This is a genomic window from Ochrobactrum sp. BTU1, from assembly GCA_018798825.1.
Taxonomy (GTDB): Bacteria; Pseudomonadota; Alphaproteobacteria; order Rhizobiales; family Rhizobiaceae; genus Brucella.
Map to the genome: position 1 here is coordinate 173,014 of CP076355.1, position 161,987 is coordinate 335,000.

The window sequence follows — 161,987 nt, forward strand, 5'->3', positions numbered from 1 at the left end:
TGGGAAGTTGGGGCGAACTTCACGCGAGATGGTCTGTTGAATGATGACGATCGCGGCATGGTCAAGTTTGGCTACTTTAACTGGGACGTTAAAGATTATGTTGCGCGTGCATTCCGCGATTTCTACGATAACAGCGGAAAATTTGTCTACAGCGGTATGCAGGTCTACAACATTGATCGCGCACGCTTTTCAGGTCTTGAATTCTCAAACCGTTACGAGGCCGGCGGGTTTACTGCCGATTTCTCGGCCAACTATTATCTTGATGTACAATTCTGCCGCACCTCTGACACCTGTGGAGCCAAGTCGCTTTATGGTGACTATGCGACCAACCAGGTGCCTCCGAAATACAGCGTGGATCTGACACTCTCGCAGAAGATGCTTGAAGACAGGCTGACGCTTGGCGGGCGTGTTTCTTACGTCGGTCCGCGTGCGATTGGTCATGGTGATGTCACAGCGGTGGGTGCTGGTGAATTTATTTCGCTGACACGCTGGAAGCCCTATACGCTCATCGATGTCTTTGCCGAATATAAGATCAACGACAGCCTGACCGCGACAGCTCGTATTGAAAATTTGACGGATCAATATTACGTCGATCCGCTTGGCTTGGTGAACCAGCCTGGTCCGGGCCGGACGTTCTATGCGGGCCTTACCAGCAATTTCGGCGGCGATCAGCGCCTGCCGCAACTCTCGCCATTCTCCCGGTCACAGGGTGGGGCACCGGGAATCGACTGGACCGGCTTCTACGGCGGTGTTCATACCGGTATGACTTCCGGGCGCACTTGGGGCAATACGACTGCGCTTGATGGCACGGTTGATCCGATATCGGCGAGTGAATCTGCGGATCGTGGATTTGGCAATTCGGCCCTGTTCGGCGTGCAGGCGGGTTATAACCACCAGTTCAGCAACCGGGTCGTACTTGGTATCGAAGCCGATGTCAGCAAAACGCGTTTGAAGGGCGCGCAGGCGGCCTTCATGCAGGAAGACTGGATTGCTGCTGAAAAGGACATTGCCGGTATTCAGGCAAACACGCATTACGACATTGATTGGACGGGGTCCATTCGCGGTCGCCTTGGTTATGCGCTGGATAATCGCTGGCTTGTCTATGGAACGGCGGGTGTAGCCTTCGCGCATGAGAAGCAGACCCGCGACCAGTACCGCTATTCTGAAGATATCATGGGCAAGGCAAGCTCAAGCCTGTTCTTCGTCGATCAATTGTCGGGAATGCGAACGGGCGTCACCGTTGGCGGCGGTGTTGAATATGCAATCAACGATCGCTGGTCGGTCATGGCCGATTATACCTATAGCCGCTTTGGCAACCGCAGCTTCAGCTTTGAAAATGCGCGTGCCGGAACAGGGGGCAACTACACGACCAGAGAGCAGACAGGTGTGGAAATTACACCTCCCGAACCATTTCTTTGTGAAATTCTGGGAGATCCCTACTGCGATCCATCCGAAAAACCGGTCTATAAATATACCGACCACACTGGCAGCTCGAATATCGCCAATGGCCGCAAAGCTTCCAATTCACTGGATACACACACCGTGAAACTTGGCCTCAATTTCCACTTTTAATTGGGATTAGGTGCGACATTTTGGCCAGGGTGAAGTTTTTTTGCCTTGGCATTGCAAAAAATTGCGTCCTCAATCGTCTTAATTAGTAGAGCGGTGTTATCGGCTTTACGCGCTGAGAACACCGTCTATCAATAGGGATATTCGAAATGACTGATGTTGCTACACTTGAGCACCCCGTTGCTCTTCCCCGCTCTAAGCGCTTGAAAGCGCGAACGACGGGCACTCACGAACGTCTTGATCAGACCATCATGGCGGGCAAACCATTTGCCAGCCGCGAAAGCTATGCATTGTTCGTTGAGGTGCAGTATCAGTTCCACCGTGACATTAATGCGCTTTACGATGATGCCGCGCTGGATGCGTTGCTGCCCGATCTAAACGGGCGCCGTCGCCTTGAGCAGGTTGGTCAGGACATGATCGATCTCGGTTTCGAGCTGCCTGCAGCAGATGGCGCGCCTGCCTTCCCTGCCGGAAGTGACATTGATCTGCCGACCGCACTTGGCTGGCTCTATGTGGCTGAAGGCTCCAACCTCGGTGCGGCCTTTCTGCTCAAAGAAGCGCTGAAGCTGGGCTTGTCTGAAGAGCTTGGTGCGCGCCATCTGGCCGGTGCTCCTGAAGGTCGCGGACTGCATTGGCGGACCTTCACTGCGGCACTTGATGAGATTGAGCTTTCTGACGCTGAGGAAGAACGCGTGGTCGCTGGTGCGGAAGCTGCTTTCCGCCGTGTCCATGTACTGGTGCGGAAAATCTTTCATGACCGTCTCTAACCTGACGACTGCGAATAACGGGGCCGCCCAATTCGCCTATCCCGATGAGCGGCAGCGCGCAGGTTATCTCGCGTTGGGGCTGTTATTGGTCGTGGCAGCTTTGATTGGTTTGAAGATACCTATGATGCCTTCAGCCCTGTTTGTCTTTGGTGCAGCACTTTGCTTTGTACAGCTTTCATCCAGTATTCTAGGCTGGCTGGAAACCAACAGAAGTACACGCATTGTCATCGATGCATGGCGTGCACTCGGTGCTCTGCCCTTTCTGTTCAGGCTGTGCCTGCTCAGTCTGGTTACGGCAATCGGCTTGGCAGCCGTTGTTTTGAACCCTTATCTCTTCGGGGTGGAACTGGCAATCAATGCAATGCTGTTTGCAGGCCTCATGCTTTTTGTCGGCCCGCAATATCGAGAAGTGAAATTCGTTCCAGAATAGAGATAGTTTGCAATGCGATTTACCCGACAGGCAGAGCTTTCAATTGAGTTTCTTGTTCTTTGCGAGCGAGCACCAGATGGGACTGCGCTGACCACCCGTGCAGCGGCAGAAGCCACAGGCACGACAAAAGATCACGCCGCGCAGATCGTTTCGGATCTCATACATCACGGTTTTCTGGTTGGCTCACGCGGGCGCGGTGGTGGCATCCGTCTTGCGCGCCCGGCAAAGACAATCAATGTCGGAACAGTTCTGCGACTGATGCAGCCGGGTTTCGATGAACAGGCGACAAAGCAGTCTGGATCAGATTCAGCATTCGGCATGTTGCTGCAGGCAGCCTTGCGGTCCTTCGTGGCGGCTTTTGATGATTTCACCATTGCAGATCTTGCGATTGAGACCAGTGACGGTCGCCTGGCTTGTCTTGATTGCGATCTGCGCAATCTGATCAACCACGGTCAAATGCTCTCTGAGCTGCGCCGCAGAAGCGAATATACGGATGTGCCTGCCTGGGCGGGCGCGTCATGAATGGTCCAACGGATAGTATCGGGGTGCGCGAGAGCTTTAGCGAGCTTGCGCTCTGGGCGGGGGCAAGCCTTCTCGTACTATCCTTGCATGTGGGAGCCGCAATGTGGCTTCTACGTGAGCCGGACATGATGGCGGCCGATGATACGCCGCCGGCCGCTATCATGATCGAGCTGGCGGAAACGCCTGAAGCAACTGAAACCGAAGAAAACGAGCTATCACCGGATGAAGTGATGTCGGATGCAAGCGCTGCAGCCGAGAAGGTTGAAGAACCTGTCGATGAACCTGTACTCGAGCAGGAAGTGGTTCAGGACGAGCCGGAGCCTGTGGAGGAAGAGCCTCGGGAAGAAATAGCGCAGCTCGATAAGGTTGAGGTTCCACTACCTGTCGCAAAACCTAAGCCGCCGGAGCCCAAAAAGGAAATCGTCAAGAAGGATGAGCCGAAGAAGAAGCCGGTGAAACAGCGCGAACAGGCATCGGCCAAGCAAGCAGTGAAGGCACAGGCACAGGTCACGCAGTCCAGTCGCAACGCAGCGAGACAGTCAGCTTCCGGTTTGTTTGCATCCTCTATGACACCGGCGCGCTGGCAATCGCGTTTAATGGCACATCTGGAGCGCCGCAAGAAATATCCATCGGGTTCCAAGTCGCGTCGGGAAGAGGGCACCGTTTATGTTCGGTTTCGCATCGATGATAGCGGCAAGGTACTTTCTGCGACGCTTGCGCGATCTTCTGGCTGGCCGGAGCTTGATAATGAGGTGCTATCGCTGGTTCAGCGAGCTTCACCGGTTCCCGCTCCCCCACCAGACGTCAACAAGACGATCACCGCGCCAGTCAAATTCAACAGACGATAAAAGAAGGACTGGAAACGAATTTCCAGCCCTTTGATAATTTAGAACTTACGGCTGAAAGAGACCTTCAGATTGCGGCCTGGCATGGCTGTGATGCCGTCAGTCAGATAAGGTTCGTATTCCTTGTCGAACACGTTCTCCAGTGCGAGACGCAATTCCGAATCCTTCATGAAGCCTTTGGTCGGCGTCCAGTTGAAGAACAGGTCATGCACGGCATAGCCCGGCGTTTCTGGTCGATTGTAGCTGAGATCGCCTTTGACATAGGAGGTTCGGTCCTGCTTGTCGACAAAGGTCCCCGTCCAGCCAAAATTGATATCCTGATCCGGCAGCTTGTATCCGAGGGTCGTTACAACCGTTGTCGGCATGATATCGTTGATATAACTATCTTGCCCATAGATATTGTTGACCGTGCCATGGCGCCGACCAATCATGTAGGTGACGCTTGCATCGGCGAACATGAAGTCATTTTCGTAATGCGCTTCCAGTTCCACACCACGCGAATAATAGGAAGGCATGTTCCAGTAGAATGGGACTTCGCCGTCTTTCAGGCCAACCTTGTTTGCGCTGCCGACGCGACGCGCCACCGGGTTGGTGACGTGGTTGTTAAAGAACGAGCCGCGCACCATGAACACATCGGAATCGGTCAAGATACCGCTGAACGACGTATCCGCGCCGATATTGATCGTGTTGTTGCGCTCGACTGCCAGATCTCTGCTTGTGCCGGAGGTTTGCGTGCGTCCGCTTTGAACCGAGTAGATTTCGTCAATATTGGGCGCGCGCATGGCATAAGCCCAGTCGGCGAACAGGCGCGTCGTGGGTGTTATCTGATAGGATGCGCTGATCGCTGGTGTGAAACCATGGTGAGATGCTGACGAATAGTCATGTCCAGCTTTTGGATCGTTATAGATCGCAGCCGCATTTGGCTCGCCTTCGGAGCGAACATAGTCATAGCGGACGCCTGGCGTGATGGTCAGCTTGTCGGTAATGGCCATGCGATCACGCATGAAGAAGGATGTTACGTCTTGTTTGCCGCCGGGCATGATCCATGGGGCGTAATAGCCATAATTATAGCTTTTGTCGTTCTTCTTTGTGATGTCGAACATCGTCACATCGCGAATGTGGTGGTTATACTGCACACCGTAGTTCAGGCTGTGTTCAATACCGCCAAGCTCGAAGTTGGAGGTGTTTTCAGCTTCGATATGAAAATCCGAATATTTCGCATCGTTTTCGGTACCACCAAGCGATGCCGTGCCATTCACGCCGGTTGCGCGTTCAGCATGCATGTCGGTCGAGGAATAGCTCGCCATGATGCGGGTGTTTACGAGGTCGCTGTCGCCGTCATAGGTGTGTTCGAATACCGAAGTGAAGTCTTTCAGCTCACGCCATGCAAGCAGCCTGCGCATTGCTTCCTTATAGGCAGGTGTGCCGGGAACAAGGCTGTTGCTGGTTGGCTGAAGCTGTCCGCGAATGGCTGCAAGTGGTCCCCAATTGGCGCTTTCACCATAAAGAACCGAGGCCTTCACCTTGTGCCCGCCATATTCGCCGGAAAGTTTACCGGAGAATGAAGTGAGTTCAGAACTTGAGTAATTATAGGTCTCGCCGCTGCCGACACGCATGTTGTCGCTCTTGCGCCAAGTCAGGCTGGCAATACCGTCAAACGTCATGCCGGTGCCGAGATTGGAGCGGCCATAAACCGCGCCGGTTTCCAGAAACTGCTTGTTAGCTGTCTGATACGCGGTTTTACCCCATGCACCCCAGCTTTCGCCTTCGCGCAGCATATCGGCGGCATCCTTGCTCTCAAGCTTCACGGTGCCACCGAAGCCACCATTGCCATATCGAACCGAGGTTGCACCCTTTTCAATCTCGACGCGCTTGAGAAGTTCGGGCTCGACGAAAATGGTGCCCTGATCGTATTTTTCAAAGTTTTTCGGCGCGCCGTCGAGCAGAACTCGAACGTCAGTCTGTCGCGAGAAACCACGGATCGAAATCGACTGGCCTTCGGTGCGGACGCCCCCCAGCATGGCTACGCCGGGCGTCTTTTTGATGAGTTCGGGAATTGTTGAGGCCTGTGCCTGTTGCATCTGTTCAGGCGTAATCTGAGAGACGCGCGGGTCGAGATCAGCGAAGTTCACGCCGGTAATCTGGGAGAAGCTGATCGTGTCGAGTTGCACTGCTCCGTCAACAGCAGGCACGGCTGCATTGTTTGCAGCCATTTCGCGCTCAAGGCGTACAGTGCGATTGCCGGTGAAACGATACTGGATATTCGTGTTGCGCAGCAATGCAGAAAGTGCGTCGGCTGGAGCCATGGTTCCGCTGACGCCGGATGTCCTGAGGCCGCTGGTGACGGATGCATCGAATGCGATTTGCAGACCTGTCTGAACTGCAAGGCGATTAAGTGCCGTTGAAAGCGCACCTGCCGGAATATTGATACTGACGGCTCGCGATGTTGTCTGTGCCATTGCTGGCGCGGTCATAAACGGGCTTAGAACAGTGCCGCTCAAAAGCAGCGAAGCAAACAGCGGGCGGGCGCAGGCAGTGAGAATGCGCGAGGAAGGGCTTTTCATGTCGTTTCCAGTCTCAACGTTCAAGGCGTTGGTGTCGGGCATTGGGTGGCTGAGGCACTCGCGCGGGGTGCGCAAACTGCCTTTCACCAACTGGACGAATGAATTGAGCTGTTTGGGACATTTGGACGAAAATTAATTATGCAGCACCGTGAGCAATGACCCGATACGGACTGCTTTGAGCTCAAATGCCTTGATAAAATCATCAAGTGCTGTCGAGGGCGTGGAGAGATCGAAGGTGCCGGTGATCCGGCGTTCGGCGAGGTCGCTGCTTGCGATCATCACCTTACCCGGAAGGTGGCGCGCAATATCTTCGACCACATGCTCAAGCGGCTGGCCCTCGAAAACAAGGCGACCGCTTCGCCAGGATGCTGCAAGTTCCGGATCAACCATCGAAACCTGGCCTATACCATTCCGGCTGCCGTATGAAACGCTGTGTCCCTCATCCAGCCGCAGCGTATCGAGCGGGCTGAAGGCAGATGATGACGCGCTGGTCTGCACCTGAACTGCGTGTTCGGTAACAATGACATCTGCGCCGCCATCTTTCAGTTTCACATCGAATTGGGTGCCAAGGGCCGTCACTTCGCCATTTGCGGCTTTAACCGTGAAGGGGCGCTGTGGATCTGGGGCCACAATAAAATAGGCTTCGCCGCGCAACAGCTGCACCTGACGCCCATCATTCGTAATATCGAAAGTGATTGCTGATCCGGCATTCAGCTGAACGGTCGAACCATCGCTTAACTCAATGACCGGCATCTCGCTGCTCGCCGATATAGCATCAGCACGCAGGCGCATCGGCCCGTCAAAGGCAAGGAATCCGCCCCCGAGGGCCGCGAACAACAGCATGGAACTGACGGCCGCGCGCACAGGGTAGCGCGGCTTTCTGGCTGCAGTTTTTGCAAAGTCGGTGTCTTGCAGCAGCAGAAAGCGCGTATCGCTGAAAACGCGCGAAGCTTTGGCAAATGCTAGCTCGTGTCGGGAATCGCTGGCGCGCCATAGCGCACAAGACTCGACAACCTCCAGATCTCTGGGCGATGCCTGCAACTGCATCAGCCAGTCGACAGCCTGTTCCTGGATTTGGCGCTCAGCCTTATCGTTCTTCTTTGCCGTCGCGCGCATTAAGCCTGATCCAGTTCGTCGAGCCGCAAGAGGCAGTGCATAAGCGCTTTCCGCAGATGCCTGTCCACCATATTGCGCGTAATTCCGAAGCGTATGGCTATTTCATCTGGGGATAGATTGCCGATCCGGTGGGCAATGAACACGCGGCGCTGACGCAAGGGCAGTTCCATGATCGCATCACGTAGGCAGGCGAGGCGGCGTGGCATATCCAGCACCAGATCAGGATTTGCATCCTTGCTTGCAATGTTTGCGGCTTCGTCGTCAGTGCCGCAAAAGAGCTTTGCTTCAAAGCGTTCGCGGCGAAACCGATCAAGACCCAGATTAATCGCAGCGCGCGTAAGAAAGGCGCGTAACGACGATTTGCCTTGCAGATCGGTCCTGCGGTCTTTCAGCCTGACATAAAGATCGTGGACGACTTCATTGGCATTGGAGGATACGTGCCCACGCCGACGGACTGCGCGGCACAGTTCGTCGTAATAATCTGTAATAGCTGCATCAATGTCTGCAATTTCCTGCAGAGGAAAAGCCGAAGGCAGATTGGATTTGTCAGATTGGTCCAAGGCAGGCACCACATTTTCTTGGCGGCACCATAGTTAGGCGCTTGTGCAAACGCAATAATATATGACCAATATACTCATCTTATGTGAATGCTGTTGCATTTCAGCAAAATTGACCGATAGCCGCAACGATGGAGAGCACTCCACCGCAGCGACAAAGGAAGCAATGGCTTATTTCGGCAACTGGGCCGCGGCCTGCTTGATGGCCGTTGTGACCTGCTGACAGAAAGGCTCGACGCTTTTGCCAGATGTCTTGGCATAGTCTTCAACGTCGGTTTCCTGCCCCATTGACTGGACTACGCCCTTTTTGCCGGCTGCCTGTGCTTCTTCAAGACCAGATTTGTCGGCTGGTGCCTGCATGATCTTCATGATGGACTGCTGGCTGTCGATGTCTTCCTGTGTCGCGAAGCCTTTGTCCTTGCAATACTCGACGATACCGAGCTGGTTCTGTGCTGCTTTATAGAGCGCTTCCGGTGTCATCTGCTGCGTGGCCTGGCCTTGCGCCATAGCGCCGCCTGCGGTGACCGATGCCAGAATAAAAGCGCAGATACCTGCAGTTTTCATCGTTTCAACCTTTCAGTTCTATTGCATTTCCACCCGAGCAAACAGATAGAGCGGGTCCGGTGAAACGAAACCCGCCTAGAAAGGCTTAAAGGTCATAAAAGGCATCGCGAAATAAAGACCTGCAAAACCGGGTAACAAGTTTTTACTGTATCCGGGGTTTCCAAGGCTTTGTTTCGTCACATTCGGAACCGGGGGTTATGCCCAGAAATACCGCACAATGTGGAAGAATACCGGGGCCGAGAAGACGAGGCTGTCGGCACGATCGAGCATACCGCCATGCCCTTCAATCATGTGTCCCCAGTCTTTGACCCCGCGGTCACGTTTGATGGCAGATGCCACAAGCCCGCCGAAAAAGCCCATGACGCAAGCGGTCGCGGCCAGCGCACCAGCTTGCAATGGCGAAAACGGAGTAAGCCAGGCAAGTCCAGCCCCCAGAAGAGATGCGCTCGCGACCCCTCCGACAAAGCCTTCCCAGGTTTTGGATGGAGAAATATTGGGCGCAATGCGATGCTTGCCGAACAATTTTCCGAAAACATATTGCAGCACGTCGCTGCCCTGAACGGTTGCCACCAGAAATGCGATCAGCAGCAGCTTCTTGCCTTCGAAGCCTGGAATATCCAGCGTCATCAGCGCAGGCACATGGCTGATGCAATAGACCGATAGCATGATGCCCCATTGCTGCTCGCTGATGCGTTCGAGAAAGCGCGACGTATCACCGGAAAGGGCAGTCAGCACCGGCATGGCGAGGAAACAATAGACCGGTATGAAGATGGAATAGAGACCGTACCAGTCGATCCAGATCAGATAATATTGCACCGGAATGACCAGCAGGAACATGCCAAGCAGCACGCGATGATCAGCGCGACGGGTTTGTGTAAGCGTCGCATATTCGCGTAATGAGGCAAACGAAATAAGCGCAAACAGAACGTTCACGCCGCCTTTGCCGAACAGGAAGGCGATGCACATGGCGCCGACCATGATCCACCATGCCTTGATGCGGGCATTGAGGTTGACCAGTGTGGATGAAAGCGGTTTTGGCGCACGCCATGACAATATACCGGCAACGGCACTGGCTGTGACCAGAACGCCCATGAGGCCAAGGAAGAGTTGGGTCGTTTCGCTCATGGGTGATTACCATTCTGAGGCTGAATATCGAGAAGGCTCTGGCGCGCGCGCGTGAGAAATTCCTTGCGGTTCTCGCCCTCGTGAAGCTGAACCGGCGTACCGAAAATTACACGACAAAGAAGCGGCACGGGCAGCATCGCGCCCTTTGGCAACACGCGTGACATGTTTTCAATCCAGCACGGCACCAGTTCAACATCCGGCCGCGCCAGCGCAAGATTGTAGATGCCGGACCGAAAACGCAGCAACGCCTCATCGGTCATATTGCGTGTGCCTTCGGGAAAGATGATGAGCGAATGACCATCGGCCAGCGCTTTCAGCATCACTTCCATCGGATCTTGTGTGCGTTCCACCCAGTTGCGTTCCACAAGCACGGTGCGCAGCAGCACTTCGGCCATGAACTGGCGCACAGCATTGCCCCGCCAGTAATCAGCACCAGCGACGGCGCGGGTGCGCGCACGTTCTTCCTGATTGAGGCAGGAGGAAAGCAGAATGAAATCACCATGGCTGGTGTGGTTGGCAAAATAGATGCGCTGATCGCGCGAGGGTCCGGTGCCGCTCCAGATGGGCCGCACGCCGGTAATCCCGCGTGACAGGATCGCCAGAAACGAGCCGAAAATCGATTGCACCTGATGGCGGACCAGTACCCGCATATCAAAGCCCCTGACCATGCGGCACGAAGGCCAGCAGAATGAATAGCACAATGGCAAGTGCCAGAAAAAACCGCAAACGACCGATGATGCGCCGGGAACCGGCGATCCGTTCGAGGAGCGGGCGGGTGGGGCAGATAGCTTCACTCAGGCCCATTTTTTCGAGCGTTCTGTCGAGTTCGATCAGTCCCGCCTCTTCAATGGGATTTGCGGCAACCAGCCGGAAAAGTGCTGCATCGAAAAGCAGGTGCGCGGCAATTCCGAGAATGACCAAACTACTCGCAAAAAGGACCGGCCAGACCAGCCAGAAGGTGAGGTCATGCACGAAGCGCAAAAACGGTGCGACAGCCAGTATCAATACGGCTAGTGCAATGCCGAAATAGGCATTTCGCTGCAAACCTGCCGCGATGCTTGATGCCTGCGCGCTCATTCATGCACCTCGCTTGTGTGTAGATGCACCGGCCAGCCTTTTGCGCGGATCAGCTCTTCGGCTTCGCGTTGATTGTTCACGCGGCCCGTGTTGATGAGCCAATGGGCTGCAACCGTGGCGCTGCGCTGAAAGCCCAACGCGCAACAGATGAGCACCGGACCGTGATGGCGTGCGACTTCGACCGCATCCGATGCAAGCCGTAGCTTTTCTGCGGGAGGCTTGATGAGATCAATCGTGACGTAGCTTTTCCAATCGATAGAGTGAGGGGGTGGCACCATTTCGGATGCAAGATCAATGACAGTCGAGAAAAATTGCAGTTCTCTAGCCTTCGGGAAGCGTCCGAGGAAGACATTGTCGCCAAGTTCGACATGGGTTGGGAGTTTGCGCGTCCAGTATCGGATATTAATCAGGGCAAAAAAGCGGTAAGGCCAGAGCAACAGGCGGCTGGCGAGACTGACCATACCGTCTGTTTGTTTCTCGAAAATGCCAGCACCCGCACCGAGATAACCAAGCGCCACTAGTGCAAGTGCGGTTGCAGGCCAGAACCAGAAGATCGCATAGCCGGTGATGCTCAGACCATGAACACCCAGCGCAAGAAAAACTGTCGCCACCGCCAGATAATACAAGCCGATCCGCCGGGATTTTGGGTCTGATGTGAGCAGAAAACCTGCCAAAGGCGATGGCGTGTTGCGTGGGAAAAGCCACAGCGCAAACAGCCCGAGCAAAGCGCCTGCCGGAATATCGACGGCGTGATGCTGATAGGTGGTTAGCACCGATAATCCGATCAGCAGGCACCAGACGTGCCAGATCACACGCATTATATCGCCCATAACACGGCGCATCTGATCCCAGATAATGATCAAAAGCGCGATATGTAGCGACGGCGCCTGGTTGAATGGTTTGTCGAACCCGCCCAGCACATCGAACATGAAACCCGGCAGACCGGAGGTCTCAGGTTTGACAAATGTGGCTGTCAGCGGAAAGGCAACAAAGCAAAGAACGGCGATAATCTGCGCGGTGAGATAACGCTTTGCCAGCTGGTCCACCTGTTCCGGGCTATCATTTACGAAAAGTGCTATCGCGTAAAACAGATTGACCGACCAATAGGGAATGATGCTCCACGCGATAAAGGGAACATAGCCTTCCCAGTTGAAAGCGAGGTTCGGCACGTCATCATGGAGTGATGCAAGCCAGTTGGCGGTGCCATAGGTCAGATAGAAAAACGGTCCAAGAAACAGAAGCCAAGCGATTGCGCGGCGGATTACAGGCCGCCGCGAGAAACCATCAAGTTCCGTCAATTGCGTGGTCACGCTTCAGCGTCTCCGATGCGTTCGGCAATCGATACGGTAAAGATGCCCCATTGATCGGTGCGCTGTTCGATTTTGCGATAGCCCGCCTTTTCGACGAGCTGATCCATTTCGCCCTGTGTGCGGCGACGCATCACCCATGCCTGTCCGCCGCGATGTGACGTGAGCGCGCGAGCGATCATTTCAAGCTGCGGATGCCATGGCTGGTTGGTGTAAATGAGCAGTGAGCCCGGCTTCTGCACACGAGCGAGACCCGAAAGCGACCGATTAATGAGCGCATTGTCCGGGAAAAGCTCATAAAGCCCCGACACAATCGCAAGGTCTGGCTGTGGTGTGACCGTTGCCAGACTTTCTTCATTGAACGCATCGCCTTCTTCCATATGAGCAATTGCTTCAAGACCACGCTCCTTGATGAGCTTGCGGCCAGCCAGCACATTGATCGGCGAGTAATCGCGAAGATGAATGCTGTCCGGCAATTCGCCGGCACGAACCACCGCATCAATCACATAGCGGCCATGCCCACAGGCAATGTCGAGGATATTGGTCGATCGACCTTCGCTTTCCAGCCGCCTGATGGCGTGTCTGATCAGTTCCTCAAGATGCACTTTGCGCTGGCGAATGCCGCGCCAGCCGATGGCTTCCAGAAACTGCTTGTCGATGAGCTTGCCGCCGGGACCCAAGCCTCGTGCTTCGTTCTCATAGACATAATCGAGCGTGGAGCCTGAATCAAAACCGGTACGACGGCCAACTTTCAGACCTTCCGACAAAAGCGAGCCAAAGCCAATAGAGGCGCGCGTCGATGCCCAGTAAAGGCCGCGCGGTGAAAGCAGCGGTAGCGGACTTGATAGTCTGTCAGCCTCATCGCGCGTATGGCCTGCAATATGCGCTTCGGTCAGATCGGCGCGTTGTGGTGCCTCCGCAAAACGCGCCTCGATGAAATCATGGATCAGCGCGAGTGCCGGTTTGCGATCCCGTTCGCCCAGCGTGTCATGGTAAAAACCTTTGAGCACATGGCGCTCTTTAATGCGGCTGCCAAGGTTCTCAAAAAAGCGGTGCTGTGGCGTTGGCCGCACGACAAAATCGCTGCCGGAAATGAGCAACTGTGTCGGAACGGTAATCGCCCGCGCATCATCCACCACGCGCTTTGCCGCATCATAAAGCTGAAGCAGGATATGCGAGGCGATTGGCCGTGTAATCAGCGGATCGGTGCGATAGGATTCAATGCGCTCCCGATCATGGGTCAGAAACTGCGGTTTGACGTAGGAATTGACGAAGAACGTGCCTTTGAGTTTCTGCCAGAGCGCGATGCCCTCTTTGGCGAAAGGCACATAAAGCTTGATGTCGAAGGCTGGCGACGCCATGACAAGCGCACGGATATTGGGCGCATAGTCATGTACCCATGCGCTCGCCAGAACGGCGCCGACGCTCTGCGCAATAAGCGCCACGTCTTCGTTTCTTACGCCGGTTTCATTGCGGATATAAGCAACGAAACTATCGAGATCGCGGATTGATGCTCCGAAGGACGGCGAAAAGCCTCGCACGCCAGGTGAGTTTCCGTGGCCGCGCGCATCCCAGGCATAGAATGCATAATCATCAAGGCCGAGCTCATCCACGAGATGGCTCACACGTCCGCTATGCTCATGACCGCGATGCAGCAAAACGATAACGCCCTTCGGCTTTTCAGAGCGGGCAGGCCAGAAACGATAGAACAGCGAAGTGCCGTCATGGGTGACGAAATGGGATTCTAACGGTTCACGATATGACGCCGTTTCATGCCCCGGCAATTCTGTGCGCTGGCTCATCATTTCTCCTCTCAATAGGCCTTCTCCCATTTTTCGGGATGAACTCCAAGTTATTCCACCCAATTACTATTGAGTAGAATAGAATGTTTGAATAAACGAGCTAAGGCCGGTCGCAAATAGCTGATTTCTACATAATCGTCATTTCCAAAAGTTTCCCGAAAGTTTCTTATGTCTGTTTATCAACTTAAGTCCCGTTTCCAGAACTTGTTGAGACCTCTTGTCGTGCAGCTTGCGGCAAAAGGTGTGACGGCCAATCAGGTCACGATTGCAGCTGCACTGGCTTCAATTGTTCTTGGTGCTTTTCTTGGGCTGAACGGGAATGCGATCTGGTTTGCGCTGCTGCCGGTCTGGCTTTTTCTGCGCATGGCGCTCAATGCTGTTGATGGCATGCTGGCACGCGAACATGGTCAGAAATCCATGCTGGGTGCCTACCTCAACGAGATCGGCGATGTAATTTCCGACGCGGCGCTCTATGCGCCTTTTGCGATCATCGCGCCGTTCTCGGCGCTGTGGATTTTCGCGATTATCTTTATTGCCACGCTGACCGAGTTTGTCGGCGTGACGGCAGCCTCGCTCGGATCAAGCCGCCGTTATGACGGTCCAATGGGCAAGAGCGACCGCGCCGTGGTCTTTGGTGTGCTTGGTGCGTGGGTCGCCATTGATGGCGTTTTGCCACAATGGATGTTCTGGTTGCAGCCTGTGCTGTGCGCGCTTTTGATCCTCACTGTCGTCAAGCGCATCCGCAACGGAATAGCGGAAGCCCCGAACGCATAGCGTGGGGCTTCTTCTGTCTTGAGAACTATTCGCTTTTAGTTTGCAGAAACAAAAGCCGACATGCTGGTAATCAGCAGCATTCCGACAGTTGCGCCTGCGTCCTGAAGACCGATGGTCTTTTCCTGAAAAGCTGCGGCCTTGCCATGCTGAGCAACCATCGTTTTAGTCGCTTCAAGAGCATCTTCAGCAGCTTTGGCGGCGGCTGCAAGCGCATCTGCCAGCGAGGCACCCGCTGAGGCTTGTGCTTCAAGCGTTACGGCGATTGGATCAAGCACATCGAGAAGCGTCTTGTCGCCAACCTTTGCCTTGCCGCGCTCGGCAATACCATCACGATATGCGCGCCAGAAAGCGGCAATCTCTGCGGTTCCCAGCTCGTCGATACCATCACAGACCTTGCTTGCACGCAGGAAGCCGGTTGCGGTCAGCGTGCCCATGGTTGATGGCGCGACGCGTGCCATGGTGGCGCCAGCTGTGCGCAGAAGCTTGTCGATGCCTGCAGCTTCACCTTCAGCATGGGCAGTTTCTGAAGCTGCTGCAAAGGCCTTGCTCATGGTGATGCCGAGATCGCTATCGCCAACTTTGCCGTCCAGCGCGATAAGGAATTCGCGCTGTTCTGCAAAAAGCTGCTTCCAGCTGTCGAAGAGATTGATCAGATCAGATGCTGTAATGACGTTCATAATCTGACCTCAGCCCGCAAAATGCTTGAAGAACGGGGTGTTTGCGGAGGCGGCAACCAGTGGCTCCAGTTCTTCATCAAGATGCAGCACGGAAACTGACGCGCCAGCCATTTCCATGGACGTGGCAAACTCGCCGATCCAGACATGCTTGACCTTGACGCCACGCTCGTCAAACAGCTGCGAAACGCGTCGGAACATGATGTAAAGCTCTTCAAGCGGCGTGCCGCCAAGACCATTGACCAGCACAGCTACTTCGTCGCCGTTGGCATAGGCCTGCTCGGCGAAAATACGTCCCATCAGCTCGTCGATGACTGCATCCGCGCTGGCAAGCTTCTTGCGGCTGATGCCGGGTTCGCCATGGATGCCCATGCCGATTTCCATTTCATCTTCGCCGATGGAGAAGGTGGCGTGACCGATTTCCGGTACCACGCAGCTCGAAAGAGCAACGCCCATGGTGCGGGTGCGCAGGCGTGCCTTATCAGCAAGACGTGTCACTTCATCTAGCGACAGACCGTTGGCTGCTGCTGCACCGGCTGCTTTGTAGACAAAGAAGATACCGGCGACGCCGCGACGCTTATGTTCTTCACCGACAACTGAGGACGCCACATCATCATTGCCGACAACCTGTTTGACGGCGATGCCATCGAGATCGGCAAGTTCTGCAGCCATATCGAAATTGATGATGTCGCCGCTATAGTTACCATAGATGTAGAGCACGCCTGCGCCCTGATCGATGGCCTTGGTGACCTGATACATCTGCTCCGAGCTTGGCGACTGGAAGACGCCGCCGACAGCTGCGCCATCGATCATGCCTTCGCCGATATAGCCGAGGAACAACGGCAGGTGGCCGGAGCCGCCGCCTGTTGCAATGCCTACCTTGCCGGATTTGGTATTGGCTGTGACCATGCAACGCTTGTCATTATCGACAAAGGTAAGCTCGGGATGTGCCCGATAGATGCCTTCGAGCATCTCATCCACGAAATTGACGGGATCGTTCAGGAATTTCTTCATGATTTCCTCTTGAGAGTATCGGGTTATTTCTTGCGTTGGCGGGTGACGAAGAAGGCGGCGGCCAGCAGGATGAAGCAGCCTACGACGAGACGCTGCCATGTGCTGGGGATGCCGACGAGCACCAGAACACTGTTGATGACGGTGATGAGCAGCACACCGAGAAGGGTGCCGAAGACGGTGCCGGTGCCGCCGGTGATGCGTGCACCACCGAGAACCACAGCGGCGATAACCGCAATTTCTGTGCCAACAAAGTCGAAAGGGCTCGACTGGCGATTGGCGCAGACATGGATGATACCTGCAAGTCCGGCCAGACCACCTGCATAGCCGAACAGGAAGATATGGATGGTGCGCAGATTATAGCCGAGGCGGCTTGCGATCTGGCTGTTACCACCCATCGCAAAAATCGCGCGGCCCATTAAAGTGCGGTTCAATATCCACCAGGTCAGGATTGCAGCCGCAGGCAGCACCAGAAAATAGAATGGCATGGTGATGGTTGCACCGGTTGCCGATTCAAACTGGAACAGCGGAAGGCGACCGAAAGCCCCCATTGTCGGCGGCAGCGACATAATCCAGACCGTGCCGACAAAAGCCAGCAGGAAGCCGCGGAAGAGATACTGCGTGCCGATGGTGACGATCAATGACGGCACATTGAGGTAATGCACCAGCAGACCGTTGAGAACACCGAGGAAAATACCGCCAGCAATCGCCATCAGAATGATGAAGATGATCGGCAGTTCCGGCATATAGGACTGCACAAGAAGCGTCAGCGAATAGACTGTGGTGGCGGCAATTGCCGTAAAGGAAACATCAATTCCACCAGCGGCGAGAATGATGAAGACGCCAAGCGCAAACAGGCCCATCACCACACTGGCCCGGCCAATATCGATCAATGTCGAGGCTTGCAGGAATGCAGGGTTGATGATCGAGACAATCGTGCAGATTGCCACGAGCAGGAAGAAAGTGATCGATTCCGGGCGCCTGCGAATGAAATCACCTAACTTGAAGGATTGGCCTCGACCCAGATCCTGTTGATACTGCGACGCACTCATTAGGCAACTTCCTTCTGCGACGACATCATGGCTTGATAGAGCTGATCTTCGGTGGCCTGTGCAGCATCCAGTTCTGCGACGATGCTCCCTGAGTTCATAACGAGAATGCGGTCGGCATTCTGCAGAAGCTCCGGCAGATCATCGCTGACGATGATGAGGCCCATGCCAGCTTCGGCCAGCGCCTGAATTGCGCGGTAAATTGTGTCTTTTGATCCGACATCGACGCCAACGGTCGGGCCGTGCAGCACCAGAAGCTTGGGGGCAATGCTCAGCCAGCGACCGATCAAAACGCGCTGCTGATTGCCGCCCGAAAGCGCACCAACAGGCAGGTCCAGATTGGTTGTGTTAAGCCGCATCTCTTTCATCAGCGAGGCGGCGATGTTGCGGCCCTGTTTCTGGTTGACCATGCCAAGGCTGTTGCAGATCTTCCGGAAGATCAGTGCGATCTCGTTTTGGAAGATCGACTTGTCGAGGAAAAGGCCTTCTGCAAGCCGGTCTTCCGGCACATAGCCTATGCCGCGCTCAATGGCTTCCGCAGGGCTTTTAACCTCGCTTACAGTCCCTTCGAGGCGGATTGAACCGGAATGCGCAGGCACAACGCCGGTGATTGCCATCGCAAGCTCGTTGCGGCCGGAATCTGCAAGGCCGGTGATGCCGAGGATTTCGCCTTTGCGTAAGCGAAAACCTATGTCCTCGAAGCCCGATGCGGTAAGGCCGTCGAGTTTAAGCAGTTCGGCATCGCCGGGCTGTGCCGTGCGATAACGTTCGGCATCGATTTCCCGGCCGATCATCAGCTCGGAAAGCTGCTTCTTGGTGTAGTTTTCGATTGGGCCTTGTGCCACGCACTGGCCATCGCGGAAGACAACCGCATTGCCGCCGATGCGATAGCATTCATCGAGTTTGTGGGTCACGAAAAGCACTGCGACGCGGTCAGCACGCAGGCGTTCAACAACTTCAATCAGATTGTCCACTTCGCGACGGGTCAGCGATGTGGTCGGCTCATCCATGATGACAAGCTTGGCGCGCGTTGCAATTGCGCGCGAAATGGCAACCAGCTGGCGCATGGCGAGCGGCAGCTCGGAAACGATTGTGTTCAGAAAGGCTTTGTCGGTTGGCAGGCCAACCGTGCTCAATGCCCGTTCTGCAGTCTCGCGAAGCTGAGAAAGCTTTACGCTGCGGAACAGTCGGCCATTGCCTTCAACGAGCTGCTCATTCAGCGCTACGTTTTCAGCGACGGTCAAATTGGGAATAAGCGACAGATCCTGATAGACGGTCTCGATCCCGGCTGCCAGCGACTGGATTGGGTTCAGCGAGGCATATGTTTTGCCATCGAGAATGATCTCGCCTTCGCTGGGTGCGTGTGCGCCGGACATGATCTTGATGACTGTGCTCTTGCCGCAGCCATTTTCACCCAACAGGTGGTAGGCCTGACCAAGATCGATTGTCAGGTCGATGCCGCGCAGCGCATGAACGCCACCAAACCGCTTATGAATGTTGCGCAGTTCGAGAAAGCGATCCGGCGACCGGTCGTTGCTCGTCCCATTCGTCGTTGTAGTTGACACGTTAAATTCCTTTATCGCCGCACCGCTCGCCAAAATGACTGGGCTGGCTGTAGGATCGACCGACGGTAATTATCGGGCGCTAATGTCTTGTTTTATGGCTGTTTTGTTGGTCCAGGCACCCGGATGCAGCGGGGGCTGCATCCGGGTTTTTGAAACCATCGCGCGAGGCTGAACGATGTCCGAACACGATGGTCAGGCTACCTGTGCGTAACGCCTAGAACAGGTGTTCCTTGTAGGTCGCCTTGTCCGCAATCACCATGCCGTTGCCGATCACGAGAAGGCCTTCGCCTGCCCCCTTCTTCACGCGAACGCTGTTATAGCCTTCAACGCCAAGATCGGTGCCGTCCTTGACTTCCTTCTTTTCAAGGAACAGACGGGCGAGCGCATTCATCGCCATGCCAGCCTTCTGCGGATCCCAGAAGCCGATTGCTGTGATCGCACCGGATTCAAGCAGATCAGCCGAAGGGTTTGGCAGGCCGGTGCCAACCAGGCAGACCTTGCCGCTCAGGCCAGCTTCATCGATAGCGCGGCCAACGCCGAGAACGTCGTTACCGGCAGAGGTCTGGAAGCCCTTCAGGTCAGGATGCTTGCGCAGGATTTCCTTGGCCTTTTCATAGGTGCCGTTGGCGTCGTCGAAGGATTCGTTGTTCGGATCGACGAGCTGCATGTCAGCGTACTTCTTGGCGTTTTCTTCCGCTGCGCCAACCCACTGCATGTGCGTGCGGCTGCCGAGCGAGCCAACGAAAGTCGTCCACTTGCCACTCTTGCCCATGCATTCTGCCAGACGCTCGTTGAGCGCTGTGCCGTAATCGGCATTATCGAAGGCTTCGACATCGGCCATGGTGTTGACCTGGTTGTCGGCTTCATGGGTTACAACGACGATGCCGCGTTCCATGGCGCGCTTGAAGGTGCCTTCCAGAACAGCTGGATCCATAGGAACGACTGCAAGCGCATTGACGCCCTTGGCAACGAGGTCCTGAACGATCTGGAGCTGCTGTGCTGCGTCAGACGTTGCAGGCCCGCTCTGCGTTGCAACCACATCAGGATTTGCCTTCTGATAGGCTTCAACGCCGGTGTTCATGCGGTCGAACCAAGGAATACCGCTGATCTTGACGACAGTTGCGATAACTGGCTTTTCCTGTGCGACGAGCGTGCCCGCGCTGCCCGCGACAATTGCTGCGCCAATGACAGTGCCGGCGAGCAGTTTTTTCGTTACTGATTTCATGATTTCCTCCACGCTAACATTCCCCCAATGTCTATGGTCGGGTGCCTGAGGGTTGAGCACCGATATTTCCCTTTTGGCGATTGCCGAGGGTAAAGAATCCCGCGATGTCGTATTTTCCGACTGCGAGGAAGGCGAGCAGCAGCAGGCCCCAAGCGAAGTCGCGGACAAAATTGGAAAGACCGCCGAAGTTAAGCAGGCTGGACATGAGCTGCAGGGCCACTGCGCTCAGGACCACGCAGATCACGCGGCCATAGCCACCTTCAGGCTTCACACCAGCCATGACGGCAATCAGAATTGCGACCAGAAGGTAAGAACTGCCATAATCGAACTTCACGTTGACGTTGCGTGCCGCGATGATGATGCCCGCAATCCCGGCCAGCAGGCCGCTGGTTGCATAGGTGGCAACGAGTACGCCGTTGCGCGGAAAACCTGCAAAAACAGCGGCTTTCGGATTGGTTCCCATCAGCATTAGCCAATAACCGTAGGGCGTAAAGCGCACCACAGCAGCAATCAACAACGCGACTGCGATAAAGATCAGGAAGCTGATCGGAACGGCCATAAACATGTCGTTGCCGATGCGCGACAGGAGATCCGGGCTGCCAACCATGACGGCACGGCCACCGGACACGACAACCGCAAGCCCCGTAAACGCCATCTGCGTGCCGAGCGTGCAAAGGATTGGCGTGATATTGAAGCGCGCAATCAGCACACCGTTGATGATACCGCCTGCAAGGCCGATCACCAGTGCCAGTCCGATGAAAGCTAGGCTAAAACCAAGCTGGTTTTCGGCGCTGGAAAAGAACATCGAAACGATAACTGCGGAAAGCACGCCCGCCAGATTGGCCAAAGCGATACCTGAAAGATCAATCCCGCCATTGCCAGCGCACATTGCCAGCATCACGCCGATTGCCAACAGCCCGATTTCAGGCACCTGGCCTGCCATCGACTGCAGATTGAACAGGGATAGGAAAGATCCACCCGAAATATACGCGCCAAGCGCGAGCAGTCCGAGATTGATGACAACTAGCATAGCAAGCTGATTGCTTGTCTTCTGCATGGTCTCCTCCTACCATGTTTAGTAAACAAAACTGTTATTCACTAAATAAATGACCAAGAGGTTAGGGCTTGTCAAGCGCAATATCAGGGAATTATGGTTGCCTAACAGGGGGAATTACCCTAATCGTTTTAAACAGCAGTGGTTCTGTTTACTAAACTACAACGCAGTTCCCCCATCAAAGTCGAAGTTCCGCTTGGAAAATATGAAAAAGAAAAAGTCTTTTACGATCAGAGATATTGCCGAAAATGCGGGTGTTTCTCCCGCTACAGTGTCCCTCGTTCTGAACGGCAAAGGCGAAATTTCGGGAGAGACAAGAGCCCGCGTGCTTGAGTCGGTTTCCCGGCTCAATTATGTGCCGCGCGCAGCTAAAACTGGATCTGGTGGCGGTGAGACAATCCGCTTTCTGAAGATCGCCAAGCATGGCGAGACGGTAAATCGCGACCACAGCGTATTTGTCTCCGACTATATCGACGGCATGTCGTCTGAGGCTACGCGCCGCAATTACACGCTTGAAGTGGTAAGCTTTGAAGGACAACCGATCAGTGCGGTGGCAGAATCGCTGGCCGGTGCGCCGGTGCGCGGTGTGATTGCTCTGGGAACCGAGCTTTCGGCAGCAGATATCCACATGATACAGGGGCTTGGCCTGCCAACTGTGTTTATCGACACGTTTTATGAGGTCATCGAAGCCAACTTCGTAGACATGAACAATGAGGATGCAGTCTTCAAAGTTCTTTCACGCTTCAAACAGCTTGGTTTTTCGCGCATCGGCTTTGTCGCAAGTCATACAGAAACGACGAATTTCCGCCTTCGGCGCGATGCGTTTTTCAAGAATATGCAGCGTCTGGACCTAACCGTTCAGGAACACGACATTCTTTCGGTTGAATCAACCTATGAGGGTGCGCATCGAGATACTTGCGCAATGCTGCATTCGGGTCTTGATCTGGCTGAGTGCTATTTCTGCACCAATGATATCATCGCCTATGGCTTCATCCGGGCGTTGAAAGGCAAGGGCCTTCGTATTCCTGATGATGTTTCGGTGATTGGTTTTGATAATCTGCCGCAAAGTGCGACCATGGAGCCGGGGCTGACGACGGTCGAAGTATCCAAGCGCAAGATCGGCAATCTCGCCGTAACCATTCTCGATGATCTCATCAATACCGCTGAATCGCAGCCACCAGTGAAAATTCTGGTCGGTGCAAGTCTCGTCATCAGATCAAGCGATGCTGGTGTTGCGGCTAAATCTGCTGCACCAAAGACCGGCGCTTTTACCAGCTAATCCCATACAAAAGAGCATGAATTTTGATAGGCGGCAGGCGGAAGCTTGTCGCCTATTTTGCATGTCTTCGCCTCCCTAGCCCTCTTCCTGAGCGATCCGCTTTTCTGCGGCTCTGTCGGGTAAGTTGTGCGGATGGCTATCCACACCCCCCAAATAGGCAGACAATTACTCTTGTAATTTTAATTATACATCTGTATTCAGAATGAGAGTTCGCTATGGGCTGGAGGCAGAGGAGCCTTCCCGGGTGATCTTTCAAGCAGTCAGGCGGGAGGAAGTTTCGTCTGATTTCCAAGGGAGGAATTAATGAATAAGCTTGCTATGCTGGCGGCTGTTGCTGCCTTTTCGTTGCCTGTTGCTGCTATGGCGCAGGACGGTCCTGGTACTGTTAAAAAAGACAGCTATCGTTTTGTCATCGTGCCAAAGGTTGTGCATCCGTGGTTTGACAAGGTGAATGAAGGCGCACAGCAGGCCGCTGCTGCGCTCAAGGCACAGACTGGCGCAAATGTTGAAATCGTTTACTCGGCACCACAGAGTGCAGACGTTGTTCAGCAGAATCAGATTATCGACAGCGCGCTTGCCACCCGCCCGGATGGTCTTGCGCTCGATCTGCTCGATCCGTCGGGCAATCGTGCGTCGCTCGAAGAAGCACAGGGACAGAAGATTCCTCTCGTGCTGTTTGACTCCGTGCCGCCTGAAGGCATGACCATCACGCACATCGGTTCAGATTTCTGCGAGCAGGCCAAAATTGCTGCCCGTCGTCTGGTCGAAGTGCTGGGTGGTGAAGGCGAAGTCGCAATCATGATGGGCGTGCCTACCGCACCAAACCATTCGATCCGCGCCGATTGCCATCGCGAAGTGTTCAAAGAACACCCGGGTATCAAGGTTGTTGCTGAAGGCATCGACAATGACAGCATCGAAATCGCACAGCAGCAGGCAGCCGCCATCATGCAGGCCAATCCAAACCTGAAGGGCTGGGTTGCTTCGGATGCGGCTGGTCCGATCGGTATCGGTCAGGCTATTGTTGAAGCCGGCAAGCAGGGCAAGGTCACGCTGGTCGGCCTCGACAATCTGCCGGAAATGCTCGACATGATCCGCAATGGCGTGGCTGACAGCTCATCCGCATCGCAACCTGAATTGCAGGGTTACTGGTCGGTGATGACGCTCTGGGCACAGGCAACCGGCGCTCCGGTTCCTGGCTATATCGACACCGGCAATGCTTTCCTTACAAAGGAAAACGTAGGCAACTGATCCGTTCTGGTCTTGTTGCAGGAGCACGGGTTCTCCCGTGCTCCATTCTTTCCTGTCCTATCGGCTTTGACCAGCGGCTTGCCGGACATACCGATAGTTTTCCAAGGTGTCCATCATGGCTTATCTTGAAACAAGCGGATTAGGCCGGGACTTTCCGGGCGTAACCGCGCTGGATGGTGTTGACCTGAAAATCGAGCTGGGTCGCACGCATATTCTTGCTGGCGAAAACGGCGCCGGCAAATCCACACTCGTAAAAATTCTGACCGGAACCGACAGCGCTTCGCGCGGTCAGGTACTGATTGATGGTCGCGATCCGGTTGCCGATTCTGCGCTTTATAAAAACGTCGCCTATGTTCCACAGGAGCTGACGCTGTTCCCGCAGATGAGCGTGGCTGAAAACCTGTTCATGCCATTCAGCCGAACCGGCCATGGCGGCTTTCTCGTCAACCGCAAGGCGTTGATGGAAGAGGCAAAATCCTATCTCGACCGTTTCGGCATAGAAGCGCAGCCGGATGACCTGGTTGCCAATATTTCTGTGTCCGATCAGCAGCTTCTGCAAATTGCGCGTGCCTGCACCAATGAGCAGATGAAGGTGCTGATCCTTGATGAGCCGACATCTTCGCTGACGCGCGTTGAAGTCGAGCGTGTCTTCAAGGTTATTCGTGGCCTGCTTGATCGCGATCATGCGATTGTTTTCATCAGTCACAAGATGGAAGAAGTCTTCCAGATTGGGGATGATTATACTGTTCTTCGCAATGGCACGAAGATTGAAAGCGGTCATATCAAGGACGTCACCGAAGCCGATCTGATCCGCGCCATGTCTGGGCGTGATCTTTCTTTCGATGAGCATTTCCGCCCGTTAAAGCCTACCACTGAAACCATCATGGAAGTGCGCGGACTGTCCGGTTCGCGCTTTGAAGACATCAGTTTTGATCTGCGCAAAGGCGAGATTCTCGGCTTTGCCGGCCTGGTAGGCGCTGGACGCTCCGAAGTGATGCAGACGATCTTTGGCTTTTTGAAAGCCAAATCGGGCCAGGTGAAGGTGGAGGGCGAGAGCTGGGGACTGAATGATACCTCCCGCTCGGTTTCCGGCGGTATGCTCTATCTTTCGGAAGAACGCAAACATCACGGCATTCTGCCACTTCTGTCACTGCGTGAGAATATCGGCATTTCGGTATTGTCGCTGACCAGCGGCAAATTGGGTATCTCCGACCGCCGTGAACGCAATATCGTGCAAAAAATTATCGATGATTACGGTATCCGCACATCTGGCATGGGCAAGCGCATCTCGCAGCTTTCGGGCGGCAATCAGCAGAAGGCGATTATCGGTCGCGCCATGGCCACGCGTCCGCGCGTCCTCATTTTTGATGAGCCGACGAAGGGTATCGATATCCGGACCAAGTCCGAGATTTATCGCATCATGAAAAATCTCGCCGAAGAAGGCGTCGGTGTCATCCTCGTCTCCTCGGAACTCAACGAACTGCAGAAATGCGCAAGCCGTATCATCACCATGCATAACGGCCATATCACTGGTGAGTTCTCCACCACCGATACCAACAATGAAACACTCGTGGGCGCGATCTTTGGAACAGAGGTAAAAGCCGATGCAAACTAATCCCCTTTCCAATCTCATCCGCACGCCGCTGGCCGGTGTGTTTGCGGCGCTATTGGTGATCTTTGCCCTTTCGGCCATCCTGTCACCTTACTTTCTCACACCTTACAATCTGTCGGTTGTTGCGCGCGGTCTCGCTTTTGTCGGTCTCATCACCATCGCACAGTCGATGCTGATGGTGCTTGGCGAGCTGGATCTGTCGCTTGGCGTGATCGGTGGTCTTTGCGGCGTTGTTTCGGGCATTCTTATGGTTCGGATGGGTTTTGAGCCTTACTCAGCAATGTTGCTGGCAATACTGCTTGGCCTTTGCCTTGGTCTGTTCAACGGCTTCCTCGTCACGTTCCTCCGCCTGCATTCACTGGTGCTCACAATTGGTACGGCTGGCATCTTCGGCGGTGCCAATCTGGTGCTGACCCGCGGTGTTGCCATCACCGGCATTCCGCGTGATGTGCAATATCTCGGCCGTGGTGATTTGTTCGGCGTGCCAGTGCCGTTCATCATCATGTTTGTTGCACTGCTGCTGGCGACTTTCGTGATGCTGAAAACCCCGTTCGGTCGTTATATGTATGCCATCGGCAATAATCGTGATGGTGCTCGTATGCTGGGCATTCGCGTGGACCGTGTGCGTCTTATGGTGTTCGGTGTGGCCGGTGCAATTGCAGGTCTTGCAGGCGTGCTGATGGTTGCGCGTCTTGGAACGGCACAGCCGTCCATTGGCGACAGCTGGGTTCTCGCTCCGATTGCTGCATCCGTAATTGGTGGCGTTGCCACAACGGGCGGTATAGGCAGCCCGATTGGTGCGATCCTTGGTGCAGGTATCATCGCTATTATTGAAAACATTATCGTTCTGTTCGGTGTCTCCCCCTATTGGCAGGGCATTGTTTCAGGTGCAATCGTCGTGCTGGCAATCTCGTTCGATGCCATATCGCGTCGTTATCTGCGCCGGGATGCCAACTGATCTGACGACCTGACACGTTTTAGAAAGCCAGAAATATGAATGAACAAGTCAAAACAAAGAAGCTGATCAACGCGCCGGAAAACATCATTGCGGAAATGATAGAAGGTATGGTCGGCGCGCATCCTGACATGCTGCGTGTTGAAGGCGAAACGGGTCGTGCAGTTGTGGCTGTCGATGGTCCACGCGAAGGCAAGGTCGGCATTGTGGTCGGTGGCGGTTCAGGTCACGAGCCAGCTTTTGCGGGCTATGTCGGGCGCGGCCTTGCCGATGCAGCAGCTGTTGGCAACGTGTTTGCCTCCCCATCGCCTGCTCATATTGCAGAAGCGGCACGGGCTGCGGATGGTGGCGCTGGCGTGCTGATGCTCTATGGCAATTATACCGGCGACGTTCTTAACTTCACGATGGCTGCGGAAGAACTCGCGCAGGACGGCATGGATGTGCGTCATGTCGCAGTTGCGGACGATGTGGCCTCGGCTCCGCTTGATCGCAAGTCGGAGCGCCGCGGTATTGCCGGTGATTTCTTTGTGTTCAAGGTTGCTGGTGCTGCCGCTGATTTGGGTGAATCCCTGCCGCGCGTTGAAGCCCTAGCGCAGGCTGCCAATGAAGCGACCCGTTCGATGGGCGTGGCATTGAGCCCATGCTCGCTGCCCCAGACCGGCAAGCCGAACTTTTCCATCGGTGACGATGAAATGGAAATCGGCATGGGCCTGCATGGCGAGCCGGGTATCCGCCGCCAGAAGCTGGCGCCCGCCGATGAAGTGACTGACGAACTGATGGCCTCGGTTGTCGAAGAACTGGCACTCAAGGCTGGTGATCGCGTTGCTGTTCTGGTCAACGGACTTGGCGCGACCACGCATATCGAGCTCTACCTGATTTTCCGCCGCGTGAAGCAGATCCTGGATGGCAGGGACGTTCAGATCCACGCCTCCTGGGTTGGCGAATATGCGACGTCGCTCGAAATGGCTGGTGCGTCGGTGACGTTGATGAAACTCGATGCGACGTTGCAGACGCTTCTCGATCATCCATGCCATACCCCAGCCTTAACGGTTGGTGCCGTGCAGCCAGCGGATCGTGAACCGGCTTCACATCGCAAGGCGCAGCGCAGTTCTGAACACAAGGAAGCTGCCATTGACACGCCGCGCAAACTCATCACCGAGGGTGACGTGACGCCTGCACTTTTCAAGGCGATGATGATGAATGTCGGCAATCAGATCATCGCCGAGAAGAATTGGCTTTCGGAACTCGATGGGGTGATTGGCGATGGCGATCATGGCATTACCATGGAAATCGGCTGGAAGGCCGTGCAACATGCGCTAGAAGACGAGCAGGGCGATGAAACCATCGAAGCCATCTGCAAGCGCATGGCCAAGGCGTTTCTTGATGCGGTTGGCGCCTCGTCGGGTCCGCTCTATGCAACTGCGTTCCTGCGTGCGGGTACGGCTGTCAGCAATCGTCTAAACCTTGATGGTACGGGCATTGCCGAATGGCTTGCAGCCGCATCGCAAGGCATTCAGGATCGGGGCCGCGCTGCACCCGGCGACAAGACGATGATTGATGCATGGGTTCCGGCGGTCGAGGCTGCGAATGAAGCTGCGAAGGCCGGCAAGTCCACGCTTGACGTACTGATTGCTGCCCGCGATGGTGCGGAAGCGGGCATGAAGGCGACCACCGCAATGGAATCGCGTCGTGGCCGTTCAGCCAAGCTGGGCGAGCGCTCCATCGGCCATATTGATCCGGGTGCAGCGTCTACATTCGTAACCCTGCGCGCCATGGCAGAAGCGCTTCAAGGTAAAGCTTAATCAATTAGCACAGGGGCCGTGTTTAGCGCGGCCCCTGCAATAATGCGCGGGCAACGCCTTCATTGGTGACGAGGCGATTGACAAAGCCGCCGCGCAGAATGGCCCGAATAATCGGAATTTTATTCGGCCCACCCGAGACCAGAACCGATGCGGGTTTGAGTTTGAGCTTGTCTGGTGGCAGGGCAATGATTGATTCATTGAGGAAATGGTCAATCGGACGCCCCTGAGCATCAAGAAAATACCCCAGAAATTCACCGACCGCCCCAAGCCTCAGGACGGCATCGAGGTTATCTTTCACCACGCGGATGTGGGTGAGTGAGGTTTCCGATGTTAGTGCGCCGCAAGAGACAAGGCCGATATCCGCGATTTCGGTGCGCGCCAGAACGTCTGTCAGTTCGTCGCTCAAAAGAATTGCATCGCGGCTTTCGCGGTTTGCGCAATAGATCGGAGCAGTGAGATAATGACACTCAACGCCGAGCGCTCGCGCAAAGTCGGTTGCAACTTCAAATGTGTTTGTAGAGGAGCCGCTGGTCACGCCCCCGGTCAGACTGACGACCCAGCTTTCAGGTTTGGGACGCGAACGTAAATTTCTAACCGCAAAACTTAAAGTGCGTCCCGAGGCAATGCCCACCCCCATGTCCCGCCCTGAAATCAGCTCGCTTGCCATGGTCCCTGCGGCTTCGCCGATCACACGTTTCTGCTCCAGATAGTCATCAAGATCCGGCACCACTACGGCATCAGCTAAGCCGTAACGAGCCGCGACCTTCTCCGCCAGTTCGATACAATCCACAAGCGGCAGGCTGACTTTGACCTGTATCTGACCCGACTCGCGAACCTGACCAATGATCTTGTTGACCTTTAGCCGGGTAATGTTAAGCCGTTGTGCGATTTCCTGCTGAGTCTGGCCGCCAATGAAATAGAGCCAGGCCACGCGTGCGCGCTCCTGCTCTTCATCGACTGATACGAAATTCTCGTTCATTCACTGGCCCTTAACAGTCGCTACGTGCGGCAGAATATCCTTGAGCGGTCGCGCTGAAAAGCATCAATTCCTGCGCTCTTTCAACGCGCATCTTGCCTGAAAACGGTTTCTCATTTTCAGGATGCGCTTCTCACTCTTTTCATAACTGAGGTACGGGCCGCAATGAATTTTGCAATGCCGGATGTTATTTCTTTTCAAGCTACGCTGAATGCCGACACATTTTTGTATATGAAATTTGCAGAGCATTTTTAAGTAATTTAACTTGACTCAAATTATCATGTTAAATAGAGGTTGCGGCGGAGGCATCCCTGTCGGCGGGTAAGATCATGTATAACAAAAATAGTCAGAAGACGGCGCTTCATCGATTTGTCGAGGGAGATGGATTCTGGGTAGCGTATGCTGGTTTATTTGCAGTGATCGTTATCATTGCAAATCTTTACCTTTGAAAATTGTCAGCCTGTAAACTGCAACGTCTGCAGGCCGACCACGCATATCAGCAGCAAGCAATAGTTCTCAGGTAGCCAGCCACTGATTTCCACTTTCGCGAGGAAACAGTGAAAAAAATACACTCAAAACAATACGGCATTCTTTTACTCGGTGTTGCCTATAGCGCATTCATCGCGGGCATTCCCGCGGCCTATCCGCAATCGGCGAGCGCTACACAGCAGAGTGCAGAAGCGGGCGACAAGTCACAAGACCAGAAGGTTCCAGGCTCTGTGGAGCTTCAGCCGATTATCATCAGTGCAGGCGTCGACATGGACGCGCCCTATCTGACGCCAGGCGGTGTCAGCGTCATCGATGGCAATATCGTGCAGGAAAAATACGGTGGCGATGCAAACGCAATCGTTCGCTCCATGCCTGGCACTTTCACGCGTATCTCATCGAGCCAGCCGGGTGTTGCGGTTAATATTCGTGGCTTTGAATCGGATGGTCGCATCAATACCATGATCGATGGTGTTCCGCAGATGTTCAGAAACACTGCAGGTCATGCTTCGACCGGTGGAGAACTGCTTTATATCGATACCAACCTGCTAGCAGGTGTGGGTGCCGAGCGCGGTGCTGTAAACGGTGCCCATGGCATGGGGTCGCTTGCCGGAGCGGTCAATTTCAGGACGATTGATTTCCAAGATGTGGTCCTTGATGGACAGGACCAGGGCGTCAAGACAATCATGAAGGCCGGAAATAATGGCTTCGGTCTTTCGGGCATGATTGCCGGTGGTGCAAGGACCAATATACCTGGATCGGGAACGGCGTCTATTGTTGGTGCTTTCAGCTATAGTGATCGCGAGAATTACCGCCGAGGAGACGGTGTTTACAATACGCCGGATGCGAGTAACAAGCCGGGTTCGGGTTTGTTGAAGTTTCATTTCCAGCCAGACGATGTGCATGATCTGAAACTCGGCGCACGGTGGTACAAGAACCGCTTTCTGGTTTCGGGCTATGAGTGGGGCGTAACGAACTCGACTTACACGGCCAACTATAGCTATAATCCGGATAGTGACTGGATCGATTTGAAGGTCAACGCTTATTATAACCGCACAGATATGTCTTACGATCCGACGACCGGTGGTTCTTATCGGCAGCGCCAGACGCGTGACAATGGCTATGGATTCGATGTCACGAACACCAGCCGTTTTGACATCACCGACGCCGTTAGCGCTCGCTGGGAATATGGTGCGGCCTATTCTTCGGACGATTACAAGGTCAATAATTATCGTGGGGCAAACCCTCCCGGCAGAATGCAAAAAGCGCGTGCTTTCACAGACCTCACTTTGTCGAGCGGAATCTTTGAGCTTAGCACAGGGATAAATTACGACTACTGGACCCTGAGTGGGCACCAAAGCCCTTGTACGGCCAATGTCGGTTTCTGCCCACCAACGGGCGGTAATGTCGATGTGTCACGAAGTGAAAATGCGTTAAATCCGAAGATTACTCTCTCCGCAAAGCCGCTGGATTGGTTGCAGCCTTACGTCACCTATGCTCACACGTTCAGGCCTCCATCCGCGCGAGAAGCGCTATGGGCACTGGTTCCAATCGGCGCTGGCATTGGTGGTGGTCAGTTCTCCAACTTCTACCTCGATCCGGAAAAGTCTCGCGGATGGGAGTTCGGCACAAATGTCATTAAAGATGACGTATTGTTGGCAGGCGACGCATTGAGACTGAAAGTAAACTACTTCCGCTACGATATCGAAAACTACATCGTCAACAATATCATCAGCCTGCCGGGCGATCCGTATGAACGGGCAATCTGGGTCAATGTGCCAGGAACCACCCACTCACGCGGCTTCGAAATCGAAGGCGGTTATGATGCGCGGTTTGCCTATGTGAACTTGTCTTATACCCATGCAACCAACGATCAGCCAGTTGGCTGGGGCGCAGGTATCGGCAATGGCGACTCGACATTCCTGCCGGAAGACTATGTGACTGCCGATGTCGGCGTTCGTGCATTTGATGAAGCTCTGACGGTCGGTGCCACGATGAATTATGTTGGCGGCAGCCGCTACGCAGTTGGATTTGGCGATACCGAGAAGAAGGAAGCCTATACGCTTTACAATCTCTATGCCTCGTACAAGTTCAACAAACACGCGACCGCGTTCATGAACGTCGAGAACTTGACGGATGTGGCGTATAGCCCAGCTGTATCGGGTGAAATGGCTGACAAAACCGGCCGCGGGCGCACCTTTATGGTGGGGCTCACAACCCAGTTCTAACCTGAAAAAAATGAAAATCGTACGGCTGGCGTAATGTCAGTCGTATGAACTTAGAGCTCGATGGGGACTGTGACCACGACTTTCAGACCCGGTTCGTTGTTGAGTTCTTCCATCTCGCCGCCAAGTCCCAACACAATGGCATTAAGCATTTTGCTGCCAAAGCCGACGCGGCTGCGTGTCTTGCCCGTTCCGTTATCAGCTACGATCAGGCGCGCCTCATTGAAATGCTGATCAAGCGTAACCCATGTTGGTCCTGGTGCGCCATCATAGGCATATTTATTCGCGTTGGTCACAAGCTCGGAATAGACCAAACCAATATTGATTGCGCGGTCGGCATTGATGAGCACATGCGAGAGCCTGCTTGTATGGCGGCTGCGCCATTCCTCTCCCATCGATTGAAACAGTTCGTTCGACAGTTCGTCGAGATAGCGGGCAAGATCAACGGAACCGACATAGCTATCGGAATAAAGACGGCGGTGGACGAGTGCCACTGCGGCGATACGGCTGCGGGCATCCGTCAAATACTGCGTAATCAACGGATCGCTGGTTTCCCGCATTTGCATTCCAAGGAAGGTCGAAACGAGCTGAAGACTGTTCTGGACGCGGTGATTGATTTCCTTCATCAGAAAATCTTTCTGTTCCAGAAGCTTTTCCTGCTGATCCAGAGTGCGCTGCAATTCGCTGTTCAGCTTGTCTATCCGACGGCGCTGATAGGCCTCGTGAATGACGCGGCTAATTCGATGCATTGCGTCGATCTTGTTGAAGTTCCAATAACGTGAGCGACCATGCACTTCTTCCGACCAGGCTTCAAACGAGGCGCGTGGCGTGAGCGGCGTTGAGGCGGAATCCGACGTGTCTTTATGAGGATTACCTGCCCATTCCACGATCTGCACTTTTTCCGCGCGCGACCAGATCAGAAACACATCTTCATCCAAATGTAGTTTCAACACGGCAATGCCGCTGGCAATTGGGATAATATGTTGCGGCAGGTCTTTGTCACGCCCCATCTCATGTGAATGAAACAAGCCGTCTTTGAACCTACCGTGGATCAGATCAAGGATTGTTCGCAAATCGGAAATATCGGGCGACGCACCGGTCCGCGCCGCGATCTTTCCATTGAAAACCACGGCAAAGCCATCCGCAATCATCATCTGTCGCAGATTGTCGGCGGCTTCCGCAAGGCGTTCTTCGAGTGGTGCGTTAATCAGGAGTGCTTCGACCAGTCGATCTTCATGCGAACGCAGCCGCAACCGCTCCCGGGCATTTTCTGCCTCATCCTTCGATTTCATCTGTCGGGCGAGGCTTGCGGCCAACGCACGGGCTGATGCGCGTGTTGCAAATGGCATAGCAAGCGGCACCACATTGTGACAGGCAATGAGGCCCCAGAGTACGCCGTCCTTGATGATCGAGACAGATGCGCTAGCGGCAACGCCCATATTCTGCAGATATTGGAGGTGAATGGGGGAAACACTACGCAGGGCTACATCGCTCAAATCCAGCGGCTGCTGTGGTTCTTCGCTGTACCATCTCAGGGGAGCCGGAACATAGGACGCGTCTGGAATGACGCGCACGCGATTGCGAAGATAAAGCGCCCTTGCTTGTTTGGGAATGTCGCTGGCAGGAAAGTGGTGGTTGCGAAAAGAAGGGTAATTGTCGTTGCCATCTTCAGCTACCACAACGCCGGACGCATCTTCGAGAAACTGATAGATCATCACGCGATCAAAACCGGTCAGTTTGCGGAATGCCACCACAGCTTTCTGAAAAAGAGTCCTAATATCGGGTGCTGCTTCAAACTGATAAGCCACCGCCTCAAGACCAGAAAGAGACTGCTCAGGCGTAACAAATGAATGCAGTGCGGGTTCTATTTCGACCAGCAGATATTCGCTGAGGATATGGCCGAGGAGGTCGAAAGTTTCCTCCCCAATGATGAGTTTACCCAGAATGATTTCGTCGGCTCGCGGCGCTTCTGTGGCGAGCGCCAGTGCATCGAATTGCAAAAGGTCATCGAGGTTCTGGCCGGGCCATGTCTCCCCAAAATAGGCCTCCAATTGCCCGGCGCCGCCGACGATGAGACCGCTCGCCAGTTCTGCTATGAGTAGCATGCCATGCGGCTGGATAGATCCGGGTATATGAATTGGTTCGCGGTCGCAGGCAGTCTGATCAAGCGGGCTGTCTGGCGACATAGTTGAAGACCTTTTGATAATTATACTCAAATGCACCGAATGCTGCGATGGCGGCAAATTTGCAGCGCTCTTCGTCATCGTCATCGAAGGGCGTTATATCGATCAAATTAAGTGTTTGCTGCCATGAACGCAAATTCGCCATTTGTCTGTCGAGATGTCTGGCGCCGAACTCTTTCGTGAAACCGAGTTTGGCGACTTGCTCGGCGCGGTCCTGAACCCGAATGGCGGATGCTTCCAGCACATAGAGCGTCCCGATGATGGTGGGTAGATCGACGGGCTCGGTCGCGCGCTTGAACTTCAACGTCTCGGGTGGGAGACAATCGGGGAAGTCATTTATATCGTGGGTAAGATCAGGCTCAATCCTGCGGTCGTTCCATTGCGGTAGAAGAGCTTCGATGTGGCTTGTTTCAAGCATCGATTCCAGTAAAAGGCGACTTGCAAGCGTAGCCTGCAAATAATTTCTGTAGGAAGCTTCTGAACCAAACATGGACAGATCGCTGCACAGCGCGTCGACTCGATTATGATGAGGATCGGTGGCCGACTTTAATCGCCAATATCGCCCCGACGTCACTTTATGGAACATTGAAGAAATTCACTCCGCTTAAGTCTGGAGTGTACGAAAGCTAAAAATTCAGACGCACCTCTCCGGGCGCACTAACGCAGCAGATGCAATTTTGTTCCGAAATATTTGGGTGGTGTCCGCAAATAAATAGATGTTGCGCAAGCCAGGAAAAGCCTGAACCGAATGATGTGCCTGAGAAAAAGCTAAAAGCCGAAAAACGTCTAAGCACTTGAGCGTTATACTAAATTTAAGGCTTGGAGTTCGAATGGTGGGCGTAACAGGGATTGAACCTGTGACCCCTACAATGTCAATGTAGTGCTCTCCCGCTGAGCTATACGCCCATTCGATGTGGCGCATACACCATATAGCGTTGCGTCCGTCAATGCCCTTTTTTGAACTTTTTTATTCTTTTTGTTGAATACCTTATCAAAGGCCGGGAAAGTCGCTGGTCGCCTTATGCGGCGATCAGCATTTTTTCAATTTCGTTCACAAGATCGCGCAGGTGGAAAGGCTTGGAAAGCACTTTCGCATCGCGCGGGGCGTCCGAATCGGGATTGAGGGCCACTGCCGCAAAGCCCGTAATGAACATGATTTTCAGATCAGGGTCGATTTCAGTTGCGCGGCGTGCAAGCTCGATACCATCCATTTCTGGCATGACGATATCGGTCAAAAGCAGCGAGAATGGCTCCTCGCGCAGTCTGTCATAGGCGCTGGCACCGTTATCGAAATGAGTAACGTGATAGCCCGCCTTTTCCAGCGCCTTCACGAGGAAACGACGCATATCGTTGTCGTCTTCAGCTAGCAGAATTCTTTTCATGGGTCCGTCCGAATTTCGCGCCGCCCGTTCGTGCCTTCTGGCACAAATGACGACTCAGTTTTCACACTAGAAAACGCTTTTTTGGTAAATATGAAATGAATGCTCTCGCAAATGTTAATTGTTATGGCCAGTGTTTGGCAACAAGCTGATATGTGTTACAGCTTTGCATCGTTTGAACGGCCTGCCAAAGGGAGGAAAGGTTGGCCCTCAAACATTGGATATTGAATCGCGCCCTATTATTATAAGATACTGCTTTAAAAGCGTAATTATCGTATGGTCGGTCGTCTAAAGGCAGTCGAAACGGGTTTAAGTATGAGTCTGGATCGTGATTTTCATCTGATGCCCCCTTTCGAGGTCTGTGCACCTGCGCAGCAGCGTATTCCTTTCGTTTTTAATTCTCCCCACAGCGGTCGAGCCTATCCCAATTCATTTCTCGAAGAATCGCGGCTGGATGCGCTCGCCATTCGCTATTCCGAAGATTGCTACGTCGATGAGCTTTTTGCAGCAGTGCCTCGCCTTGGCGCGCCGTTGCTCAAAGCCCACTTCCCGCGCGCCTTTCTGGACGTAAACCGTGAGCCATACGAGCTTGACCCGCGAATGTTTGCGGAGCCTTTGCCGCCTTACGTGAACAGCCAGTCGGCGCGTGTTGCGGGCGGTCTGGGCACTGTGCCGCGTCTGGTCGGCGAGGGGCAGCTTATTTATCCTGGCCGCATATCGCTTGAAGAGGCCTATTATCGTATTGAGGAGCTTTATAAGCCCTATCACCGTGCGCTGGATGGTCTGCTTCAGTCGACCCATGAGCGCTTTGGCTATTCGGTTCTGATCGATTGTCACTCAATGCCGGGCGGCACGCGCTCCGGCGATGTTGGCGGGCGGCCTGATTTCATCATTGGTGATCGTTTCGGTCGATCCTGCAGCGAGCAGCTGACGCAGGCGGCAATCGAGTTGCTTCGCGGCCTTGGGTACACTGTCGCACATAACAAGCCTTATGCAGGTGGTTTTATCACGGAGCATTATGGCAGACCTGCTGCAGCCTGTTACGCGTTGCAGATCGAGATCAATCGCAGTCTCTATATGAATGAGCAGACCTTGCAGAAGCTTGCCGGCTTCGATGCGCTATGCGCCGATCTCTATCAGTTCCTGAGCGATCTCACGTCCTTGCCGGATGAACTTCTGGTCGTGCGGCCGCTCGCAGCTGAATAGCTGTCGGGTGCTCTAACACTATATATTTACAGCATAATCTCACCTTAAACTGGTTCAGGTTTCAGGAATTATGCTGCAGCACAGAAATCTAACATCAAATGCATATAAAAAGAGCCGCGCTCCAAGAAGAAAGCGCGGCCAAAGACTAGGGAGGAAATGCCCCGAAAGGCACCGACAGGACAGCCTGTCTGACCTTTAAGTTACGCGGCAAAGCTTTATGCGTCAAGGATTTACGCATATTTTTTGTGCTAAAAAATAGACAGCTCAAATTGTGAGCAATATTAGGACGAGATGCACATCAATGCATCATCTTATGGAAACGGGAGATTGGGATTGCTGATTGATAAGGCATTTTTTTCCGAAGTCGCTTCGGTCGCAGCTGCTGAAACCTTGCCACGGTTTCGCCAGTTCAACGAGATCGACAACAAATATACTTCGGGATTTGATCCGGTCACGGAAGCCGACCGTGCTGCGGAACGCGCGATTCGTGCAGTCATCGGGCGCGAGTTTCCAGATCACGGCATTCTTGGCGAAGAATATGGCCCTGAAAATATCGATCGCAGTCATGTTTGGGTGATCGACCCGGTTGATGGCACCCGCGCTTTCATCTCTGGTCTGCCTGTTTGGGGAACGCTGGTCGGCCTGACCGTCGATGGCGATGCAAAGGCTGGCATGATGTCCCAGCCTTTCACGGGTGAGCTGTTTTACGGCGATGCCAATGGTTCTTATCTCCTCCGCGAAGGTGCAGAACCACGTCGGCTTTCTGTGCGCGCTCAGGCAAAGCTTGAAGATGCGACCATGTTCACCACCACGCCGGCACTTTTCAAGGGCGATCTGCGTAAGGGCTTTGACCGACTGGAAAATGCGGTGCGTCTGTCGCGTTACGGCGTTGATTGCTATGCCTTTGCGATGCTGGCAAGTGGCTTTGCCGATATCGTCGTGGAAGCGGGCCTTCAGCCCTATGATATCGTGGCGCTCATTCCAATCATCGAGCAGGCGGGTGGCGTTGTCACGCAGCGTGACGGCGGCCCGGCAGAAAAGGGCGGTGATGTTGTTGCCGCAGCTTCACCAGCACTGCACAAGGCCGCTCTTGATTTGCTGAACAGCTGATCGTCAGGCCTTGTCTGGATTTGCAGGCTCTATGCTCTCTGGAAGCGCTTCAATTTCCGATGTGCCGGGAATGAAAGCGTCGAAAGCGGCAAGAGCCTGCTCCCGATAGAAATCGGCTTCCTGAAGCAATTCATGGCGAGCGCCGTCGATGACGACGAGCGAGACGTTGCGCGTGCGCGCAGCAAAGCGCTCAATAGCTGTGGTCGAGACGACCTTGTCAGCACCTGCAGCAATAACCAGCACAGGCACTGTCGGCCCGTCATAGAAACCGGGCTGATGAATACGGGCTGCGGCCGCAAGCGCATTGCCGATCCAGTTGATCGTTGGCCCGCCAAGCGCCAGTTCTGGATGTTTTCGCACCACAGCCACATTCCGTTCAAAGCGTTCCGGATCATTGGTCAGCGGGTTGTTTTCAAAGGGCCTTTCACCGCGCAAGCGCCCACCGGCGGCATAATTCCGACCCATTCCTAGCCAGCGCAAGGTCGTTGCCATGAAGCGCATTTTGGTGTCGCCGGATTGTGATGGACGCAATCCCATTAATGGCGCGCACAGCACGATACGCGTCACGCGCGATGCCAGTTTGTGAATCGATGAATAGGTAATCAGTGCGCCTGCCGAATGCGCCAGCACATAGAAGGGTGGCGGACAATCAGGCAGCACGATCTCGGTCAGAAACTGATCGAGATCGTCAGTATAGTCGCTGAAATTCCGAACATAGCCGCGCAGCCGGTCTTCGAGCAGCCGCTGCGAACCACCCTGGCCGCGCCAGTCGAGCGTTGCGACCGTGAACCCGCGTCTGGCCAGATCCGAGATGGTTTCAAAGTATTTTTCGATAAACTCGTTGCGGCCCTGCAGCAGAATAATGGTTCCGCGCGAAGGTTTTGTTTCGGGCCTCATAATGGCGTAGCGCAGATCCAGGCCATCTTTCGATTTGAACTGTCCTGATTTTGTCCCTGCGGGAATGGGGTTCGCGTCGGTTTCAAAAAGAAATTCTGGCATTCAAACTGCGGCCCCAATTAAAATCACACACCAGTATAGTCGGATAAAGAATGATAAAAAGTAACCGGAAGTTTGCAAGCAAACTTCCGGTTCAGGAAACAACCAGTGCAAGGGACGTTACACTGGCTGATCTTTCCAAATCAGAGAATATTACCAGCCGCGACCAACGCGGCGTTCATCGATGATGCGGCCGCTGAATGCATCGACCACAACGATTACGCGGCGGCCATTCGGGCGGGTTGCCTTGACGAGATAAGCTCCGCGTTCACGGCGCATATCACCGACATCATAGCCGCGGCGCTGCAGTGAGCGCGAAATCTGGCGTGGGCCGAGTGTTTCCGGACGTCCATAGCCGTCACCCCAGCCCGGTCCGCGACCCGGGCCTCTATCATATCCGCGATCTGGACCGTCCCAACCTGGACGTGGTCCGCCGCGTGGCGGCATTGGTGGACGATAACCATCATCGTCGTAATACTGAACCTGAACACGCAGGCCGTTATCAGCTGCATGGGACGTAGTCGCAATTCCGGTTGCGACGGTGGCAAGTGCGGCAAAAGCAAGAAAAGCTTTTTTCATAACCGTAATCCTTTGGTGAACCCGCCTCTCAGCAGGCATAGTGGGACAATAGCCCCAAGCATCTGAACGCTCGCCGAAGATGATGTTCATTTTGGGTTCATTGGATGGCGTAACCCCCAATTTCCGGGGTCCAAGCGATCAGGAGTTGTTACGCTAAGTGATAAGCCGTGTAACTATATTCTCGGCTTTCACGCGCGGCCCCGACAGCGTTTTATGCAAGACACAATAAAATCAGCCTTGAAATGAAAAAGGGGCATTCCCAATTAAGTTTTGCGGTCGCCGATAACGGGATCGCCGGCACGAAGGATTCGCCAGAATGGGAGTTCTGCCGCCAAACCAATGCATTATGTCGCTCTTAAGGAGGGCTTACACATGCGTCACGTTGATTTTTCCCCGCTCTATCGTTCCACCGTTGGTTTCGACCGCCTCTTCTCCTCGATGCTCGACACGCTCGCATCGCCAGAAGGTTCGCAGTCTTATCCGCCATATAATATTGAGCGGACCGGTGAGAACACCTATCGCATCACCATGGCCGTTGCAGGCTTTTCGGAAAGCGAACTCGAAATCGAAGCCCATCGCAATCAGTTGACCGTGAAGGGCCAGAAGGCCGAGAACGATGCTTCTGAAACCGGTGAAGTGCTTTATCGCGGCATTGCTTCGCGTGCTTTCGAGCGCCGCTTCCAGCTTGCAGACTTTGTTGAAGTTGCTGGCGCCAGCCTCAAGAATGGCTTGCTCCATATCGATCTCAAGCGCGAAATCCCTGAACAGATGAAGCCGCGCAAGATAGAAGTCAGCAAAGCATCGGTTGGTGAAGCCCAGCAGATCGAAACGAAAACTGCCCACTAATCTCTGCTGAAGCCTATATAAAGAAAGCGGCGCATTAAGCGCCGCTTTTTTTGCTTTTGGGATACGCGCTCTAAGCGATAAGCTTGCCGAACTGATCGACTTCTTCTTCGGTATTGGCAAAGCTCGTGACGAAGCGCGCGAAGATTTCGCCCTCGCTGATGCGGTTGACTTCCGAATGCGGCGGGTTCCAGTCATAGAAGATCGCACCCGCACTGCGCAGGCGGTCATAGACTGACTGTTTCATGATCGCGAAAACCTCGTTGGCTTCCGGCTTCCATGCGAGCCGCATCTGGCTGGATGCATCGATGTGACGGGCGAGACGCGCGGAGAGCGCATTGGAATGCTTTGCAAGGTCAATCCAGAGATCGTCTGCAAGATAGGCATCGAACTGTGCTGCAATAAAGCGCGTCTTTGAGAAAAGCTGTGCCGCACGTTTGCGGATGAAAGGCAGGTCGCGTGCGCGGGCCGGGTCCATGAAGACCAGTGCTTCCGCACACCAGCAACCATTCTTGGTGCCGCCAAAGGAAACAATATCGACGCCTTGTTTCCACGTCATTTCGGCTGGCGTCATATCAAGGGATACAAGCGCGTTGGCAAAACGTGCGCCGTCCATATGCAGAGGCAGGCCCGCATCGCGGCAAATCTGCGAGATCGTCGCGATATGTTCAGACTGGTACAGCGTGCCGACTTCCGTGGCCTGCGTGATGCTGACCGCCATCGGCTGACCGGCATGGACGAAAGCTGGATTGAAACGCTTGAGTTCGCGCTTGAGCAATTCAGGATCAATACGGCCCATTGCGCCATCAATCGGATGCAGACGTGCGCCGCCGGTGAAATATTCAGGCGCACCGCATTCATCTTCGATCACATGCGCTTCTCGATGCACGAGTGAAACGCCGCCCGGACGGTTGACGCTGGCGAGCGCCAAGGAGTTGGCCGCCGTGCCTGTGCCGACAAAGAAGACCGCGACTTCACGCTCGAACAATTCGTTGAAACGCTGTTCAACGCGTTTGTCGATTTCGCTGGCGCCATAGGCTGCAGCAAATCCGTTTGCATGAAGCGAAAGACTTTCAGCGATTTTCGGGTGGGCGCCTGCCCAATTGTCTGAAGCAAAATGCACGATGTTCTCCGCTGGCGGTAGGACCTTATAGCAAAGGTCTATAACCGGACTCGGTAACAGGCGTAAGGCCTGTTGACGCTAAAAAGCGAGCAGCATGTGTCACTTTTTAGAGCTTCCCGTGAGGAGCGCCAGGCGCGCCAAACTGACGCAACTAGCATCAAACGTAATTAAATGATGCAATAGTGAATGTCTGCGACACTTTGTTTCGCAATTGGCTCGAAAAAATCATGTTTCCATCTTGTGAGCGAATTTGAATTCTGTCATACGTGATTAGGACAGCAATACTGACTAATTCACCCTTGCTGTCCAATTCATCACTGTGATCGTCAGGTTTCTTGTCAAAGCTTCCGTCAGTTGCAGAAAGAAAGTGCCGCGCGGATCGGGATAACCCGGCAGAATGCGATGCTTAATGAGACAGGGGAGTTTGGTGCGCCGCAATGCGGGCCGAGGTCGCTTGTCGAGCCTGAAAGACTACGGCGCCAAAACAATATTCCTTTCGATGGCTATGCCATCGGCCCCGGAACGTCGTCCAACGCCTTTTCGATAAGGCTTTCCATACATAGACTAAAGTGCGTCCCAAAAAGTGCGAAGCGGTTTTTGGATCAGACGCACGGCGAGACACAGCGCATCCCGAAAAGTGCGAAGCGGTTTTCGGATGAGATGCGCGACTAAAACAGTTCGGAACGAATAGCCGTTCCGGTTCATTATCGTATCGCGCAGGGTTGCGCGCTCACTGGAGGGAATGACGATGCCGCATTTGACGCCATCTGTATCGCATGTGGATTTACACAACGGTCAGAACGGAACGGTCAAAGCTGCGACCAATTCCACCAACGCAACCCGAAAAACGCGAACTTCGGCGGGTACTCCCCCCGCCCAAGGTCTCTATGATCCACGCAACGAACGCGACGCCTGCGGCGTTGGCTTCATTGCGCATTTGAAGGGTCAGAAGTCGCATCAGGTTGTCGAAAACGGCCTCAAGATGCTTGAAAACCTCACCCATCGTGGTGCGGTTGGCGCAGACCCTCTGATGGGCGATGGTGCAGGCATTCTGGTGCAGATTCCAGATCGCTTTTTTCGCGAAGAAATGGCGCGTCAGGGCATCGACCTGCCGCAGCCGGGCCATTATGCCGTAGGCTATCTCTTCATGCCGCGCGATGCAAAATTGCGTGCGCATATCGAAGAAATCATCAAGGAAGTCATTGCTGCTGAAGGCCAGACATTCATCGGTTTCCGTCAGGTGCCGGTTGATAATGAGTCTTTGTCGAAGGCTCCTGAAATTGCTGCGACCGAGCCTTTCCATGTCCAGGTTTTCATCGGCCGTAGCGCGACTATTGAAACCGACGATGATTTTGAACGCCGTCTGTTCGTGCTGCGCAAGGTCATTTCCAACCGCATCTATCAGGAAAACGAGGGGGACGATAAGGGCTTCTATATCGTATCCATGTCGGCGCGCACTGTTGTTTATAAGGGCATGTTCCTGGCCTATCAGGTTGGTGCCTATTACAACGACCTGAAAGATCCGCGCTTTGAAAGTGCTGTGGCTCTCGTTCACCAGCGCTTTTCGACCAATACTTTCCCGTCGTGGCGTCTGGCGCATCCATATCGCATGGTTGCGCATAACGGCGAAATCAACACGCTGCGCGGCAACGTCAACTGGATGGCTGCCCGTCAGGCATCGGTGGATTCGGAGCTGTTCGGCAACGATATTTCCAAGCTTTGGCCGATTTCCTACGAAGGTCAGTCAGACACTGCCTGCTTCGATAACGCGCTCGAATTCCTGCATCAGGGAGGCTACAGCCTCGCCCATGCGATGATGATGCTGATCCCGGAAGCATGGTCGGGCAACAAGCTGATGTCGGACGAACGCCGCGCGTTCTACGAATATCATGCGGCTCTCATGGAGCCATGGGATGGTCCTGCAGCCGTTGCCTTTACCGATGGCCGCCAGATTGGTGCGACGCTGGACCGTAACGGTCTGCGTCCGGCCCGTTATATTGTGACTGACGATGATTTCGTCATTCTGGCTTCGGAAGCAGGGGTTCTGCCTGTCGAAGAGAAGAAGGTCGTCAAGAAGTGGCGTCTTCAGCCAGGCCGTATGCTGCTCATCGATATGGAAGAAGGCCGCATCGTTTCGGATGAGGAAATCAAGTCACAGATCGCACAGAAGCATCCTTACAAGCAGTGGCTTTCCAACACGCAGCTTATTCTGGAAGACCTGAACCCGGTTGAGCCTCGCGCGCTGCGCAAGGATGTAAGCCTCCTCGACCGTCAGCAGTCATTCGGTTACAGCCAGGAAGACACCAAGCTTCTGATGTCGCCAATGGCCACAACGGGTCAGGAAGCCATCGGTTCGATGGGTACGGATACGCCGATTTCGGCCATGTCCGACAAGTCGAAGCTGCTCTACACCTATTTCAAGCAGAACTTCGCGCAGGTCACCAACCCGCCGATTGATCCGATCCGTGAAGAGCTGGTGATGAGCCTTGTCTCCTTCATCGGACCGCGCCCAAACATTTTCGATCTGGTTGGCACATCGCGTCGCAAGCGTCTGGAAGTGCGTCAGCCGATCCTGACCAATGGCGATCTCGAAAAGATCCGCTCCATCGGTCACACGGAAGATCGCTTCGATACCAAGACGCTCGACATCACCTATAATGTCGGCGAAGGCGCTAACGGTATGCAGGGCGCGATTGAACGCCTGTGCGACCGTGCGGAAGCAGCGGTTCATGGCGGCTATAACATCGTCATCCTGTCGGATCGTCAGGTTGGTCCGGATCGCATTCCGATCCCGGCTCTGCTGGCAACGGCTGCTGTCCACCATCACCTGATCCGCAAGGGTCTTCGTACATCGGTCGGTCTGGTTGTTGAATCGGGTGAACCACGCGAAGTGCATCATTTCGCTTGCCTCGCAGGCTATGGTGCAGAAGCAATTAACCCGTATCTCGCCTTCGACACGCTGCTCGACATGCATCGCCGTCGCGAATTCCCGCCGGAAGTCGACGAATATGAAGTGGTCAAGCGCTACATCAAGTCGATCGGTAAGGGCATTCTCAAGGTCATGTCCAAGATGGGCATCTCGACCTACCAGTCCTATTGCGGCGCGCAGATTTTCGATGCGGTTGGCTTGCAGACGAGCTTTGTCGATCAGTTCTTCTTCGGTACGGCAACGAGCATCGAGGGCGTTGGTCTTGACGAAATCGCGGAAGAAACCGTGCGCCGTCACACCGATGCGTTCGGTAATGACCCGGTTCTGCTGACAGCGCTCGAAGTTGGTGGCGAATATGCCTACCGTATGCGTGGCGAAGCACATCTCTGGTCGCCGGATGCGGTAGCGAAACTGCAGCACGCCGTCCGTACTTCGAACCCTGATACATTCACCGAATATACGTCCATGCTCGACTCCAAGGCGGCGCAGGCAAAGACCATTCGTGGCTTGTTTGATATCCGCTTTGCGGAAGCAAGTGGTCGCAAGCCGGTTGCCATTGAAGAGGTTGAATCGGCGGTCGATATCGTCAAGCGCTTCTCGACCGGCGCCATGTCGTTCGGCTCGATCTCGCGTGAAGCTCACACCACGCTTGCGCGTGCGATGAACGCCATTGGCGGCAAGTCAAACACGGGTGAGGGCGGTGAAGAGCCGGATCGTTTCTATCCGCTGCCGGATGGTACGCCAAACCCAGAACGCTCTGCGATCAAGCAGGTGGCATCGGGCCGTTTCGGTGTGACGACGGAATATCTGGTCAATTCCGATCTCATCCAGATCAAGGTTGCGCAGGGTGCAAAGCCGGGTGAAGGCGGTCAGCTGCCGGGCCATAAGGTCGATGCGACCATCGCCAAGACACGTCACTCGACGCCGGGCGTTGGCCTCATTTCGCCTCCGCCACACCATGACATTTATTCCATCGAAGATCTGGCACAGCTGATCTATGATCTGAAGAACGTCAATCCGGCTGCTGATATTTCCGTTAAGCTGGTTTCGGAAGTGGGTGTTGGTACGGTTGCGGCCGGTGTTGCCAAGGCACGCGCTGACCACATCACAGTGTCCGGCTATGATGGCGGCACGGGTGCGTCTCCGCTCACATCACTCAAGCACGCTGGTTCGCCATGGGAAATCGGCCTTGCCGAAACCCACCAGACGCTGGTGTTGAATGGTCTTCGTTCGCGCATTGCGCTGCAGGTCGATGGCGGTCTTCGGACCGGTCGCGACGTGGTGATTGGTGCACTGCTCGGTGCCGACGAATTCGGTTTCTCGACCGCTCCGCTGATTGCCGCTGGCTGCATCATGATGCGCAAGTGCCATCTCAACACCTGCCCTGTGGGCGTTGCCACACAGGACCCTGTTCTGCGCAAGCGCTTCAAGGGCACGCCTGAGCATGTCATCAACTTCTTCTTCTATCTGGCAGAAGAAGTGCGCGCATTGCTGGCAGCCATGGGCTTCACCAAGCTTGAGCAGATTATCGGCGAAACCGAACTGCTCGAAAAGCAGACCATGATCGATCATTGGAAGGCCAAGGGTCTCGACTTCAGCCGTATCTTCTACAAGCCGGAAGCTGAGAAGCACGAAATCTTCTGGACCGAACGTCAGCATCATCCGATTGAAGATGTTCTGGATCGGACGCTGATTGCTCAGGCCATGCCTGCGCTTGAAAACAAGACGCCGGTCAAGATCGATGTCGACATCAAGAATGTCGACCGTTCGGCAGGTGCGATGCTTTCGGGTGAAGTGGCCAAGCGTTTCCGCCACAAGGGTCTGCCGGATGACACCATTGCCGTTACCCTCCGTGGTACGGCTGGCCAGTCCTTCGGTGCCTTTCTTGCACGCGGTGTCTCGTTCGAACTGATTGGCGATGGCAACGACTATATCGGCAAGGGTCTTTCGGGTGGTCGCATTGTCATACGTCCGCCAGAAGACACGCGTATTGTGGCTGAAAACTCGATCATCGCAGGTAATACCGTGCTTTACGGTGCGCTTGAAGGCGAGTGCTATTTCCGCGGTGTGGCAGGCGAGCGTTTCGCAGTGCGTAACTCTGGTGCGGTCACGGTTGTCGAAGGCGTGGGTGATCACGGCTGCGAATACATGACGGGTGGTGTGGTTGTCGTTATCGGTCAGACTGGCCGTAACTTTGCAGCGGGCATGTCGGGCGGTGTCGCCTATGTGCTGGATGAAGAAGGTGACTTTGCACAGCGCTGCAACATGGCGATGGTCGAGCTGGAACCGGTGCCGGAAGAGGATGACATCCTCGAAAAGCTGCACCATCACGGCGGCGACCTGATGCACAAGGGCCGTGTGGATGTATCGGCAAACATGACGCGCCACGACGAAGAACGTCTGGTGCAACTGATTGCCAACCATCTGCATTACACCGGCTCTACGCGTGCGAAAGACATTCTCGATAATTGGGAGAGCTATCGCCCGAAATTCGTGAAGGTCATGCCGGTCGAATATCGCCGCGCTCTCGAAGAGATGGAACGCATGCAGATCGGCGTTGCAGCGGAATAAAACTCATAATCAAGACGCGGTGCTTGTGCGCCTGAAATGGCGAATAGCACCGCGATAGGAGCATGGAATAATGGGTAAGGTTACTGGTTTTCTTGAGGTTGATCGGCAGGTAGCAAAGTACCAGCCAGCATCCGATCGCATTCGTCACTTCCGCGAATTCACGCTTCCCATGACGGATGGTGAAGTGCAGAAGCAGGCGGCACGCTGCATGGATTGCGGCATCCCGTTCTGCCACGGTCCAACGGGCTGCCCTGTGCATAATCAGATCCCTGACTGGAACGATCTCGTCTATAACAACAACTGGGATCAGGCGATCCGCAACCTGCATCTGACCAACAACTTCCCGGAATTCACGGGTCGTGTTTGTCCGGCGCCTTGCGAGGAAGCCTGCACGCTGAACCTTGAAGATGCGCCAGTTGCGATCAAGACCGTTGAACAGGCGCTGGGCGACAAGGCCTATGAGCTTGGTTATATCGTTCCGCAGCCAGCAGCGCAGAAGACCGGCAAGTCAGTTGCGATCATCGGTTCTGGCCCGGCAGGTCTTGCTGCCGCACAGCAGCTGGCACGCGCTGGGCACATGGTCGATGTCTATGAACGCGAAAGCCGTCCGGGTGGTCTGCTGCGTTATGGCATTCCTGACTTCAAGATGGAAAAGCACCTGATCGACCGTCGCGTCACGCAGATGGAAGGTGAGGGCGTCCGCTTCCTTTGCGGCGTAAATATTGGCGTCGACAAGCCGCTGCGCGGTCTGCTCGATACCTATGATGCGGTGCTTTATTCGGGCGGCTCCGAAAAGCCGCGTCCAGCCGGTATTCCGGGTGCAGACCTTGAAGGCGTGCATGATGCCATGCCTTACCTCGTTCAGCAGAACCGTCGTGTTGGCCGCGAAAGCATTGAATCGGTCGCCTGGCATGAAGCGCCAATCCTTGCAGGTGGCAAGCATATCGTCGTTGTCGGCGGTGGTGATACGGCTTCTGACTGCGTTGGCACGGCTTTCCGTCAGGGCGCGGTCAATGTCACGCAGCTCGATATTCGCCCGCAGCCGCCTGAAAGAGAAGACAAGCTGAGCGTCTGGCCTTATTGGGCAACCAAGATGCGTACGTCTTCCAGTCAGGCTGAAGGTGCTAATCGCGAGTTTCAGGTGGCAACGCTTGAATTCATCGGCGAAGACGGCAAGCTCACTCATGTGAAGTGCTGCCAGGTTGATGAAAAGCGCAAGCCGATTGCTGGCTCTGAGTTTTTCATCAAGGCGGATCTTGCTTTCATCGCCATCGGCTTCTTCGGTCCGGGTGAAGACAGCGTGGTGAAGGAACTTGGCGATAAGCTCGAAATCGCAACGGATCGTCGCGGTGGGACTTCCGTGAAGGCCAATGAGCAAGACTATCGCACCAATGTCGATAAGCTCTATGCAGCAGGCGATGTGCGCCGTGGTCAGTCGCTGGTTGTCTGGGCAATTCGTGAAGGCCGTCAGGCAGCCCACGCAATTGATGCGGATCTGATGGGATCGTCCGTATTGCCGCGGTAATTAAAACTTCGTCTCAATAAAAAGCCCGGCTTTAAGCCGGGCTTTTTAGTTACTTTTTTGTACGCGCATTTTGGTCCGAAAACCGGTTTCCACTTTTCGGAATGCGCGTTAGCTCTGCTGACGATTCTTGCGGATTGCCAGATAGACAATGCCTAAGAACACAAACCAGATCGGTGTTACTTTGAGTGCCGCTGCCGTGTCCTGTTCCTGTGCCAGCGCCCAGAGAATGAAGGCAAAGAAGGTAAAGACCATGACGACTGAAGCGCGTCCGCCCGGCAGCTTGAAGGTCGACTTTTCATGCAGATCAGGACGCTTGCGGCGATACTGAAGATAAGACGCAAGAATGATCGACCAGATGAAGATGAAGAGAAGCGCTGAAATCGTCGTGACGATAGTAAAAGCTTCAATGATGCTCTGGCCTGCATAAAGTAGCACAACGCCTGCAAGCAGGAAGATGCAGGAGAAGAACAGGGCATTCACCGGCACCTTGCGGCTGTTAAGCTTGCCGAGTGTCTGCGGTGCTAGGCGCGATGTTGCCAGACCATAAATCATGCGCGAGGTCGAGTAGATGCCGGAATTGGCGCTCGACGTTGCCGAAGTCAGCACCACGAAGTTGACGACATGGGCGGCAATGCCAAGTCCTGCCAGCGAGAACATGGCCACGAACGGGCTGGAGTTTGGATCGACCTGATCCCACGGAATGACCGTGATAATCACGAACAGCGCACCAACATAGAAAAGCACGACACGGATCGGGATCGAATTGATTGCCTTTGGCAGATTACGCGTCGGGTTTTCGGTTTCAGCCGCAGCCGTACCAACCAGCTCGATACCCACGAAAGCGAAAACCGCGATCTGGAAGCCTGCCACAAAGCCGAAGAAGCCGTTCGGGAAGAACCCGCCATTCGCCCACAGATGCGTGACCGAAGCCTGCGTGCCATTTGGCAGCGTGAAATTCGTGATCAGCATATAAGCGCCAGCCAGAATAAGCGCGACAATTGCAACGATCTTGATCAGCGCAAACCAGAATTCGATTTCACCGAAGTTGCGCACGTTTGGCAGGTTCAGCAGCAGCAACACGCCGATCAGGCCAAGCGCCGGAATCCACAGAGCCAGTTCCGGATACCAGAACGATACATAGCCCGAAACTGCCACCACATCGGCAATGCCGGTTACAATCCAGCAAAGCCAGTAGGTCCAGCCAGTGAAGAACTGTGCCCATGGGCCGAGATAGTCGCCTGCGAAATCAGCGAATGAGCGATATTCGAGATTGGACAGCAGGATTTCACCCAGCGCACGCATCACGAAGAACAGCATGAAGCCGATGATCGCATAGACCAGCAGAATGGATGGTCCCGCGAGCGAGATGGTCTTGCCCGAACCCATGAAAAGGCCCGTGCCGATTGCGCCACCAATGGCGATCAGCTGGAGATGTCGATTGGACAGATTGCGTGCAAGATGGGGTTCCTCCTCCCGGTTGTTCTCAACGGGAGGCTTCGATGCAATATTCATTCAGATGCCTCTTATGCATTGCGGCCGCGTCGGGGACGCACCCTCAAAATCATGCCCGGAACGGACAACAGGCTTCTGATAGACGAGGAAATCTGTAATGTGAACTAAGAGAAATATAGCAATTAGGCGAAGAAATGCCGCATATTTCACCACACTTTCAGTAAAAGTTGGCCTGCTCCGCCATTATTATGTTTAAGTATCAGGGATTTACGCTTTTTTGCGGCCAACTGAAGTCATCTGCCCGGCCAGGAGCAGTTTTTCGCTCTGCTGATGGCTTTTTCTCTTCCTTTTTGCGCGATGCCAGCGTTCCGCCCAGCAAGACGCCGCTATTGTCGCGGTCAATGTCGCGCAGACTCACCGGCGCAATGCGATCAACAGGCTTGGCAGGGTCCTGTTTTCCGGCGGTGGGCAACAATTGCTCATTGTCGCGAATGTCGCCGAAAAGCGCCTTTAGAGGCTTCTCTGCGTAGAAAGCGAGTTTGCGTTTGCCGGCAGTGGTGGTGTTGATCCCATCATTACCGCGCAGACGCGCTGTCTGACCGTTGATGTCGAAGCCGGTCTGGCTGAAATTGCCTTCTTCGTCGATAAAACCGTCCCAAACATCAATAAATCTCGCCCCCGCCTTTTCGGATGCGGTGCGATAGATTTCGTTGAGCGCAAGCATATCTTGCGACATGCCGCGTGGCCGAAACGGTGGCTGGCCAACCCATATTAGAGGATAGTTCTTATCCTTGATTTCCTTCATGAACTTGGAAACGCGGGTTTGGTATTCCGCCGTCCATTCGGGCGAGCGAGCCGCAAGACTTTGCCCTTTTGCGGTGATCGCCTGTCGGTCGTTTGAACCGATCATCACGACGACAGCGGCAGGCTTTTCTTCTTCAAGTATCTTGCCGATGCTGGCAGGCCAATCAAAATGGTCGTCGCGGACAAAGCCTGACGAGCCGTTGATACGGCTGACGATCCGCAAATCCGGATTGGTTGCAAAGGCAACGTCGAGACCTTCCGCAAGACCATTGCCGATGAAGTCACCCACCACGAGAACCTTTTTGGCATCCGGCTTCTTTTCAACGAAATTGACTTCGGGCTGCGGGGCAGGTGCGGGTGTTGAGCGGGCAACGGGTGTTGCTTTTTGCGCGCGCTTGGGTTTGGCCGGGCGCACACGTTGTGGTTTTGGCTGCTCATATTGCTGCTGTGGCTGTGCCTTTTTGGGGCCGAACAGCAGGTCGAAAATCGTACGTGGACGCTCCTGTGCCGATGCAGATGACAAGGCGGAGAGAACAATCGCGAAGGCAACAAGCTTAGTTGCTAAAACGCTGAAAGCCGTGTTTTTGAACTGCTTTGTCTGCATAGTTCTTACCTTCCTGCTTCCAGAATTGTAGCGCCCATCGCCAAAAAGAAAAAGGAGCGTACATCAGATGCACGCTCCATTCCTTTTAAGCGGCTTTTAACGGCGGCGGAGAACCGAAAGCACCTCCGCGCTTGGATGGCCGTCTGGCTGCAAGCCATTGCGCTGCTGGAATGCTTCAATCGCTTTGCGCGAAGTTGAACCGATCTTGCCGTCGATCTTGCCGTCGTAATAGCCAAGCGCCTTAAGATGCGTCTGCAATTCTTCACGTTCATTCATGGTGATTGGCGTGAAAGGACGGTTCCAATCCTGGCGCAAACCCTGATAACCACCAATGCGATCTGCAAGCAGGCCAACGGCGAGTGCATATTTATCGGCATTGTTATAGCGTTTGATGACGGAGAAGTTCTTAGCCATCAGGAAGGCTGGCCCCTCACGACCGTCCAGAACTTTCAAAGTGACCTTTTCATTGGCATCTGGGAATGGACGGCCATTGGCGCGAACCACGCCGAGCTTCTGCCATTCAGCAGCCGAAAGTGAGCCGGATGGGAACTTTCGCCCAGCTGGAAGCTGAACTTCATAACCCCAAGTACGACCCGGCTGCCAGCCATTGCGATGCAAAAGGTTTGCGGCGGTGCCAAGAGCATCGGGAACCGAATTCCAGATATCGCGCTTGCCATTGCCGTCCATGTCGACAGCATAGGCCTGGTAGCTGGTCGGGATGAACTGGGTATGACCCATCGCGCCTGCCCAAGAGCCGGTCAGATGTCCGCGGTCGATATCACCGGTCTGGAGAATTTTCATTGCGGCGATCAGCTGCGTGCGGCCGAACTTGGCGCGACGCTGATCTGCATAGGCCAGCGTCGCCAGCGAGCGGATCGTGTCCATCATGACATCGTCGCGCTTGAGGATTTCGCCGTAATTGCTCTCCATCGACCAGATGGCCAGCAGGATATTGCGATCAACTGAGAAGCGCTGTTCGATGCGCTGGAGCCATGGGCCCCATTTTTTCGCCATGCTCTGGCCCACAGCCACGGAATGCTCATTCACGCGGTTGTCGATGTAGTTCCAGACAGGCTCGTTGAACTCCGGCTGAAAGCGCGCTTTGCGCAGTACTTCCGGATCGGGCGAATCGACGCCTCGAAACGCGCGGTCAAATGTCGATGGCGATACGCCATTCTGAACAGCCGTGGTGCGGAAACTGGAAACCCATTTTCTGAAATTGGCATCAGCGAAAGCGCTGCCAGTCGTCAGCCCAGATGCAAGCATTGCCACCGCAACGGTTGCTGTAATCTTGGCGCGCATTCCTCGTCCCAGAGTGAATGGAAATCGCAGCATTCTGTGTTTCCCTTCTGCAATCATATTTTGCCGTGCCTAACGGCGAGTTGCCTTTCATGCCGAGCCTGTTTCAGTTAGATTGCATTAAGTCGCTAATACTATCCAGTGTTGAATTTGGGGCCGACCCTGATGAGGCTTAGAATTATAGGCTTCAGGTTAGCATTTGGTTTACCATGGCGCGATTTACGAAAAAAATTGCCTGAACTTTTATGAAATATTTGAATCAAGTAAGATTAAGGTCAGGTCATCGAATGTGATAAGGAAAAAGACGGAATTTCGTCATTCCTTAATGAAAACGCCCTATTTGAAATGCAATGGTTTCAATGCTTTGATAGCACAACGCTGTTTGTAACAAATCGAGGAGACGAATGAGTTCGATCCGCAAAATCCGTAAGGCAGTTTTCCCGGTCGCCGGTCTTGGGACCCGCTTTCTTCCCGCGACAAAGTCCATCCCCAAGGAAATGCTTACCGTAGTCGACAAGCCAGTCATCCAGTATGTGGTAGACGAGGCCCGCGAGGCCGGTATCGAACATCTGATTTTCGTCACCGGACGCAACAAGGCTGTCATCGAAGACTATTTCGACGCACAGGTTGAGCTTTATTCCACGCTTGCCGAACGCGGTAAGAAGGCTGAGCTTGAGCATCTGCAGGAATTGCAGCCGCAGCCAGGCACCACCAGCTTCACCCGTCAGCAGGTTCCACTCGGTCTTGGCCATGCGGTCTGGTGTGCACGCGAACTGGTCGGCGATGAACCTTTTGCACTGCTTTTGCCAGATATGGTCATGCAGTCGAAGAAGGGCTGCCTCAAGGAAATGGTCGAGCTTTATGAACAAACCGGCGGCAATGTGATTGCCGTGCAGGAATGCGATCCTGAAGAAGCCCATAAGTACGGCATCGTCGGCAAGGGCAATGCGATTGGCAACGGTTTTGAGATCAACCAGATGGTTGAAAAGCCAGCCAAGGGCACCGCACCTTCAAATCTCTATATCAATGGCCGCTACATTCTTCAGCCGGAAATCTTTGAACTGCTAAGCAAGCAGGAAAAGGGTGCTGGCAATGAAATCCAGCTGACCGACGCCATGCTCAAACTTGCAGACCAGCAGAAGTTCTTCGGCTTCGATTACCATGGCCGGACATTCGACTGTGGCTCGAAGTCGGGCTTCATCGAAGCAAACGTGGCTTTTGCCCTGTGGCGTAAGGATATCCGCCCAACGGTCGAAGTTTCGATTGCCGATCTGCTCAAGACGATCAAGCCGGAATAAGTCAGACCGACATCCGGTACCAAGAGAACCCCGCTTTCAAATGTGAAGCGGGGTTTTTGTTTATAGCAATTCCAACAAAAGTGCGAAGCGGTTTTGTGTTGGATGATCTATAAAACAAACAGTTACTGCGGCTCCAACGAACCAATCTAGCTGGAGCCGCAGTAATATAACATGTCGTCCCCCTGGCCAGTTCTCTTGGCATGAAATTCGCTTCCTCAACTACGACAAAGCGAAAGCATGATCGGGAATATGACGGCAGCAAACCAGCATCTGAGGGCGCTTTCATCACAGCGCGTTAACGGAATTGGGCGATTATCGCTTCAGTTCAAGGATGGCCGTACCCGAATTGCAAAGCTTTATCAGGAGGGCGCTGCAAAGATCCGTATGCCACGAGCTGCAACTGATCCTCTTGAGGCTATCCTCATAAATACATCGGGCGGTTTAACTGGCGGTGATCGCCTGAATTGGCAGATGGAACTGGCCAAAAACACGTCAGCTATCATCACGAGCCAAGCCTGCGAACGTATCTACCGCGCGAGCGATGATGAGGCTCGCATCACCACAAGTATCAAGCTTGCAGACGGCACACGTTTTGCATGGCTCCCACAGGAAACCATTCTGTTCAACCAATCTGCGCTATTGCGCAGGCTGGAGATTGAAATGGCTGCAAGTGCTGAACTGCTGCTGGTGGAAACAACGGTTTTCGGGCGGCTTGCAATGGGAGAAAGGGTCGAGCAAGCGCAGTTTCGAGATCGCTGGCGGGTGCGGGTTGGAGATCGGCTGGTTCACGCTGAAGAGTTCAGCATTGGCCCCGACGTGGCCGCGCAATTGAACAGCCGCGCTGTAACCGATGGTGCTGTGGCGATAGCGACAATCCTGATGATTGGGAAGCAAATAGCACGCCATCTCGATAAAGCCCGGCAGATTGTGGGTGAGGATGGGGGATGCAGCATCACCGAGACCGCAGGCGTGGCGAAGCTTCTGATCCGGCTTATGACGTCGGACAGCTATTCGCTCCGCAAGCGGTTGGTACCTCTGCTGACGTTGCTTAATGGAAAGGCACAATTGCCTAAAGTTTGGTCAATTTAAATCCGGCGTGAGCTCAGGTTTTATGCAGGACGATTTGGAACAGGATCATGAATTTAACGCCAAGAGAAAAAGATAAACTCCTAATCGCTATGGCCGCCATGGTCGCCCGCCGCCGATTGGAACGCGGTGTGAAGCTCAATCATCCGGAAGCGATTGCTCTGATCAGCGATTTCGTTGTTGAGGGCGCAAGAGATGGGCGCTCCGTCGCCCACCTCATGGAAGCGGGAGCCCATGTGATTACGCGTGAGCAGGTGATGGTAGGTGTCGCAGAGATGATCCACGATGTTCAGGTCGAGGCGACCTTTCCTGATGGCACCAAGCTCGTCACCGTGCATGAACCAATTCGCTGAAGCGGGAAGACATAGAGCGGTTTCAGTTAAGAATGAATCGTTGGAACCGCTGTAACTGTTTGTTTTTACGCATTATCCGACGCAAATCCGCTTCGCACTTTTGGCGGAAATACTTTAATAAAGGGAGTGATAATGAAAAAATCGATATTTCTTGCGGCAACAGCGATGGCTCTCACAGCAAGCCCTGCCTTCGCGCATCTTAATCCTGCCGAGCATGGTTCGTTCGTGGCGGGTTTCACGCATCCGCTTTCAGGGGCTGATCATATACTGGCGATGGTGGCAGTCGGTCTATGGGCTGCAATGCTTGGCGGGCGGGCGCTGTTTGCTGTACCTGCCGCCTTTGTCGGTGTCATGCTGCTCGGCTTTGTTGTGGCCCTCGCGGGGTTTCCGGTACCGTTTGTCGAGCCGGTTATCCTCGCGTCAGTGGTCGTGATTGGCCTTCTTGTTGCTTTGGCGCTTCCGGTTTCGGATGTAGTTGGCGCCATGATCGTTGGCTTCTTCGCATTCTTCCATGGTCATGCCCATGGCGGTGAAATTGGTGGAGCGGCTTTCCTTTCCTATGGTGCTGGATTTACGCTGGCGACGATCCTGCTCCATGTGGCAGGTATTGGCGTGGGGCTCACAGCCGGGCGCATGATGACGGAGAAAAACTGGCGAATTGCCCTGCGCTTTACGGGTGGCGCGACGGCTCTTGGCGGCCTCATGCTGATGGCCGGATGAGGTGATGCGATGATACCCGGAGAAATCATTACCGCCGATGGCGACATAGAGCTCAATCAAGGCCAATCGACCATTACCCTCAAAGTGGCCAATACCGGCGATCGCCCTATCCAGGTGGGAAGCCATTATCACTTCTACGAAGTCAATGCGGCGTTGTCTTTTGATCGCGAGCAGGCGCGTGGTTTCAGGCTCGATATTGCAGCCGGAACTGCAGTTCGTTTCGAGCCGGGACAGGAGCGTGATGTGACGCTTGTGCCGATTGGTGGAAAACGCGAAATTTATGGCTTCCGTCAGCTTGTCATGGGCAGGCTCTAATCCAGGAAAAAGGGGAATCCCATGCCAGCCAGAATTAGTCGCGTCACATATGCGCAGATGTTCGGCCCGACCACCGGAGACAAGGTTCGGCTTGCCGATACGGAGCTGTTTATCGAAGTCGAAAAAGATATGACCGTCCATGGCGAGGAGGTGAAGTTCGGTGGTGGCAAGGTTATCCGTGACGGTATGGGGCAAAGCCAGCTATCGCGCGCACAAGGCGCTATGGATACTGTCATCACCAATGCGCTGATCCTTGATCATACCGGCATTTACAAGGCCGATGTCGGTCTGCTCGACGGGCGTATTGCGGGCATCGGCAAAGCCGGCAATCCTGATACTCAGCCCGGTGTAACGATTATCATCGGCCCCGGCACGGAGATCATAGCAGGCGAAGGCCGTATCCTGACTGCGGGTGCTATTGATTCACATATCCATTTCATTTCGCCACAGCAGGTGGAAGAAGCTTTGAACTCTGGTGTCACCTGTATGGTCGGTGGCGGCACCGGTCCGGCACATGGTACCCTTGCTACCACCTGCACTCCGGGACCGTGGAACATTGCTCGTTTGATCCAGTCATTTGACGGCATGGCGATGAATTTCGGCGTGTTTGGCAAGGGCAATGCATCCTTGCCCGGCGCACTGGAGGAAATGGTGCTTGCTGGTGCTTGCGGTCTGAAACTCCATGAAGATTGGGGAACGACCCCGGCCTCTATCGACAATTGCCTTGATGTCGCGGACCGGTTTGATGTGCAGGTGGCAATCCATACCGACACGCTCAATGAATCGGGCTTTGTTGAAGATACGCTTGCTGCTTTCAAAGGGCGCACGATCCATTCATTTCATACCGAAGGTGCAGGTGGCGGGCACGCCCCCGATATCATACGCGTCTGCCAATATCCGAACGTATTGCCCGCTTCGACCAACCCCACACGGCCTTATACGGTCAATACGGTGGCCGAACATCTCGATATGCTGATGGTCTGCCATCACCTGTCGCCATCTATCCCGGAAGACATAGCCTTTGCTGAAAGTCGCATCCGCAAGGAAACGATTGCCGCCGAAGATATTCTGCATGACATGGGTGCTTTCTCTATCATCTCATCAGACAGTCAGGCCATGGGCCGTGTTGGCGAAATGATTATTCGCTGCTGGCAAACTGCCGACAAGATGAAGCGGCAACGAGGCGCACTCTCTGAAGATGTACCAGGCAATGATAATTACCGTGCCCGTCGCTATGTTGCGAAATATACGATCAACCCAGCAATTGCGCATGGCATGTCGCATGAGATTGGTTCGGTCGAAGTTGGAAAGCGCGCCGATCTGGTATTGTGGAATCCGGCATTCTTTGGGGTAAAGCCAGATTTCGTATTGCTTGGCGGCTGGATTGCAACCGCCCCGATGGGCGACCCAAATGCTTCCATTCCCACGCCGCAACCCATGCATTACAGGCCTATGTTCGGCTCGTTCGGCAAGGCGCGCACTAACAGCTCGATAACATTCGTTTCTGAAGCCGCGATGGCTGCAGGTTTGCGGGAGTCGATTGGGGTGGACAAACGAATGCTTGCGATCAAAAATACGCGCGGTGGTATTGGCAAACGCTCGATGATTTTGAATGATGCCATGCCGCAGATTGAAGTCGACCCGGAAACCTACGAAGTGCGGGCCAATGGTGAGCTTTTGACTTGCGAGCCAGCGGATGTCGTTCCGATGGCTCAACGCTACTTCCTGTTTTAAAGGTTTGAAATGATAGAAGTAAAGTCAATCATCCGCGCTCATGAAGTAATTGATGCTGTCCCGGCGGGCCATGCAATCCTCGAACGCGATGAGCGCCATCTGCGCCGCAAAGCCATAGCACTTGAAGACGGTGAGAAAATCTTTATGGATTTTGCTGAGCCGGTAGTGCTCGACCATGGCGACCGGTTGGTGCTGGAAGATGGGCGCGAGATCGAAGTTCGTGCCGCCCTAGAGGCGCTCTATGAGGTCCGCGGTCGCGATGCACTCCATATTGCGGAGCTTGCATGGCACATCGGCAACAGACATCTTGCCGCACAGATTGAACCGGATCGAATTTTCATTCTGCGAGATCACGTAATTCGGGAGATGCTCGAAGGGCTTGGCGCCAAAGTTATTGATACCGTTGCAATCTTCAGGCCATTGCGCGGAGCCTATTCGGGCGCGCATTCAGCACACGATCACCAGCATAACCACCATGTCGATCACCACCACGATCACGACTGATCAGAACGTTGCATTGGTGCGCTTGATGGCCTGGCTTTCGCCGGCCTTTCCGGTGGGCTCTTTCAGCTATAGCATTGGGCTGGAACGTGCGGTTCATGATGGTCTGGTAACCGATGTTGAGGGACTGCAAACGTGGCTGCAATCGCTCATCAAGTATGGGTCAGGCTGGAATGATGCTGTCCTGTTTGCGGAAAGCTGGCGAAAGGCCGTTTCAGGTGGTGACCTTCAGGAAGTAGCGGAGCTTGGCGCAGCACTAGCAGGTTCCCACGAACGGCGCATGGAAACTATGTTGCAAGGCTCTGCATTTTTGGTGGCTGCCGAACCTTGGGATCATGTAATTTTCAGACGCCTGCCGTCTGAATGTGCTTATCCTGTTGCGGTGGGTGCCGTGTCCGGCGCGCACGGCATTCCGCTGGGATTGGCACTGAGCGCCTATCTACAGGCTTTTTGCATCAATCTTCTGCAAGCATCCATTCGGCTTTCCGTTACTGGGCAAGCGGGCGTTACAAGCCTGATGGCAGCTTTGGAGCCAACGCTTGTTACGACGGCTGCAAGGGCTGCTCAATCCATATTGGATGACCTTGGTTCGGCAACATTTCTTGCTGAAATCATGGCCATGAAACACGAAACACAGCATTCGAGGCTTTTCCGCTCATGACACAAAAAAACGGACCTTTGCGCGTTGGTATCGGTGGCCCCGTAGGCTCGGGAAAGACGACTTTAACGGAGAAACTCTGCAAGGCCTTACGCGAGAAATATTCCATTGCGGTAATCACAAACGATATTTACACGCGGGAGGATGCGCTCATTCTCGCCAAACATCAGGCCTTGTCTGAAGATCGCATCATGGGTGTGGAGACAGGCGGGTGTCCGCACACGGCGATCCGCGAAGACGCTTCAATCAATCTTCAGGCGATTGCCGAGATGAACAAGCGGTTTCCCGATCTGGATATCGTTTTCATCGAATCTGGCGGTGACAATCTTGCAGCAACATTTTCGCCCGATCTCGCGGATCTGACGCTTTATGTAATTTCCGTTTGTCAGGGCGAGGAAATACCGCGCAAGGGCGGGCCGGGCATCACGCGGTCCGACTTTCTTGTGATTAATAAGAGCGATCTTGCGCCATATGTTCATGTTGATCTCGATATCATGAATGGCGACGCTGCGCGGATGCGTGGCAAGCGTCCTTATGGATTTACTGATCTGCATCGCGGCAAGGGTGTGCAGGAGGTTGTGGATTTCATTTTGGAGAACGGCAATCTTTAGAGATTCATGCGTCGGCACATGGCGATGAAACTCTTAACTGCCTGCGATGCCTCGCTTTTACGAAAAGCCAGTGCCACGTCGGACGTGGTGGAAATTCCAGCAACATCGATATAGCGAATGCCGGGCAAGCCCACAGCACTTAGCGATTTTGGCGCAAGTGCCACGCCCATCCCGATAGATACGCGGCTCGCAATTTCGGTGAAATCGAGCGCTTGAGCGCTGATGTTGGGTTCAAAGCCTGCGATGTGACAGGCTTCGATGGTTGTACCGTGAAATCCGATATCGGCTGGCTGACGCGGGGTGATGAAGATTTCATCCTTGAGTGACGGAAGCTCAATGGTAGCTTGATGCGCCAGCGGGTGCGTTTCGCTGAGAACTGCAACAAGCGGCTCCTTTCTCACCACTAGGCTGGTGAGACCAGGCAGAAGAAGCGCAGGCCACCGCACGAAACCCATGTCGAGGAGCCCTTCGGAAATGCGCGTCAATTGCATCCGCAGCTCCATCTCGACCAGATTGACCGAAACGTCGGGATATTCCTGCTTGAACTTGCGAATGGTCTCGAACACTACGCCCGAATAGGCAGCAGAGGCGACATAGCCGATGGAAATCTGGCCAATTTCACCACGCCCGGCACGGTTGACCGCAATCATCGTCGCATCGACCTGCATGAGTATTTTGACTGCCTCGCGATAAAGCACTTCGCCTGATTGCGTCAGTTGAACGGCGCGTCGCGAGCGATCAAGAAGAGGTGCACCGAGAATGGTTTCCAGCGCCATGATCTGCTGGCTGAGACCGGGTTGGGCAATGCCAAGTTTTGCAGCTGCCCGTTCAAAGTTCTTCTCCTCAACAAGCGCGCAGAAATAACGCAAATGTCGAAGTTCAAAGGATCTGGACGTAAGGAGCTTGCTGCGCTGTTCCGGCATGGCTGTTTCTTTGAATAATTCAAAACTATGGCGATTTTGATTAGCATAACTCAAACTTATGAAAAATACGCCCTTGAATTATTGGATAGATTACGAAAAGATGATTAATGGAGTCCAGTTTAAACCTTGAGGGGATCAAAGTGAAAATCCTGGCCCGAAACCGCCACGCATTATCGGTCGTCATTCTTTCCGGCACAACCTTCGCTGCCATCGTTGCAGCACATGCGCAGGAAACAGCAAGCCCCACCGTGCTTGCACCGATTGTTGTGAATAGCGGTTCGGAAGATCCAACCGCTCCCGTCAAAGGCTATGTTGCCAGAACAAGCATCAGCGCGACCAAGACCGGCACACCGCTGGTTGAAACCCCGCAGTCTATTTCGGTCATTACGGCTGACCAGTTGAAAGCGCAGGATGCGCAAACCCTTGGGCAAGCGCTTGGCTATACGCCGGGTGTGGTTTCCGAACCCTATGGTTCCGACCCGCGCTTTGATTCACCGCTGATCCGTGGTTTTGATGGCCGTCAGGTGCAGTTCTTAAACGGTCTTCGCCTGATGCGCACTGCAGGTGCCTCGGCGGTTGATCCTTATATGCTTGAGCGTATCGAAGTGGTGCGCGGACCTGCTTCGGTGATGTTCGGTCAGGGTAATCCCGGTGGCCTGATCAATATGATCAGCAAGCGCCCGACGTTTGAGAAGTTCGGCGAGATCGGCGTTCAGGCTGGCAGCTATGACACCTATGGCACCTATTTCGATTTTGGCGGTCCTGTCGCGGAAAGTGATCAGTTTGCTTATCGCCTGACGGGCATGGTGCGCAAAGCTGGCACACAGACTGACTATCTCGACAATGATCGCTATTTCATCGCGCCCGCTTTCACATGGAAGCCGGATGAAGATACCAAGCTCACCATTCTCACCAGCTTCCAGCATGACAATCCAAGCTCACCTTCGGGCTTGCCTGCACAGCTCACATTGAACGCGACCGATTACAGCCTGCCACGCGACTTCTATGTCGGCGATCCAAGCTATGACGATTCAAGCCGCAATGTCGTCAATCTCGGTTATGAGCTTGAACATCGCATCAACGAAACATGGACCTTCCGGCAGAACGCGCGTTATACCAATCAACGCTGGGATTATACGGCGCTTGGCATGGCATCGACCGGTCTCGCAAAGGACGGCCGCACGATCAACCGCACGGCCACAGTTCAGAACGAACGCCTGAACACGTTCAATATCGATAATAATCTGGTCGCCGAGTTCGATACAGGTCTGGTCGAGCACAAGTTTCTTGTCGGTGTCGACTATCGCTATTTCGACAATAGTGCCGGAACGCAGTTCTGGAGTGCGACCACACTGGATGCCTACAACCCTGTCTATGGTGGGCCGATCAAGTACCTGACCGCGAAGCCGACCGTTAACACGCTTGTCGATTCCCGCATGACGCAGGTTGGTATCTATGCGCAGGACGAGCTGGCCTATGAAAACTGGCGCGCGACTTTCGCTCTGCGTCAGGATTGGGCTTCGACCCGCGGCACCTCTACCAATCGCAATACCAATACACCACGCCCGCTTGATCAGGATGATGAGAAACTGACCGGCCGTGCAGGCCTTGGTTATGTGTTTGACAATGGCATCGCGCCTTATGTCAGCTATTCGACTTCGTTTGAACCTGTAGCAGTTTCGGCAACCGCAGGTGTATTGCAGCCAACGACCGGCAAGCAGTGGGAAGCAGGCGTAAAATATCAGCCAAATGGCTGGGATGGTTATTTTGCTGCAGCGGTTTATGATCTGCGCCAGCAGAATGTGCCAATCAGCGTTCCGCTGCCGGGCGGAACCGGTTCCACGACTGAACAGATCGGCGAAATTCAGGTTAAGGGGCTTGAGCTTGAAGGTGTGACCAGCCTTGCCCAAGGCCTCGATCTGCGTGCAGCCTACACCTATATGAAGGCCGAAATCGTAAGCGGCAAGGATGACGGAAATCGTCCGCCGAACGTGCCAGAACATGCAGCCAGCCTTTGGCTTGATTACACCTTCCAAGAAGGTTCCGTGCTTGAAGGATTTGGCGTTGGTGGCGGTGTGCGCTATCTTGGCCAGCGCTTTGGCGATACAGGGAATACGCTTGATCTTGATGGCGTGACCCTCGCCGATGCTGCAATCCACTATCAGAAGGATCACATCAGGGCGTCGCTCAATATCAAGAATATTGCGGACAAGAAGTATGTCGCAAGTTGCAGTTCTTTCGGATGTAACTATGGTGACGGCAGAACCTATATGAGCAAGCTGACATTTACATGGTAACAGGCCCGCAACGCGGATCGTTAGTCTCTGCATCTAAAATCAGCCGCCGGAAAGCCCTTGGCCTTCTGGCGGCTTTGGCTTTGCCGAATGTGGCACGCGCCAATCCATTTCCGCGTATTGCGGCAATCGATTGGGCCATGCTCGAATGTCTGGTGGCATTGGGTGTCACGCCGATTGCGGCAACAGAGCTGATCCGGTTTCGTGAAGATGCGGTTGAGCCGCAATTGCCTGCTTCGGTTGTCGATCTCGGTCTGCGTGGTTCGCCGAATTTCGAGCTGCTTTATCTGCTCAAGCCTGATCTGATCCTGAGTTCCCCTTTTTATACCCGGCATGAAGAGGCGATGAAATCGATAGCGCCGATCATGTCGTTGCCGTTTTACGTGCGCGGCGAGGGGCCCTATGAGAAGTCGCTGCAAGCTGTAACGGCGCTGGGCGATAAGCTTGAACTCAGCGCCAAAGCATCAAGTGTTATTGAGGCTCAGGCGAAGTTTATTGCCGAGACCAAAGAGACGTTGAAACCTTTTGCATCGCGCCCGACCTACCTCATCAATATTGGCGATGCGCGCCATTTCCGCGCTTTCGGCAATGACAGCATGTTTGGTGATGTGCTGGAGCGGCTTGGTCTGCCAAACGCTTGGACGGATCGCTCGCGCTTTACATTTGCGGCCCCCGTTCCGCTGGAAAATCTGGCAGCAAATCCTGATGCGCGCATCATCATCATCTCGGATATTCCAGTTGAATCGCGCAACAGCCTGCGCAACAGCGTGATCTGGCAATCGCTCAAACCTGTCCGCGACGGCCGTGTCTATATGGTGGGTAACATCAATCCCTATGGCGGACTGACCGCCGGATTGCGATTTGCACGGCTTCTGAGCCGGGCGTTGCAGGCAAGCGGCGAGGCATTCCTGTGACCCGTGGCGGACTGATTTCAAGCGCTGTAATCGGCATTATGATTGCTCTTGGGCTGTTTCTCTGGAACGCCAACGCGTTTTTGCCTTTTGCGCAATGGCCTTCGCTGCCGTTTAATCCGCAAAACATGAGTACCGAGCAGGTCATCCTGGCCTATGCGCTGTTTCCGCGTGCTTCCGTTGCGATTTTTGCCGGTGCAGCACTGGGGCTGGCGGGTGCGTTGCTGCAGCGTTTGCTCAACAACCCGATTGCCGATCCATCGACGCTTGGTGTGTCATCGGGCGCGCAGCTGGCAATCGTTACGGCAACGCTGTTCTTCCCGACAGTGCTTGACCAGTTTCGGTGGGCGGTGGCGCTTTCGGGTGCTGGTGTTGCGACCGCAATCGTGTTTCTGCTTGGCTGGCGCAGTCGGCTTGAGCCAGTGACGATGGTTGTGTCCGGTCTTCTGATCGGTGTGACATGCAGTGCGATTTCCGCCGCGATGACGCTATCGCAAGGCCAGTATCTCATGTCGCTTGTGACATGGAACGGCGGTTCGCTGAGCCAGCAGGACTGGTCATCGACAGTCGCTCTTGCTTTGCAATTCCTCGTCTGCCTCATTGCCGCAGTCATGCTGAGCCGTCCGCTGACACTAGCAGGCCTTGGCGATAGCAGCGCTCGCTCGCTGGGTGTTCCGCTGGCATGGCTGCGTGTGGCGGTCGTGGCTGTTGCGGTGGTGCTGAGTGCCGGCGTTGCGGCCAGTGTCGGGCTTGTCAGTTTTATCGGTCTGGCTGCCCCTGCAATCGTCCGTGGCTTCGGGGTCAGAAAGCCGGGTTCAAATCTGCTGGCGTCACCTTTTGCTGGTGCCGTTCTTCTCTGGATCTGCGACGGAGCGGTGCAAGTTTTCGGCGCAAATCTGGGTGAGACTTTCCCGACAGGCGCAGTTACCGCGCTGATCGGCGGGCCTTTGCTGCTCTGGCTCATTCCGCGTGTGCGTTCGACAGGATCGCAGCAATCCTCATCTGCACAGGTTTTCAGACGTGCTTCAAATGCCAAACTTGGCTTGCTGCTCATCGCTCTGCTGGTCGCCGCTTTTCTCGCTCTTGCGCTTGCGCGCACGCCGGAAGGCTGGTTGCTTCTGACAGGCGAAAATCTTCGCGATATCCTGCCTTTGCGCTGGCCGCGTCTTCTGGCTGCCGCTGCCGCAGGCAGTCTGCTTGCAATGGCGGGCGCTGTCCTTCAGCGCCTCACAGGCAACCCGCTGGCAAGCCCGGAAGTAATCGGCGTCAGTGGCGGAGCAGGCATAGGCTTTGCTTTAGCACTGACAATTTTCGCGGCACCCAATAATGCGCAATTGCTGCTTTGCGCGTCCATTGGTGCGCTGATTGCCATGCTGGTTGTATTGAGCTTTGCGAGCCGCAGAAGGCTCTCATCCGCACGCTTGCTGCTGGCCGGCATTTCGGTCGGTTCGCTCGCATCTGCCATATTGAGCATCTTCCTCTCGATCGGCGATCAGCGGTCGTGGCAGATTCTTGCCTGGCTCAGCGGTTCATCGGCAACGGCAACGCCGGAAAGTTCGCTTTTCCTTGTCGTGCTGACATTCACAGTGATTGGGCTGGCATTGCTCGCGTCTCGCTGGTTGACCATCCTGCCGCTGGGGCAGACGATTCCAGTCTCGCTTGGTTTGCCGGTGCGGTCTGCGCGGATATTGACGATCCTGCTTGCCGCAATTGCCAGTGCCGCCGCATCGCTTCTCGTCGGCCCTTTGAGCTTCGTGGGGCTGATGGCGCCGCATATGACGCGCCGTATGGGCTTTGATCAGGCTCAGTCGCATGTCGTGGCATCAGCCGTGCTGGGCGCGCTTTTGATGGTGATTGCCGATCTTGGTTCGCGCAATGCGACCTTCCCCTATGAGTTACCGCTGGGCCTTTTCGCAGCTTTGGTCGGTGCGCCCTATCTCGCCTGGGCACTCGCATCGGCCCGGAAATCGTGAACGATTTTCGGAAAGCATGATGCACAGATTTAAATATTCGGAGCGTCCTTTGTGCGTTCTTTTGCCGAAAGGGATAATCTGATGAATACGAACACGCCGCTCTTGATGGATTCTCCGGAGCGATACGGGCTTGTGAGCCGGATTCTACATTGGGCAATGGCCTATATTCTGCTCTGGCAGTTTATGATGATCCTTTCGTGGAAAATGGTTGGCCCTTCACCGATGCTTGATACCATCCGGGTTTTCGGTCCGGCACATGGAACGGTCGGGTTTCTGACGATTGTATTGGTTGTCGTGCGTGCCATCTGGGCATTCATCAATCGCAATCAGCGCCCGCCGCATCAAGCAAGACTGATGGGCAAACTGGCGCGCATTGCACATAATGCATTCTATGTGCTGCTGTTCGCCATTCCGGCTCTGGCGCTGTTTCGCGCTTATGGCAGCGGTAAGGGACGCGAGCAATGGGGCATCAATATTGTCCCTGCAACGGGCGAGAAAGTGGAATGGATGATGGCACCCGCAAATGCGCTGCACAGCCTGCTTTCATGGGTTCTGTGCGTGTTGATTGTCGCCCACATACTGGCCGCACTGTTTCATCGCTTGGTTCTTAAAGACGGCATTCTCTCACGCATGGCTGGCCCGATGCGCTCCAAATTCAGAGTTTTGCCGCAAGGAAATCGATAAAGGCACGGATACGCGCGGCGAGGTGAGGGTGGCCGGGGAAAACCGCATGGATTTTCTCAGGCTCCGATGGCGACCATGCGGCCAGCACTTCCACCAGTCGCCCGCTTGCCAGATCATCGGCAACAGTATGCTCTCCGGTCTTCATCAGCCCACCACCTTCAAGGCAGATGCGTCTTAGGATCGTGCCGTCGCTGCCAAGAAAATTGCCGGAAACCACCTGTCGAATGCTATGACCCGTATCCGGGTCGGCAAACTCCCATTCGCTCGGCTGGAAATTATAGCGCAGACAATTATGCGTTTTGAGGTCTTCCGGTCTCTGTGGCGTGCCGTGCTTTTCCAGATAAAGCGGAGAGGCAACTACCAGCCGCCGCATCAGAGTGATTGGGCGGGCTTTCAAAGCCGAATCCTTCAAGACGCCGGAGCGGATCGCAAGATCGGTTCGCTCCTGCCAGAGATCGATAATGCTGTCGTTTAACGTAATATCCAGCTCGACCTCCGGATATAGTTTCAGAAATTCAGGCACCAGCGGCATGATGACCGTTGCACCAAAGCCGACCGTCGAACTGACACGCAAAGGGCCGCGTACTGCTGCCTTTGCGCCATCGGTGATGCGCGCCTCCATTTCAGTCAACCGGTCGAGCAGGCTGCGCGCTTCCGCCAGATAGATTTCACCTTCCGGTGTCGGCGTCAGACTGCGGGTGGACCGCACCAGCAAACGCACCTGCAAGCGATCTTCCAGCCTCGAGACAAGACGGCTGATCGCTGACGGTGTCATGTTGAGCTGACGGGCGGCAGCGGAAAAACTGCCTGTTGCCACTGCGCGCGCAAAGACTTCCATTTCACCAAAGCGATTATCCAAAGCATCACCTGTGAATTTGATGAACAGTTATATGCAAGATTATCACTCTTATCATTTGATATCCAGAGAGCGATATGGAGACAAAGTTAAACAACAGGAACTCCTCCCATGCCTGTAGCTCTCATTGCTCTTACGATCGCGGCTTATGCGATCGGGACGACCGAATTTGTGATCGTTGGCTTGCTGCCGACGGTCGCTTCGGATCTGAATATCACTTTGCCGCTCGCCGGATTGATCGTCAGCGTTTATGCGCTTGGCGTCACCTTTGGCGCTCCAATCCTCACGGCCCTGACCGGTCGTCTTGAACGCAAGCCATTGCTGCTCGGCCTCATGGCGCTGTTCATCGCTGGAAACATGGTTGCAGCCTCCGCCGCAAGCTATGAAATCCTCATGGTCGGGCGCGTGCTGTCTGCCTTTGCGCACGGCGTTTTCTTCTCGGTCGGTGCCACCATCGCGGCTGATCTCGTGCCGGAAAACAAACGCGCTTCGGCTATCGCCATGATGTTCATGGGCCTGACAGTTGCAATCGTTACCGGCGTGCCGCTCGGCACATGGATCGGCCAGAACTTTGGCTGGCGTGCAACCTTCTGGGCTGTTTCGGCCATCGGCCTTGTGGCTCTCGTGGGTATTGTAGCACTTCTGCCGCGTGCATTGCCGAAGGCTGAACCAGCATCGCTCATGGATCAGCTTCGTGTTCTGGGCTCCGGTCGCTTGCTGATTGTCTATGGCATGACCGCACTCGGTTATGGCGGTACGTTTGTGGCCTTCACCTATCTCACCCCGATCCTGCAGGATATTACCGGCTTTTCCGCAGATTCCGTCAGCTACATTCTCGTGCTTTATGGCATCGCCATTGCCATCGGCAATATCGTCGGCGGACGCATTTCAAACGCCGATCCGGTGCGGGCCCTGACTGTTCTGTTCGTGTTGCAGGCGATTGTGCTGGTGCTGTTCAGCTTTAGTGCTATGTCGCCGCTCTTCACGCTGATCACGCTTGCGGCCCTCGGCTTCCTGCAATTCGCAAATGTTCCCGGCCTGCAGCTCTATGTGGTGCAGCTTGCCAAAGAACACCGTCCGGGGGCTGTCGATGTCGCTTCCGCGCTGAATATTGCAGCGTTCAATCTCGGCATTGCGCTTGGCGCCTGGCTCGGAGGCATGGTGGTCGAAAGCCAGCTCGGTCTCATCTCAACCCCTTGGGTTGGTGCAATTCTCGTCGCGGGTGCTCTTGGCCTCACAGTTTTGAGCGGCGTGCTTGATCGCCGCACTGAAACCCGCGTCGCAACCGCTTGAAAATACGAGGAATGACTATGCATAACGTAACAACAAATGGTGCCACCATCCCGGCTCTCGGCCTTGGCACTTTCCGTATGCCCGGCGAAGATGTGCTGCGCATTGTTCCCTATGCGCTCAAGGCTGGCTTTCGCCATGTCGATACAGCCCAGATCTATGGCAACGAAGCCGAAGTCGGCGAAGCCATTTTCAGCTCCGGCATTCAGCGTGACGATGTCTTCCTCACCACGAAGGTCTGGGTCGATCATTACAAGCACGATGCTTTTATCAATTCTGTCGATGAAAGCCTTGCCAAGCTGAAGACTGATTATGTCGATCTTCTTCTTCTGCACTGGCCAAATGAAGCCGTGCCGCTTGCCGAGCAGATCGGCGCGCTGAATGAAGTGGCAAAGGCTGGCAAGGTGCGTCACATCGGTGTGTCCAACTTCAACACGGCTCTGATGGCGGAAGCAAAGGCCCTGTCTGATCTGCCGCTGGTGACGAACCAGATCGAATATCACCCTTATCTGACCCAGCAGACAGTGATTGAAACGGCTCACGCTGCAGGCATGTCGATCACCGTCTATTATGCGATGGCTGACGGCAAGGTGTTCGGCGACGCGGTGTTGAAGGACATTGCTTCCGCCCACGGCAAGTCGGTTGCTCAGGTGGTTCTTCGCTGGCTGGTGCAGCAGGATAAGTTGATTGCACTGTCAAAGACCGTCAGCGAAGCGCGGATCAAAGAAAACCTCGCCATCTTCGACTTCGCCTTAAGTGACGCAGAAATGCAGGCAATCCACGCGCTTGCCAAGACAGATGGGCGTATCGTCAGCCCGGACGGACTGGCCCCGAAGTGGGACTGAAAACAGAAAGGACGGCGCAAGCCGTCCTTTTTTAGCGCATGTTTTATCGCTGTATTTTCATGCCGACATAAATACTGTTGGCGTGGTACTCGCGATAAGAAATTTGGCTGGTTTGAAACTCATGCCTTAGTCGTGCGTCAATGCCGACAAAGCGGTTGATCCAGTATGTCGCGCCAATCTGGGCGCCGACAGTGTAATCCGTGCCAGTGCCGTCCTTGTTGTCGCGGACATTGAGATCAAGCTTGCCGTTCAGGCTAAAATCGGATCTCACCTGGCGTTTCACTTCGATACTTGCGAAATGCAGAAGCGCGCCGGCGACGCCCGGCGTTGTTGATGTATCGACGGTGGTTTGCGCAAAAAGCTGAACATCGGTGCCGCGCAATGGCGACCAGTTGATGCTCGCAGCCAATGACGGCCCACTAATATCGGAGAGGCGCGCATCATCGCTGTTAACGCGCATGAAGCCAGCCGAGAATTCGCCGTTGAATTTCTCGCCGCGATCAAACATCAGACCGCCGCGCACTGCATATTGCGAGCCGCTACGCTCATAACCGTTGCTGTCCACGCGATCATCGAACATGCGCTTGCCGAGTTCGACTTCGGCAAAGGGCTTGAGTGCCGGCGAAATGCTGAAGCCGCCGCGCAGCGTCACACTGGCATAGGTATTGTCGCGGTCCTTCTGGCTGACCGTGCCCCCGGAAGACAATTCCGCATCACCATAGATTTCATGCTCGACGCGACCCGTCGCACGGCCAAAAAGTAGGCCGGTGTCGCGTTCGATACCGAGGCTGCCGTTGATGGTATGAACGAGCGGTCGCTTCAAAGCGTCCGTGACGCCGTTCGGGCTTGATGCGCTTTCACGGCGCAGCTTATAGCCCGCCCCCGCATTCACGGTTGTCTGGTCGCTCAAATCAAAACGCAGATTGCCCTGAACATCGACGCGAGGTTCTGACACGTCCTGCCCGGAGATTGATTTGCTCATTGTGCCGGAAGCATCGATTTTTGCCTGATGGCGTCCCCAATCCGATTCTGCATTGAGGCGGAGAGTTGTTTCCGACAGCACTGCGCTGGAGCCGGTCGAGCTGTTGTCACCATTGGTGGTGGCGCGAATGCCCTGTTCGAGTGTCGGACGCAATACAAACGTGCCCGCACGAATGCCGATTGGCGCGAATGGATCGGCTTCCTGTGTTGCACGGCGACCCTGTTCGGGGAGCGCGGGCAGGTTCTCACGACGCGCGCGACCGGTTTCGTCCTGCTCTTCCGTTGTGACCGCGCTGACGGGCATATTGTCGGTGGCAAGGAAGCGTGGTGCTTCTTCTTCGGCAATCGTTGCTGCCTGCGCCGGTTCAATGGGCTGAGGCGGTGCGGGAGGCGTGTAGGAATCGTCTGCAAGATTATCCTGTGCAGGCGCATTCGGATTTGCAGGATCAATATCGCGATTGGCGTTCTGTTCTGACGAGGAAATGGGAAGATTACCGTCTTCGTCCAGATCGCCGCGCAGCTGCGTATCCTGTGCAAATGCAATCGAATTGCTGATTGCCAGGGCAACCCCTGCCAGCAACAGGCTTCTCAGCCTGCGGGCAAAAGGCGATGGTCCGCCCGATGGGATATTGGCAAAAAGCATATTGTCTTCAAACCGTTGCAACGTGGTAAGCGAACGGTAAACGGACATGGTTAATTCTTTATTGACGATTGCGTTTTGAGCGTCGTTATTGTGCGTCAACAAATACTTGGACAAGCAGCAGCGAAGGCGCTAACCGTTGGCGTCATGACAAAGCTCGACACGACACATGAAGCCGCGCCTGCGGAGGATTCGATTGCCTCGGCTCTGCGCACCATCAAGACCGAGAATGCGGGCCTCGTAGCGCTTGAAGATGCGCTGAACAACGGCCTTGCTGCACCCTTTGCGGAAGCGGTCAGGACGATTGTTGCCTCGAAGGGCCGTCTCGTGGTGACTGGCGTGGGCAAGAGCGGGCATATTGGCACCAAGCTTGCCGCAACTTTTGCATCGACTGGTACGTCCGCTTTCTTCGTGCATTCGGCGGAAGCCAATCACGGCGATCTTGGCATGATCGGTACGGATGATGTCATTCTCGCAATTTCGTGGTCGGGCGAAACGGCGGAACTCAAGGGCATCGTCAATTATTCGCAACGCTTCCGCATTCCGCTGATCGCAATTACCGCGGGCGAGGAATCGGCTCTTGGACGTGCGGCGAATGTCGTGTTGTTATTGCCAAAGGCACAGGAAGCCTGTCCACATGGTTTGGCGCCGACTACATCAACGATGATGCAGTTGGCCATTGGCGATGCGCTTGCAATTGCGCTTCTCGAAGCGCGTGGTTTCAGCCCGACAGACTTCAAAACCTTCCATCCGGGCGGTTCGCTCGGTGCAAGTCTCGTCCATGTTCGTGAGATCATGCATAAGGGTGACCGTCTGCCGCTGGTCAATGTGGGTACATTGATGCCGGACGCCATGAAGGTGCAGGCGCAAAAGAGTTTTGGCTGTGTGATCGTTGTCGATCAGGACGGTCAGTTGGCAGGCTTTATCTCGGACGGTGATATTTCGCGAAATCTGAGCCGCAATCTTTCAGAGCTGACCGTTGATGACATCATGACGCGTAAGCCAAGGACGATTGATAAGAATTTGCTGGCGAGCGCAGCACTCAGCCTCATCAATGAAAAGCACATCGGCGCGCTGATCGTTGTTGAAGACAACCGGCCAATTGGCCTCGTTCACTTCCACGATCTGCTGCGGATTGGCGTTGCCTAATTGGAAATGGAAGTGGCTGTTTAAACAGCCACTTCCATTTCAAGCGTGATCGGATCAAACGACACGATATGCACCTCAGTACCTGCGGGTAAGTCCGGGCCTTTGATGCGCCATGTTGTATCATTGATACGGATGCGGCCGCGACCGTTGACGATAGGTTCCGCAAGGGTGGCGCGCTGGCCGACGAGCTGATCGCCGCGACGATTGAGCAAAGGCTCATCCTGACGGTCGCTGGAGCCAAAAACGCGGCGTCCTGCCAGCACGAAAATAACGGCCAGCACCAGAAACAGGACGATCTGCAACTGCCAGCCAAAGCCCACGACCGAACCCAGCAGAAAAGCAAAGACGCCGGTTACGAGGGCCGCAAGGCCGAACCAGATGAAGAAGATGCCGGGCGCCAGGATTTCCAGGATGAGCAGGACAAGTCCTAAAACGAACCAGCCCCAGAGCCCAAGTTGTGACAGGAAATTGATGATCATGGCGCCCTGCCTGTTTTAGCTGCGAGTGGTAGGAACGCTGCGCGTGCGTGCAGCAGGTGCAGCCGGTGTTGGGTCAACCGGATGGCTGCCATCGCCAAACACTTCCTTGGCAATCGCACCGATACCAGCCAGCGAGCCGATCAGCGAGCTTGCTTCAAGCGGCATCAGAACCACTTTCTGGTTCTTGGCACTGGCGATATTGCCGAGTGCCTCGGTGTATTTCTGCGCAACGAAGTAGTTGAGTGCCTGAACATTACCGTTTGCAACGGCGTCGGAAACCAGCGTCGTTGCCTTGGCTTCAGCTTCTGCAAGGCGTTCGCGCGCTTCAGCTTCGCGCTTGGCGGCTTCCAGTTTGCCTTCCGCTTCGAGGATCTGCGACTGCTTCTGGCCTTCAGCGCGCAAGATCTGCGCATTACGGTCGCCCTCAGCTTCCAGAACCTGCGCACGTTTGTCGCGTTCCGCCTTCATCTGGCGGGCCATCGAGGTGACGATGTCGGCAGGCGGATTGATATCCTTGATTTCAACGCGGGTCATTTTGAGACCCCACGGATGGGCTGCTTCATCGACAACGCGCAGCAGACGATCATTGATCGCGTCGCGGTTGGACAGCAGTTCATCGAGATCCATCGAGCCCATGACGGTACGGATATTGGTCATGGTGAGGTTCAGGATTGCATATTGCAGATTGGCAACCTGATAGGCGGCTTGTGCTGCATTGAGCACCTGATAGAAGGCCACGCCATCGACGCCGACAATGGCGTTATCACGGGTGATGACTTCCTGCGTTGGAACGTCGAGCACCTGTTCCATCATGTTAAGCCGTGCGCCGATACGGTCGAAGAAAGGCACAATGAGATTGAGGCCCGGCATCAGCGTGCGGGTATAGCGGCCAAAGCGCTCCACCGTGTAATTGTAGCCCTGCGGCACAGTCTTGATGCCAGCAAAAAGCGTTGCAAGCACAAGTGCGGCTAAAATCAGCAGCGTGATGTCAAAACCAGTCATTATTCAAACCCCTTCAATCAAACCCAACCCTGCAACTCGCGACGGACGAGTGTTTCGATAACCTTCATGCCTTCTTCGCTATCGTTGAGGCATGGTATATGGCTGAAATTCTCGCCGCCAGCCTCATGAAACTCTTCTGCCGCTTCGTGGCCAATTTCATCGACCGTTTCCAGACAATCCACCACAAAGCCCGGATTGAGAACGGCCACGGCTTTTATGCCCTGCTTTGCCAGTTCTACAAGAGTTTCGTCGGTGTATGGCTGCAACCATTCTTCCGGTCCGAAACGCGACTGGAAAGTCGAGCGGAACTGCTTGTCGTCCATTCCAAGACGAGCGCGCAAAAGCCGCGAAGTTTCAAGGCATTGTGCGCGATACGGATCGCCCTTGTCGGAATAGCTTTTCGGGATTCCGTGATAAGAAGCGAGGATCACTTCCGGCTTGAAATCAAGCGTTGCCAGATGCTTCTCGATCGACTGCGCGAGCGCCTCGATATAGACCGGCTCCACTTCATAGGAAGGGATCGTGCGGACAGCTGGCATGAAGCGCTTTTTCATCAGCACTTCAAAGAATTTGTCATTTACGGTAGCGGTGGTCGTTGCCGAATATTGCGGATAGAGCGGGAACATCACGATGCGTTCGCAGCCCTGTTTCAGCAGCCGATCCGTCACTTCCTCAATCGAAGGCTGACCATAGCGCATGGCCCAGTCGACGATGACATTCGGATGATCTTTCAGCGCGACCGCAAGCTTCTCACCTTGCGCACGGGTAAAGGTGCGCAGCGGTGATTCATTTTTCTCGCGGTTCCAGATGCGGTCATAGAGTGCGCCAGAGCGCTTCGGGCGCGTGTTGAGCACAATGCCATAAAGGATCGGATACCAGAATAGACGCGGCCATTCGATCACGCGGCGATCCGAGAGAAACTCGGCCAGATAACGGCGCATCGGGGCATAGCTTGTGCCGTCCGGCGTGCCGAGATTAACAAGCAAGACACCGACTTTGGGTTGCTTTACAGCATGGCTGGCTGGGGTGGCGATCACTTTATCCGTCTCACTCATATTCCGACTCCTGCTTTGCCGGAAAACTAGAGAAAAAAAGGCAAATTACAATCCTAACAATGACTAAGGCAGTTGAATTGTCTGAAGATTACGGAAGTATCACATAAAAAAACGGCACACGCTAAAAGCGTATGCCGTCTGGACGGGTAATCAGAAGGTTTTAGCCGCGACGGGTCAGCGAGAAACGCGATCCTGCGGACGAGGTGCAGTTCAGCTGGTTCTGTGCCACGAGAGCGCAGTTTACGCGGGACGACGTGCCACGCACGATCGAGCGCATGTCGATTTCGACAAGCTGTGGTGACTGGTAACGATAGTTACCTTCTGCGAGCTTCTCGTTGGTGTCGGTCGAGCGGGTTTCGAAAATGCCGCCATTGAAGGATGAAACGATACCGTTCGGATCAACCCATGCGCCGTCGATACCGGATGGCGCGCGATTGACGACAGGGACATTGCCACCACCGCCAGGGCCGGTTGCCACACAACCTGCAAGCGCGAGCGATACGATTGCCGTAGAGCCAATGATGCGGAAGCGTTTCATGTCCATTTTCTCCATAAGAGTGTTTCTCGTGTGATGTATGGAAATTTACACGATTACAAGCCCCTTTGACGACGATAGCCAAAATGTTGCGAAACTGCCGCAATCGAAATTGCCCCGCAAAGGCTGGGCAATTCCATTTGTTTTAGCGCACTAGAATGTTGCGGAATTGCCAAGGGTCTTTGGTGTCGACATCTTCTTCGAACAGAACGCCACGGCCTTCCAGAGGGTTCCAGTCGGTATAATAGCCTTTGACGGGCCCCAAATATGGGAGCTGCACTTCAAGGCAGCGACGATAGTCCATTTCGTCGGTTTCGACGATGCCCCTTTCAGGGTTTTCCAATGCCCAGACCATGCCAGCCAGAACAGAAGACGAAACCTGCAGACCCGTTGCGTTTTGATAAGGCGCGAGTTTGCGAGCTTCTTCGACGCTCAGCTGCGAGCCATACCAATAAGCGTTTTTGTCGTGACCATAGAGCAGGACGCCCAACTCATCCGAGCCGTCGAGAATTTCGTCTTCCTCAAGCACATGCTGAACCGCCTGCGCACGCCCGCTGCCGCCAAACATTTCATCAAGCGAGAGAATGGCGACATTGCTCGGATGATAGGCGTAGTTACAAGTCGGGCGATATTCGAGCTTGCCCTTCTTGCTGCGCACAGTGAAGAAGTCGGCAATCGAAATTGCTTCATTGTGGGTGACAAGCAGACCATATTGCGCGCCATGGGTCGGGCACCAGGTGCGAATGCGTGTATTGCCTCCGGGCTGTTCAAGGAAGATCGCAGCCTTGTTGCCCTTTTTCTGCTTGCGAGCGTTTTTAGGCTTCCAGTTTTCATGGGTGCCCCAGCCGAGCTCCGCAGGCTGCAAGCCTTCAGCAATAAAGCCTTCCACCGACCATGTGTTCCAGAAGGTGTCGAACGGCTTTGGCTCCTTGGCGCGCTGGGTGTCGCGTTCAGCGATATGAACACCCTTCACGCCGGCTTTCTTCATAAGCTTTCCCCAGCCCTGACGGTCATCGGCTGCTGGTTCTTCAAACTCAAGCTTGAGTTCGCCTGCGAGATCAACGAGCGCTTTTTTCACAAACCACGACACCATGCCGGGATTTGCTCCACAGCAGGAAACAGCGGTCGGGCCACCCGGATTTTTTTTCTTTTCAGCGCGAACGGTCTCGCGCAGCGCATAATTGGTGCGCGAAGCATTGTCTGCTTCGGTGTCAAAATAGAAACCAAGCCATGGCTCGACAACCGTATCAATATAGAGCGCGCCCTGTTCGCGGCTGTAGCGCATCAGATCGAGCGATCCGGTGTCAACCGACAGATTGACGATGAAAGGCTGGCCTTCGCCTTCCTTGATCAGAGGCCCAAGAATCTTCTTGTAATTGTCCTTGGTGATCGCGTTCTTGATGAAGCGGATACCCTTGTCATCCAGGATCTTGCGGTTCTTCTCAGATGGATCAATGACGACCAGACGGGACTTGTTGAATTTGAAATGGCGTTCGATCAGTGGCAGGGTACCGCGCCCGATCGAGCCAAAGCCGATCATGATGACAGAGCCGGTAATTTCGCCATAGACTGGCCATTTCACTTTCGCCATTTTCTTTCTCTCTCCTGCTGTAAAGCTACAGCGTTGCACAATTCCCTGTTTTAAGAACTGCTAATTTCGCAACGATAGCACAGGTTCATAGAAAGAAAGAAACGTCACAACCCTATGACATGAATACGTGTTTAACGAATTTATATCGTAACCAGCTGAGCGCGGATCATTCCACGCAATGAATTGCCGACAAGAATGTTGCGCGCGCGGCTAAGATCATCCACCGTCACAACGCCTTCCTGAACGACGCTGTTGTTCAGAAGTTCGCGCCGCAGAACACCATCGAGCAGGCCGCAGGAAAGGGCAGGGGTGACACAGGTACTGCCGCCAATATCGAGGAAAATCGATGTGATGGTGCCTTCACACACTTCGCCACGCTCGTTGAGCAGAATGACTTCATCCACCTCGGCTGACGAATATTCTTCACGGGCCGAAATATAGGCCTGACGCCGCGTGGTCTTGTGGCGCAGCAAGGCATCATCGTGCTTAAGACGCGTTTCAGCCACTGCGATGCGCCAGACAGTCTGTGGCTGCAACGGCTCATAAGGAAAAGCTGCAATCTCGACGAGCCCGTCCGGAGCAAGGGTCAGGCGCAGTTTGAGCGGGCTGTCCCCGGCACTGATCTCGGCGATCTTCTTATGCACCGTTTCCATGTTGTAACGGAAGCCAAGCTCTCTTGCGGAGTTTTCCAGCCGCGCCATATGAAGATCGCAACGCAGGATACCCGAAAGAGGCTCCCAGCGCATGGTCTCGATCAGCTGATAGTCTGGGTTCGCATGGCTGGTCGCTGTCCCGTCGCGAACCGTGCTTTCAGAAGACATTCCTCATACTCCGCTTGCGCTGTGGAATCGAAGACCACACCGCCCCCGACATTGAAGATTGCACGATTTTGCTCAAGAAGCGAGATCGTGCGGATGGCAACATTGAACCGCATACGTCCACCCGGCTCGATCCAGCCAAGCGAGCCGCAATAGATATCGCGCGGGCCGGTTTCCAGCCTGCGCAGGATTTCCATCGCGCTGATTTTCGGCGCGCCGGTAATGGAACCGCATGGGAAAAGTGCTGCAAAAATCGCGCGCAGCGGCAGCTTGTCTTTAAGCTTTGCGCGCACGCGGCTGATCATCTGGTGAACGGTTGGATAAGTTTCGACCCGGAAAATTTCCGGCACATCGAGCGATCCGACTTCGCTGACCAGTGAAATGTCATTGCGCAGGAGATCAACAATCATGCGGTTTTCCGCCTGATTTTTGGGGTCGTTCATCAAAAACTGGCGGTTCGCTTCATCCTCAAAAGGGGTGGCACCGCGCGGCATGGTGCCCTTCATCGGATGGGTTTCGATATAGCCTTCGCCATCCACTTCAAAGAAGAGTTCCGGCGATCGCGACAGGATGATCGGGCCACCGAGATCGCAATAGGTCGCATAGCGAACAGGCTGGCGCTTTGCGAGCGTGTTGAACAGCACGAGCGGATCGCCGTCCCATTCAGCATGAACCGGAAATGTCAGATTTCCCTGATAGCAATCGCCTTCGCGCAAATGCTGGTGAAGGCGCGCAAACTTCGGCTGGTAATCCTCAAGCGACCATTGGGCGACCGGTTCAGTTAAGTACGTGATGTTGTCATCGCTGCGCGTGTGCATGGCTTCGTCTGATGGGCCATCGAAAACACCAAAGCATAAAAGCGGCGCTTTGCGATTTTCCGGCAGAAGCTCTTTCAGTTTGGGTTCAAGAAGATAGCCCGCCTCATAGGAGAGGTAGCCTGCAAGCCATTTGCCCGCTTCGTGGGCGCGTTGCATGGCCTTCCATGCTGCTTCGAACGTATCTGGCGTATCGGCACGGATAATCGAAGACGGAGCCGCGAATAAAACATCGCGGCCCGCCTTGTCATCCCGAAAAAGGATTTGCGGCCTATTCAAACCCCTATTCAAACCCTTGTGGGTCACGAATTTGCTCAGTCTTCCATGGCTTCGAGTTCGTCGATGATGCCTTCCACCACCGACAGGCCTTTGCTCCAGAAATCCGGATCAGTTGCATCAAGGCCAAATGGCGCCAACAGTTCCTTGTGGTGCTTGGTGCCACCCGCTTTCAGCATGTCGAAATACTTCTGCTGGAAGCCTTTTTCCGAGTTCTGGTAGACGGCATAAAGCGAGTTTACCAGACAATCGCCGAATGCATAGGCATAGACGTAGAACGGCGAATGGATGAAGTGCGGAATATAGGTCCAGAAGGTTTCGTAACCCGGATTGAGATTGACCGCATCGCCAAGGCTTTCGCGCTGCACATCCATCCAGATTTCGCCGATACGCTCTGATGTTAGTTCGCCTTCGCGGCGCTCGGTGTGAACACGACGCTCGAACTGGTAGAAAGCGATCTGGCGCACGACCGTATTGATCATGTCCTCGGCCTTCTGAGCCAGCATGGCCTTGCGTTCGCGCTTGTTGGTGGTGCGTTCAAGCAACGAGCGGAACGTGAGCATCTCGCCAAAAACGGAAGCCGTTTCCGCCAGTGTGAGTGGCGTGGATGCCATCAGCGCACCCTGTTCGCCGGCCAGAACCTGATGCACGCCATGGCCAAGCTCGTGCGCAAGCGTCATCACATCGCGCGGCTTGCCCATATAGTTGAGCAGCACATAAGGATGAGCGGAAGGCACGGTTGGATGCGCAAAAGCACCCGGCGCCTTGCCCGGACGCACCGGCGCGTCAATCCAGTTCTTGTCAAAGAACTTCTTGGCAATTTCGGCCATTTCAGGCGCGAAGTTGCCATAGGCGGAAAGCACGGTTTCGCGCGCCTCATCCCACGAGATCAGCGCCTGCGGTGTTTCCGGCAGCGGCGCATTGCGATCCCAGTTCTCCAGCTTTTCGAGGCCGAGCCACTTGGCTTTCAATGCATAATAGCGGTGCGAAATACGCGGATAGGCAGCTTCGACGGCACTGCTGAGCGCATCGACAACTTCACGTTCGACGCGATTGGCAAGATGGCGGCTGTCGGCAATGTCCTGAAAACCACGCCAGCGGTCGGAGATTTCCTTGTCCTTGGCCAGCGTATTGGTAATCAGCGTGAAAGTGCGCAGGTTTGCGCCGAAAGTCTTGGCAAGCGCTTCCGATGCCTTTTTGCGCACGGCACCATCTACGTCCTGCAGCATGTTGAGCGTCTGCTCGATGGCCAGTTCTTCGCCATCGATTTCAAAACGCAGGCTCGACATGGTTTCATCGAACAGGCGGTTCCAGGCGCTGTAGCCGGTGATCGACTTTTCGTGGAAAAGCTGTTCCAGTTTGTCGTCAAGCTCATATGGCTTGTCGAGGCGCAAATCTTCCAGCCATGGGCGGTAGTGGCCGATCGAGGGATTGGACGCCATCGCTTTTTCAAGCACGTCGTCATCGATGCGGTTGATTTCGAGGCTGAAGAAAATCAGCGGCGTGTTTGCGTCAGTCAGTTTCTGCTGCACATCACCGAACAGTTTCATGCGCTTGGAATCGGTGGTGTCGCCGTAGTAATAAAGGCCCGCGAAGGAAGCGATGCGGCCCATGAGTTCGCTTAGACCCTCATATTCCTTGATCGCATCGGCAAAATTTCCGCCATTGGCCTTTGCCGCTTCTTCACCGAGTTTGCCCTTCCAGCGGGTTTCAAAATCGGCTGCATCCTTTGCCGCCTTTTCGAGATCAGCTTTCAGTTCAGCGCTCTCGGCAGAGGGGTAGAGGTCAGCCAGGTTCCACTCGGGCAGCATTCCAAGGTCGGCCGTTGCGGCAGTTCCGGTATCACCGGCCGGCATATAAGGCATGGTGTCAAGCGTGACAGACTTTGAAAAACGGTTCATGGCAAAGGTCATAGCATTCTCCTGTTGCCCTCTTCTCGCATGTCTTTTTCAAGGCGCCAAGTGGCAAGGCGGTATTCTGGATCACAGAACTATTCTGAGGATGATGCGCAAATGTGTGTGCATTAGGGCTTGCTTTCATAAGGAACGATGCTCCAAATGACGCGCCTGAAATATGACACATACTAGATATTGGGATGTTCCGAGACATATACCGCTGGTAGTGAAGCAGCCATGAGTACGCGTATTCTTATAGCGGATGATGATCCGATACAACGCCGCAGCCTTGAAACGGCCGTGCTACGCATGGGGCATAGGACCATTCTTGCAGATGGTGGCACGAGTGCATTCGGTTTCATCAGCACCCGCAAGGACATTGCGCTTATACTTCTCGATCTGACTATGCCCGATATGGATGGCTGCGCTGTCCTTACAAAAATGCGTGAAGCTGGCATCAATATTCCCGTTATCGTGTTGGTACAGAACGACGACCTCGAAAAAGCCATGCAGGCTATAAGACTGGGCGCCGTCGACTTTATGACCAAGCCCGTCGTGTTCGAGCGAATGCAGGTATCGGTTGCCAATGCTTTCAAACTCGATTCGCTGACACAGGAACTCAAGCGCACGCGCTCCTCGCAGAAACCACATATACTGCTTTCCGATATGGTGACGAAGAGCCCGGAAATGGAGAGAGTGGCTATGCTGGCGCGTCGTGTGACGCCGCTTGATACGCCATTGCTCATCGAAGGCGAAGTCGGCACAGGCAAGGAAACTCTGGCGCGGGCTATCAGCAGTGGTGGAACACGTTGGCAGGGCCCATTTGTCGCCATCGATTGCCGTTCTCTTGCAAAAAGCAATGCCGACCAACTGCTGTTCGGGCATTCAGGAGCGAGATCAATCAATTCCGTTGAGGCGCCAATCCAGATTGCGGGTAAAATCGTAGAGGCGCAGGGCGGAACTTTGTTTTTTGATGAGATCAGCGCGCTGCCTTATCGCACGCAGCTTCGTCTCTTTGAGCTCATGCAAGCCTCGCAATATGTGACCGCTGGTGAAAGTGCCGATCTTTTGGCCAACACACGCGTCATTGCCTCAAACAGTCATTCCGTGGCCGAACTTGTGCATATGGGCCGGTTTCACCCCGGGCTTTATCATCTCATTTCATCGTTTTCTATTGAGATGCCGTCGTTGCGAAATCGCATTGAGGATATTCCAATCCTCGCGCATCAGTTTCTGATGCATTTTGCCAGCGAAGAACGGCTCGGGCATATTACGGGCATCACACCCTATGCACTTGAGGGGTTGAAGACCTACGATTGGCCCGGCAATGTGCGGGAACTGAAAAATGCAATTTATCATGCCGTACTTCTGTGCGATGAACATGCATTAACGGCTCGACATTTCCGAAATATGGGTCTCGATACAGGTATTGTTCGTGGACAGTCTACGGACGGTGGAGCGTCACTTCAGAACAGCGAAATATCAAGTTCGGGCGCGATCAGCGGCACGACACGGGACGGCGAAGTTCGTACGCTTGCTGCGACCGAAGAAGAGATGATCCGCTTCGCAATTGCGCATTACGATGGTCAAATCAGTGAAGTCGCGCGCCGTTTGGGCATCGGACGGACCACGCTGTACCGAAAATTGAAGGAATATGGCATCGATGTGGCGTCAATAGCTGGCAAGGGTCGCGACGACGCAGATGACCATTTTAATGCCCAATCCGGCCGGTTTGCGGGCCGCTAAAACTCTTTAACTTATTGAAATTTAGTAATTTATGAAGCAGTACCTGTTGGTGTTGCCAGAATGTTAGCTTCGCGGAAGATTGTTAATAATTTTTTTACCATGACGAAAATAGATGCGTCTGTGTGTCTTTTTTGCCATGGTGTTTCCTCATTTGTTGTTCACTAAGCGTCCATTAACCATTAAATCCGACAATCAGGGCTCACGCATATTCGTTTCTACGATCTCTGATACGGCCCTTAGGGCGGACAACACGGTAAGGCGATATAATTCAATGAGCAGCATATCGACCATTAAAGCGCGCTTTGCGAAAGTCTGGACTGGATTGTCTGCTTCCGTATTTAAGGTTCGTTCTTCTGTTTCCGCCTCTCTGGTTGCAGCGGCGGTCGTGACTGCATTCGCACCGGCGCAGGCATCAGCCGAAACGCGCACGCTCAAGCTTTATTACGTTCACACCGGCGAGAAGGCCGAAATCACCTTTAAGAAGAATGGTCGCTTCCTGCCTGATGGTCTGAAGAAGCTGAACGTCTTCCTGCGTGACTGGCGTCGCAACGAGCCAACCAAGATGGACCCGCGCCTGTTCGATCTGGTTTGGCAGGTTTATCGTTCGACCGGTTCAAATCAGTATATCACCGTTGTTTCCGCCTATCGTTCCCCTGCAACCAATAACATGCTGCGCTCCAAGACCAGCGGTGTGGCCAAGAAGAGCCAGCACACGCTTGGCCGCGCGATGGACTTTTTCATTCCGGGTGTTCCGCTTGCAAAGCTGCGTGCCATTGGTATGCGTTATCAGGTCGGCGGTGTAGGCTATTACCCACGTTCCGGCTCGCCTTTCACCCATATGGATGTTGGCAATGTCCGCTCGTGGCCACGCATGAGCCGCCGCGAGCTGTTAGCGCTGTTCCCGGATGGCAAGACTGCTCACATTCCAGCCGACGGCAAGCCATTGCCGGGCTATGAGCAGGCGCTTGCGATGATTGAAAGACAGAAAGCCAGTGGCGGCAACGTCATGATGGCCAGCAACTCGGCACCACGTAAGAGCAAGACGCTGTTTGGCGCGCTCTTTGGTGGCGGCGGTGCTGACGAAGAAGAAGATAATGGCGATGTAGCGCCAGCTGCGGCCCGTCCAGCCCGCGCCGTTCCTGCACGTCAGGCTCCGGCACCTGCCGCACCAGTACAGACGCCACAGGCTGAAACCATGGTTGCAGCTCTGCCAGCCCGCGATGCGCCGGTGCCGATGCAGGCGCCACGTCCGGAAGCCGCGGTTGAAGCGCCGGAGGCTGAAGAAGTGCCAATGGCAGCGCTCAATGTGCCAATTCCAGCGCGCAAGCCAGCGACCGCTCCTCAGGATGCTGTAGCCCTTGCTGCCGCTGAACAGACTGGTGACGCAGCAGCTGCGGCGGCGCGTGCCGCGGTTGACGCAAACACGGCTCAAGTTGCTGATGCAGGTGCTTCGCCGCTGATGAACGGTTTCGTTCCAGTTCCATCGACACGTCCTCAGCAGGCAGCCGATAGCGTTCAGCTTGCTTCTGCAGCTATCCCTTCGGCGCGGCCTGACCGTCCGCAGGATGCGATTGCCCAGCTCGTCAACAACCCGCAGGACGCGGCTCCAGCTGTCGCAGATGCGAGCGCAAGCGTGCCGCAGCCGGGTGAAACAGCCGCGTTCCCGCTGCCAAAGACTGCCCCACGCGACGATACACAGCTTGCCATGCTTTCCCGCAAGGATGAGATTGGCGAGCTGATCGGACCGCCAGATGACGATTTCGACACGAAGCCTGTGGCCAATGCTGCACCAGAAGCTCCAGCTCCAGCTCCAGCTCCTGCAAAAGCTGCACATGATCGCATTGCTCCGGTGAAGACAGCTTCCGTTGCCAAGCAGGTCAAGGCTCCAACCCGTCAGCAGATTGCTGCTGCAAGTGATGCTGCAGCAACCGGCGTCCGAACGACTGCCAAGGGTGCTCGTCGCGTTGCAAAAGCAAGCGCTCGTCCAGGTGCTGTCGTGCAGCCGGCGGCGATGCCAACCTCGACCGTTGCAATGTCGACAGATTCTGTTGCTCAGAATGCACCTGCAACCAATCCGGTTCTGCGCAACGATGCAATGCGATCGGCACCGGCAATGGTCTACACCGCTGGCTTCCAGCGTGGCGACCTGCCAAGCGACCGCTCAAATAAGTTCAGCGGCAATGCCGTTACCTTCCTGACGGTAGCGAAGTTCACCGAAACGAACTGATCGTCCGCGAGACCAAGATAAGAAAAAAGGGGCCGTTACGGCCCCTTTTTTATTTGGCTGTTTAACGTTTAGCCCTTCAAGGCTGCGGCTTCCGCGGCAAGCTTGGTGATACCGTCCCAGTCGCCCGCTTCCAGCAGTTCCTTCGGTGCAACCCATGAGCCACCGACACAGACCACATTTGGCAGCGAAAGATAGGTCTTCGCATTGGCAAGGCTGATGCCGCCGGTCGGGCAGAAGATTGTACCGGCCAGTGGCGAGGACAGGGCCTTCAGGAATGGTGCGCCGCCTGCCTGTTCTGCCGGGAAGAATTTGAGATGCGTGTAGCCTTCTTCGCGAAGGGCGAGCATTTCGCTCGGCGTGATGGCCGCAGGCAGCAGAGGCACATCACTGTCATCGGCTGCAGCGAGAATATACTTCGTCGCGCCTGGGCTTACGATGAAGCGCGAACCGGCCTTGGCTGCTTCCTCATATTGCTTTGCATTGAGAATGGTGCCTGCACCGACGATTGCTTCGGGCACTTCGGATGCGACTGCGCGAATGGCGTCGAGTGCTGCAGCCGTGCGCAGGGTGATTTCGATTGCTGGCAATCCGCCTTTGGCCAGCGCGCGTGCCAGCGGAACCGCATGTTCTACCTTGTCAATCAGCAAGACGGGAATGACTGGTTGGCCTTGCAGGACGGGAACGAGAAGATCGGTTTTCTGCGGCATGGGCTTGCTCTTCTGCTTGAGTGTGCGTGTAAAAATCGATTTAAAGTGCATGGCCCTGTTTGTCTACCGCGCACATCAAAACCGATGCGCGGCGCGGCAGCGTTATACCGCTTGCAATATACGGCCGAGGCTGCGGTTCCAGCGTTCAAAGGCTGCGGCCATGCGGCTATCATATTGATTGCGTGCGAAGGCTGGCCCGTTGTAGCGGCGTGCGAAATTGCGCCAGTGTTTCTGCTCCAGTGCTGTTTTCAATCCGGCTTTGTCGATGAATTTCAGCATCAGCCTGACCTGTCCACCGACAGAATTGCGCGCTTCCGCCACCAGTTCATCAATGCTGCTATAGCCCAGCCATTCCCAATGGGCACCCATCACCTGACCAAGCCCCCATAAGGTGGATTCAAGCGCCGCCTTCTTATGGATAGACACGGCCTGCAAGCCTGCGGTCGAAATAATGGCCTTCAAAGCGTATTGCTGGTTCTTTTTTGCCATTAATGTCGAAAAGCGCGCGACCGCCACTTTCCACTTCAGCCTCAGCCAGAAGCGCTGCCGGATCAATTCCGGCTTGCCTTGCCCATGAGATGATTTCTGCAAAACTTTCTGTATCGAACAACAGGTTTCTCCTCTTGCAAACCGCGTTTATCGAAGCCGGATTTTCGCTTGTCTTGAGAGGAGGGGGATAAATAACTTGAATTTGCCGCGTTCGAGGACTAGTTCGAAGGAAATTTGGAAGAGATCGAACGATGAGTAATCTGCCTTTTACTGTTGCTGCCCTTTATTGCTTTGCGCGTTTGCCGCAATATGAAAGCCTGCGCGAGCCGCTGGCCGAACTTTGCTGCACGAACGGCATCAAGGGGACGCTGTTGCTCGCGGCGGAAGGCATCAACGGTACGGTGGCAGGCACGCAGCCTGCGATCGAAAAACTCGTGGCTTACATCACGTCGATCCCGGAGCTTGCCAATCCGGAACTCAAATATTCCAATGCGACCGAAATGCCGTTCTATCGCATGAAGGTGCGTTTGAAGCGTGAAATCGTAACCATGGGCGTCGATGGCATTGATCCGCTGAAAAGCGTTGGCACATATATTGCGCCCAAGGATTGGAACGCGCTGATTGCCGATGAAGACACGGTCGTTGTCGATACGCGCAACGATTATGAATATGCCATTGGTACTTTTGAAGGCGCGCTTGACCCGAACACCAAAACATTCCGCGAATTTCCGGAATGGGTGGAGCAGAACCGCGACAAGCTTGAAGGCAAGAAGATTGCCATGTTCTGCACGGGTGGCATCCGTTGTGAGAAGGCAACGGCCTTCGTCAAGGGGCTCGGCTTTGATGATGTTTTCCATCTGAAGGGCGGTATTCTGAAATATCTCGAAGACGTGCCAAAAGAAGAAAGCATGTGGAACGGCGAATGCTTCGTGTTCGATGAACGCGTGGCAATCGGTCATGGTCTGACGGAAAGCGATATCGAGCTTTGCCGCGCCTGCCGCCGTCCAATCACTGCAGAAGACAAGCTCTCGCAGTTCTTCGAGGAAGGCATTTCCTGCGCTGGTTGTTATGACGAACGTACGCCGGAAGATCGCGCACGTTTTGCCGAGCGCGAAAAGCAGGTCAAGCTTGCCAAGCTTCGTGGCTCAAGCCACAAGCACATCGGACGTTAACTTTTTTTGAACGCGCATCTTAGTCCGAAAACCGCTTCACACTTTTCGGGATGCGCTTTGATGATGCGGTTCTTTTGCCACATCATTCTTATCAGCACTAGCCAAAGCTACTACTCCCCTTTAAGGTGGCCATATTTTCGGAACGATATGAATTCGTTACGGAAATTCTGGGCGGCTTTTGCATGGACGCCCGTGTGAAAAGGGTCTGACGGCATCCGGGTCGCGTTTGCCTCCATCATACCCATCATCGCAAGTTGAGCATCTCGACAGGTCTTGATGCTCGAACAAACGGCGGCGGACTTTTTCCGGCGTGTGATGATGTTTGCCCGAAATACGGGCTCTATGGAGGTCGACAATGAAAAAGCTTATCGCTGCGTTCCTTATTACGGTTGCAGCCGGTGCTGCATCGATTGCTCAAGCTGCCGAAAAGGTCACGGTCTTTGCTGCAGCCAGCATGAAGGATGTGATCGAGGAAGCCGCCAAGCAGATCAAGGCCAAGGACGGCACGGAAGTTGTGGCTTCCTTTGCTTCTTCTTCGGTTCTGGCAAAGCAGATCGAGCAGGGTGCTCCGGCACAGATTTTCATTTCTGCCGATCTCGACTGGATGGATTATGTCGAGAAAGCCGACCTGATCGACAAGGCATCGCGTAAGGTGATTGCGGGCAACGCGCTGGTGATTGCAACGCAGAAGGAAACGCCGAAGGGGGAAGCCAAGGAACTGCTCAGCGCCGGTCGTTTTGCAATGGGTGATCCGTCGAACGTGCCTGCCGGCAAATATGGCAAGGCAGCGCTTGAAAAGCTCGATATCTGGAAAGACATCGAAAAGAACGCCGTTTTCACCGAAAACGTGCGCGTTGCGCTGCAATATGTGAGCCGCGCCGAAGTGAAGGCCGCAATCGTCTATGCATCGGATCGTGCGGCTGCGCCTGAACTCGTTGAAGCCTATCGCTTCCCGGCTTCGAGCCATGCTCCAATCCTTTATCCTGCAGCACTGATTGCAAAGAACGAAAATGATGCTGCCAAGGCATTCCTTGCGTTCCTTGAAAGTGATGCCGGTCAGGCGATCATCAAGGACAAGGGCTTTGTAGGCGCTGCAGAGGCCGCTCAGTAATGATGGAAGGCAATGTCTGGCAGATTGTTGCTCTGTCGCTCCGGGTTGCCGGGATCGCTATTGTTGTCGCTCTGCCAATTGCCTTTCTTGTTGCGTGGATTCTTGCCCGGTTTAATTTTCCGGGCAAGTCTCTGGTACAGGCTATTGTCACCATGCCGCTGGTTCTGCCGCCGGTGGTGACGGGTTATCTTCTGCTGATCCTGTTTGGATCGCGTGGTGCGCTTGGGGCGCCGTTGCAGGAATGGCTTGGCCTTTCCTTTTCCTTCCGCTGGACTGGTGCAGCTCTTGCTGCTGGCGTCATGGCGTTTCCATTGCTTGTTCGCCCTATTCGCCTTTCGATTGAAGGGCTTGATCGTGGGCTTGAGGAAGCGGCGCGCACGTTGGGCGCCAACAGGTTTATTGCTTTTTTCACGGTGATTTTGCCGCCCTTGCTGCCGGGCATTCTCGCGGGTGCGGTGCTTGGTTTTGCCAAGGCGCTCGGCGAGTTCGGCGCGACCATCACGTTTGTTTCCAACATTCCGGGCGAAACGCAGACCCTTTCGCTGGCGATCTATGCGCTTTTGCAGACGCCGACAGGCGACGCCGAAGCTTTCCGTCTGATAGCGATTTCTGCAGCCATTTCCATTGCTGCCGTGGTGTTGTCTGAATGGTTGCAGCGCAGGCTTGCAGGAGAAGCGAAATGAGCGGTCTTGAAGTTTCCGTCGCTGGCCGCAATGGCAAATTCGCGGTTGAAGCAGATTTTGCCGCCCGTTGGGGTGTTACGGCTCTGTTTGGCCATTCGGGCGCTGGCAAAACAACGCTTCTCAAGATGATTGCCGGAACGCTGCGTCCGGAAAGCGGGCGCATCGCCGTCGGTGATTTTACGCTTTTCGATGCCGAAAAGGGGATCAATCTGCCACCCGAAAAACGCCGTATCGGCTATGTGTTTCAGGAAGCGCGGCTGTTTCCGCATATGAGTGTGAAGCGAAACCTCACTTATGCGCGCTGGGCCGGAAAACGCCAGAACAGCCGCAGCTTTGAAGAGGTTGTGGCGCTGCTTGGCATCGATCATCTCTTGGATCGTCGTCCGGTAACTCTTTCGGGCGGCGAACGCCAGCGTGTGGCCATTGGTCGTGCGCTTTTGTCTGATCCGGCACTTTTGTTGCTGGATGAGCCTCTGTCCTCTCTGGACCATGCACGCAGGCAGGAGATTTTGCCCTTTATCGAGCGGCTTCGGGATGAAAGCCATGTGCCGATCGTCTATGTCAGCCACGAGATTGACGAGGTTGCGCGGCTTGCGGATGAAATCGTTCTTCTATCGGGCGGCAAGGTGAAAGCCAGTGGCGAAGCTGCCGAGATTTTCCCGCTGATCGATGGGGAAGGCGAGGGCGCTGGTGTGCTGCTTGAAGGCTCGGTTTCAGCTTATGATGAGCGCTACAAGCTTGCCGAAATTGATCTTGGCGGGACGAAATTCCAGCTCAGCGATGCCGGGCTTAAACAGAACATGCATGTGCGTCTTCGGGTTCGCGCACGCGATGTCTCCATTGCGCGCAAGGCGCCTGATGCGATCAGTATCCGCAATGTGCTGCCGGTTTCCATTGTGGCGATTGAAGCGGGAGAAGGCCCCAACGCCCATGTTGCGCTCGACTTTCAGGGTCGGCGTCTGGGTGCGCGACTGACGCGGCGTTCGGTCGATGATCTGGGCCTTGCAGGGGGCGATCAGGTCGTGGCGCTCGTCAAAGCGGTCTCCGTGGATCGCGCCGCAATGAGAGAGAAATGAGGGTGACAATTTTCCTGTTTGCGTAATCCACCTTTTATGCTCCTGTCTCTATTAGATGGGAGCATTAAATGACTGATTTGCGAGATTGGACACCACGCCCGAAGCCTGAACGCAAAGTGCTGGAGGGCCACTATGTCAGGCTCGAACCACTGGATGCCGCCCGGCACGGTGATGAGTTGTTTGCGGCATCTTCCGTTGAAGATGCGGATCAACGGTTTACCTGGCTGTTCGAGGTTCCGCCTGCAACGCGCGAAGCGTTTGAGCCGTGGCTCGAAAAGGTGTCGGGCAGCGAAGATCCTCTATTCTTTGCGGTCATCGACAAGGCCAGCGGCAAGGTCGCCGGTCGTCAGGCCTTGATGCGTATCGATCCGGTTCATGGTGCCATCGAGATCGGGAACATCTATTGGGGACCGCTCATCTCGCGTAAACCGGCTGCCACCGAAGCGCAGTTCCTGTTCATGCAGTATATTTTCGATGAGCTTGGCTATCGCCGCTATGAGTGGAAGTGCAATGATAACAACGCGCCGTCCAAACGCGCGGCGGAGCGTTTCGGCTTCCAGTTTGAAGGCACTTTCCGCCAACATATGGTGACAAAGGGCAACAACCGCGACACCGCATGGTTTTCGATCATCGACAGCGAATGGCCAGCGCTGAAACAAGCTTATCAGGCATGGCTTGCGCCGACAAACTTTGATAGTGACGGTCAGCAGATCAGAAAATTAGAGGATTTTCGCATTGGCGGCTGAACCGAAGAAGAGCAATCCGGCAATTGCCGCAGCCATTATCCTGGTTGGTTTTGGCGTGCTTGCCTATTATTTGCCAACGATCATGATCGCGCTTGGCGAACGCTCGCACATCGCAGCGGTTATTTTCGGGATACTCTTCGTACTCAGCTTCTTTGGCATATTCTGGCTGCGTTCGCGCCGCCAGAATAAGGACTAACCTACGAGTGCAGCACTAAGCAGCAGAGCGCCGGTCAGCGCAATAAACAGTGCCGCGCCTGCTTCAATCGCCGCCTTCAGGCGACCGGACACGGCGCTGCTGCCTGCAAAGCGCAATGCCGTGTTCTTGGCGGTTACGGCCAGGGTTGCGAGAAATGCGACGGTCAGAAATGTGCCAAAGGCCATCGCGAACACCGAAAGCAATCCACCAACCAACAGACCATTGAGAAGCGCGAAGGTGAGCACGATCAGCGCGCCGGAACATGGGCGCAGGCCGACAGAGAAAATCGCAGACCATGCCGTCTTCCAGTTGAAATCGTCGCCGAGCGTCGATGGATCGGCAATATGGGCGTTGCCGCAATCGGCACAGATATCACCCTCACCGATGAAGACGTGATCGGCCGCGGCATTGGCAGGCTTGTAGTTGAGCTTGACCGTGTTGGTGGTGCCAAGCGCACGCGTGCTTTGTGAAACGCTGCCCTGCCAGGCTGGACCGCTGGCCATTGCCGTTTGAGGCGCTGCTGCAAAAAGCGCGCTTGTCGGGGAAGGCTCGGCACTGTCACGCTTCTTGAACAGAAGCGGCAATTTGCGCGCAAGCAACCACAGGCCAAAGAACAGCACCAGCGCGAAACTGGCAATCTCCATATAGCGCGCCGTCTGGTTCATCGAAATGCCGGTGCCACGCAGCACAAGCCAGGCCAGTCCCACGACAAACAACGCCATGATCGCCTGCAGCAGAGACGAGATGAAAGACAGGAAAATACCGCGTCTCAATGCCGTTTCATTGGCGATCATGTAAGACGAAATGACCGCCTTGCCATGGCCGGGGCCAGCGGCATGGAAAATACCGTATACAAAAGAAAGGCCGATAAGCACGGATGCCTGCCATGGGTCTTCCCGCATGGCTTTGAGCGCGGTTGTCATGGCGAGATAGAAGTTGCGCTGCTGTTCATTCATCCACAGAATGATATGCGCAAAAGGTCCGGTCGGTTTCATGGCGACTTCATTGGCACCGATGCCCAGAGATGATTGCGCCCAAGCCTGGGCGGCGATCATAACAAGGCTGACTGTGAGAATGAAACGGACCGTTTTCTTCATAAGGCTGATTATCCTTTTTTCTCGCAGTCTATCTCAAGGCGCGTGGCGAAAATCTTCGACATGTCTGTGCCTGCCGGATCATTGAAAAAGGCTTCGGTCAGGGTTCCCTGATTTTGTGCAAGCGCTTCATCGGGATTAGGGCGAATGACCTCAGACTTGCAGCCTGCAGGCAGACCTTTGACGACCAGTTCATTATCACTCACATAATCGATCGCCGTATAAAAGGTCGGATCGTAAACGCCGAAACTGACCTTGTGTCCGGGTTCAAGCTTTAGCGGCTTTTCAGGCTTGCTGGTGAAGACGATCATCAGATGATTATCGGAGAAGTCAGCTGCCAGATCTTTCGGACGCGCCATTTTAACGTCCTTGCCATCGGCAAGCACGGTCTGAAAATATTTGAACTCGGCGATGGAGCTGTTGATGACATGGCCAAGGTCGATCAGCTCGTTTTTGTCGAGCTGCAAATCGCCATTCTTATCAAACTCCATCAGAACCGTTGATGAAAACACATCATCAAAACGCCAGATATGGGCGAGCTGTTCAACCGTGCCGTCCTGTGCAATTGTCAGTTCCAGCCTTGCATCGGCAAAGACATGCGGGTGCGCGCTCGCGGCCAGAGGCGCAAACACTGTCGCCAGTGTTACGGCAAGGCCAAGGGGGCTTTTCAGCCATGAGCGCAAATCATGCATATACGGGTTCCGTCAATTCATCTGCAAGGCATAAGGGTGAAGGCGGCAAAAGTAGGACAAGTGACGCAAGCGTCGCCTTTTATACCGCGATCTTTTACAGTTTTGTGTCGCCCTGCATTTCGCGTTCCTTGAACCACTGGGTCAGAAAGTCGACGAGAGCGCGGATTTTGGCTGGCAAATAGCGACGATGCGGATAGACTGCATAGATGCCGCCATCCCTTACGATGAATTCATCGAGGCAGGGAATGAGCCTGCCGCGCTCGATCTCTTCTTCCGCAATAAAGGCTGGAAGCGAGCAAAACCCAAGTCCGGCAATTGCGGCGGTCTTGGTCGCAACCGGACTGTTGACTTCGATTGGGCCATTGACCGTCACCGTCATCATCGAGCCGTCGGTATTGCGGAAATGCCAGTTGTTGCGTGAGCGGGCATTGGTGTCGATGATGCAGGGCTTATCGTGCAGATCTTCCGGGCGTTCGGGCTTGCCAACGCGCGCAATCAGCTCTGGCGCACCGCACAAAACGGAATGGAACGGTGACAGCCTTTTGGCAATGAGGGAGGAATCCTGCAAACGCGTGATGCGGATTGCAAGGTCGAAGCCTTCTTCCACCATATCAACGAAACGATCATCCAGCCGCACGTCGAGCACGATTTCCGGATGGGCAAGGCAGAAATCGATCAGCGACTGCCCGATCACCGCATCGGCAAAGGTACGCGGCGCTGAAAGCTTGATGCGTCCGCGCGCGTCTGAACTTGTTTCGCTGACGGCATCCTGAAGCGCGTCGATCTCGCGGATGATCTCTACAGCGCGGTGGTAATAGGTGTGCCCGGCTTCTGTCAGCGAAAACTGGCGCGTGGTGCGGTTCAAAAGACGGGCGCCAAGCTCGTCTTCAAGCTCACGCACATATTTGGAAAGCAGCGCCTTGGAGCGTCCGATCTTTCGCGCCGCAGCCGAAAAACCTTCCGCTTCGACCACGTCGATGAATGCGCGCATACGTGTGAGGGTGTCCATGGTTTAGTCCTGCTTTTCGAGAATGTTTCGGCCAAGCGCAATAAGCGCCCGGTCGCTGCCGCGTGGGCCAATGAATGAGATGCCAAATGGCGCGCCATGAACCTGTCCCAATGGAACAGTAATCTGTGGCAGGCCGGATAGCACGGAAAGGCAAAGCAGCCGCAGAGCCTGTTCACGATAGGCTTGCAGGCTCTCGAATGGTTCATTTGCGAAAGGTGCTGCACCCGGTACGGTTGGCAGCGCCAGAACCGCGTTGTCACCGATGATTGTTTCCAATTCCTGTGTGAAACGCGCACGACGGATGCGATGCCGGGTTACTGCTTCGTTGGAGATTTCCGAGCCGTAAGCAAAACGGTCCGCAACGCCGGCGCCAAGCTTGCGATCACCGGATGAAATCCACGCGCCATGCGTGTTCCATGCTTCCCAGCCCTGTATCTGGCGGAAGGTGAGGTAGAGTTCGTCGATTGACAAGGTTGACTGGCTGGCAGCCTTAAGACTTGCAAAATGCGGGCGCACTTTCGCAAACATGGCGCGATAGCTGTCTGTTTCAGGATGATCGAGCAGCAGATGCTCAAGCAGCGGCATATAAAGAAGCTGCGAGAAGCTGAAGTTTTGCTCATCATCGCCGAGCAGAACTTGCCCGACTTTTTCATAAAGTGCGATGTCGCGGGCAAACCAGCCGATTGTGTCGAGCGAAGGCGCAAGCGGCATGATGCCTTCAAGCGGAATGCGCCCATGTGTGATACGCAGGCCGATCAGCCCGCAGAAGCTGGCAGGTGCGCGGATTGAGCCGCCTGTATCGGAGCCGAGCGCTATATCTGCGATTTTTCCGGCGACCGACGCCGCAGACCCGGATGAAGACCCACCGGTAACTCGGTCGGGCGCTGCGGGATTGATCGGGTAGGGGAAATGCGAATTTTGCCCCACCAAAGAGAAGGCCAGTTCATCGGTCTGCGTTTTGCCGATCACTGTTGCACCCGCTGCGAGCAGCTTCTCGACGACGGGCGCCGATTTTTCGGCTGCAACTGATTCGGCCAAAATCTGAGGATTGCCACAGCCTGTTTTCATTCCTGCGACATCATAAATGTCTTTGACTGCCAAAGTTGCGCCCTGAAGAGCGCCATTGACCGAAGGTGCAGGTGCGATTTCAGCTTTTGTAATGAGGGCGTTGAAGGAATCGAGGCTGGTCATTGTTCACGACTTGCTGTCGAAATCAGCATTTATGGTTAAGAAAAGAGAAATTTATACGGTAGATTGTTTCACTAATATTGAACAATGGCAAGCACAGTGAATGCGTTGAGACCCCTAAAAATTATTTTCGCTCGGCCCTTATTTGTCATTGAATGAACACATGTTTGGGATTATATCGCCCTTGCCCAAAGTCGCACGTGCCTGTGGGTGTCCGCCGATCCTCGAATGGTGAGGAATTCGGTACGGTACCTGGACCTAACCGCTCCAGTTGATCTGTAGGCCAACCGCCAGATCAAGGACATCTTGAAGCAACGACGGTGCGGGCCTTTCTAGTGTCTTTCGGCTGTCCAAAAGCCGGAATTACTGAAGAGGCACACCTTCATTGCCAGAAGTGCGGATGCGGTTCTCCAATTCCAATCCAAGGCAGACAAAGCGGAGTAACGCGGGTTTAGCGTTGTTCCATCGCCGCATGAGTTTTCGCGTGACCTCAGCACCTCCAAAGGCTGGCCTCACCGCGGATGCGCTTATGCTTACTTTGTCTCTTAGAGAATTTTCGGGTCCATGGGGGACCCGGTCTGATTCCCTAAGTGTTTTTTCTGCGCAATTCCGAAAAGGGTTGCGCTCTAGATGCGGCCAATCAAGCCGCGCGGGAGAACGACCATGGCAACTCAGCGTATTATTGACTTCCTCAACACCCGCCGCCCAGATGGCCCTTGCCTCGTCGTGGACACTGACGTCGTGCGCGAAAACTATCAGAATTTTGAAAAGGCATTGCCTTACTCGCGCATTTTCTATGCTGTGAAGGCAAATCCTGCACCTGAAGTCCTGCGTCTTCTTGCATCACTTGGCTCGTGCTTCGATACGGCATCCGTTGCCGAAATCGAAATGGCACTGGAAGCCGGCGCAACGCCAAACCGCATCTCTTATGGCAACACCATCAAGAAGGAGCGCGATGTTGCGCGCGCTTTCGAGCTGGGCATCCGCCTCTTTGCCGTTGATTGCGTTGAAGAAGTCGAAAAGGTTGCGCGCGCAGCTCCCGGCAGCCGTGTGTTCTGCCGCGTTCTGACGGATGGTGAAGGCGCTGAATGGCCCCTGTCGCGCAAGTTCGGTTGCGTGCCTGCCATGGCTATCGACGTGCTGCGTCATGCAAAGTCGCTCGGCCTCGACTCCTACGGTGTGTCGTTCCACGTCGGCTCGCAGCAGACGGACCTCACCGCATGGGATCGCGCTCTTAGCGATGCTGCATCGGTATTCCGCACGCTGGCTGATGAAGGCATCGTCCTTCGCATGGTCAACATGGGCGGCGGTTTCCCAACCCGGTACCTCAAGGACGTACCGACCGCACAGGCTTACGGCATGGCGATCTTCGATGCACTGTCGAAGCATTTCGGCAACCGCATTCCGGAAACCATTATTGAACCGGGCCGCGGCATGGTTGGCAATGCAGGCGTGATCAAGACCGAAGTGGTTCTGGTTTCGCGCAAGTCGGACAACGACAATGTTCGTTGGGTCTATCTCGACATCGGCAAATTCGGCGGTCTGGCCGAAACCATGGACGAGGCGATCCGCTACCAGATCGTGACTCCACATGATGGTGGCGAAACCGAACCTTGCGTGCTGGCTGGCCCAACCTGCGACAGTGCGGATGTTCTTTATGAAAAGACACCGTATCCGCTGCCGGTTTCGCTGACCATCGGTGATGAAGTTCTCATCGAAGGCACAGGCGCCTACACCACCACCTATTCGGCGGTGGCGTTCAACGGCTTCGAACCGCTCCGATCCTACGTCATCTAACCGGTCGGGTTCTTTCCGACCGATCCTCTCAATCTGCCCAGTGCTGAAAAGTGCTGGGCAGGATGTGCGGCTGCCCATTTTTAGGGTGCGATGTCATGAACGCAAATCTGGAAATTCAGGAAAATACCGTAGCCGGTCTTTCGCCGCTTTTTGTGCCTGCTTTCACCATCGCGGGCGAAGCAGTGGAACACATCATTGCGCGCGAAGCTCTGCTTGATCGCGCGATGGGCGAAGGCCGTCGTAGGAAATCGTCGGAAAAACTGCGCCGTGGTCGTCTGCCCGCGGAAGGTCTGGCTTTTTCGGCGATTGATGACCATGGAATGCTGGCGGGAACTGTTCGGTTGTGGAACGTCCATGCCGGTCTGGATGCGTTCGGCTTTCCTGTTTCAGCTCTGTTGCTCGGCCCGCTTGCAGTCGACCCATCGACTGCCGGTCGCGGTATCGGTTCGGCCTTGATGCAGTACGCAATTGCCGAGGCAAAGCGCCTTGGTCATGGCGCTATTCTGCTGGTCGGTGATCCGGAATATTACAGCCGTTTCGGCTTTACTGCCGAGAAGACCGGCGAACTTGCCATGCCCGGCCCGTTTGAAAAGCGTCGGTTTCTGGCGCTGGAGCTAAAGGTCGGTCATCTCGATGGCGCGCAGGGAATTCTGCGTGCCAGCGGACGCAAGATGTCGCGATCTTAACTGATACGCACCAGCCGTCCGAAGTTGCGGACGGCTGTTATTGCCAGACCCAGAATAAAGCCCGCAATCAGCCCTGCAATTACAATCAGCTTGCGCGTTGATCCGGCCGGATCAAGCGGCGGACGTGCTTCCGAAATCACACGAACATTGGTGGTCGTGATGCCTTCCTGTTCACTCGTTTCACGCGAGCGAAGGAGGAATGCTTCATAGACTGAACGCAAGGTCGTTGCTTCGCGCTCCAGCTCGCGCAGCTTCACGCGATCATTGTTGCTGTTGGCCTGCTGTGACTTGAGCTGCGCAAGACGGGCGCTCAGGTCTTTCTCTTGCTGCACGGAACGCGCAACTTCGACCTGCAGTGAAGCGCGAATGCGGCGCAGTTCCGCATCAATATCATTGAGAACAGTCTGCTTCTGCGATTGAAGCTGAATGAATTGCGGATGGCGGGGCCCAAGCTGGGTGGACGCACCATTGGCGTTCTGGCTCGCCAGCGCATACTGCGCGCGCAAGGCTGTCAGCGTGTTGGAACGCAAATCTTCCGGCAGGGTGCCGGAGATAACGCTGCCGGTATTGGCATCGCTAAGCACCTGTACCCGCGCCTGAAGCCGCATGGTTTCCGCGCGCTGATTGGTCAGCTGGTCGTTGAGGCGCGACAGATCATTGTCACTGATAAGCTTGCCATCGACATCAACCAGATCGCGTGAGGCGCGATAATCTGCAGCTGCCTTCTCCGCATTCTCGACATTGCCCCGCATATCGGCGAGACGCTTTGAAAGTTCGTCTGCATTGCGGCGCGCCACATCTGACTGAAGCGAATCAAGCTCTGTTTGGAAAACGGAACCAATAAGATTGGCGATATCAGCCGATTTCTCAGCATTTCGCGTCTTGACCGAAATCGAATAGATGAAGGTCTTGGCATCTCGACCGATGGTCAGACTATCATAGAGATTGTAGAGAACGCGGGTTTCAAGCGCCTGACCGTCACTGGCCGTTTTCGGCCGGAACATGGTTTTCAGCTGCGCGAAGAAACCGGCGACACCCGTAGGCACAAAACTACCGTTAAACTCGGGGTCTTTGGTGAGATCTGCTTTATCAATAACTTTGAGAAGCACGCTGCTCGAATCGAGCAGGCGTGCCTGACTTTCAGCGATGGCCAAAGAGGCGTCGGTCGGTAATTGTCCCGGGGTGAGCTCGGTGCCAACAGACCGCACATTACGCGGATCGACGAGAATATCGGTGGAGGCCACAAACATCTGCGGAATGGTCAGCGCATAAAGCGTAGCCACTATGCCGCCGAGCAAGGTCGTGGCCAGTAGCAAGCGACGAGAACCCTTCACCACTTCGATCGCAACACGCGGATCGATCAGCGGTTTCCATTCATTGTCCGGTGCATCACGTCGGGCAGGCAGAGCGGCTGCTTCCTGTACTGGTTCGGAAGGCTGTGGCAGCGCATCATTCGGTGCCTTTTCACGCGCTTCACGCTCGGCAATCTTGCGCTCAAGCTCGGCCTTGATCGCGGCCATGCGACTGCGAAGCTCGGAAACTTCTTTCTCTTCTGCTGCTTTATTTGCCTGCTGGGAGCGGAAAAGCTCTGCCCGTTCTTCAGGCGTTGCAGGGGGTGTCCATGGCGGCGCAATGGTCTGAGATTCGTTTTTGGACGCGTCAGATTCTTCGCGGCTCGTCTCGGGCGCGTCTGAAAATGCCAGAAGAGGCTTTTCTTCTCTTCCTTTGTTGCGCTTGTCGTCACCGCTCATCGTCAAAGATGTCCGTACCCCGAAATACCGCTTACTCGCATCGGACTATAGGTTTTTTATGGAGAACAAATGGTTAATTTGCATCGCGATATTCGCGTTAGTGCTTTTTAATTAAGTCTTTTTCGCTAAGTATCGATTTACGGTCGGCATGTTCGAGTAAACAAGCAACAGGTAATATAAAGACGAGGCCCTTGGGTGATCGCGAAAGCAGTCCAGAAATTATTGGGTAGCAGAGGCGGCATGGTGCGGGATTATTTCTCGCTGTTTTCGGGTTCCGCCGGACGGCTGGTGGTTTCGCTTCTTTATTTCATTGCACTTGCAAACACCTTGCCGACAGGTGATTTCGGTATTTTTGCCACTGCATCTGGAACAGGTGTGGTGCTTTCGCGTCTGGTTTCGCTTGGGTTCAGCTCGCCGCTTTATCGCATCTCGACCGTCAAGCCTTTGCTGCTGGGAACCTATACCGCGGGCTATCTGGTGGCGGTGCTGTTGTCGCTGCCGCTTTTCGCGCTTAGTTCCTGGATCGTCTATTTCATCTTCTTCAGCCGCGATATTTCATTCCTGCCCTTTGCTGTGGTGGTGGTTGCCGAAGCACTGTTGTGGCGCTCAACCGAAATGATCATCATCGTCAATAATGGTCTGCGCCGCTTCGGCATCTCAGCGCTTCTGGTGATTTTTGGTACAACCACGCGTGCCATTGCTGCCGTGCTGTTCATGTTTCTGGCAGCTCACCATGATGTCGCCCATTGGGCATGGTGGTATCTGGCTGCCAATGCTGTAGCATTGCTTGTCGCGTTGCGCTTTTATCCGAAAGTGAAACTGCGTTTTGAGCCGCGCCTTTATTTAAGACGCGTTTCCGATTCCATCGCCGTGATGGGGGCGGAATTGTTGTTCTATATCCAGAGCGAACTCGACAAGCTTCTGGTTCTGAGCATTGGCGGGCCGACCACGGCGGGTATCTATGCGATCATCATGCGCCTTGTGGACCTGACGGCACTGCCGATCCGTTCGTTTAATATGATGCTGGTGCAAAAGCTCATGCGCAATCCGAATATGCTGGCGTCGCTGCGCATCAGGGCCGGGCTGGAACTTGCGGTTTTTGCCGTGTCGATTGCAGGTCTTGGCGCAATGGTGATCTTCCTGCAGTTCTTCCCGACAGCACTTGGTGCAAGTGTGGCGCCGATTGTCGGTCTTCTGCCGCTGGTCCTGCTCGTGCCGGGGTTCCGCAATCTCATCGAGTATCAGACAGAAATTCTTTATGCGCGCGGTCAGTCTGGCCTGCGCACTATAAGCATGGTGCTGATGACTGCGGCCAAGGCTTTGTTCGTCTGGCTGCTGCTGCTTTATCACGGCGACAACAACGACTGGATTGCCGGGCTTAACTTCGTCTTTGCCGGCATCTACATCCTCTCGCTGGTTTTCACCTATACGAGCATGAGACTGCCTGCAAAGCGGGTATAAAAAAGCCCGGAGTTTGGTGCTCCGGGCTTTACTCTTCTGAATTCAATAGATCACGCGCCGATGATCCGGCGAATGTCATTCACTGACAGGCTCAGGAATGACTGCATACCAATGGCAACCTGATGCGGTTCCATCTCGGCAATGAAGGTGCGGAACTCTTCTTCGCTCGGCGGTGGTGCAAACCACTGCATACGACAGAGATCGTGGGTATCGTGGAAGTGGTCTGCGCCTTCCAGAACATCATCGACATAATGGCCGTAGATGAAACACTCCGAGAAGCGACGAACATTGCCGATTGCGGCAACCCAATGCTGACCGGTGTGCTTTTCGATCCGCTCGCACATGCCGACGACTGAATCTCTGCGCCAGGAAACAAGCTGGCCGATATAATCATTCAGTGCGCTTTTGCCGTTTTTGACGCCAAGTAATTTCCCGGCATTTTCCGCCCAGACCGGATGCTCCGGCCATTCGGGATTGGCAAGTGCATTGGGCCGATAGAACAGGCGCAACTTATCGCTCTGCCAGAGTGTGCTGCAATCAAAGGGCTTTACAAAAGCAGTGTCTGAATCGGTATAGAGAAGACCGTCTTCTTCCACCTTGCTGGCCAGCGCAATGCGGCGCAACTGCTGCACATGCCAGCCGCGCAACGGCTTGGTTTTGAAAGAAAGCCAGACACGACGGCGACCGAGATAGGTGGGATCGGGAAATGGGCGAATCCATGAAGGCAGCAAATCGCGCTCGTCGATAACGATGCGGTTTGCACTCTCAATCTGCCGGAAGAGGGCTACATCCTTGCTGTCGACAAGAATGTAATGCTTGGTGAAACCGGTGACATGCTTGTCCATGGTTTCGCATAAGAGCTTGCAGCGCTCAAAGTCCTGATCCCAGCTGGCGGTAACAATTGCTGTCTTCAAGGCTTACCCCCTGAGAGCTTTTCCTTCGCCACGCGCCAGAGGAAAACCGGATTGCCAACGAGGTAGCGTTTCGCAAGACGGCGTGGTTCCTGCAGCAGACGATGCACCCACTCCATCTTGACTGTGCGGACCCAATGGGGCGCACGCTGTACGCGGCCGGTATGCAGGTCGAACAAGGCACCCACAGCACTCGCAATGGTGCAATGTTCTGCCGTGATATGCTTGTCGATGAACATTTCCTGCCGGGGAACGCCCATGGCGACCAGCAGAATATCCGGGTGATACACTTTAAGCTGGGTGAGAATGCCGTCGATATCGGCGGGCTTGAAATAGCCGTCCGAGATTACGCGGAAGTCGTGCTGCGGGATTTGCTTCTTGAACAAATGTGCCGCATCTGCAGCAACGCTGGGACCGCCACCCAGAAGTGCCACTTTCATCGGGCGCTTGATATGCTGCATGAGGCCGGGAATGAAGTCCGTACCGTTGAGATTGGCCGGGAATTTTTCACCGTAGGCGACCTTGCTTGCGATATCGACGCCAATACCATCAGGCAGGATCAGATAATCTTTAAGCGCTGCCATATAGGCCGGGTCTTCATGCGCAATATTGGCATTGTTGGCATTCAACCAGCCCTGCTTCATGAATTCACGGTTTTCGATCCGCTTCTCAAAATAAGCGAATGAACTGTCCCAGTCGAAACAGACAACTTTGATGCCGAGAATATTTCGATATTCGAGTTTTTCGGATGAACTATTCGTCATATTCAGTCTGCTTTTCCTGTGACGTCCTGAAGGTTCTTTAAGCCTCGGGCGATAGCACTGTCCATGCCTGCGATTTGTGCCTGTTTGAAGGCTTTGCCATCAAGTCTTTGATCGTCACCTTCGTTGATCGCTTTGAGGCGTTCCACGATGGCTGCGGCAAATTCTGCAGGCTTGTCGGCGATTGTGCAGTTCGCTGGAATATTGCCAATGCCGCGAACAGAATGCGCGGTCGCGACACTTGGCTTGCCCAACTCGAATGTCTCTATGGTTTTAAGCTGTACGCCTGTGCCAGCACGGCTGATAAGCGGTATCAGCTTGCCGCTTTCGACAAAGGCTGTGGCATCCGGCACTTTGCCGAGAAAATTCACGCCCGGCCATGCTGCAATCAGATCAGCCGGCGTGTTTCCGGCGATGGCGATTGAGACATCCTTTGGCAGGAGAGGCTTTACTTCCCGCAGGAACCATTCAAGGCCAATGCGGTTCGGATGCCATGTCCATGTGCCGATCAGCGTGAGATCATATTTGGCTGCTTCTGGCTTTACGGTCTGGCTATTGCCCGGCATTACGAGGGGCAGGGTTGCAAACTTGTCGTTGTTGAGGCCCAGCGCCGGGCCGTCATCTTCCGCAAAAGTGAAGACAAAGCTGGCCTGTTTGCAAAGCCGGTTTTCTAATTTTTTGAGAATGCGCGCCTCTCGGCCAAACAGGAATTTCTGGACCTTACCTTTGGCATCGGCCGCGTTTTCCTCTGCCGAGCGATACTCGACGTTGTGGGCAACGAAAAGCGACGGCTTGTCCTTAAAAATTCCTTCAAATGCGCCTGGTAGAGTAACGCCATTGAGCACGTAAGCATCGAATTCACCAAGTTCGGTGATCGCATTGTGCAATTCGATTGCCGGGATCACCCGTAACTTTGCCGAGGAAACTGTGAGGCCGGTCATGAAAGATTTGAGCACCCATCCGATCTTGCGCTTGATGCCCGCACCTTCAGTGCGGACTTCGACTTCGCCAAGTACAATTGTGTCCTTGTCTTCCGCAGCCTTGTGGCCCGGCCATGTAAAGCCCAGAACGGTCACATGCGCGCCAGCACGGCGAAGCCCATCAATAACCGCGGCATTTGCGACTTCATAACCTGTTGAGGCGACTGCATGTGGAACAAGCGATGTCACAAAGACAAGACGAAACGGTTGCAATTCAACTCCTGACGGCTCTTAATGAATGTTTATTGAAGCTAGTGTCTACAGCTATGCGGTGAACTTTTCTTTAAGCGTTTATCAATAGTGGAAAGATAAACATAAAAACCAAAATCCTAGAAATAATCGGATGCTGTGATGCCAGATTTACCGGATCATATTGAAGTAATCGCTAAAACGCCTGGTCTTCCCTATGACGAGATCGACATCGTCGTTTCGCTCCCGACATTCAAGCGGCCAGAGCACCTGATACGCACGCTCGACACGCTGAATGCGCAGACAACCAAGCGCAAATGGGCGGTTGTCGTGATCGAGAACGAAACCGAAAAGAAGGAAGGCGCAACCGTTGCCGCTCCGCTTTTCGAAGCCGGCAAATATCGTGGTATGCTGATCGGTGAATCCCACCGCGGCAACTGCAATGCCTATAATGCTGGTTGGTTGACAGCGACCAAATTTTTCCCGAACTTCAAATATGTCATCGTCATTGATGACGATGAGTTGGCCGATCCCGATTGGATCGAAAACATGGTTGCAACCGCTGAGCGTTACGACGTTAGCCTCGTTGGTGGTCCACAGTTTCCGATTTTTGAAAAGCCAAATTCGGAACAGTGGGCAAAGCACCCGGTCTTCCTGCCGCACTATACCAAGACAGGTCCGGTTCCGATCATCTACTCCTCGGGCAATCTGCTGATCGCACGCGCAGTTCTTGAGGCCCATAGCTATCCGTTTATGGATCTCAAGTTCAACTTCACAGGCGGCGGCGATTCCGACTTCCTGTCCCGCTCAATCGCCAAGGGCTTTAAAGTTGCCTGGTGTGCGGAAGGCATTGTGCGCGAAACTATTCCTGCACGCCGCCTGGAGAATGACTGGATCAGATCTCGCGGTCTGCGAAATGGCGTACTTTCAACTTTGATCGAACAGCGCAAGCGCAAGGATGAGCCTTTCGGTCAGGTGCGCGTGTTCCTGAAGAGCCTTGCTCTGCTGGCTTACTCGCCGATCAAGGCAGTCAGAAGAGGTGTTGCTGCTGGCTTTGCACCTGTCGGCACCTACTTCATCCATATCGGTCTGGGCCGAGTGATGGCCCATTTTGGATATCTGAATGAGCAGTATCGCAACCCGGACAAGAACTAGTTCAGGTTCGTCCGATCCGATGCGGGTGACGATGCGCCAGATTGCGCTCGTCACCGCGACGGTTATTTTCTGCATTCTGCTGATTTCTTTCCGCCCGTTTTCCATGCCCGTCGCACCCGATGGGCCGCAAGCGGGCGACACCGTCAATCAGCTGGGCTTTGGTCTCGTTGGCGCAATTGCACTGGCTGCATTGGCCATGTTTGCTGATCCGCGCAAACTGATGCGGCTGGTCAGTCTTGGCTGGCTGCTCATGTTTGGCTTGTTGCTGGCATCCGCTTTCGTAAGTCCTGATCCGGGAACTGCCATTCGCGGGGTCATGCTGACACTGATCGGTGTTCTGGCAATTGTTGCAGTACTCGCCCTGCCACAAGATGCTGAGGGTTATTCCGTGATGCTGCTCACAGTAGCCTCCATCGTTATTGTCGTTTCTTATGCCGGTGTCGTGCTGCTGCCTAATCTTGGCACACATGGCGTTGATGTGAGCGAGCCACAGAATTCGTTTCTCTGGCGTGGTGTTTTCACACACAAGAACATCGGCGGGCCAGTCATGGCGCTCTTCGCTTTTGGAGGCATCTATTTGTGGCGGCGCGGCTGGCGGGTCAGCGGTGCGATTATTGCTTTGTTGGCTTTGTTCTTCGTGGCGCATACCGGCTCAAAAACCACGGTTGCTCTGGTTCCCTTCGCCATGCTTCTGGTCATTGGTCCGGGCGTGTTCGGTATTCGTGGACTGGCACCGCTCATGATCCTTGCTATTCAGGTGGTATTTGCGCTGTTCACCATCGGCACGGTTCTGTTCGAGCCGCTGCACCAGATTGTCCTGAAGTTCTCCGTTGACCCAACCTTTACCGGGCGCACATCAATCTGGGCTTTTGCCGTCGAGGCGCTGCACAGCCGCCCGTGGATCGGCTTTGGCTATGAAAGTTTCTGGGGCACTGATCGAGTCAAGGAAGCGGCCCATCCTTATTATCTCGACTGGGATGTGCGTGGCATCGTGCATGGCCACAATGGCTATCTCGACATCACGCTTTCCATGGGGCTTATCGGTCTGATCTGCGCAATTTTCGTCATAATCATCATGCCGCTGGTCAATTACATGCGGTGCAGGCCGACACGCGAAAACCTGTTGCTGGCAGATTTCTTCCTGATGTTTGTATTTTTCGGCACGCTCAACGCGATGCTGGAAAGCTTCTTCTTCCGTCGCATGGACCCGGTCTGGCTCATGCTCATCTTTGCCATTTTTGGCCTGCGCATGACGGCCAAAGTCACCATCCCAGAACGGTCTGTCTAGAGCGGTTCCTGTTGAAAAAGAATAGTAGGAACCGCTCTATCTTTTTGTTTTTACGCATTATCCTAAGCAAAGCCGCTTCGCACTTTTGCTGGAAATGCTCTAATCGGAGTTATCCATGAATATTGCGATCATTGGCACAGGCTTCGTCGCCGATTACTACATGACCACGCTGCGCAATTATCCGCAATTGAGGTTGCTCGGTGCCTTTGATCGCTCGGCTGAACGGCTCAAGGTATTTGCAGCGCATTATAAGGTGCGTGCCTATGAAAGCTTTGAGGCAATTCTTGCCGATAAAGACGTGCAGATCGTTCTCAACCTGACGACGCCGGAAAGTCATTATGCCATTTCACGCGCGGCTCTTGAGGCGAGCAAGCATGTCTATTCCGAAAAGCCGCTGGCGATGGATTTCAATGATGCCAAAGGGCTGGTTGAGTTTGCAGCCGCAAACGGACTGACACTGGCAGCCGCACCGGCCAATGGTCTCAGTGACGCGCAGAAATTGGTCTCACAATCCATGGGCGAGATCGGCACGCCGCGTCTGGTCTATGCCGAAATGGAAGACGGCCCGGTTTTTCGCGATAAATGGGCGACATGGCGCTCGCAATCGGGCGCGCCTTGGCCGGGTCTGCATGAGTTTGAGATTGGTTGCACACTGGAACATGCAGGTTATGCACTGTCTTGGCTCGTGTCGCTTTTTGGCCCCGTTGAAAGTGTGACCGCCTTCTCCTCGATCACCTTCCATAACAAGGGGCCGGGAACGGAGCATCTGCACATGGCACCGGATTTCTCCGTCGGCTGCTTGCGTTTCAAATCCGGTCTTGTTGCGCGTCTGACGTCCGGCCTTGCAATGCCGAAGGATCGCAGCCTGACAATCGTGGCCGACAAGGGTTCCATCACTGTCGATGATCTTTGGGACAACCGTTCTGCTGTGCGGCTTGAATCGACCACCAGAAAGCGTTCTATCCTGTCGCGCGTCTTTGGTCGCGTGGAAGCAAAGCTCGGCAAGACTTTGCCTTGGAAACCGGCTGTTGGCAGCAAGCTCGCCTATCCAAAAGGCGATGCGCTAAGCCTGCCGTCATTCCCATCGCAGATCGATTTTATGCGTGGCGTGGCTGATCAGGCGCGCGCCATTGAAACCGGTAAGATGGCCTTTTTCTCCGGTGCGGTGGCCCTGCACATCACCGAAGTAGCCCTCGCGCTCAATAATGCTGGCGAAAACGCTGCACCCTATAAGGTTCAGAGCAGCTTCTAATCAGGTTGCATACTAAGCACAGTGTTGACGATGTCTGCCACCGCAGCACTGTGTTCAAGCGGCATGATCGGGCTTGAAATCTCGCCGCGTGTCACGGCATCGCGCACGGCTTGCGCCTGAAACTGCAATCCGTTTCCAGCAAAAGCGTGGTGTTCAACCGTTCTGCCGGGCAAAGGCAGGCGGTTCAAAACCTTGCCAATCAACCCACCCGGTCCTTTCGGACCAAGGGCTGAATTCAGCACATTCGGGGAAAAAATCGCCAGACGCTGTGCTTTCAGAAACGGTGCGTGAATGAGGATCGCGCCGTTTGTACCTTCAATCAGCATCTGGTTCTGACCATCCCGATCAAAGCCGCATGAGAGCTCAGCTGTGGCATTTGCATATGTCAGCGTGATTTCCGTTCGCATGTCGACGCCGCTTTTGGCCTTGGTCCAACGTCCGCTAACAGCGTCGGGCAGGCCGAGAAAACTCAGCGCAAGCGAAACCGGATAGACGCCTAGATCGAAGGCGGCACCGCCGCCAAGTGCCGGATTGAAAAACCGGCTTTGCGGATCTTCCGCACGGAAATAGGAGAGGTCCGCTTCGATACGCTTTACCGTCCCGATGCGACCGCTTTTGATATGCTCACGGGTGGCATGAATCGCCGGAAGGAACCGGCTCCACATCGCTTCCATGGCAAAGACATTATGCGCGCGGCTCGCGGAAGCAATCTGATTGGCGCCGTCTGCATCGAGCGTTACCGGCTTTTCCGTTAGACAGGCTTTGCCTGCGGCGATTGCCTGTAATGTTTGCTGCACATGCATTGCACTGGGTGTGGCAATGTAAACGGCGTCAATTTCAGCGGTGTTGAGAAAAGCTGCCGGATCATCAAAAGCTTTGTCCGCGCCGATGCGGGTTTTGAAGCTTGTCGCACTCTCCATCGAGCGCGAACAGACCGCAGTCACGCGCATGTCGCCGCTTGTCTGAATGTCGGCTGCAAAGGCGCTGGCAATCGTGCCTGTACCCCAGATGCCCCAGCGAAAATCCTTGCCGTCGCGCTGCTTACTCGTCATGGTTTTACCGCCACCCCCCTTCGCGATACCCTTGTCATCCATCTGTTGTATATCGCATGATATGCGGGATTACGACCGGCTTTGCCTGCCGCGTCCTTCTTCATGCGATCAAGGTAAAAATATGGGTGGAATTGTTGTAGCCGTTGCGCGCGACGCCGAGCATCGTTTCTCGAAACAGCTGGTTTCAGAGATAAGCATTGTTGCAGGTCAGGGCGTTGAAGGCGACGCGCATAAGGGTGTTACCGTCAAACATCGTTCGCGCGTAAAGGTCGATCCGACTCAGCCGAACTTGCGTCAGGTCCATCTTATTCAGGCGGAGCTTTTCGATGAGCTCACCGAGAAGGGCTTTGACATTGCGCCCGCGCAGCTTGGTGAAAACATCACCACGCGCGGGATTGACCTGCTCGCACTGCCCAAGTCGGCCATCCTCAAAATCGGGTCCGATGTTGTTCTTGAACTCACCGGCCTGCGCAATCCATGTTCGCAGATTGAAAGCTTTGAAAAGGGGCTTCTTGGTGCTGTCCTCGATAAAACGGAAGACGGCGAACTGGTGCGTAAAGCAGGCGTCATGTCGATCGTTATTGCGGGCGGAAATGTGCAGGCTGGTGATAATATCGAGATTGAACTGCCACCGCTGCCACATGTGAAACTGGAGCGTGTCTGAGGATTTAAATCGGTTAGTATTCTGGAAAAAGGCCTATCAAATTTGTGTCATATGCCCTAGATCATCCCACAATAGGATACAGACTGTACGCGCTGGCGCTAAATACTGCGACAGCAGCAGCTAAGACAGTCCAGTCTGTCGGCTCTCTATTTCTGTATGACAAGCCAGTTGGCTGTGTTTCAAAAGGGCAAAAAATGGAAAAAGCAGATATCGGAATGGTCGGCCTCGGCGTTATGGGTTCGAACCTTGCGCTGAACATCGCCGAGAAGGGCTACACGGTAGCCGTCTATGACCGCGACGAGCCCGTGCTGCAGGCATTCATCGAAAAAGCTGGCGCGTTGCGTGACAAGATTATCCCTTGCTCAACTTTTGAAGAGCTGGCTGACAGTATCCGCAAGCCACGTCCAATCATCTTCTTGATCAAGGCTGGCGCACCAGTTGACGCCGAAACTACCCGCCTCAAGGCTTATCTTGAGCAGGGCGACATCATGATCGATGCAGGCAACTCCGACTATCGCGACACCATGCGTCGTCTAAAGGCGCTCGGCCCGAATGATCCTACATTCGTTGGCATGGGTGTATCGGGTGGCGCAGAAGGTGCCCGCAACGGACCATCGATGATGGTTGGCGGCACGCAGGAAGCCTATGATCGCATCGCGCCAATTCTTTTGGCTGCCGCTGCAAAATATAAGGGCGAGCCTTGCTGTGCGCTAGTTGGCCCGGATGGTGCAGGCCATTTCGTCAAGACAATTCACAACGGTATCGAATATGCTGATATGCAGATGATCGCCGAAATATACGGCATACTGCGTGATGGACTCGGCCTTTCGGCGCCAGCAATCGGTGATGTATTCGAAAAGTGGAACGCCGGCCCACTTAATTCTTACCTCATTGAAATCACTGCAAAAGTTCTGAAAGCAACTGACCCTGAAACCGGCAAGGCGATGGTCGATATGATCCTCGATCAAGCTGGACAGAAGGGCACTGGCCGTTGGTCGGCGATTGAAGCACAGATGCTCGGCGTTCCTGCAACCGGCATTGAAGCAGCCGTTGACGCACGCTCGATTTCGTCGCTGAAAGCTGAGCGTGAGGCCGCTGAAAAGGCCTATAAGCCTGCACCACGCACGCTTGATATTGCTGATCAGGCGCAGTTCCTTGCTGATCTTGAGCAGGGTCTGCTGGCTGGCAAGATCGTTGCCTATGCACAAGGTTTTGCAGTTCTGGCGGCCGCATCCAAGGAGCACGGCTGGAACATCCCGCTTGCAACCACCGCCCGCATCTGGCGCGAAGGCTGCATCATCCGTTCGCTGTTCCTCGACGATATTGCGCAGGCTTTTGAAGGTCAGGAAATCGAGAACCTCCTGTTGGTTCCTGCCTTTGTTGAACGCATGGGCAAGGCATCGAAGGGTCTTCGCAAGATCGTTGCACAGGCAGCACTTGCAGGTCTGCCGCTTCCGGCAATTGGTTCGGCATTGAGCTACTTCGACAGCTTTACGCAGTCGCAGGGTACGGCCAATGTGATTCAGGGCCAGCGCGATTTCTTCGGTTCGCACGGCTTCAAGCGCATTGACAAGGACGGTGACTTCCATGGTCCATGGGTCAACTAAGCGCTTAAAGAGAGCTTAAAGTTATGGCCCTGAATGACCAAAAACGCTGAAGTGCCATTATTCTCTTGCCTTGAATACAAGGTTCACAAAAAAGCCGCCCTTTTGGGCGGCTTTTTTCTCAGCTTATATAGCTTAATCTGCTAGAACGAGCAGATCGTGCGATGCAAAATGTACTGTCACTTTATCACCGCGCTGTGGTGGTGGCTGGGTGGGATCATTAAATGTGTCGAAGGACAACTGGTTCTTGCCAAGTGCCACACGCGTACGAATAACCGAACCGAGGAAGTGCACATCTTCGATGGTCGCATCAAGTGATGTGTCGTGGCTTTTGCGTGCTTCCATACTGACCGCCTCCGGACGTAGCGCGAGTGTGATCGCCTTGCCTTTCTGGTGATGGCTGAGTTCTTCATTTACCTTGATAGTGCGACCGTCAAGGTCGATGCTGTTCTGGCCTGGTTCGGCGACCGATGCCTCCAGCATGTTAAGCGTGCCGACAAAGGAAGCAACGAAACGAGATGCAGGGCGATTATAAATATCGAATGGTGTGCCGATCTGATCAGCACGGCCTTCATGCATGACGACGATACGATCAGATATCGAAAGCGCTTCTTCCTGATCATGTGTTACGAACACCGTGGTAATTCCCAATTTCTGCTGGATCGCACGGATTTCTTGACGGAGCGAGATACGGATCTTTGCATCGAGTGCTGAAAGCGGTTCATCAAGCAGAAGTACCTGCGGCTTGGTTGCAAGCGCACGTGCCAAGGCCACACGCTGCTGCTGGCCGCCGGACATCTGATAAGGATAACGATCGGCAAGATGCTCGAGCTTTATGAGGCTGAGCATTTCCTTGACCGTCGCCTCGATTTCAGCCTTCGACTTGCCTGAAACACGCAGGCCGAATGCCACGTTCTGGGCAACGGTCATGTTTGGAAACAGCGCATAGGCCTGAAAGACCATACCGATATTGCGCTGGTTTGGCTTGAGATCAACAACATCTTTGCCGTCAATTTCGATTGCGCCCTGATCCGCACTCTCAAACCCTGCGATCATACGCAGAACAGTGGTCTTGCCGCATCCCGATGGGCCGAGGAAGGAAACGAATTCTCCCTTTTCGACAGCGAGATTGAAATCGTGGACGACAGTGGTTGCGCCGAAGCTCTTTTTCAGGTGCTTGAGATTAAGAAAAGCCATGAATGTTACCCGGCGGTTGTCTTGAATTTGTTGAGGCGCGAAACGAGCTGCAACATAATAATGCTGAGCCAAGTGATACCGAAGGAGATAATCGCCAGCGCGGATGGTTCATAAGCGCGATTTGCGCCGACGAGCTGAAGATAAGGACCAAAGGCAGGACGGTTGAGCAAGGATGCCAGCGTGAACTCACCGATGACGATAGCAAAAGTGATGAATGCACCACTCATGACACCCGAGATAACATTTGGAAAAATGACCTTGAACATGATCCGACCCCAGCCAGCGCCAAGGCTCTGGGCTGCTTCGGTCAGTGTGCGAACATCAATTGTGCGCATGGCAGTGTCGACTGCGCGATACATGTAGGGCAGGGCCAGCGTTACGTAACCAAACATCAGCAACAGATCTGTTGCGCGCGTGGATGAGGTAAATGGCAGCCAAGACGAAGAGTTATAGATGCGCAGATAGCCGAACACGATGACAATTGCCGGAATGACGAGCGGCATCAGTGTGATGAACTCGATCAATGGACGCAGATGCGGCAGACGCAGACGAACCCAATAAGCAGTTGGCACAACAAGCAGCACACCAAAAATGATCGTGAGAATACCAAGCAGGATTGAATAGCCGAAAGTTGCCTGGAAATTAGGATCGCTGAAAACCACGCGATAGGCATCGAAGGAATATTCGCCACGACGCATGCGCAGCGAAAATTCAAAGGTCCCGATCAGCGGAACGAGGAAGTAGATTGCTCCAATGAGGAAGGCAATCCACGCACCGATCTTTTGGAGATTGAACCCCTTTTTCATCGCTGCCACCTTTCGGCACGCATACGCAGCCAAATGTAAAGCAGGTTCGAAAGACCGGTGATAACGATCATGCCGAGAGCCAACGCGTAGCCCAGATTCTGGTTATGCAGAACGTCGCCTCTGATTTGTGCATAGAGCAGGATCGGAACGATGTTGAGCGACGAGCCGGTGAGCGCGTAGGCTGTTGCAATTGCACCAAAGGCGTTTGCGAACAGAAGCAACGTCGTACCGAGCAGGCTTGGCCAGAGAATCGGAAACGCAACCATGCGCCAATATTGAAGATTGGTCGCGCCCAGGATCGAAGAGGCTTCACGCCATTCTTTCTTCAGGCCGTCCAGAGCGGGCGTCAGAATGAGCACCATCAGCGGAATCTGGAAGAACAGATAGGTGATGGTCAGACCGAAAAAGCTTAGAAGGTTGAAGCCGGTCGAGTACAGATTGAAACCGAACCACTCACGCAACAGGATTGTTACGAAGCCGGTACGGCCAAGGGTTGCGAGGAACGCGAAGGCCAGCGGAACGCCAGCGAAATTCGATGCAACGCCCGAGAAGGTCAGAACTGTTGGGCGCAGCCAGCGTGGCAGATTGCCAAGCACCACAGCCCAGGCCAGAAAGAAGCCGATCAATGCGCCACCGAGCGCTGATGCGAGGCTTACTTTGATCGAAATCCAGTAGGCACTCATAATCTGAGGCTGGAAGAGATCATAGACATTCTGAAGCGTGAAATTGCCATCGGGGTCCTGAAACGCACCGATGATGAGATACATTGTCGGCCAAAGCAGGAACAGAATGGCAAACAAGAAGAAAGGCGCGACGCCAATCCACGATAGCGGCAACTGACGCTTTCGCACCCCGCTGACCGGTGCGGTTGTTTCGGCTGATGAACTCATGCGTTCTTTCTTTAAGGCATAATCCCGAAGAGCGGTTCGCTTTTTCGGATGTGATTATGCGTGAAGTAAAGAGACAATGATCTCTTTCGGTCCAGATTCAATACAGTGTTTGCCGGATCTAAAAGTTCAGGAAGCAATGCGACGACCATTTCTGGTCGTCGCATGCCATAACAGGGTGAGTTAAAGCGATTTTTGTGCGTCCAAGAGGGCGTACAGCGCTCTAAATCCTCTTACTGAACGTTTGCGCCAACAACGCTGTCCCAGTTCTTGGTGATTTCTGCCTGAGCGGCCTCAATCTGTTCAAGAGTTGGGAAGATAGCCTTTTCATAGGCTTCTGCAGGTGGAAGCTTGTCGAGCAGTTCCTGTGGGATCTTGCCAGCCTTCGCCATTGCATTGAAGCGGATCGGGTGGCAGTAGCCCTTCAGATAGCCAAGCTGACCTTCGTCGGAATACAGGTGCTCCATCCACAGCTTTGCAGCGTTTGGATGCGGCGCGTAAGCGCTGATCGCCTGAACGTAAACGCCAGCAACAACGCCCGATTTTGGAATTACGGTTTCGATTTCCGGGTTGCCCTTCAGGGTATCACGGTCTGCGAGAGCGTTATAATCCCAACGAATAACGATTGGGGTCGATCCCTGTGCCAGCGAAGCAGCCTTGCCGATGACTGGTACGAAGTTGCCGTTGGCGTTAAGTTCCTTGTAGAATTCAAGACCCTTCTTGCCAGCTTCGGCACCAGGTTCCGCGCCGCGCGCGATGCCTGCAGCGTGAACCCCCAGGATTGCCTGTGCGGAAACGCGTGGATCACCAGCGAGAGCAACCGAGTTTGCGTAATCGCTCTTGAGCAGGTCTTCCCAATCCTGTGGGACGTCTTTAACGATGTCTTTGTTCACTTCGAAACCAAGAACGCCGTAATAGTCGCCGTACCAGTAACCTTCAGGGTCCTTGGCGCTGTCTGGAATTTCGTCCCAGGTTGCGACCTTGTAAGGCTGGATCAGGCCGTCTTTCTTGGCGGTGGTGCCGAAAGCAAAGCCAACGTCGATCACGTCAGGAGCCTGTGGGCCCTTGTTATCCTTGTTTGCCTTGATAGCTTCAATTTCGTCGCCCGAACCAGCATCAGGGTTCAGTTCGTTGACCTTAAGGCCATACTTGTCTTTGAAGCTTTTGATGATTTCGCCGTAGCCACACCAGTCGTGCGGTAGCGCGATTGTGGTCAGTTCGCCTTCGGCCTTTGCCGCAGCGATGAGCTCAGCTGATGGTTCAGCAGCAGCAATAGAAACCCCGCCAACAGCGATTGCAGTCGATAGCGACAGCAGGCGCGCAGTAAATCCAAGCATTGTTTGACTCCCCTGTTAAAGTCGGGCGAACGCTCCCGGTCGATTCCAGTGTTCGCGCACTCCCGATAGCCGTCCTAGATGACGGTTGGATGACAGTTTGCTCAATGTCACAAAATGTCAACGGCGGAAAGTGAAACACGTTTTCAGGGACTTAGCAATTGATCCAAAGGAGTTAACTGCATTTTTATGACAATAAATATGACAAAGGTTTCGTCACTGTCACAATTTAAAAAGACGCTTTTCCTAAAGCGACAGGAGTTTGTCTGCGCGCGGCATGGAGTGCGCAGCGCACTTTCAAACGAAAAATTTTGAAATACTTGCGAAGCGGTTTCGGTTTCGTATGAAATCAAATCTGGATTATTTAGTGACCGCCGCCGCCACCTCCAGCTGCTTGCTTTGGCTTGCGTAACATCACGGCACAAGCTGCGAGCGTGCAGAACATCATCGTGAGTATGAAGAATACGTCGATAAAGGACATGAGCGTTGCCTGCTGGCGCACCATGCCCGACATTTTGGAAATGGCGATTGTCGCGCCATCCAGGCCGGCTGAATTATACTTAGCAGTCAGGTTTGCCAACATCTGCTCAGCCTCGGCATTGCCCCAGCGCACATGTTCAGCCAAACGCTCATAGTGCATATCGCTGCGACGGGTGAGAATGGTGTTGATGACGGCCAGACCAACAGCACCACCGAGATTTCGGGTCAGGTTGAAAAGACCGGAAGCGTTTTTCAGCAGCGCAGGCGGCAAGGTGCCGAGCGCCAGATTGTTGATCGGCACCATGCAAAGCATCAGCGAACAGCCGCGCAGGATCTGCGGCAGCAGAAGCTCATAGAAATCCCAGTCAGCAGTCAGCCCTGTGACCATCCATGTTCCCGCGGCAAAGCCAAGGAAGCCGATCATCATCATCAGGCGAGGGTCCATGCGCGTCGACAGGAATCCTGCTAGCGGTGCAGTAAAGAACATGGCAAGGCCGCTGACAAACAGCGCTTCCCCGATCATCAGGGCGTCGTAACCCCGGATGCTACTGAGAAAGAGGGGATAAAGATAAGTGAGGCCATAAAGGCCAACACCCATCACAAACGAGAACAGTGAGCCAAAGGCAAAGTTGACATTCTTGAAGGCACGTAAGTCCACAATGGGTTCTTCGGCTGTGAACGCTCGGAAGAAGAAGAGAATGCCGCCTATAACCATCACGCCGCTCAGAATGAAGATCGCTTCATCCTGCAGCCAGTCGTTGCGCGGTCCTTCTTCAAGCACGTATTCCATCGAGCCTAAGAAGGCTGCCATGCCCGCGAGGCCCCACCAGTCGAATTTGCTGAGAAGCGAGCTGTCGCCTTCGTCGAAGTCAATGAGGTTCCAAGCTGCGATTGTGACGAGTATGCCTGGTCCGACATTAACAAGAAACAGCCAGTGCCACGAGAATGCGTGGCTGAGATAGCCGCCAACGGTCGGGCCGATGGTTGGTGCAAGCGTCGCGACAAGGCCGATCATCGGCGATACGATGGAGCGCTTTGATGGCGGGAAGATCGTGAATGCGGCTGCAAACACACTCGGGATCATACCGCCGCCGATGAAGCCCTGAATGGCACGATAGACGATCATCTGATCGATATTGGTGGCAGTTGCGCAGAGCATGGAGGCAAGCGTGAAGCCAGCGGCGGAAACCGTAAACAGCACGCGGGTGGAGACAAGACGTCCGAGGAAGCCTGACAGCGGGATCATGATGACCTCCGCAATCAGATAGGAAGTCTGAACCCACGAGATTTCATCGGAACTAGCGCTGAGGCCTGCCTGAATTTCGGACAGCGATGCAGACACAATCTGGATGTCCAGAATTGCCATGAACATGCCGAACACCATTGCAAGAAAGGCAATTGCCTTCTTGGGATCGATGCGATCTTCTGCGGGAGCCATAGGCCCCATCGTGGTGTTTGCAGCCATGAAGGCGCACTCCGAATAGGAAGAGGAACGGCGCGCGAAACTTGTCCGCTGCGCTACCAAATTTTTCTAATGAGCCGTTTTCACGCGCATACCGAAAGCTGTTTCCTAAATCCGGATATGCGCTCTGCAAAGTAATCGCTTCTTTAGTTGACCTTGTCTTCAGGTGCGGTGCGGGTGTCCACATCAACCGTCACGCTGAGACCTGCACGAATTTTGCCCGAATCGAGCGCTTCCTGCGGGATCATGATACGAACCGGAACACGCTGGACGATCTTGGTGAAGTTGCCCGTCGCATTTTCAGGTGGCAGCAGCGAGAACACGGCGCCCGATGCCGGAGCAACCGATGCGACCTTGCCTTCTAAGTAAGGGCCGTCGATGGCATCAACATAGATACGCGCAGTTTCGCCGGTTTTGATGTGGCCGAGTTGCGTTTCCTTGAAGTTGGCATCGATATAGAGCGCATTCACAGGAACGAGTGCTGCGATCTTCTGGCCAGCCGAAACGAGATCGCCCTTCTTGCCGGAAAGATTGCCGACAACACCGTCAAAAGGCGCGCGCAGGGTGGTGAAATTGAGGTCTCGCGCAGCTTTGTCGCGGGCGAGCTCCAGCGAACGCATGGTGCTTTCCGCTTCCTTATACTGCGCATTCAGCACTTCGATATTCGCATTTGCCGAAGCAATCTGCGCATTCGAGCCGGCAAGCTTTGCCTTGGCCTGATCGAGCGCTGACTGTGCGTTATCGAGTTCGGACTGTGCAGAGAAGCGCGTATCATGCAGCTTCTGCACGCGGACCATCGTGCTTTCGGCATTCTTCAGAACGGCCTGCGAAGCCTGTTCGTCTGCCTGCGCCTGCTGCAAACTCGCCTTCGAAGCGTCAACCTGCGCATTGATGCGTGCAAGTGTCTGTTTCTGCGTGTTGAGCTTGGCTTCCGCATCGTCAAGCGCGATCTGATAGTCGCCAGCATCGAGCTGGAAGATCACATCGCCAGCTTTAAGGTGCTGGTTGGCGACAACTGGAATGTTTTCGATATAGCCGGTGACTTTCGGAGCAATCGATGCAATGTCGCCCTGCACATAAGCGTCGTCCGTTGAAACCATGAAGCGGCCAACCGTCCACCAGTCATAACCATACCAAAGGCCGCCAGCGACAGCAACAATGAGAATGCCCGGAAGCAGAACGCGCTTCCCGAAGCCTTTTTTCTTTCCACCCTTTGCGTCAGTGGGCGGGGCGCTTGGTGCTGCCGTATCCGGAGCAGTCCGCGGAGCAAGCCGTTCCCCCATGGGTTCGGCGTTCACTCTGGACTGTTCTCCCTGACCAGCGGGTGTAGGGAATGGACGGATATCAGCCGTATCAACAGACTTGGGGGCGGACATAAGGCAAACTTTCTGTATAACCGCTTCAACGAACCGCTTGGTTCGATGTTGACTTAGAGCAATAAGTCGCCCATATCAAGTGACATCGAACCGTTTGGTTCGAAAAAGTTGCGAGTTTTATACAATGAATCGTGAACAATGCTTAAAGGAAGGTCCTGATGCCACCGTCGACGGTAGCGGTTCAGACCCGATCGCTTGCGAAACCGATGCGGAAAGCACGCGCACGCGCCTTGGTGCAGGACAGGATCCGATAAAGCGTCAGCAAATTCTCGAAGGCGCCCAGAACGTGTTTCTGCGTATGGGCTTTGATGCTGCCAGCATGAACGACATCACACGGGAAGCTGGTGTCTCCAAGGGAACGATTTACGTTTACTTCAACAGCAAGGAAGATCTGTTTGTCGCTTTGTGCGAGCATTATCGCATGACGACATTTAGCCAGATGGTTGCCAAAATCGACAAGGGATTCTCCACGCGCGAAGAGCTCGCCGATTTTGGTGTGACACTGGTCACGCTTATTACATCGACCACAGCGATCCGAGCGCAGCGCATCATTCTTGGGGTTAGCGAACGCAAGCCGGAATTGTCGGCACGTTTTTATGAACGCGGTCCCAAGCGTAGTCACTTGATTATGTCAGACTTTCTGTCCAGGATGATTGACGCTGGAGAGCTGGAGCCGTTCGATCCGCTGGAGAAAGCCTATCAACTCACGGATCTGTTTCTGTCGGGACTTTATCGGCCTCGCCTCTTTGGCGTCCTGACGGAGCCGCCTTCCGAGCAGGCTATTTCCAAGAATGTCGAGAATGCGTTAGAGTTTTTCTTCAGGGCATACGGAAAAAAACAGTCTGATGTTTCAAAATAGTACATCGGGCTCGCGCCGAGACGCTGTTTCACGGAAATCTCATTTGTAAATCATTTTTCATTTGCCCCTGCCTTATTTCGACATGCTTTTTGTGTGTAATACATAGCAATCAATTTATTGCGGGTTGCATAGCAGCCCATTTTTTATGTGACTTATAAGTGATTGAAGGCCTGATGAAGACGATTCGCCGCCGGTATTTTTTGGCGCCAGATGAAGCTCGTTCATGCTTTATTACCAAGGATATTATGCAATGACTCTCGACTTAATTCATTTCCCAAATTTCAAAAAGACATTCTTCGGCACGTCGTTTCAGGGCGACTCTTTGGCACTTCTGACGCGTATCCGAGATGAAATCGGATGTCGTTACATTATGCACACCTATCGTGGGCGAGTAGGGGATTGTACGAAGACAAACTCGTCTGACCTAACTGTGGTTATGACGTTTCCTTCGAGTTGGGTCACACGGTACTCGACAAAAAACTATTTTGTAGTTGATCCGATTTTCCAGGAGGATGCTCCTTACTTCAGAAATGATTCCGGCGGCATTGTGCGGGATCTCAAATTGGACGCGGATGTCTGTCCAGATGTAGCGGAGATGATGCAAGATGCCGAGAAGCACGGACTCGGCAATGTTTTCCTCGCCGTTTCTGCACGCAATCCGAAAGCAGCATCTGGTTGCACACTATTTTGTTTTGATCTGGGCGAGGGAGAACCGCGCGATTATTTCGTCTCCAGGATGCGTCCACGATTGCTTAGCGTTTCCGGCATCATTCACAATAAGCTCTGCGGGTGTGACGAAACGAAATCTGCTGCATCACTTTTGACCCCGCGTGAGATTGACTGTCTGCGATGGGCTGCAAATGGCAAAACCGATGGTGAGATCGCGGAAATTCTCAGCATTGCTCGTTGGACCGTTGTGACCTATCTTCAAAATGCGAAGATCAAGCTCAACTGTTCAAACCGGACGTCTGCTGTGGCGACCGCCCTTTCGCTGGGCCTTATTGAGATGCCCGAAGTGGCGCATCTGATTTAATTTCGGGGTCAGCGCCAAACTGTTGACACCGGGCGCTCAAGCTTCCGATGCTTCCTGGCCACATGAGTTAGGCGATTTTTCGCAATGGAAGCCGCGCGCTGTCTATTGCGTCGATTAGCCTTGTCGTGTTCTGCGCAGGATTTTCATCGGGATTCTCGAACACGATATGGCTGAGTTCCACGCTAGCGGTCTTGCCTGAAAGGGTGAGCCGGAAGTAGGCATAGACACCCCTACTACGAAACTCCATGTCGAGAACAATGGAAGGGGGGCCGTACCAGTCGCACTGGAACTCACCGCCATGCCCCAGCTCGAGAGTACCAGGGAAGAAATGCAACTCCGTCGCCGAAGCGACGATATCGGCAATGTTTGCAAACAATTCGCAGCGTATGAAGGCGATATAGTCGGCAGGATCAACTAGTCGAAGTTCAGCAACGACTTCTCGGATGTTTTCGGCAATGATTGCCTCGCGTTCGTTTGAGAATTGAAGACTCTTCATCGTGTAACCGCCGATCAGTAAGAACAGACTGATAATATATTAGAATACTCTAAAGTCATCTGAAAACCTGTCATCGTATAGTATGCCGGGCATTGATGACGCGGATCAGTTCGGCGACCGCCTTATAGAATTCAGGTGCGATCATCTGGTCGACATTCACCTGCTTATAGAGAGCACGTGCCAATTGTACATCCTCAAATACTGGAATGGAATTTGCGGTTGCTATTTCTCTTATCTTGAGGGCGATGAGATCTTGTCCTTTTGCAACAACGATTGGTGCTGCCTCCTCATGAGGTCGATAGCGTAATGCTACAGAAAAGTGGGTCGGATTTGCGACAATCAGCGTGGCTGTTGGAACTGCGTTGATCATGCGGCGCCGAGCGCGGTCGCGGCCCAGCGAGCGCAGCCGTGCTTTAACCAGTGGATCGCCTTCTGACTGCTTGAGCTCGTCCTTTATTTCCTGCTTGGTCATGCGCAGTTCCTGTTTCCAGTGAATGCGCGACCATGCAAGATCGAAGCCGGCAATCGCGGTGATCGCGAGGACATTTGCCACCAAAAGCCGCACGAGATTCTCACGCAGAAACTCGGGTAATGCGCTCGGGTCGGTAGCGACCGCTTCGGTGAAGAGGTTATTGCCTTTGAAGAAGACAAAGAAAACGATCACGCTGGCGGCAACGAATTTTGCCAATGATTTGAGGAATTCGACCTGACCGGCACGACCGAAAATGCGCGTCCAGCCTTTGAGCAAGGAAATGCGCGATGCTTGTGGGCGAATACGTTCACCGACCAATCGCGGCGCATTTTGGAAGACAGAAGCAGCAATGCCTGCAAGTGGAATGATGATGAAGACCGGAATGAGGGCTGCACCGACAGAAAGCGACAGAATGCCAAACAGATGGCTTGCATCTTCCGCGCTGTTTAGAGTCCAATCTTCTGGACGGTCCATTAGTTCGCGCAAGAAAACAGCCAGTTTGGTTGTTGCGGGTGCCGCGACGAAGACCGCAATCACCAGAAAGGATGCGATACCAGCAAGGATTGGCGTTTCGCGGGAGAAAGGCATGTTGCCCTTGTCCAAAGCGTCGCGGATCTTTTTCTCGGTCGCGTCCTCGGTTTTACTCTCTTTATCGGTATCGTCGGACATATGTTACACGCAAGATTAGAGCGCATTCCGAACAGTGTGAAACGGTTTTTCGGACAGAGATGCGCGTTAGGACAGTTGACTAGAATGCCGATCCGCTCCAATCAGTTCGGCGCCCTATTTCGGGTCTGCGCCTGGATCGAGAGTGATGATACCGCGCTCAGAAAGATCGATAGCGATGCGTGCAATTGCGCGCCGTGCGTTTGCGATGTTCTGACTGGTGATGTTGCCTTGTTCGGCTGCCAATTCGCTTTCGACCATACGGCGACCGCGTGTGGAAAGCGAGGATAGCACCATTTCCTGAAGAGACGTGTCGGCACCACGCAATGCGGTTGCAATCTGTTCGGTCTGGACTTCATCGAATAGCAGAAGACGGGCGCGTTGCGAGAGACGTTCGACATCTTCAAAGTTGAAGAGTTTCGCCTTGATGCGTGCGATGTCGTCTTGACTGAGATCTTTGAGACTAGACATGAGCTCTTCCATCTCCTGCCGGTCGAGCTGGTTGAAGATATTGGCGATCTGGCCGTGATGGGCTTTGACAGGGCCTGCATCGGTGCGGCCGAGCAGGTCGCGGCGCAATACATCTTCCAGAAGATCGGCTGCAGCTGGTGCAACATTCCCAATATGCAGCGAACGCTGCACGACGGCACTGCGCAACTGTGGCGGTAGACTTACAAACATGCGGGCGGCGAGATCCGATGGCAGCTTGGAGACGATATAAGCGATGATCTGCGGATGCTGATCCGAGAGATAGGCCTGCAGGCTCTCAACCGGCAGTCTCGCAAGTTGTACCCAAATGGATTCCTGAACTAGCTGCGGCTGAACGCGCTCTTCAAACACGGCATCGGCTTCGTCTTGCGGCAAGGCTTCGCGCAGCAGGCCTTCAAAGCGCTGTGCTGCCTCTGAAACGGGCGCGCCTTCGGCAAATGAATCTTCGAACTGTTTCACCAGATGTTCAAAGTCGAGCGGTGAAATGGGTTCAAGCGTGCGGGCATGGCCTGCAAGCTTGCGCAAATCGTCGGCGTTGAAATGTTTGAGCAGCCGAGCGGCAGAAGGGCGGCCGATTGCGACAAGGATCGCAGCCGCTTTCTGCGGACCGGAAAGAGTGTCAACCACTCCGCTTGTGCTGTCATCGAGAGGCTTCTGCGATTCATTATCGGCCATGGTCGATCCGTTACTTACCGATGATTTCGGTGAGGCTGACGCCGAAGCGCGAAGAATCGTCTTCAAGAACGATAACTTCACCGCGCGCAATCACTCGCCCATTGACGACGATATCGACCGGGTCGCCGATCTGCTTGTCGAGGGTGATAACAGCACCGCGACCAAGCTTCATTAGATTGGCGACAGGCATGGTTGTTCCGCCCAGCACGACCTGAACGTCGACCGGAATGCCCATGATGAGCTCGAGATTGGGCTTCGCTGCGCCTGTCTTTTCAGCGCGCGGCTTATCTTCCTGCAACTCTTCGATTGCTTCGTCGAGCTCATGCTGCATTTCTTCATCCTTGTTCTTGCTCATGCCTGCCCCGCAATTTCAACGGTCGCCTTCTTGACGGCGCGACGTACGAAAACAGGTAATGCGTTCTTTTCTTTTGGCGAAGGCTCGCTCATAGGAGGAAAAGCCTGCTCCTCAATACGAGCAACTGCTGCCGTAACATTGCGCGCCTGACGCACATCACGGGAAAGAGCCTTTCGCACTCGGTTCAGCTCCTCAATCGCTTCATCCATTTCCCGACGAACGCGGGCAGTTTCAGCGATACGGGCTTCAATGCGGACGGTTTCATCTGCAAGATCGGTACGCTGGTTCTGCAAAGATTTTGCAACGCGCTCCAGACCGTTGGAGGCCGCAGCCACACGAAGCGTTAGCAACTTGCCCAGCTTGATTGTCTCATTGGCCTTGCGCCCGACGATGATGAGCGCGCCGAGCGAGCCGAGAGCCATCAGCGTGGAAAGTATGTTAGCCAGCAACAAGCTCATCGATGAGATCCTCTTCCTGATTGACCGCATCGCCAACCTTGACTGTAAAGTGAATGCCGGACTTCCCGAGCGTGCATTTGAAAAGCTGCTGATCGCCAGCACGCAAACGCACCTGTTCCATTGCATCCGTCGGCAGCTTCAGAACCTGACCGATTTCAAGTTTTGAAAGAACGTCGAGCGTTAGGCTTCCTTGCTGGATGAAGGCTTCAAGCTCGATCCGTGCGCGGCTGACTTCGCTGCGCATTCGCTTGCTCCAAGCAGGATCTGCTTGATCCAGCGGGCGGCGCAGGAATGCAGCCACGGCGTCTTGCATCGGCTTATGAGTGCTGCGGGGCAAAAGAAGATGCACGGCCCCTGTCTTACCTGCCGCTACCACATCAATGCGGCAGACGAAGAGGCGCGAATGCTCGAATTCGTCGCGGTTGAACTCGGCCGTGTCCGTGCATTCGCCAGCGGCAAACAGCGCCTGCGAAGTGGTTGCGAATACCTGATCAAGAGCTGCAGCCATGTGAGACGTCAGTAGGCTCGAGATTTTGCGCTCCAGCAAACCGAACGGACGTTCCAGATCGAAGTTGCCGAGATTTCCCTGTGCGCCAAACATGGCCTCAATGATAGAAAATACCATTGCCGCATCGGCGGTTAGGTAAAGTGTACATCCCCAACGATCGGCTTTGAGGGGCGCGATGATCGCAGCCTTACCCATGATGGCATCGAATGAAGCATTGTCCGCAGCTTCAACCTGGCCTGCTTCCGCATCAAATGCAGCAGCGCTGCCCTGTTTGAGACGGCCGCAAAAATGCGCAGACGCATCCTTGAACACGTGTGAAAGCGACTTCAGATCGTCGCCCGACAATCCTGCCGCTCGTAACAGATTTTCAGCAAGCGCGTCGTTTTTGCGGCTCTGGCCCTGAGTGGTCATATCAGGCTGCCTGCTGGATCGGCGTTGTCGCCATTGTTTCCTGCTCGACAACGTCGATGCTTGGACGTTCATAAGCTGAGATGGTCTTGCGGCCGTATTCAACGGCGATCTGTGGCAGAGAACCGTTCATATATGCAAGCAGTGTCTGCTTAACTACGGTGTAAAGACGGTTATTCTTGTCTCGCGTCGACTTGATCTTGGTAGCAATCGGGCCAACGACACCATAGGAAAAAAAGATACCCGCGAAGGTACCAACAAGCGCCGCACCAATCAGATGGCCCAGTACTTCGGGGGACTGGTTGAGCGCACCCATCGCTTTAATAACACCAAGAACAGCTGCGACGATACCTAGGGCCGGCAGCGCTTCGGAAATGCTGACCATCGCCTGGTAAGGCTTGAGCTTGTCGCGCGAAAGCGTGTGGATTTCTTCATCCATAAGCGCTTCAATTTCATGTGAGCGAACATTGCCAACGATGATAAGGCGGCAATAATCGCAGATGAAGTGGATGAGATCGTCTCTCTTCAGGATGCTGGGATATGCCTGAAAGATCGGCGATTCCTTGGGGTTGTCGATATGGGCTTCCACTTCGTTGCGCGACTTGGCGCGCAGCTCACGCATCAGGCTATAAAGCAATCCGAGAAGATCGAGATAATCACGCTGCTTTGGCACTGCATTGGTGAAGGCCTCAACGCAAGCCTTGCCCGTATCTTTCACAAGTGAAAACGGGTTGGCGATGAAGAATGTGCCAAGGGCTGCGCCAAGAATAATGACGAATTCCCACGGCTGAACAAGCACGCCGACGTGACCGCCCATGGCGATGAAACCGCCGAGCATACAGCCCAGTGTGATGGCGAGGCCGATGAGAATACCCAAAGCGCAAGACTCCCGTTGGTTCGAACTTATTTCGCACTCTAGGGAATGCGCCTTGCGCGAAGCTTGTCACATGACGCTAAAATGCATCAGCTTCGGACAAGCTTGAGGCTGCATAAAGGTTGCGAAAAATTGCAGGGGGTTCTCGCTTGGTCAACACGATGATGAGTTATCGGCTGATCGCGTCCGATATGACGCGGTCGTTGCAGCGTGTTTCGAAGGAGCCGCTGGTCGAGCGAGAAACCGCCTATTACAAAGAGAACATCGGCAAGGTGAAATCCATTGATGATTTCATGTCTGACACCCGACTCTATAACTATGCCATGAAGTCATTCGGCCTGGAAGACATGGCCTATGCTAAGGCTTTCGTTCGTAAGATACTCACTGAGGGCGTCAAAGACGATGACGCCATGGCGAACAAGCTGACCGACAAGCGGTATAAAGAGTTTGCGACGACATTCGATTTTGCAGGCAAGGGTGAAAAAGCCACCGACGGCACGGCCGCCCAGCAAGGTGTGATGGATAAGTATATCCGTCAGACACTGGAGACAGAGGCTGGCAGCCAGAACGAGGGTGTCCGTCTGGCACTCTATTTCGAGCGCAAAGCGTCCACCATTACCAATGCGTACGAAATCCTTGGCGATAAGGCTTTGCTAACCGTTATGCAGACAACGTTTGGCTGGCCCTCGGTGATGTCAAATGCCGACATCGACAAGCAAGCGAAGATGATCGAGGCCAAAGTCGATTTTTCGAGAATGTCAGATCCTGATTATGTATCGAAGATGATCTCGCGCTTCACGGCCATGTACGAGATGAACAATCCAACCACGAGCAGCCCTGCATCTATCGCCTCGCTGTTGTTGGGTGGCACGTCATCGGTCGGCATATCGTCGAGCATTCTGACTACTTTGCAGAACTTCAAGCCGGGCGGACGTTGATAAATGCAAAATAATTCCATCTACGTAGGGCTGTCTTCCCTTGTCACACTTGAACGGCGGATGGATGCCATTGCGCATAATGTGGCAAATATTTCGACGCCGGGCTTTCGCGGCGAAGGCACGAAATTCAATACAATCGTCTCCAACAAGGCAAGCGAAGACGTAAGCTTCGCGACAGCAGGCAAGAGCTATATTCGCACAGAAGCGGGCTCAATGCTGGAAACCGGTAATCCTTTTGATGTTGCCGTCAAAGGCGATGCCTGGATGTCGGTCAACACCCCGCAGGGTGTTGTCTATACTCGCGACGGCCGCATGAAGATGATGCCAACCGGTGAACTGGTGTCTGTCACAGGCAATTCGGTTCTGGATGTGGGCGGTGCGCCTATCGTTCTCAATCCGGATGGCGGTGCGCCGAAGATTTCCAGTGACGGTGCTGTCTACCAGAACGGCGCACAGATCGGTGCAATTGGCCTGTTCTCGATACCAGTAGATGCCGATCTCACCTATGCAGGCAATTCCGGTGTTGTACCAAGTAAGCCCGCGCAGGCTGTCGTTGACGATATGAGTGTTGGAGTTGTGCAGGGGATGATCGAAGGTTCCAATGTTGATGGCATGACGGAAATGACCCGTCTCATCAGCGTTAGCCGAGCTTTTGAGCAGGTGAATAATCTACTTTCACAACAGGAAAGCACAGTGGCTGAAGCCATCAGGACGCTGGGCTCCAAAAACGGATGACTCCTGACTTACCGCTCGCGCGGCTCGCCGCCTTTGCCCGCCAACAATCGATAGCGCCAAAGTCTCTGACAGGAATTGGCGGTACGGTGAGCGATGTGTCGCGTTCGGCGATTGCAGTGCGGGGCCTCTCGCGCAATGCGCGCTTGGGTGATGCGGTGGCTATCCGCACTGACAGTGGTCAGAGCCTTGCTGAGATCATTCGTGTGGCTGATCATCAGGTGCTTGCGAAGCCGTTTGATGATCGTATAATTCCCTCACTTGGCGCTGCTGTGTTTGAAGAAGGGCCGCTTCGCATTCGGCCTGCGCCGGAATGGCGGGGCAGGGTAATCAATGCATTGGGCGAAGCGGTGGATGGAAAAGGCTCACTCCAACCCGGTTTACGCCCCATGGCATCGGAAAACCTTCCACCAGCTGCGTTGCGACGCGCACGCGTGGATCGCGGATTGCGGACCGGCGTCAATGTAATCGATATTTTCACGCCGCTCTGTTTTGGGCAACGTATCGGCATTTTTGCAGGCTCAGGTGTGGGTAAATCCACCTTGCTCGCCATGATGACCCGCGCTGCCGATTTCGATACGGTTGTTCTGGCACTGACCGGTGAACGCGGTCGCGAAGTGCGCGAGATGCTCGAAGAAACAATGGCGGGGCATCTCGATAAAACGGTAACGGTGGTTGCGACCGGCGACGAAAGCCCGATGATGCGCCGCCTTGCCCCTAATACAGCAACCGCGATTGCGGAATATTTCCGCGATCTTGGACAGAATGTCCTGCTGATTGTAGATTCCGTCACACGCTTTGCCCATGCTGCGCGCGAGGTGGCTATTGCCGCGGAAGAGCCGCCGGTATCGCGGGGTTATCCGCCAAGCGTGTTCAGTCAGTTACCGCGTTTGCTAGAGCGCGCTGGTCCCGGCATTACTGACGCGGGTGGCAGTATCACGGGCATTTATTCGGTGCTGGTCGATGGTGACGATCACAATGACCCGGTCTCCGATACCATTCGCGGCACGTTGGATGGGCATATTGTTCTTGATCGCGCAATTGCGGCTCAGGGACGTTATCCGGCAGTCGATATTCCTGCATCGGTTTCGCGTCTGGCAAAACATAACTGGACACCAGAACAGCGCAAGCTTGCCACTCAGTTGCGCAGTATGGTTGCACGTTTTGAAGAGACGCGCGATCTGCGTGCGATTGGTGCCTATCAGAAGGGTAATGACGGATTGCTGGATCAGGCCGTCGATTTTGTTCCGCGCATTTATGATGCGCTCCAACAATCGCCTGAGACAGGGCTGTCTGCTGACCCCTATCACGATCTTGCCGCGGCACTGCGCGGGGAAAAACAGGCATGAAGGTCATGAAGACGGGTTCGCGTAAAACCATGGAAGAGTCCATTCTTGCTGACTTGGCAGCAGAGGTGGAAGCTGCGACTGTGAGGGAAACCAAAAAGCCGCAAAGTCAGGTTGACCGCTATCTCAAGATTGCGGCGATCACACTTGCTGTTGGCTGCTCGATGCTTCCGTTCGTCACCTATCTTCAGCGTGTCGATCTGAGCCAGGATAAGAAGACCGACAGCAAGATTGTTGATCCGCTTGACCGCTCCGACCAGAAGACCGTGCGTCATTTTCCGTCCTTCCGCCCGAATGATCAAGTCGCCCCGAGCGAGGATATCGACACCACCACAACAGGTTCGGTCATGTCGAACGGCAAGGGTTTGCCTGGAACAGGTGCGGGTAATGGTCGTGAAGGCGGCGAGAGGCAGACATTGCCAAAGCCGGTATTCGCATTGCGGGAAGTGGTCGGCGGTATGGCGATGATCGAAGATACGTCGGGCTATTGGTTCGTGGAAAAGGGTTCGCTCCTGCCAGACGGCAGCCATCTGGTTTCCATCGGCCGGGGTAATCAGGTCGGAATGTGGAAGCTGACGACATCATCTGGCGATGTGATCGAAATGCGCAGATGAGGCCATGAGCTGGCCTTTTTGAAGCTTGCGTAAATCTGCCTTGAAAACAGATTGGTTCACTTCTCTGAATCAGAGTCGATATTAATATAACTATCTGATTTAAATATATTTTATGAACGTTATCCAAGTGTTGGAATGCTCTGCCTTTGCGAAACCTTGCTCTACGCAAGCTTGACGCAAGTTCCGGCCTTTAAGTTAACGAACTGTAAAGGCGGGAAACTCAATGAGCTCCATTCATCTTTTCGATCTGGCTGCAAGGCAGGCGCAGTGGTTGTCGGTACGACAGGCCACGGTTGCAGGCAATGTCGCCAATGCGAATACGCCAGATTTCCGGGCGCGCGACGTTCAGCCCTTCGCTGACGTGCTGGACAAAACCCAGCTCACCATGGCTGCAACAAGCTCGCAGCATCTAGAGGTTGAGGCGAATGGCATCGCAGGCGCGCGGCTGCGCCCGGAAGATATCACCGAGCAGACCCATTCGGGCAATACGGTCGATGTCGAGCGAGAAATGATGAAGGCAGGCGAGATCTCGCGTGAATATTCGCTTAACACAAGCATCGTCAAAGCGTTTCACCGTATGATGCTGACTGTAGCGAAGGGGTAAGCCGTGTCGGATGCCTTGCAAAATACCCTCAAGATTGCCGCGTCAGGACTGTCGGCTCAGTCGACCCGGTTGCGCATCGTTTCTGAAAATCTTGCCAATGCGCAGGCGACAGCCAAGACCGCCGATACCGATCCTTACCGCCGCAAAACTGTATCCTTCCGCACTGAAATCGAACAGGGTACGGGTGCTGCCGAAGTCAGGGTTGCTGAAGTCGGTAAGGATACGTCGGCCTTTATCGAACAATATGACCCAAGCCATCCGGCAGCGGATGCGCGTGGCTATGTGAAATATCCAAACGTCAACATGGTCGTCGAGATGGCGGACATGCGTGAAGCTAACCGTTCTTACGAAGCCAATTTGCAGGTCGTCAAACAAGCCCGAGAGCTGATTTCAATGACCATCGATCTCCTGAGGAGCACATAATGTACGACTCAATCATGAGTGTTTCGGCGCGAAACGCTCTATCGCGTCTTTCTGAAACGGTTGCTGAAAAGAGCGTGGGCTCGACCTCGGCCCCGCAAGCTATTCCAACAACGTCCGGCGCTTCTTTCGGAGAAGTACTGTCGCAGATGACGGATTCCGTCGGACAGAAGCTACAGGCCGCGGAAGCCAAATCGATCCAGGGCATCAAGGGCGACGCACCGCTGCGTGATGTGGTCGGTTCGGTCATGGAGGCTGAGCAGTCGCTTCAGACGGCAATCGCGATTCGTGACAAGATCGTACAGGCCTATCTCGAAATCAGCCGTATGCCGGTTTGAGTGCTCTCAGTGAATAAGGACCTGCTATGAAAGCCCTGACGATTGCCGCAACCGGTATGAACGCCCAGCAGCTCAATCTGGAAGTGATCGCCAACAACATCGCCAATATCAATACGACAGGCTTCAAGCGTGCCCGCGCTGAGTTCTCCGATCTTCTCTATCAATCGGAACGGACAGCTGGAGTGCCAAATCAGGCCAATCAGGCAATCGTTCCCGAAGGCGCGCTGGTCGGGCTTGGTGTTCAGACAGCCGCAGTGCGTAATCTGCATATTCAGGGCAGCTTCAATCAAACCGGCAATCCCTATGACGTGGCGCTGACGGGTCGCGGCTGGTTCCAAATCCAGAGCCCGACGGGAGAAACGCTTTACACGCGCGCTGGTGCATTCAACAAGAATGCCGACGGCCAGCTGGTAACGCTCGATGGCAATCCGGTCGAACCTGCGATCACCATTCCACCTGACGCCATTGAGGTTACCGTTACAGAGACCGGTCAGGTTTTCGCCAAGCTGCAGGATCAGGTCAATCAGGTCGATCTCGGTCAGCTGACACTTGCCAATTTCACCAACGAAGCCGGTCTGGAGCCACTGGGTGGCAATCTCTACCGCGAAACGGAAGCCTCTGGTGGCCCGTTGGTCGGTGTCCCGGGTGATCCGGGCTATGGCGCGATCAAGCAGGGTTACCTCGAAGCATCAAACGTCGATCCGGTGAAGGAAATCACCGATTTGATTTCGGCACAGCGTGCCTATGAAATGAACTCGAAGGTCATTCAGGCAGCTGACGAAATGGCCGCTACTGTATCGAAGAATCTGCGCTAAAGCATCAGAAATGCTTTCTTTTTGTTTCCACGCACATCTTGGTCCGAAAACCGGTTCCACTTTTCGGGATGTGCTCCAACGGTGATGGCGATGAGTTATGCGAAGGCGATTTCCCGGAAAACAAGGCTGGTCACTGCCGCCCTTCTGCTGTCCGCAGTAATGGGGTCTGCGACCATGGCCGTAAGCGCTGCCGACCGCATAGCTTTTGTCGTGCCTTCGGCAACCGTCTATCCCGGTCAGATTGTAAGCGATACCGCACTGCTGGAAAAGAAGTTCTTCATCAGCGCACCGGCTGCAAGCCAGTATGTGCTGTCGCAAGATCAGGCGGCAGGCAAGGTTGCACGCAAGACGCTGCTTCCGGGCAAGCCGATCCTCGTATCTGCCCTTAGTGAGCCATCGCTGGTCAAGCGTGGTGTTCCGGCTCCGTTAGTATTCACGTCTGGTACGCTTGTCATCACCGCTATGGGCACACCGCTTGAATCGGGTGCTGCTGGCGATTTTATCAAAATCCGTAATATCGATAGTGGTATCATCGTGTCGGGCACAGTGCTTGCGGATGGCCGTATTCAGGTGGGGATGCAGTGAGAAAAGCACGCGCAGCCCTGATTGCCCTTCTGGCTATTGCACTGCAGCCCGTTGCGGGCTTTGCGGATGAATCATCCAAGAACGCGCGCGAGTTTGGGTCGGCCGTAGAAGCCGACGCAGACTGGCTTGGCTCAGGTGGCGATCCGTCGAAAATGACTTATGCCGAACTGGGCAGGGGCAGCGCTGTTGCGCGCCTGAAAGACATTGCGACCATTCAGGGCGTACGTGAAAATCAGCTCGTAGGTTATGGTCTCGTTATCGGTCTGAAAGGCAGCGGCGACAGTCTGCGCAATTCGCCTTTCACGGAACAATCCATGCGCGCCATGTTGGACAATTTGGGTATCAGCGCTCCGCGCAATTCGACCCGTTCCAAGAACACCGCAGCTGTTATCGTAACCGCCAATCTGCCCGCATTTGCAGGAACCGGCTCCCGTATTGACGTGACTGTGTCTTCGCTGGGTGACGCAACATCGTTGCAAGGCGGTACGCTGGTGATGACGCCCCTGATGGGTGCAGATAATCAGGTTTATGCGGTCGCGCAGGGTAACATGATCGTTTCAGGATTTTCGGCTGAAGGCGAAGCTGCGAGCATAACGCAGGGTGTTCCGACCTCGGGCCGTATCCCGAACGGTGCTCTTGTTGAGCGCGAAGTTGCAGGCAATTTCGGCAATGACAGTGAAATGGTCGTCGAATTGCGCGACCCTGATTTCACCACTGCTGTACGTGCCGCCGATACGATCAACGTTTTTGCCAAACGCCGGTATGGCCGCGGTGTGGCGATTGCACGCGATGCCAAGACCATTCGGCTTCAGCGTCCGAAGAACGTGCCTGCCGCTCGCTTCCTTGCTGAGCTGGAAGGTTTGCCAATCACCACGGATGAAGTTGCGCGCGTCGTCGTGGATGAACGAACGGGCACGGTCGTCATTGGCGAGAAAGTACGGATTTCCAAAGTGGCGATCAGCCATGGTAGCCTGACCGTGCGCGTGACGGAAACACCGATAGTCGTCCAGCCGGATCCATTTAGCTACGGCGAAACTGAGGTTGAGCCGAATACTGATATTGCGGTCAATCAGGGTGACTCCAAGATCGGCATCCTGACGGGGGCCAATCTTGAAAACCTTGTCAAAGGACTGAACCAGATCGGCGTTAAACCAAATGGCATCATTGCTATTCTGCAGGCTATCAAGACTTCAGGTGCCCTTCACGCAGAACTGGTGGTGCAATGATTATGGCTAGATACGTCATTGGCTTTGGTTCAGTTCTTGCAGTGCTTTTCGGTACAGGTTTTCCGGCTTTTGCACAGCAGCCGCTTCCACCTGTTCCAGCCCCAAATCAGGCCGAAGGGCTCGCGCCATCAACCGCTGCTCAGCAGTTGGCGGCTTCTGCGCCCATCGGCAATCTTGATGAAATTCGCAAATTCTGCGGCAACATCGACGATCAGGCCGCTGATGCGCGCTATTCGCTGCAGGCCAAGCAGCTTGCTGATCTCAAGGCCGACGTTGAAGAGCGTATGCGCGCGCTGGAAGCCAAGCGCAAAGAATATGAGATGTGGCTGAAGCGTCGCGACGAGTTCGTAAACAAAGCACAGGATTCCCTTGTCGATATCATCTCCAAGATGAAACCTGATGCGGCTGCGGCGCAAATGTCGCTGATTGGCGATGAAGCGGCGGCGGCTTTGATACTCAAACTCAATCCGCGTGTTTCGAGCATCATCCTCAATGAAATGCCGCCTGAAAAGGCAGCCAAGCTCGCAAGGGTTATTGTTGGTTCGCAGCGCACGACCGCAGCGCCGCAGCTCACCAGGGAACAGCGCGCGCAGGCGGAATCCGGGAATTCGGTGCAATGACGAAAAGCATAAACAAAGCGCTCTTTGCAGCGGCAACCTTAGCCCTTTTAGCGGGCTGTGCCACAAAGCCGGAAGAGATCGGCCGTGCGCCGGACCTTTCGCCTGTGGCGGCTAATCTCGGTGTCCAGAACAACCCGCAATATAGCGGCTATCCTGTTCGCCCAAGCAAGGCATCCTATTCGCTTTGGGATCAGCGTTCTACGAACTTCTTCAAAGATCCACGCGCCGCCGAGCCCGGCGATGTCCTGACGGTTATCATCTCGATAAATGATCGGGCGAACATGGACAACAAGACCGATCGTGAACGCGTGTCGAAAGGCCTCTACGGCGGTGGCGCTTCGTTCGACACAAGTAGCCTTTCGGGTGCAGGAGCAGGTGGTACCATGGATGCGTCGGTCAACACGCGATCAAACAGCTCATCGAAGGGCAAAGGCACGATTGAGCGCAGTGAAGATATCCGTCTGCAGGTCGCAGCCATTGTCACCGATACGTTGCCGAACGGTAATATGATCATTCGTGGTTCGCAGGAAGTGCGCGTTAACAACGAGCTGCGCGTGCTAAACGTTGTCGGTGTTGTACGTCCGCGCGATATTTCAGGCAACAACACCATTTCCTACGACAAGATTGCCGAGGCGCGTATTTCTTACGGTGGACGCGGTCGCCTGAGCGAAATTCAGCAGCCGCCTTACGGTCAGCAGATTCTCGATCAGATTTCTCCGTTCTGAAGTTGAGCAGGTATGAGCGATACGGCAATCGATAAGGACGGTAAAGCAAAAGGCTCTTTGGTGGGCCTGTTGGGCGCTGTTGCAGTGCTGACTGCAATCGCTGGCGGTGGAGGATGGTATCTGGGTGGCGTTATCTCAGATGACCAGCAAGCCGCAGTTAAATCGACGACGAAGGAGGACAAGCCGAAGCAGGGTGATTTTGAATCGCGCTCCATTGGAACCATCATCCCTCTGCAGCCGATTGTGACCAATCTTGGTATTCCTCAGACCACATGGGTCCGACTTGAGGCGGCGCTTGTTGCAAAGCCGGGCCGTGAAATTCCGCCCTCAGTTGCGGCCAGTGTGGGCGATGATTTCATGAGCTTCCTGCGGAGCGTCAATCTCATGCAGTTGCAGGGTGCCGCTGGTTTGGCCTATTTGCGTGCCGATCTTGAAGAACGGGCGCGGATGCGTTCGGAAGGCGCGGTCGACCGCGTTTTCATTTCGACGCTGGTAGTAGAATGAAGAAAATTTTCGCCCTGAGTGGCTTGCTGACGTTGGTCTTTATTTCTGTTGCCCATGCACAAGCCTTGTCACTGGATAGTCTTCTTCCAGCCGGAAGTGGTGCAGCCAGCGGACAGATTGTTCAGCTGTTTGGCATTCTGACGGTTCTGTCGGTGGCGCCCGGCTTGCTGATCATGGTCACAAGCTTCACCCGTTTTGCCATTGCATTCTCGCTTTTGCGCTCGGGGCTTGGGCTTCAGACGGCTCCTGCAAGCATGGTGATGATCTCGCTGGCTTTATTCATGACCTTCTATGTCATGGCACCAGTGTTTGATCGTGCCTGGAACAATGGCTTGCAGCCTTTGATGCGCAATGAGATCACGCAGGACGTGGCATTTCGTGAAATTTCGAATCCATTTCGGGAATTTATGATGCGCGAAGTGCGCGACAAGGACTTACGCCTGTTTGAAGATCTAGCAGATCCGGCATTTCGCACGGGTGAAGACGGCATTGTTGATTTCCGCGTGTTGGTTCCGGCCTTCATGATTTCTGAATTACGACGTGGTTTTGAAATCGGCTTCCTGATCGTTCTGCCGTTTCTGGTGATCGATTTAGTGGTGGCGACGCTCACCATGTCGATGGGTATGATGATGTTGCCGCCGACCGTGATATCCCTGCCGTTCAAAATACTATTTTTCGTGCTGATCGATGGCTGGAATATCTTGGTCGGAAGCCTGATACGATCATTCTCCTAAGTCGACGGGTGCCAAATCAATAGCTTGTTAGGCATTTCTAACAAAAGTGCGAAGCGGCTTTGTGTGGGATAATGCGCCAAAAAAATGGGTTTAGAGCGGTACCAACGTTTCCATTTTAACTGGACTGCAATACGCCTCCCAAGGAGGTGGCATCCTCCAAAATGAAGGTTCATTAAAAACGATCGCATTATATTAATATATTCTTAACAATTGGATTATAGTGCTACTAGCCATAGTAGGTCCCACGCGTTTCGTGGTGACAGGCATGATGCCGCTCTCCTATGCCGGTAATTTTCAATCCGGCCTGTCCCTCAAGTTTGTTTTCCCAAGGGGCAATTCAATGTCTAGCATTCTTACTAACTCTTCAGCTCTTACCGCTCTTCAGACCCTTTCCTCGACCAACAAGTCGCTGGAAACCACGCAGAACCGTATTTCGACCGGCTTGCGCATCGGTGAAGCTGCTGACAATGCATCTTACTGGTCGATTGCAACCTCGATGAAGTCCGACAACAAGGCCAATTCGGCTGTTCAGGACGCTCTTGGCCTCGGTGCCGGCAAGGTCGACACTGCATATACTGCAATCAACGACATCAAGGACCAGGTTGACAAGATGAAGTCGCTTCTGGTTAGCGCTCAGGGCGCCAGCCAGGAAGACCAGAAGAAGGTCGCGACCGAACTGAAAGCAATCCAGTCGCAGATCAAGTCGTCTGCCAGCAACGCGAACTACGCTGGTTCGAACCTGCTCGTGAACGACGCCGCTGCAACTTCGGACCTTAAGGTTGTTGCATCGTACAACCGTACCGGCACCACCGTAACGATCGATACCGTTGACGTTGCTGCTGCTGACGTACAGGTTTTTGCTGACGCTGCAGGCACCGGCGGTATCGCTGGCGGTCTTGTTGCCGATACGTTCTTCGACCCATCCACAGCAAAGCTTGACGACGCTGCAATCAAGACTGCTCTGGAATCGGTTGAAACCGCTCTGGACAAGCTCACCACCGGTGCAGCCTCGCTCGGTGCTGCAAAGGCACGTATCGACACCCAGAAGAGCTTCATTTCCAAGCTCAGCGACTCGGTTGAAAAGGGCGTTGGTACGCTCGTTGACGCCGACATGAACAAGGAATCGGCTCGTTTGTCGGCTCTGCAGGTTCAGCAGCAGCTGGGCGTTCAGGCTCTCTCGATCGCTAACTCGTCGAGCCAGTCAATCCTGTCGCTGTTCCGCGGCTAATCATTTAGCTGATACAGTTGATACTTCGAGGGGCGTGGAATTTATTCCGCGCCCTTCTTCTTTTCTAAAAAGCTACTTCTTCAGTCATGTCGACACTTTCGCGCAAGCTTCGCGATCTATTTTGTTCGCATCAGGATGGCGGTGGTATCGATGCAGCAAAATTTCCAGCAATTACTCCAACAGCTTAAGGGAACGCTCGGCAAGCTTGGCGCGCGAAAACTTATTGCGCTCGGACTTGTCGGGGCTGCATTGATGGGCGCTATTCTTTATACGAGCGTCTATCTGAGTCGCCCCTCCTATGAGACACTTTATGTCGGCCTTTCGCGCGATGACGTGAATCGTATGGGTTTGGCGCTCGGTGAAGCGGGCATCGCTTTCGACGTAAAGTCTGACGGTTCATCGATCCTTGTTCCTGTCGGCAAGGCAGAACAGGCGCGTATGTATCTGGCTGAAAAAGGTCTGCCGACGTCAAATAACGCCGGTTACGAGCTTTTCGACAATATGGGCTCGCTTGGCTTGACGTCGTTTATGCAGGAAATCACACATGTTCGTGCGCTTGAAGGTGAGATCGCCCGCACCATTCAGGCCATTCGAGGCGTCAAAGCTGCACGTGTCCACATCGTCATGGCCGAAAAAGGCTCGTTCCGTCGCGGTGACCAGAAGCCGTCTGCCTCGGTTGTGATCCGTGCTGAAGGCGGGTTTGCCGCTGAATCCGCACAGTCGATCCGCCAACTGGTTGCAGCCGCCGTACCATCGCTTGATGCTTCGTCCATTACGGTTCTCGATACCAATGGTCGTCTGCTCGCTTCGGCCGGGGAAGCTGCGAATGGTGCTGCTCTTCTGACTGCGTCGCTTGAACAGCAAGTGGCTGGCAATGTGGATGAGAGCATCCGCAAGGCGCTTGCTCCATATCTCGGTGTTGGTCACTTTCAGAGCAGTGTTCAGGCAACGCTTGATACCGACCGCCGTCAGACCAACGAAACTCAGTTCGATCCTGAATCGCGTGTTGAACGTTCTGTTCGTGTTGTTCGCGAAAGCGGGGACTCCCGCAACGCACGCAATGACAATGCCACCGGCGTTGAGCAGAATATTCCGCAAGAAGAAATTCAGAACCGCAACGGCGAAAGCTCGTCTGAAAAGACCGATCGCCGCGAAGAACTCACTAATTACGAAATGAACACCAAGACGGTGTCCACAGTCAGCGATGGCTACACCATCAAACGTCTGTCGATTGCCGTCGTTATCGATCAGGCGCGTCTGCTTGAAACGGCGGGCACCACGCCGCCTCCTGCAGATTTCGTCGATCAGCAGATCTTGAGAATCCGCGACCTCGTTGCAACGGCCGCCGGTCTCAATGCCGACCGTGGGGATGTGATCAACGTAACGGCTGTCAACTTTCTCAGCCCTGCTGGCGCGGATATGGAGCCGGTTTCCACGCCATGGTCCGAGCAGCTGATGCGTCAGAGTGGTTCTTACGTCAATGCGTTGGCAATTCTTGCTGCCGTTGCGTTCCTGATCTGGTTTGGTGTTCGTCCTTTGCTCCGCGATCAGAACGCAAAGCCATCCGGAACAGAAGTTGCGCTGCGTCAACCGGCTGATGTCGCTGTGCCAAACTTTGTTGGTGATGCACAGCAGGCCATCGCCGGTGAGGGCGCTAAGGCAGTGATCGGTGGACCAGAAGCCTATGCTGATCAGATGAAGACGAGCCTTAGCGACCTGCGTCAGCGTATGCGTATGCCTGCTAAGCTACGTCTCGAACAGATGATTGAGATGGATGAAGAGCGCGTCGCTGCAGTTCTCAAGCAATGGATCCACGAAACCGCTATCAAGCAGGATGCAGCATCAAACCAGCGATCTGTAATGCCGGAGCTCGAGGCTGCCTGATTATGAGCACGCTCGCACTCAGCCGCTACCTTCCTGATTTCTCGACGCATCGTATCGCCGACGAAGCGGTCGAAATCATTGCGGCCCCCGCACAGCCGCAACCTTTGTCGGAGCGCTTGCAGCACACCGATCTGCAAATAGAAGCTTCAGAGAAGCCTCTATTTGCAGAGCAGGAGGAAGTCGCATGCATTATCGCGATTGAAGAGGAAAAGCGGGCTGCATTTGAGGCCGGTCGCGAAGACGGTCACAAGGAGGCAGAAGCGCTTTACGAAGCCGAGAAGACCAGATTGCTGCGTGAGCATGAAGCGGACGTTGAAGCATTGCGTGCGAGTTTCTCTCGTGAGCAGGCCAATCTCCTGGCGGGTGCTTTGACGGAAGCTGTGAGCGAGCTTGAACAATCCATATCGGCGCAGATTGCCGAGGCTCTGGCACCGTTGCTGGTAGCCAGAATCGAACAGGACGCAATTGCCGGTTTCGCGCAGCGGATCAGCAAGCTGGCTCTGGAAGGAGAAGCGCCTGAAATCTTCGGTCCAGCGCATCTGCTTGAGCCGCTCAAGGATCATGCCGACCTTCTGCCACCTGGATGTCGTTATACTGAGAACGCATCCAGCGAACTCTCATTTTCCTTTGGCGATCGTGTGCTTGAAACACGCGTCGCGCCAGTTCTGGAAGAACTAAGGGAAGCTACCAGATGAGCATTGATCCGGAGACCAAGCGCGAAATCATAATTGTCCGCCGTGGCAAGAACGATGATCATGATGGTCATCATGGCGGCGTTTGGAAGATCGCTTACGCCGACTTCATGACGGCGATGATGGCGTTCTTCCTGGTCATGTGGCTCATCAATGCCGCCAACGAAGAAAGCAAAGCGGCTGTCGCCAGTTACTTCAATCCCGTTAAGCTGATGGACCGTCATTCAAGTCCCAAGGGCGTGCAGGACATTGACGAACAGAACGGCAAAGTTCGCTTCGAGAGCGACACGCAGATCGAAAACGGCACCAAGGTTATCAACGATAACGCTGCTTCTCCGCCCATTGAGCAGGAAGAAAGCCGCATGTTCCGCGAGCCATACGCTGTGTTGTCGGAACTTGCGCATGAAACTGGCGTTTTACAGAACCAGTCCGCAAAAGGCGATGGCGGCAGCGCACAGGCTGGCACCCAGACAGGCAGTGACGGCGGCGATGCCTATCGAGATCCTTTCAGTCCCGATTACTGGTCGAACAGGGCTGCGGAAGAACTGACGCCGCCGGAAGCTGCTCCGGCTACGCCGCCACAACAGACAGCGGAAGCCAAAGCCAAGTCAAAAGCCGAAGGGGCTGAAAAGCCAGTAGGAGCCCAGGAAAAACTGATTTCTGATTTGAAGAAGGCAGCGGAGGGAAATACGACGACGGATGACGGCAAAGCGGCACAGGCTGAACCTATGCCGGACGTTACAGTCGTCCCGGTCGATGGCGGTGTCATGATTCAGCTGACCGACAAAGTCGACTTCGGCATGTTCACGATTGGCTCCGCCAAGCCGGATGCGCGCGTTGTGCAAATGCTTGAACGCATTGCACAGGTTATCGCGCGGCAGTCGGGTGACGTTATCATCAGCGGCCACACTGACGCGCGACCCTTCAAGAGTGCAAACTACGACAATTGGCGTTTGTCTTCGGCGCGTGCGCAGATGGCCTATTATATGCTGGTGCGTGGCGGGCTTGATGAAAAGCGTGTTCTGAGAGTTGAAGGCTATGCCGACCGCCAACCGAAGAATGCTTCCGATCCAAATGCCGCCGAGAATCGCCGCATCGACATCTTCCTCAAGTCCAATCCATGAAGAAATTGGTAATGCGCGCACTGCTCGTACTTGTTGCAAGCCTTCCGCTGGCAAGCGGAGGTGTGGTGTCGTATGCGCAGACGCAAGCAGCAGACGAGCCACGCAGCCTGCCGGTGCTTGAACCCTATAAGCTTGTCCGCTCGCTGCGTATGTTGCAGGATCAGCTGGTTTCCGGAAAGCCAGAAGCTGTTGTTATGCTCAACAGGCTGTTGATTTTTGTGAGTGCTGATATGGAACGCGCTCCAAAAGAGTTTTGGGACAAGCCTGAGAATATTTATGCGGCCATCATCTATCTGTTTAACGGTGGTAACCCTGATGCTGTGAGAAAAGTGCTTGCTGGTTTTGATGGCAAGACTGTTCCGCCAGAGCTCGTCAAAGGTGCGCTTGCCTACGCATCGGGTCAGAATATTGAGGTGGTGAAGCTGTTCTCAATGCCGCTGTCACCACAGCTGCCAGCCGAGCTACGCTCTTCCATCGTGTTAGTAACAGCTAGCCAGATGACGGCTTTTGATCCGGCAACAGCACTTCTGCGTCTTGATCAGGTGCGGCTCGATAGTCCGGGTACGCTTTTTGAAGAAGCGGCTATTCGTCGTTCGATGCCGATTGCCGCCAAGCTCGGTGATGCAGACAAGATTAGAATGTTGTCACGCAATTACCTTCAACGCTTCCCGCGCTCTCCCTATATGAGGGATTTTATGAAGCAATTTGTGGACGCGGCGTTGAAACTCAATGACCGCATCGGCAATGCCGAACTGGTCAAGCTGATCGGTACAGCTGATACGGTCATGCAATATTCACTTTATCTGCAAATTGCTCGCGGCGCTCTGGTGGATGGGCAGACAGATCGCGCTCGCTTCATGTCGGCTGAGGCAAGAAAGCTAGCCGACCATCTGAAAGCTGATCCGAGCAGAGCCAATCTTTATGCAGCGGCAAGTGATGTTGCTTCGGATTCCGCCAAAGATGCATTGCGTGAATTGTCTCAGATTTCGCCTGATCGTCTGCAGGAACGTGACAGGCAGCTTCTACAGGCGGCCGAAGCTGTAGGATCGTTGGTGACGCGCAAGCCTCCCGTTGAGAGCATTGCAAAGCCAGCCAGAAGCGAAACTGACATTCCGGCAATGCCGATTGCTGACGGTGATGAGGCGCCCGCCGTGGCCAAGGCGCCAGAGACCGCTTCTCCTGCTGCCCGATGGAAGCCATCCCAGGCTGCAAAACCGGAAGATGATGTGCAGAAGACCATGGATGATGCGCGGCGCAAGCTTGCGGAAATTGATGCCTTGCTAGGAAAGACTATTCAATGAGCGTAGATCTTTTGCTCACTACGGCTGGAAGACTGGCTTCACTTGCCAGGAGTACAGGCGCCCAACAGGGCGCTGTGGCAAAAGCCAACCGCGAAAATCAGGAACAGTCTGAATCGGACAAACTGTTTGGCGCATTGCTGGAAAAGTCTCAAAACAAGCTATCGCTTGAAGGCGAACAGAAGGATGAGACGCAGTCGGAAGATAGCGACAGAGCTGATCAGGATACGCCCGTTCAATCTTCGGCCTATGGTGTGTCGCAGAACCTGCTTGCACTTGCTGTAGGGTTCAGCAATCCGAAAGAAGACGACCAGCCAGCTGCACCTAATACTGCTACCCAGCCGTCGATAGATGTATCGGCGCTGGCAGATACCAAAGAGGCTGCAGACCTTGCACTGACGGCTGCAGTTGCCGATGGCCTGCCTATGCCTGATGCAGAGCCAAAGAAGGATCAGAAGGAAAACGTTCAGGCAAATAAGCAGACGCAAGCAACAGCCGATCCCAGGGGGGCGGCAAAGCCTGAAAATTTGTTCACTCACACTCGACCTGCTGCAACTCAAGATCAGCAGACTGACAGCGCCACAGACGGCTCTTCTGCACTGCCCAAGCCTGAGCTTTCACTTCAGTCCAGCAATGCTGCAGAAGCTGATCGTCCAAATGTTCAGCCGCAGCAGCAAACCGGGAAGTCTGCACCTGCAGACTATGTAAAGGCCCCTGCATCAACTACGCCAACGGCTGCAGCACGCATCGCGGATATCCAAGTCCTCTCTGAACGCAGCTTTGGTGCTGTGAAGACTTTGCAGATCAGGCTCGACCCGATTGAGCTTGGCAGGGTGACCGCTCGTATTCGTCTGGTTGCTGACAGTGTGGAAGTGCATCTGGTTGCTGACAAAGCAAATGCTGCCGACGCGCTGGCTGCCGATCGTTCAATGATCGAAAAAGCTTTGAAAGTCGCAGGCATTACCGACGACACGAAAATTTCTGTCACAGTGACTGAACGTGGAGCAGCCAGTGCAGTTCAGCACAGCTCCGCAAGCCAAAGTGCGGGGCACCAACAGGCCAGCTCTCAACAGCAAGGCCAGCAGACCGCTGACATGCAAAATGGCTCGGATGGCCGGGGAAATTCGCAGGCACAATTTATGGGTGGTGAGGGCAGGCAGAATGGTGAATCTGGACAGGCAGACAGCAATAATGCACGCACTCGTAGACCGACTGAAGACAATGAACGCGAAATTTCTGGTTTTTCTGGCGGCTGGAATCGCGGCATCGTCGTTTAGTTTAACAGACGCTAAAGCAGAGAACATTTGCGAACGGGAAATGCATCGAGCTTCCGCCCGCTATGATGTGCCACTCGGTATTCTATATTCTGTTGGTCTGACAGAAACCGGGCGCAAAAACTCGCTTCAGCCCTATGCGATGAACATTGAAGGAAAGGCTGAGTTTTTCCCATCTCAAGCTGCTGCTTTAAGGCGTTTCACCCAGGCACACGCGGAAGGTGTAAAACTTATTGATCTGGGCTGTATGCAGATCAACCACTATTATCATTCCAGCGAATTTCCGTCTGTCGGCGCGATGCTGCAACCAAGCCTTAATGTTGATTATGCAGCGCGCTTCCTAAAGCGTCTGCGTGAGCGCGAAGGCAATTGGACGATGGCAGTAGCGCGTTATCATGCAGGTCCGAATAACGATCCTGCACAGAAGCGATATGTGTGTCGTGTGATGGCAAATATGATCGCAACAGGCTTCGGAAATTGGACGCCTCAGGCGAAAAACTTCTGCGCAGGTTGACCAAGAATCCCACAAAATTCCGGGTTGTAGAGCGGCGCCGTATACACGCTACTTTCATGGGGCTCAACCTCTGATTGCGCGTGACTAGATAATGTGTTTTAGAGGGTAGTTTTTTAAGTCCTTGTAAAGAATCGTTAAACTTCGTGAGCTCGTTAACGACTTGTTAAGCTTTCCAGACCAAAAGTGTCTGGCCTATGCAATCATGGCGATTCATATTAAATTAGATATTACTAAAAAGCCTCCCAATTTATTGCGGGCAATTTTGTGTAATTGCCGCTGACTCCTCATGCCAGCTACTGCTGTCTTGCGTGGGTTAACATATTGATTCGGAAGGCGGGCCGATGATCGTAGTCGTAGATGAGCGGAATATTGTGACTGAGGGGTACTCCTCTTGGTTCAGCCGAGAAGGCATCACGACAACCGGGTTCACACCATCCGATTTCAATGAATGGGTCGAAAGCGTCCCCCATCAGGATATTATGGCTGTAGAAGCCTTTCTAATTGGCGAGTGTGAGGCTCAGAACGGTCTGCCAGCGCGTATTCGTGAACGCTGCAAGGCGCCTGTTATTGCCGTAAACGACCGCCCGTCACTGGAGCACACTCTGGAGCTTTTTCAATCCGGGGTTGATGATGTCGTCCGCAAGCCAGTTCACGTCCGCGAAATCCTCGCCCGCATCAACGCCATTCGCCGCCGAACAGGTGCTTCGGCTGCATCAGGTAATGATGGAACCGAGGTTGGACCGATCCGCGTTTTCTCCGATGGTCGTGATCCACAGATAAATGGTGTGGATTTTCCGTTGCCACGTCGTGAGCGCCGGATCCTTGAATATCTAATTGCAAACCGTGGTCGCCGCTTGAACAAGGCGCAGATTTTCAGCGCGATCTACGGCATTTTCGATAGCGAAGTCGAAGAGAATGTGGTCGAAAGCCATATTAGTAAGCTTCGCAAAAAATTGCGTGAAAAGCTTGGTTTTGATCCTGTTGATTCAAAGCGTTTTCTTGGATACTCAATTAATATCGATTGAGATTCGTGTCTTTTCTATCGAGCTTTTACAAAGCTCAAATCCAACAATTCGCGGTTTTTGAAGGTAGTCTTGTCCGGGCAAGCCTGAAACTGATTGTGTCCTCAGTAAAAGCGTAAAAAAATTCTAAGGCTACAGTTTCACGCAAGCGTGGCCCGATAGCTTATCTGCGGATTCTCAAATTCTCAGGAGTTGCCAATGAGCCTCTACGGTATGATGCGGACCGGCGTTTCAGGCATGAACGCGCAGGCTAACCGCTTGTCGGCAGTCGCAGATAATATCGCGAATGCAAGCACGGTCGGCTACAAGCGCGCCGATGCGCAGTTCTCATCGCTCGTTCTGCCAAGCACCGCAGGCCAGTATAACTCCGGTAGCGTCGCGACCAATATCCGCTATGGTATTTCAGATCAGGGCGGCATTCGTTCGACAGCCTCCGCGACCGACCTTGCAATCGACGGCAATGGCTATTTCGTCGTCAGCAACGCTGATGGCACACCTTACCTCACGCGTGCAGGTTCGTTTGTGCCGGATCAGTTCGGCAATCTCGTCAATACGGCTGGTTATTACCTGATGGGTTATCCTGCGGATGCTAACGGCAATGTTAATACGGTCGCCAACAGCTTTGACGGTCTGGAACGTGTAAACGTGAAGCCGTCGGATCTTATTGCGACGCCTAGCACGTCCGGCAACTTTACCGTCAACCTGCCTTCTACTGATTCGGTCCCTGCTGCTGGCGAATTCAATCACAAGACATCGCTGATCGCTTACGACAATCTCGGCGGCAAGATCACGCTGGATGTCTATTTTACCAAGACCGCCGATAATACCTGGGATGTTTCGATTAAGAACGCCGCAGATGGTGTTGAAGTCGGCACGACAACGCTGAACTTCGATGGCACAAATGGTAAGCTGCTTTCTGGCGGTGACGTTGCTGTCGATCTGACAGCTTATAACGGTCAGGCGTTGAACCTTAATCTTGGTTCGTCCAAGCAACTCGCAAAAGACTATACGATCACTGAAGCTGTTATCAACGGTCAGGCCCCTTCGTCTATCAAGGGGGTTGATATCGGTAAAGACGGTTCGGTTGTTGCTCTTTATGAAAACGGTTCGCAGAAGCTGCTTTACCGTATTCCACTGGGAACTGTGGCAAGCCCGGATCGCATGTCGGTGATAAGCGGCAACGTTTTCTCGCCAAGTGCAGAATCCGGCAATATTCAGCTAGGTTTCCCTGAAAACGGGGGCATGGGCAAGGTTTCTGCAGGTGCGCTTGAAGAATCCAATGCGGATATCGCGCAAGAGCTGACTGATATGATCGAAGCTCAGCGCAGCTACACCGCTAATTCGAAGGTCTTCCAGACCGGCTCCGAATTGATGGACGTGTTGGTTAACCTGAAAAGATAAATTGATGCAATTCCGGGGAGGTGGTCAGCCTCTCCGGAATTGCAGTTTTAAAACTGGACTGTTTTCGCAACAAAGACGGTTCGATGTAGGATGGGGATAAGATGTCGCTTAGTTCTGCTCTTCTGACGGCCAAAAGCTCGCTTGCGGCAACGTCCAAGCAGACGTCAGTCGTCTCTCGCAATATTGCGGGAGTCAATGATCCTGATTACTCGCGCCGCACTGCGTCGCTGGCTTCGGGGCCGTATGGTTCGCTTTATGTCAATATAAGCCGATCCGCTGACGAAGCGTTGTTCAACCGCTTTATTCAGTCAAACAGTGCTGCATCGTCATCATCCATTCTTGCAGGCGGACTTGACCGCCTTTCGTCGCTTTATTCTGCAGATAATTTCTCGGGTTCGCCTTCGGCGTTGATCGGCGATCTTCGCGATGCGCTCCAGACTTTTGCTGCCTCGCCATCCAATTCGGCTCTTGGTGATAGCGTTGTTTCGACTGCCCAGTCACTAGCCAATGCACTGAATACAGGCACGAAACAGATCCAGTCTCTGCGCACAGATGCAGATAATGAAATCGCGGACTCCGTTGCCAATATCAACGATGTGTTGGCGAAGTTCGAGAAGATCAATCAGCAGATCGTTAGCGGCACACGTGCCGGCAATGATGTGTCCGATTTTCTTGATCAGCGCGATTCATTGCTGAAGCAGCTTTCCGGCGAACTGGGCATCACAACAATGGTCCGCGGCGATAATGACATGGTCATCTTTGCGGAAAATGGCGTGACGCTGTTTGAAACCACGGCGCGCAACATCAGCTTCGAACCCTCTGGCGGTCTGGCGGCTGGTGTTGCTGGCAATCCAGTTCTCGTCGATGGTGTGCCACTTACACATGAAACATTCGATCAGCCTTATGGCACCGGCCGTCTGAGTGGGCTTCTGCAGCTGCGTGATCAGATTGCGCCGCAATATCAGATGCAGCTCGATGAGATCGCTCGCGGTCTGGTGTCGATGTTTGCAGAAACCGAACAGGCTGATGCAGGTCCAAAACTAACAGGCCTTTTCGGCTGGTCAAATTCGCCTGCCATTCCGGGCGCGGGTGTTACAGCTGGTCTCGCAGGCACGATCAATGTGTCATCGGCGTTTGTTGCAGCCGAAGGCGGCAGCTCGCTGCTGCTGCGCGATGGCGGTGCAAATGGCGCGAATTACAAGTATAACTCAGCCGGTGCGAGCGGCTTTAGCGATCGTCTGCGTGCTTTAAATGAGGCGTTCTCCGAGCCACTGACGTTCGCTTCGTCGGCTGGGCTCAGTTCAAATGCGAGCCTGATCGATTACAGCGCGTCGTCCATCAGTTGGCTGGAAGGCAAGCGCAAGACTGCGAATGCCAATTTCTCTTATAACCAGACTGTAGCAGTTCAGGCCGATCAGGCTCTGTCCAATGCCAACGGTGTCGATATAAACACCGAAATGGCGCTGCTTCTCGATCTGGAACATTCCTATCAGGCATCAAGCCGCGTGTTGACGACGGTCAACGCCATGCTTGACGAACTCCTCAGAGCGGTGTGAGGCTTATGAAAGCGCAATCTATTTCTACCTATGGTGCAGCTTCAGCCCTCAAGGTTCTCGTAGCAAAGACGAAGGCTGAGCTTGCAAAGGCGCAGCAGGAAGCCACCACTGGTACGGTTTTCGATGTTGGTTTGTCGCTTGGTTCCAAGGCTGGACAGACTATATCGCTGCGCAAAGAATATGATCGCCTTACCGTTCTCACCGACATGAACAAGCTACTGCAGCAGCGCATGACGACGACACAGACTGCGACCACGACCATTATTGAGAACACGCAAGATTTTCTTGGTGATCTAACAGGTGCCAACAGCACCGTTGAAAGTGCCCAGACTGCGGCGAAAGTGGCAAAGTCTTTGCTGGATTCAGTCACAGGCCTGCTAAACACCAGCTATAACGGCGAATATCTCTTCTCAGGTGTCAACACGGATGTGAAGCCGATTGCTGACTACACGGAAGGCAGCCGGGCGCAGAATGCAGTTCGCCAGGCATTTGAAGTTCATTTCGGCTTTGCTATGGATGATCCGCAGGTCGCCAATATCACTGGCGACCAAATGAAGACCTTCCTTGAAGGTGATTTTGCCGAGCAATTCAATGATGCCAACTGGGATGCCAATTGGTCGAATGCCTCTGATACGGTGATCAAGAGCCGCATTTCACCGACCGAAACAGCTTCGACCTCCATTTCGGCGAATGCTGATGGTTTCCGCAAGACCATAATGTCTGCTGTCATGGTTTCCGAGTTCGCAACGATTAGCTTGAGTAATTCGGCGTTTCAGGCTCTGACAAATCAGGCAATGCAGACCACAACGCAGGCAATTACGGAGACGACTTCTGAGCAGACGACGCTGGGTCTCGCTCAGCAGCGCACTAATGCCGCTACAACACGGATCGGGGCGCAGCAGAAAATCCTCAATGAATCGGTTCTGGACCTTGAATCGGTCGATCCTTATGAGGCTGCCACGCGCGTCAATGCGCTGATGTCGCAGATCGAGACTTCTTATGCGCTAACTGTTCAGCTGCAGAATATGAGTTTGCTCAACTATCTGAAATAAAACCATTTGAGCGCTATACGCTCTCTCGATGCATAAAGGTCGGTGTCAATTATGAGGTCGACGAATCGTGCTTTTAATACGGTGGGGCGCTCACCCGACCTGAAGAAGAACATCACAAATCGGGCAGCGTGATGCGGTTCGTACGAGTGATGCCGGAAAACGGAGACTAAATGTATCAGCTGCGCTACGAAGACGTCATGAATGATGATATGGCGAGCGCCAAGGAACGCGAGCGGATGCTTTTTGATCGCTCGATTGAAATGCTCGCCGCTGCGAAAGCCCATGGTGCGGGATCGCGCGAGGGCATCGATGCTTCCTACTTCACAACCAAGCTGTGGACCACAATCATTGAAGATCTTGGTTCAGAAGAGAATGTGCTTCCAAAAGAACTGAAAGCCGCAATCATTTCGGTTGGAATCTTCATTCTCAAAGAAATCGAGCAAATTCGACAGGGTGAAAGCACCGATTACGACACTCTGATCGAGGTTACTCAATCTATACGTGACGGACTTTGACATGACGACGAGCGGCAAATCAGCGATCCGTCTTTCGCTACGTGCAGGCGAAAAGATTTATATCAACGGTGCGGTTTTGAAAGCTGACCGTAAGGTTTCGCTGGAGCTTTTGAACGACGCGACATTTCTTCTGGAAAACCACGTTTTGCAGCCGGAAGAGACGACATCCCCGCTGCGTCAGCTCTATTTTGCGGCACAGACGATCCTGATTGAGCCGGCTCTGAGGGAACAGGCGCGCAACACATTTGCACAGATGTTGAAGGGCATGTTTGCGACGTTCAAGGATGCGGAAATCCTCAATGCGCTCAAGCTCGTTGATGAGCTGGTGCATAACGGGCGCGTCTTCGAGGCACTGAAAACAATTCGCACGCAATATAAGCGTGAGGCAGAGCTGATGGGTGAAAAAGGCCTGTCGGTGCCTGCCATACAAACAGAAAAGCCTATGGCATCGGCCCAAGAATCTAAGTCAGTTTTTGGAACCAGAGCCGTGTAAAAACAAACAGATAGAGCATTTCCAGTAATTCAGCTTTAACAGGAAATGCTCTAGAGCGTCCTTTGGGACAAACAGCGCTCTAAGGGGCAAGTCTATGACGACAACATCGACAGTCGGCGCCAACAATACGGCAAACTCGTCATCAAGCAGCAGTTCCGCCGCCGCCAAGGCGAGTGTGGATTATGATTCCTTTCTGAAGCTTCTCGTTACCCAGATGCAGAACCAGGACCCCACACAGCCGATGGATGCGACGCAATATGTCTCGCAGCTTGCGACATTCTCCAATGTCGAACAGGCAGTGCAGATGAACAGCAAGCTCGAAACGCTGATCGCCAATTCGTCGCTTTCGCAGGCTGAAGGCTGGATTGGTCGCACGCTGACGAGTGCTGACGGCGCGGTTACGGGTGTGGTCAAGTCTGTCACGATTCAGTCTTCGGGGATGCTTGCTGAACTCGAAGACGGCAAGACGATGCTGATCGGCCAGGGCGTCAAGATCAGTTAAACGATGTCTCCAAAACCGACTGCGGGTTTAGAGACAATCGCATGCGCTAAAAATCTAGATTGAGACGAAGTTTCGATAGTTCATTTGAACCGAAACTGGGCAAAAGCGCTGTGCGCTGAGGACCTTACCTGTGAACGAAGCTGATGCGCTCGATATCGTAAATTCGGCGATCTGGACCGTGCTTATGGCGAGCGGTCCAGCCGTACTTGCGGCAATGCTTGCAGGTATCGGCATCGCGCTTTTTCAGGCTTTGACCCAGATTCAGGAAATGACGCTGACTTTCGTGCCGAAGATCATCGTTATTTTTGTGGTGCTTGCCTTTACCGCGCCATTTGTTGGCGCGCAGATCAACTCTTTCACGCTGCTGGCCTATTCGCGCATCGAAAAGGGTTTCTAGAGCGCGTTCCGATCTGATTTTATCAGATCGACGCCCTAAGCCGTCTTATTGGAAACATAATCTTATCGATCTTCGTTTCACTCCGACAGGATTTTTGCTCTAACGCAGCCCTCGCGCAAGCTTCGTCGTTTATGTTCCGTCTGATAACAGGAGACGGACGTGCAGCAGGCAGTAGCTAAGCCATTGACAAAACGTGGAATTCTGACCGGTGGCGACATGGGCCTTGCTGCCGGTATCGTCATTATTTTGACAGTGCTTTTCCTGCCGGTTCCAGCGGTTGTTCTGGATATCGGCCTTGCTTTCTCGATTGCTTTCTCCGTTCTTATCCTTATGGTTTCGCTGTGGATTCAGCGCCCGCTTGATTTTTCGGCGTTCCCGACGGTGCTGCTTATTGCGACCATGATGCGTCTGTCGCTCAATATTGCGACGACACGCGTGATCCTGACCCATGGTAACGAGGGCTATCTGGCGGCAGGCCATGTTATTCATGGCTTTTCGCAGTTTGTGATGGGCGGTGATTTTGTCATCGGTCTTGTGGTTTTCACCATCCTCATCATCGTCAACTTCCTGGTTATCACCAAGGGCGCGACACGTATTGCGGAAGTAGGTGCCCGCTTCACGCTCGATGCTATTCCCGGTAAGCAGATGGCGATTGACGCCGATCTTTCGTCGGGTCTGATCGACGAAAAGCAGGCACAGCATCGCCGTCGTGAACTGGAAGAAGAAAGCTCGTTCTTCGGTTCGATGGACGGTGCGTCCAAGTTCGTCCGCGGTGATGCGATTGCCGGTTTGATCATCACCGCTGTCAATATTTTCGGCGGGATTATCATTGGCGTTACCCGCCATGGTATGGATATTTCGGAAGCTGCTGACGTCTTCACCAAGCTCTCGGTTGGTGACGGTCTGGTTACGCAGATCCCTGCGCTGATCGTTTCGCTCGCAGCAGGTCTTCTGGTGTCCAAAGGCGGGACCCGCGGTTCCGCAGATCAGGCGATCTTTGGCCAGCTCGGCGCTTACCCCAAGGCGCTTTTGATTGCTGCCTTCCTTCTCTTTGTTCTCGGCATCATGCCAGGCCTCCCGGCTTTCCCGTTCTTCCTGCTTGGTGGTGCGATGGCATTTGTCGGTATTGCCGTGCCACGCCGTCAGGCGCGTCAGCGCGAGGCAGAAGAGGCAGAAGCACAGTCGAAGCAGCGTGACGCAGAAGACCTGGAACGCAACTCGGTCAAGGCTTCGCTGGAAACCACACAGATTGAACTTTGCCTGGGCAAGCAGCTTTCCGCACGCCTTATTGCTTCGCAGCAGGAACTTGCGCACCGCGTTGCCAAGATGCGCAAGAAGTTTGCGCAGGAATATGGTTTCGTCATCCCAGAGATCAAAGTTACCGACGATATTTCGCTGCCGCCAAAGAGCTATCGCATCAAAATTCACGGTACCGCAGTTGCGAGCCATGAATTGCGGGTCGGTGAAATTCTCGTGGTGTTGGGCGAGCGTCCATTGCCATCCATTCCGGGTGAGGAAGTACGGGAACCAGCTTTCGGTATGCGTGCTTATTCCGTGCCCGAGACTTTTGCTTCAGATCTTCGCCGCGATGGCTATATGACTGTCGACAACTTGTCGGTTCTGCTTACCCATCTTAGCGAAATCGTGCGCAATAATCTGGCGCAGCTTCTCTCCTACAAGGATATGCGTATTCTGCTGGACCGCCTTGGTCCGGAATACCGCAAGCTTCTGGATGACATTTGCCCAGCCAATATTTCCTATTCTGGTTTGCAGGCAGTCTTGAAGCTGTTGCTTGCGGAGCGCGTCTCGATCCGCAATCTGCATCTTATTCTCGAATCCATCGCCGAAATTGCACCTCTGGTCCGTCGACCGGAGATGATCGTCGAGCATGTTCGGATGCGGATGGCGCAGCAGATATGCGGCGATCTTTCAGACAATGGTGTTCTGAACGTGCTTCGTCTTGGTAATCGTTGGGACCTCGTGTTCCACCAGAGCCTCAAGCGCGACAACAAGGGTGAAATCGTCGAATTTGACATCGACCCGCGCCAGCTTGAGCAGTTCGGCACAGAAGCAACCACAGCAATCCGCAAACATTTCGATAGTGGCGAGCGTTTCGTCCTCGTTTCTTCGCCGGAAGCGCGCCCTTACATCCGAATGATTATCGAGCGGCTGTTTGCAACGCTTCCCGTGCTTTCACATGTGGAGATTGCGCGTGGTGTCGAAGTGAAATCGCTCGGCGCGATTTCCTGACGGGGGAGTGAACCCGTTGCCCATCACGCAACTGCCGATCAATGAACTTGTCTTTGCGGCCATGCTTGCATTCTGCCGCGTTGGCGCGTGTCTGATGCTGATGCCCGGCATTTCAAGCGGACGCATTCCCTTGCAGGTACGATTGTTTATCGCGCTTGCCTGTTCATTTGCGGTCTTGCCTTTGGTGATCCAAAATATTGCTCCGAGCCTTGATGGCAGCCATCCGCTCGCGATGTTCCGCCTCATGCTCAGCGAAATGTTCATCGGAGGGGTGATCGGGATTCTGGCGCATATCTATTTTTGGGCATTGCAGTTTATGGCCAACATGATGGCAATGGCGGTTGGTTATTCGGGTACCCCAGCAGATGCGATTACGGAAGCAGAACCACAGGCAACGCTTGCGACCATTGTTACTTTCAGCGCGCTATTCCTATTTTTCGTCACGGATTTGCATCTTGAAATTCTGCGAGCACTGCTGAGCTCCTATACGGCTATCCCTGTTGACGGGCATTTCAGGCCTGATGCTGCGATGATCGACATCAGCGATGCGCTTTCTACAGCATTTCTGGCGACGTTACGCATCGCAGCACCCTTTATCGTGTTTGCGATTCTGGTCAATTTCGCCATCGGTCTTATCAATAAGCTGACGCCGACGATCCCGATCTACTTTGTGTCGATGCCCTTCGTGCTGGGCGGGGGGCTTCTGGTTGTCTACTTCATCCTGCCCGAATTGCTGCGTTTTTTCACCGGCGAAGCTGCAACGCAGCTGCGCGATCTGTTCTGAGGATTGCATGGCTCAAACCAATGCCCGTAATCTGAAAAAGCTTATCACCTTGCAGAAGCTCGGCGCTGCACGGCTGGAAGCCTCGCTGTCTGTAACCAGCAACCGCAAGACTGTTCTGGATGAAGAACGTGACGCGCTGATCGCCATGCAGGATCGCCGTTATGACGGCGATGCCTTTACGGTCGATCCATCTCTGCTCATCAAACGGCTGGGGGCGAATGCGCTCGCAACAGACCAAATTGAGCAGCAGCTCGAATCAGAACGTATATGCCTTTTGAAAGAACAACGTCGGGTAGAACTTTTGGAAGATCGGCTCGAAACTGTTCGCAATGGTGCCGAAAGACGAGAGCTTGCAAGCCTAATTGAAGAGTTTGTTAGCCGGAAAACCACCGCGCCGCAAGACTATAAGTCGCGATCTCGATAGAAAAAAAGTAATAAAATCAGTTGTTTGCAATAAATCTGGTGAGTTTGCGCTGGCCGCGTTGACCAAGGTTTTGTCATAAAATTGAAACTGATTCGTACCACAAGCTTCAGTCAAGTTTGACAGATTAATGTGCAATCAAGAGATGAAGAAGGACAAGTTGTATGGCGATTAATCCGCCGTCAGATCTGGTTATGGACGTGGCGCGTGCGGCTGACCCGCAGGCGTATCGCCTTGCGGCAGAGCGTCTGAAATCCATATCGGCAAGCACTGGTCCCGTGGGCGCTGATACGGATACGGGAAAAAACTTCGTCAGTTTTTCTGAAAGCCTGGCTTCAGGCGTTCGGTTCAATCCGCAAGGGGCGAACACAGTCAACCCGGCTTATCGGAAGTTTGAAGCTTTCATGCTGCAATCTTTCGTCCAGTCGATGTTTACCAGCGATACGACGGCCACCTTCGGCAAGGGCATCGCAGGCGAATACTGGAAATCAATGATGGCCGAAGCGATGGCGAACAAGATGGCCGATACCGGCGGCGTTGGTATCGCAAAAATGCTTGAAGCGCAGGCAGCGCAGAAGGTGCGCGCGGAAAACTCGTCAACCTTGGCCTTAGGAGGCGTGATCGACGATCTGGGACAGGGAATGAACACAGACGCAGTTTCAAAAGATATCGTTCACGGATTTGAACGGCAGCTCATTCAGAAACAACTGGGAAACAATGACAGTGGAGATCGCGCTCGTAGCTGATGCTGAACATCGAGCACAAAATCGAGCGGTCAGGACAGCAAACCCTTCCAAGACCTGACTGGCGAATAAAACCGCGACCCGCTGATACCTACAGCGGTTCCCGCTAAGAACGAAACTTTGGAACCGCTGTAACTGTTTGTTTTTACGCATTATCCGACGCAAAGCCACTTCGCACTTTTGCTGGAAATGCAATATAATTGAGGAACTCGAAAATGACTGACACAAGCTCCGAAATCAGCCTGCTGCCGCAAGTGGTGGAAGCAGCACTGGAGGCAAGCTCGGTTCAGGACCTGGAACAGCAGCCCGTACTCACGCCGGTCGTGCGTGCAATTCAGCGTCTTGAGGACGTCATTGATACTGAAACTCGTCTTCTGCTTGAAGGCGGTCATCCGGATCTCGCTGAGATTAATTCACGCAAGAGCCGTGGCCTGTATGACTTCAACAAAGCAATTAAAAAGGCTGCAAGCCTTGCTGAACCAGCGACGATGAAGGGATTGCAGCCATTGCTCGATAGCCTCAAGCAGAAACTTGAGAAGAATTGCGAAGCGCTGCAATTGCATCTGCGTGCTGTTGGCGAGCTGGCCGATCTTATTCGCGGTGCGCTTGAAACGCAGGATGCCGACGGCACTTACAGCATGCAGAGCGCAAGGCTCGGTCACGCAAGATGATCCGCACAATCGTAATCGGCCTCTGGATCTGTGCAGTTGCTTTGGGCTCCCTGTTTTTCGCCGTTCGCCAGAACGATGGATCATCTGGTGAGGTGAAAGCAGAGGCAGGAGGATTCGGTGGGCTCGATTACGTCAAAACGGATGTGATGAGCGTTCCTATTATCTCCAATGGTAGCGTTGCTGGCTATGTCGTAACGCAGTTGGTTTATACGATCGATTCTAATATCCGGAAAAAGATCACGGTTCCGCTCGAATATTTCATCAGTGACGAGATTTTCCGTAAATTCTACGGCAGCTATTCGGATACGAAAGAAGTCGAGAAAGTGAAGTTCGAGGATGTTCGCGCATCGGTGATCAGCGATTTGAATGCACGTTTTCCAGAGCCGGTCATCAAGGACCTGCTCGTCGAGCAGTTCAATTATATTTCCGCTGAAGAAATCCGCGCCATGAATATGCGTGGCGGAGCTGTATCACCCAATGCAGCGGGTAAGCAGGCGTCGACTGAACACTAAATTACAGCGTTCCGGCAAAAGTGAGAAGCAATTTTGTGCTGGATAATCCAATAAAAAATAAAGAGTTAGAGTGAATAGTATTTTCCTGCCAGCTGGCTCAGACGTTCGTCATCCAAAGGGGGCAGGGAAGGGTCTACGGTAAACTGAACGCCGACTTCACGTTTTTCACGCCAGACGATCTGCGCCAGAATTGCTCGCGCGTAATGATCGTCAAAAAGCCAGAACCGCTCTGGAAGATTCGGAACTTCGGTTATTCTCAATCGTGCGCCGTGTGGAGCAATGTCGCAGAATTGGCACTCGATAATGAACCGACCATCAAGATCGATAACTTTTCCTGACCGCAGCCGTGTACGCTGTCGTTCCTCCCTACGTCGTTCCTGAGACGGCTTGTTGCGTACCATGAATTTCTGCCTGCTGTTCCCCTTGAAGAGAAAATATAGCAGGCATCGCTTTAGTATGCGTTACCTAAGTTCAGTGCTCACCGCATTTTTCACATCGACCACGCAGTTCCAGCGTGGTTTTACGTGATTTGAACCCGCTTTGGAGGCTCCATGCACTGACAAGGTTTTCAATGGCCGGCTCGGAGAACTCCGTCACCTGACCGCATTGCTCGCAAATCGCGAAAGCAATCAGTCCGTGCTGGTGGCATTGCGGATGGGCACATGCAACAAAAGCATTGAGACTTTCAAGGCGATGTACCATCCCAAAATCAAGAAGCTTTTCAAGTGCGCGATAGACCTGCAGCGGCGCACGGAAACCGTCATCGCGAAGCTGATCGAGGATCGTATAGGCGCTGAGAGGTCCATCCGCCTTGGACAACACGTTGAAAACAAGTGTCTGATTGCGGGTCAAATCGTGCGATGCATGGTTATGGTGGTGATGATTGCTCATTGTCCAGCGGTCCGTTTCAGTGATGCCTCTCCTTTATGTAGGGGCAAGAGGCTGAAAATGAAAATAGCAAGGGTAGCAACGACGATCGATGGGCCAGATGGCGTGTCGAACTCGACAGAACCATATAGCCCGCCAATGACGCCGAGCGCACCAATCAGAGATGCTAGAATGGCCATTCTCTCTGGTGTGGAGGAAAAGCGCCGGGCAGTCGCTGCGGGAATGATCAGAAGCGATGTAATCAGCAAAATGCCGACGATCTTCATCGCAATTGCAATCACAATTGCCAGAAGCAGCATGAAGACGATCCGTGAGACGGCAGGGTTCATTCCTTCCGCACGCGCAATGTCCTCGCTGACGGTTGCGGCCAGCAATGGGCGCCAGAGCCAGGCAATGACACCCAGAACGAGAATGCCGCCGCCATAGATAAAGGCAATGTCGATCCGCGAAACTGCAAGCAGATCGCCGAAAAGGAATGAGAGGAGATCGATACGCACCCAGGTCATGAAGGCTACGATTACCAGACCAAGTGACAAGGTCGCATGGGACAGAATGCCGAGCAGGGAATCTGCCGACAAAGTATGGCGTCGCTGCAGAAGCAGAAGAATTGCCGAAATCATGACGGAAACGGCAAAAACCCCGATCATTAGGTTGATGTCGAAGATCAGCGCCAGCGCCACACCCAGCAGCGCTGAGTGGGCCATCGTGTCGCCAAAATAGGCCATGCGGCGCCACACAATGAAACAGCCAAGCGGACCCGTGGTCAGTGCAAGACCGACACCGGCAATAAGGGCGCGGGTGAAAAAGTCATCAAGCATGTGGCTTCTCCTCATGATGATGGTGGCCCTCGTGCCCGTTCCCACCGTGATTGTGCCCATCATGGTCGTTATGATGGCCGTCATCGGCATGGCAATGATCTGTTACAGAACCATCGGCATGGAGTACGCGGCCATCGGGCAGGTGGGTATGATCGTGGTGATGTTCATAGACAGCAAGAGGAGCGACCGCTCTGCTGCCGAAAAGTCGCGTATATTCGGGGCTTGAGGTCACATCGCGCGGTGTTCCACTGCAACAGACATGGCCGTTTAAGCAGATAACGCGATCTGTTGCTGCCATCACCAGATGCAGATCGTGTGAAATCAGCAGGACACCGCAACCGGAATCATCGCGCAATTTTGCAATCAGCTCGTAAAGAGCGGCTTCACCGGAAAAATCGACGCCCTGTACCGGCTCATCCAATACCATAATGTCGGGTTTGCGTGCTAAAGCGCGCGCCATGAGGGCGCGCTGAAACTCGCCACCGGAAAGATTGGCAATTTCGGCTTTCAGGAGATGGGAAATGCCGACCGCCTGAAGGGCATCCGCAATTTCACTTTTGCCGAGGGGGCCAGTCAGTGTCATCAGGCGCTCGACTGAGAGCGGCATGGTACGATCAATATTGATCTTCTGCGGCACATAGCCGATGCGAAGGCCGCTTTTATGGGCGATCGCGCCCTCATCGGGCTTCAAAACGCGCAGAGCCATTTTGGCAGTAGTGCTTTTCCCCGCGCCGTTCGGTCCAATCAGCGTAACGATCTCGCCGTGATGGACGCTAAGGTCGACATTGCGCACAAGCCATCGCCCGTCGCGATAAACGCCGGCGCCTTTCAGCTCTATCAATGGTTCCCGCTTTGAATTTGCGGGGAGGGAGGTCTTTTGGGCCATTCTAATTTGGGCTTTCGCTGCCTTTAACGATGCTTTTGGGAAAATGAATCGTGCGTTCTAAAATTCTTGTCTCAAGAATTAGGGAGAGTATGACGATTCGTGTCTGTTTGCGTTGGCCGTCTCTCGGCTGTGCACATTTCTCCAAAAAGAGGTTGTATCTCCTTATTGCAGACGTTATAGCATAACGCAAATGACGTAATAAAATAACATATCACTCATCTATGTTGTTCCCCTCGGCGAATTCTTCAAGAGAGACCCATGAAACATATCCGCTCCCTGCTTATGGCATCTGCATTTATGGCGGCTTTCGGTACAGTGGCGTCAGCCGCTGAGCGCGAAGGCGTCGTTGTTTCCATCAAGCCGCTGCATTCGCTTGTCGCAGCAGTTATGCAGGGCGTGGGTGAGCCGAAGCTCATTGTTCAGGGCGCGGGCTCTGAGCATTCCTATAGTCTGAAGCCATCGGATGCCGAAGCCATTGAACATGCCAAGGTGATTTTCTGGGCCGGGCCTTCGATGGAAACGTTTCTCGACAAACCGTTCGACACATTGGGCGAGGGTGCCAAGGTTGTTGCACTTGGCGAAGCCGACGGGCTGACGAAGCTAAAGTTCCGTGAAGGTGGCCCATTTGAGGCACACGATCATGGCGGCGAGGAAGGCGAGCACGCGCATAACAATGACCATGAGGGCCACAAGCACGAAACTCATGACCATGCGCGTGAAAAAAAGCATGACGACCATAATCACGCCGATGAAGCATCAGAAAAAGCCGATGATCACCACCATCATGGCGAGTTTGATCTTCACTTCTGGCTTGATCCGCAGAACGGCAAGGTTCTCGTCGGTGATATCGCCAAGGTTCTGAGCGAAAACGATCCTGAACATGCCGCGCAATATGAAAAGAATGCTGCCGACTATGCCGACAAGCTTGATGCGCTGACCAAAGATATCGACAGCGAACTCCAACCACTAAAAGATAAACCGTTCATTGTCTTCCATGACGCATATCAGTATTTCGAGAATCGCTTTGGCGTGAAGGCTGCAGGCTCGATCACAGTGAGCCCTGAAAAGGCGCCGGGTGCTGGACGCATCAAGGATATTCACGAAAAGATCAAATCACTGGGCGCTGTTTGCGTGTTCTCCGAGCCGCAGTTTGAGCCAAAGCTGGTCAATACGGTTATCGATGGAACGGATGCGAAAACCGGCACGCTTGATCCGCTTGGCGCGGAATTGAAGGACGGCCCGGATCTCTATCCGCAGCTCATACGCAATCTGGCCGATTCCCTCAAGAGTTGCTTGTCGAAGTAACATTGGTCGCACCCTCGTTCTGGGGCCCCACCCGGAAGCGACCTGTTGTGGTGCCGGGCTGCCTGTATGGGCGGCCCGGCATCTTCGATACGCGATGATTGATTTGAAAATCCCTCCATTCAAGTGCAGGTCGGGATTTTGCAGTGTACCAATGTTAAACCAGCTCCTGCTCACGCCGGATCATCCGTCGAGTATGTTCTAACTGGATCTCTCAAAAGGTGGCTTTGCCGCCTCCTTTTAGCCAATTGAATGTAATGATATAACATAAATCGCCAGCAACGCTGCAACCGCAGCGTACCTTACAACCGCCAGCAAAGGAGTTCCCATGAAAAGGCTTCCCGTCACTGTACTCTCCGGCTTTCTCGGTGCAGGCAAAACCACACTTCTCAATCACGTTCTCAACAATCGCGAGAATCGCCGTGTTGCGGTGATCGTCAATGATATGAGCGAAATCAATATCGATGCGGCCCTTGTGCGCGAGGGCGGGGCAGACCTCTCCCGGACCGAGGAACAGCTCGTTGAAATGACCAATGGCTGCATTTGCTGCACTTTGCGAGATGATCTTTTGAAAGAGGTAGCCCAGCTCGCCGCTCAGGATCGCTTCGATTATCTGCTGATCGAATCGACTGGCATATCGGAGCCTCTGCCGGTGGCAGCAACCTTTGAGTTTCGTGATGAAAAAGGCGAAAGCCTGTCCGATCTGGCGCGCCTCGATACGATGGTAACGGTGGTTGATGCAGCCAATCTGCTGAAAGATTATTCTTCAAATGATTTTCTGCGCGACCGCGGTGAATCGCTGGGCGATGAGGATGAGCGTACGCTGGTCGACCTGCTGGTCGAACAGATTGAGTTCGCAGATGTTGTGATACTCAACAAGATTTCGACTGCGAGCGCGGAGGAGCAAGACCTTGCGCGCAAGGTGATCCGGTCGCTCAATCCCGATGCCCAAATTGAAGAAGTGGACTTCGGTCAGGTCGGACTTGATGCGATCCTCAATACACGACGCTTCGATTTCAATCGCGCTCATGAACATCCCCTTTGGTACAAAGAGCTTCACGGCTTTAACGATCATGTGCCTGAAACAGAAGAATATGGCGTGCACTCATTCGTCTATCGTGCGCGTCGTCCCTTCGATCCGGCCCGCTTTCAGGCCTTTATTGATAAGAGCTGGCCGGGTGTTGTCCGCGCCAAGGGTTTTTTCTGGCTGGCAACAAGGCCCGACTATGTTGGAGAGCTCAGCCAGGCCGGTGCGCTGGTCCGTACCAACAAACGTGGTCGCTGGTGGTCGGCAGTTCCGCGCAGCTATTGGCCGGCAGAACCGGAATGGCATCGTGCAATGCAACCCTATCTCGATGCAGAATGGGGTGATCGTCGGCAGGAGATCGTCTTTATCGGCGTCGATCCAATGAACAGGGCCGCAATTACCGCCGAGCTTGATGGCTGCCTGGTGCCAGAAGAAGTGTTCAAGCCGGAAAGTTGGCTGCGCCTGAGTGATCCGTTCCCGAGCTGGTCGGTCGCGGCGTAAAAAACTACTCAGCCGACAGCGCGGCGATTTCGGAAGCCCTGCTGTCGGCAAGCGTGCGATGGTCGAGCACATTGGCGATTGCTTCACGCACGTCGAGCATCATGTGCCGCACTTCACATTCGGTCTCATCGCAGTCATCGCACGGCTGGTAGTCGGTCTTGCTGGCGCAGGCGATGGGTGCGAGCGCACCGTCCAATGCGCGGATAATATTGCCAATATGAATTTCACTAGCGGGACGTGCCAGACAAAAGCCGCCACCCTTGCCTTTGCGACTCAGCACAAAGCCCGCATTGCGTAGTTCGATGAAGATGTTATCGAGAAATTTGCGTGGGATGTGATGCCGCTCGGCAATCTCACTTGCGGAAATTAGCTGCCCATTAGACACACCGGCAAGATGAACCATGGCTTTCAGGCCGTATTTGCCTTTTTTGGTTAGCA

At 54.1% G+C, this 161,987-nt stretch carries 152 protein-coding genes, 1 tRNA gene and 1 pseudogene (2 of these 154 only partly in view); 88 read left to right on the top strand and 66 right to left on the bottom strand.

Annotated features, from left to right (window positions below; all coding sequences use genetic code 11):
• The 5 genes from KMS41_12110 to KMS41_12130 all read left to right on the top strand — a co-directional run.
• Nucleotides 1-1,572: the end of a TonB-dependent receptor gene (locus KMS41_12110; GenBank protein ID QWK79679.1), read on the top strand. 2,052 nt of this gene lie to the left of the window's left edge; 1,572 of the gene's 3,624 nt are visible here — the last part of the coding sequence; its start codon lies beyond the left edge, outside the window; the stop codon is at nucleotides 1,570-1,572.
• Between the two features lie 146 nt (nucleotides 1,573-1,718).
• A complete protein-coding gene (locus tag KMS41_12115) occupies nucleotides 1,719-2,336 on the top strand; it encodes a biliverdin-producing heme oxygenase (GenBank protein ID QWK79680.1) in 618 nt (205 codons plus the stop codon).
• On the top strand, nucleotides 2,323-2,766 hold the full coding sequence (locus KMS41_12120; protein QWK79681.1) for a DUF454 family protein: 444 nt from the start codon (nucleotides 2,323-2,325) through the stop codon (nucleotides 2,764-2,766). Before KMS41_12115 ends, KMS41_12120 begins: the two co-directional genes overlap by 14 nt.
• 12 nt (nucleotides 2,767-2,778) lie before the next feature.
• Entirely contained in the window at nucleotides 2,779-3,288 is a 510-nt protein-coding gene (locus KMS41_12125; protein ID QWK79682.1) for an Rrf2 family transcriptional regulator, read from the top strand.
• On the top strand, nucleotides 3,285-4,136 hold the full coding sequence (locus tag KMS41_12130; protein QWK79683.1) for an energy transducer TonB: 852 nt from the start codon (nucleotides 3,285-3,287) through the stop codon (nucleotides 4,134-4,136). Before KMS41_12125 ends, KMS41_12130 begins: the two co-directional genes overlap by 4 nt.
• Before the next feature lie 38 nt (nucleotides 4,137-4,174).
• On the opposite strand, the gene KMS41_12135 is transcribed toward KMS41_12130, so the two are convergent.
• The 9 genes from KMS41_12135 to KMS41_12175 form a co-directional block, all read right to left on the bottom strand.
• Nucleotides 4,175-6,697, bottom strand: a complete 2,523-nt coding sequence (locus KMS41_12135; GenBank protein QWK79684.1) for a TonB-dependent hemoglobin/transferrin/lactoferrin family receptor — start codon at nucleotides 6,695-6,697, stop codon at nucleotides 4,175-4,177.
• A 132-nt stretch (nucleotides 6,698-6,829) separates the two neighbouring features.
• Nucleotides 6,830-7,813 carry a FecR family protein gene (locus KMS41_12140; protein ID QWK79685.1) on the bottom strand — a complete coding sequence of 328 codons (984 nt, stop codon included), beginning with the start codon at nucleotides 7,811-7,813 and terminating at the stop codon, nucleotides 6,830-6,832.
• Nucleotides 7,813-8,382: an RNA polymerase sigma factor gene (locus KMS41_12145; GenBank protein ID QWK79686.1), complete on the bottom strand. Its 570-nt coding sequence runs from the start codon at nucleotides 8,380-8,382 to the stop codon at nucleotides 7,813-7,815. The genes KMS41_12140 and KMS41_12145 overlap by 1 nt, the downstream gene beginning before the upstream one ends.
• A 159-nt stretch (nucleotides 8,383-8,541) precedes the next feature.
• Nucleotides 8,542-8,934, bottom strand: coding sequence for a hypothetical protein (locus KMS41_12150; protein QWK79687.1), 393 nt, complete (start codon nucleotides 8,932-8,934; stop codon nucleotides 8,542-8,544).
• 195 nt (nucleotides 8,935-9,129) lie between these two features.
• Nucleotides 9,130-10,059, bottom strand: coding sequence for a phosphatidate cytidylyltransferase (locus tag KMS41_12155; GenBank protein ID QWK79688.1), 930 nt, complete (start codon nucleotides 10,057-10,059; stop codon nucleotides 9,130-9,132).
• Nucleotides 10,056-10,709 carry a 1-acyl-sn-glycerol-3-phosphate acyltransferase gene (locus KMS41_12160; GenBank protein QWK79689.1) on the bottom strand — a complete coding sequence of 218 codons (654 nt, stop codon included), beginning with the start codon at nucleotides 10,707-10,709 and terminating at the stop codon, nucleotides 10,056-10,058. Before KMS41_12160 ends, KMS41_12155 begins: the two co-directional genes overlap by 4 nt.
• Nucleotide 10,710: 1 nt before the next feature.
• Nucleotides 10,711-11,136 (bottom strand): hypothetical protein, encoded by a 426-nt coding sequence (locus KMS41_12165; GenBank protein ID QWK79690.1) that lies wholly within the window; start codon nucleotides 11,134-11,136, stop codon nucleotides 10,711-10,713.
• A complete protein-coding gene (locus KMS41_12170; protein QWK79691.1) occupies nucleotides 11,133-12,446 on the bottom strand; it encodes a phosphatase PAP2/dual specificity phosphatase family protein in 1,314 nt (437 codons plus the stop codon). Before KMS41_12170 ends, KMS41_12165 begins: the two co-directional genes overlap by 4 nt.
• Complete coding sequence (locus KMS41_12175; GenBank protein QWK80236.1) at nucleotides 12,443-14,245, bottom strand: bifunctional alpha/beta hydrolase/class I SAM-dependent methyltransferase; 1,803 nt, start codon at nucleotides 14,243-14,245, stop codon at nucleotides 12,443-12,445. Before KMS41_12175 ends, KMS41_12170 begins: the two co-directional genes overlap by 4 nt.
• 168 nt (nucleotides 14,246-14,413) lie before the next feature.
• Between KMS41_12175 and KMS41_12180 the strand changes: the two genes are divergently transcribed.
• Entirely contained in the window at nucleotides 14,414-15,019 is a 606-nt protein-coding gene (locus KMS41_12180) for a CDP-alcohol phosphatidyltransferase family protein (protein QWK79692.1), read from the top strand.
• A gap of 35 nt (nucleotides 15,020-15,054) precedes the next feature.
• Here KMS41_12180 and KMS41_12185 read toward each other — a convergent pair whose 3' ends face one another.
• The 6 genes from KMS41_12185 to KMS41_12210 form a co-directional block, all read right to left on the bottom strand.
• Nucleotides 15,055-15,696, bottom strand: coding sequence for a dihydroxyacetone kinase subunit L (locus KMS41_12185; GenBank protein QWK79693.1), 642 nt, complete (start codon nucleotides 15,694-15,696; stop codon nucleotides 15,055-15,057).
• Between the two features lie 9 nt (nucleotides 15,697-15,705).
• A complete protein-coding gene (gene dhaK / locus KMS41_12190; protein QWK79694.1) occupies nucleotides 15,706-16,707 on the bottom strand; it encodes a dihydroxyacetone kinase subunit DhaK in 1,002 nt (333 codons plus the stop codon).
• 23 nt (nucleotides 16,708-16,730) lie between these two features.
• The gene (locus tag KMS41_12195; protein QWK79695.1) at nucleotides 16,731-17,756 is read right to left on the bottom strand and encodes an ABC transporter permease; all 1,026 of its coding nucleotides are present in this window, start codon (nucleotides 17,754-17,756) and stop codon (nucleotides 16,731-16,733) included.
• Nucleotides 17,756-19,318 (bottom strand): sugar ABC transporter ATP-binding protein, encoded by a 1,563-nt coding sequence (locus KMS41_12200; GenBank protein QWK79696.1) that lies wholly within the window; start codon nucleotides 19,316-19,318, stop codon nucleotides 17,756-17,758. The genes KMS41_12195 and KMS41_12200 overlap by 1 nt, the downstream gene beginning before the upstream one ends.
• Before the next feature lie 214 nt (nucleotides 19,319-19,532).
• Nucleotides 19,533-20,543: a substrate-binding domain-containing protein gene (locus KMS41_12205; GenBank protein QWK79697.1), complete on the bottom strand. Its 1,011-nt coding sequence runs from the start codon at nucleotides 20,541-20,543 to the stop codon at nucleotides 19,533-19,535.
• Nucleotides 20,544-20,574: 31 nt separating this feature from the next.
• Nucleotides 20,575-21,600 carry an ABC transporter permease gene (locus tag KMS41_12210; GenBank protein ID QWK79698.1) on the bottom strand — a complete coding sequence of 342 codons (1,026 nt, stop codon included), beginning with the start codon at nucleotides 21,598-21,600 and terminating at the stop codon, nucleotides 20,575-20,577.
• Nucleotides 21,601-21,802: 202 nt separating this feature from the next.
• On the opposite strand from KMS41_12210, the gene KMS41_12215 reads away from it, so the two are divergent.
• The 5 genes from KMS41_12215 to dhaK (KMS41_12235) all read left to right on the top strand — a co-directional run bounded on the left by KMS41_12215 (nucleotide 21,803) and on the right by dhaK (KMS41_12235) (nucleotide 28,493).
• Nucleotides 21,803-22,876 (top strand): LacI family transcriptional regulator, encoded by a 1,074-nt coding sequence (locus tag KMS41_12215; protein ID QWK79699.1) that lies wholly within the window; start codon nucleotides 21,803-21,805, stop codon nucleotides 22,874-22,876.
• Nucleotides 22,877-23,179: 303 nt separating this feature from the next.
• Nucleotides 23,180-24,124, top strand: coding sequence for a substrate-binding domain-containing protein (locus KMS41_12220; GenBank protein ID QWK79700.1), 945 nt, complete (start codon nucleotides 23,180-23,182; stop codon nucleotides 24,122-24,124).
• A 115-nt stretch (nucleotides 24,125-24,239) separates the two neighbouring features.
• Nucleotides 24,240-25,739, top strand: coding sequence for a sugar ABC transporter ATP-binding protein (locus tag KMS41_12225; protein QWK79701.1), 1,500 nt, complete (start codon nucleotides 24,240-24,242; stop codon nucleotides 25,737-25,739).
• Nucleotides 25,729-26,694 carry an ABC transporter permease gene (locus tag KMS41_12230; protein ID QWK79702.1) on the top strand — a complete coding sequence of 322 codons (966 nt, stop codon included), beginning with the start codon at nucleotides 25,729-25,731 and terminating at the stop codon, nucleotides 26,692-26,694. Before KMS41_12225 ends, KMS41_12230 begins: the two co-directional genes overlap by 11 nt.
• 35 nt (nucleotides 26,695-26,729) lie before the next feature.
• Nucleotides 26,730-28,493: a dihydroxyacetone kinase subunit DhaK gene (gene dhaK, locus KMS41_12235; protein QWK79703.1), complete on the top strand. Its 1,764-nt coding sequence runs from the start codon at nucleotides 26,730-26,732 to the stop codon at nucleotides 28,491-28,493.
• A gap of 22 nt (nucleotides 28,494-28,515) precedes the next feature.
• Here the strand turns inward: dhaK (KMS41_12235) and KMS41_12240 are convergent, their stop codons facing one another.
• Complete coding sequence (locus KMS41_12240; protein QWK79704.1) at nucleotides 28,516-29,472, bottom strand: sugar-binding transcriptional regulator; 957 nt, start codon at nucleotides 29,470-29,472, stop codon at nucleotides 28,516-28,518.
• A 554-nt stretch (nucleotides 29,473-30,026) separates the two neighbouring features.
• On the opposite strand from KMS41_12240, the gene KMS41_12245 reads away from it, so the two are divergent.
• The gene (locus KMS41_12245; protein ID QWK79705.1) at nucleotides 30,027-32,183 is read left to right on the top strand and encodes a TonB-dependent receptor; all 2,157 of its coding nucleotides are present in this window, start codon (nucleotides 30,027-30,029) and stop codon (nucleotides 32,181-32,183) included.
• 50 nt (nucleotides 32,184-32,233) lie between these two features.
• Here the strand turns inward: KMS41_12245 and KMS41_12250 are convergent, their stop codons facing one another.
• The 4 genes from KMS41_12250 to KMS41_12265 form a co-directional block, all read right to left on the bottom strand.
• The gene (locus KMS41_12250) at nucleotides 32,234-34,366 is read right to left on the bottom strand and encodes a GAF domain-containing protein (protein ID QWK79706.1); all 2,133 of its coding nucleotides are present in this window, start codon (nucleotides 34,364-34,366) and stop codon (nucleotides 32,234-32,236) included.
• On the bottom strand, nucleotides 34,344-34,853 hold the full coding sequence (locus KMS41_12255; protein QWK79707.1) for a hypothetical protein: 510 nt from the start codon (nucleotides 34,851-34,853) through the stop codon (nucleotides 34,344-34,346). The genes KMS41_12250 and KMS41_12255 overlap by 23 nt, the downstream gene beginning before the upstream one ends.
• 341 nt (nucleotides 34,854-35,194) lie before the next feature.
• Nucleotides 35,195-35,269: transfer RNA gene (locus KMS41_12260), tRNA-Val, on the bottom strand.
• A gap of 113 nt (nucleotides 35,270-35,382) precedes the next feature.
• Nucleotides 35,383-35,745 (bottom strand): response regulator, encoded by a 363-nt coding sequence (locus tag KMS41_12265; GenBank protein QWK79708.1) that lies wholly within the window; start codon nucleotides 35,743-35,745, stop codon nucleotides 35,383-35,385.
• Nucleotides 35,746-36,057: 312 nt separating this feature from the next.
• On the opposite strand from KMS41_12265, the gene KMS41_12270 reads away from it, so the two are divergent.
• Together KMS41_12270 and hisN are read left to right on the top strand one after the other, a co-directional pair.
• Nucleotides 36,058-36,948, top strand: a complete 891-nt coding sequence (locus KMS41_12270) for an N-formylglutamate amidohydrolase (GenBank protein ID QWK79709.1) — start codon at nucleotides 36,058-36,060, stop codon at nucleotides 36,946-36,948.
• Between the two features lie 333 nt (nucleotides 36,949-37,281).
• On the top strand, nucleotides 37,282-38,058 hold the full coding sequence (gene hisN / locus KMS41_12275) for a histidinol-phosphatase (protein ID QWK79710.1): 777 nt from the start codon (nucleotides 37,282-37,284) through the stop codon (nucleotides 38,056-38,058).
• Nucleotides 38,059-38,061: 3 nt separating this feature from the next.
• Here hisN and KMS41_12280 read toward each other — a convergent pair whose 3' ends face one another.
• Both KMS41_12280 and KMS41_12285 read right to left on the bottom strand, forming a co-directional pair.
• Nucleotides 38,062-39,057, bottom strand: coding sequence for an alpha/beta hydrolase (locus tag KMS41_12280; GenBank protein QWK79711.1), 996 nt, complete (start codon nucleotides 39,055-39,057; stop codon nucleotides 38,062-38,064).
• Nucleotides 39,058-39,207: 150 nt separating this feature from the next.
• A complete protein-coding gene (locus KMS41_12285) occupies nucleotides 39,208-39,633 on the bottom strand; it encodes a PepSY domain-containing protein (protein ID QWK79712.1) in 426 nt (141 codons plus the stop codon).
• A gap of 372 nt (nucleotides 39,634-40,005) precedes the next feature.
• Here KMS41_12285 and KMS41_12290 point away from each other — a divergent pair, with 372 nt between their 5' ends.
• Nucleotides 40,006-40,479 (top strand): Hsp20 family protein, encoded by a 474-nt coding sequence (locus KMS41_12290; GenBank protein ID QWK79713.1) that lies wholly within the window; start codon nucleotides 40,006-40,008, stop codon nucleotides 40,477-40,479.
• Nucleotides 40,480-40,549: 70 nt separating this feature from the next.
• Here the strand turns inward: KMS41_12290 and KMS41_12295 are convergent, their stop codons facing one another.
• Nucleotides 40,550-41,599 carry a low specificity L-threonine aldolase gene (locus KMS41_12295; GenBank protein QWK79714.1) on the bottom strand — a complete coding sequence of 350 codons (1,050 nt, stop codon included), beginning with the start codon at nucleotides 41,597-41,599 and terminating at the stop codon, nucleotides 40,550-40,552.
• A 748-nt stretch (nucleotides 41,600-42,347) separates the two neighbouring features.
• Here KMS41_12295 and gltB point away from each other — a divergent pair.
• Both gltB and KMS41_12305 read left to right on the top strand, forming a co-directional pair.
• Entirely contained in the window at nucleotides 42,348-47,099 is a 4,752-nt protein-coding gene (gltB, locus tag KMS41_12300; GenBank protein ID QWK79715.1) for a glutamate synthase large subunit, read from the top strand.
• A gap of 70 nt (nucleotides 47,100-47,169) precedes the next feature.
• Entirely contained in the window at nucleotides 47,170-48,624 is a 1,455-nt protein-coding gene (locus KMS41_12305) for a glutamate synthase subunit beta (protein ID QWK79716.1), read from the top strand.
• A 108-nt stretch (nucleotides 48,625-48,732) separates the two neighbouring features.
• Here the strand turns inward: KMS41_12305 and KMS41_12310 are convergent, their stop codons facing one another.
• From KMS41_12310 to KMS41_12320, 3 genes are all read right to left on the bottom strand, one after another.
• Nucleotides 48,733-50,136: an amino acid permease gene (locus tag KMS41_12310; GenBank protein ID QWK79717.1), complete on the bottom strand. Its 1,404-nt coding sequence runs from the start codon at nucleotides 50,134-50,136 to the stop codon at nucleotides 48,733-48,735.
• Between the two features lie 199 nt (nucleotides 50,137-50,335).
• On the bottom strand, nucleotides 50,336-51,484 hold the full coding sequence (locus KMS41_12315) for a DUF459 domain-containing protein (GenBank protein ID QWK79718.1): 1,149 nt from the start codon (nucleotides 51,482-51,484) through the stop codon (nucleotides 50,336-50,338).
• A 96-nt stretch (nucleotides 51,485-51,580) separates the two neighbouring features.
• The gene (locus tag KMS41_12320; GenBank protein QWK79719.1) at nucleotides 51,581-52,819 is read right to left on the bottom strand and encodes a lytic murein transglycosylase; all 1,239 of its coding nucleotides are present in this window, start codon (nucleotides 52,817-52,819) and stop codon (nucleotides 51,581-51,583) included.
• Between the two features lie 368 nt (nucleotides 52,820-53,187).
• Here KMS41_12320 and galU point away from each other — a divergent pair, with 368 nt between their 5' ends.
• The 9 genes from galU to ureG all read left to right on the top strand — a co-directional run bounded on the left by galU (nucleotide 53,188) and on the right by ureG (nucleotide 60,059).
• Nucleotides 53,188-54,081, top strand: coding sequence for a UTP--glucose-1-phosphate uridylyltransferase GalU (galU, locus tag KMS41_12325; GenBank protein ID QWK79720.1), 894 nt, complete (start codon nucleotides 53,188-53,190; stop codon nucleotides 54,079-54,081).
• 249 nt (nucleotides 54,082-54,330) lie between these two features.
• Entirely contained in the window at nucleotides 54,331-55,170 is an 840-nt protein-coding gene (locus KMS41_12330) for an urease accessory protein UreD (protein QWK79721.1), read from the top strand.
• Nucleotides 55,171-55,217: 47 nt separating this feature from the next.
• Complete coding sequence (locus tag KMS41_12335; GenBank protein ID QWK79722.1) at nucleotides 55,218-55,520, top strand: urease subunit gamma; 303 nt, start codon at nucleotides 55,218-55,220, stop codon at nucleotides 55,518-55,520.
• A gap of 132 nt (nucleotides 55,521-55,652) precedes the next feature.
• Nucleotides 55,653-56,240: a HupE/UreJ family protein gene (locus KMS41_12340; GenBank protein ID QWK79723.1), complete on the top strand. Its 588-nt coding sequence runs from the start codon at nucleotides 55,653-55,655 to the stop codon at nucleotides 56,238-56,240.
• A 9-nt stretch (nucleotides 56,241-56,249) separates the two neighbouring features.
• Nucleotides 56,250-56,555: an urease subunit beta gene (locus tag KMS41_12345; GenBank protein ID QWK79724.1), complete on the top strand. Its 306-nt coding sequence runs from the start codon at nucleotides 56,250-56,252 to the stop codon at nucleotides 56,553-56,555.
• Nucleotides 56,556-56,576: 21 nt separating this feature from the next.
• Complete coding sequence (gene ureC / locus KMS41_12350) at nucleotides 56,577-58,289, top strand: urease subunit alpha (GenBank protein QWK79725.1); 1,713 nt, start codon at nucleotides 56,577-56,579, stop codon at nucleotides 58,287-58,289.
• Nucleotides 58,290-58,298: 9 nt separating this feature from the next.
• Nucleotides 58,299-58,793, top strand: coding sequence for an urease accessory protein UreE (gene ureE / locus KMS41_12355; GenBank protein ID QWK79726.1), 495 nt, complete (start codon nucleotides 58,299-58,301; stop codon nucleotides 58,791-58,793).
• On the top strand, nucleotides 58,765-59,451 hold the full coding sequence (locus KMS41_12360; GenBank protein QWK79727.1) for an urease accessory protein UreF: 687 nt from the start codon (nucleotides 58,765-58,767) through the stop codon (nucleotides 59,449-59,451). The genes ureE and KMS41_12360 overlap by 29 nt, the downstream gene beginning before the upstream one ends.
• Nucleotides 59,448-60,059, top strand: a complete 612-nt coding sequence (gene ureG, locus KMS41_12365) for an urease accessory protein UreG (protein ID QWK79728.1) — start codon at nucleotides 59,448-59,450, stop codon at nucleotides 60,057-60,059. The genes KMS41_12360 and ureG overlap by 4 nt, the downstream gene beginning before the upstream one ends.
• Here the strand turns inward: ureG and KMS41_12370 are convergent.
• Nucleotides 60,056-60,982, bottom strand: a complete 927-nt coding sequence (locus KMS41_12370) for a LysR family transcriptional regulator (GenBank protein QWK79729.1) — start codon at nucleotides 60,980-60,982, stop codon at nucleotides 60,056-60,058. The genes ureG and KMS41_12370 overlap by 4 nt on opposite strands.
• 107 nt (nucleotides 60,983-61,089) lie before the next feature.
• On the opposite strand from KMS41_12370, the gene KMS41_12375 reads away from it, so the two are divergent.
• The 4 genes from KMS41_12375 (at nucleotide 61,090) to KMS41_12390 (ending at nucleotide 66,844) form a co-directional block, all read left to right on the top strand.
• Complete coding sequence (locus KMS41_12375; protein QWK79730.1) at nucleotides 61,090-63,279, top strand: TonB-dependent siderophore receptor; 2,190 nt, start codon at nucleotides 61,090-61,092, stop codon at nucleotides 63,277-63,279.
• Complete coding sequence (locus KMS41_12380) at nucleotides 63,273-64,190, top strand: iron-siderophore ABC transporter substrate-binding protein (GenBank protein QWK79731.1); 918 nt, start codon at nucleotides 63,273-63,275, stop codon at nucleotides 64,188-64,190. The genes KMS41_12375 and KMS41_12380 overlap by 7 nt, the downstream gene beginning before the upstream one ends.
• Nucleotides 64,187-66,160, top strand: a complete 1,974-nt coding sequence (gene fhuB, locus KMS41_12385) for a Fe(3+)-hydroxamate ABC transporter permease FhuB (GenBank protein ID QWK79732.1) — start codon at nucleotides 64,187-64,189, stop codon at nucleotides 66,158-66,160. Before KMS41_12380 ends, fhuB begins: the two co-directional genes overlap by 4 nt.
• Before the next feature lie 81 nt (nucleotides 66,161-66,241).
• The gene (locus KMS41_12390; GenBank protein QWK79733.1) at nucleotides 66,242-66,844 is read left to right on the top strand and encodes a cytochrome b; all 603 of its coding nucleotides are present in this window, start codon (nucleotides 66,242-66,244) and stop codon (nucleotides 66,842-66,844) included.
• On the opposite strand, the gene KMS41_12395 is transcribed toward KMS41_12390, so the two are convergent.
• Nucleotides 66,816-67,703, bottom strand: coding sequence for a LysR family transcriptional regulator (locus KMS41_12395; GenBank protein ID QWK79734.1), 888 nt, complete (start codon nucleotides 67,701-67,703; stop codon nucleotides 66,816-66,818). The two genes, KMS41_12390 and KMS41_12395, sit on opposite strands and share 29 nt — an antisense overlap.
• Nucleotides 67,704-67,811: 108 nt before the next feature.
• Here KMS41_12395 and KMS41_12400 point away from each other — a divergent pair, with 108 nt between their 5' ends.
• Together KMS41_12400 and KMS41_12405 are read left to right on the top strand one after the other, a co-directional pair.
• Nucleotides 67,812-68,993, top strand: a complete 1,182-nt coding sequence (locus KMS41_12400; protein QWK79735.1) for an MFS transporter — start codon at nucleotides 67,812-67,814, stop codon at nucleotides 68,991-68,993.
• Between the two features lie 17 nt (nucleotides 68,994-69,010).
• On the top strand, nucleotides 69,011-69,835 hold the full coding sequence (locus tag KMS41_12405; GenBank protein ID QWK79736.1) for an aldo/keto reductase: 825 nt from the start codon (nucleotides 69,011-69,013) through the stop codon (nucleotides 69,833-69,835).
• A gap of 43 nt (nucleotides 69,836-69,878) precedes the next feature.
• On the opposite strand, the gene KMS41_12410 is transcribed toward KMS41_12405, so the two are convergent.
• Nucleotides 69,879-71,459, bottom strand: coding sequence for an outer membrane beta-barrel protein (locus KMS41_12410; protein ID QWK80237.1), 1,581 nt, complete (start codon nucleotides 71,457-71,459; stop codon nucleotides 69,879-69,881).
• A gap of 144 nt (nucleotides 71,460-71,603) precedes the next feature.
• On the opposite strand from KMS41_12410, the gene KMS41_12415 reads away from it, so the two are divergent.
• Complete coding sequence (locus tag KMS41_12415) at nucleotides 71,604-72,605, top strand: KpsF/GutQ family sugar-phosphate isomerase (protein QWK80238.1); 1,002 nt, start codon at nucleotides 71,604-71,606, stop codon at nucleotides 72,603-72,605.
• A gap of 20 nt (nucleotides 72,606-72,625) precedes the next feature.
• On the opposite strand, the gene KMS41_12420 is transcribed toward KMS41_12415, so the two are convergent.
• The 8 genes from KMS41_12420 to KMS41_12455 all read right to left on the bottom strand — a co-directional run bounded on the left by KMS41_12420 (nucleotide 72,626) and on the right by KMS41_12455 (nucleotide 81,077).
• On the bottom strand, nucleotides 72,626-73,084 hold the full coding sequence (locus KMS41_12420; protein QWK79737.1) for an NfeD family protein: 459 nt from the start codon (nucleotides 73,082-73,084) through the stop codon (nucleotides 72,626-72,628).
• Nucleotides 73,085-73,099: 15 nt separating this feature from the next.
• On the bottom strand, nucleotides 73,100-74,086 hold the full coding sequence (locus KMS41_12425) for an SPFH/Band 7/PHB domain protein (protein ID QWK79738.1): 987 nt from the start codon (nucleotides 74,084-74,086) through the stop codon (nucleotides 73,100-73,102).
• A 17-nt stretch (nucleotides 74,087-74,103) separates the two neighbouring features.
• Complete coding sequence (gene hemH / locus KMS41_12430; protein ID QWK79739.1) at nucleotides 74,104-75,141, bottom strand: ferrochelatase; 1,038 nt, start codon at nucleotides 75,139-75,141, stop codon at nucleotides 74,104-74,106.
• Nucleotides 75,142-75,301: 160 nt separating this feature from the next.
• Nucleotides 75,302-75,679 (bottom strand): hypothetical protein, encoded by a 378-nt coding sequence (locus tag KMS41_12435; GenBank protein QWK79740.1) that lies wholly within the window; start codon nucleotides 75,677-75,679, stop codon nucleotides 75,302-75,304.
• 142 nt (nucleotides 75,680-75,821) lie between these two features.
• Entirely contained in the window at nucleotides 75,822-77,267 is a 1,446-nt protein-coding gene (locus tag KMS41_12440; protein QWK79741.1) for a homospermidine synthase, read from the bottom strand.
• Between the two features lie 140 nt (nucleotides 77,268-77,407).
• On the bottom strand, nucleotides 77,408-78,088 hold the full coding sequence (locus KMS41_12445; protein QWK79742.1) for an aminotransferase class IV family protein: 681 nt from the start codon (nucleotides 78,086-78,088) through the stop codon (nucleotides 77,408-77,410).
• Nucleotides 78,022-79,191 (bottom strand): aminodeoxychorismate synthase component I, encoded by a 1,170-nt coding sequence (locus KMS41_12450; GenBank protein ID QWK80239.1) that lies wholly within the window; start codon nucleotides 79,189-79,191, stop codon nucleotides 78,022-78,024. Before KMS41_12450 ends, KMS41_12445 begins: the two co-directional genes overlap by 67 nt.
• 23 nt (nucleotides 79,192-79,214) lie before the next feature.
• On the bottom strand, nucleotides 79,215-81,077 hold the full coding sequence (locus KMS41_12455; GenBank protein ID QWK80240.1) for a M3 family oligoendopeptidase: 1,863 nt from the start codon (nucleotides 81,075-81,077) through the stop codon (nucleotides 79,215-79,217).
• A 231-nt stretch (nucleotides 81,078-81,308) separates the two neighbouring features.
• On the opposite strand from KMS41_12455, the gene KMS41_12460 reads away from it, so the two are divergent.
• On the top strand, nucleotides 81,309-82,817 hold the full coding sequence (locus KMS41_12460) for a sigma-54 dependent transcriptional regulator (protein QWK79743.1): 1,509 nt from the start codon (nucleotides 81,309-81,311) through the stop codon (nucleotides 82,815-82,817).
• A gap of 289 nt (nucleotides 82,818-83,106) precedes the next feature.
• Nucleotides 83,107-85,044, top strand: coding sequence for a DUF882 domain-containing protein (locus KMS41_12465; protein QWK80241.1), 1,938 nt, complete (start codon nucleotides 83,107-83,109; stop codon nucleotides 85,042-85,044).
• 68 nt (nucleotides 85,045-85,112) lie between these two features.
• On the opposite strand, the gene KMS41_12470 is transcribed toward KMS41_12465, so the two are convergent.
• Nucleotides 85,113-85,751: a 2-dehydro-3-deoxy-phosphogluconate aldolase gene (locus tag KMS41_12470; GenBank protein QWK79744.1), complete on the bottom strand. Its 639-nt coding sequence runs from the start codon at nucleotides 85,749-85,751 to the stop codon at nucleotides 85,113-85,115.
• Between the two features lie 102 nt (nucleotides 85,752-85,853).
• Nucleotides 85,854-86,361: pseudogene (locus KMS41_12475) on the bottom strand (N-acetylmuramidase family protein).
• A 130-nt stretch (nucleotides 86,362-86,491) separates the two neighbouring features.
• Between KMS41_12475 and KMS41_12480 the strand changes: the two are divergent.
• The 6 genes from KMS41_12480 (at nucleotide 86,492) to KMS41_12505 (ending at nucleotide 91,224) form a co-directional block, all read left to right on the top strand.
• Nucleotides 86,492-87,412 (top strand): rhodanese-related sulfurtransferase, encoded by a 921-nt coding sequence (locus tag KMS41_12480; GenBank protein QWK79745.1) that lies wholly within the window; start codon nucleotides 86,492-86,494, stop codon nucleotides 87,410-87,412.
• 355 nt (nucleotides 87,413-87,767) lie between these two features.
• Nucleotides 87,768-88,523, top strand: a complete 756-nt coding sequence (modA, locus tag KMS41_12485) for a molybdate ABC transporter substrate-binding protein (protein QWK79746.1) — start codon at nucleotides 87,768-87,770, stop codon at nucleotides 88,521-88,523.
• Complete coding sequence (gene modB / locus KMS41_12490) at nucleotides 88,523-89,206, top strand: molybdate ABC transporter permease subunit (GenBank protein QWK79747.1); 684 nt, start codon at nucleotides 88,523-88,525, stop codon at nucleotides 89,204-89,206. Before modA ends, modB begins: the two co-directional genes overlap by 1 nt.
• Nucleotides 89,203-90,282: a molybdenum ABC transporter ATP-binding protein gene (modC, locus tag KMS41_12495; protein ID QWK79748.1), complete on the top strand. Its 1,080-nt coding sequence runs from the start codon at nucleotides 89,203-89,205 to the stop codon at nucleotides 90,280-90,282. The genes modB and modC overlap by 4 nt, the downstream gene beginning before the upstream one ends.
• A 68-nt stretch (nucleotides 90,283-90,350) precedes the next feature.
• Entirely contained in the window at nucleotides 90,351-91,028 is a 678-nt protein-coding gene (locus tag KMS41_12500) for a GNAT family N-acetyltransferase (protein QWK79749.1), read from the top strand.
• The gene (locus KMS41_12505; GenBank protein QWK79750.1) at nucleotides 91,018-91,224 is read left to right on the top strand and encodes a hypothetical protein; all 207 of its coding nucleotides are present in this window, start codon (nucleotides 91,018-91,020) and stop codon (nucleotides 91,222-91,224) included. Before KMS41_12500 ends, KMS41_12505 begins: the two co-directional genes overlap by 11 nt.
• Here KMS41_12505 and KMS41_12510 read toward each other — a convergent pair.
• The 4 genes from KMS41_12510 to KMS41_12525 all read right to left on the bottom strand — a co-directional run bounded on the left by KMS41_12510 (nucleotide 91,221) and on the right by KMS41_12525 (nucleotide 95,210).
• Nucleotides 91,221-92,321: a nickel/cobalt transporter gene (locus KMS41_12510; GenBank protein ID QWK79751.1), complete on the bottom strand. Its 1,101-nt coding sequence runs from the start codon at nucleotides 92,319-92,321 to the stop codon at nucleotides 91,221-91,223. The two genes, KMS41_12505 and KMS41_12510, sit on opposite strands and share 4 nt — an antisense overlap.
• Before the next feature lie 8 nt (nucleotides 92,322-92,329).
• Complete coding sequence (locus tag KMS41_12515; GenBank protein QWK79752.1) at nucleotides 92,330-93,010, bottom strand: DUF1007 family protein; 681 nt, start codon at nucleotides 93,008-93,010, stop codon at nucleotides 92,330-92,332.
• A 94-nt stretch (nucleotides 93,011-93,104) separates the two neighbouring features.
• Entirely contained in the window at nucleotides 93,105-94,019 is a 915-nt protein-coding gene (locus tag KMS41_12520) for a LysR family transcriptional regulator (GenBank protein QWK79753.1), read from the bottom strand.
• A 3-nt stretch (nucleotides 94,020-94,022) separates the two neighbouring features.
• Entirely contained in the window at nucleotides 94,023-95,210 is a 1,188-nt protein-coding gene (locus KMS41_12525; GenBank protein ID QWK79754.1) for an amidase, read from the bottom strand.
• 660 nt (nucleotides 95,211-95,870) lie between these two features.
• Between KMS41_12525 and odc2 the strand changes: the two genes are divergently transcribed.
• A complete protein-coding gene (gene odc2 / locus KMS41_12530; GenBank protein ID QWK79755.1) occupies nucleotides 95,871-97,004 on the top strand; it encodes an ornithine/lysine decarboxylase in 1,134 nt (377 codons plus the stop codon).
• Nucleotides 97,005-97,099: 95 nt separating this feature from the next.
• Complete coding sequence (locus KMS41_12535; GenBank protein QWK79756.1) at nucleotides 97,100-97,690, top strand: N-acetyltransferase; 591 nt, start codon at nucleotides 97,100-97,102, stop codon at nucleotides 97,688-97,690.
• Here the strand turns inward: KMS41_12535 and KMS41_12540 are convergent.
• Nucleotides 97,687-99,441, bottom strand: coding sequence for a GumC family protein (locus KMS41_12540; GenBank protein ID QWK79757.1), 1,755 nt, complete (start codon nucleotides 99,439-99,441; stop codon nucleotides 97,687-97,689). The two genes, KMS41_12535 and KMS41_12540, sit on opposite strands and share 4 nt — an antisense overlap.
• A 195-nt stretch (nucleotides 99,442-99,636) precedes the next feature.
• Between KMS41_12540 and KMS41_12545 the strand changes: the two genes are divergently transcribed.
• Complete coding sequence (locus KMS41_12545) at nucleotides 99,637-100,902, top strand: lipopolysaccharide biosynthesis protein (GenBank protein ID QWK79758.1); 1,266 nt, start codon at nucleotides 99,637-99,639, stop codon at nucleotides 100,900-100,902.
• A 50-nt stretch (nucleotides 100,903-100,952) separates the two neighbouring features.
• On the opposite strand, the gene KMS41_12550 is transcribed toward KMS41_12545, so the two are convergent.
• From KMS41_12550 to KMS41_12560, 3 genes are read right to left on the bottom strand one after another with little or no spacing between them, the layout of a single operon-like run.
• A complete protein-coding gene (locus KMS41_12550; protein ID QWK79759.1) occupies nucleotides 100,953-101,816 on the bottom strand; it encodes a hypothetical protein in 864 nt (287 codons plus the stop codon).
• Nucleotides 101,813-102,577 (bottom strand): WecB/TagA/CpsF family glycosyltransferase, encoded by a 765-nt coding sequence (locus KMS41_12555; protein ID QWK79760.1) that lies wholly within the window; start codon nucleotides 102,575-102,577, stop codon nucleotides 101,813-101,815. Before KMS41_12555 ends, KMS41_12550 begins: the two co-directional genes overlap by 4 nt.
• A 2-nt stretch (nucleotides 102,578-102,579) precedes the next feature.
• Nucleotides 102,580-103,767 (bottom strand): glycosyltransferase family 4 protein, encoded by a 1,188-nt coding sequence (locus KMS41_12560; protein ID QWK79761.1) that lies wholly within the window; start codon nucleotides 103,765-103,767, stop codon nucleotides 102,580-102,582.
• Between the two features lie 138 nt (nucleotides 103,768-103,905).
• Here KMS41_12560 and KMS41_12565 point away from each other — a divergent pair, with 138 nt between their 5' ends.
• From KMS41_12565 to KMS41_12575, 3 genes are all read left to right on the top strand, one after another.
• Complete coding sequence (locus tag KMS41_12565) at nucleotides 103,906-104,898, top strand: glycosyltransferase (GenBank protein QWK79762.1); 993 nt, start codon at nucleotides 103,906-103,908, stop codon at nucleotides 104,896-104,898.
• Complete coding sequence (locus KMS41_12570; protein ID QWK79763.1) at nucleotides 104,867-106,186, top strand: O-antigen ligase family protein; 1,320 nt, start codon at nucleotides 104,867-104,869, stop codon at nucleotides 106,184-106,186. Before KMS41_12565 ends, KMS41_12570 begins: the two co-directional genes overlap by 32 nt.
• A 115-nt stretch (nucleotides 106,187-106,301) precedes the next feature.
• Nucleotides 106,302-107,438 (top strand): Gfo/Idh/MocA family oxidoreductase, encoded by a 1,137-nt coding sequence (locus KMS41_12575; protein QWK79764.1) that lies wholly within the window; start codon nucleotides 106,302-106,304, stop codon nucleotides 107,436-107,438.
• Here the strand turns inward: KMS41_12575 and KMS41_12580 are convergent.
• On the bottom strand, nucleotides 107,435-108,490 hold the full coding sequence (locus KMS41_12580) for a Gfo/Idh/MocA family oxidoreductase (protein ID QWK79765.1): 1,056 nt from the start codon (nucleotides 108,488-108,490) through the stop codon (nucleotides 107,435-107,437). The genes KMS41_12575 and KMS41_12580 overlap by 4 nt on opposite strands.
• 121 nt (nucleotides 108,491-108,611) lie before the next feature.
• Between KMS41_12580 and KMS41_12585 the strand changes: the two genes are divergently transcribed.
• Both KMS41_12585 and gndA read left to right on the top strand, forming a co-directional pair.
• On the top strand, nucleotides 108,612-109,154 hold the full coding sequence (locus tag KMS41_12585) for an MOSC domain-containing protein (GenBank protein ID QWK79766.1): 543 nt from the start codon (nucleotides 108,612-108,614) through the stop codon (nucleotides 109,152-109,154).
• Nucleotides 109,155-109,348: 194 nt separating this feature from the next.
• Complete coding sequence (gndA, locus tag KMS41_12590; GenBank protein ID QWK79767.1) at nucleotides 109,349-110,761, top strand: NADP-dependent phosphogluconate dehydrogenase; 1,413 nt, start codon at nucleotides 109,349-109,351, stop codon at nucleotides 110,759-110,761.
• Nucleotides 110,762-110,893: 132 nt separating this feature from the next.
• Here the strand turns inward: gndA and KMS41_12595 are convergent, their stop codons facing one another.
• The 6 genes from KMS41_12595 to KMS41_12620 all read right to left on the bottom strand — a co-directional run bounded on the left by KMS41_12595 (nucleotide 110,894) and on the right by KMS41_12620 (nucleotide 118,300).
• Nucleotides 110,894-111,955, bottom strand: coding sequence for an ABC transporter ATP-binding protein (locus KMS41_12595; GenBank protein ID QWK79768.1), 1,062 nt, complete (start codon nucleotides 111,953-111,955; stop codon nucleotides 110,894-110,896).
• Nucleotides 111,956-111,960: 5 nt separating this feature from the next.
• On the bottom strand, nucleotides 111,961-112,761 hold the full coding sequence (locus KMS41_12600) for an ABC transporter permease (GenBank protein ID QWK79769.1): 801 nt from the start codon (nucleotides 112,759-112,761) through the stop codon (nucleotides 111,961-111,963).
• The gene (locus KMS41_12605) at nucleotides 112,758-113,651 is read right to left on the bottom strand and encodes an ABC transporter permease subunit (protein ID QWK79770.1); all 894 of its coding nucleotides are present in this window, start codon (nucleotides 113,649-113,651) and stop codon (nucleotides 112,758-112,760) included. The genes KMS41_12600 and KMS41_12605 overlap by 4 nt, the downstream gene beginning before the upstream one ends.
• Before the next feature lie 230 nt (nucleotides 113,652-113,881).
• Nucleotides 113,882-114,985 (bottom strand): ABC transporter substrate-binding protein, encoded by a 1,104-nt coding sequence (locus tag KMS41_12610; protein QWK79771.1) that lies wholly within the window; start codon nucleotides 114,983-114,985, stop codon nucleotides 113,882-113,884.
• A 361-nt stretch (nucleotides 114,986-115,346) separates the two neighbouring features.
• On the bottom strand, nucleotides 115,347-116,927 hold the full coding sequence (locus tag KMS41_12615) for a DHA2 family efflux MFS transporter permease subunit (protein QWK79772.1): 1,581 nt from the start codon (nucleotides 116,925-116,927) through the stop codon (nucleotides 115,347-115,349).
• A 143-nt stretch (nucleotides 116,928-117,070) separates the two neighbouring features.
• A complete protein-coding gene (locus KMS41_12620) occupies nucleotides 117,071-118,300 on the bottom strand; it encodes an HlyD family secretion protein (protein ID QWK79773.1) in 1,230 nt (409 codons plus the stop codon).
• 124 nt (nucleotides 118,301-118,424) lie between these two features.
• Between KMS41_12620 and KMS41_12625 the strand changes: the two genes are divergently transcribed.
• Nucleotides 118,425-119,159: a TetR/AcrR family transcriptional regulator gene (locus KMS41_12625; GenBank protein QWK79774.1), complete on the top strand. Its 735-nt coding sequence runs from the start codon at nucleotides 118,425-118,427 to the stop codon at nucleotides 119,157-119,159.
• A gap of 250 nt (nucleotides 119,160-119,409) precedes the next feature.
• Complete coding sequence (locus tag KMS41_12630; protein ID QWK79775.1) at nucleotides 119,410-120,192, top strand: autoinducer binding domain-containing protein; 783 nt, start codon at nucleotides 119,410-119,412, stop codon at nucleotides 120,190-120,192.
• 67 nt (nucleotides 120,193-120,259) lie between these two features.
• On the opposite strand, the gene KMS41_12635 is transcribed toward KMS41_12630, so the two are convergent.
• From KMS41_12635 to motA, 7 genes are all read right to left on the bottom strand, one after another.
• A complete protein-coding gene (locus tag KMS41_12635; GenBank protein ID QWK79776.1) occupies nucleotides 120,260-120,688 on the bottom strand; it encodes a hypothetical protein in 429 nt (142 codons plus the stop codon).
• A 70-nt stretch (nucleotides 120,689-120,758) separates the two neighbouring features.
• Nucleotides 120,759-121,829, bottom strand: a complete 1,071-nt coding sequence (locus KMS41_12640) for a flagellar type III secretion system protein FlhB (protein QWK79777.1) — start codon at nucleotides 121,827-121,829, stop codon at nucleotides 120,759-120,761.
• 114 nt (nucleotides 121,830-121,943) lie between these two features.
• Nucleotides 121,944-122,990, bottom strand: coding sequence for a flagellar motor switch protein FliG (fliG, locus tag KMS41_12645; protein QWK79778.1), 1,047 nt, complete (start codon nucleotides 122,988-122,990; stop codon nucleotides 121,944-121,946).
• Nucleotides 122,991-123,000: 10 nt separating this feature from the next.
• Nucleotides 123,001-123,345, bottom strand: coding sequence for a flagellar motor switch protein FliN (fliN, locus tag KMS41_12650; protein ID QWK79779.1), 345 nt, complete (start codon nucleotides 123,343-123,345; stop codon nucleotides 123,001-123,003).
• Nucleotides 123,342-123,803 carry a hypothetical protein gene (locus KMS41_12655; protein QWK79780.1) on the bottom strand — a complete coding sequence of 154 codons (462 nt, stop codon included), beginning with the start codon at nucleotides 123,801-123,803 and terminating at the stop codon, nucleotides 123,342-123,344. The genes fliN and KMS41_12655 overlap by 4 nt, the downstream gene beginning before the upstream one ends.
• Entirely contained in the window at nucleotides 123,784-124,722 is a 939-nt protein-coding gene (locus tag KMS41_12660; GenBank protein ID QWK79781.1) for a FliM/FliN family flagellar motor switch protein, read from the bottom strand. Before KMS41_12660 ends, KMS41_12655 begins: the two co-directional genes overlap by 20 nt.
• A 1-nt stretch (nucleotide 124,723) precedes the next feature.
• Nucleotides 124,724-125,596 carry a flagellar motor stator protein MotA gene (motA, locus tag KMS41_12665; GenBank protein QWK79782.1) on the bottom strand — a complete coding sequence of 291 codons (873 nt, stop codon included), beginning with the start codon at nucleotides 125,594-125,596 and terminating at the stop codon, nucleotides 124,724-124,726.
• Nucleotides 125,597-125,742: 146 nt separating this feature from the next.
• On the opposite strand from motA, the gene KMS41_12670 reads away from it, so the two are divergent.
• The 35 genes from KMS41_12670 to KMS41_12840 all read left to right on the top strand — a co-directional run bounded on the left by KMS41_12670 (nucleotide 125,743) and on the right by KMS41_12840 (nucleotide 156,127).
• Nucleotides 125,743-126,531, top strand: a complete 789-nt coding sequence (locus tag KMS41_12670; GenBank protein ID QWK79783.1) for a DUF1217 domain-containing protein — start codon at nucleotides 125,743-125,745, stop codon at nucleotides 126,529-126,531.
• 3 nt (nucleotides 126,532-126,534) lie between these two features.
• On the top strand, nucleotides 126,535-127,266 hold the full coding sequence (gene flgF / locus KMS41_12675; protein QWK79784.1) for a flagellar basal-body rod protein FlgF: 732 nt from the start codon (nucleotides 126,535-126,537) through the stop codon (nucleotides 127,264-127,266).
• The gene (fliI, locus tag KMS41_12680) at nucleotides 127,263-128,612 is read left to right on the top strand and encodes a flagellar protein export ATPase FliI (protein QWK79785.1); all 1,350 of its coding nucleotides are present in this window, start codon (nucleotides 127,263-127,265) and stop codon (nucleotides 128,610-128,612) included. The genes flgF and fliI overlap by 4 nt, the downstream gene beginning before the upstream one ends.
• Nucleotides 128,613-128,617: 5 nt before the next feature.
• Nucleotides 128,618-129,223 (top strand): hypothetical protein, encoded by a 606-nt coding sequence (locus KMS41_12685; GenBank protein QWK80242.1) that lies wholly within the window; start codon nucleotides 128,618-128,620, stop codon nucleotides 129,221-129,223.
• 223 nt (nucleotides 129,224-129,446) lie between these two features.
• A complete protein-coding gene (gene flgB, locus KMS41_12690) occupies nucleotides 129,447-129,827 on the top strand; it encodes a flagellar basal body rod protein FlgB (protein QWK79786.1) in 381 nt (126 codons plus the stop codon).
• A gap of 3 nt (nucleotides 129,828-129,830) precedes the next feature.
• Entirely contained in the window at nucleotides 129,831-130,250 is a 420-nt protein-coding gene (flgC, locus tag KMS41_12695; protein ID QWK79787.1) for a flagellar basal body rod protein FlgC, read from the top strand.
• Nucleotides 130,250-130,585 carry a flagellar hook-basal body complex protein FliE gene (gene fliE / locus KMS41_12700; GenBank protein QWK79788.1) on the top strand — a complete coding sequence of 112 codons (336 nt, stop codon included), beginning with the start codon at nucleotides 130,250-130,252 and terminating at the stop codon, nucleotides 130,583-130,585. The genes flgC and fliE overlap by 1 nt, the downstream gene beginning before the upstream one ends.
• A 26-nt stretch (nucleotides 130,586-130,611) precedes the next feature.
• Nucleotides 130,612-131,400 carry a flagellar basal-body rod protein FlgG gene (gene flgG, locus KMS41_12705; GenBank protein ID QWK79789.1) on the top strand — a complete coding sequence of 263 codons (789 nt, stop codon included), beginning with the start codon at nucleotides 130,612-130,614 and terminating at the stop codon, nucleotides 131,398-131,400.
• Nucleotides 131,401-131,490: 90 nt separating this feature from the next.
• Complete coding sequence (gene flgA, locus KMS41_12710) at nucleotides 131,491-131,985, top strand: flagellar basal body P-ring formation protein FlgA (protein QWK79790.1); 495 nt, start codon at nucleotides 131,491-131,493, stop codon at nucleotides 131,983-131,985.
• Nucleotides 131,982-133,211, top strand: coding sequence for a flagellar basal body P-ring protein FlgI (locus KMS41_12715; protein ID QWK79791.1), 1,230 nt, complete (start codon nucleotides 131,982-131,984; stop codon nucleotides 133,209-133,211). Before flgA ends, KMS41_12715 begins: the two co-directional genes overlap by 4 nt.
• The gene (locus KMS41_12720; GenBank protein ID QWK79792.1) at nucleotides 133,208-133,831 is read left to right on the top strand and encodes a MotE family protein; all 624 of its coding nucleotides are present in this window, start codon (nucleotides 133,208-133,210) and stop codon (nucleotides 133,829-133,831) included. The genes KMS41_12715 and KMS41_12720 overlap by 4 nt, the downstream gene beginning before the upstream one ends.
• The gene (locus KMS41_12725) at nucleotides 133,828-134,556 is read left to right on the top strand and encodes a flagellar basal body L-ring protein FlgH (GenBank protein ID QWK79793.1); all 729 of its coding nucleotides are present in this window, start codon (nucleotides 133,828-133,830) and stop codon (nucleotides 134,554-134,556) included. The genes KMS41_12720 and KMS41_12725 overlap by 4 nt, the downstream gene beginning before the upstream one ends.
• Before the next feature lie 12 nt (nucleotides 134,557-134,568).
• Nucleotides 134,569-135,060, top strand: a complete 492-nt coding sequence (locus KMS41_12730; protein ID QWK79794.1) for a flagellar basal body-associated FliL family protein — start codon at nucleotides 134,569-134,571, stop codon at nucleotides 135,058-135,060.
• Complete coding sequence (gene fliP / locus KMS41_12735) at nucleotides 135,057-135,794, top strand: flagellar type III secretion system pore protein FliP (GenBank protein QWK79795.1); 738 nt, start codon at nucleotides 135,057-135,059, stop codon at nucleotides 135,792-135,794. The genes KMS41_12730 and fliP overlap by 4 nt, the downstream gene beginning before the upstream one ends.
• A gap of 340 nt (nucleotides 135,795-136,134) precedes the next feature.
• The gene (locus KMS41_12740) at nucleotides 136,135-137,022 is read left to right on the top strand and encodes a flagellin (protein QWK79796.1); all 888 of its coding nucleotides are present in this window, start codon (nucleotides 136,135-136,137) and stop codon (nucleotides 137,020-137,022) included.
• 135 nt (nucleotides 137,023-137,157) lie between these two features.
• Nucleotides 137,158-138,906, top strand: coding sequence for a flagellar M-ring protein FliF (gene fliF, locus KMS41_12745; protein ID QWK79797.1), 1,749 nt, complete (start codon nucleotides 137,158-137,160; stop codon nucleotides 138,904-138,906).
• Nucleotides 138,907-138,908: 2 nt separating this feature from the next.
• Entirely contained in the window at nucleotides 138,909-139,601 is a 693-nt protein-coding gene (locus tag KMS41_12750) for a hypothetical protein (GenBank protein ID QWK79798.1), read from the top strand.
• Nucleotides 139,598-140,722 (top strand): OmpA family protein, encoded by a 1,125-nt coding sequence (locus KMS41_12755; protein QWK79799.1) that lies wholly within the window; start codon nucleotides 139,598-139,600, stop codon nucleotides 140,720-140,722. The genes KMS41_12750 and KMS41_12755 overlap by 4 nt, the downstream gene beginning before the upstream one ends.
• Nucleotides 140,719-142,023 (top strand): chemotaxis protein, encoded by a 1,305-nt coding sequence (locus KMS41_12760; protein QWK79800.1) that lies wholly within the window; start codon nucleotides 140,719-140,721, stop codon nucleotides 142,021-142,023. Before KMS41_12755 ends, KMS41_12760 begins: the two co-directional genes overlap by 4 nt.
• A gap of 422 nt (nucleotides 142,024-142,445) precedes the next feature.
• Nucleotides 142,446-143,297, top strand: coding sequence for a flagellar hook-length control protein FliK (locus KMS41_12765; GenBank protein QWK80243.1), 852 nt, complete (start codon nucleotides 142,446-142,448; stop codon nucleotides 143,295-143,297).
• Nucleotides 143,242-143,808 (top strand): transglycosylase SLT domain-containing protein, encoded by a 567-nt coding sequence (locus tag KMS41_12770; protein QWK79801.1) that lies wholly within the window; start codon nucleotides 143,242-143,244, stop codon nucleotides 143,806-143,808. Before KMS41_12765 ends, KMS41_12770 begins: the two co-directional genes overlap by 56 nt.
• A 341-nt stretch (nucleotides 143,809-144,149) precedes the next feature.
• Nucleotides 144,150-144,833, top strand: a complete 684-nt coding sequence (locus KMS41_12775) for a response regulator transcription factor (protein ID QWK79802.1) — start codon at nucleotides 144,150-144,152, stop codon at nucleotides 144,831-144,833.
• Nucleotides 144,834-145,028: 195 nt separating this feature from the next.
• Complete coding sequence (locus KMS41_12780; GenBank protein ID QWK79803.1) at nucleotides 145,029-146,231, top strand: flagellar hook protein FlgE; 1,203 nt, start codon at nucleotides 145,029-145,031, stop codon at nucleotides 146,229-146,231.
• A gap of 101 nt (nucleotides 146,232-146,332) precedes the next feature.
• Complete coding sequence (gene flgK, locus KMS41_12785; GenBank protein QWK79804.1) at nucleotides 146,333-147,787, top strand: flagellar hook-associated protein FlgK; 1,455 nt, start codon at nucleotides 146,333-146,335, stop codon at nucleotides 147,785-147,787.
• 5 nt (nucleotides 147,788-147,792) lie between these two features.
• Entirely contained in the window at nucleotides 147,793-148,839 is a 1,047-nt protein-coding gene (locus KMS41_12790) for a flagellar hook-associated family protein (GenBank protein ID QWK79805.1), read from the top strand.
• A 170-nt stretch (nucleotides 148,840-149,009) separates the two neighbouring features.
• A complete protein-coding gene (gene flaF / locus KMS41_12795; GenBank protein QWK79806.1) occupies nucleotides 149,010-149,354 on the top strand; it encodes a flagellar biosynthesis regulator FlaF in 345 nt (114 codons plus the stop codon).
• A 1-nt stretch (nucleotide 149,355) separates the two neighbouring features.
• Nucleotides 149,356-149,847, top strand: a complete 492-nt coding sequence (flbT, locus tag KMS41_12800; protein ID QWK79807.1) for a flagellar biosynthesis repressor FlbT — start codon at nucleotides 149,356-149,358, stop codon at nucleotides 149,845-149,847.
• 94 nt (nucleotides 149,848-149,941) lie between these two features.
• Nucleotides 149,942-150,349, top strand: coding sequence for a flagellar hook assembly protein FlgD (gene flgD, locus KMS41_12805; GenBank protein ID QWK79808.1), 408 nt, complete (start codon nucleotides 149,942-149,944; stop codon nucleotides 150,347-150,349).
• 130 nt (nucleotides 150,350-150,479) lie between these two features.
• Nucleotides 150,480-150,746, top strand: a complete 267-nt coding sequence (fliQ, locus tag KMS41_12810; protein ID QWK79809.1) for a flagellar biosynthetic protein FliQ — start codon at nucleotides 150,480-150,482, stop codon at nucleotides 150,744-150,746.
• A 159-nt stretch (nucleotides 150,747-150,905) separates the two neighbouring features.
• Nucleotides 150,906-152,996 (top strand): flagellar biosynthesis protein FlhA, encoded by a 2,091-nt coding sequence (gene flhA / locus KMS41_12815; GenBank protein QWK79810.1) that lies wholly within the window; start codon nucleotides 150,906-150,908, stop codon nucleotides 152,994-152,996.
• Nucleotides 152,997-153,012: 16 nt separating this feature from the next.
• Nucleotides 153,013-153,780: a flagellar type III secretion system protein FliR gene (gene fliR, locus KMS41_12820; protein QWK79811.1), complete on the top strand. Its 768-nt coding sequence runs from the start codon at nucleotides 153,013-153,015 to the stop codon at nucleotides 153,778-153,780.
• Between the two features lie 7 nt (nucleotides 153,781-153,787).
• Entirely contained in the window at nucleotides 153,788-154,204 is a 417-nt protein-coding gene (locus tag KMS41_12825; GenBank protein ID QWK79812.1) for a hypothetical protein, read from the top strand.
• A 161-nt stretch (nucleotides 154,205-154,365) separates the two neighbouring features.
• Entirely contained in the window at nucleotides 154,366-154,947 is a 582-nt protein-coding gene (locus KMS41_12830) for a rod-binding protein (GenBank protein QWK79813.1), read from the top strand.
• A 212-nt stretch (nucleotides 154,948-155,159) separates the two neighbouring features.
• Nucleotides 155,160-155,615 (top strand): flagellar protein FlgN, encoded by a 456-nt coding sequence (locus tag KMS41_12835; protein QWK79814.1) that lies wholly within the window; start codon nucleotides 155,160-155,162, stop codon nucleotides 155,613-155,615.
• The gene (locus tag KMS41_12840) at nucleotides 155,612-156,127 is read left to right on the top strand and encodes a hypothetical protein (GenBank protein QWK79815.1); all 516 of its coding nucleotides are present in this window, start codon (nucleotides 155,612-155,614) and stop codon (nucleotides 156,125-156,127) included. Before KMS41_12835 ends, KMS41_12840 begins: the two co-directional genes overlap by 4 nt.
• Before the next feature lie 65 nt (nucleotides 156,128-156,192).
• Here the strand turns inward: KMS41_12840 and KMS41_12845 are convergent, their stop codons facing one another.
• From KMS41_12845 to KMS41_12860, 4 genes are all read right to left on the bottom strand, one after another.
• A complete protein-coding gene (locus KMS41_12845) occupies nucleotides 156,193-156,528 on the bottom strand; it encodes a PilZ domain-containing protein (GenBank protein ID QWK79816.1) in 336 nt (111 codons plus the stop codon).
• A 70-nt stretch (nucleotides 156,529-156,598) separates the two neighbouring features.
• The gene (locus KMS41_12850) at nucleotides 156,599-157,018 is read right to left on the bottom strand and encodes a transcriptional repressor (protein ID QWK79817.1); all 420 of its coding nucleotides are present in this window, start codon (nucleotides 157,016-157,018) and stop codon (nucleotides 156,599-156,601) included.
• Nucleotides 157,015-157,833 (bottom strand): zinc ABC transporter permease subunit ZnuB, encoded by an 819-nt coding sequence (gene znuB, locus KMS41_12855; GenBank protein QWK79818.1) that lies wholly within the window; start codon nucleotides 157,831-157,833, stop codon nucleotides 157,015-157,017. Before znuB ends, KMS41_12850 begins: the two co-directional genes overlap by 4 nt.
• Nucleotides 157,826-158,719 (bottom strand): metal ABC transporter ATP-binding protein, encoded by an 894-nt coding sequence (locus tag KMS41_12860; GenBank protein ID QWK79819.1) that lies wholly within the window; start codon nucleotides 158,717-158,719, stop codon nucleotides 157,826-157,828. The genes znuB and KMS41_12860 overlap by 8 nt, the downstream gene beginning before the upstream one ends.
• A gap of 258 nt (nucleotides 158,720-158,977) precedes the next feature.
• On the opposite strand from KMS41_12860, the gene znuA reads away from it, so the two are divergent.
• Together znuA and zigA are read left to right on the top strand one after the other, a co-directional pair.
• Entirely contained in the window at nucleotides 158,978-160,024 is a 1,047-nt protein-coding gene (gene znuA, locus KMS41_12865) for a zinc ABC transporter substrate-binding protein ZnuA (GenBank protein QWK79820.1), read from the top strand.
• A 325-nt stretch (nucleotides 160,025-160,349) separates the two neighbouring features.
• Nucleotides 160,350-161,549 (top strand): zinc metallochaperone GTPase ZigA, encoded by a 1,200-nt coding sequence (gene zigA / locus KMS41_12870; GenBank protein QWK79821.1) that lies wholly within the window; start codon nucleotides 160,350-160,352, stop codon nucleotides 161,547-161,549.
• A gap of 4 nt (nucleotides 161,550-161,553) precedes the next feature.
• Here the strand turns inward: zigA and KMS41_12875 are convergent, their stop codons facing one another.
• A protein-coding gene (locus KMS41_12875) for an Rrf2 family transcriptional regulator (GenBank protein ID QWK79822.1) crosses the window boundary here: on the bottom strand, nucleotides 161,554-161,987 show its 3' portion. 1 nt of this gene lie beyond the right edge of the window; 434 of the gene's 435 nt are visible here — the last part of the coding sequence; the start codon is cut by the window's right edge — 2 of its three bases fall inside, at nucleotides 161,986-161,987; it ends in the stop codon at nucleotides 161,554-161,556.

What these genes read in the sequence shown, in the direction of transcription:
- KMS41_12225 (QWK79701.1), top strand. Translation starts at nt 24,240, where the DNA reads ATGGCTTATCTTGAAACAAGCGGATTAGGCCGGGACTTTCCGGGCGTA.
- fliE (QWK79788.1), top strand. Translation starts at nt 130,250, where the DNA reads ATGTACGACTCAATCATGAGTGTTTCGGCGCGAAACGCTCTATCGCGT.
- KMS41_12535 (QWK79756.1), top strand. Translation starts at nt 97,100, where the DNA reads ATGAACGCAAATCTGGAAATTCAGGAAAATACCGTAGCCGGTCTTTCG.
- KMS41_12825 (QWK79812.1), top strand. Translation starts at nt 153,788, where the DNA reads ATGGCTCAAACCAATGCCCGTAATCTGAAAAAGCTTATCACCTTGCAG.
- KMS41_12500 (QWK79749.1), top strand. Translation starts at nt 90,351, where the DNA reads ATGACTGATTTGCGAGATTGGACACCACGCCCGAAGCCTGAACGCAAA.
- KMS41_12520 (QWK79753.1), bottom strand. Translation starts at nt 94,019, where the DNA reads ATGGACACCCTCACACGTATGCGCGCATTCATCGACGTGGTCGAAGCG.
- KMS41_12480 (QWK79745.1), top strand. Translation starts at nt 86,492, where the DNA reads ATGAGTAATCTGCCTTTTACTGTTGCTGCCCTTTATTGCTTTGCGCGT.
- KMS41_12330 (QWK79721.1), top strand. Translation starts at nt 54,331, where the DNA reads ATGACGGCAGCAAACCAGCATCTGAGGGCGCTTTCATCACAGCGCGTT.
- dhaK (QWK79703.1), top strand. Translation starts at nt 26,730, where the DNA reads ATGAATGAACAAGTCAAAACAAAGAAGCTGATCAACGCGCCGGAAAAC.
- KMS41_12470 (QWK79744.1), bottom strand. Translation starts at nt 85,751, where the DNA reads ATGCCGCAGAAAACCGATCTTCTCGTTCCCGTCCTGCAAGGCCAACCA.
- KMS41_12140 (QWK79685.1), bottom strand. Translation starts at nt 7,813, where the DNA reads ATGCGCGCGACGGCAAAGAAGAACGATAAGGCTGAGCGCCAAATCCAG.
- KMS41_12165 (QWK79690.1), bottom strand. Translation starts at nt 11,136, where the DNA reads ATGAGCGCGCAGGCATCAAGCATCGCGGCAGGTTTGCAGCGAAATGCC.
- KMS41_12555 (QWK79760.1), bottom strand. Translation starts at nt 102,577, where the DNA reads ATGACGAATAGTTCATCCGAAAAACTCGAATATCGAAATATTCTCGGC.
- KMS41_12315 (QWK79718.1), bottom strand. Translation starts at nt 51,484, where the DNA reads ATGCAGACAAAGCAGTTCAAAAACACGGCTTTCAGCGTTTTAGCAACT.
- KMS41_12780 (QWK79803.1), top strand. Translation starts at nt 145,029, where the DNA reads ATGAGCCTCTACGGTATGATGCGGACCGGCGTTTCAGGCATGAACGCG.
- KMS41_12340 (QWK79723.1), top strand. Translation starts at nt 55,653, where the DNA reads ATGAAAAAATCGATATTTCTTGCGGCAACAGCGATGGCTCTCACAGCA.
- modA (QWK79746.1), top strand. Translation starts at nt 87,768, where the DNA reads ATGAAAAAGCTTATCGCTGCGTTCCTTATTACGGTTGCAGCCGGTGCT.
- KMS41_12120 (QWK79681.1), top strand. Translation starts at nt 2,323, where the DNA reads ATGACCGTCTCTAACCTGACGACTGCGAATAACGGGGCCGCCCAATTC.
- KMS41_12765 (QWK80243.1), top strand. Translation starts at nt 142,446, where the DNA reads ATGCCTGATGCAGAGCCAAAGAAGGATCAGAAGGAAAACGTTCAGGCA.
- KMS41_12770 (QWK79801.1), top strand. Translation starts at nt 143,242, where the DNA reads ATGAACGCGAAATTTCTGGTTTTTCTGGCGGCTGGAATCGCGGCATCG.
- KMS41_12640 (QWK79777.1), bottom strand. Translation starts at nt 121,829, where the DNA reads ATGTCCGACGATACCGATAAAGAGAGTAAAACCGAGGACGCGACCGAG.
- KMS41_12575 (QWK79764.1), top strand. Translation starts at nt 106,302, where the DNA reads ATGAATATTGCGATCATTGGCACAGGCTTCGTCGCCGATTACTACATG.
- KMS41_12360 (QWK79727.1), top strand. Translation starts at nt 58,765, where the DNA reads ATGTCGATCACCACCACGATCACGACTGATCAGAACGTTGCATTGGTG.
- KMS41_12635 (QWK79776.1), bottom strand. Translation starts at nt 120,688, where the DNA reads ATGAAGAGTCTTCAATTCTCAAACGAACGCGAGGCAATCATTGCCGAA.
- KMS41_12655 (QWK79780.1), bottom strand. Translation starts at nt 123,803, where the DNA reads ATGAGCTTGTTGCTGGCTAACATACTTTCCACGCTGATGGCTCTCGGC.
- fliN (QWK79779.1), bottom strand. Translation starts at nt 123,345, where the DNA reads ATGAGCAAGAACAAGGATGAAGAAATGCAGCATGAGCTCGACGAAGCA.
- KMS41_12510 (QWK79751.1), bottom strand. Translation starts at nt 92,321, where the DNA reads ATGAAGAAAACGGTCCGTTTCATTCTCACAGTCAGCCTTGTTATGATC.
- KMS41_12460 (QWK79743.1), top strand. Translation starts at nt 81,309, where the DNA reads ATGAGTACGCGTATTCTTATAGCGGATGATGATCCGATACAACGCCGC.
- flbT (QWK79807.1), top strand. Translation starts at nt 149,356, where the DNA reads ATGACGACGAGCGGCAAATCAGCGATCCGTCTTTCGCTACGTGCAGGC.
- KMS41_12375 (QWK79730.1), top strand. Translation starts at nt 61,090, where the DNA reads ATGGAGTCCAGTTTAAACCTTGAGGGGATCAAAGTGAAAATCCTGGCC.
- KMS41_12130 (QWK79683.1), top strand. Translation starts at nt 3,285, where the DNA reads ATGAATGGTCCAACGGATAGTATCGGGGTGCGCGAGAGCTTTAGCGAG.
- flgF (QWK79784.1), top strand. Translation starts at nt 126,535, where the DNA reads ATGCAAAATAATTCCATCTACGTAGGGCTGTCTTCCCTTGTCACACTT.
- KMS41_12445 (QWK79742.1), bottom strand. Translation starts at nt 78,088, where the DNA reads ATGTCTTCTGAAAGCACGGTTCGCGACGGGACAGCGACCAGCCATGCG.
- KMS41_12540 (QWK79757.1), bottom strand. Translation starts at nt 99,441, where the DNA reads ATGAGCGGTGACGACAAGCGCAACAAAGGAAGAGAAGAAAAGCCTCTT.
- KMS41_12285 (QWK79712.1), bottom strand. Translation starts at nt 39,633, where the DNA reads ATGAAAAAAGCTTTTCTTGCTTTTGCCGCACTTGCCACCGTCGCAACC.
- KMS41_12610 (QWK79771.1), bottom strand. Translation starts at nt 114,985, where the DNA reads ATGCTTGGATTTACTGCGCGCCTGCTGTCGCTATCGACTGCAATCGCT.
- zigA (QWK79821.1), top strand. Translation starts at nt 160,350, where the DNA reads ATGAAAAGGCTTCCCGTCACTGTACTCTCCGGCTTTCTCGGTGCAGGC.
- KMS41_12570 (QWK79763.1), top strand. Translation starts at nt 104,867, where the DNA reads ATGAGCAGTATCGCAACCCGGACAAGAACTAGTTCAGGTTCGTCCGAT.
- KMS41_12840 (QWK79815.1), top strand. Translation starts at nt 155,612, where the DNA reads ATGATCCGCACAATCGTAATCGGCCTCTGGATCTGTGCAGTTGCTTTG.
- flgA (QWK79790.1), top strand. Translation starts at nt 131,491, where the DNA reads ATGAGTTATGCGAAGGCGATTTCCCGGAAAACAAGGCTGGTCACTGCC.
- KMS41_12790 (QWK79805.1), top strand. Translation starts at nt 147,793, where the DNA reads ATGAAAGCGCAATCTATTTCTACCTATGGTGCAGCTTCAGCCCTCAAG.
- KMS41_12760 (QWK79800.1), top strand. Translation starts at nt 140,719, where the DNA reads ATGAAGAAATTGGTAATGCGCGCACTGCTCGTACTTGTTGCAAGCCTT.
- ureG (QWK79728.1), top strand. Translation starts at nt 59,448, where the DNA reads ATGACACAAAAAAACGGACCTTTGCGCGTTGGTATCGGTGGCCCCGTA.
- flgG (QWK79789.1), top strand. Translation starts at nt 130,612, where the DNA reads ATGAAAGCCCTGACGATTGCCGCAACCGGTATGAACGCCCAGCAGCTC.
- KMS41_12135 (QWK79684.1), bottom strand. Translation starts at nt 6,697, where the DNA reads ATGAAAAGCCCTTCCTCGCGCATTCTCACTGCCTGCGCCCGCCCGCTG.
- fliG (QWK79778.1), bottom strand. Translation starts at nt 122,990, where the DNA reads ATGGCCGATAATGAATCGCAGAAGCCTCTCGATGACAGCACAAGCGGA.
- KMS41_12310 (QWK79717.1), bottom strand. Translation starts at nt 50,136, where the DNA reads ATGAATATTGCATCGAAGCCTCCCGTTGAGAACAACCGGGAGGAGGAA.
- KMS41_12220 (QWK79700.1), top strand. Translation starts at nt 23,180, where the DNA reads ATGAATAAGCTTGCTATGCTGGCGGCTGTTGCTGCCTTTTCGTTGCCT.
- KMS41_12415 (QWK80238.1), top strand. Translation starts at nt 71,604, where the DNA reads ATGACAAAGCTCGACACGACACATGAAGCCGCGCCTGCGGAGGATTCG.
- KMS41_12335 (QWK79722.1), top strand. Translation starts at nt 55,218, where the DNA reads ATGAATTTAACGCCAAGAGAAAAAGATAAACTCCTAATCGCTATGGCC.
- KMS41_12390 (QWK79733.1), top strand. Translation starts at nt 66,242, where the DNA reads ATGAATACGAACACGCCGCTCTTGATGGATTCTCCGGAGCGATACGGG.
- KMS41_12725 (QWK79793.1), top strand. Translation starts at nt 133,828, where the DNA reads ATGACGAAAAGCATAAACAAAGCGCTCTTTGCAGCGGCAACCTTAGCC.
- KMS41_12205 (QWK79697.1), bottom strand. Translation starts at nt 20,543, where the DNA reads ATGAAATCAGTAACGAAAAAACTGCTCGCCGGCACTGTCATTGGCGCA.
- modC (QWK79748.1), top strand. Translation starts at nt 89,203, where the DNA reads ATGAGCGGTCTTGAAGTTTCCGTCGCTGGCCGCAATGGCAAATTCGCG.
- KMS41_12455 (QWK80240.1), bottom strand. Translation starts at nt 81,077, where the DNA reads ATGAACCGTTTTTCAAAGTCTGTCACGCTTGACACCATGCCTTATATG.
- KMS41_12565 (QWK79762.1), top strand. Translation starts at nt 103,906, where the DNA reads ATGCCAGATTTACCGGATCATATTGAAGTAATCGCTAAAACGCCTGGT.
- KMS41_12605 (QWK79770.1), bottom strand. Translation starts at nt 113,651, where the DNA reads ATGAGTTCATCAGCCGAAACAACCGCACCGGTCAGCGGGGTGCGAAAG.
- KMS41_12250 (QWK79706.1), bottom strand. Translation starts at nt 34,366, where the DNA reads ATGTCGCCAGACAGCCCGCTTGATCAGACTGCCTGCGACCGCGAACCA.
- KMS41_12370 (QWK79729.1), bottom strand. Translation starts at nt 60,982, where the DNA reads ATGCCGGAACAGCGCAGCAAGCTCCTTACGTCCAGATCCTTTGAACTT.
- KMS41_12435 (QWK79740.1), bottom strand. Translation starts at nt 75,679, where the DNA reads ATGAAACGCTTCCGCATCATTGGCTCTACGGCAATCGTATCGCTCGCG.
- KMS41_12345 (QWK79724.1), top strand. Translation starts at nt 56,250, where the DNA reads ATGATACCCGGAGAAATCATTACCGCCGATGGCGACATAGAGCTCAAT.
- flgB (QWK79786.1), top strand. Translation starts at nt 129,447, where the DNA reads ATGAGCTCCATTCATCTTTTCGATCTGGCTGCAAGGCAGGCGCAGTGG.
- KMS41_12860 (QWK79819.1), bottom strand. Translation starts at nt 158,719, where the DNA reads ATGGCCCAAAAGACCTCCCTCCCCGCAAATTCAAAGCGGGAACCATTG.
- KMS41_12580 (QWK79765.1), bottom strand. Translation starts at nt 108,490, where the DNA reads ATGACGAGTAAGCAGCGCGACGGCAAGGATTTTCGCTGGGGCATCTGG.
- KMS41_12730 (QWK79794.1), top strand. Translation starts at nt 134,569, where the DNA reads ATGAGCGATACGGCAATCGATAAGGACGGTAAAGCAAAAGGCTCTTTG.
- KMS41_12620 (QWK79773.1), bottom strand. Translation starts at nt 118,300, where the DNA reads ATGTCCGCCCCCAAGTCTGTTGATACGGCTGATATCCGTCCATTCCCT.
- KMS41_12595 (QWK79768.1), bottom strand. Translation starts at nt 111,955, where the DNA reads ATGGCTTTTCTTAATCTCAAGCACCTGAAAAAGAGCTTCGGCGCAACC.
- KMS41_12845 (QWK79816.1), bottom strand. Translation starts at nt 156,528, where the DNA reads ATGGTACGCAACAAGCCGTCTCAGGAACGACGTAGGGAGGAACGACAG.
- KMS41_12425 (QWK79738.1), bottom strand. Translation starts at nt 74,086, where the DNA reads ATGACTGGTTTTGACATCACGCTGCTGATTTTAGCCGCACTTGTGCTT.
- KMS41_12150 (QWK79687.1), bottom strand. Translation starts at nt 8,934, where the DNA reads ATGAAAACTGCAGGTATCTGCGCTTTTATTCTGGCATCGGTCACCGCA.
- KMS41_12155 (QWK79688.1), bottom strand. Translation starts at nt 10,059, where the DNA reads ATGAGCGAAACGACCCAACTCTTCCTTGGCCTCATGGGCGTTCTGGTC.
- KMS41_12290 (QWK79713.1), top strand. Translation starts at nt 40,006, where the DNA reads ATGCGTCACGTTGATTTTTCCCCGCTCTATCGTTCCACCGTTGGTTTC.
- KMS41_12405 (QWK79736.1), top strand. Translation starts at nt 69,011, where the DNA reads ATGCATAACGTAACAACAAATGGTGCCACCATCCCGGCTCTCGGCCTT.
- hemH (QWK79739.1), bottom strand. Translation starts at nt 75,141, where the DNA reads ATGAGTGAGACGGATAAAGTGATCGCCACCCCAGCCAGCCATGCTGTA.
- KMS41_12515 (QWK79752.1), bottom strand. Translation starts at nt 93,010, where the DNA reads ATGCATGATTTGCGCTCATGGCTGAAAAGCCCCCTTGGCCTTGCCGTA.
- ureE (QWK79726.1), top strand. Translation starts at nt 58,299, where the DNA reads ATGATAGAAGTAAAGTCAATCATCCGCGCTCATGAAGTAATTGATGCT.
- KMS41_12625 (QWK79774.1), top strand. Translation starts at nt 118,425, where the DNA reads ATGAATCGTGAACAATGCTTAAAGGAAGGTCCTGATGCCACCGTCGAC.
- dhaK (QWK79694.1), bottom strand. Translation starts at nt 16,707, where the DNA reads ATGAAGAAATTCCTGAACGATCCCGTCAATTTCGTGGATGAGATGCTC.
- KMS41_12685 (QWK80242.1), top strand. Translation starts at nt 128,618, where the DNA reads ATGAAGACGGGTTCGCGTAAAACCATGGAAGAGTCCATTCTTGCTGAC.
- KMS41_12420 (QWK79737.1), bottom strand. Translation starts at nt 73,084, where the DNA reads ATGATCATCAATTTCCTGTCACAACTTGGGCTCTGGGGCTGGTTCGTT.
- KMS41_12115 (QWK79680.1), top strand. Translation starts at nt 1,719, where the DNA reads ATGACTGATGTTGCTACACTTGAGCACCCCGTTGCTCTTCCCCGCTCT.
- KMS41_12280 (QWK79711.1), bottom strand. Translation starts at nt 39,057, where the DNA reads ATGCCAGAATTTCTTTTTGAAACCGACGCGAACCCCATTCCCGCAGGG.
- KMS41_12830 (QWK79813.1), top strand. Translation starts at nt 154,366, where the DNA reads ATGGCGATTAATCCGCCGTCAGATCTGGTTATGGACGTGGCGCGTGCG.
- KMS41_12160 (QWK79689.1), bottom strand. Translation starts at nt 10,709, where the DNA reads ATGCGGGTACTGGTCCGCCATCAGGTGCAATCGATTTTCGGCTCGTTT.
- galU (QWK79720.1), top strand. Translation starts at nt 53,188, where the DNA reads ATGAGTTCGATCCGCAAAATCCGTAAGGCAGTTTTCCCGGTCGCCGGT.
- KMS41_12400 (QWK79735.1), top strand. Translation starts at nt 67,812, where the DNA reads ATGCCTGTAGCTCTCATTGCTCTTACGATCGCGGCTTATGCGATCGGG.
- KMS41_12270 (QWK79709.1), top strand. Translation starts at nt 36,058, where the DNA reads ATGAGTCTGGATCGTGATTTTCATCTGATGCCCCCTTTCGAGGTCTGT.
- znuB (QWK79818.1), bottom strand. Translation starts at nt 157,833, where the DNA reads ATGCTTGATGACTTTTTCACCCGCGCCCTTATTGCCGGTGTCGGTCTT.
- KMS41_12255 (QWK79707.1), bottom strand. Translation starts at nt 34,853, where the DNA reads ATGTTTGGTTCAGAAGCTTCCTACAGAAATTATTTGCAGGCTACGCTT.
- KMS41_12185 (QWK79693.1), bottom strand. Translation starts at nt 15,696, where the DNA reads ATGAACGTCATTACAGCATCTGATCTGATCAATCTCTTCGACAGCTGG.
- KMS41_12850 (QWK79817.1), bottom strand. Translation starts at nt 157,018, where the DNA reads ATGAGCAATCATCACCACCATAACCATGCATCGCACGATTTGACCCGC.
- KMS41_12750 (QWK79798.1), top strand. Translation starts at nt 138,909, where the DNA reads ATGAGCACGCTCGCACTCAGCCGCTACCTTCCTGATTTCTCGACGCAT.
- KMS41_12195 (QWK79695.1), bottom strand. Translation starts at nt 17,756, where the DNA reads ATGAGTGCGTCGCAGTATCAACAGGATCTGGGTCGAGGCCAATCCTTC.
- KMS41_12775 (QWK79802.1), top strand. Translation starts at nt 144,150, where the DNA reads ATGATCGTAGTCGTAGATGAGCGGAATATTGTGACTGAGGGGTACTCC.
- KMS41_12525 (QWK79754.1), bottom strand. Translation starts at nt 95,210, where the DNA reads ATGACCAGCCTCGATTCCTTCAACGCCCTCATTACAAAAGCTGAAATC.
- fliP (QWK79795.1), top strand. Translation starts at nt 135,057, where the DNA reads ATGAAGAAAATTTTCGCCCTGAGTGGCTTGCTGACGTTGGTCTTTATT.
- KMS41_12305 (QWK79716.1), top strand. Translation starts at nt 47,170, where the DNA reads ATGGGTAAGGTTACTGGTTTTCTTGAGGTTGATCGGCAGGTAGCAAAG.
- modB (QWK79747.1), top strand. Translation starts at nt 88,523, where the DNA reads ATGATGGAAGGCAATGTCTGGCAGATTGTTGCTCTGTCGCTCCGGGTT.
- flgD (QWK79808.1), top strand. Translation starts at nt 149,942, where the DNA reads ATGACGACAACATCGACAGTCGGCGCCAACAATACGGCAAACTCGTCA.
- KMS41_12615 (QWK79772.1), bottom strand. Translation starts at nt 116,927, where the DNA reads ATGGCTGCAAACACCACGATGGGGCCTATGGCTCCCGCAGAAGATCGC.
- KMS41_12630 (QWK79775.1), top strand. Translation starts at nt 119,410, where the DNA reads ATGACTCTCGACTTAATTCATTTCCCAAATTTCAAAAAGACATTCTTC.
- gndA (QWK79767.1), top strand. Translation starts at nt 109,349, where the DNA reads ATGGAAAAAGCAGATATCGGAATGGTCGGCCTCGGCGTTATGGGTTCG.
- KMS41_12835 (QWK79814.1), top strand. Translation starts at nt 155,160, where the DNA reads ATGACTGACACAAGCTCCGAAATCAGCCTGCTGCCGCAAGTGGTGGAA.
- KMS41_12175 (QWK80236.1), bottom strand. Translation starts at nt 14,245, where the DNA reads ATGAGCCAGCGCACAGAATTGCCGGGGCATGAAACGGCGTCATATCGT.
- KMS41_12265 (QWK79708.1), bottom strand. Translation starts at nt 35,745, where the DNA reads ATGAAAAGAATTCTGCTAGCTGAAGACGACAACGATATGCGTCGTTTC.
- fliF (QWK79797.1), top strand. Translation starts at nt 137,158, where the DNA reads ATGGCGGTGGTATCGATGCAGCAAAATTTCCAGCAATTACTCCAACAG.
- KMS41_12240 (QWK79704.1), bottom strand. Translation starts at nt 29,472, where the DNA reads ATGAACGAGAATTTCGTATCAGTCGATGAAGAGCAGGAGCGCGCACGC.
- KMS41_12585 (QWK79766.1), top strand. Translation starts at nt 108,612, where the DNA reads ATGGGTGGAATTGTTGTAGCCGTTGCGCGCGACGCCGAGCATCGTTTC.
- flgK (QWK79804.1), top strand. Translation starts at nt 146,333, where the DNA reads ATGTCGCTTAGTTCTGCTCTTCTGACGGCCAAAAGCTCGCTTGCGGCA.
- KMS41_12440 (QWK79741.1), bottom strand. Translation starts at nt 77,267, where the DNA reads ATGGCGAAAGTGAAATGGCCAGTCTATGGCGAAATTACCGGCTCTGTC.
- ureC (QWK79725.1), top strand. Translation starts at nt 56,577, where the DNA reads ATGCCAGCCAGAATTAGTCGCGTCACATATGCGCAGATGTTCGGCCCG.
- gltB (QWK79715.1), top strand. Translation starts at nt 42,348, where the DNA reads ATGCCGCATTTGACGCCATCTGTATCGCATGTGGATTTACACAACGGT.
- KMS41_12230 (QWK79702.1), top strand. Translation starts at nt 25,729, where the DNA reads ATGCAAACTAATCCCCTTTCCAATCTCATCCGCACGCCGCTGGCCGGT.
- KMS41_12180 (QWK79692.1), top strand. Translation starts at nt 14,414, where the DNA reads ATGTCTGTTTATCAACTTAAGTCCCGTTTCCAGAACTTGTTGAGACCT.
- KMS41_12380 (QWK79731.1), top strand. Translation starts at nt 63,273, where the DNA reads ATGGTAACAGGCCCGCAACGCGGATCGTTAGTCTCTGCATCTAAAATC.
- KMS41_12720 (QWK79792.1), top strand. Translation starts at nt 133,208, where the DNA reads ATGATTATGGCTAGATACGTCATTGGCTTTGGTTCAGTTCTTGCAGTG.
- odc2 (QWK79755.1), top strand. Translation starts at nt 95,871, where the DNA reads ATGGCAACTCAGCGTATTATTGACTTCCTCAACACCCGCCGCCCAGAT.
- flaF (QWK79806.1), top strand. Translation starts at nt 149,010, where the DNA reads ATGTATCAGCTGCGCTACGAAGACGTCATGAATGATGATATGGCGAGC.
- fliI (QWK79785.1), top strand. Translation starts at nt 127,263, where the DNA reads ATGACTCCTGACTTACCGCTCGCGCGGCTCGCCGCCTTTGCCCGCCAA.
- KMS41_12410 (QWK80237.1), bottom strand. Translation starts at nt 71,459, where the DNA reads ATGCTTTTTGCCAATATCCCATCGGGCGGACCATCGCCTTTTGCCCGC.
- KMS41_12755 (QWK79799.1), top strand. Translation starts at nt 139,598, where the DNA reads ATGAGCATTGATCCGGAGACCAAGCGCGAAATCATAATTGTCCGCCGT.
- KMS41_12125 (QWK79682.1), top strand. Translation starts at nt 2,779, where the DNA reads ATGCGATTTACCCGACAGGCAGAGCTTTCAATTGAGTTTCTTGTTCTT.
- KMS41_12740 (QWK79796.1), top strand. Translation starts at nt 136,135, where the DNA reads ATGTCTAGCATTCTTACTAACTCTTCAGCTCTTACCGCTCTTCAGACC.
- znuA (QWK79820.1), top strand. Translation starts at nt 158,978, where the DNA reads ATGAAACATATCCGCTCCCTGCTTATGGCATCTGCATTTATGGCGGCT.
- KMS41_12600 (QWK79769.1), bottom strand. Translation starts at nt 112,761, where the DNA reads ATGAAAAAGGGGTTCAATCTCCAAAAGATCGGTGCGTGGATTGCCTTC.
- KMS41_12215 (QWK79699.1), top strand. Translation starts at nt 21,803, where the DNA reads ATGAAAAAGAAAAAGTCTTTTACGATCAGAGATATTGCCGAAAATGCG.
- KMS41_12660 (QWK79781.1), bottom strand. Translation starts at nt 124,722, where the DNA reads ATGACCACTCAGGGCCAGAGCCGCAAAAACGACGCGCTTGCTGAAAAT.
- KMS41_12210 (QWK79698.1), bottom strand. Translation starts at nt 21,600, where the DNA reads ATGCAGAAGACAAGCAATCAGCTTGCTATGCTAGTTGTCATCAATCTC.
- KMS41_12320 (QWK79719.1), bottom strand. Translation starts at nt 52,819, where the DNA reads ATGCTGCGATTTCCATTCACTCTGGGACGAGGAATGCGCGCCAAGATT.